General features: G+C 42.0%; 236 protein-coding genes, 2 pseudogenes and 1 riboswitch (2 of these 239 running past the window's edge). Of the genes and pseudogenes, 193 read left to right on the top strand and 45 right to left on the bottom strand.

Annotated features, from left to right (window positions below):
• The 4 genes from MHH50_RS13235 to MHH50_RS13250 form a co-directional block, all read right to left on the bottom strand.
• A protein-coding gene (locus tag MHH50_RS13235; protein ID WP_076189937.1) for an MqnA/MqnD/SBP family protein crosses the window boundary here: on the bottom strand, window positions 1-873 show its 5' portion. 147 nt of this gene lie to the left of the window's left edge; the window shows 873 of its 1,020 coding nt (coding positions 1-873); its start codon is at window positions 871-873; its stop codon lies off the left edge, out of view.
• A 125-nt stretch (window positions 874-998) separates the two neighbouring features.
• Window positions 999-1,754 (bottom strand): class I SAM-dependent methyltransferase, encoded by a 756-nt coding sequence (locus MHH50_RS13240; protein ID WP_076126079.1) that lies wholly within the window; start codon window positions 1,752-1,754, stop codon window positions 999-1,001.
• 13 nt (window positions 1,755-1,767) lie between these two features.
• Window positions 1,768-2,115, bottom strand: coding sequence for a cupin domain-containing protein (locus MHH50_RS13245; protein WP_076189939.1), 348 nt, complete (start codon window positions 2,113-2,115; stop codon window positions 1,768-1,770).
• A 16-nt stretch (window positions 2,116-2,131) separates the two neighbouring features.
• Window positions 2,132-2,470 (bottom strand): cupin domain-containing protein, encoded by a 339-nt coding sequence (locus MHH50_RS13250; protein WP_076126083.1) that lies wholly within the window; start codon window positions 2,468-2,470, stop codon window positions 2,132-2,134.
• 171 nt (window positions 2,471-2,641) lie between these two features.
• Between MHH50_RS13250 and MHH50_RS13255 the strand changes: the two genes are divergently transcribed.
• Window positions 2,642-3,334 carry a Crp/Fnr family transcriptional regulator gene (locus MHH50_RS13255; protein WP_076126085.1) on the top strand — a complete coding sequence of 231 codons (693 nt, stop codon included), beginning with the start codon at window positions 2,642-2,644 and terminating at the stop codon, window positions 3,332-3,334.
• A gap of 209 nt (window positions 3,335-3,543) precedes the next feature.
• Here the strand turns inward: MHH50_RS13255 and MHH50_RS13260 are convergent, their stop codons facing one another.
• From MHH50_RS13260 to MHH50_RS13270, 3 genes are all read right to left on the bottom strand, one after another.
• Entirely contained in the window at window positions 3,544-4,380 is an 837-nt protein-coding gene (locus MHH50_RS13260; RefSeq protein ID WP_312147781.1) for a sulfurtransferase, read from the bottom strand.
• A 101-nt stretch (window positions 4,381-4,481) separates the two neighbouring features.
• Window positions 4,482-4,853 carry a hypothetical protein gene (locus MHH50_RS13265; protein ID WP_076126088.1) on the bottom strand — a complete coding sequence of 124 codons (372 nt, stop codon included), beginning with the start codon at window positions 4,851-4,853 and terminating at the stop codon, window positions 4,482-4,484.
• Window positions 4,854-5,004: 151 nt separating this feature from the next.
• Window positions 5,005-5,376: a hypothetical protein gene (locus MHH50_RS13270; protein WP_076126089.1), complete on the bottom strand. Its 372-nt coding sequence runs from the start codon at window positions 5,374-5,376 to the stop codon at window positions 5,005-5,007.
• Between the two features lie 195 nt (window positions 5,377-5,571).
• On the opposite strand from MHH50_RS13270, the gene MHH50_RS13275 reads away from it, so the two are divergent.
• Genes MHH50_RS13275 through MHH50_RS13295 form a run of 5 tightly spaced genes read left to right on the top strand, consistent with a single transcriptional unit; the run spans window position 5,572 to window position 9,081 of the window.
• On the top strand, window positions 5,572-6,528 hold the full coding sequence (locus tag MHH50_RS13275) for an ABC transporter ATP-binding protein (RefSeq protein ID WP_312147778.1): 957 nt from the start codon (window positions 5,572-5,574) through the stop codon (window positions 6,526-6,528).
• Window positions 6,521-7,267, top strand: coding sequence for an ABC transporter permease (locus MHH50_RS13280; RefSeq protein ID WP_076301870.1), 747 nt, complete (start codon window positions 6,521-6,523; stop codon window positions 7,265-7,267). The genes MHH50_RS13275 and MHH50_RS13280 overlap by 8 nt, the downstream gene beginning before the upstream one ends.
• A 2-nt stretch (window positions 7,268-7,269) precedes the next feature.
• Entirely contained in the window at window positions 7,270-7,644 is a 375-nt protein-coding gene (locus MHH50_RS13285) for a GntR family transcriptional regulator (RefSeq protein ID WP_076101764.1), read from the top strand.
• A 13-nt stretch (window positions 7,645-7,657) separates the two neighbouring features.
• Window positions 7,658-8,359, top strand: coding sequence for an ABC transporter ATP-binding protein (locus MHH50_RS13290; RefSeq protein WP_076126093.1), 702 nt, complete (start codon window positions 7,658-7,660; stop codon window positions 8,357-8,359).
• The gene (locus MHH50_RS13295) at window positions 8,353-9,081 is read left to right on the top strand and encodes a hypothetical protein (protein WP_340034419.1); all 729 of its coding nucleotides are present in this window, start codon (window positions 8,353-8,355) and stop codon (window positions 9,079-9,081) included. The genes MHH50_RS13290 and MHH50_RS13295 overlap by 7 nt, the downstream gene beginning before the upstream one ends.
• A 114-nt stretch (window positions 9,082-9,195) precedes the next feature.
• Here the strand turns inward: MHH50_RS13295 and MHH50_RS13300 are convergent, their stop codons facing one another.
• Window positions 9,196-9,576, bottom strand: a complete 381-nt coding sequence (locus MHH50_RS13300; RefSeq protein WP_340034420.1) for a PilZ domain-containing protein — start codon at window positions 9,574-9,576, stop codon at window positions 9,196-9,198.
• A gap of 123 nt (window positions 9,577-9,699) precedes the next feature.
• Between MHH50_RS13300 and MHH50_RS13305 the strand changes: the two genes are divergently transcribed.
• From MHH50_RS13305 to coaD, 8 genes are all read left to right on the top strand, one after another.
• Complete coding sequence (locus MHH50_RS13305; RefSeq protein ID WP_076126101.1) at window positions 9,700-10,308, top strand: pentapeptide repeat-containing protein; 609 nt, start codon at window positions 9,700-9,702, stop codon at window positions 10,306-10,308.
• 991 nt (window positions 10,309-11,299) lie between these two features.
• Complete coding sequence (locus tag MHH50_RS13310) at window positions 11,300-12,109, top strand: glycoside hydrolase family 73 protein (protein WP_076279068.1); 810 nt, start codon at window positions 11,300-11,302, stop codon at window positions 12,107-12,109.
• 20 nt (window positions 12,110-12,129) lie between these two features.
• Entirely contained in the window at window positions 12,130-12,414 is a 285-nt protein-coding gene (locus MHH50_RS13315) for a holin (RefSeq protein WP_076126104.1), read from the top strand.
• A gap of 112 nt (window positions 12,415-12,526) precedes the next feature.
• Window positions 12,527-12,949 carry a hypothetical protein gene (locus MHH50_RS13320; RefSeq protein WP_076126105.1) on the top strand — a complete coding sequence of 141 codons (423 nt, stop codon included), beginning with the start codon at window positions 12,527-12,529 and terminating at the stop codon, window positions 12,947-12,949.
• A gap of 123 nt (window positions 12,950-13,072) precedes the next feature.
• Window positions 13,073-13,177, top strand: a complete 105-nt coding sequence (locus tag MHH50_RS13325; RefSeq protein ID WP_111503812.1) for a sporulation protein YjcZ — start codon at window positions 13,073-13,075, stop codon at window positions 13,175-13,177.
• Between the two features lie 229 nt (window positions 13,178-13,406).
• Complete coding sequence (locus MHH50_RS13330) at window positions 13,407-14,363, top strand: alpha/beta hydrolase (RefSeq protein WP_076280757.1); 957 nt, start codon at window positions 13,407-13,409, stop codon at window positions 14,361-14,363.
• A 362-nt stretch (window positions 14,364-14,725) separates the two neighbouring features.
• Window positions 14,726-15,334, top strand: coding sequence for a 16S rRNA (guanine(966)-N(2))-methyltransferase RsmD (gene rsmD / locus MHH50_RS13335; RefSeq protein ID WP_076280756.1), 609 nt, complete (start codon window positions 14,726-14,728; stop codon window positions 15,332-15,334).
• Window positions 15,318-15,830 carry a pantetheine-phosphate adenylyltransferase gene (gene coaD, locus MHH50_RS13340; protein ID WP_076126111.1) on the top strand — a complete coding sequence of 171 codons (513 nt, stop codon included), beginning with the start codon at window positions 15,318-15,320 and terminating at the stop codon, window positions 15,828-15,830. Before rsmD ends, coaD begins: the two co-directional genes overlap by 17 nt.
• On the opposite strand, the gene MHH50_RS13345 is transcribed toward coaD, so the two are convergent.
• A complete protein-coding gene (locus MHH50_RS13345; RefSeq protein ID WP_340034421.1) occupies window positions 15,808-17,034 on the bottom strand; it encodes a nucleoside recognition domain-containing protein in 1,227 nt (408 codons plus the stop codon). The genes coaD and MHH50_RS13345 overlap by 23 nt on opposite strands.
• Window positions 17,035-17,186: 152 nt before the next feature.
• On the opposite strand from MHH50_RS13345, the gene MHH50_RS13350 reads away from it, so the two are divergent.
• On the top strand, window positions 17,187-18,224 hold the full coding sequence (locus MHH50_RS13350; RefSeq protein ID WP_340034422.1) for a SepM family pheromone-processing serine protease: 1,038 nt from the start codon (window positions 17,187-17,189) through the stop codon (window positions 18,222-18,224).
• On the opposite strand, the gene MHH50_RS13355 is transcribed toward MHH50_RS13350, so the two are convergent.
• Entirely contained in the window at window positions 18,214-19,452 is a 1,239-nt protein-coding gene (locus MHH50_RS13355) for a nucleotidyltransferase (protein WP_340034423.1), read from the bottom strand. The genes MHH50_RS13350 and MHH50_RS13355 overlap by 11 nt on opposite strands.
• 209 nt (window positions 19,453-19,661) lie before the next feature.
• On the opposite strand from MHH50_RS13355, the gene MHH50_RS13360 reads away from it, so the two are divergent.
• The 12 genes from MHH50_RS13360 (at window position 19,662) to ftsY (ending at window position 32,436) form a co-directional block, all read left to right on the top strand.
• Window positions 19,662-20,174 (top strand): DUF177 domain-containing protein, encoded by a 513-nt coding sequence (locus tag MHH50_RS13360; protein ID WP_036686482.1) that lies wholly within the window; start codon window positions 19,662-19,664, stop codon window positions 20,172-20,174.
• A 69-nt stretch (window positions 20,175-20,243) separates the two neighbouring features.
• Window positions 20,244-20,417 carry a 50S ribosomal protein L32 gene (rpmF, locus tag MHH50_RS13365; RefSeq protein ID WP_019911234.1) on the top strand — a complete coding sequence of 58 codons (174 nt, stop codon included), beginning with the start codon at window positions 20,244-20,246 and terminating at the stop codon, window positions 20,415-20,417.
• Between the two features lie 358 nt (window positions 20,418-20,775).
• On the top strand, window positions 20,776-21,372 hold the full coding sequence (fapR, locus tag MHH50_RS13370) for a transcription factor FapR (RefSeq protein WP_036686484.1): 597 nt from the start codon (window positions 20,776-20,778) through the stop codon (window positions 21,370-21,372).
• Entirely contained in the window at window positions 21,356-22,345 is a 990-nt protein-coding gene (plsX, locus tag MHH50_RS13375) for a phosphate acyltransferase PlsX (protein WP_038570599.1), read from the top strand. The genes fapR and plsX overlap by 17 nt, the downstream gene beginning before the upstream one ends.
• 8 nt (window positions 22,346-22,353) lie before the next feature.
• The gene (locus tag MHH50_RS13380) at window positions 22,354-23,343 is read left to right on the top strand and encodes a beta-ketoacyl-ACP synthase III (protein WP_139329841.1); all 990 of its coding nucleotides are present in this window, start codon (window positions 22,354-22,356) and stop codon (window positions 23,341-23,343) included.
• Window positions 23,344-23,364: 21 nt separating this feature from the next.
• Window positions 23,365-24,288, top strand: coding sequence for an ACP S-malonyltransferase (gene fabD / locus MHH50_RS13385; protein ID WP_076190037.1), 924 nt, complete (start codon window positions 23,365-23,367; stop codon window positions 24,286-24,288).
• 54 nt (window positions 24,289-24,342) lie between these two features.
• The gene (fabG, locus tag MHH50_RS13390; protein WP_036686492.1) at window positions 24,343-25,092 is read left to right on the top strand and encodes a 3-oxoacyl-[acyl-carrier-protein] reductase; all 750 of its coding nucleotides are present in this window, start codon (window positions 24,343-24,345) and stop codon (window positions 25,090-25,092) included.
• Window positions 25,093-25,217: 125 nt separating this feature from the next.
• A complete protein-coding gene (locus tag MHH50_RS13395; RefSeq protein ID WP_036686493.1) occupies window positions 25,218-25,451 on the top strand; it encodes an acyl carrier protein in 234 nt (77 codons plus the stop codon).
• 218 nt (window positions 25,452-25,669) lie between these two features.
• Window positions 25,670-26,905, top strand: a complete 1,236-nt coding sequence (gene fabF / locus MHH50_RS13400) for a beta-ketoacyl-ACP synthase II (RefSeq protein ID WP_076101782.1) — start codon at window positions 25,670-25,672, stop codon at window positions 26,903-26,905.
• 15 nt (window positions 26,906-26,920) lie between these two features.
• The gene (rnc, locus tag MHH50_RS13405) at window positions 26,921-27,625 is read left to right on the top strand and encodes a ribonuclease III (RefSeq protein ID WP_038570606.1); all 705 of its coding nucleotides are present in this window, start codon (window positions 26,921-26,923) and stop codon (window positions 27,623-27,625) included.
• Between the two features lie 197 nt (window positions 27,626-27,822).
• Complete coding sequence (gene smc / locus MHH50_RS13410; protein ID WP_076126122.1) at window positions 27,823-31,392, top strand: chromosome segregation protein SMC; 3,570 nt, start codon at window positions 27,823-27,825, stop codon at window positions 31,390-31,392.
• Window positions 31,393-31,428: 36 nt separating this feature from the next.
• Entirely contained in the window at window positions 31,429-32,436 is a 1,008-nt protein-coding gene (ftsY, locus tag MHH50_RS13415; RefSeq protein WP_036686498.1) for a signal recognition particle-docking protein FtsY, read from the top strand.
• Window positions 32,437-32,560: 124 nt separating this feature from the next.
• Here ftsY and MHH50_RS13420 read toward each other — a convergent pair whose 3' ends face one another.
• On the bottom strand, window positions 32,561-33,439 hold the full coding sequence (locus tag MHH50_RS13420; protein WP_339190812.1) for a DUF1835 domain-containing protein: 879 nt from the start codon (window positions 33,437-33,439) through the stop codon (window positions 32,561-32,563).
• 354 nt (window positions 33,440-33,793) lie between these two features.
• Between MHH50_RS13420 and MHH50_RS13425 the strand changes: the two genes are divergently transcribed.
• From MHH50_RS13425 to MHH50_RS13440, 4 genes are all read left to right on the top strand, one after another.
• Window positions 33,794-35,257, top strand: a complete 1,464-nt coding sequence (locus tag MHH50_RS13425; protein ID WP_076279025.1) for a circularly permuted type 2 ATP-grasp protein — start codon at window positions 33,794-33,796, stop codon at window positions 35,255-35,257.
• A gap of 74 nt (window positions 35,258-35,331) precedes the next feature.
• Window positions 35,332-36,285: an alpha-E domain-containing protein gene (locus MHH50_RS13430; protein WP_076126125.1), complete on the top strand. Its 954-nt coding sequence runs from the start codon at window positions 35,332-35,334 to the stop codon at window positions 36,283-36,285.
• Window positions 36,282-37,148: a transglutaminase family protein gene (locus MHH50_RS13435; protein ID WP_076126126.1), complete on the top strand. Its 867-nt coding sequence runs from the start codon at window positions 36,282-36,284 to the stop codon at window positions 37,146-37,148. The genes MHH50_RS13430 and MHH50_RS13435 overlap by 4 nt, the downstream gene beginning before the upstream one ends.
• A gap of 228 nt (window positions 37,149-37,376) precedes the next feature.
• Entirely contained in the window at window positions 37,377-38,186 is an 810-nt protein-coding gene (locus tag MHH50_RS13440; protein WP_036686506.1) for an SDR family NAD(P)-dependent oxidoreductase, read from the top strand.
• Here the strand turns inward: MHH50_RS13440 and MHH50_RS13445 are convergent.
• Window positions 38,178-38,654 carry an SRPBCC family protein gene (locus MHH50_RS13445; protein WP_340034424.1) on the bottom strand — a complete coding sequence of 159 codons (477 nt, stop codon included), beginning with the start codon at window positions 38,652-38,654 and terminating at the stop codon, window positions 38,178-38,180. The genes MHH50_RS13440 and MHH50_RS13445 overlap by 9 nt on opposite strands.
• A gap of 1,070 nt (window positions 38,655-39,724) precedes the next feature.
• Here MHH50_RS13445 and MHH50_RS13450 point away from each other — a divergent pair.
• Both MHH50_RS13450 and MHH50_RS13455 read left to right on the top strand, forming a co-directional pair.
• Window positions 39,725-39,874: a hypothetical protein gene (locus tag MHH50_RS13450; protein ID WP_175619945.1), complete on the top strand. Its 150-nt coding sequence runs from the start codon at window positions 39,725-39,727 to the stop codon at window positions 39,872-39,874.
• 463 nt (window positions 39,875-40,337) lie between these two features.
• Window positions 40,338-40,736 carry a DnaJ family domain-containing protein gene (locus MHH50_RS13455; protein WP_340034425.1) on the top strand — a complete coding sequence of 133 codons (399 nt, stop codon included), beginning with the start codon at window positions 40,338-40,340 and terminating at the stop codon, window positions 40,734-40,736.
• A gap of 138 nt (window positions 40,737-40,874) precedes the next feature.
• Here the strand turns inward: MHH50_RS13455 and MHH50_RS13460 are convergent, their stop codons facing one another.
• Window positions 40,875-41,297 (bottom strand): GNAT family N-acetyltransferase, encoded by a 423-nt coding sequence (locus tag MHH50_RS13460; RefSeq protein WP_340034426.1) that lies wholly within the window; start codon window positions 41,295-41,297, stop codon window positions 40,875-40,877.
• A 139-nt stretch (window positions 41,298-41,436) separates the two neighbouring features.
• Between MHH50_RS13460 and hrpB the strand changes: the two genes are divergently transcribed.
• Together hrpB and MHH50_RS13470 are read left to right on the top strand one after the other, a co-directional pair.
• Window positions 41,437-43,929, top strand: a complete 2,493-nt coding sequence (gene hrpB / locus MHH50_RS13465; RefSeq protein WP_340034427.1) for an ATP-dependent helicase HrpB — start codon at window positions 41,437-41,439, stop codon at window positions 43,927-43,929.
• A 98-nt stretch (window positions 43,930-44,027) separates the two neighbouring features.
• Complete coding sequence (locus MHH50_RS13470; RefSeq protein WP_076126136.1) at window positions 44,028-44,612, top strand: general stress protein; 585 nt, start codon at window positions 44,028-44,030, stop codon at window positions 44,610-44,612.
• Window positions 44,613-45,403: 791 nt separating this feature from the next.
• Here the strand turns inward: MHH50_RS13470 and MHH50_RS13475 are convergent.
• Window positions 45,404-46,336 (bottom strand): LysR family transcriptional regulator, encoded by a 933-nt coding sequence (locus MHH50_RS13475; protein ID WP_340034428.1) that lies wholly within the window; start codon window positions 46,334-46,336, stop codon window positions 45,404-45,406.
• A gap of 71 nt (window positions 46,337-46,407) precedes the next feature.
• Between MHH50_RS13475 and aroC the strand changes: the two genes are divergently transcribed.
• The 6 genes from aroC to MHH50_RS13505 all read left to right on the top strand — a co-directional run bounded on the left by aroC (window position 46,408) and on the right by MHH50_RS13505 (window position 50,380).
• Complete coding sequence (gene aroC, locus MHH50_RS13480; RefSeq protein WP_076126139.1) at window positions 46,408-47,463, top strand: chorismate synthase; 1,056 nt, start codon at window positions 46,408-46,410, stop codon at window positions 47,461-47,463.
• A gap of 161 nt (window positions 47,464-47,624) precedes the next feature.
• A complete protein-coding gene (locus tag MHH50_RS13485; RefSeq protein ID WP_340034430.1) occupies window positions 47,625-48,482 on the top strand; it encodes an NAD(P)-dependent oxidoreductase in 858 nt (285 codons plus the stop codon).
• A 33-nt stretch (window positions 48,483-48,515) separates the two neighbouring features.
• Entirely contained in the window at window positions 48,516-48,710 is a 195-nt protein-coding gene (locus MHH50_RS13490) for a hypothetical protein (protein WP_076126143.1), read from the top strand.
• A gap of 61 nt (window positions 48,711-48,771) precedes the next feature.
• Window positions 48,772-49,497, top strand: a complete 726-nt coding sequence (locus MHH50_RS13495) for a hypothetical protein (RefSeq protein WP_340034432.1) — start codon at window positions 48,772-48,774, stop codon at window positions 49,495-49,497.
• Window positions 49,472-49,756: a hypothetical protein gene (locus tag MHH50_RS13500; RefSeq protein WP_340034434.1), complete on the top strand. Its 285-nt coding sequence runs from the start codon at window positions 49,472-49,474 to the stop codon at window positions 49,754-49,756. Before MHH50_RS13495 ends, MHH50_RS13500 begins: the two co-directional genes overlap by 26 nt.
• 237 nt (window positions 49,757-49,993) lie before the next feature.
• Window positions 49,994-50,380, top strand: coding sequence for a GNAT family N-acetyltransferase (locus MHH50_RS13505; RefSeq protein ID WP_340034436.1), 387 nt, complete (start codon window positions 49,994-49,996; stop codon window positions 50,378-50,380).
• 35 nt (window positions 50,381-50,415) lie between these two features.
• Here MHH50_RS13505 and MHH50_RS13510 read toward each other — a convergent pair whose 3' ends face one another.
• The gene (locus MHH50_RS13510) at window positions 50,416-51,306 is read right to left on the bottom strand and encodes a GNAT family N-acetyltransferase (RefSeq protein WP_340034438.1); all 891 of its coding nucleotides are present in this window, start codon (window positions 51,304-51,306) and stop codon (window positions 50,416-50,418) included.
• Between the two features lie 251 nt (window positions 51,307-51,557).
• Here MHH50_RS13510 and MHH50_RS13515 point away from each other — a divergent pair, with 251 nt between their 5' ends.
• On the top strand, window positions 51,558-51,725 hold the full coding sequence (locus MHH50_RS13515) for a GNAT family protein (protein ID WP_340034440.1): 168 nt from the start codon (window positions 51,558-51,560) through the stop codon (window positions 51,723-51,725).
• A gap of 60 nt (window positions 51,726-51,785) precedes the next feature.
• Complete coding sequence (locus tag MHH50_RS13520) at window positions 51,786-51,917, top strand: GNAT family protein (protein WP_254848749.1); 132 nt, start codon at window positions 51,786-51,788, stop codon at window positions 51,915-51,917.
• Between the two features lie 272 nt (window positions 51,918-52,189).
• Here the strand turns inward: MHH50_RS13520 and MHH50_RS13525 are convergent, their stop codons facing one another.
• Together MHH50_RS13525 and MHH50_RS13530 are read right to left on the bottom strand one after the other, a co-directional pair.
• Window positions 52,190-53,116 carry an IS3 family transposase gene (locus MHH50_RS13525; protein WP_143766422.1) on the bottom strand — a complete coding sequence of 309 codons (927 nt, stop codon included), beginning with the start codon at window positions 53,114-53,116 and terminating at the stop codon, window positions 52,190-52,192.
• Window positions 53,065-53,382: a transposase gene (locus MHH50_RS13530; RefSeq protein ID WP_036683594.1), complete on the bottom strand. Its 318-nt coding sequence runs from the start codon at window positions 53,380-53,382 to the stop codon at window positions 53,065-53,067. The genes MHH50_RS13525 and MHH50_RS13530 overlap by 52 nt, the downstream gene beginning before the upstream one ends.
• A gap of 235 nt (window positions 53,383-53,617) precedes the next feature.
• Between MHH50_RS13530 and MHH50_RS13535 the strand changes: the two genes are divergently transcribed.
• From MHH50_RS13535 to MHH50_RS13585, 11 genes are all read left to right on the top strand, one after another.
• Window positions 53,618-53,794: a hypothetical protein gene (locus MHH50_RS13535; protein ID WP_340034442.1), complete on the top strand. Its 177-nt coding sequence runs from the start codon at window positions 53,618-53,620 to the stop codon at window positions 53,792-53,794.
• Between the two features lie 1,261 nt (window positions 53,795-55,055).
• Window positions 55,056-55,415, top strand: a complete 360-nt coding sequence (locus MHH50_RS13540; RefSeq protein ID WP_036686667.1) for a helix-turn-helix transcriptional regulator — start codon at window positions 55,056-55,058, stop codon at window positions 55,413-55,415.
• A gap of 93 nt (window positions 55,416-55,508) precedes the next feature.
• A complete protein-coding gene (locus tag MHH50_RS13545) occupies window positions 55,509-55,892 on the top strand; it encodes a DivIVA domain-containing protein (protein WP_036686669.1) in 384 nt (127 codons plus the stop codon).
• 213 nt (window positions 55,893-56,105) lie between these two features.
• The gene (locus tag MHH50_RS13550) at window positions 56,106-56,978 is read left to right on the top strand and encodes a PRD domain-containing protein (RefSeq protein ID WP_076126156.1); all 873 of its coding nucleotides are present in this window, start codon (window positions 56,106-56,108) and stop codon (window positions 56,976-56,978) included.
• A gap of 22 nt (window positions 56,979-57,000) precedes the next feature.
• On the top strand, window positions 57,001-57,507 hold the full coding sequence (locus tag MHH50_RS13555) for a PTS glucose transporter subunit IIA (RefSeq protein ID WP_076126158.1): 507 nt from the start codon (window positions 57,001-57,003) through the stop codon (window positions 57,505-57,507).
• Window positions 57,508-57,554: 47 nt separating this feature from the next.
• The gene (gene nagE / locus MHH50_RS13560) at window positions 57,555-59,009 is read left to right on the top strand and encodes an N-acetylglucosamine-specific PTS transporter subunit IIBC (protein ID WP_036686675.1); all 1,455 of its coding nucleotides are present in this window, start codon (window positions 57,555-57,557) and stop codon (window positions 59,007-59,009) included.
• A gap of 144 nt (window positions 59,010-59,153) precedes the next feature.
• Entirely contained in the window at window positions 59,154-59,471 is a 318-nt protein-coding gene (locus MHH50_RS13565) for a hypothetical protein (RefSeq protein ID WP_036686678.1), read from the top strand.
• Window positions 59,472-59,590: 119 nt separating this feature from the next.
• The gene (locus MHH50_RS13570; RefSeq protein WP_076218030.1) at window positions 59,591-60,109 is read left to right on the top strand and encodes a sigma-70 family RNA polymerase sigma factor; all 519 of its coding nucleotides are present in this window, start codon (window positions 59,591-59,593) and stop codon (window positions 60,107-60,109) included.
• 44 nt (window positions 60,110-60,153) lie between these two features.
• The gene (locus MHH50_RS13575; protein ID WP_340034444.1) at window positions 60,154-61,239 is read left to right on the top strand and encodes a DUF4179 domain-containing protein; all 1,086 of its coding nucleotides are present in this window, start codon (window positions 60,154-60,156) and stop codon (window positions 61,237-61,239) included.
• Window positions 61,239-62,231 (top strand): ABC transporter ATP-binding protein, encoded by a 993-nt coding sequence (locus MHH50_RS13580; protein ID WP_076183782.1) that lies wholly within the window; start codon window positions 61,239-61,241, stop codon window positions 62,229-62,231. Before MHH50_RS13575 ends, MHH50_RS13580 begins: the two co-directional genes overlap by 1 nt.
• Window positions 62,228-63,112, top strand: coding sequence for an ABC transporter permease subunit (locus MHH50_RS13585; RefSeq protein WP_076183784.1), 885 nt, complete (start codon window positions 62,228-62,230; stop codon window positions 63,110-63,112). Before MHH50_RS13580 ends, MHH50_RS13585 begins: the two co-directional genes overlap by 4 nt.
• A gap of 77 nt (window positions 63,113-63,189) precedes the next feature.
• Here MHH50_RS13585 and MHH50_RS13590 read toward each other — a convergent pair whose 3' ends face one another.
• Entirely contained in the window at window positions 63,190-63,516 is a 327-nt protein-coding gene (locus MHH50_RS13590; RefSeq protein WP_036686688.1) for a winged helix-turn-helix transcriptional regulator, read from the bottom strand.
• A gap of 194 nt (window positions 63,517-63,710) precedes the next feature.
• Between MHH50_RS13590 and MHH50_RS13595 the strand changes: the two genes are divergently transcribed.
• The 6 genes from MHH50_RS13595 (at window position 63,711) to MHH50_RS13620 (ending at window position 69,209) form a co-directional block, all read left to right on the top strand.
• A complete protein-coding gene (locus MHH50_RS13595; protein ID WP_036686690.1) occupies window positions 63,711-64,493 on the top strand; it encodes a GTP cyclohydrolase II in 783 nt (260 codons plus the stop codon).
• Window positions 64,494-64,571: 78 nt separating this feature from the next.
• Window positions 64,572-65,627, top strand: a complete 1,056-nt coding sequence (locus MHH50_RS13600; RefSeq protein ID WP_076126169.1) for an ABC transporter ATP-binding protein — start codon at window positions 64,572-64,574, stop codon at window positions 65,625-65,627.
• Between the two features lie 127 nt (window positions 65,628-65,754).
• Window positions 65,755-66,504 (top strand): ABC-2 family transporter protein, encoded by a 750-nt coding sequence (locus MHH50_RS13605; RefSeq protein ID WP_340034616.1) that lies wholly within the window; start codon window positions 65,755-65,757, stop codon window positions 66,502-66,504.
• Between the two features lie 6 nt (window positions 66,505-66,510).
• Window positions 66,511-67,296 (top strand): ABC-2 family transporter protein, encoded by a 786-nt coding sequence (locus MHH50_RS13610; protein ID WP_036686696.1) that lies wholly within the window; start codon window positions 66,511-66,513, stop codon window positions 67,294-67,296.
• A 113-nt stretch (window positions 67,297-67,409) separates the two neighbouring features.
• Window positions 67,410-68,039 carry a hypothetical protein gene (locus MHH50_RS13615; protein WP_076307360.1) on the top strand — a complete coding sequence of 210 codons (630 nt, stop codon included), beginning with the start codon at window positions 67,410-67,412 and terminating at the stop codon, window positions 68,037-68,039.
• Between the two features lie 36 nt (window positions 68,040-68,075).
• Window positions 68,076-69,209 (top strand): GNAT family N-acetyltransferase, encoded by a 1,134-nt coding sequence (locus MHH50_RS13620; RefSeq protein ID WP_340034447.1) that lies wholly within the window; start codon window positions 68,076-68,078, stop codon window positions 69,207-69,209.
• A gap of 112 nt (window positions 69,210-69,321) precedes the next feature.
• On the opposite strand, the gene MHH50_RS13625 is transcribed toward MHH50_RS13620, so the two are convergent.
• Window positions 69,322-71,625, bottom strand: a complete 2,304-nt coding sequence (locus MHH50_RS13625; protein WP_340034448.1) for an MMPL family transporter — start codon at window positions 71,623-71,625, stop codon at window positions 69,322-69,324.
• A 47-nt stretch (window positions 71,626-71,672) separates the two neighbouring features.
• Window positions 71,673-72,293, bottom strand: coding sequence for a TetR family transcriptional regulator (locus MHH50_RS13630; protein WP_076218025.1), 621 nt, complete (start codon window positions 72,291-72,293; stop codon window positions 71,673-71,675).
• Window positions 72,294-72,587: 294 nt separating this feature from the next.
• On the opposite strand from MHH50_RS13630, the gene mraY reads away from it, so the two are divergent.
• The 16 genes from mraY (at window position 72,588) to MHH50_RS13710 (ending at window position 85,902) form a co-directional block, all read left to right on the top strand.
• Entirely contained in the window at window positions 72,588-73,541 is a 954-nt protein-coding gene (mraY, locus tag MHH50_RS13635) for a phospho-N-acetylmuramoyl-pentapeptide-transferase (RefSeq protein ID WP_076126177.1), read from the top strand.
• Between the two features lie 106 nt (window positions 73,542-73,647).
• Window positions 73,648-73,959: a helix-turn-helix transcriptional regulator gene (locus tag MHH50_RS13640; RefSeq protein WP_076190171.1), complete on the top strand. Its 312-nt coding sequence runs from the start codon at window positions 73,648-73,650 to the stop codon at window positions 73,957-73,959.
• Between the two features lie 81 nt (window positions 73,960-74,040).
• Complete coding sequence (locus tag MHH50_RS13645) at window positions 74,041-75,210, top strand: MFS transporter (protein WP_076279011.1); 1,170 nt, start codon at window positions 74,041-74,043, stop codon at window positions 75,208-75,210.
• A gap of 152 nt (window positions 75,211-75,362) precedes the next feature.
• Window positions 75,363-75,983, top strand: a complete 621-nt coding sequence (locus tag MHH50_RS13650) for a thermonuclease family protein (RefSeq protein WP_340034451.1) — start codon at window positions 75,363-75,365, stop codon at window positions 75,981-75,983.
• 67 nt (window positions 75,984-76,050) lie between these two features.
• Window positions 76,051-76,491 carry an NUDIX hydrolase gene (locus MHH50_RS13655; protein ID WP_076126240.1) on the top strand — a complete coding sequence of 147 codons (441 nt, stop codon included), beginning with the start codon at window positions 76,051-76,053 and terminating at the stop codon, window positions 76,489-76,491.
• A gap of 201 nt (window positions 76,492-76,692) precedes the next feature.
• The gene (locus MHH50_RS13660) at window positions 76,693-77,052 is read left to right on the top strand and encodes a BlaI/MecI/CopY family transcriptional regulator (protein ID WP_076126183.1); all 360 of its coding nucleotides are present in this window, start codon (window positions 76,693-76,695) and stop codon (window positions 77,050-77,052) included.
• A gap of 23 nt (window positions 77,053-77,075) precedes the next feature.
• Window positions 77,076-78,596 (top strand): M56 family metallopeptidase, encoded by a 1,521-nt coding sequence (locus MHH50_RS13665; RefSeq protein WP_340034452.1) that lies wholly within the window; start codon window positions 77,076-77,078, stop codon window positions 78,594-78,596.
• A 135-nt stretch (window positions 78,597-78,731) separates the two neighbouring features.
• Entirely contained in the window at window positions 78,732-79,835 is a 1,104-nt protein-coding gene (locus MHH50_RS13670; RefSeq protein ID WP_076309344.1) for a PRK06851 family protein, read from the top strand.
• A gap of 148 nt (window positions 79,836-79,983) precedes the next feature.
• Window positions 79,984-80,700 (top strand): AzlC family ABC transporter permease, encoded by a 717-nt coding sequence (locus MHH50_RS13675; protein WP_076309345.1) that lies wholly within the window; start codon window positions 79,984-79,986, stop codon window positions 80,698-80,700.
• Window positions 80,697-81,008, top strand: coding sequence for an AzlD domain-containing protein (locus tag MHH50_RS13680; RefSeq protein WP_036686713.1), 312 nt, complete (start codon window positions 80,697-80,699; stop codon window positions 81,006-81,008). The genes MHH50_RS13675 and MHH50_RS13680 overlap by 4 nt, the downstream gene beginning before the upstream one ends.
• A 31-nt stretch (window positions 81,009-81,039) precedes the next feature.
• Complete coding sequence (locus MHH50_RS13685; RefSeq protein WP_340034455.1) at window positions 81,040-82,539, top strand: PLP-dependent aminotransferase family protein; 1,500 nt, start codon at window positions 81,040-81,042, stop codon at window positions 82,537-82,539.
• 36 nt (window positions 82,540-82,575) lie between these two features.
• Window positions 82,576-83,565: an ROK family protein gene (locus MHH50_RS13690; RefSeq protein ID WP_076309347.1), complete on the top strand. Its 990-nt coding sequence runs from the start codon at window positions 82,576-82,578 to the stop codon at window positions 83,563-83,565.
• An 80-nt stretch (window positions 83,566-83,645) separates the two neighbouring features.
• On the top strand, window positions 83,646-83,915 hold the full coding sequence (locus MHH50_RS13695; protein WP_076126195.1) for a PQ-loop domain-containing transporter: 270 nt from the start codon (window positions 83,646-83,648) through the stop codon (window positions 83,913-83,915).
• Window positions 83,916-83,961: 46 nt separating this feature from the next.
• Window positions 83,962-84,837, top strand: coding sequence for a serine/threonine protein kinase (locus MHH50_RS13700; protein ID WP_256717446.1), 876 nt, complete (start codon window positions 83,962-83,964; stop codon window positions 84,835-84,837).
• A gap of 26 nt (window positions 84,838-84,863) precedes the next feature.
• Window positions 84,864-85,304 (top strand): NUDIX domain-containing protein, encoded by a 441-nt coding sequence (locus MHH50_RS13705; protein ID WP_076218016.1) that lies wholly within the window; start codon window positions 84,864-84,866, stop codon window positions 85,302-85,304.
• 64 nt (window positions 85,305-85,368) lie between these two features.
• Complete coding sequence (locus MHH50_RS13710) at window positions 85,369-85,902, top strand: hypothetical protein (RefSeq protein ID WP_076218015.1); 534 nt, start codon at window positions 85,369-85,371, stop codon at window positions 85,900-85,902.
• 11 nt (window positions 85,903-85,913) lie between these two features.
• On the opposite strand, the gene MHH50_RS13715 is transcribed toward MHH50_RS13710, so the two are convergent.
• Window positions 85,914-86,348, bottom strand: a complete 435-nt coding sequence (locus tag MHH50_RS13715) for a DUF4395 domain-containing protein (RefSeq protein ID WP_076126204.1) — start codon at window positions 86,346-86,348, stop codon at window positions 85,914-85,916.
• Window positions 86,349-87,860: 1,512 nt separating this feature from the next.
• On the opposite strand from MHH50_RS13715, the gene MHH50_RS13720 reads away from it, so the two are divergent.
• Both MHH50_RS13720 and MHH50_RS13725 read left to right on the top strand, forming a co-directional pair.
• A complete protein-coding gene (locus tag MHH50_RS13720; RefSeq protein WP_076186025.1) occupies window positions 87,861-88,430 on the top strand; it encodes a TetR/AcrR family transcriptional regulator in 570 nt (189 codons plus the stop codon).
• Window positions 88,431-88,480: 50 nt separating this feature from the next.
• Window positions 88,481-89,935, top strand: coding sequence for a DHA2 family efflux MFS transporter permease subunit (locus MHH50_RS13725; protein ID WP_076130929.1), 1,455 nt, complete (start codon window positions 88,481-88,483; stop codon window positions 89,933-89,935).
• A 193-nt stretch (window positions 89,936-90,128) separates the two neighbouring features.
• On the opposite strand, the gene MHH50_RS13730 is transcribed toward MHH50_RS13725, so the two are convergent.
• From MHH50_RS13730 to MHH50_RS13740, 3 genes are all read right to left on the bottom strand, one after another.
• The gene (locus MHH50_RS13730) at window positions 90,129-90,947 is read right to left on the bottom strand and encodes an SDR family oxidoreductase (RefSeq protein ID WP_076186022.1); all 819 of its coding nucleotides are present in this window, start codon (window positions 90,945-90,947) and stop codon (window positions 90,129-90,131) included.
• A gap of 59 nt (window positions 90,948-91,006) precedes the next feature.
• On the bottom strand, window positions 91,007-91,540 hold the full coding sequence (locus MHH50_RS13735; protein WP_081388325.1) for a PadR family transcriptional regulator: 534 nt from the start codon (window positions 91,538-91,540) through the stop codon (window positions 91,007-91,009).
• 210 nt (window positions 91,541-91,750) lie between these two features.
• On the bottom strand, window positions 91,751-92,245 hold the full coding sequence (locus tag MHH50_RS13740; RefSeq protein ID WP_076308577.1) for a hypothetical protein: 495 nt from the start codon (window positions 92,243-92,245) through the stop codon (window positions 91,751-91,753).
• A gap of 258 nt (window positions 92,246-92,503) precedes the next feature.
• Here MHH50_RS13740 and MHH50_RS13745 point away from each other — a divergent pair, with 258 nt between their 5' ends.
• The 6 genes from MHH50_RS13745 to MHH50_RS13770 all read left to right on the top strand — a co-directional run bounded on the left by MHH50_RS13745 (window position 92,504) and on the right by MHH50_RS13770 (window position 98,526).
• Entirely contained in the window at window positions 92,504-92,836 is a 333-nt protein-coding gene (locus tag MHH50_RS13745; RefSeq protein WP_036678319.1) for a PadR family transcriptional regulator, read from the top strand.
• Complete coding sequence (locus MHH50_RS13750) at window positions 92,833-94,158, top strand: FtsW/RodA/SpoVE family cell cycle protein (RefSeq protein ID WP_076129289.1); 1,326 nt, start codon at window positions 92,833-92,835, stop codon at window positions 94,156-94,158. The genes MHH50_RS13745 and MHH50_RS13750 overlap by 4 nt, the downstream gene beginning before the upstream one ends.
• A gap of 59 nt (window positions 94,159-94,217) precedes the next feature.
• Window positions 94,218-95,129: a hypothetical protein gene (locus MHH50_RS13755; protein ID WP_076129290.1), complete on the top strand. Its 912-nt coding sequence runs from the start codon at window positions 94,218-94,220 to the stop codon at window positions 95,127-95,129.
• Between the two features lie 14 nt (window positions 95,130-95,143).
• Complete coding sequence (locus MHH50_RS13760; RefSeq protein WP_217696535.1) at window positions 95,144-95,908, top strand: M15 family metallopeptidase; 765 nt, start codon at window positions 95,144-95,146, stop codon at window positions 95,906-95,908.
• Window positions 95,909-96,038: 130 nt separating this feature from the next.
• The gene (locus MHH50_RS13765; protein ID WP_076186004.1) at window positions 96,039-96,779 is read left to right on the top strand and encodes a stalk domain-containing protein; all 741 of its coding nucleotides are present in this window, start codon (window positions 96,039-96,041) and stop codon (window positions 96,777-96,779) included.
• 247 nt (window positions 96,780-97,026) lie between these two features.
• A complete protein-coding gene (locus MHH50_RS13770; RefSeq protein ID WP_076279000.1) occupies window positions 97,027-98,526 on the top strand; it encodes an MDR family MFS transporter in 1,500 nt (499 codons plus the stop codon).
• A 71-nt stretch (window positions 98,527-98,597) separates the two neighbouring features.
• Here MHH50_RS13770 and MHH50_RS13775 read toward each other — a convergent pair whose 3' ends face one another.
• A complete protein-coding gene (locus MHH50_RS13775; RefSeq protein ID WP_076129293.1) occupies window positions 98,598-99,491 on the bottom strand; it encodes a DMT family transporter in 894 nt (297 codons plus the stop codon).
• A 128-nt stretch (window positions 99,492-99,619) separates the two neighbouring features.
• Here MHH50_RS13775 and MHH50_RS13780 point away from each other — a divergent pair, with 128 nt between their 5' ends.
• The 7 genes from MHH50_RS13780 (at window position 99,620) to MHH50_RS13810 (ending at window position 106,749) form a co-directional block, all read left to right on the top strand.
• Window positions 99,620-100,495 (top strand): LysR family transcriptional regulator, encoded by an 876-nt coding sequence (locus MHH50_RS13780; protein WP_076185996.1) that lies wholly within the window; start codon window positions 99,620-99,622, stop codon window positions 100,493-100,495.
• Between the two features lie 358 nt (window positions 100,496-100,853).
• Complete coding sequence (locus MHH50_RS13785) at window positions 100,854-101,603, top strand: sulfite exporter TauE/SafE family protein (protein WP_076129295.1); 750 nt, start codon at window positions 100,854-100,856, stop codon at window positions 101,601-101,603.
• A 189-nt stretch (window positions 101,604-101,792) separates the two neighbouring features.
• Window positions 101,793-102,836 (top strand): LacI family DNA-binding transcriptional regulator, encoded by a 1,044-nt coding sequence (locus MHH50_RS13790; protein WP_076275712.1) that lies wholly within the window; start codon window positions 101,793-101,795, stop codon window positions 102,834-102,836.
• A 10-nt stretch (window positions 102,837-102,846) separates the two neighbouring features.
• On the top strand, window positions 102,847-104,007 hold the full coding sequence (locus tag MHH50_RS13795) for a Gfo/Idh/MocA family oxidoreductase (RefSeq protein ID WP_076185992.1): 1,161 nt from the start codon (window positions 102,847-102,849) through the stop codon (window positions 104,005-104,007).
• A 25-nt stretch (window positions 104,008-104,032) separates the two neighbouring features.
• Window positions 104,033-104,755, top strand: a complete 723-nt coding sequence (locus MHH50_RS13800; protein WP_076301976.1) for a ThuA domain-containing protein — start codon at window positions 104,033-104,035, stop codon at window positions 104,753-104,755.
• 20 nt (window positions 104,756-104,775) lie between these two features.
• Window positions 104,776-105,879, top strand: coding sequence for a Gfo/Idh/MocA family oxidoreductase (locus MHH50_RS13805; protein WP_076278996.1), 1,104 nt, complete (start codon window positions 104,776-104,778; stop codon window positions 105,877-105,879).
• 75 nt (window positions 105,880-105,954) lie between these two features.
• Window positions 105,955-106,749 carry a hypothetical protein gene (locus tag MHH50_RS13810; protein ID WP_076308573.1) on the top strand — a complete coding sequence of 265 codons (795 nt, stop codon included), beginning with the start codon at window positions 105,955-105,957 and terminating at the stop codon, window positions 106,747-106,749.
• A gap of 89 nt (window positions 106,750-106,838) precedes the next feature.
• On the opposite strand, the gene MHH50_RS13815 is transcribed toward MHH50_RS13810, so the two are convergent.
• A complete protein-coding gene (locus tag MHH50_RS13815) occupies window positions 106,839-107,660 on the bottom strand; it encodes a DUF2785 domain-containing protein (protein ID WP_076278994.1) in 822 nt (273 codons plus the stop codon).
• Between the two features lie 28 nt (window positions 107,661-107,688).
• Complete coding sequence (locus MHH50_RS13820) at window positions 107,689-108,573, bottom strand: AraC family transcriptional regulator (RefSeq protein ID WP_076308572.1); 885 nt, start codon at window positions 108,571-108,573, stop codon at window positions 107,689-107,691.
• Window positions 108,574-108,697: 124 nt separating this feature from the next.
• Between MHH50_RS13820 and MHH50_RS13825 the strand changes: the two genes are divergently transcribed.
• The 3 genes from MHH50_RS13825 to MHH50_RS13835 are packed head-to-tail and all read left to right on the top strand — an operon-like array spanning window position 108,698 to window position 111,150.
• The gene (locus MHH50_RS13825; RefSeq protein ID WP_076129303.1) at window positions 108,698-109,585 is read left to right on the top strand and encodes a sugar phosphate isomerase/epimerase family protein; all 888 of its coding nucleotides are present in this window, start codon (window positions 108,698-108,700) and stop codon (window positions 109,583-109,585) included.
• Between the two features lie 18 nt (window positions 109,586-109,603).
• A complete protein-coding gene (locus MHH50_RS13830) occupies window positions 109,604-110,635 on the top strand; it encodes a Gfo/Idh/MocA family oxidoreductase (RefSeq protein WP_076280728.1) in 1,032 nt (343 codons plus the stop codon).
• A 41-nt stretch (window positions 110,636-110,676) separates the two neighbouring features.
• Window positions 110,677-111,150 carry a GNAT family N-acetyltransferase gene (locus MHH50_RS13835; protein WP_076194362.1) on the top strand — a complete coding sequence of 158 codons (474 nt, stop codon included), beginning with the start codon at window positions 110,677-110,679 and terminating at the stop codon, window positions 111,148-111,150.
• Between the two features lie 63 nt (window positions 111,151-111,213).
• Here MHH50_RS13835 and MHH50_RS13840 read toward each other — a convergent pair whose 3' ends face one another.
• Window positions 111,214-111,708, bottom strand: a complete 495-nt coding sequence (locus tag MHH50_RS13840; RefSeq protein WP_076308571.1) for a hypothetical protein — start codon at window positions 111,706-111,708, stop codon at window positions 111,214-111,216.
• A 170-nt stretch (window positions 111,709-111,878) separates the two neighbouring features.
• Here MHH50_RS13840 and MHH50_RS13845 point away from each other — a divergent pair, with 170 nt between their 5' ends.
• From MHH50_RS13845 to MHH50_RS13880, 8 genes and pseudogenes are all read left to right on the top strand, one after another.
• Window positions 111,879-112,745, top strand: a complete 867-nt coding sequence (locus MHH50_RS13845) for a S66 peptidase family protein (RefSeq protein WP_076217938.1) — start codon at window positions 111,879-111,881, stop codon at window positions 112,743-112,745.
• A gap of 121 nt (window positions 112,746-112,866) precedes the next feature.
• Window positions 112,867-113,394, top strand: coding sequence for a ClbS/DfsB family four-helix bundle protein (locus MHH50_RS13850; RefSeq protein ID WP_076194318.1), 528 nt, complete (start codon window positions 112,867-112,869; stop codon window positions 113,392-113,394).
• 15 nt (window positions 113,395-113,409) lie between these two features.
• Entirely contained in the window at window positions 113,410-113,925 is a 516-nt protein-coding gene (locus MHH50_RS13855) for a TlpA disulfide reductase family protein (protein WP_076194316.1), read from the top strand.
• A gap of 10 nt (window positions 113,926-113,935) precedes the next feature.
• Window positions 113,936-114,439 carry a GNAT family N-acetyltransferase gene (locus tag MHH50_RS13860; RefSeq protein WP_076129308.1) on the top strand — a complete coding sequence of 168 codons (504 nt, stop codon included), beginning with the start codon at window positions 113,936-113,938 and terminating at the stop codon, window positions 114,437-114,439.
• Between the two features lie 332 nt (window positions 114,440-114,771).
• Window positions 114,772-115,212: a hypothetical protein gene (locus tag MHH50_RS13865; protein ID WP_175618980.1), complete on the top strand. Its 441-nt coding sequence runs from the start codon at window positions 114,772-114,774 to the stop codon at window positions 115,210-115,212.
• Window positions 115,179-115,988, top strand: a complete 810-nt coding sequence (locus MHH50_RS13870) for a DUF5071 domain-containing protein (RefSeq protein ID WP_256716092.1) — start codon at window positions 115,179-115,181, stop codon at window positions 115,986-115,988. The genes MHH50_RS13865 and MHH50_RS13870 overlap by 34 nt, the downstream gene beginning before the upstream one ends.
• A 43-nt stretch (window positions 115,989-116,031) precedes the next feature.
• Window positions 116,032-116,358: pseudogene (locus MHH50_RS13875) on the top strand (PhzF family phenazine biosynthesis isomerase); the annotation flags it as partial.
• A gap of 14 nt (window positions 116,359-116,372) precedes the next feature.
• Window positions 116,373-116,588 (top strand): sulfurtransferase TusA family protein, encoded by a 216-nt coding sequence (locus tag MHH50_RS13880; RefSeq protein ID WP_076129310.1) that lies wholly within the window; start codon window positions 116,373-116,375, stop codon window positions 116,586-116,588.
• 2 nt (window positions 116,589-116,590) lie between these two features.
• On the opposite strand, the gene MHH50_RS13885 is transcribed toward MHH50_RS13880, so the two are convergent.
• Window positions 116,591-117,475, bottom strand: coding sequence for a LysR family transcriptional regulator (locus MHH50_RS13885; RefSeq protein WP_076129311.1), 885 nt, complete (start codon window positions 117,473-117,475; stop codon window positions 116,591-116,593).
• A 173-nt stretch (window positions 117,476-117,648) separates the two neighbouring features.
• On the opposite strand from MHH50_RS13885, the gene MHH50_RS13890 reads away from it, so the two are divergent.
• The 9 genes from MHH50_RS13890 (at window position 117,649) to MHH50_RS13930 (ending at window position 127,979) form a co-directional block, all read left to right on the top strand.
• Window positions 117,649-118,338, top strand: coding sequence for a YeeE/YedE thiosulfate transporter family protein (locus MHH50_RS13890; RefSeq protein WP_076129312.1), 690 nt, complete (start codon window positions 117,649-117,651; stop codon window positions 118,336-118,338).
• A 66-nt stretch (window positions 118,339-118,404) separates the two neighbouring features.
• On the top strand, window positions 118,405-118,632 hold the full coding sequence (locus tag MHH50_RS13895; RefSeq protein WP_076129313.1) for a sulfurtransferase TusA family protein: 228 nt from the start codon (window positions 118,405-118,407) through the stop codon (window positions 118,630-118,632).
• Between the two features lie 34 nt (window positions 118,633-118,666).
• Complete coding sequence (locus MHH50_RS13900) at window positions 118,667-119,215, top strand: YeeE/YedE thiosulfate transporter family protein (RefSeq protein ID WP_170914249.1); 549 nt, start codon at window positions 118,667-118,669, stop codon at window positions 119,213-119,215.
• 84 nt (window positions 119,216-119,299) lie between these two features.
• A complete protein-coding gene (locus MHH50_RS13905; protein ID WP_076308570.1) occupies window positions 119,300-120,520 on the top strand; it encodes an FAD-dependent oxidoreductase in 1,221 nt (406 codons plus the stop codon).
• A 244-nt stretch (window positions 120,521-120,764) separates the two neighbouring features.
• Entirely contained in the window at window positions 120,765-121,733 is a 969-nt protein-coding gene (locus tag MHH50_RS13910) for an ABC transporter permease subunit (protein ID WP_076308569.1), read from the top strand.
• Between the two features lie 29 nt (window positions 121,734-121,762).
• Window positions 121,763-122,659 carry a carbohydrate ABC transporter permease gene (locus MHH50_RS13915; protein ID WP_036678249.1) on the top strand — a complete coding sequence of 299 codons (897 nt, stop codon included), beginning with the start codon at window positions 121,763-121,765 and terminating at the stop codon, window positions 122,657-122,659.
• Between the two features lie 72 nt (window positions 122,660-122,731).
• A complete protein-coding gene (locus MHH50_RS13920; protein WP_175618981.1) occupies window positions 122,732-124,417 on the top strand; it encodes an extracellular solute-binding protein in 1,686 nt (561 codons plus the stop codon).
• A 171-nt stretch (window positions 124,418-124,588) separates the two neighbouring features.
• On the top strand, window positions 124,589-126,169 hold the full coding sequence (locus MHH50_RS13925; RefSeq protein WP_076129316.1) for a response regulator: 1,581 nt from the start codon (window positions 124,589-124,591) through the stop codon (window positions 126,167-126,169).
• 16 nt (window positions 126,170-126,185) lie between these two features.
• The gene (locus tag MHH50_RS13930; protein WP_340034463.1) at window positions 126,186-127,979 is read left to right on the top strand and encodes a sensor histidine kinase; all 1,794 of its coding nucleotides are present in this window, start codon (window positions 126,186-126,188) and stop codon (window positions 127,977-127,979) included.
• 37 nt (window positions 127,980-128,016) lie between these two features.
• On the opposite strand, the gene MHH50_RS13935 is transcribed toward MHH50_RS13930, so the two are convergent.
• On the bottom strand, window positions 128,017-128,223 hold the full coding sequence (locus MHH50_RS13935; RefSeq protein ID WP_036678243.1) for a DUF1657 domain-containing protein: 207 nt from the start codon (window positions 128,221-128,223) through the stop codon (window positions 128,017-128,019).
• A 211-nt stretch (window positions 128,224-128,434) separates the two neighbouring features.
• On the opposite strand from MHH50_RS13935, the gene MHH50_RS13940 reads away from it, so the two are divergent.
• The 12 genes from MHH50_RS13940 (at window position 128,435) to MHH50_RS13995 (ending at window position 144,869) form a co-directional block, all read left to right on the top strand.
• The gene (locus MHH50_RS13940) at window positions 128,435-129,295 is read left to right on the top strand and encodes a DUF421 domain-containing protein (protein WP_076129318.1); all 861 of its coding nucleotides are present in this window, start codon (window positions 128,435-128,437) and stop codon (window positions 129,293-129,295) included.
• Between the two features lie 859 nt (window positions 129,296-130,154).
• The gene (locus MHH50_RS13945; protein ID WP_340034617.1) at window positions 130,155-131,456 is read left to right on the top strand and encodes a right-handed parallel beta-helix repeat-containing protein; all 1,302 of its coding nucleotides are present in this window, start codon (window positions 130,155-130,157) and stop codon (window positions 131,454-131,456) included.
• A gap of 199 nt (window positions 131,457-131,655) precedes the next feature.
• The gene (locus MHH50_RS13950) at window positions 131,656-133,098 is read left to right on the top strand and encodes a spore germination protein (protein ID WP_076217912.1); all 1,443 of its coding nucleotides are present in this window, start codon (window positions 131,656-131,658) and stop codon (window positions 133,096-133,098) included.
• The gene (locus MHH50_RS13955) at window positions 133,095-134,246 is read left to right on the top strand and encodes a Ger(x)C family spore germination protein (RefSeq protein ID WP_340034465.1); all 1,152 of its coding nucleotides are present in this window, start codon (window positions 133,095-133,097) and stop codon (window positions 134,244-134,246) included. The genes MHH50_RS13950 and MHH50_RS13955 overlap by 4 nt, the downstream gene beginning before the upstream one ends.
• 21 nt (window positions 134,247-134,267) lie before the next feature.
• Window positions 134,268-135,356: a GerAB/ArcD/ProY family transporter gene (locus tag MHH50_RS13960; RefSeq protein WP_076194301.1), complete on the top strand. Its 1,089-nt coding sequence runs from the start codon at window positions 134,268-134,270 to the stop codon at window positions 135,354-135,356.
• Window positions 135,357-135,488: 132 nt separating this feature from the next.
• Window positions 135,489-136,466, top strand: coding sequence for a MoxR family ATPase (locus MHH50_RS13965; protein ID WP_076194299.1), 978 nt, complete (start codon window positions 135,489-135,491; stop codon window positions 136,464-136,466).
• A 3-nt stretch (window positions 136,467-136,469) separates the two neighbouring features.
• Window positions 136,470-137,558, top strand: coding sequence for a DUF58 domain-containing protein (locus MHH50_RS13970; protein WP_340034467.1), 1,089 nt, complete (start codon window positions 136,470-136,472; stop codon window positions 137,556-137,558).
• Window positions 137,555-138,883, top strand: a complete 1,329-nt coding sequence (locus MHH50_RS13975; RefSeq protein ID WP_076194294.1) for a hypothetical protein — start codon at window positions 137,555-137,557, stop codon at window positions 138,881-138,883. Before MHH50_RS13970 ends, MHH50_RS13975 begins: the two co-directional genes overlap by 4 nt.
• A gap of 132 nt (window positions 138,884-139,015) precedes the next feature.
• Entirely contained in the window at window positions 139,016-141,613 is a 2,598-nt protein-coding gene (locus MHH50_RS13980; protein WP_340034469.1) for a hypothetical protein, read from the top strand.
• A gap of 39 nt (window positions 141,614-141,652) precedes the next feature.
• Window positions 141,653-142,372 carry an ABC transporter ATP-binding protein gene (locus MHH50_RS13985; protein WP_076129325.1) on the top strand — a complete coding sequence of 240 codons (720 nt, stop codon included), beginning with the start codon at window positions 141,653-141,655 and terminating at the stop codon, window positions 142,370-142,372.
• Window positions 142,362-143,750, top strand: coding sequence for an ABC transporter permease (locus MHH50_RS13990; RefSeq protein WP_179086823.1), 1,389 nt, complete (start codon window positions 142,362-142,364; stop codon window positions 143,748-143,750). The genes MHH50_RS13985 and MHH50_RS13990 overlap by 11 nt, the downstream gene beginning before the upstream one ends.
• 30 nt (window positions 143,751-143,780) lie before the next feature.
• Window positions 143,781-144,869 (top strand): efflux RND transporter periplasmic adaptor subunit, encoded by a 1,089-nt coding sequence (locus MHH50_RS13995; RefSeq protein WP_076129326.1) that lies wholly within the window; start codon window positions 143,781-143,783, stop codon window positions 144,867-144,869.
• Window positions 144,870-144,888: 19 nt separating this feature from the next.
• Here MHH50_RS13995 and nagZ read toward each other — a convergent pair whose 3' ends face one another.
• On the bottom strand, window positions 144,889-146,187 hold the full coding sequence (nagZ, locus tag MHH50_RS14000) for a beta-N-acetylhexosaminidase (RefSeq protein ID WP_076305059.1): 1,299 nt from the start codon (window positions 146,185-146,187) through the stop codon (window positions 144,889-144,891).
• A gap of 127 nt (window positions 146,188-146,314) precedes the next feature.
• Between nagZ and MHH50_RS14005 the strand changes: the two genes are divergently transcribed.
• On the top strand, window positions 146,315-146,818 hold the full coding sequence (locus MHH50_RS14005) for a ferritin (protein ID WP_076129328.1): 504 nt from the start codon (window positions 146,315-146,317) through the stop codon (window positions 146,816-146,818).
• A 37-nt stretch (window positions 146,819-146,855) separates the two neighbouring features.
• Here MHH50_RS14005 and MHH50_RS14010 read toward each other — a convergent pair whose 3' ends face one another.
• Window positions 146,856-148,241 carry a PQQ-binding-like beta-propeller repeat protein gene (locus tag MHH50_RS14010; RefSeq protein WP_280775679.1) on the bottom strand — a complete coding sequence of 462 codons (1,386 nt, stop codon included), beginning with the start codon at window positions 148,239-148,241 and terminating at the stop codon, window positions 146,856-146,858.
• A 222-nt stretch (window positions 148,242-148,463) separates the two neighbouring features.
• Here MHH50_RS14010 and MHH50_RS14015 point away from each other — a divergent pair, with 222 nt between their 5' ends.
• The 9 genes from MHH50_RS14015 (at window position 148,464) to MHH50_RS14055 (ending at window position 156,629) form a co-directional block, all read left to right on the top strand.
• Window positions 148,464-149,333: a cation diffusion facilitator family transporter gene (locus MHH50_RS14015; RefSeq protein WP_076129330.1), complete on the top strand. Its 870-nt coding sequence runs from the start codon at window positions 148,464-148,466 to the stop codon at window positions 149,331-149,333.
• A gap of 135 nt (window positions 149,334-149,468) precedes the next feature.
• Window positions 149,469-149,879 carry a bacteriohemerythrin gene (locus MHH50_RS14020; RefSeq protein ID WP_051491008.1) on the top strand — a complete coding sequence of 137 codons (411 nt, stop codon included), beginning with the start codon at window positions 149,469-149,471 and terminating at the stop codon, window positions 149,877-149,879.
• Between the two features lie 152 nt (window positions 149,880-150,031).
• On the top strand, window positions 150,032-151,225 hold the full coding sequence (locus tag MHH50_RS14025; protein WP_076129331.1) for a metallophosphoesterase: 1,194 nt from the start codon (window positions 150,032-150,034) through the stop codon (window positions 151,223-151,225).
• A gap of 140 nt (window positions 151,226-151,365) precedes the next feature.
• Entirely contained in the window at window positions 151,366-151,815 is a 450-nt protein-coding gene (locus MHH50_RS14030; protein ID WP_340034471.1) for a MarR family transcriptional regulator, read from the top strand.
• A gap of 17 nt (window positions 151,816-151,832) precedes the next feature.
• Window positions 151,833-152,639 (top strand): NmrA family NAD(P)-binding protein, encoded by an 807-nt coding sequence (locus MHH50_RS14035; RefSeq protein ID WP_340034472.1) that lies wholly within the window; start codon window positions 151,833-151,835, stop codon window positions 152,637-152,639.
• A 71-nt stretch (window positions 152,640-152,710) separates the two neighbouring features.
• Entirely contained in the window at window positions 152,711-153,388 is a 678-nt protein-coding gene (locus MHH50_RS14040; RefSeq protein ID WP_076129334.1) for a response regulator transcription factor, read from the top strand.
• Window positions 153,385-154,761, top strand: coding sequence for a HAMP domain-containing sensor histidine kinase (locus MHH50_RS14045; RefSeq protein WP_076194281.1), 1,377 nt, complete (start codon window positions 153,385-153,387; stop codon window positions 154,759-154,761). The genes MHH50_RS14040 and MHH50_RS14045 overlap by 4 nt, the downstream gene beginning before the upstream one ends.
• 123 nt (window positions 154,762-154,884) lie before the next feature.
• Entirely contained in the window at window positions 154,885-155,949 is a 1,065-nt protein-coding gene (locus MHH50_RS14050) for an ABC transporter permease (protein WP_340034474.1), read from the top strand.
• Complete coding sequence (locus MHH50_RS14055) at window positions 155,946-156,629, top strand: ABC transporter ATP-binding protein (RefSeq protein WP_076129337.1); 684 nt, start codon at window positions 155,946-155,948, stop codon at window positions 156,627-156,629. Before MHH50_RS14050 ends, MHH50_RS14055 begins: the two co-directional genes overlap by 4 nt.
• Window positions 156,630-156,653: 24 nt before the next feature.
• Here MHH50_RS14055 and MHH50_RS14060 read toward each other — a convergent pair whose 3' ends face one another.
• The 4 genes from MHH50_RS14060 to MHH50_RS14075 are packed head-to-tail and all read right to left on the bottom strand — an operon-like array spanning window position 156,654 to window position 159,798.
• The gene (locus MHH50_RS14060) at window positions 156,654-157,544 is read right to left on the bottom strand and encodes a LysR family transcriptional regulator (RefSeq protein ID WP_036678189.1); all 891 of its coding nucleotides are present in this window, start codon (window positions 157,542-157,544) and stop codon (window positions 156,654-156,656) included.
• 22 nt (window positions 157,545-157,566) lie between these two features.
• Window positions 157,567-158,421, bottom strand: a complete 855-nt coding sequence (locus MHH50_RS14065) for an SDR family oxidoreductase (protein ID WP_312148052.1) — start codon at window positions 158,419-158,421, stop codon at window positions 157,567-157,569.
• Between the two features lie 34 nt (window positions 158,422-158,455).
• A complete protein-coding gene (locus MHH50_RS14070) occupies window positions 158,456-158,932 on the bottom strand; it encodes a GNAT family N-acetyltransferase (protein WP_076129380.1) in 477 nt (158 codons plus the stop codon).
• A gap of 29 nt (window positions 158,933-158,961) precedes the next feature.
• Window positions 158,962-159,798, bottom strand: a complete 837-nt coding sequence (locus MHH50_RS14075) for an AraC family transcriptional regulator (protein ID WP_305953559.1) — start codon at window positions 159,796-159,798, stop codon at window positions 158,962-158,964.
• Window positions 159,799-159,952: 154 nt separating this feature from the next.
• On the opposite strand from MHH50_RS14075, the gene MHH50_RS14080 reads away from it, so the two are divergent.
• The 22 genes from MHH50_RS14080 to MHH50_RS14185 all read left to right on the top strand — a co-directional run bounded on the left by MHH50_RS14080 (window position 159,953) and on the right by MHH50_RS14185 (window position 178,694).
• Window positions 159,953-161,116 (top strand): Gfo/Idh/MocA family oxidoreductase, encoded by a 1,164-nt coding sequence (locus MHH50_RS14080; RefSeq protein ID WP_076129340.1) that lies wholly within the window; start codon window positions 159,953-159,955, stop codon window positions 161,114-161,116.
• 25 nt (window positions 161,117-161,141) lie between these two features.
• Window positions 161,142-161,903 carry a sugar phosphate isomerase/epimerase gene (locus tag MHH50_RS14085; protein WP_076129341.1) on the top strand — a complete coding sequence of 254 codons (762 nt, stop codon included), beginning with the start codon at window positions 161,142-161,144 and terminating at the stop codon, window positions 161,901-161,903.
• 32 nt (window positions 161,904-161,935) lie between these two features.
• A complete protein-coding gene (locus MHH50_RS14090; protein ID WP_076129342.1) occupies window positions 161,936-163,024 on the top strand; it encodes a Gfo/Idh/MocA family oxidoreductase in 1,089 nt (362 codons plus the stop codon).
• A gap of 30 nt (window positions 163,025-163,054) precedes the next feature.
• Entirely contained in the window at window positions 163,055-164,056 is a 1,002-nt protein-coding gene (locus tag MHH50_RS14095) for a Gfo/Idh/MocA family oxidoreductase (RefSeq protein WP_076194274.1), read from the top strand.
• A 236-nt stretch (window positions 164,057-164,292) separates the two neighbouring features.
• Window positions 164,293-165,333 carry a hypothetical protein gene (locus MHH50_RS14100; RefSeq protein ID WP_340034475.1) on the top strand — a complete coding sequence of 347 codons (1,041 nt, stop codon included), beginning with the start codon at window positions 164,293-164,295 and terminating at the stop codon, window positions 165,331-165,333.
• A 216-nt stretch (window positions 165,334-165,549) separates the two neighbouring features.
• Entirely contained in the window at window positions 165,550-167,058 is a 1,509-nt protein-coding gene (locus MHH50_RS14105) for a malate:quinone oxidoreductase (RefSeq protein ID WP_076129345.1), read from the top strand.
• Window positions 167,059-167,196: 138 nt separating this feature from the next.
• A complete protein-coding gene (locus MHH50_RS14110) occupies window positions 167,197-167,613 on the top strand; it encodes a GntR family transcriptional regulator (protein ID WP_076129346.1) in 417 nt (138 codons plus the stop codon).
• Window positions 167,610-168,296 (top strand): ABC transporter ATP-binding protein, encoded by a 687-nt coding sequence (locus tag MHH50_RS14115; protein WP_076194270.1) that lies wholly within the window; start codon window positions 167,610-167,612, stop codon window positions 168,294-168,296. Before MHH50_RS14110 ends, MHH50_RS14115 begins: the two co-directional genes overlap by 4 nt.
• Complete coding sequence (locus tag MHH50_RS14120; protein ID WP_076306763.1) at window positions 168,293-169,138, top strand: hypothetical protein; 846 nt, start codon at window positions 168,293-168,295, stop codon at window positions 169,136-169,138. Before MHH50_RS14115 ends, MHH50_RS14120 begins: the two co-directional genes overlap by 4 nt.
• A gap of 24 nt (window positions 169,139-169,162) precedes the next feature.
• On the top strand, window positions 169,163-170,377 hold the full coding sequence (locus tag MHH50_RS14125) for a hypothetical protein (protein WP_076280705.1): 1,215 nt from the start codon (window positions 169,163-169,165) through the stop codon (window positions 170,375-170,377).
• 208 nt (window positions 170,378-170,585) lie between these two features.
• Window positions 170,586-171,068, top strand: coding sequence for a DUF2975 domain-containing protein (locus tag MHH50_RS14130; protein ID WP_038570783.1), 483 nt, complete (start codon window positions 170,586-170,588; stop codon window positions 171,066-171,068).
• Window positions 171,069-171,078: 10 nt separating this feature from the next.
• Window positions 171,079-171,294, top strand: coding sequence for a helix-turn-helix transcriptional regulator (locus MHH50_RS14135; protein ID WP_076129351.1), 216 nt, complete (start codon window positions 171,079-171,081; stop codon window positions 171,292-171,294).
• A 2-nt stretch (window positions 171,295-171,296) separates the two neighbouring features.
• Window positions 171,297-172,073 (top strand): DUF817 domain-containing protein, encoded by a 777-nt coding sequence (locus MHH50_RS14140; RefSeq protein ID WP_076135041.1) that lies wholly within the window; start codon window positions 171,297-171,299, stop codon window positions 172,071-172,073.
• Window positions 172,074-172,257: 184 nt separating this feature from the next.
• Window positions 172,258-172,914 (top strand): CatB-related O-acetyltransferase, encoded by a 657-nt coding sequence (locus MHH50_RS14145; protein ID WP_340034478.1) that lies wholly within the window; start codon window positions 172,258-172,260, stop codon window positions 172,912-172,914.
• A gap of 150 nt (window positions 172,915-173,064) precedes the next feature.
• Window positions 173,065-173,580: a GNAT family N-acetyltransferase gene (locus MHH50_RS14150; protein WP_076185895.1), complete on the top strand. Its 516-nt coding sequence runs from the start codon at window positions 173,065-173,067 to the stop codon at window positions 173,578-173,580.
• Window positions 173,581-173,610: 30 nt separating this feature from the next.
• On the top strand, window positions 173,611-173,847 hold the full coding sequence (locus MHH50_RS14155; RefSeq protein WP_076194262.1) for a DUF3977 family protein: 237 nt from the start codon (window positions 173,611-173,613) through the stop codon (window positions 173,845-173,847).
• Window positions 173,848-173,964: 117 nt separating this feature from the next.
• Complete coding sequence (locus tag MHH50_RS14160; RefSeq protein WP_340034480.1) at window positions 173,965-175,353, top strand: serine hydrolase; 1,389 nt, start codon at window positions 173,965-173,967, stop codon at window positions 175,351-175,353.
• A gap of 1 nt (window position 175,354) precedes the next feature.
• Complete coding sequence (locus MHH50_RS14165) at window positions 175,355-176,044, top strand: hypothetical protein (protein WP_312148073.1); 690 nt, start codon at window positions 175,355-175,357, stop codon at window positions 176,042-176,044.
• Between the two features lie 229 nt (window positions 176,045-176,273).
• A complete protein-coding gene (locus tag MHH50_RS14170; protein WP_340034482.1) occupies window positions 176,274-177,203 on the top strand; it encodes a CHAP domain-containing protein in 930 nt (309 codons plus the stop codon).
• Window positions 177,204-177,222: 19 nt separating this feature from the next.
• Window positions 177,223-177,405, top strand: coding sequence for a hypothetical protein (locus tag MHH50_RS14175; protein WP_076194255.1), 183 nt, complete (start codon window positions 177,223-177,225; stop codon window positions 177,403-177,405).
• 89 nt (window positions 177,406-177,494) lie between these two features.
• The gene (locus tag MHH50_RS14180; protein WP_036678138.1) at window positions 177,495-177,893 is read left to right on the top strand and encodes an Rrf2 family transcriptional regulator; all 399 of its coding nucleotides are present in this window, start codon (window positions 177,495-177,497) and stop codon (window positions 177,891-177,893) included.
• Between the two features lie 108 nt (window positions 177,894-178,001).
• Window positions 178,002-178,694 carry a class I SAM-dependent methyltransferase gene (locus tag MHH50_RS14185; RefSeq protein WP_312148078.1) on the top strand — a complete coding sequence of 231 codons (693 nt, stop codon included), beginning with the start codon at window positions 178,002-178,004 and terminating at the stop codon, window positions 178,692-178,694.
• A gap of 336 nt (window positions 178,695-179,030) precedes the next feature.
• Here the strand turns inward: MHH50_RS14185 and MHH50_RS14190 are convergent, their stop codons facing one another.
• Entirely contained in the window at window positions 179,031-179,939 is a 909-nt protein-coding gene (locus tag MHH50_RS14190; protein WP_248548207.1) for an aldo/keto reductase, read from the bottom strand.
• Between the two features lie 161 nt (window positions 179,940-180,100).
• On the opposite strand from MHH50_RS14190, the gene msrA reads away from it, so the two are divergent.
• From msrA to MHH50_RS14210, 4 genes are all read left to right on the top strand, one after another.
• Window positions 180,101-180,613 carry a peptide-methionine (S)-S-oxide reductase MsrA gene (msrA, locus tag MHH50_RS14195; RefSeq protein WP_076275682.1) on the top strand — a complete coding sequence of 171 codons (513 nt, stop codon included), beginning with the start codon at window positions 180,101-180,103 and terminating at the stop codon, window positions 180,611-180,613.
• A gap of 168 nt (window positions 180,614-180,781) precedes the next feature.
• On the top strand, window positions 180,782-181,972 hold the full coding sequence (locus MHH50_RS14200) for an ArsR family transcriptional regulator (RefSeq protein WP_076302007.1): 1,191 nt from the start codon (window positions 180,782-180,784) through the stop codon (window positions 181,970-181,972).
• 98 nt (window positions 181,973-182,070) lie between these two features.
• Window positions 182,071-182,778 carry a response regulator transcription factor gene (locus tag MHH50_RS14205; RefSeq protein ID WP_340034484.1) on the top strand — a complete coding sequence of 236 codons (708 nt, stop codon included), beginning with the start codon at window positions 182,071-182,073 and terminating at the stop codon, window positions 182,776-182,778.
• Complete coding sequence (locus tag MHH50_RS14210) at window positions 182,775-184,178, top strand: HAMP domain-containing sensor histidine kinase (protein ID WP_312148082.1); 1,404 nt, start codon at window positions 182,775-182,777, stop codon at window positions 184,176-184,178. The genes MHH50_RS14205 and MHH50_RS14210 overlap by 4 nt, the downstream gene beginning before the upstream one ends.
• A 54-nt stretch (window positions 184,179-184,232) precedes the next feature.
• Here MHH50_RS14210 and MHH50_RS14215 read toward each other — a convergent pair whose 3' ends face one another.
• Window positions 184,233-184,781: a PadR family transcriptional regulator gene (locus MHH50_RS14215; RefSeq protein ID WP_076219100.1), complete on the bottom strand. Its 549-nt coding sequence runs from the start codon at window positions 184,779-184,781 to the stop codon at window positions 184,233-184,235.
• A 153-nt stretch (window positions 184,782-184,934) separates the two neighbouring features.
• On the opposite strand from MHH50_RS14215, the gene MHH50_RS14220 reads away from it, so the two are divergent.
• Window positions 184,935-186,383 (top strand): MDR family MFS transporter, encoded by a 1,449-nt coding sequence (locus MHH50_RS14220; protein ID WP_076185870.1) that lies wholly within the window; start codon window positions 184,935-184,937, stop codon window positions 186,381-186,383.
• A 78-nt stretch (window positions 186,384-186,461) separates the two neighbouring features.
• On the opposite strand, the gene MHH50_RS14225 is transcribed toward MHH50_RS14220, so the two are convergent.
• Complete coding sequence (locus MHH50_RS14225) at window positions 186,462-186,956, bottom strand: DUF6803 family protein (protein WP_076129365.1); 495 nt, start codon at window positions 186,954-186,956, stop codon at window positions 186,462-186,464.
• A gap of 129 nt (window positions 186,957-187,085) precedes the next feature.
• Between MHH50_RS14225 and MHH50_RS14230 the strand changes: the two genes are divergently transcribed.
• Entirely contained in the window at window positions 187,086-187,766 is a 681-nt protein-coding gene (locus MHH50_RS14230; RefSeq protein ID WP_076219101.1) for an HAD family hydrolase, read from the top strand.
• A 5-nt stretch (window positions 187,767-187,771) separates the two neighbouring features.
• Window positions 187,772-188,359: a GNAT family N-acetyltransferase gene (locus MHH50_RS14235; protein ID WP_340034485.1), complete on the top strand. Its 588-nt coding sequence runs from the start codon at window positions 187,772-187,774 to the stop codon at window positions 188,357-188,359.
• 687 nt (window positions 188,360-189,046) lie between these two features.
• Here MHH50_RS14235 and MHH50_RS14240 read toward each other — a convergent pair.
• Complete coding sequence (locus tag MHH50_RS14240) at window positions 189,047-190,099, bottom strand: 2,3-butanediol dehydrogenase (protein WP_076129368.1); 1,053 nt, start codon at window positions 190,097-190,099, stop codon at window positions 189,047-189,049.
• 315 nt (window positions 190,100-190,414) lie between these two features.
• On the opposite strand from MHH50_RS14240, the gene MHH50_RS14245 reads away from it, so the two are divergent.
• The 16 genes from MHH50_RS14245 to MHH50_RS14320 all read left to right on the top strand — a co-directional run bounded on the left by MHH50_RS14245 (window position 190,415) and on the right by MHH50_RS14320 (window position 210,909).
• Window positions 190,415-191,437 (top strand): LacI family DNA-binding transcriptional regulator, encoded by a 1,023-nt coding sequence (locus MHH50_RS14245; RefSeq protein ID WP_076280535.1) that lies wholly within the window; start codon window positions 190,415-190,417, stop codon window positions 191,435-191,437.
• 112 nt (window positions 191,438-191,549) lie between these two features.
• Window positions 191,550-192,482, top strand: a complete 933-nt coding sequence (gene cysK / locus MHH50_RS14250) for a cysteine synthase A (protein WP_076129370.1) — start codon at window positions 191,550-191,552, stop codon at window positions 192,480-192,482.
• A gap of 1,227 nt (window positions 192,483-193,709) precedes the next feature.
• Complete coding sequence (locus MHH50_RS14255) at window positions 193,710-195,239, top strand: TPM domain-containing protein (protein WP_076184509.1); 1,530 nt, start codon at window positions 193,710-193,712, stop codon at window positions 195,237-195,239.
• Window positions 195,240-195,413: 174 nt separating this feature from the next.
• Window positions 195,414-196,541: a phosphodiester glycosidase family protein gene (locus MHH50_RS14260; protein ID WP_340034486.1), complete on the top strand. Its 1,128-nt coding sequence runs from the start codon at window positions 195,414-195,416 to the stop codon at window positions 196,539-196,541.
• 120 nt (window positions 196,542-196,661) lie between these two features.
• Window positions 196,662-197,594 (top strand): LysR family transcriptional regulator, encoded by a 933-nt coding sequence (locus tag MHH50_RS14265; protein WP_076105621.1) that lies wholly within the window; start codon window positions 196,662-196,664, stop codon window positions 197,592-197,594.
• Between the two features lie 16 nt (window positions 197,595-197,610).
• On the top strand, window positions 197,611-198,726 hold the full coding sequence (locus MHH50_RS14270) for a 5-methyltetrahydropteroyltriglutamate--homocysteine S-methyltransferase (protein ID WP_076125848.1): 1,116 nt from the start codon (window positions 197,611-197,613) through the stop codon (window positions 198,724-198,726).
• A 139-nt stretch (window positions 198,727-198,865) separates the two neighbouring features.
• On the top strand, window positions 198,866-199,993 hold the full coding sequence (locus MHH50_RS14275) for a 5-methyltetrahydropteroyltriglutamate--homocysteine S-methyltransferase (RefSeq protein ID WP_076146088.1): 1,128 nt from the start codon (window positions 198,866-198,868) through the stop codon (window positions 199,991-199,993).
• Between the two features lie 164 nt (window positions 199,994-200,157).
• Window positions 200,158-200,880, top strand: a complete 723-nt coding sequence (locus MHH50_RS14280; protein ID WP_036678376.1) for a YebC/PmpR family DNA-binding transcriptional regulator — start codon at window positions 200,158-200,160, stop codon at window positions 200,878-200,880.
• A gap of 7 nt (window positions 200,881-200,887) precedes the next feature.
• A riboswitch (Fluoride riboswitch) is annotated at window positions 200,888-200,950 on the top strand.
• 67 nt (window positions 200,951-201,017) lie between these two features.
• Window positions 201,018-202,328, top strand: a complete 1,311-nt coding sequence (locus MHH50_RS14285) for a voltage-gated chloride channel family protein (RefSeq protein ID WP_340034488.1) — start codon at window positions 201,018-201,020, stop codon at window positions 202,326-202,328.
• A gap of 449 nt (window positions 202,329-202,777) precedes the next feature.
• Window positions 202,778-204,343 (top strand): ABC-F family ATP-binding cassette domain-containing protein, encoded by a 1,566-nt coding sequence (locus MHH50_RS14290; RefSeq protein WP_340034490.1) that lies wholly within the window; start codon window positions 202,778-202,780, stop codon window positions 204,341-204,343.
• A gap of 95 nt (window positions 204,344-204,438) precedes the next feature.
• Window positions 204,439-205,728: an amidase gene (locus MHH50_RS14295; protein ID WP_340034492.1), complete on the top strand. Its 1,290-nt coding sequence runs from the start codon at window positions 204,439-204,441 to the stop codon at window positions 205,726-205,728.
• Between the two features lie 169 nt (window positions 205,729-205,897).
• On the top strand, window positions 205,898-206,488 hold the full coding sequence (locus MHH50_RS14300) for a sigma-70 family RNA polymerase sigma factor (protein ID WP_076125840.1): 591 nt from the start codon (window positions 205,898-205,900) through the stop codon (window positions 206,486-206,488).
• On the top strand, window positions 206,466-208,091 hold the full coding sequence (locus MHH50_RS14305) for a DUF4179 domain-containing protein (RefSeq protein ID WP_340034494.1): 1,626 nt from the start codon (window positions 206,466-206,468) through the stop codon (window positions 208,089-208,091). The genes MHH50_RS14300 and MHH50_RS14305 overlap by 23 nt, the downstream gene beginning before the upstream one ends.
• A gap of 89 nt (window positions 208,092-208,180) precedes the next feature.
• Window positions 208,181-208,408 (top strand): hypothetical protein, encoded by a 228-nt coding sequence (locus MHH50_RS14310; RefSeq protein WP_076190427.1) that lies wholly within the window; start codon window positions 208,181-208,183, stop codon window positions 208,406-208,408.
• 129 nt (window positions 208,409-208,537) lie between these two features.
• Window positions 208,538-209,698, top strand: a complete 1,161-nt coding sequence (locus tag MHH50_RS14315; RefSeq protein WP_340034496.1) for a DHHA1 domain-containing protein — start codon at window positions 208,538-208,540, stop codon at window positions 209,696-209,698.
• A gap of 68 nt (window positions 209,699-209,766) precedes the next feature.
• Window positions 209,767-210,909: a copper amine oxidase N-terminal domain-containing protein gene (locus tag MHH50_RS14320; protein WP_076302022.1), complete on the top strand. Its 1,143-nt coding sequence runs from the start codon at window positions 209,767-209,769 to the stop codon at window positions 210,907-210,909.
• A gap of 73 nt (window positions 210,910-210,982) precedes the next feature.
• On the opposite strand, the gene MHH50_RS14325 is transcribed toward MHH50_RS14320, so the two are convergent.
• Entirely contained in the window at window positions 210,983-211,783 is an 801-nt protein-coding gene (locus MHH50_RS14325; RefSeq protein ID WP_076125834.1) for a polysaccharide deacetylase family protein, read from the bottom strand.
• A 330-nt stretch (window positions 211,784-212,113) separates the two neighbouring features.
• On the opposite strand from MHH50_RS14325, the gene MHH50_RS14330 reads away from it, so the two are divergent.
• Together MHH50_RS14330 and MHH50_RS14335 are read left to right on the top strand one after the other, a co-directional pair.
• Window positions 212,114-213,655 (top strand): ABC transporter ATP-binding protein, encoded by a 1,542-nt coding sequence (locus MHH50_RS14330; RefSeq protein ID WP_339174113.1) that lies wholly within the window; start codon window positions 212,114-212,116, stop codon window positions 213,653-213,655.
• A complete protein-coding gene (locus MHH50_RS14335; RefSeq protein WP_340034499.1) occupies window positions 213,648-215,411 on the top strand; it encodes an ABC transporter ATP-binding protein in 1,764 nt (587 codons plus the stop codon). The genes MHH50_RS14330 and MHH50_RS14335 overlap by 8 nt, the downstream gene beginning before the upstream one ends.
• A 26-nt stretch (window positions 215,412-215,437) precedes the next feature.
• Here the strand turns inward: MHH50_RS14335 and MHH50_RS14340 are convergent, their stop codons facing one another.
• Window positions 215,438-216,334, bottom strand: a complete 897-nt coding sequence (locus MHH50_RS14340) for a LysR family transcriptional regulator (RefSeq protein ID WP_076125828.1) — start codon at window positions 216,332-216,334, stop codon at window positions 215,438-215,440.
• Between the two features lie 133 nt (window positions 216,335-216,467).
• Here MHH50_RS14340 and MHH50_RS14345 point away from each other — a divergent pair, with 133 nt between their 5' ends.
• From MHH50_RS14345 to MHH50_RS14365, 5 genes are all read left to right on the top strand, one after another.
• Window positions 216,468-217,697 carry an MFS transporter gene (locus MHH50_RS14345; protein WP_340034501.1) on the top strand — a complete coding sequence of 410 codons (1,230 nt, stop codon included), beginning with the start codon at window positions 216,468-216,470 and terminating at the stop codon, window positions 217,695-217,697.
• Between the two features lie 56 nt (window positions 217,698-217,753).
• Entirely contained in the window at window positions 217,754-218,155 is a 402-nt protein-coding gene (locus MHH50_RS14350) for an NUDIX domain-containing protein (protein WP_076125824.1), read from the top strand.
• A gap of 190 nt (window positions 218,156-218,345) precedes the next feature.
• Window positions 218,346-218,771: a DMT family transporter gene (locus tag MHH50_RS14355; protein WP_076302027.1), complete on the top strand. Its 426-nt coding sequence runs from the start codon at window positions 218,346-218,348 to the stop codon at window positions 218,769-218,771.
• Between the two features lie 31 nt (window positions 218,772-218,802).
• Window positions 218,803-219,261 (top strand): DMT family transporter, encoded by a 459-nt coding sequence (locus MHH50_RS14360; protein ID WP_076125820.1) that lies wholly within the window; start codon window positions 218,803-218,805, stop codon window positions 219,259-219,261.
• Window positions 219,262-219,382: 121 nt separating this feature from the next.
• Complete coding sequence (locus tag MHH50_RS14365) at window positions 219,383-219,700, top strand: iron-sulfur cluster biosynthesis family protein (RefSeq protein WP_076125818.1); 318 nt, start codon at window positions 219,383-219,385, stop codon at window positions 219,698-219,700.
• Window positions 219,701-219,799: 99 nt separating this feature from the next.
• Here MHH50_RS14365 and MHH50_RS14370 read toward each other — a convergent pair whose 3' ends face one another.
• Entirely contained in the window at window positions 219,800-220,408 is a 609-nt protein-coding gene (locus tag MHH50_RS14370) for a TetR/AcrR family transcriptional regulator (RefSeq protein ID WP_076190423.1), read from the bottom strand.
• A 257-nt stretch (window positions 220,409-220,665) separates the two neighbouring features.
• Between MHH50_RS14370 and MHH50_RS14375 the strand changes: the two genes are divergently transcribed.
• From MHH50_RS14375 to MHH50_RS14410, 8 genes are all read left to right on the top strand, one after another.
• Window positions 220,666-221,433, top strand: coding sequence for an SDR family NAD(P)-dependent oxidoreductase (locus MHH50_RS14375; protein ID WP_076217521.1), 768 nt, complete (start codon window positions 220,666-220,668; stop codon window positions 221,431-221,433).
• Window positions 221,434-221,602: 169 nt separating this feature from the next.
• Window positions 221,603-222,445: a GNAT family N-acetyltransferase gene (locus tag MHH50_RS14380; protein WP_340034503.1), complete on the top strand. Its 843-nt coding sequence runs from the start codon at window positions 221,603-221,605 to the stop codon at window positions 222,443-222,445.
• A 35-nt stretch (window positions 222,446-222,480) separates the two neighbouring features.
• Complete coding sequence (locus MHH50_RS14385; RefSeq protein ID WP_076125811.1) at window positions 222,481-223,164, top strand: response regulator transcription factor; 684 nt, start codon at window positions 222,481-222,483, stop codon at window positions 223,162-223,164.
• Window positions 223,165-224,166: a HAMP domain-containing sensor histidine kinase gene (locus MHH50_RS14390; RefSeq protein WP_076125808.1), complete on the top strand. Its 1,002-nt coding sequence runs from the start codon at window positions 223,165-223,167 to the stop codon at window positions 224,164-224,166.
• A gap of 95 nt (window positions 224,167-224,261) precedes the next feature.
• Window positions 224,262-224,945, top strand: a complete 684-nt coding sequence (locus tag MHH50_RS14395) for an ABC transporter ATP-binding protein (protein ID WP_076125806.1) — start codon at window positions 224,262-224,264, stop codon at window positions 224,943-224,945.
• Window positions 224,942-227,545: an ABC transporter permease gene (locus tag MHH50_RS14400; RefSeq protein WP_076306782.1), complete on the top strand. Its 2,604-nt coding sequence runs from the start codon at window positions 224,942-224,944 to the stop codon at window positions 227,543-227,545. Before MHH50_RS14395 ends, MHH50_RS14400 begins: the two co-directional genes overlap by 4 nt.
• 143 nt (window positions 227,546-227,688) lie before the next feature.
• Window positions 227,689-229,083 (top strand): protoporphyrinogen oxidase, encoded by a 1,395-nt coding sequence (locus MHH50_RS14405; RefSeq protein ID WP_340034506.1) that lies wholly within the window; start codon window positions 227,689-227,691, stop codon window positions 229,081-229,083.
• A 187-nt stretch (window positions 229,084-229,270) separates the two neighbouring features.
• Window positions 229,271-229,537 carry a CD3324 family protein gene (locus MHH50_RS14410; RefSeq protein ID WP_038570858.1) on the top strand — a complete coding sequence of 89 codons (267 nt, stop codon included), beginning with the start codon at window positions 229,271-229,273 and terminating at the stop codon, window positions 229,535-229,537.
• A 70-nt stretch (window positions 229,538-229,607) separates the two neighbouring features.
• On the opposite strand, the gene MHH50_RS14415 is transcribed toward MHH50_RS14410, so the two are convergent.
• A complete protein-coding gene (locus tag MHH50_RS14415; protein WP_312149527.1) occupies window positions 229,608-230,399 on the bottom strand; it encodes a hypothetical protein in 792 nt (263 codons plus the stop codon).
• A gap of 251 nt (window positions 230,400-230,650) precedes the next feature.
• Window positions 230,651-230,686, bottom strand: a pseudogene (locus MHH50_RS14420) (DUF2935 domain-containing protein) (it continues 605 nt past the right edge of the window).

Consider the following 230,686-nt stretch of genomic DNA (forward strand, 5'->3'; position numbering starts at 1 on the left):
TTTCTCAACCACACCGGCATCCAGCTTGAAATACTTGTTGGCCAACTGAGCCGCCTCTTTGGGGTTGTCCAGCGTCCATTGCAGCGCTTTTTGATATTCTTCCTGGAAGCGGGCGACCAGTTCCGGCTGGCTGGCAATTACTGACTGCTTGGTTGCGAGTCCGGCGTTGGGCAGATCGGTGTTTAATTTGGTAACCTGCTGCCATTCCTTTTTGTAATCCACGATCGAGCGCACCTGATCATTTTTCATTTGTATCGCGGTAATTTGCGGCTGAATGCTCACAATTGTGGAGGCCTTGCCGGATAACAACAGCTGAGCTCCCTCAGCCAGCTGGGTGTAATGCAATGTGATGTCTTTCCCTGGCTCCAGTCCGTTATGCTTCAAAAAGGTCTGCGTAATATAATCGACAGGCGAGGATTTCATAGGCACATACAGCGTTTTTCCTTTAAGATCCGCCCAGCTCTGGATGGACGGATCTGTTGTAATCATGCTCATCACTGACCAGGTATTCACATTCATCAAGGAAAGATCCATTCCCTTGTTATACATCACGACGGCATTGTTCAGTGGCAGAGCTAAGAAGCTTACTTGATTGTCCTTAGCCAGCGCGGTCAGCGTGTCGATGGACTCCCAGGTTTTGAACTCGATGTTGACCGATTCTCCCAATGCCTTGGATTCAATTAGCCTCAGAATAGGCAGAGAAGGCGGAGAAGGAGGGCCGCCGACCGTGATATTCAGTGTTTCTGCCGGGCCAGCGGAGGGAGCGGCGGATTTGGGCGAATTTTCATTTTTTTGTTGCGAACATGCACTTAACATAAAAAATAAACTTAACAGTAAACTGAGGCACAAGGCATAAACAGATTTAGCTTTCATCGTGAGTTCCTTTCAAGCGGTTATTTTGACAGCTAGATGGTAATGTTAATGAATTTTATTGATAATTATTCTCAATTACAGTGAAAATAAAAACCTATCATAAGACATGATAGGCCTGCGCCCAACTATTTTTTGCTGCTGCAAACGGCAATATAATTCAGATCTTTACCCGTCGTATTAAAAAAGGTATACATCTTTTTGAACTGTTCCCGGTTCTCTTTCTTGAGCCCGTTTTTCACAATACGCAGCGCCCCGATAACCCCTTCATCGCGAATGAGTCCATTGATACTCATTAAGGACATGGGACCGGTAGCATTGTCTACTTGCTTAAAGCCTGCGGAGTGGAACAATCCCGCCCAATGCCCAACAGACAGCGGCTCGACATTGATGTGAATGGTGCGGCGAAGCTCGGCTAGATGTTCTTCCATATTTTCCTTGGCAAAGGTAATATCATGTGTTAGCAGAATGCCGCCAGGCTTTAGTACCCGATAGTATTCGGCGACTGCCTTTTCCTTCGCAGGCTGGTTAAGCATCGTGAGCATGGCTTCATTAATGACAACGTCAAAGCTCTCATTCTCAAAAGGGAGCTTCATCGCATTGCCTTGCCGGACATGGATATAGTTTTCCAGATTGGCATTTTTAATATTTCGGTTTGCTTTTTCCAGCGCCCGCGGGTCCATATCAATGCCGGTAATTTGACAGTGGTATTTCCCGGCCAGTTGAATGGAGGTGGTGCACATATTGCAGGCTACCTCCAAAACCTGGCTGTCCGTACTCAGATTGGCTTGCTGGATCAGCCAGTTGGTTGCTGCAACGCCGCCGGGCCGCAAACGTTTTTTTCCCAGCCGCGCCAAAAAATTATGGCCTACTTCCTTTTTCATCGCATTCACCCCATTACTTATCCGGCTTGACTACAACCAGAAGCATCTGAAACGCTTCTGTTGCGTATAGGGCATGCGGAATATTGGCCGGCATAACTAGGGTCTCCCCCGCATGAACTGTGTAGTTATCTTCTCCAATTGTAATTTCCGCTTGCCCGGACAAAATGTTGACCATGGCATCGCCCGGGGAAGAATGGCCCCCAATCGACGAGCCTTTATCCAGCGAAAGTAAGGTCATTGCCAGATTTGGCCGCTGTACAAGGGTCAGACTGGAAACCTGCTGTTCCTCTATTGTGATGATTTCTTTCAAATCTATGACTGCGGATTGCGGCAGTTTTTTAATAAATAAACCTGTTTCCATTTTGAATACCTCCGTTTTATATACTGATTTGCAAAAATTTGCAGCTGCTGTGGGCGGAATAATCATGCCATGTGCCCGCTGGGACGATAACAGATGCGCCGGCTGTCAATTGATAGGGCTCTGCCGCCACCAGCAGATGAAGCTCGCCTTCCAGCACATGGATGATTTTAGATTTGGGGGAGGTCTCCGAACTGATAGTCTCCTCCTGATCCATGGCATACAATACCCATTCCGGTTGTGCTGCTGTTTCGGCTGCAGCTACGGGCAATGACAGCGTTCGGCTCGCAATCCGGTGCGGCTTGACGCTGATCATATCTGTTAAGAAAAATACCTTGCCTGCTGTAATTCCACTCATACGATCCCCCTGTTCAAAGTACAGTGTTTTGATTATTTCCAAATTGCTTGATTGAATGATTCCTGCAATTTGATATAATGAGAATGACTAATGAGAATTATTCTCATTTATTTTATTGTAGCAGAGTATTCATCATGACTCTGTTGCCATGGCAACAGGAGGCTGAGAAAATTGCAGAAATATCTGAGCAGGATACAGAGCACCACTTTGTTTAAGGGATTCGCGGACCGGGAGGTGCAGCAAGCACTGAGCTGCCTGCAGGGCACAATCAAGGATTTTGCGCGGAAGGAGGTTGTTTTTAGAAAAGACGATATTCTGGATTCGGTGGGCATTATTATCCATGGCAATGTTTTGCTGTGCAAAGATAATATCTCAGGCATGAGATTTATTTTCTCGGAACTCGGGGATGGAGAAATCTTTGGCGAAACGGCGCTTCGCCTTGTCCAAGAGCACAGCGGCTATGAAGCGGTGGCGGGATCGGAATGCCGGATTCTGTTTATCAAAATAAATAAAATCGTCCGGCCCGGCCAGGACACTTGCCATTTAAGGGGACGGATCATTGAGAATATGTTGGCCCTGCTGCTTGAGAACAACCGGTCTATCTATCAAAAGCTGGATCTGGTCTCCCACAAATCGCTGCGGGACCGTATCCTGCATTATTTGGCCCTCCAGACCAAAAAAAACAATTCCGCCTGTTTTGAAATTCCGTTTACCCGCAGCGACCTGGCTGATTATTTGACTGTTGACCGCAGCGCCTTGTCCAGAGAGCTGCAGCGAATGGCACAGGACGGGCTGATCCGGTTTAATCGAAATCAATTCGAGCTGTTGGACGCGGAGAATCAGCTGCGGATCAGCGATTTTTAGAATAATTTCTCCAAACATAGTAAAGGAGTAAACAGAGGGAATAATCAGCTAGAAAGCGCATTGGGAAAGGATTTGACCGATCTAAACAGCATAAAAGAGGTAGTTAAAGTTAGCTAACTGTTGACTTGAGTTTTGATTTGTTGATTTTAGCTATCTATCGTAGTTACTCATAAATACAAGAGCCCGCGTCGAACGCGGGCTCTTGTATTTTACTCTCCTCCAGTAGCCACCGGATTCTCCTCATATGAAATCCAATCACTCCAGCTTCCTGCATACAGCTTCACATTCTTGTACCCGGCTTTGCCTAGCGCGAGCACATTTGGGCAGGCACTTACGCCTGAACCACAGTACACGATAATTTCTTGCTCAGGATCAATTCCTTCATAATGCTCTTTCAGCACCTCAGTTGATTTCCAGCGCCCTTGCTCATCCAGTACATCCTTCCAGAACTTATTGATCGCTCCGGGAATATGACCTGCCTTCGGATCAATGGGTTCTTCAAGTCCTTCATAGCGGCGGGACTCGCGGGAATCCATCAATAGTGCACCACCGTCGTTAACTACATTTTGCACATCTTCCATGCTAACAAGCATCTTCTTCTGAACATCTGCTTCATACTGGCTAGGAATTCGCACGGCTTGATGATCACTGACGGGAAACTTACCATTTTTCCAAACAGAGTAGCCTTCATCCATTACAAACACACGTTCATGCCCCAAATATTTAAGCATCCACCACAGACGGGAAGCGTAGGCACCGCCTTGATCATCATAAGCAACGACAATGCTATCTCTGTTAATGCCAACCTTGCTAAGAACGGTGGTTAGCTTCGAGATCTCAGGCAGTGGGTGGCGTCCACCGTGTGCGCTTACTGGAGCGGAGAGCTGTTCTTCCAGATGTAGATAAACTGCTCCGGGAATATGATCTTCTGTATAGGCTTTACGTCCAGCTTCCGGGTCAGTAAGTAAAAAACGGCAATCAACTATAACAAGTTCAGGCTCGTATAACCGAGCAAGCAGCCATCGAGTAGAAACGATCGGTTCCATAAAGTAGCCTTCTTTCCTGTTTAATATGTATGGAGTCATTATAGCGGAAAATAAAAGAGGGCGCACCTTAAGCTTATGGCTTAAACTGCGTCCTCATTGAATTAGATCAAACGATATCCTGATGGCAAGCTGCCGGTACGTTGAATGGTGCGAACCTGCGCCGGGGTCAGCCGTTGATTGCTTGAAATGAGCGATTCGACATCTCCTCTTCGCAGAAAGTCGTCCAGTTCGCGGATGCTGCGGTTACCACGCAAAATGACGAAATTATCGCGGAAGGCAGAACGATCGAATAACACAAGCGTAGCGTTCGGATTTGTGGAGAAGAAGCGCAAGCTTTCTATTCCTGTAAGGACTGAATCTATATCTGCAATGCCCAGGTTGCCGCGAAGAGTTCTGCGAAGCCCCCGAAAGTTCTCCTCACTAAACACTCTTAGCCTAGGATATATTACAGATGTTACTTTTTTTGTAATCATGGTTAATCCCTCCAAGTTCGATTGACGAACAGTCGTTTTCGACAACTCGCCGCCAGATTTACCATAAATGAATGCGGTATTTTCGACTGGAAAAAGGAGTGACCTGGGCGCTAGGCTCCGGATTACTCCTTTTTGTTGTTGTAAGCAGTTGTTAGATCAAACGATATCCCGAAGGCAAGTTACCGCTGCTGCGGATATTACGGATTTGTTCGAGGGTTAAGCGTTGGTTAGTAGAAATAATGGATTCCACGTCATTACCTGAAATGAAATCATCCAGATCCCTAATGTTGCGGTTCCCGCGAAGAACACGGAAATTTCCTCTAAACCGGGTTCTTGTGAAGAGTACCAGTGTAGCATTGCTGCTAGTAGAGAAGAACCGAAGGCTCTCAATACCATCGAGGATGTTGTCCGTATTACGAATACCCAGGTTGCCAGTATATACTCTACGGCGTCCATTGAAGTTTTCTTCATCGTACACGGTCAAGCGAGGGAAAGTCTGAGAAATGTGAACTTCTTTTTTCATTTGTAATTCCTCCTTTGTTATCTAATCTATGTTCATATAACTTTTTGGCTTGGCTGAAAGTCTAATAGAAAGCCCTTATTTGCATGAATTTATTATTTTGGGCTTTACTCCAACAATATATTAGTGTACTATTTAACTATGACACTGACACAATATAAAAAATGAACAATACATTAGTTGGCAGGGAGGATTCGCATGAAACAGGGGAGTGGTGTAGAAATGCAAGATTCAATCGTTCTGCAAATGAATGAGGTAAGTAAGATCATCAAAGGAAGACCAATTGTGGATAAGCTGACATTTGATATCCGTAAGGGTGAAATTGTTGGATTGCTAGGTCCAAACGGTGCAGGAAAGACCACAACGATTCGAATGATGACGGGTTTAATAAGGATGAGCGAAGGCGATGTGATTATCCAAGGCCACAGTGTGAAAAAGGATTTTAAGCAGGCGATTGGCCATATCGGTGCGATAATTGAAAATCCAGAGTTTTATCCCTATATGACTGGACTTGATAATCTGAAGCAGTACCAAAGAATGACGGATAACATTGAGGCTGGCAGAATAGATGAGGTTGTAGAACTGGTAGGACTTCAAGAAGCGATGAATAAAAAAGTAAAGGCTTATTCGCTGGGGATGCGCCAACGTCTTGGGATTGCTCAGGCGCTTCTCAATCGGCCGAAGTTATTGATTTTAGATGAGCCTACGAACGGACTTGATCCGGCCGGAATACGGGAAATGCGTGATTATATGCGTACCATCGCCGAAGTGGAAGGCATTTCTATTCTGATTTCCAGCCATTTACTTACTGAAATTGAACAAATATGCCATCGGGCTATTGTGATCCAGAATGGTAAGCTGGTGACCGTAACTACGATTGGTGAGGAGCAGGAAGCAACCGCACAAGTGAAGCTCACCATCCGTGTAGGATCAATCGAATCCGCTATAAATATCTTGGAGCGCTTGGATTATGCGGAATTGATCTCTATGGATAGCACGCGATCTGAAGTGACAGTAAGTCTGCTTGATAGCAGAGTACCGGAGCTTGTATCTACTTTTAGTGATGAAGCTGTGGGGATTTTTCGGATTACGGAGAATAAACAAAGTCTTGAGGAAGATTTCTTGAAATGGACAGGAGGAAACCGCATTGCGTAACTTTAATAATCTGATTGTGAATGAATGGCTCAAGCTCTCAAAAAAACGCACATTTTTTATGCCATATCTGATATTAATTCTATTATCCCTGCTGTTAGGTTATATAGTTCATTCTGTCTCACCTGGCCTGTTTGAATCAGCTTATGATTTTTCAGCAATGATGCTGCTTTCCCAAGGGATTGGGCAAGTGATTACAATTCTTGCGATTATCGGAACAGCAGGTATTGTCTCAAAAGAGTATAGTCAAGGAACCATCAAGTTCCTGCTTATCCGCGCCAGAAGCCGTACAGCAATCCTCGCATCCAAATATGTGGTTGTACTGTTCTATGCTTTGACTTTGACTGTCATCGGAGGTATAGCCGTTTTTGGAACAGGAGCTTTGTGGTTTGGACTAAGTGGTGGAGAAGCGGGTATGAGTGAGATGCTTACAAACCTATTGTATAATCTCGTTAGTACGGTTGTGTATGGAACACTTGCTTTTATGCTGGGGATATTGACCACTTCAACGGGAGTAACGATTGGGGCTACTATGTTTGCGTTAATGATAGACAAATTGATTATTTCTCGTGATTTTTACAAATATGTTCTGTTTCCAAACTTAAATTTATCTGCTTATGAAGGTGGAGGAGCACCTATGCCTGGAATGACACTGACCTTTTCTATCGTGATGCTTGTCTTATACACAGCTGTCTTTCTTCTCGTAGGTTTCTCCGTCTTTAGACGAAGGGATGTTGCTTAATCATGACAATCGAATTCGATAACAACCTGCCGATTTATATACAGATCATGAATTACATCAAAGGTGAAATCGTCACAGGCAAGCTGAAACCGGGAGATAAAATACTCTCAGTACGAGAACTTGCCAGTGAACTGCAGATTAATCCGAATACGGTGCAAAGAACTTTTCAGGAACTGGAGCGTGAAGAAATCGTGGAAACCCGGCGTGGAATGGGAAGATACGTCACAAGTAATGAAGGTACTATCCTGACCATCAAAAAAGAAATGGCCAAAGATGTGCTAGATCGTTTCATTCGTGGTATGCAGGATCTTGGCTTTCAAGGCGAAGATATTTTAGCGGCGGTTGCGGAGAATATCCGTAACAAGGATAAAGAATAGGGGGATAAACAAGTTGGGGAATATACTTGAGGTTCATGAAGTTACAAAAAAATATAGATCCAAGCATGCCCTCCACAAGGTATCTTTTAATCTGAGTGCGGGTAAGATCACAGGACTGCTGGGCAGTAACGGCAGCGGCAAAAGTACACTTATGAAAATCATCGCTGGACTGACACAACCTACCTCTGGTCGTGTATCTGTCATTGGGGGTTCTGTAGGAACAGAAAGTAAAGCGGTGGTGTCGTTTATGCCTGATAAGCCGCTTACAGAATCCTGGATGAGTGTTTCCGATGCTCTGAAATTCCAAACTGACTTCTATCCGGATTTTGATCAGACTAAAGCCTCGCGAATGTTGGAGTTTATGAAACTAAGAGCGCAAGATAAGGTAAAGGACCTGTCCAAAGGGATGAACGAACGTTTACAGCTTACACTTGCCCTATCACGCCGAGCTAGCCTTTATTTGCTGGATGAACCCATTGGTGGTGTAGATCCGGTAGCTAGAACAAAAATTCTTAACGCGTTAGTAGAGTTTTATGAAGAGGACAGTACCATTCTCTTATCAACCCATTTAGTATCGGATATTGAGCGGATCTTTGATGATGTGATTTTTATAAAAGAAGGAGAAATTCTGATGCATACTGCGGTGGAGGATATTCGGCTACGCCATGGCAAAAGTATTGACGAACTGTTCAGAGAGGTGTACGCAGAATGCTAAAGCTAGTGAAGTATGATTTTAGACGGGATAGGGATAAGTTTCTTGCAGTTTTTGTAATCATAATTCTGGCACAGATTGGGTTAGGATTTACCAAACTGCATGACTATGAACGGTTTACTTTGAACGGAATAGCTTATGTTATTGCAGGACTGATCTTTCTTGTCATGGCAGCAAAAACCTTTTTTAACAATATAAATTCCTATAATCGTCGCCTAGTGCCCGTAAGAACTTTGAACACAGTCCTTTCTCCGTTAGTGCTCTATTTAGCTCTAATGCTGGGTATTATTTTAATAGCTTTGATCCATTTTGGTGTGTATCTTTCAATGTATCCCTCCTCATTTCTTCCGGAGAATTTCTGGAAAGTGGGATTGTTAGTTCTCTTGCAGGCGTATTGGTTTGCCGGTTATATCATGCTTACCTTGATGGTCTCCATTACGGTTGCACGAAGTGTGAAATTTAAGGGGCGAGTATGGATTGGGCTGGCCACTGCGTATTTGTTACAGAATGGAATATTCTATTTGGAGTATTTTATTTTCAAAAGTAACTTCACTGCTTGGGAAAGTGTATTCCAGTTCGAGGTCATAGATGAGATGGATACCGCAAATGGGATACAGCTTATACAGGGTCATTTGAATCTAGCTCCTCTTCTGTTTGAAGCGGTGATAGCAGTTCTTCTTATAGCGGTCATCATCAAGTTAGTTAATAAAAGAGTGGACGTCTAGCCACAACTTGGCGGAATAGTTTTTTGAACGGAGGCAGAGCGATTTAGCTTTGTCTTCGTTTTTGTGCAAAAAAAAGACGTCCTTCTAAGTGAAGGGCATCTGTTAGGGTAAGTTCTACAGACCTTCAACCCGAAGGGTGGCGGTCCATGTTTCAAGCTCTCTTATTAGGCGTTTTTCCTCATTTTCGTCCAAGCGGAATTTAACTCCATATTGATATTGGCCCAGCCCAAACATCCAACCCCACCGGACGCTGCATAAGAGCTGAAGCTTCTCTTCATTTAATTGAAGATGAATAATAAGCCTAGTATCTCTTGCAGTGAATCGAAGATTCAAAGGAGTACGTACCTTACAACCCGAACGGCTAAGATCGAGTAATACAGCCTCTGTTAACTTTCCAGCACCTGGACCGGAATTGTTAAGCGGAACTTCAATCCAGCATTCAAGCGGATGGTTCATAACATAACGGAATGGTTCTTTCCTGCTGGACACATCCATAATTTTCCTCCCCATTGTTTATTTGCTATTATATCGAAAGGGAATGTTGAGAACAATCTACTAAAGTGCTATTTTTAATTAAGAATTAATTTTTTTAATACTGATGAAGGTGATGAGATTTATATGTACCAATACCTTAATGAAACGTTCCGTAATCACAATTTTGATCAAGGAAGCTTGCAGGATGGTGAGTTAAATAACTGCACATTCGAGCAATGCTCCTTCAAAGGCACTTCTATGGAAGAGATGAACTCTATTGGCTGCCGATTTATTGATTGTGATTTTACTGGAGCCATGCTTAATGCGTCTCACCATAAAGGTTCAGCGTTTACCAATTGTAAATTTACGGGAGCGAACCTGTTTGTATCTAAATTCGAAGATTGCAAGATGGTAGGATCGGATTTCTCAAATGCATATTTGGACGGAATCTCTCTACTCGGAGGGGACTGGTCGTACACGAACCTAAGACATACTAATCTAAGCAGACAGGATCTGCGAGGGATTCGATTTACAGAAGCGGATTTAATGGGCTGTAATTTGCAAAAAAGTGACTTGCGCGGAGCGGATTTGAGCCGTGTACAATTGTCTCAATGCAAACTTAAGGGAGCGGATATGCGGGAAGCGATTGTTGAAGGAATTGATTTAAAGAGTCTGGATCTGCAGGGAGTGCGGATGGATATTGAACAGGCGGTACTCTTGGCACGTTCATTTGGGGCAAAAGTAGGGAATTAGTAAACGGACGCATCAGTTGCTAGCGTGGATCATAAAGACCTCCGCTAGCAAATCAAATGCTTGAAGCGGAGGGGGTGGCAGCGCAGATTATTATGAGTATTCTAACTGCTGAACCTATGTATTATGGCATATGTAATAGTATGCGTTAACGTAACCGTTTTCTGGGTTTTGTCCACCATTTAATCCATAAGAATCCATCATCATCACGAAAAAACTTTATACCTACCCAGCGTAAGGGTGTCCATACTTCTTTAAAATAATATGAAGGCATAGTCTGTTAGACCCTCCTATATAGTAAATTATTACTATATATTACGCTAATTCTACGGGATTCACAAGCTAGATTTACTAATAATTACATATTGTCCGGGTGAAAGGAGTTGAGGATGCATTATGCAGGACCTAAGGCACCGCTTGAGCTACCGAGAAGTGCACCCTTCCATTTTACATAGACGCTCTACGTCATAGTGGATAGCAGTGGTCGATGTCATGAAAGACAAAGGAGTAGTAGTTCTCTAATAATAGGAGAACTACTACTCCTTTTTTTGGGATCGTTGTTTGGCTGCTTTTACACCGCCGAGTCATATTCAGTCTATTGAAGCTTTAGGACCCGGATGACGTTATTAGCATGTTTTTATCCTTTTTAGCATGGTTTCGGACCTCAGAGACATTATTCTATATGAAGAGCCTGTTATTGAATGTTTTTGGTGCCAATTACGGCTGTGGTGTCCGTTAATATCCAAAAAGTGAGCTAACGCTGCGTATAAGGTCAGCTGAGTCCAATAGATGATTCGTAAGCGAATGAGATGTAATTAGGAAGTTAGATGTTCAGATCATTGAGGCTACTGCAGCAGTCATTTCATGGGTAATGGGATGGCTTTTTTTTGTTGCCGAGTTGGAAACGAATCTAGTAAAAACACAATGTTAGAAGGGGATAAGCACAGTCATTTTATGATGCCTCGCATTTAATAAACGGAGAGGATGTGATGAGATGACAGAAGGCGAGTTTATAGCGAAGATTGCGAATTTTGCTGTAAAGGACATGCAGCTCACTAAGGTTCCTGCTTCGTTAACCATTGCTCAAGCGGCTCTGGAGTCAGGCTGGGGCAGCAGTGGATTGACTGTGAAAGCGAATAATTTGTTTGGGATCAAAGGAAGTGGACCTGCTGGCAGCATTACTGTACAAACTACCGAATATATTAACGGTAAAGCTGTTAAAGTGAATGCCCCTTTTCGAGCCTATAACAACTGGGGAGAATCTATCGCGGATCATTCCGACTTGATTGTGAATGGAGTCTCATGGAATCGCAACCTTTACAGCAAGGTTCTCGGTGCGAGTGGCAAGGTGGCCGCACAAGAGATTGCCGCAGCTGGTTACGCTACTGATCCGAACTATGCAGCTAAGCTGATTCAAATTATGAATACCTATAATCTGTATCAATATGACGACAAATCCATGGGAGGAGATGATGAGATGTCAGCAGAGGATAAGCAAAAGCTTGTTAGTCTAGAATCGGAAGTAAAGGAACTGCGTGCTCTTATAGCAGCTCTTACAGATAGCAGGGATACGCTGAAAACAGGTGTGCAAGAACAGGGGCAGTCGATTAATAAGCTTACGGATCAGGTGACATTCATTGAAAATCGGGCAGTCATGAATGTCCCTGCATGGGCTGAGGCGGCTGTGAAAGCAGCGACTGCGGCAGGACTTCTCGATACTCCATCGGGTGGCAGTTACGATTTCTATCGCATATTAACGGTGCTGAACCGTGCAGGTTTACTTGTAACAGGAAGTAAAAAATGAAATAAGGAGGATTAAAAAACATGTATAACGATGCTCTCAACAGTGTGCTTGCCTTTGCTTCAGTCCTAGCTGTTTTTGTAATGGCACTTGTACAACTTGTGAAGAATAGCATTGAACTTCCGCGGAACATTGTGCCAGTAGTGGGGTTGGCTATTGGCTTGCTGGTTGGAGCAGTTGCCTATCCGTTCACTGATATGAATCTGATTCTGCGACTCTGGGCGGGGGGGCTTGCGGGACTATCAGCGACCGGTTTGTTTGAACTAGCTTTTAATAAAAGGGAGGGGACGAAAAAAGATGATAAATAGATCTTGCCTATGAGTTTTATAAAACAATCGTTTTACACTGGTAATGTGGCTATGCATTCTATCGAGAACACTAATATATTATGGTATGCCAATTTATAAAGGGGGTGCAACGATGGGAACTTACCTTGATGCTAGAACATCTCAAAATGCCAGCCTCGCCAACTCTATATCTATTCCTATTACGGTACTTAACACGCCGCAGCTTTTTGGACAGATTGGGTTGTTAACGGCTGGAGTGACTACCAATCCACGTGTTCTCCTTAAAGGAACGATATCAGTGACGCTTCCGCTAGCGTTAGTGGGTATCACAATCACGATTGTAAGAGGAACCTTGGCTACTGATCCAAAAGTGTATTCTGCTACTTCAACTTTTGCTCTTAGTATATTGGCTCCGCAAGTAATAACCTTTTCAGCAGCGGATTTCTTACCAGCCATCACACCTCAGCTCACTTATACAGCATTTGTTTCTTCTAATCTTCTCGGTACAGTACGTGTGGGCCCAGAAAGCTTTGATGGTATTTTAGTTTCTGATTAATTGTAGAGCCTTTAACCTCGCTGGTAGCCCAGTAGAGGTCTTTTTTTTTAACTGAACGCCCAATCTTCTAAGGGGATCATTACATATCTTATGATGTATTCTAAATACGGAGGAGGTCTTCTCATGGGTGCTGAATATGGTCATGTTGGTGGTGCTTTTACTTCTACAGGCGCAATCTTAGTTTTGTTCATCTTATTAGTAATTATTACAAGCGCATGCATATTCTAAATCACTAAAATAGCAGAGCTCCATGTTGGCATTTTGCCGACTTGGGGCTTTTTTTTTGTAGATATTTTGTCCATTAAGGTAATATAAAATAATAAGTTAAAAGAATACTAATCACGTAGTGAATAACATGAGTTTACAATACTATGATTTTGAATATTCAAATATACATGTTATCTTAATCTGATAACATAGATTAATACTGTTAAATTTTATTTAGGAGAGAGCTAGTTTGAAGAAAAAAATGATGATCGGAATTTCTTCTGTTATTGTACTTTTAATCATTGTTGTAACTGTGGGAAGCTTTTATTTCTATCATGTTGCTATTGCACGTGCTTCAAAGGACTTCTTAAATGAAAGCCCTGACCTGCAGTCCAGTCCAGAGGTAGAACAATCTAAAGATACCTCGAAGGCAGACCAAGAGTGGTGGGATACCCAGAGCTTTGATAGATGGGAAATGAATTCTGATGACGGAATACAGCTTAAAGCGTACTATTTAGCTGCTCCTGAACATTCCGATAAGACAGTGATTATTGCTCATGGCTATGCTGGAAATGCAACTCAAATGAGCGGTTATGCCAGAATGTATTATGAGAGACTTGGATATAATATTTTGCTGCCGGATGCCAGAGGACATGGAGAAAGTGAGGGTGACTATATCGGATTTGGATGGCCAGAACGTAAGGATTACCTGAAGTGGATACAGAACGTTCTGAAAGCAAACGGTGAGGATACACAGATCATACTGCACGGTGTTTCCATGGGGGGAGCTACCGTAATGATGACAAGCGGTGAGGATTTACCAGCTAATGTTAAAGCAATTGTGGAAGATTGCGGCTATACCTCAGTGAAGGACGAGCTTACCTTTCAATTAAAAAGAATGTACCATCTCCCCGCCTTTCCAATTGTAGATACGACCAGTATGCTAACAAAGATCCGGGCAGGTTATTCCTTTAGTGAAGCCTCGGCCTTAGAACAGGTGAAGAAATCTAAAACGCCAACTCTGTTTATTCATGGCGATAATGATACTTTTGTTCCTACGGAAATGGTTCATACGGTATATGAAAATAGTCCGGTCGAGAAGGAGCTTTACATCGTTCCTAATGCGGGTCACGGAGAAGCTTTCCGCATGGATCCGGTTAAGTATGAGAGCGTAGTTTCTGAGTTTATCGGAAGATTTGTGAAATAGTTGTTGCTGAAAAGGCTGCCGAAAGGTAGTCTTTTCGTGCTTATAATACCGTTAAACATAAATTCGGGGCCCTCTTTCGAGGGCCCCTTTCATGGGAGAGGAGAAACCGGACGAAGAGCTTATGGGGAAACGTAAGCCTGCTCCGCGGTTGTCTACGACATTTGTGGTGTCGATAATTACATGATGTCCCTGGAAGTCCAATCTTATACATTAAGATGACTTATTTCTCTGAATAAGCTGTTTCGCCTTCTTATTTCATATCTAGACAAATTTTTTATTTCATCGCGCAAATGTGTTACGATAGGCGTGGACTTATGCCCTTTTGGGCATAACAAACAGAGATATAGAGCGGGTGAATAACAGTGAGAGTGGTATCGGGAAGTGCAAAAGGAAGGCCACTGAAGAGTGTTCCGGGAAGTGGGACAAGGCCTACGACCGATAAGGTGAAGGAAGCTGTATTTAGCATGATAGGCCCATATTTCGAAGGTGGAGTGGTGCTGGATTTGTTCGCCGGTACTGGGGGGTTGGGGATCGAAGCCTTAAGCAGAGGGATGGAAAGCGGCGTATTTGTTGATATGGATCCTAAAAGTATCGACACGATCCGCGCCAATCTGAAGGCTACTAAGCTGGAAGAACAAGCGCAGGTGTACCGTAATGAAGCTGGGAGAGCGCTAAGTGCGTTGGAGAAGCGGGGGAAAATTTTTGATTTGGTCTTTTTGGATCCTCCCTATCGCTTGAAGCATGGAGATGAGCTTATGCTTATGATGATCGAAAAAGGAATGCTGCAAGAGGACGCAATTATTGTTCTGGAGCATGAATCAAGTTATGCCTATCCTGAAGAGATTCCAGGATTTTATAGGCTGCGTCAGGCCGTATACGGAGAAACGACAATTTCTATTTACCAGTATGAAACTAATCCTGCAGAGGAAAGTGAAGCTGGTGAGGAGGTAGAGAATGAGTCAGCAAATTAGAAAAGAACGTGTTGCCATTTATCCAGGTACCTTTGATCCCGTGACTATGGGACATATGGATATTATTCGGCGCGCATCCAAGCAATTCGACCGTTTGATTGTAACGGTGCTTAATAATTTGAGTAAAAACCCGCTGTTTACTGTTGATGAACGGACAGAGCTATTAAGACAGGCGACCGCTGATATTCCCAATGTGGAAATTGACAGCTTCCGTGATCTGTTAGTGAATTATGTTCGTCAAAAAGATGCTCAAGTCATTGTTCGGGGTATCCGTACCGTTACTGACTTTGAATATGAGCTGCAAAACGCATCGATCAACCATAGCCTGGATCCCGATGCAGAAACGATTTTTATGATGACTAATCCGAAATATTCCTACTTAAGTTCCAGCGTTGTTAAAGAAATCGCCCACTTCGGCGGGAATGTGACTGATTTTGTGACGCCTGAGGTTGAACAAGCGATGAAGCGTAAATTTAACCGAGCCGATGGCGAATAGTACTTACTAGATACGTTCCAGCAGATAATCCCAACAGGATGATGAGCAGAAGGGCTTGCAGACTTAGCAGCTGTGGAAAAGAGCTCCATATGTCCGTTACATTAAGGGTGCCGCTTGGAGTCGGGCGTGAGTCTGCAAGTGCTGGTAAAGCAGCTTTAGGGATAGCCAGCAATGGTTTCCAGAGCAATAAAGTTAACAGAAAAGCATAAAGTCCATGCATCAGACGAACCGTAGCGTAGGGTAGAAATCTGACTCTGGCTTGTTTGAGCATGGTCAGCACCTGTAGTTGCGCACAGAGTCCGCTCCAGCCCAGCGCAGCAGACAGCAAAGCTATCCCAAACATACTAGAGGGACCTGTTCCTATGCTTGCTAGCCCTTTGCTGATTGCGTCGGCGCCTAAATGAATTTCCAGCAAGCTTGCTGGCAGAGCAGCTGGCAATGCGGGAAGTACAGTAGTGATGATATTGATGACTACAGCGAACATAATCATGTAACCGCCCACGACCATCAGACTTTGCACGGCATTAGCGACGGACTCGCCGAGAAGCTTGCCGAAGCTGCGTCCGTCTTTTGCTCTGGCATCTGTTGCTGCAAGCTGAACGCGACTATATAAAGAAGGCTGTTTGGTGTCCGTGGAGATCTTATCAACTGGTTTCGTGTTCGCTGACCGCCCCTTTAATAGAGCATCGGTATAGCTGGCTAGAAGTCCAGAGATCCAGTGGATGGCCAATAGGAAATAACCTGCTGAAGTACTGTGTAGAAAAGCTATGCCAATTACTATAAGTATGGTTACCGGGCTGGCGAAGTGTGTAAGTGCGGCAAGTCGGGCAGCTTCCTTGTCAGAAATGCTGTTCTGCTTGTGTAGCTGCATGACCCCTCCAGCTCCACCGGGGAATCCGGCTGTGATTCCGAGTGCCAAGGTCCAGCCGCTGGCACCGGGCAGACGAAAGACCTTTTTCATCAATGGCTCCAGAAGCACTCCGAAACCATGCACGAAACCCGAGGCGGTAAGCATCTCTGACAGCATCAGGAAGGGGAGCAGGGCAGGGAATACGAGTGTCCACCAAAGCTTCAATCCTTGGAGTGAAGCCTCAAAGGAGCTCTCCGGTGAGATAATAATTGCAATGGCTGTCAAGATTGCCATAATCCCGGGTATAAATGGTGTGGAGCGTGTAGCTAGTCGGCGTATTTGAATATTTTTCATTTCTCAGATCACCTCTTCATAACTTAAGGCATGGACGATGTGTTATCAATTTATGCAGAGTAGACAACCATCATGCCAAACCACTAGTCGAAGCGGTAATGAAGTTCAATCATTCATATCCTAAAAGAGCCGCGGGAAAGAAGGGAAGAGCAGTGAAGCAACTGAAGCATCGGCCGGGTTTCCGCGCCACAGCTTATCTGTTTACGTTTGTAGTAATCGTGTATGTATTTGTCTTTATGAACACCCCGTACATCGTATATCAGCCAGGCAGTGCATCTGAAGTTGCCCCTATGATTAAGGTAGAGAATGCCGATCCGGCTGAAGAAGGAACGTTTATGATGACTACGGTGTCTGCTAGTTATGCTAATGTGGCCTTATTGGTCGCCTCTGCTTTTAATTCCAATTCAGAGGTTGTGCGAAAAGAAACCCGGCTAGGGGATAAATCAGAAGACGAATATGCTGCAGAGCAGGTTTATTATATGAATAGCTCACAGTCTTATTCTGTTCAGGCCGCTTATCATGCAGCGGGAATTCCATATGAGGATGTAGTGGATTATCTCTACGTCTTTTCGGTTCCTGTAGAAAGTAATAAAGGACAATTTCTGCCGGGTGACAAAATCATTAGTGTAGAGGGACAAAAAGTGCCCGATCCTGAAGCACTGTCTAAACTGCTCTCCTCTAAAAAAATCGGAGATCAAGTCGCTGTTGTTTTGCAAAGAAATGGCAAGGAAGTACAAGAACAAGTGACGTTGGTTGAAATAAAGGATAAAGAGGGAGCTGCCGTTCGACCTGGTTTTGGAGTCACTATTGCCGCCGTTCAAAAAGTAAAACCAAAAGAAGCAGGGAAAGCTGTCAGCTTTGTAGATACAAATGTTGGCGGACCTTCGGCAGGGCTAATGTTCACTATGGAAATTTACAATCGCCTTACTTCTGGAGATTTAACTAAGGGCCATAGGGTTGCAGGGACGGGTACGATTAACGCTGAGGGTGTAGTTGGTGCTATCGGTGGAGTGAAACACAAGATCGTGGCTGCGGACCGAGAAGGGGCGGAGATTTTTTTCGTGCCTGTTAAGAATTATGACGAAGCCAAAGCAAAAGCTGATAAAATCGGCACATCTATGAAGCTGGTGCCTGTATCTACGCTGGATGAGGCGCTGAAGTATATGGAGGAACTGCCGGTCAAACCATGACCGGAGGTTCCAAATAATCGCGGTACATATCAATTCTGCGGGGCTCCTTAAAAGCTCCCGCGAAAGCGGAAGCTGCTTGAAGATCTCGCTCAAGCTGCGGATGGGAACAAAGGGACGGGCGCATGACGATGGGCAACGTAGCTTTTTGTTTCATTTCTTTAAGCAGTGCTCGTCCGCTTTCTCTAAAACCAAGAATACGAATATATCCGGGCCCCTCTGCTAGTATGGAAGGGGTCATTTCTTTTTTAGAATGATTTAACAGAACATGTAGCAGCAGACGCTGTAACCGTGTATGCGTGTAGCGCTTGCTCTTAAGGGCGTGAAGCAGGCCTGAAACAGAGAATTGCTCCAACTCAGGCAAAAGCCGCAGTATTCGGTTCTCCAAGCCTTCATTCATATCATGGATCGCGTGTAACTCGGCAGCAGTATGGGTGGTCAGCAGATGGCGGAGCGGGATACTGAAGCTCTCCAAGCTCAGAGGGCCCCTTCCGGCTGCATGCTCTCTTTCCAAAATGGACACGCTATAATCCGGCATATAAGCAGCGGGAGATCCGCCTTCTTGCAGCAGCTTGCGGATGGCCGTCGCACTTGCAATAGAAGAGTCGGCTTGTAATGGGTCATGGAAGCCTGCTGCTGTGCGCGGAACGGTTAGTGGCATTATCTTGCTGTGCAGCCGCTGCAAGGCGATAAGATAATGCAGGCCAAGGCTGTTATTCGGCTGGCGCAGCAGCTCGCCTGCATCTCCGGGACTCTCCGTTTCCGGGAGAGTCCCTTCAAAGGCCACCGCCGCCGCTGCGCTGTACGCGGCGGGGAAGCTCGCTCCGAGCGCCATGCGGCGGCGGATCTCGCTCTGAAGCTCGCTGCTTTCCTCAGCCAGATATCTGGCCAGCGGGAGCAGCGAGCCCAAAGTGCCGGCTTCGGAGCCGAAGCACAAGCTGTCCACGACCCCGGTCGCTTCCAGCAGTGCAACTGCTCCGAACGCGAACCACTCGGCTGGCTGGACGGCATAAGCCACCGGCAGCTCAATGACGAGGTCGGCGCCCATATGCAGCGCCATCTCTGTCCGGGCTTGCTTGCTTACCGCCGCCGGCTCGCCGCGCTGGGTAAAGGGACCACTCATGACGACGATGGTGCGCTCTGCGCCGGAAAGTCTTTTGGCTTCCGTGAAGTGATGCACATGTCCGTTATGTAAAGGATTGTATTCTGCGATGATTCCAACCGTTGTCACTGTGGCTTCCCTCCGATAAGTAAGGTATATTTATTGAGTTTAGTAGGGTAGATTTCTAGAGATACTGTTAGCACAAGCTGATCTTTTGATTTACACTAATAGTTATATCATAATTCACCGCATTTTCTGAAACAATATAAAGGGAAAATGGTTGACAAAGGTATAGAATACTAGGTATAATAAATTTTGTTTGTTTGGGAGTGATAAGTATGCAGATTCACTTTCGCAAATTAGCGAATGCCGACGAACCGTTACATATTCACGATGTTGTGGATGTCAGCGAGGTAGTCAAAGGGCGCAAGGATATTCTAACTGTTGCTCCGCTCTCAGTAGACCTTAAAGCGCTGCCCGCGGGAACCGATTGTGTGAACGTGGTGGGGAAACTGAGTGGAGATGTGGACATGTTATGTTCACGTTGTCTCACGGAGGTCAAAAGTGATTTGAACATTCCTTTTGCTGAGACTTTCAAGTGGCTTAAGCAGCCAGTTCTTCCAGATGATGACGAAGATGAGGATCTCATTTACGTCAAGGATGAGGTTGTGGATCTTATCCCGTATGTGGAAGAAAATTTCGTACTGCACTTACCGGATTCGGTATTGTGCAAGGCAGACTGTCTTGGTCTTTGTCAGAAATGCGGACAGAACTTGAACGAAGGCACCTGCAGTTGCGACAACACAGTGATCGATCCTCGACTCGCTGGGTTGAAAGACTTTTTCAAATGAAACATTACAACAAAACACATCCTGCTCTGAGGAGCAGGCTGACAGAAATATCACGAGGAGGTGGAACACATGGCAGTACCACAACGTAGAACGTCTAAAACACGCCGTGACAAACGTCGCACCCACTTTAAGTTGGTTGTGCCGGGCATGGTGAAATGTGAACAATGCGGAGAGTTGAAACTAGCTCACCACGTATGCAAAGTTTGCGGAACTTACAAAGCAAGAGAAATCATCAAACAATAGTTTCAAAAATAAGTAGTACTTCACTTCGGTGAGGTACTATTTTTTTGTCCAAATCTAATAAAGATAGGGTATGCACCTATACTTTATGTTCCGCTCAGAAGTCAATGCTTTATTTTTGGTGCGGCATGCTTTATACTACATATTAGTACCTGGTTCTAAAAAATATTTATGATTGTTAGACCTAATATAACAGCGGCCATTCAAGCGGCCGGATGCTTTCTTTAAAATATAAGGAAGTATAAGTTATGCACCTATACTTTATGTCTTATATTTCTCGCTTAAACGCTTACCGTCCTTATTAGGGCGCCGAAGGCGTTTATGCTTGGCATGTGCCAGGAGGTGAGCCGCTATCGAGCGGATGTCCAAGAAAGAACGTCAGCAACAGCTGCTACATATAATTGCAGGCAATCCTTTTGTAACTGATCGGGAGTTGACTCGTCAGCTGAAGGTGAGCATTCAGACGATTCGGTTAGACCGGATGGAGCTGGGAATACCAGAACTGCGTGAAAGAATGAAACAAATGGCAGAGCATTCCTATGATCAGGTGCGCTCTTTGCCTGCGGATGAAGTGATCGGAGATATTGTGGATTTACAGCTCGATAAGAGCGGGATTTCGATCTTTGAAATTCGTGAGGATCATGTCTTTTCCAGAAATGGGATAGCCCGTGGCCACTACGTGTTTGCTCAAGCCAATTCGCTTGCGGTTGCTGTAATTAACGATGAAATTGCCTTGACTGCTTCAGCCGACATACGATTTGTTCGTATGGTTCTGCTTGGTGAGAAGTGCATTGCTAAAGCTCAAGTGCGGTCACTTGCAGGCAGAGGCGGCAAAGCAGAGGTGGACGTATTCACCTATGTCGGAGAAGAATTGGTATTTCAAGGCCACTTTATAGTGTATCGTTCCGCTAATGAAGAGTATAGTGAAGGGGGGAACCGTAGTGCTGATCGCCATTGATGCCATGGGCGGGGACAACGCTCCTGAATGTAATGTCGAGGGGGCGTTGTCCGCGGCCGCGGAATGGAAAGATACGCAGATTGTGCTCGTAGGTGACGAAGCCAGACTAGAGCCACTGCTGAAGGACAAGCCGTCCAACCTGAGTGTGCGGCATGCAGGAGATGTTATTGGTTCTGATGAAGAGCCGGTTAAGGCGGTTCGCCGCAAAAAAGATTCATCCATGGTTGTAGCTGGACGTATGGTGCGTGAGGGCGAAGCAGATGCTATGATTTCGTCAGGTAACACGGGGGCGCTTATGACTACAGGGTTACTTGTAGTAGGCCGTATGCAGGGGATTGAACGTCCGGCGCTGGCACCTATGATTCCGACGCTGGATGATGTTGGCGTGCTTGCGCTTGATCTTGGCGCTAACATGGATGCGAAGCCTGAACATCTGGTGCAATATGCGCTGATGGGCAGCATTTATCGGAATAAAGTGCATGGCATTGCTAAGCCGCGGGTTGGACTTCTAAATGTAGGGACGGAGCCTGGGAAAGGCAACGAACTGACCAAAGAAGCCTATCCACTGCTGGAGAACTTGCCGGGCATTCATTTTATCGGTAATGTTGAGGCACGCGACGTACTGACAGGAAACTGCGATGTGCTTGTCTGCGATGGATTTGCTGGTAATATCCTGTTGAAGTCGCTTGAGGGTACAGCGGGTGCATTGTTCTCTTTACTGAAGGAGCAATTCAGCCGTTCTCTGAAGACTAAACTTGGAGCGGCTATGCTGATGCCGGAGCTTAGAGCCCTGAAGGGCAAGATGGATTATAAAGAGCATGGCGGTGCACCGCTGCTTGGTCTTAGCGGATTGGTAGTTAAGGGGCATGGATCTTCAGACGGAAATGCGGTTAAAAATGCAGTAAGACAAGCGCGGATTGCTCTGCAAGCCGATCTTGTGCCAAGTATATCCAAGGAAATTAGCGGGAAGTGAGTGACGAAATGAAACAGTTGCGGCCGGTTGGGATTATCGGTACGGGTAAATATGTACCTGAGAAAATTTTAACAAACAGTGATCTAGAAAAGATAGTGGAGACTAACGATGAATGGATCGTCAGTCGGACAGGGATCCGTGAAAGACATATCGCTGCACCACATGAGGCAACTTCTGATTTAGCCTATGAAGCTGCACTTAAAGCTTTGGATTCTGCAGGCATGAAAGCCGAAGATCTGGATCTTATTATTATTGCAACGGTAACCCCTGATAGCTCCTTTCCTTCCACAGCCTGCATTTTGCAGGATAAACTTGGAGCAAAAGGTGCTGCGGCATTTGACTTGTCAGCAGCCTGCTCTGGTTTTGTATACAGCCTAGCTACTGCGGTTGGCTTTATTCAGAACGGAATGTACAATAATGCACTCATAATTGGTGCGGATACTTTATCCCGCATCACTGATTATACGGATCGTAACACCTGTGTACTGTTTGGCGATGGTGCAGGAGCAGTAATCATCGGTGAAGTTCCAGAGGGACGCGGTTTCCAATCCTTCGATCTGGGTGCTGAAGGTTCTGGAGGAAACTTGCTTAAGCTGGAAGCTGGGGGCTCGCGCTTGCCTGCTTCTCAGCAGACGGTTGAAGACAAGAAACATTTCATCTATATGAATGGCCGGGAAGTGTTTAAGTTTGCCGTTCGTGTTATGGGCTCAGCTACAGAACGTGTGCTTACTAAAGCCGGATTAGGTAAAGAAGATATTGATTTGTTCGTACCGCATCAAGCGAATATTCGTATCATTCAATCCGCTATGCAGCGGCTTGACCTGCCACCGGAGAAATGTGTAATCAATGTTGATAAATATGCTAATACATCAGCAGCTTCTATTCCTCTAGCTCTAGTTGAAGCGGCGGAAGAAGGACGCATGAAGGAAGGCGACACGGTTCTGATGGTTGGATTCGGCGGTGGCTTGACTTGGGGCGCGTCCGTATTGATCTGGTAATAGAGGAAGGAGTTCTTACTTATGAGTAAAATCGCATTTGTCTTTCCCGGTCAGGGTGCACAGGCAGTTGGAATGGGTAGAGATGTATATGAAGCTCTTCCACACAGCCGCGCGGTATTCGAAAAAGGTGACGAGGTGCTCGGATTTCCGCTGAGCCAGCTGATTTTTGAAGGACCTGACAGTGATTTGAAACAGACCGTAAATACACAACCAGCTCTGCTAACAGCAAGTGTGGCTTTTCTGGAAGCATTACGTGATCAAGGGATGAAGCCGGATTATGTAGCTGGTCATAGCCTAGGAGAATACAGCGCACTGGTTGCGGCAGGCGTATTGTCCTATGAAGATGCTGTAAGACTCGTGCGTTTACGCGGTCGTTTTATGGAGGAAGCTGTTCCAGGTGGACAGGGAGCTATGGCTGCAGTGCTTGGTGCGGAGCGGGATGCTCTGGCAGAATTATGCCGGAGCGTATCCGAGGAGAGCGGCGTGGTAGAACTGGCGAATGTGAACTGCCCGGGACAGATTGTTGTTTCTGGTTCACAGGCCGGGGTTAACGGTGTTGTGCAGCGTGTTAAGGAAGCAGGCGGAAAGCGGGCTATTCCGCTGGAAGTAAGTGGACCTTTTCACTCTTCGATGATGAAGGCTGCGGCAGACCGCTTGGCAGACGAGCTGAAGAGTGTTACCTTTAATGCTCCGGCTGTACCTGTTATTGTCAATGTTACCGCAGCACCTGTAACGGATCCTGAAGAAATCCGTGAACTGCTTGTCCGCCAGGTGTACTCCCCTGTGCTCTGGCAAGACAGTATTGAATGGCTGATTGCTGATGGTGTGGATACTTTTGTGGAAATTGGTTCTGGCAGTGTTCTGGCAGGTCTGATCCGCAAAATAGACAAAACAGTCAAAGTAATCAACATTAACACGCTTGAAAGTGTGCAAGCTGTCTTGTAAGATACGTTCAAACATTGTTTATCAATAGCAATATGATCGAAAGGGGAATAAATGATGTTCTCAGCATTGCGGGGTCAAACGGCCCTTGTAACTGGTGGCTCTCGCGGCATTGGCCGCAGTATTGCACTTGCTCTCGCGGAACATGGCGTGAAGGTGGCCGTGAACTATGCGGGCAGTGAAGCAGCCGCACAAGAAACCGTAGCTCGGATTGTCGAGCTTGGCTCGGAGGGTATTGCCCTTCGTGGCGATGTCGGCAATAGTGAACAGGCCGAGAACCTTGTCAAAGAGGTTCTGAATACCTGGGGACGTATTGACATTGTTGTCAATAATGCCGGCATTACCAGAGACAACCTGATTATGCGCATGAAAGAAGAAGAGTTCGATCAAGTGATCGAAACGAATCTAAAAGGGGTGTTTAACTGCCTAAAGGCAGCTACACGCCCTATGATGAAGCAACGCTACGGGCGCATTATCAATATTTCTTCCGTAGTAGGTGTAACAGGAAATCCTGGACAAGCTAATTACTCCGCAGCTAAGGCAGGTGTCATCGGTTTAACGAAGGCATCGGCTCGTGAGCTTTCCTCACGGGGGATCACGGTGAACTGTATCGCTCCTGGCTTCATTGATACAGATATGACGCGTGAGCTCTCTGAGGAAGTGCGCAGTGAGCTTGAGAAGGGCATTCCACTTGCTCGGCTGGGGCGCCCTGAAGAGATTGCTATGGCTGTAGTCTTCCTGGCCTCTGAAGGCGCTGCGTATATGACCGGCCAGACACTACACGTGGATGGCGGGATGTATATGTAACTCTCCGTCAAGGAGAAATTACACTGTTTTAATGCTGAAATGTGAGGGATAAAGAAAGCGTTTTTGACGCTCTATGGTATTTTGAACTCATATCTCGTATAATACCAAAAGAGGAGGTGAACCGGATGTCCGATGTATTAGAGCGTGTAAAACGCATTGTCATCGACCGCTTAGGTGCCGATGAAGCTGAGGTAACATTAGAAGCGTCTTTCAAAGATGATTTAGGTGCTGATTCTCTTGATGTAGTAGAATTGGTTATGGAATTGGAAGATGAATTCGATATGGAAATCTCTGATGAAGATGCAGAGACGATTACGACCGTGGGTGAAGTTGTGAAGTACATACAATCTCATACCTAGAGTCATATGATTGAGAGTCCCGTTCCTGCTAGGGCGGGACTTCTCCTCATTTATAGAGCATTAAAGATGAATCAAAGGTTGCCTTGAGCAACTATATAAGGGATATAACAGAACCGCAGGATGGTTAATGATGCGGTTATCGCTGTTCATATAGTAGCAACAGAAAGTATATAAGTTCTGAATATAATGTATACAACCTATAGATGGGGTGATTGTGTTTGAGTCATAGAGTGGTTGTTACCGGGATGGGCGTAGTTACATCATTGGGCAAAGATTTGGAGACGTTCTGGGATAATCTTATGAGCGGCAAATCCGGTGTATCACAGGTTGAGACCTTTGATGTCAGTGAGTATACTACGCAAATAGCATCCTCTGTTAAAGATTTCGATCCAGAGGCACTTTTTGGTCGTAAGGAAGCCCGCAAAATGGACCGTTTTGTACAATTTGCAGTGGCTGCCGGTGAGGACGCATTACGAGATAGCGGACTTAAGATCGGTGAAGATATTGATGCCGAAAGAATAGGTGTATCTGTAGGATCAGGTATTGGTGGTCTTGGAACTTGGGAAGACAATCATAACTTGTTGCTTGAAAAAGGACCGAAGCGGGTTAGTCCGTTCTTCATTCCGATGATGATCGCTAACATGGGTTCTGGGCAGTTGTCCATTAACCTTGGTGCAAAGGGTCCTAATACGACGACAGTAACTGCTTGTGCTACAGGAAGTCACTCCATTGGGGAATCCTTCCGCTTGATTCAACGTGGAGACGCGGATGCAATGATCTGCGGTGGTTCCGAAGCGACCATTCGTCCAACAGGTATGGCTGGTTTTTGTGCTATGAGAGCAATGTCCACTCGCAATGATGAGCCTGAGAAGGCAAGTCGTCCGTTTGATGTGGATCGCGATGGTTTTGTTATGGGTGAAGGTGCCGGGATTCTTATTCTGGAATCACTCGAACATGCTGAGAAACGTGGAGCGAAGATCTATGCTGAGGTTATCGGTTATGGTCTAAGCGCAGATGCTCATCATATGACTGAGCCTGATCCAGATGGTGCAGCTCGCTGCATGAAGATGGCAATCCGGGATGCTGGTATCTCTCCTGAAGATATTGATTACATCAATGCTCATGGTACTTCAACGCCTGTAGGAGATAGATCAGAAACTGCTGCTGTTAAAAAAGCATTGGGTGACCATGCCTATAAAGTGGCAATTAGTTCGACGAAATCCATGACAGGTCACCTTCTGGGTGCTGCTGGTGGAGTAGAAGCTATTATCTGTGGCCTTTCTTTGCAAAAAGGGATGATTGCGCCAACGATTAATTTGGACAACCAAGACCCGGAATGTGATCTGGATTATGTACCAAATGTGCCACGTAAAGCTGATCTTGATATTGTAATGTCGAATTCGTTCGGCTTCGGGGGACATAACGCAACAGTTATTCTAAAAAAATATAATTAGTAAGGGGACAGTGCGGTGAAAGGAGAACTGAAGCAGTTACAACAGCAACTTCAAATCCAATTTCACGATTCTGTGCTTCTGAAGCAGGCCTTTACCCATGCATCCTATGTGAATGAACACCGTTTCAATCAGCATCAGGACAATGAGCGTCTCGAATTTCTTGGGGATGCAGTTCTGGAGTTAACGGTTTCTGAATATTTGTACAATCTATTGCCAGACCGACCTGAGGGAGAGTTGACCAAGCTGCGGGCCGCTATTGTATGCGAGCCTTCACTGGTCAAGTTTGCGGAGAGTTTAGGTTTTGGCCGTTATGTACTATTGGGCAAAGGGGAAGAACTTACGGGCGGACGTACTCGCCCGGCCCTGCTGGCTGATGTATTCGAATCCTTCGTGGGAGCGCTTTATCTCGACCAAGGACTGGAAACAGTGCGGAGTTTTCTTGATAATCACGTATTTCCTCTCGTGGAGACGGATGGGAAATTGCAAATGCAGATGACCGATTATAAGACGGAACTGCAAGAGCTAATTCAGCAGCACAATATGGGTACATTGGAATATCGAATTATAGAAGAACGGGGACCTGCACATGAGCGTGAATTCGTCTCAGAGGTGTATATGGCTAACCGTTCACTTGGTAAAGGAAGCGGCCGGTCCAAGAAGGAAGCAGAGCAGCAGGCTGCAGCAGCAGCACTTTTGCATCTGAAAGAGGACGGTGCCTGAGTTTTGCATCAAGGGGACAAGCGGAGGAGAGCAGCAAAGGTCTGAATACCGGCGTTTAGGCGGAGCTCAGACCGTTGCTGCTCTTTTTCGACAATATAAGAACTTATATGTTCCGCGTTACAAAGGATAAGGTACATCTTAATGGTTTTTTAGGGTACAAACGCTATGGTATAATGGGTCAGAGGTGATTGGCAAGTATGTTTTTGAAACGGATAGAATTAGCTGGTTTTAAATCATTTGCCGACAAAACAGAAATGGAGTTTGTGCGCGGTATAACGGCTGTAGTTGGCCCGAACGGAAGCGGCAAAAGCAATATTTCTGACGGCATACGCTGGGTACTCGGCGAACAGAGTGCTAAATCACTGCGTGGCGGCAAGATGGAGGATATCATTTTTGCTGGAAGTGATGCGCGTAAAGCCGTGAATTATGGCGAAGTATCACTTACGCTTGATAATGAAGATCACACACTTCCGCTGGATTTCAGCGAAGTTACAGTGACTCGGAGAGTCCACCGCAGTGGAGATAGTGAATATTTAATTAATAAGCAGTCCTGCCGTCTGAAGGATATCACAGAGCTGTTTATGGATACCGGTATCGGACGCGAAGCGTATTCGATTATCGGGCAGGGTAGGATTGAAGAAATTCTAAGTACTCGTTCCGAAGATCGGCGAGGCATCTTTGAAGAAGCATCAGGTATTGTAAAATATAAATCGCGCAAGAAAGACGCAAGTCGAAAGCTGGATGATACCGAGCAGAACCTGCTTCGTATTCATGATTTGATCAGTGAGCTTGAGGATCAGATTGGGCCACTTAAGGATCAGTCCGAGAAAGCTATCCGCTTTAAGGAACTTCGCGAACAATTAAAACATCAGGAAATTTCAGTATACGTACACCAGATTGAAGGCATTCATACCGCTTGGCAGGAAGGTAACGCTAAGCTTGAAACGTTGAAGGACGAACAGCTGGAGCTGTCTACTGTGGTTTCGGCTCATGATGCCAAGCTGGAGAGCGGGCGCTCTGAATTGCGCACAATCGAAGCACAGATCGAGAAGCAGCAAGAGCAATTGCTGCGTTATAGCGAAGCATTTGAGAAGAGTGAAGGTTACGGTGAAGTGCTGAGGGAACGCAAGCGCAATCTGGAAAGTAATCGTGAGCAGTTAATGCTCACGTTAGGTTCGGTTGGCGAGCGTTCTGCAGATCGTCAGCGTGAAGTCGTGGATCTGGAGCTTAAGCTTGAACAATCGCGGCTTAAGCTTGTGGATCTTCGGAAACAGATCGAAGATGAAGAGACAAGGCTTGAAGGTGTGGCAGACGGGATTAGCCAGAGCCAGGAAGAAAAGCTCAAAAGTGCTCTTTTGGAGCTAATGAACCTTATGGCGAATGCACGTAACGAAATTCGTTACGCGGATCAGCAAAAGGAGAATCTGGAACGTCGTATGAGCCGCAGTGAAGAAGAAAGCGGCAAATGGACAGCCCGGCATGAAGAGTTGTCTGCCAACCAGAAAGGGCTGAAGGACAAGATTGCCCAGCTGGGGAAGGAGCTTAGCAATCTTCGCGGGGCTTATATCACTGAAAGTGAGCAGCTCAGTAAACGTCAGAAGCTGATCGAAGAAACACAGTCCGGTCTTCGGAAATGGGAACAGAAGCGGGAAGCGCAAGTTTCTCGTCATGAGACCATGAAAGAGATGCAGGATGATTTCGACGGCTTCATGCTTGGGGTTAAAGAAGTGCTCAAGGGTGCGCGCAAAGGACAGCTCAACGGTGTGCATGGTGCGGTTGCGGAGCTGATCTCTGTTCCGGAGAAGCTGGAAATGGCGATTGAGACTGCTCTAGGCGCATCACTTCAGCATGTGGTCATGGATAATGAGACTGTGTCCCGCCAAGCGATATCATTTCTAAAGCAACGTCAGCTGGGACGAGCTACCTTTCTTCCGCTAGATGTTATCCGGCCGCGCCAGATTTCTGGCAGTGACCGTGGTATGGTGGGTGATGCTGACGGATTTGTTGGAATTGGTTCCGAACTTGTTGGTTACGATGATAAATATACTAGCATTATTGGCAGTTTGCTCGGCAATGTGGTTATTGCGGAGAGCTTGGAGCAAGCGAACCGTATCGCCGCTAGATGCCAATATCGTTATCGGGTAGTTACCCTGGAAGGCGATGTAGTTAATGCCGGCGGTTCGATGACCGGGGGTAGCCAGCATAAGAAGAATAATAGCTTGCTTAGCCGTAAACGTCAGCTGGATCAATTAAGCAGTGAGATTGAAGAAAGCGAACGTCAAATAGTGAAGCTGAAGCAAGGCATTGCCAGACTTCGTGAGGAGCAGGAGAACGCTAGCGTGAAGCTGGAGGACCTGCGCCGTGATGGCGATGAGAAAAGACTGGAAGAGCAAAGAGTCTCCGGTGATTTGAAGCAGCTCGAGCATGAGCTTCGGCATGTGCAGGAGCAAGTGGAGAGCACAGGTGCGGAACGCAGCGGCTTTGAGAATGAAGTACGTGCGCTTGAAGAGACGCGGAAGCAAGCCACTGCTGAGCTTGAACGCCTTGAAAAGGAAGAAAAGGAAGCCCATGAGGGTATCCGTAACGCTGAATCAGCGCGTAAAGCGAATGAATCAGCTAAGGAAGAGCTGCAAGGCAAGTTGACCAGTATGAAAGTCTCGGAAGGCAAGCTCGATCAGGAGATATTCTCCCTGGAGGAGCAGTTACGTCGCCTAAGACAAGATGTGGGTTCACAGGACAAGGAGCTGCGCCAGAATCGAAATCTGTTACATACGATTGAACAGGATCTGGCTAACAATGCTTTGGAAGCTGTGAAGCAGAAGGAAGATTTGAACAGTTACCGCTTGAAGAAGGAAGAGACGACTGGAACTTTGGATTTTGCGCGTGCTGAGCGTACAGCGTTAACCCGTAAGCTGGAACTTGAGGAAGGCAAGACTAAAGATCAACGTCAGGCCCTTAAAGTAGTCGAGGACAAGCTGCGTGCCACTGAAGTTTCTGTCGGTCGACTCGATGTGGAGCTGGATAATATTCTCCGCAAGCTGAGTGATGACTACGAGCTAAGTTATGAGTTAGCAAAACAGAGATATCCAGTGCCTGAAGATGTACCTGCCGCACAAGCCGATGTACAGCGTTTGAAGCGCAGTATTTCTGCGCTAGGAGAGGTTAACTTAGGGGCGATCGAAGAATATCAGCGGGTCCATGAACGGTATACGTTCCTCAGTGGACAAAAAGATGATCTAGTCGAAGCTAAGACTACCTTGTATCAAGTAATCCGCGAGATGGAAGATGAAATGTCCAAACGTTTCAAACAGACCTTTGATGCGATCCGCAAACAGTTCGGGACCGTGTTCTCAAAGCTGTTCGGCGGCGGGCGAGCGGATCTCATGCTTCTGGATCCGGAACATATGCTGGAAACAGGTATAGATATCGTAGCCCAACCACCGGGTAAAAAATTGCAAAATCTGCAGCTTTTATCCGGCGGTGAACGCGCTCTAACTGCGATGGCGTTATTGTTTGCTATTTTGCAAGTGAAGCCAGTTCCGTTCTGCGTATTGGATGAGGTCGAGGCTGCGCTCGATGAAGCGAACGTTGTTCGTTTTGCACAGTATTTACGCGAGTTCTCTGAACAAACTCAGTTCATCGTCGTTACGCACCGCAAAGGAACGATGGAAGAGGCGGACGTGTTATACGGAGTAACGATGGAAGAGGGCGGTGTCTCCAAGCTCGTTTCAGTACGTTTAGAGGATGAAGAAGCTGAGATTGCTTAAATTCATCAAAGAAGAGAAACTTTTAGGAGGAACCAAATGAGCTTTTTTAGAAAATTAAAAGAAAGCATTTCCGGCAAAACGGAAAGTGTAACGAAACAATTCCGCGACGGATTAGAGAAAACCCGTAAAGGTTTTGTAGAGAAGGTCTCCGACCTTATCATCCGCCGCAAAAAGATAGATGAAGAGTTCTACGAAGAGCTGGAAGAGATTTTGATTGGTGCAGACGTGGGTGTAAACACTGTTATGACCCTTGTCGAGGATTTGCGTGCCGAAGTGAAGCAAAATCGGATTGAAGATGCTGCCGAGCTGAAGCCGATTTTGTCCCGTAAGCTTATGGAGCTGCTGCGTGGAGATGATGATAACAGCCTGAAGGAAAATCCGAATGGAATTACGGTTATTTTGTTCGTTGGGGTCAATGGCGTGGGCAAGACGACTACCATCGGCAAGCTGGCTCATCGTTACAAACAAGAAGGTAAAAAAGTTCTTTTGGCTGCAGGGGATACGTTCCGTGCCGGAGCGATTGAGCAGCTTGAGGTTTGGGGCCAACGCGCAGGCGTAGATGTCATTAAACAACAAGCAGGCTCTGACCCGGCGGCTGTAATGTACGATGCGGTCCAAGCGGCAAAGCAACGCAACGTGGATATCTTAATCTGCGATACTGCTGGCAGACTGCAGAATAAAAGCAATCTGATGGAAGAGCTCAACAAAATCTTCCGCGTCATTCAAAGAGAAATCCCAAGTGCTCCACATGAGGTACTGATGGTGCTAGATGCTACGACGGGTCAAAATGCACTTACACAAGCCAAGTTATTTGGTGAAAAGAGTGGCGTCACTGGCTTGGTCTTGACGAAGCTGGACGGTACGGCTAAAGGCGGAATCGTTGTAGCGATTCGTCAGGAAATGAATTTGCCGGTGAAGTTTGTAGGTCTTGGAGAAAAAATGGAAGACTTGCAGCCATTTGATTCGCAGCAGTTCGTACATGCTCTTTTTGCCGGATTAATTGCCGAGGAAGAAGAGTCAGAAGAATCGGAAGAGCAAGTGTAATCAACAGCACAATATAATCATAAAGAAGTCATATTTACAAGGAATGCCCTCGAAGCTATATTTAGTTAGGAGGGCATTCCTTTTCTTTTTTATAAAGGGTTTGTCCGTCATTTTGTAGCAACTGCTAAGCGACTTTTAGAAAGTATAAATGCATCGCGTAAGGGATCCCTTTAAATAACAGCTTTCCCTCACTAATTAGCCTCCAGAAGCGATATTCTATGAATGAGGTACTGAGATACAAATTCCATTGCCCTATAATTGTGCCTACAACTAGACCTGCATTTACGTAGCCATCTCTTTCCTCACACTGTTGAAGTTGCAGAATTAAAGAAAGAATTTCTTCGTCATAGTAACTCTCGGGAACATTCATAAGCTGGCCCTCAGCCCAAACTCTAAGCATATCCTCGGTGTTGCTGATTTTTTGCCATTCTAGTTCATACTGTTTTCTTTGAGCGGAGGTGATAGGGGGTGTGTTTTCGGTAATTTTTATAATTTTTTGCAGAACTTCATTTGGGAGCTGACTAAGTGCTCTGGGATATAAGCCGATTTCAAATGGAGCAGCAATCTCCCTATAAGCCTTGACTGGATCAATAACATGAATAGGTTGCGTCCTCTCACTAAGAATAGAAAGTGCAAATCGTAAACCCGTTTGATCATGGGAGTTATCTCCGCACCAAATAGTGATTTTTTTGTCCTCGGGAATTTCTTTTAAGGTCTGAATCATGGCTGCCAGTTTATGCTGGGGATTTAAATGATAACCCTGATCCGGAAATCGTTCCTGAAACCATAACTCACGGGTATGATAGCCTTCATTATTATGTAATCCACGCAACGGTCCAGCAGAGAACATCTCATTAAATGAAAGTACTCGTATTAAATGACGACAACCCAGATGACTAAGGGCTACCTTCATTGATCCCGCTTCAGACAGGCCAAATAACAGATAAATGTGATTCCGCCTAGTCTCTTCCTGCTCAATTGACATAGTATATTTGTGCTCCATAGGTCACTCTCCCATCGCAACAAATTATACCATACTCAATGAATCCACATCCTCAGGCAACTATATAAAAAATACATTATATGAAAAATTCATAACAGTAATGCTTGTCACACTTCCTGCATACAATTCAATGATGAATCTACATTTCATCTCCGGCAACCTATATAAGAGAGAAAGGAAGCGATTCCAAAAAATACAAATATCTCCGGAATCACATTTCTCTGTTATATATGTTGACATGAACGAGTGGATTTACGTATTATGAGAATATAAACCAATATTTCCATGGATGTTTTCTGAAATGAAAGTATAAGTTGTTAACAAAGATTACATCTATCGAAAGGAGTCGGGCTCATGTCCAAATTAGATCCTCTGCCAGGTCTTTCTCCGTATCCATTACAGCATTTTTTCGATGAAATGTATGCTGATAAGAGGAATGTCCGGCCGCACTACAGACATGTGAATCGCATGTTTTCCGGAATGAGCTCCGAAGAGCTGCAAGGGAAGCAAAATTTAATGCAGCGTAGGATGATGGAAGAAGGAATTACCTTTACGCTTTACAACCCGGCTCAGGATCATCCTATGGAGCGAACGATCCCCTTCGATATGATTCCACGTATTATCCCTAAGAATGAGTGGGAGAGGCTAGAAGCTGGAATTATTCAGCGTATCACAGCTTTGAATTTATTCATTCATGACATTTACCATGAGCAATACATTGTTAAAGATGGCATCGTCCCTAGGCGTATGATTATTTCCAACTGTTATTTCCGGCCAGAAATGTCAGGTCTGCGAGTGCCCGGTGGAGCTTATATCACCACCTCAGGAATCGATCTGATCCGCCACCACGATGGGCATTATTATGTACTTGAAGACAACCTGCGAACACCCTCCGGCTTTTCCTATCTTTTTAAAGGCAGAACTCTTATGAATCAATTGTTTCCTGAATTGTCCTTTGCCAGCTCCATCCGAGATGTAGATCATAGCTTAAATCGCTTCTTATCCGTGCTTCGTAGTCTATCTCCTTCAAGAAGGTCAGATCCGGTTATAGCACTCCTAACGCCTGGAGAATACAATTCTGCATATTATGAACATGCTTTTTTGGCACAGCAGATGGGTATACATTTGGTCGAAGGACGAGATTTGGTAACAAAGGATCACAAAATATATTTGAAAGAAATGAACGGACTGCGTCGCGTGGATGTGCTGTATCGTCGGTTGGATGATGATTACATTGATCCGCTGGCCTTTCAACCTGATTCTTTACTGGGTGTGGCAGGACTTATGAATGCATATAGGGCAGGTAACATAGCGATTGCTAATGCTCCGGGAACCGGTGTTGCAGATGATAAAGCGATGTATGTCTATGTACCGGATATGATTCGTTATTATCTGAATGAAGAGCCGATCCTTGGTAATGTGCCGACGTATTTGTTGTGCAGACCCGATGAACGCCTGTATGTTCTTGAGAACCTATCCGAAATGGTTGTTAAAGAAACCTCATTATCCGGAGGATATGGGATGTTGATCGGAAGTGAGGCGACCAAAGAAGAATTAGCCGAGTTCCGAATGAAAATTATTGCCGATCCGGACCGTTATGTGGCACAGCCAATTATGTCCTTGTCCAGAGCGCCAGTATTGTCGGGAGGCACTATGGCACCCCGGCATATCGATCTTCGGGCTTTTGTATTAATGGGCGCAGACCGGAAGCCGCATGTCATACCTGGTGGATTAACACGAGTGGCTATGAAAGAAGGTTCACTGGTTGTGAATTCCTCGCAAGGTGGTGGCGTAAAGGATACTTGGGTTATGGCTTGATCTATATCTTGTAAGCCTTGATTGTGAATCAAAAATATGCAGCATCAATTTGGAGGATAAAGGAGTGGCTAAAGATGCTGAATCGAAATGCGGAGGCTTTATTCTGGATCGGCCGATATATTGAAAGGGCAGAGAATCATGCGCGGCTAATCAATGTACATTATCATATCCAGCAGGAAGAGGATTTTCAGGAAGAAGGACATAAATGGTCGAGGCTTATCGATGCATTAGGAGTTCGAAGTGAGTATTTGCAGCAGTTCGAAACCTTTTCTGAACAGGACGTGTTATCCTTTATTACACTCGATTTGGGCAATTCGAATTCATTATTCTCTTGCGTACATCATGCTAGAAATAATCTTCGCACACTGCGTCAGCATCTTCCAAGTGAGCTATGGGATATCGTCAACAGCTTTAATCTATGGCTTGGGGAGCGGTCAGTCGCTGATATTATGAGTGGCCCACATCATTTCTACCAGCAGGTGAAGGAACGTGCGGCTATGTTTCTAGGAGCAGAACAATCCGTAATGCTTAGGGGAAATGAATGGCATTTTATAGAGAGCGGCCGTTTTCTGGAACGGGCAGAGAATACGACGCGTATTTTGCAGGCAGTTATTGCCTCTTGCCGTTTTAAAGAGCTTCATGCAATTTATATTCAGTTACAGGCTGTGCTGAAATCGGTAAGTGGTTATCAGGCGTTTCGCCGTTATTATGCAGATGCTATGTCACCGGAGAGCATTTTAGATTTTTTGATCGCAAATCCCAAATTTCCACGTTCGATCCGCTTTTCTTTTCACCAGCTGGAAGAGCATTTAGCTAGACTTGAATTAGATTCCTCAGAAAAAGGCTCAGGTCATGAGAAGGTCATCCGTCAAGCAGGAAAGCTGAAGGCAGAGCTGGATTATATGGAGAAAGAGGAAATGTCCGGTGAACTGGTGGAAGATGTGCTGCAATCACTCGTAATATCTTGCCAGAGACTGGGCAAAACGATGGAGGGCGCCTTTTTTCGGCGAGAAGGAGTATCTGTATGAAGATTCAAATCAATCACACCACCACATACAGTTATCCAGAGCCGGTTACGGACAGTGTCAATGAAATCAGGCTTACCCCACGCACCAACTATCGGCAATCCTGTTATCACCATGAGGTTGAAGTATCTCCGGCAGCTAATCTATTAACGTATGAGGATTTCTTCGGTAATCGGGTGCATGCCTATTCGGTTAATAAGCCACATACGGAAATGGTAATCCATACGAAAGCTACTGTAGTAACGCTGGATAAAGCCCAGGGTACCGATCTTCCGCGAACCAGCCTTGAAGAGCAAGTTAAACTATTAAATGATGAAAAGTTTCAGAACCGTTATATTGAGTTTATTTTGCCGACCCGTTATACCGAGGTGACTCCTGAATTAGTGGAGTTCGCTTCCCAGTACCCTTTTAGTGAAGCTGAGGATATGTATGAATGGATTCTGAAGTTATCTTCGACGATTTATGAACAGTTCACCTATGATCCTGAGGCAACAAGCGTAAATACAACGGTAAAAAAAGCCCTCAAGCTCAAGCGGGGGGTCTGTCAGGATTATGCTCATCTTATGATCGCTGTCTGCCGCAGTGTGGGTCTGCCTTCAAGATATGTTAGTGGATATCATTTTGTCGGTGATCTACAGAGCAGCAATGCTAATTTCGAGCAGGCTTCACATGCTTGGGTGGAGACCCATATTCCGGGTACGGGCTGGCTTGGTTTTGATCCGACGAATAATGTTGAAGTCAACTGGCGTTATATCAAGCTGGGTCATGGACGGGATTATAAAGATATAGTACCTGTAAAAGGGGTATATCGCGGTGGAGCAGGAACACTGACTGTAAAAGTGGACGTACGCAAGCTGGATAACTGAATTGAAATAATCGAAACATCGAACATCGAACATCGAAACAATCAAAATATTTTAAATACTCTAAATATTCGAAACAAACTCTCCGCTCATCTTATTGAATGGGGAGATTTTTTTGTGCGGCGTGCCTAAATTCTGAAGATTTATGAACAAGATGATTCCATTACAGGTTTATTTGGGTAATCTTGATCCATAGTACTTATCTTACAGACATTAGAGGAGAGATTACATATGAGCCCAAACATATCTAAAAAACAAAGATTTATTGGAAAAACAGCGATTATAACCGGAGCGGGCTCGGGAATTGGCCGTGCCACCGCTATTAAGCTGGCGCGGGAAGGTGCAAATGTAGCATTGTTCGATTTAAATCTTGAAAGAACCTCTTCCTTGGCAGAAAAGCTTAATAAGCTACGAAAAGATTGCGCGCTGGCCATAGAGGTAGATACTTCGGATGAGAAAAAGATGGAGGAAGCCGTACGTTGTACGGTGGAACAATTCGGAGGTGTGGATGTAGTATTCGCTAACGCGGGGATTAATGGCGCTGTGGGCCCGATAGAAGAACTAAGCTTGAGCGACTGGGAGCGTACGATGTCGGTGAACTTGACGGGGACTTTTTTGACTCTGAAATATACTATTCCTCATCTGAAAGATAAAGGGAAGGGCAGTATTATTATTACTAGTTCCATTAATGGGAACACTAGATTTGCCAGCTTTGGGTGGTCTACTTATAGCACTACCAAAGCTGGACAGGTGGCTTTTGCCAAAATGGCAGCTCTCGAGCTTGCTAAGTTTAAGATTCGTGTAAATGTGATCTGCCCTGGGGCTATTGCTACGAATATAGATGAAACCACTGAAATGAGCGAGGATGTTGAAGCAATCGTCATTCCGATTGAATTCCCTGATGGAGCGCAACCCTTGGCAGATGGACCGGGCAAGCCGGATAATGTCGCTGATCTCGTTGCTTTTCTGGCTTCGGATGAATCTATCCATATTACAGGTGCGCAAATCGTGATTGACGGCGCGGAGTCCTTGTTATCCTAATTTCGAGATCGCTTCCCGGTATTGCTCGTACCATTTATTCCATTCGTCTTTCCGTGACTTCAGCGTCGTGCCTTCCAAAAGATGCTGGATCACTTCTAGACAAACATGCCAGCCAGCGAGATCTCGTGGTGTATGCGGGGTAAGCGTTTGTAGTGTTTCGTTCAAGACGAGTAAACAGCCTTCTGATTTAGGGTATAACTCAAAACGAACAAGATCCTCAGCCCAAGTAAACTCAAAAATAGATTGATGCTGCAGCACGGTAATTTCCATATCCACAAACGTTCCGTTTTGCATATCAAACTTTATAAGTCCGCCTTCACGCAGGTCCTCGATTTTTAATTCAGAGAACCATAAGGCAAGCTTCTCATTTTCGGTCAAATAGGACCAAATCTCAGTTGCGGAATGCTTTAACTGGCGTTCGAAACGAGCGACATAATATTGATCTTCTTTTTGGATGTTAGCTAACATTTATATTTCTCCTTTGGACTACTGCGGTAGTCCTTTTTTTATTGAGTTGAGGCTCATTAGAAAGAGTATAGCAATCGCCTGTGTTAATTGCACGATCCGGCTGTGTGGCTGAAGCGTAACTTATAGGGTATAGAGGGTAATAAAATAGCGGGAGAAATAAGGTCATAAGCAAGTCCACGAGCTCGATTTGCGTACGGCGCGGAGATAGTGTTGGCGGGGAAAAGGGATTGAAGATAGGGATAAGTGCGTGATGAGGGTGAAAATGGAGTGATGAAGGTGATAAGTACGCATGACGGAGAAAAGGGAGTGATGTAGGAGATAAGTGTGCATGACGGTGAAAAGGGAGTGAAGAGAGGGATAAGTGAATGATGAATAGCGGGAGTAAACAGTAGCATCTACGGTGGCGAGGATGCATCGGCGTTGCGGACTGTATTGCAGCTATTTGGCGTTTTTGGTGTGTTTATTAGAAGTATCGGACCGCATAGCGCTTATTGCCGCGATTTTGAACAAAAGTAGGGAGTATTTGAGCGAATAGCTGCAACTGAGTCCGATAGCAGAGAGAATAAGCCTGAATTTGTGAAATAAGGTCATCTGAGTCCGAACGTTATATGGTAGCGAGGATGCATCGGCGTTGCGGACTGTACTGCAGCTATTTGGTGTTTTTGGTGTGTTATTAGAAGTATCGGACCGCATAGCGCTTATTGCCGCGATTTTGAACAAAAGTAGGGCGTATTTGAGCGAATAGGTGCAACTGTGTCCGATAGCAGAGGGAATAAGCCTGAATTTGTGAATTAAGGTCATCTGAGTCCGAACGTTACATGGTAGCGAAGATGCATCGGCGTTGCGGACTGTATTGCAGCTATTTGGAGTTTTTGGTGTGTTTGTTAGAAGTATCGGACCATATAGCGCTTATTGCTGCGATTTTGAATAAAAGTAGGGAGTATTTGAGCGAATAGGTGCAACTGTGTCCGATAGTACAGCGAAAAGGACTAAATTAGCGAAATAAGGGCTGCTGGGTCCGAATGATCTATGGCGACGAAGAGGTAATGAAGGTACAAAGGATGTAGTATATGAGCAAGAGCTACTGGGTTCGATCGGTTTGCGGAGACCTGGATTCGCTAATGGATCGGACTGTATTGCAGCTATTTGGTGTTTTTGGTTTGTATTTTGAACATATCGGACCGCATAGCGCTTATTGCCGCGTTTTTGAACAAAAGTAGGGTGTGTTTGAGCGAATAGGTGCAACTGATTCCGATAGTACAGCGAAAAGGACTAAATTTGTGAAATAAGGGCTGCTGAGTCCGAACGATCTATGCGACGAAGATGTAATGAATGTGTAATGAATGTGTAATAAAGGATGTAGTATACAAGCAAGGGCTCCTGGGTCCAAACGTTTCACGGTGGCCAGTGTATGCTGACATTGCGGTTATGGGCTTAGAATATGCATTGTGTACGATAGTTACAGAGTCTGAGCTATTCAACTGTGCGAGGAGGGCAAGGGGCATTTGAGTAAATAGCTCGCCATCCCTATAGTTAACAGCATAGGAAAGATCTGAGAAAGCATTCCGGCACCTTGATGCAAATCCTAAGTCTTTTATGCTAAAATTAACGCAATTCCGTAAAATCTATTTTTGCTTAGGCAGGGTAGTTAATAGTGTGGCATTGGTGAAGGAGGCTGCGTATATGGGGATGATGTCTTGGTTAGCTGAGCAGCGGATTCAGGAGTCTATGCGTAACGGGGAATTTCGAGATTTACCTGGGCATGGCAAGCCGCTGGAGCTCGAGGATTTATCGGGTGTGCCGGAAGAATTGCGGATGTCTTTTAAAATCATGAAGAACTCCGGACTGGTGCCTGAGGAAATCTCTCTGCGAGCTGAATGTGTTACGTTGGAAGGATTGCTAGCGGCTTGTCATAATAGCGGAAGTGCAGAAACCAGTGAGGGCAAGGCTTTGCGGTCAAAACTGTCTATGAAAAGACTGCGTCTACAGGAGTTATTGCGTGAACGCGGTTTGGATAGTAACCCTGCTTTTATGCAATACAGTGCTCAAATAAACGAACAGATGATAAAGGAAGAGGAATAACGCTGGTTACGTTACTGCCTAAATGCCTACAGTCATTTGGACATCAGAATAAATAGTGTAAAATAAAAAGGCATCTCTTGGTCGTTTTAGACAGAAGAGCTGCCTTTTTGCTTGTTATGTGTAACTAAACATGTATACTCATCTAATTTGTTTAAAATATACCCATTCCGGATCGCCTTCATCTAAATTCTCAATGACTCCGCTTTTAACAAACCCTTGAGAAAGACATAGTTGCTGCATGATCGTATTGGATTCATTGGTGGAGGTGAAAAGCTTGGGGGTGGGGCATTGTTCCTCGATGTAGCTAAGGAGTGTTTTTGCTATGCCTAGGCGTCTGAACTCAGGATCCACAATGACCAGCTGAATAAAACAACATTCGAAAAAGGTGGTATCGCAGCAAGCAAATCCTACAAACGTTCCATTATGCGATGCTACGTAACACTGCTCATGCTTGATATATTTTTCAATCTTCGATTTGCGGCTTTCATTGCCAATGATCTTGCTGTCTATTTTGGTGAGCATGGGTAGATCTGAAATTGTAGCTTTTGTTACGAATATCATAGTAAGTCTCCTTATTAATATTATAGAGGGTATGGATGGTAAGTCTTGATCTTTAAGGTTTTTTCACACATGATGAAGATGATCTAAGATAACTTCAAGGAAAATTATAACATATGATTATAGACGATGGAGAGATAGAATGAAACAGCTTCCGATTATACAGGTGCTTCCTGACCTGAAAAACATACTTAACACTGCGCAGGCAGCAGTACTTATCGCTGAACCGGGTGCAGGCAAAACAACAGGAACGCCTCCGGCGTTTTTGGACGAGCCTTGGATGGCGGGTAAAAGCATTTTAATGTTAGAGCCTAGAAGGCTTGCTGCTAGATCTGCCGCCACTTACATGGCATCCTGCCTTGGAGAAAGTGTTGGACAGACGGTAGGTTATCGGATGCGGAATGACACTAAAGTAGGCAAAAATACGCGGATTGTTGTAGTCACTGAAGGAGTATTAACGAGAATGCTGCAAAGCGATCCTTCTTTGGGTGATGTGGGTTTAGTTATTTTTGATGAGTTCCATGAGCGCAGTCTTCATGCGGATTTGGGACTTGCCCTTACACTGGAAGCACAGGCTGTGCTGCGGGAGGATCTAAGGATTCTTATCATGTCAGCTACCTTGGACAGAGAGCGGGTGTCTGCTTTACTAGGCGATGCGCCCGTAGTAAATTGTCCGGGCAGAACCTATCCTGTAGAAACAATCTATGTGCCAACTACTGGGAATCTTCCACTGGAAAAAACTGCTGCAGCTGCTGTGAGACGTGCGCTTGTTGAACAACCCGGAGATATTCTCGTCTTTTTACCGGGGGAAAGAGAAATACGCAGAACTCAAAGTGAGTTGGAAAATGGAAGCTTGGCAGAGCAGACGGTAATTCGCCCTTTATATGGCCAGCTGCCACAAAATATCCAAGATGCAGCCGTGGCTGCATCGGTTCAAGGTGAACGAAAAGTAGTGCTCGCGACTTCTATCGCTGAGACAAGTCTAACGATTGAAGGCGTGCGAACGGTGATTGATACAGGGCAGCGCCGTACACAGATATTCTCACCACGCACAGGAATGCCAAGTCTAACGACAGTCCCGGTATCGAAAGCCTCCGCGGATCAACGGCGGGGACGTGCTGGACGAACAGCCCCTGGCGTATGCTACAGGCTGTGGAGTCAGGAGGAGCATAATCGACTTCCGGATGACAATGTGCCGGAGATTATGCAGACGGACCTTGCGCAGCTCGCTTTGGAGCTGGCGCTGTGGGGCGTGCGCGATCCTGCCGCGCTATCTTGGCTTGACGCGCCGCCCGCTGCGCCTTATGCGCAGGGCACCGCGCTGCTGCGCCAGCTCGGCGCGCTGGACGCCAGCGGCGCCATTACGCCGCACGGCCACAGCATGGCCGCGCTTGGCGCGCACCCGCGAGCCGCGCATATGCTGCTGCGCGCGGCAGAGCTTGGCGCAGCACCGCTCGCCTGCCGGCTGGCGGCGCTACTGCAAGAGCGGGACCTTTTCAAGGGTCCCGCGGCCCTAGATTGCGACCTCACGCTCCGCGTTGAGGCGCTGCTCCGGTTCGAGCGCTCCGCTGATAGCGGCGGAGCGGACCCGGCGGCTCTGCGCGCTGTGCAGCGCGAGAGCCGCCATTTCCTGGCGCAGCTGCAAGCCGCGCCGGGCGAGAACGTGAACGACATCAGCCGCTGCGGGCTGCTTCTGTCGTTCGCCTATCCCGACCGGATCGGGCAGAAACGCGGCGATGGCGCGTTTCTGCTCTCCTCCGGTCGGGGGGCGGCCATGCGGGAAGGGCAACCGCTGGCCCGGTCATCTTATATCGTAGCTGCTTCGATCGATGATCGCGCTACACAGGGCGCAATTATGCTGACAGCTGAGATAGAAGAAGGACAACTGCTTTCCTATCATGCAGACCGCATCACCGAGGAAGCGGATGTGTATTGGGATAAAGAAAGTGGAAGTGTGAAGAAACGTCGTCGCACAATGCTCGGCGCGTTGGTCTTAAAAGAAACTTCACATGAAAGACCCTCCGCGGAAGAAATGGCAAATGTACTATTAAGTGTCATCGCTACAGATGGCATTGAAATCCTACCGTGGGAGAAGGGAACCATACAGCTTCGCGAACGTTTGATGTTTATGCATACCTTACGTTCAGATTGGCCGGATGTATCAGATGTTTCTTTAATTGCTACGTTGGATGAATGGCTTTTGCCATATCTGCAAGGTATGAGGAACCTCCGCGACCTTCAGCGTGTACCGTTAGCGCGAGCGCTTGAGGGGATGTTAGACTGGAATCAGCGGCAGATGCTGGAAAAGGAGGCACCTACACATATATCTGTTCCTAGTGGCTCGCGTGTGCCTGTAGATTATACTAATCCTGCTGCCCCGGTATTGGCAGTAAGATTGCAAGAGATGTTTGGACAGCTGGACACACCTCGAATTGGAGGGGGGAAAGTGCCAGTATTGCTGCATCTTTTGTCACCAGCTAGACGACCTGTGCAGGTAACCTCTGATCTAGCAAGTTTTTGGCGGGGGACCTATTTTGAGGTCAAAAAAGATCTGAAAGGACGGTACCCGAAGCACTATTGGCCAGATGACCCATTACAGGCTATTCCGACTAATCGTACACGTCCTGTAAAATAATTTATGGTTACATATGCTCTTGAAATTTTTCCTTAGATGTTTGGTCTCCCGTTTAAAGGGTAATTACTAGCGAAGACAATTACTAAGGAGGGCTTCAAGTGACTAAAAAAATCGTAGGTATTTTCGACACAGAACAAGAAGCAACCAGAGCAATTGAAGGACTTCACAATCAAGGATTTAATAATGATGAAATATCAGTAATCACACGTGATCGTGATGAGCTTAGAAACATCTCAGAGGATACAGGCACAAAAGCTCCAGAAGGAGTAGCAACAGGCGCTGCTACAGGTGGTGTAGTTGGCGGCGTTGCCGGACTATTAGCAGGGATCGGAGCATTGGCGATTCCGGGGATTGGACCGATTCTGGCGGCAGGGCCTATAGTTGCAACCCTTACAGGTGCAGCAGTTGGTGCAGGCGCAGGTGGATTAGTCGGCGGCTTGATCGGACTCGGTATTCCTGAGGATGAGGCTAAAGAGTACGAAGGTTATGTGGAAAGCGGCAAAATCCTTGTACTAGTCGATGATAATGGACGCGGCTATCAAGCACATGATGTGTTCCGCGGTAACCGTTCGCTGAATACTCAGCGTTACGAAGGCGTCTATAACGAAGACACTAGACTAGGAAATTCGATGGCTAACAGAGCGGATCGGACGGCTGAAGTCTACAACCGCGATAAAATATAACATTATAATAACCTGCTTTAAAAGCGGTAAAAGGTTACAAGGAGCGATTCTCCGATTTAATGGAGAATCGCTCCTTTTGTATTTTTAGTCCATCGCGCCTCCCGGAATCCCCCTTTGCTCATCCTCTTCTGAGGTGTACGGACCCAGATGACGCTATTGGCTAATTTTTGGTCTTTGCAGCAGGATTTCGGACTCCATGGACGCTATTCTATAGAATGAGGCTCATATTTGCTGTTATTTATGCCAATAGCTGCAATGGGGTCCGATAGGGCTCCAAATATTGAATAATATTGCGGTTAAGGTCCGCTGTGTCCTTTGCTACTACGTTCCTGCATCGTTTCGGAGTGTCCTTATGCTGCTACGCACGTGCTGTCCTTGTATTGCTACGTAAGCGCACCCGGTCACGTGTCCTTATGCTACAGAGTATTCGTATCGGATTGCAACTCTGAACGTGCCCCGTTACGCAGTGTCCTTAATACTACTACGCACGTGCTGTCTTTGTACTGCTATCTATGCGTACCCGATCACGGTGACCTTTGTTGGAGGTGCATCGTTCCGCTGTGTCTTAATGCTGTTACGTACATGCACCGTTCCCTAGAGTCCTTTTACTATTATCGTTCCACTGTGTCCTTGTATTGCTACGTAAGCGCACCCGGACTCTGTGTCCTTATCCTACTGAGCATAAGCCCCCGGTTTGCAGCTACGAAATCCCCCCGTTCCGCAGCGCCCTTATGGTTGCTAAGCACGTGCCACGTTCCGGAGTGTCCTTATGTGCTGCTACCAGCACGATCTTAATCAAGGATACGAAGCATGCGGATGAAAGAATCAGCTGCCACGGATAACCTCATATCGCGATGGATTGCGAAGCCTATATTCCGGGGGGGAGGGGGATCATCTAATTGCAACTCGAAAAGTTCTCCTTTTTGAATCTCCTCAATTACAAAAGAACGGCTAATAAAGGCTACCCCGTAACCAAGTCTTGCGAATTCAGAGAGTAAATCGATGCTGCCCAGCTCTATATCTGGTTTAACGGACAACCGCTTACCAGCAAACCAATGATCAACAAACAGTCTGGTGCTGCTTTCTGGGGATAATAAAATAAAAGGTAACTCTGCAAGTTCTTTTGCCGTAAGCGAACGGTTTGCCAGTTCCTGAAAGGCTCGTCCCACTACAAAACAATCCTCAAGGGTGGCAAGCGTCTGAATACTTAATTGTGGATCGTCAATAGGCATATGGACGAGCGCACAGTCTATTTCGCCTTCTTTCAAACGTTTGGTGATCTCATGCGTTTTTCCGTGTGATAGCCGAATTCGTATGCCGGGATATTGTTTGTGGAATGCGTTCAATTGCGGCAGCAAAAGATTTTTTATAAGGGAATCACTTGCTCCAATCCGAACTTCTCCCTCGTTTAATTGCTTTAGATTATGAAGATGCTTTTGTGCAGAATCCAGCATGACTAAAGAGGGCTCAACATATTCCAATAACGCCCGTCCTTCCTCGGTTAGCTCTACACCTTTAGATAAACGATGAAATAATTTGAGGCCTAAAGAATCCTCCATTTGTTTAATGGCATAACTTACGGATGGCTGTGTAATATGCAATTCATTTGCAGCCTTTGTTAGATTTTTGTAACGAGCCGTATATAAAAAAATACGATACCATTCAAGGTTAAAGAATTTGATATAGATCACCTCTATGACAGTCTGTTGAAAATGTGATTTCATTAATCGCAACAATCTTATTATAATTTGGATATATAAATAATAAAAGAGTCGGCAATGGAGGTTTGAATATTATGGCAGGTAACACATTTGGAGAAGTATTTAAGATTACTACCTTTGGAGAGTCACATGGTGCAGCGGTTGGGGTCATAGTGGATGGAGTTACACCTAATGTTGAAATTGATGAAGCATATATTCAGAAACAGATGGATAGAAGGAAACCAGGCCAGTCCTCTGTAACTTCACCGCGTAAGGAATATGATGTGGTGCAAATACAATCAGGAATATTCGAAGGGAAAACAACCGGAACTCCACTCTTTGTAGTTCTGTACAACAAAGATATGAAACCGGAGGCCTATAACGATATTCAGCATTCATTTAGACCCGGGCATGCGGACTATACTTTTTTGCAGAAATACGGAATTCGCGATCATAGAGGCAGTGGACGGGCATCAGGCAGGGAAACAGCGGCAAGAGTAGCTGGCGGAGCGATCGCTCGGAAACTGCTCGAAAGAAGAGGGGTTGAGGTACTAGCCTACACGCAAGAGGTCGGAGGGATTAAGTGTCAAACCTTTGATGAAGATGTTATTGAACAAAATGCAGTCCGCGCCTGTGATGCTAAGGCTGGAGCTGAAATGATTAAAAAAATTGAACACTTAGCTTCGATTGGAGACAGCTGCGGAGGTATCGTGGAGTGTCGGATTAGAGGGGTTATTCCGGGTCTTGGAGAACCCGTATTTGATAAATTGGATGCAGAGTTAGCTAAAGCGATGTTATCTATTGGTGCTGTAAAAGGAATAGAGTTTGGAGCTGGATTCGAAGCGGCCTCTATGCTTGGAAGTGAACATAATGACGCGATGAATAAGGATGGATTTCTTAGTAACCATTCCGGTGGGATTATAGGCGGAATCAGCACAGGAGAAGAGATTATTTTTCGAATAAGTGTAAAGCCTACATCCTCGATTTCTGTTACTCAACAGACCATAAACACGAATGGTGAAGAAGTTGAGATTAAAACGGAGGGCAGACATGATCCATGTATCTGTCCGAGAATCGTGCCGGTTGTTGAAGCAATGGCTTGCTTAGTATTGGAAGATCTTTATAAAAGACAAGCTGCTATTTTTGGATGAACCACTTTATAAAATGAAACAAATCAAAGACTGCACCTCTTAGCAATAGACTGTGAGGTGCAGTCTTTTTTGCATATGTGGTATCATATGGATAATCATTCAAATTATGTTTTGTCTCTAGTTATGCCATAAGATACAGTACAGCGAAAAGGAGGGAATAGATGAGAATCTTTGTTGCAGGTGCTGCTGGTGTGATTGGACGGTTATTGCTTCCTAAGTTACTACAAGCGGGGCATGAGGTTATCGGTCTGACCCATAAAGAAGAAAACAAAACAATCCTTGAGAGCATAGGGGCACAAGCGGTAATCGCGGATGTGTATGAGCGTGAGTCTATATTTGCGGCTATTCAAGCAGCCCAACCTGAAGTGGTAATTCATCAGCTGACTTCATTAAGTCAGCGGAATTTTGCAGATAATTCAAGGATAAGAATAGAAGGAACACGAAATATTGTCGATGTTTCACTGACAAACGGGGTTAAACAGATTATTGCTCAAAGTATCTCTTGGGCTTATGAAGCTGGTGAGGGACCTGCCACGGAGAATACTCCATTAGATACTAATGCTTCTGAATCCCGGATGAGAACCATTGAGGGTATCCGCTCACTTGAAAAGGCAGTTGCAGAAATTCCTAATCATGTGATTTTGCGGTACGGAATGTTGTACGGCCAAGGGACTTGGTATGATACTGCGGGATTAATGACAGAAGAAATTCGACAAGGGAGACTGACTGCAACAGAAGCGGTTACGTCATTCCTTCACGTGGAGGATGCAGCTAACGCGGCGGCGCTTGCTCTGAACTGGCCTTCTGGTCCAGTTAATATTGTGGACAATGAACCTGCGCGAGGAATAGATTGGGTGCCTGTTTTTTCTGAAATCTTGGGAGCTCCTAGACCTCCTTTGCAAATGGGCAGAGAAGGCTGGGAACGGGGGGCGTCCAATACAAAAGCTCGAATGGATTACGGATGGAGTCCATCTTACCCTTCATGGAGGTCAGGTTTTGCTCAGAGCTTGAAAGGTTAGAGATGAATCCAAACATGTACAAGGAGAGATAACATGAGTAAATTAAAGAATTTTTCTTTAGTAGTCGTGAATTTAATTGCTGATCTATGGTTTGGAATCGTTCGAAAACCAGAGTTTTATGATAAACACACCGTTACTAGAACAAAGAAAGGGTATGTCCTGTTTGTATCTATGGCAGGCATTATCGCAGTGGGTTCAGCTTTTTGGTTATGCTCAAGAATATATTAGAAAAAAGGCTGCCAATTGGCGGTCTTTTTTTTGAGATTGGATGTCAGAAAGCTAGAATGTTATGTTACTACTTAATAGATGGTTAAAACAGGCTCCTTATTATGATCAGCGCATAAGATTAATGTCTAAACTCATGGATGAAAATCGTGCCAAAGTGACGCTTATTGCCGCCTCAGCTGGATTCGGAAAAACGACACTTGCAGCTGAATGGGCTCGCACTCATTCCGATGAGGTTGCATGGTTGTCACTGGAACTTGCAGATAACCATCTTGTACGGTTCTGGTTAAATTTGCATGCTGCAATTGAGAGAATCTTTCGCCCCTTTTTAAATCGCTTGGATTTGTTTATCCAGTCTATTCGTGACGGTTCAGTAGAAACTGCGATTCCTCTTTTATTAAACGATCTGCATTCTCTTCCAGGCTCTATTACACTTATAATGGATGAATATCATGCGATTACGAATCAATCGATTCATGAGAGTATGGGCTTTTTCATCGGACATCTTCCGGCTAATGTGAAGCTTGTAATATTGAGTAGAACTCTCCCGCCACTCGCCTTATCCCGCCTAAGAGCACAACAGGAACTACTAGAATTAAGTTACGATGATCTGAGGTTTACATTTGACGAAATAGATGAGCTACAATCTCAATCCTTGAGCGAGCAGCTTTCACAAGATGAGTTATTTTTGCTTGGAAAAAAAACAGAAGGATGGGCAGCGGGTTTAATTCTTGCCTTCCGCTCTTTTTCAGGAAGGGCTGGTCTTGGAAGCTATCCAGCATGCTTTTGAGGCAGAGGATTATACGTTTTCTGCATCATGTATGGATAGGCCTTTCAATTCAATTATCAAAGATGGCGATGAATCTACATTGCTAGATTTACTAGATAAGTTGTCGATCAAAAATATGATTGTGCACCCTGATTTATTTTATTTTCAAGCGGGTTCGATGGCTGTCGCTGGACGATCAGATGATGCCAAACGCTTCTTACAAAGGTTGAACTTTTCATGGAAGAGGAATTTATTATTCCGGAAAAAGAGCAAGCCGTAATTCAAATGCGGTTGGATCTGTATCGTGCTTCGGTTGCATTTTATCAGGGGGACGTGGATACGTTCGTTGAGCTATTGGACCAAAACAGGGAAGGCATAGAGAAATTTGCATCTATAGTAAACGTTACAAGGACATGGTTTTGTATTTTTGGCGGATCTTTTCTATGAACGGAATCATCTTAAAGATGCAAATGTCCAACTGGACAAAGCGCTTGTTATGTGTAATTCCTCGAGGCATGTGAGCGTGTGGGTGCCAGGGGTTATTTTGCAAGCTAAAATGTTAAAAGCAATGGGTCATGTGGAACCTAATTACACAAATGAAGAATTACTGACAGCGTCAACGCTTGTGTATGATAAGAAATCAGGACAGCTAATTGCGAATTGTCTTTTGGGTTTACAAGATGATTACGCAGCAGTTTACAGTATTGGTGTAATACCTGCTTACAGAGGAAAAGGGATTGCTACACTGATGTTGAAAAGAGGACTTAATCTCCTGAAAGATAAGTATCCGATCCTAAGATTATATGTCATGGAAGGTAATGATGCGGAGTCTGTTTATTTAAATCTAGGATTTGTCCCTGGAGTACAAGAGATACAGAGTATGTATATTCCTATGCACGACTAAGAAAGGCTGCCAGATGGCAGCCTTTTTTTTGTTAACTAGGCATGAGAGGTAATAGGAAACATGAAATGTTGAGGGAGTTCTTTTAATAGCGGACGTATAAATAAGGTATCTTCACTCTGTGAAATTAATTCTGCCTTAACTTGATCGATTGGATAATCTGGTGTGAAATAAAAATGTATAACTTCAGTATCCGGAGAAATAATGCTTTTCAATACTGTATTGATATCAAAACTTGTTGTACTAATAATATCAAAAATATGAAGCTGATGATCCTCATGTTTAAAGATCACAATAACGTCAGCCTCTTCAATATAATAAAAGGAATCGTGAAAAGGAAGAATAAAATAAAACAGCAGCTGATGTTCATTATTTATCACACTTAGCGCAGAGGATACCGGTGTTCTTTTGACTGCAAAATTTTTGATCATGCTAAAATCAACGGGGTTACCTATAGATAAAGGCCGCACAGAGTAGGTTGTAGTTGGCTGATTGCTAAGATGAGCAGCGTTAAGTGAAAAGCTGCTTTCTTGCATGCGTTCAAACCCGAATTTAGGATAAAAATCCAAAGCGCGCTCATTAGCAAATAAGTAGAGAAAGTCGTATTCATGTTCGTACTTAGCGATAATGTGGTCTATTAATTTTCGGGATAAACCTTGCATACGATAATCAGGATGTGTCATCACCGTCCCAATTTGGATGGCGTTGTATTCTTTTTTGTTGATGAGAATAGTCATTTTATTAATAGATGCATTCGCAATGACGTGATCTTCATCGATAAAGGAATAACAAATATATTTGTCATTCCAGCCCCCTTGTTCATACCAAGGTTTAAAATCAATACCAAAGATTGATTGGGCTAAAGAATTGAAGCTAAGCTTATATTTATCGATGTATTTATAATCGCTAATCAATTGATATTCATTCATAGAATATACCTCTATTTCAGATGATTTTGGGATTCGCATTTTATGAATATATAATACTATGCTTTTTAACCGTAAAGTTGATTTTAAAAATACTATACCAATATAATCCTGTAGATGTGTTATCATAATCTCTAAATTATTGACTCGGAGGTATAAGATGAGAGAGATAGATTACTGTCATTATTTTTGGCAGGATGAGAAAATAAGACTAAGATCTGTTCACATTTGCAGAATTCTCATCACAGCGGCTAATGTTTACGATCGAAAATCTGAATGGTGAATATGTGGGTGGATTAAATCTTAATAGCATAGACGAGAAAAATGGTACGTTCAGTATAGGCGTGCAAGTGGATAGAGATCATCGAGGTAAGGGGTATGGGACAAGAGCTATCAACATCCTGTTGAAGTATGCTTTTTAGGAGCTTAGACTCAACAAGTTTAACGAATGTACGCTCGAAGGTAACGAACCCTCAGCAGCTATGCTTAGAAAAGTGGGTTGTGTTCAAGAAGGCGTGCGCCGTAAAGTTATTTATACAAATGGACAGTATTTAGACTTACTGTTGTTTGGATTGACGAAGGATGAATTTATGGAGAAAAACGCTATGAAATAGTGCTTAGGAGAGGTTACTTGGAAAGCAGAGTGGCGCAGGGATTATAGCTGAGAAGGACGTTTAGAAAATGAACTTGGCAAAGTGGAACTTATTAGTTACCTAAAAAGCGATTCTTCAATACATGGAGGATCGCTTTTTTGCGTTTTGCTGTTCGAATTGATGTTCTATTGAAGCTTGCGGACCCAGAAGACGCTATTTGCAAATATTAAGCTTTTTCAGAGTAGTTTCGGACTCCAGTGCAGCTATTGGACCTCTGTCAAGAAAGTGGACAGTCACGCAACAGACATTCTAGTCAATTGCTCAGCAAAACGAACTGGAGAAAGATACCCCAGCGCGCCATGCATTCGCTTGCGGTTATAGTAAAACTCAATATATTGAAAAAGTGTCTGGTAGGCTTGCTCCTTAGTTTTGAATCGTGGATTACAATAAATGAGCTCCTTTTTCAAAATGCTGTGCCACGACTCGATACAGGCGTTATCATAACAGTTACCTCTGCGGCTCATGCTGGACTCCATGCCATACGCTTTCAACTGCTTTGTGTATTCATGAGAAGTATATTGAGAACCTCTATCGGAGTGATGTAATAGACCCTTTTCCGGTTGTTTAGCTTCGTAGGCATCTTGTAAAGCGCCCGAAATCAAGCTAGTTTCCATATGGTTCTCCAAACGCCACCCCACGATTTCGCGCGTGCAAAGGTCCATCACACTAGCCAGGTACAAGCGCCCTCCCCGGCAAGGAATGTACGTAATGTCGGTAACCCATACTGAATTGGGTTTGCGTATTTTAAATTGCTGGTTCAGCGTATTCGGGGCAATCGGATGGTCATGATTGGAGTCAGTGGTCTGTACCCGATACGTTTTGGAGACAATGGAGCGAAGCTTCATATGTCGCATGTACACACTCACCGTGCGTTCGGTAACGGTATAACCTTCTTGATGTAACAGGCGGGTGATCTTCGGACTCCCATACCGCTTTTGATGGTCTGTAAAATGATACTGAATTCGCTTCATTATCGCAGCCTTACGAAGCATATGCGTACTGGTTTTTTCTGTCCGCCACTTGTAGTACCCGCTCCGTGACACATGTAGGGTCATGCACATCTTCTCCAAGAGAAACTCGGAGCGATGTTTTTCAATAAACTGGAATCTCAGTTCCTTGGTTTGCTGAAGATGTGCACTGCTTTTTTTACGATCGCTAATTCCTCTTCCACATCGGCAATCTTGTTATCTTTTTCTTGAAGTTGACGGCTCATTTCTTTCAACTGTGCCTCGAGTTCTCGTACTCGATCCACGCTAGCTGCCGGTTCATTCTTTAATTCTCGATACTGGCTCATCCATTGATGCAGGGTACTTTTTGGGATGTTGAGCTCTTCCGCCAAGTCGCCCACTGTCTTTGTTTGCTCTTGAATGAACTGCACTGTCTGTTTTTTAAATTCTTCGTTATACCGTTGTCGATGTTCTCCCATGTGAACACACCTCCGTGGACTCATTATCGCCAGTCTGTTAACTACTGTCCACTTTTTATTCTAGCTTCATATTCCCCAAGAATAGCTGTATATATGTTACTTTTTATGCCAATAGCGTCCATGGGGTCCGATAGCACACCAAAAGTGGGAAAAAGCAGCGAATAGAGTCAACTGGGTCCGATAGCAACTCGAACGAGCAAACTTGAACAAACTAAACAAAGAATGGGAGGGGAGCGTGCTGAAGCCTGTGGATTCAGATAGAGTTTGTATCGTGCTGAAGCATGCGGGTTCAGATGGAGTTTGTATCGTGCTGAAGTATATTGATCCAGATGGAGTTTGGTTTGCGCAGAAGTATGTGGGCTCAGATAGAGTTTATTTCGTGCAGAAACCTGTGGATCCAGATAGAGTTTAGTTCACGCAGAAACTTTCGGACCCAGAAGACGCTATTTGCAAATATTAAGCTTTTTCAGAGTAGTTTCGGACTCCAGTGCAGCTATTCCCCAAGGATAGCTGTATAAATGTTACTTTTTATGCCAATAGCGCCCATGGGGTCCGATAGCACAGCAAAAGTGGGGAAAAGCAGCGAATAGAGTCAATGGGGTCCGATAGCAACTCGAACGAGCAAACTTGAACAAACTAAACAAAGAATGGGAGGGGAGCGTGCTGAAGCCTGTGGATTCAGATAGAGTTTGGTTTGCGCAGAAGTATGTGGGCTCAGATGGAGTTTATTTCGCGCAGAAACTTTCGGACCGAGAAGACGCTATTTGCAAATATTAAGCTTTTTCAGAGTAGTTTCGGACACCAGTGCAGCTATTCCTCAAGAATCGCTCTATATATGTTACTTTTTATGCCAATAGCCTCCATGGAGTCCGATAGCACACCAAAAGTGGGGAAAAGCAGCGAATAGAGTCAACTGGGTCCGATAGCAACTCGAACGAGCAAACTTGAACAAACTAAACAAAGAATGGGAGGGGATCATGCAGAAGTATGTGGCCTCAGATAGAGTTTATTTCGCGCAGAAACTTGCCGATCTAAATAGAGTTTGGTTCGCGCTGAAGCTTTCGGACTCAAAAGACGCTATTTGCAAATATTTAGCTATTTGAGAGTAGTATCGGACACCAGTGCAGCTATTCCACAAGAATAGCTGTATATATGTTACTTTTTATGCTAATAGCGCCCATGGGGTCCGATAGCACACCAAAAGTGGGGAAAAGCAGCGAATAGGGTCAACTGGGTCCGATAGTAGCTCGAACAAGCAACTGATCAAACTAAACTGATCAATCCAAACTGATCAAACCAAACAAACCAAACGAATCAAATTAAACAAAGAATGGGAGGGGGTGCCGAAGCATGCGGGTTCAGATAGAATTTGTATCGTGCCGAAGCATGTGGACCTAATTCTTCGAGGATCATTCTACGAAATCAACGATGTACAATCATTTATTCCATAATTTCATCATATGAAAAATTCACAATAGAAAACCACAAAAAAACTAAGCTCTACCTACTCACATCCACATAAATCATCCAATATCCCACCAAATCTCTATAAACAACGTAATAAGTGAACCCTCTATCAAATTTCAGGTTGTGAAAGTTGGAAAATAGTGCTTATACTAGAGTAATAGAAGGAAAGATTAGCCAACAACATTTACAACATGAGGAGGGTTTATATGGCGTTTATGATTGCTCAACGAGCGTTTATCAAAGTGTATCTTATAACAATGGTAGAACAACACCGCGGTTACGGATATCAAATGCTGGAGGATTTACGTCGGGATTTCAAAGCCCATGGTTATTCCCCTCCACAGAGTGAAATCTATCGCGCCCTGCATGAGCTGGTGCAGCAAGGGATTTTATATCGAACCAAGCAGCTGAAAGGCAATGACCCTAAAGTGGATTTTCAAGAAATCGTACTTTACCATTTCACCTCAGATGGAGAAGAGAAAGCAAAGTTATATAAAAAGCAGGTAAAGACGGATCTTGACCGCTGCTTAGGCATTTTGAATAAAGCTGTTGTGGACAACTATTAGAACTGCAACTATAGTAATATTTTCAGGATGCTCTCACCCTGTTATAATGGTTACTGCCGGATGATTGCAGTATATACTTGGAGGTAGCAAAAGATGGATGAACATATGAAACGCCGGTTAGACAAACAGCGGAAGCTGTTCAGTCAACTTGGCATCACATTAGACGCTCTAACCATACATGAAAAAGAATTCAGCATGAAGCTGCGTGGCTACGATGCGGAGGAAGTAGATACATTTCTGGACAGCGTAATCAAAGATTACGAACGTTTCTATGCGACGATAGCTGATCTGATGGATAAATGGCAAGAGCAGCAGCTGGAAATGCGGGAATTAAAGGCAGAAACAAAAACAGAGGTTATCCAGGTTCCTGTTTCCCGAGGCATTGATCCAAAAGAATTGGAAGAGGTTATTCTGAGGCTTGAAACTAACGTCCGCCAGCTTAAAGATAAGCTTCCTCGCGTGGAAGAGTTTTTATAAGGCGCTGTTTGGGATAATGGGAGCTCCGCTTGACATTTCTAAATTTACCATTGACGAGTTAGCAGTTCATGAATTATGATATGTTCATAAATGATCATTTATATTTTAGTGGCGTGTTACCGTTAAGGGCATGAGCCAAGAATTGTCTTTATTTCCATTAGACAATTCTTGGCTTTTTTTGTTCCAATTTGACGATAATTAGGGAGAGGAGTGATGAGCTTGTCGCGAGAGATCGAGCAATTTCAAGTACAGCGTGTAATTGGGAATAACGTTGTAATGGTTCAGGGAAGCAAAAACGGGAAGGAATATGTCATCATTGGCAAAGGTATTGGATTTGCAGTGAAGGGTTCTGGTGTGATCGAAGGAAATGATGCTCGGATTGAGAAATTGTTTCGTCTAGAAGATCGCGAAGCCTGGAGCCAATATCAAGTTTTGCTGGAAGATATAGATCCTAAGGTAATGAAAATAACTGATGAGATAATTGCAGATATCCAAAGTCAATTTCCTGACAAGTTAAACGACAAGATTTATCTGGCACTCCCGAGCCACATACAGTTCACCATCTACCGTCTGCGCAACGGGATGGATATTATTAATCCGTTTTTGCAAGAAACCAAAATGTCATTTCCGAAGGAATTTGAGATCGCTTACAAGGCATCGGAGAAAATCAATGCTGAATTTCAAGTGCAAATCCCCGAAGATGAGATTGGATTTCTTACTTATCATGTGTATTCAGCAGTCAATAATGTATCGGTTGGTCAGTTAGTCAAGGCCTCTAATATTGTCAATGAGCTTCTAGACATGATTCAGCAAGAACGAAAGATAACTTTTGAGCACGGCAGTATGAATCATATCCGATTAATGATCCACTTGCGTTTTTCGCTGGAACGTATTTTAAAAGGATCACTAATAGATAATCCCTTTGTGAAACATATTAAGAAAGAATACAAAGAGGAATACAAGCTGGCTAAAAAGCTCGGTAAAGTAATGCAAAGATCGCTTGAGGTCGAAATTCCGGAAGAAGAACTATGTTTTCTAGCCATGCATTTGCATCGGTTATTTCAGACCTTAGTGAAATCAAATTAACATCTTAAGAGGAGTGGAGCATATGTTTTCCAAATGGAAATCAAAAAAAGAAGAGAAACATACTGAACATACCATCGAAATCATGGCACCAATCAGCGGGGAGTCAGTTCCACTAGCACAGGTTCCGGATGAAACCTTTGCTGGCGGTCATATGGGTAACGGAATTGCAATAAAACCCTCTGAAGGAATTTTGAAAGCGCCTTTTGACGGTAGGGTTGCTCATATCGTGAAATCGAGTCATGCAGTCATTCTGGAACATTCCTCCGGTATGCAATTGCTATTACATATCGGAATCGATACTGTCAGCCTCAAGGGCAACGGTTTTGTCAGTCATATAACCTCTGGAGATCAAGTAAAAGCAGGTCAAACCCTAATCGAATTTGATCTGGACGTAATTCGCGCGGCAGGTTGTGACACAATTTCGCCTGTAATCGTGACCAGTACAGAGGAGAATCCACCTCAAGTAAGCGGACATTATGGTCAGGTTACAGCAGGACAGGATCTGATTCTTACCGTGGCTTCAAAGTAAATGGTTTATAGAGCACTACTACTATTGAACCGAAAGGATGATTTTAAATGTTGGCTTTTCTACAAAAACTAGGTAAGTCGTTAATGCTTCCTGTTGCAACCATGCCGGCGGCAGCTATTCTTCAAGGGTTTGGTTTGCTTAACTACGAAAAAGATATTCCGCTAGGAGCGACCATTGGTGGATTTCTGAATCAATACTTTGCTCCATTTCTAAACGCCGGAGCGAATGCGATCTTCGGTAACCTAGCCTTAATCTTCGCGGTAGGGGTTGCCATTGGATTTGCCGGTGACGCCGTAGCAGCTTTGTCAGCAGTAATTTCTTACATGGTACTGACTAAGATTCTGCTTATCGTACCGCTTCAATTCTCTTTCATCAATGATGATGTTGTATTGAACATGGGTGTGCTTGGTGGTATTTTTGCTGGTGCTTGGGCAGCGTTCTTATACAAGAGATACCACAATATAAAAATGCCTGATTGGCTCGGATTTTTTGCAGGTAAACGTTTTGTCCCAATCATTACGGCAGCTTCTATGATGGTTCTTGCTGTATTTGTGGGTATGATCTGGAGTCCGATACAAGATGTTATCAGTGACTTCGGGAACTGGGTTGTGTCACTGGGGGCTGTTGGAGCATTCATCTTCGGTACAGCTAACCGCTTGCTGATTCCGTTCGGTCTTCACCACGTGCTTAATACGATTGCTTGGTTCCAAATTGGTGATTTTACGAATGCAGCTGGTGAACTGGTGCATGGTGACTTGTACCGCTTCTTCGCTGGAGATAAAACTGCTGGGATGTTTATGACTGGATTCTTCCCAATTATGATGTTTGCGCTTCCAGGGGCAGCTCTTGCATTTATTCATACAGCTAAACCGGAAAAACGTAAAATGGTTGCTTCCATCTTCATCGGTTCTGCCATTGCCTCTTTCTTAACAGGGATCACTGAACCACTTGAGTTCTCCTTTATGTTCGTAGCACCACTCTTGTACGGAGTTCATGCTTTATTAACAGGATTCTCCATGGCCTTGATGTACATTTTAGATGTTAAGCTTGGTTTTGGTTTCTCCGCAGGTTTGATCGATTATCTTGTAAACCTGAAACTGTCTACTAATGCATGGATACTTATTCCTGTGGGTCTTGGATTCTTCGTCTTGTATTATGTACTATTCCGCTTTATTATCTCATTGTTCAAGCTAAAAACACCTGGACGTGAAGATGATGATGAAGAAAGTCTATTAGCACCACCTGGAGGTAATGGAACGCCTTCATCGTCTTCTAAAGCTGCTCAAATTCTTGAGAACATCGGCGGTCCATCGAACATCCGCAATATCGATGCATGTATCACACGCCTTCGTCTGATTGTTAATGACGAAAAAGCCGTTAAAGATTCCGCATTGAAACAGCTCGGAGCTTCCGGTGTTATGAGACTGGGTCAAGGGGCTGTGCAGATCGTATTTGGTCCAAAATCAGAGCAAATTAAAGATGATATTCAAAAGCTTTTATAACTAAATTGATCATGTTGAAATCCTTAAACAGGGCTGGTTCTCATACCAGTCCTGTTTTTTTTGCTGTGTCCAGAGATAAAGGGTTGCTTTATAGATAATGCCTAGTATAATACTTGGTATAAGTAAGCAAAGGAGTCGGTACACATGTCAGTCGATGATTATTTGGATCTTTTAAATTACGCCAAGGCGATTAAAGATGGGCAGTGGCAGGCTGACATCATTGAGCGTTTAAAGAATCTTAGTGCAGCAGCGGAAAGTCCTCAGATACAAGAAGAAAGTGTAATAGAACTTTGGTCAAGGTTTGATGCCATTAACATAATGATTATGAAGCTGTTTGAGAAGTTACGGGAGAATGAACATTCAGAGCAACAGTTTCAGTGGAAAGAGCAGCTCTGGGAGCTTAGGCTGGAACGGAGTATTTTATCTAAAAAGATTCTTAATCGTTACATTCGAATTAGGTAAACACTAGAAGACAGTTTCCTTATTAATTTAGGGGCTGTCTTTTTTTACGTAATCTTGATACAAAAATACATTGATAGTCGTCTTACTTATAGCTGCAGCTGATAAGGAGGATTTACAAGATGGGAATTCCGGAATCTGAAATTTTTAAAGCAATATTCTATGAACATTATCCTATTGTCAGACGTAAGCTGACCGCTTTGGTTCGTGATGAGTCGGCAGCAGATGATTTGGCACAAGAAGTTTTTCTGAGATTGTATCGTAACCCCCCAGATGATCCAGCAGCGCTGGGTGCCTGGCTTCATAGAGTCCTTACTCGTATTGGATATGATTATCTGGACAAAAAAGCAAGGGAACGGCGGCTGCAAAATAAACAAGAACAGTTATACGAAGTGGGGGAATCACCTCCTTCAGGAGAGGAAGTCTTAATCAGTAAGCTGGATCAGGAGGATGTTCATGAATGGTTGAACGAGCTGCCTGACAGGGATAGACAAGCGCTTCTGCTTAGATACTCTGGTTACAGTTATGCGGAAATAGCAGGCGAGCTTGGTCTAAGACCTCCCGTAGTAGGGACATTACTGCACCGTGCGACCCAGAGGTTAAGACAAAATGCAGCAAAATCACTGTCTCAGACGGAATAATAAAACGAGATAAGCGAAGCTAAATTATTTAGGAGGGATTACTAATGACTAAACAACCGCTAAATCAAGATCATAATAAACAACATACAGATGAAGCCTGGGCCAAATTGCAAAACAAGTTAGTGTCTGAGCCTGCAAGTCCCAAATGGTCTGTGTGGAGTCAGCAGTTGTCTGTGGATGTTATGAAAGATGATGACAAAACAGATCCACATATAGACCAGCCTCAATCTACGGATGACAATCCAACAGCTAATCGCCCATCCAAGCGTCCTCGCATGAATCGTCGGCGCAAATGGGGAGTAGCAGTGGCAGGTGCCGCGATCTTTGCGGTTATACTTGGAACTCCAGTAGGAAATACGGCTATGGCATCGCTGCTGAATCAATTTCGGATGGAAGAAGTTACAGTTGTGAATGAAAATGATATCCGGGATATTTTTTATCAGGTAAATGAAAGTCAATCCATGAATGAAGCTATGAACAAATTTGGTGTGTTTACAAGTTCCTTTGGTTCAAATAAAGGGATTATTCCGCTAAATCAGGTGGAAGAGACTCTAGGTTTTACACTTCCAAGCGGAACTTTGCTCGAGAATGTGAAGAGCGCATATATAACCAATTCACAAGAAATAACCTTGAAGCTTAATATTGAAGCAGTTAATAAAGCAATGAAAAGATTGGGTGCAAAACAGCTTCTTCCAGAAGCCATAGATGGGAAAGAAATTAAATTAGATCTTTCGGAGATCGTGAATTATGATCTTTCGATTGATAATGATAAATGGGCTAATCTTACACAGACGAAGACTCCTTTAATTACGGTAGATCCAACTATAAAGGTTGATGAAGCTTTGGAAGCTATAATCGATTTTCCATTGCTGCCAGATTATCTGAAATCCAGCTTAAAGCAGAGCCGCATTTTATCGGGTGAAATTCCTCTGCCACTGGTAAAAGGCCTGAATACCGATCAAATAAAGATTAAAGATACAACGGTTCTACTGAATCAGAATGAATATAGTCAAGGGATTGTGTACTCGGCCGTTTGGGTACAGAACGGACAACTGTTTGATTTCAACGGAGGAAGCGTGTATACAGATAAAGCTGTATTCTTAGAGAAGTTAGGGGAGTTGATTGAATAATGACGGCTGCTGCAATAGAAGCGAAGTCTTTGACCAAAGAATATGATAACGGACGTGGTTGCCGTGATGTAACGATTACTGTTGGGAAAGGGGAAGCCTTTGGCTTCCTCGGCCCTAATGGTGCGGGGAAAAGTACCTTTGTCAAAATGTTGGTAGGTCTCATTCGTCCATCGAATGGTAGTGCTACTCTATTTGGTCATAAGATCGGTTCACTTGAAGCCAAGTCCCAAATCGGATATTTACCGGAATTATATCGCTATCAAGAATGGCTTACGGGGGAAGAAGTAGTAAGACTGCATGCCAAGCTGTGCCGTGTAGAGCGATCTGTAGCCGACAAAAGAATTCCAGAGCTTCTAGCGGAAGTTGGAATTGGAAACCGTGGACGGGATCGTGTGAAACATTATTCCAAAGGGATGCAGCAGAGATTAGGGCTTGCTTGCGCTCTTGTAAACAATCCGGCCATCGTTTTTCTGGATGAGCCCTCATCGGCGCTAGACCCGATTGGACGTCAGGAAGTTCGGAATATTTTGCAGAGGCTAAAAGAGAAGGGAGTTACAATATTTCTTAACTCTCATCTACTGGAGGATGTTGAACTCATCTGCGACCGTATGGCACTGCTGAATAACGGAGTTATACTGCGGCATGGGAAAGTATCTGAGATCTTAAATAAGCGAACAAGCTGGCATTTTAAAGTGGGCGGTTTTACGCCTATTTTGTTGTCTTGGTTACAGGATAGTACTGAACTTCAGATCAAAGTTTCAGCGGATATCGGAGCTCAATCTGAAAAAGGAGCTTCATTCCCAGCTACATTGGAGAGTAGCACAGTTTGGCTGGAAGCGGAATTGGAGAATGAGGAGCAAGTAGGCTGGCTGAACACGTTAATTATTGAACAGGGCATGACCTTATATGAAGTCTCACGGAAGCGAGAACGTCTGGAAGACTGGTTTATGAGTGCTGTATCCGGCCTAAGTCACAGAGGTGAACACGAATGAGAATAATCATAGGAATGACCTGGAAGGAATTGCTGCGTAAACGAGTAATGGTATTAACATTGCTTATGACCATTGTCTTTCTTATAGGGTTTTGGTTTGTGGCAAATACGATCGGACAAAGCGGAATACCGAACAGAACAGATATTAGCAGTGGCGAGCATCTCTTAGCTAATTTTACAAATGGTGCTTTTATATTATCACTTGGCTTCTTTTTTGGCGCTTTTGTACTCGCCTTTTTGGCGATCTTTAGTTCCTTCTCAGCTATTGCAGGTGAAGCGGAACAAGGGGTTATGCAGGCTTTACTGCCAAGACCGCTGCCGCGGTGGAAATGGTATACAGGTCGCTGGCTTGGATATGTGACGCTTGGGATCGGTTATGCCCTGATTTTATTTATTTCTATTTTATGGATTACTGAGATCCATGCCACCGTTCCTAGAGATGCCGTAGTCCTATTGAAATCATTTTTGTTATTCTCCTCTGTAGTGCCTTTGCTAATTACGATTTCTATGCTGGGTTCTGGATTCTTCTCAGCAGTGGGGAATGGTGTCTTTATGACAATGTTATATGGAGCTGGCTGGTTAGGCGGGATGATTGATAAGATCGGAGGATCGCTGAGATTAGAACCCGATGTCCTTGACACATTAAATAATCTGTCAGGAATGATGGCACTGCTTATGCCAGTGGATGGTTTACAGCGGAAAATGACCGCCGTCCTGTTCAGCGCTAATGAAATGAGTGGAATGATGGGATTGTTCGGCAGCATGAATGGATTGCTGGATTTTAATACGGTTCCGTCAAATATGTTTATTTTTTATGCGATAGGATATACCCTGTTAGCTTTTGTTATAGGTCTACTTCGCTTCGAGCGAAAAGACTTATAAAGGGGATGTTAATCCAAAAAGAGCCCTCTTGTCTCATGATCGGGACAATTAGGGCTCTTTGTGTTGTGTAGCGGGAATCATTTCTTAATACCAAGCTCAATCCATTCGGTAGACCAGTTTCCAATTTCACCAAGTATAGGAGCAAGCGCTGTGCCTTTTGGAGTCAGAGAGTACTCAATACGTACTGGCATTTCAGGATATACAGTTCGCTCTATAATACCTTCGGTTTCCATTTCCTTCAATCGGTCAGATAACACCTTGCCACTGAGATTGGACAGACAGCTCTCAATTTCACCAAAACGGCGTGGCCCTGGCATAAGCACGAAAACAATAAGCGCGACCCAACGTTTACTTAGCAAGTCTACCGCTTTTTCAAAGCGAGGACACATGTTGAAATCATTCATAATATCACCTCGACATTCATTATATCATAAACTTACATAAAGTAATTATAAATATTTAAAGATATATTATAACTTGACGAAGTTATATTACAATGATAAACTTACTTACAAATAGTTACTTATAATTTAACTAATATTTTATCCTTATGCTTAGCTCTATCTAAGCATTGATGAACAATGAGGAAGGTGTAATTATGATTAAACCAGAAATCACTTCTATTTTACAGAATAAAATCACGCGAATTCCTTTAGCAAATTCCACAAATATATTGGTTGGACCCATCACGTTACCGGTGAATTTAGACGGCGAGACCGTTGTTTTTAAATGGTACAACTGGCTGAATACAACGGATGCAGAGCTTCTTCAAGAGGATAGCAGTAAAGCAACGGCAGCTTTAATTTCACGTTTGCCATCCATGAACTTAGCAGAAGGACAACAATCCAGTGTGTTGGTATATGGCGATTTCGAAGGGTCTGAGGATGCATTGATCCGGATGCATAGCATCTGCCATACTGGCGATATTTTTGGCAGTAAACGTTGCGATTGCGGCTTCCAGCTGCATCAATCCATGAAAATGATTGTTGAGCATGGCTCTGGGGCATTATTTTATCTCGCGAATCATGAAGGAAGAGGCATTGGCCTGTTCAGCAAATCTTTAGCGTATCTTTTACAGGAAGAAGGATACGATACAGTTGAGGCTAATTTAGAGTTGGGATTTGCTGATGATTCAAGAAACTACGAAGAGGCAATCAGTGTTCTGCAAACTTTACGTCACAAACCAGTGACGCTGATTACGAATAATCCGAAGAAATTGGATGCGCTCAAGGCTGCAGGGATGAATGCCGTGAAAAGAGTAGCGTTATGGGGAGATGTATCTTCTTTTAACGAGAAATATTTGCGAACTAAAGTCGCTCGCTCAGGGCATTTAGAAGCTGTGAAGGACACCCATTCGCTAAATGAAAGACTGGCTAAGTAAAGATTGAAGTAGTGCTTTTGCGCTTCTTCTATTATAATGGGGTACTGGGAACCAACTCTAAGCTTAGTGAGGTACAATATGACTGCTATTCAAGTACAAGACTTACGCAAAACATTCAAAGTACAAAAAAACCGCGAGGGTCTCAAAGGGGCCTTCGCTGATTTGTTTAAAAGGGAATATACGGAAGTGACTGCGGTGAAGGACATTTCCTTTTCCATTCCTGAAGGTGAGATCTGTGGATATATCGGCGAGAACGGTGCTGGGAAATCGACCACGATCAAAATGCTCACAGGTATTCTCGTGCCGACTTCCGGAAACCTGACAGTAGGTGGGTATGTTCCGTATTTGGAGCGCGAGAAATTCGTGAAAAATATCGGTGTGGTATTCGGGCAACGCAGTCAGCTATGGTGGGACATTGGCGTGATTGAGTCGTTCCAGCTCCTGCGCAAGGTTTACCGGGTATCTGAACAAGATTTCAAGAAACGGCTGGATGAATTGGTCGAACGACTGCAACTGCAAGAACTGCTGAATCGTCCGGTTCGTAAGCTTAGTCTAGGTCAGCGGATGCGTTGTGAATTAGTGGCAGCATTGCTTCATAATCCATCGATTGTATTTCTGGATGAACCAACCATTGGCTTAGATATTGTGGTGAAGTCAGAGATCCGTGAATTCCTAAAAGATATGAACCGCGAGCATGGGACAACCATACTGCTGACTACACATGACCTGCAAGATATTGAGGCGCTTTGCTCCCGAGTGATAATGCTTGATGATGGCCGTATCATTTATGACGGAGGACTGGAAGACCTGAAGCAGCGTTGGGGAACCGGACGTGAGGTTCAATTTCAATTTGGAAATGCTACGAAACGTCAGCAACTTGAGTTATGGACTGAGGGATTGCCTGTTACCTGGTCTGCGGAGAACGATTTAGGGGCGTCTGTCTGGATACCGCTAGAGCTAAATGTATCGGATGTATTAGGCAGAGTAGTGGGAAAAGCAGATATTACTGATATCAAAATCATAGAGACCAATACGGACGATATTGTTCGCAGTATTTATCAATCCGGGTCTGCAGACAAGCCTGATGAAATGGCTGCCGCTCTGAAGGATGAAAGAGAGGCTTTACATGTCTGATAAGCTTAATCCTGCAACGGCTATGTCTTCCTCCTCAGGAGGCGCGTCTTCTGGTGGTCCTCAGGAGAATAGCCGTAAATTACTATTCGGGGCTTACTTAGATTTTATACGCATCCGTTTCCTTACCATGCTTGCTTATCGGATTAACTACTACTCAGGTATTCTTATCTATTCACTGAATATTGGGGTTAACTATTTCACTTGGATGGCCATCTATGGCAATGGGGATTCATTGGGTGGCTTTACTGCAACGCAAATGACGTCATATGTAGCTGTATCGTGGATGGCTAGAGCCTTTTATTTTAATAACCTAGACCGCGAGATCTCTACGGATATCCGTGATGGAAGTATCGCTATCCAGTTTATAAGGCCCTATAACTATGTTTTAGTCAAAATGATGCAAGGTCTTGGAGAGGGAATGTTCCGCTTCCTCTTATTTATGATTCCCGGCATGGCCATAGCGATGCTGCTGTTCCCGGTTCAATTGCCAACAGCGCCATCTGCTTGGGCAGGGTTCATGGTGATGCTCTTTTTCAGCTTTTTAATTAATTCACAGATCAATATCATTACAGGGCTCTCGGCATTTTTTGTAGAAAATAATGAAGGCATGATGCGAATGAAGCGGGTGATTGTAGACTTATTCTCCGGCTTAATCGTACCGATCAGTCTGTTTCCTAACTGGTTATCTTCCGTACTTGAGGTGCTGCCGTTTCAGGCGATTACCTACTTGCCAGGTTCAGTGTTTACGGGACGGGTGCAAGGGGTTGGAATATGGAATGTATTAGGGATACAAATTATTTGGTTCCTGGTATTGCTGATTCCAATTGTCTGGTTATATCATGCGGCGCGGCAGCGTCTCTTCGTGCAGGGAGGTTGAGGAAACATGTATTACCTGGGATTATTAATTGAATATATCAAAAATTATATGAAGAGCCGGCTCACCTATCGCGCTGACTTTTGGGTAGAGGTCATTTCAGACTTACTTTTTCAAGCTACCAACTTTATCTTTATTCTCGTAATTTTTATGCACACAGATAGCCTGGGCGGCTGGAATCAGAATGAAGTAGTGTTCGTTTATGGATTCTTTATGGTGCCTTTTGGGGTGTTTAGTTGTTTTGTGAATCTATGGGGATTTAGTGAACGTTACATCGTTAAAGGTGAGATGGACCGTATTTTGACACGCCCAGCTCATAATTTGTTCCAGATCTTTTTGGAAAATGTTGATCCACCAGCACTTATGGGCTCATTCATAGGTATTATTATTATGGCCATCAGTGGCAGCAATTTGGGTCTTCCCTTTGAATGGTGGACGATACCGGCTCTGATCATTCTAACGTTAAGTGCGGTCGCCATCTATACGGGGATTTACACAACGTTGACTTCATTGTCTTTCTATTCGGATGCTCCTACTGGCATTCTTCCGTTAATGTACAACATTCAGACTTATGGCCGTTACCCGGTAACGATTTACAATCGTGCTATACAGGTATTGCTTACTTGGATCATTCCATTTGCATTCGTCGGAGTGTATCCAGCCGCGCTTTTTCTACAGCGGGAGGAGATGACCAGCCTTGCTCTGATGACACCTGTAGTAGGCGCTATATTCCTGGGGATTGGTTTGTTAGCCTGGAGTTATGGCGTACGAAGATATAAAGGTGCGGGGTCTTAAGTTAAGCTAGTGTTTTGTTAAGTTGGAAAGGCTACCTTCGGGTAGTCTTTTTTTTCACTCGGAATCATGAATATGCTAAAATCATTTATATCTACAATGGGGAGGAATCATAGATGAATGTGTTAGATATTTTACCAGCACCCGAAAACTTAAAAAAACTTATGAAAATACTTGCTTCTCTAAATATTGTCCTATGTCCAGAGGACTGGCTTCGCTATCATAGTTTTGATTCTAAATTTGATAAGAATGTTTCTCTAGCATCGATCGATAATGGTTCAGGCGATAATTTGTTTATTATTTTTACACCTCAAGGAACGATAATTAAAGGTTTTGATCATGAGTCCGAAGTAAGTCCATATGCGCGTGACGAACATGAAGTTTGGCCAGGAATCTATGAAGAGGTCCCAACCTCGCTATTGTCTATACTGGAAGATGAGGCGATAGCTAAGGATGATGTTACTTTTTGTTTTTGGCGTGAAAATAATGATTTGACGTGGCAGAAGGGGAAGGTAGAGATTCCAGCGGAGGTAGAAGATGGTTCGGACTTTTTGCTAGGGACTATTTTCCGCACAGCTGAGGATTTTGTGGAATTTGCCGAAGGTTATTTTGAACTCACACTCCCTTTAGAGGTTGTTGCACAAGTTTATGAGGATGCAGCCATTACAAAAGAGATGATCAAAGCGTTAAATCCTGATGGTGATGTAGAGACAATCCTTCAGGAGTTAGCAGAGCTAGACTCTTAGGGACTTATCGATTTTGAAAACAAAGGGGGATGCGAAATGGAACTTTACGTGGAAAAGCTGAATGCTGATGCTGCTAAGGATATTTTAAGCTGGCAATATGATCCACCCTATGATTTTTACAATAATGAACTAACTCCTGAAGCTATAAGTGAAATGCTAGAGGCAGCATTTTTTTCTGTACTTGATGCAGATAAACAATTGATTGGTTTCTTCTGTGTAGGAAGTCCGGCACAGGTTCCAAATGATAAATATACATATTCTCAGGATTTTATAGATGTGGGTTTAGGAATGAAGCCTGAGTTAACCGGACAGGGGAATGGGACTCTATTTTTCACAACAGTCCTTAACTATATTAATGAGAGATGCGAGGAAAAACCAAAGCGGCTGACAGTGGCGAAGTTCAACGATAGAGCGATACGCTTGTATGAAAAACTAGGATTTAGCAGGGAAGCTGAAATCGTTAAAGGAACTACAGAATTTATAATTATGATTTGTAATGAAAATGATAATCTTGCTTTCGTGTATGAGCGGGCAAAACCCGGCGAACTAATTACTTTTGGCTCTTATCCGCAAATGGCGGACGGAGCAGACCAAATGCCGATAAAGTGGCGGGTGCTGCAAAATTCAGGTAGAGAACTGTTCATTTTGAGCGAGTACATTTTGGATTGCAGGCGGTATCACAGTGAATATGTTGACGTTACATGGCGGGACTCCGATTTGCGAAAGTGGTTGAACGATGAGTTTTATAATGCCGCTTTTAATGACTCCGAGCACAGGCTCATCAAGACTACACAGTGCACAGATAACGGAGAGGGAAGTATAAACACGGAAGAAAAGATTTTTCTGCTTAGTGTTTCGGAGGCGAATGAATTCACCTTTAAACTTGGAGAAGATACTTTACGTGCGAAGCGTAGGGCGATAGGAACGGGATTTTCTAAAGAGAAAAAGAACGATGGATGTAAATTGTATGTGTATGATAAAAAAGTCAAAGCTGATTATATCCTTGAGAAAAATGAAGAGTTTGGCTGCTCATGGTGGTGGCTGAGAACTCAACCTGCGATTTCCTCACGTGCGTATTTTGTAGGTACTCGTAGCAGTATTCGCAGTTACGGACATGTCAACTTAGCTTGTTACGGTGTGCGCCCCGCTTTAATCCTTAATCTTCAATGAGATAATTTCCAGAGCCTTGCCCATCTGCTCTTCGCGGGAAGTGAACCCTACCACAGAAACAAAACAGCCTGAACCCCTAGGAATACAGGACTCAGGCTGTTTATTATTGTATCTATTTCATGGAATTAGATTTGTCTTTAGCATTGAGTGTAGCAATCAGTTTCTCGCCTTCGACATCCAGGTTTGGCAGAATACGGTCGAGCCATTTTGGAAGTGCCCAAGCTTTGTTGCCGAAAATAGACATTACAGCAGGAACTAATCCCATTCGAATAATGAAAGCATCGATTAAGATCCCTACGGCCAGTGTAAAGCCGATTTGTTTAATCATGACATCATCCGTAAAAATAAACCCTGCAAAAACGGAGATCATAATTATAGCAGCGCCTACTACGACACGACTCACCTGGTTGTATCCATGGACAACGGACTCTGATCCCTCATGACCATGAACGTACGATTCACGCATGGAACTGACAAGGAAAACCTGATAGTCCATCGCAAGCCCATATAGGATACCCGTAACGATGATTGGCATAAAGCTTAGCAATGGGCCACCGGTGTCGAAACCAAAGAGAGAATGGAGCCAGCCCCATTGGAACACGGCTGTGGTGATCCCGAAGGTAGCGAGTATGCTAAGCAGAAAGCCGATCGTAGCTTTGATAGGAACGATAATCGAACGAAATACCAACAGAAGAATAATGAGCGATAGGAGAATGATGATTCCTACATAAATGGGAAATACATCTGCCAGTTTGGCCGACATATCGATGTTAACAGCGGTAAATCCGGTAACCCCGAGTTTAACATCATTACTTTGAGCGATACTAGATTCCGTAGTCCGTAAATCATTCACCAGATTTTTGGTTGTTATATCGCTAGGACCCGTTTCTGGAATCAGACTGAAGATAGCCAAATCCTTAGTCATGCCCAGAGGAGTGACCAACGCGACATTCTTTTGAGCTTGGAGCTCTTTTACAAGATTTCCTAGGAGCTCCGGAGTGACTGGATTGGAAGAATTCTTTGGTTCTGCAACCAAAATAAGCGGTCCGTTAAAGCCCTCTCCAAAACCCTCGGATATAGCATCATAACTTTGTCTTGCTACCGTGTCCAAATTCGCTGAGGCGGCTCCGGGAATGCCCATTTCCATTTTGGCTATAGGGGTTGCTGCTACGCCAAGTACCACGACGATGGCAACAATAGTGACCCAACGATACTTGATGACGAATTTAACCCATCTATCAGCTATACCGCGGTTACCCGTTGTATGATGATCCTTGTTTTTCTTGCGAGCTTTAGGCGAACAGATGCGTTCACCCACCAATCCGAGCAATGCCGGCAATAGGGTTAAGGCAACAAATACGTTGATAAGGACGGTAGCAGCTGCTACTAACGCCATCGTTGATAAGAAAGTAAGCCCGATTACAAGCATACCGCAGAGAGCGATAATAACCGTCAAACCGGCGAAAAATACGGCGCTGCCGGATGTGCCAATAGCTCTAGCCGCAGCTTCTTGTGCGCTTAATCCTTGATCAATAATCATCCGGCGTTGGCGATTTACAATGAAAAGAGCATAATCGATTCCGACGGCTAATCCAATCATAAGCGCCAAGACGGAAGTGACACTAGGCATTTCAATGAATTTGGAAATAGAAAATGCTCCACCTACACCGATGCCGACTCCAAGCAGTGCAGTTATAAGGGGCAGACCTGCTGCAACGACAGAGCCAAGCGTCACCAGCAAAACAATTGCAGCAATGACAAGTCCGACAATCTCAGCTGATCCTACACCGATAGATACTGATTTGAGTGTCTCGCCCGGCAGTACAGTGATGTTGGTATCTTTCTCGACATTCTTGACGGTATCAATTACAGAATCAAAAATATCTTGAGAGATAGCAGATTGCTCAATAGTAAACTGGAATTGGAACAATGCAATGCTACCGTCTGCGGAAAGAATAACACCAGGTACTGGAACGCCATCTGCCATCAGAGGACCATAGGAAAGGGGTGCTGTGGCTGCTGCAGACTGATCCATACTGGCAGCCTGAGTTGCTTCAGTAGTTGAACTACTTGCTTCCGCTGCATAATCCGCAGGATTAATCACTTCGTTTATACCGTAAACCTCATTAACACCTTTAGTGATCGCTGCCAAACGTTCTGGCGTATCCAATCGCTCATTTTCAGGTGCTTTGAACACGACACTCCCTTGTCCACCAGATGCAGCCGGAAGTTCTGTTGCTAATTGATCCAAAATCTTTTGCGATTCTGTGCCTTCAATCTTCATTTCTGAACTGATATGAATACCATTCATGCTGATCATAGAGATGACAATTCCTAAAATTAAAATCCAACCTAAAATGAAGTACCCAGGTTTGCGATAAGCGGTTTTTCCCACTCTGTATAATAATGTTGACATGTATCTATTTTACACTCCCTCGATGATGAAAACTGATTGTTAGCCTATTAGAATCCGTTGCGTAAATATCCGTAAATAGTTTCCAAAAATTGATCGAACGTAAGCGTTTCAGGACTTGGATCGTCGCTCGTCGTTTGTCCCGGAAGCAGCACATTAAGTTTTCCGTCAATTAAGGGAAGCACAGTTCCGTAAACCGAATTTATAAGCAGATAAGTATAGACCTCGTCATACTTACCATTTGACAAGTGCAACAATGTTTTTTGTGCTCCAGTTTGCGTAAGATGTATTGCTCTTAGATAATGGGGCTCGAGAGCTGGGAATTTTCGGGAAAGTAAAGAAAGCTCACGCAACCTCCCTATAAGCTCAGATGTAAGTTGCATCTTAATTAGTTGATATAAGGTATCCAGCAGGGAGGCATTTTCAGGGATTTTGGTGAGCAATTCTTCATACTCATTCGTGTTCCGTACGGTAACTGCTCCCATCGCAACTGCCTCTTCCTTGCATGTGAAATAGTTTGCGAAAGTTCTTCTGGAGTAGCCGGCTTTTTGCACGATATCTTCAACAACAAAACCGTCCAACCCATGTTCAAGTGCAAGTTCGAATGCCGCTTCAGCTAGCGCTTTTTCAGTGGCTTCTTTTTTGAAATCTCTCAACGTTTGTTTAATCATAATTTATGTATACACCTCCCATATAGCTGTAATTGTGGTGAAGATTAGGATTGCTGACTATATACTAATTTAAACTTGCCCAAAGTGCAAACTTTCTCATTGGGCAAGTTTATGCTTTGGAATCTGCTTATAGAAAATTCCCAGTAGTTTCACAGCAGAAAACAGGAAATAAAAATAGAATAATTTCTCTTTATCAACAGATGAAAAGAGTACATAATTACAGACGACCTCATTAACTCTAGAAATATTTTGTGAGTATTATAAATGATCTTTTCAAAGAGGGGAGTTCGTTGTATGTATGGAATTCTGGCTGTTTCCGGCCTGTCTTTTCTTCTGGTGGCGGTGTTTACACCTCTATTGATCTGGACGCTGCATAGACTGAGGTTGACGCAGCCGATTCGTGCCGAGCTTCCAGCAGATCATCAGGCCAAACGGGGTACACCACTAATGGCAGGGTTGATCCTGCTTATCGGGATAGCGATTTCGCTGCAGTTTCAACCCGGGCCTCTAATGTTACTCTTATGCGTTACGTTTTTGTTGTTTAGTTCAGTCGGATTTTTGGATGATTTCAAAAAGGCTTTTTGGCAAAACCCATCCGGCATCAGCGGCCGCTCAAAACTAGTGCTTCAATTTCTTTTTACTGGATTTATATTATATGTGTTATTCCATTCGTTCGGCCTGACGAGTAATATCGAGTTATTTAAAGGCCAAAATCTGCAGTTGCCTGTGTACCTTTATGTGGCCATCATTTTGCTGTTTGTGGTCGGCTCCGCGAATGCCATCAATTTTACAGATGGTCTCGATGGGCTACTGATCAATGTTGCCATACCGTCGTATTTTTTCTTTTTTATGATCTCGGACAAACCTGAAGTGCAGACTTTTTCACTTGTTATGATCGGTTGTCTGCTAGGGCTTTTGCTTTACAATATTTATCCAGCAAGAGCGTTTATGGGCGATACTGGATCACTCGCGATCGGTGGCTCCCTTTCCGTTCTGGCTGTCATTGAAAAGGTTGAGCTTTTGATTCCGATTTTGTTTTTCGTTTATTTTGCGGAGCAGTTGTCGGTCATTTTACAAGTTTGGTACTACAAACGGACGAAGCTGCGGCTATTCCGGATGGCTCCGATCCATTACCACTTCAGCTTAAAATACGGATGGAGTGAAAACAAAATCGTGATGATTTTCGGTTTCATTTCTTGGGTATCCGTACTGCTGTGCTGGTTGATATGGAAATATTTAATTCACTAAACGAACAATTCGATACGAAACATGAATCTACATAATGTTATTGCAACAACGAGACATCGGCATCTTTTGTATTTACAAATCTATAAAAATAGATATAATGGAACACATGGAACCTTTATTGATATTCAAAGCGTTGTCTAACGAGACTCGCAGTCAAATTATGATGTGGCTAAAAACTCCCGAGGAATTTTTTGATGAAAAGCCTTATTTACAACAAGGCCTAAATTTTCAAATTGGGATTTGCGTGGGAGATATTCAAGCTAAAGCGGGGCTTGCACAGTCGGTTATTTCGAGCTATCTATTGACTATGCAAAAAGCTGGTTTGCTGGAATCTGAGCGAATTGGGAAGTGGACGTATTATCGTCGAAACGAAAAGACAATTCAAGAGTTTTCCGATTATATTAAAGAGAAACTATAGGAGAAAGGAGGAAGGGCTTTTTTTTGGTAATACATATCTACAAATCTAAATATGTGAATATAAATGGAGGATTATTTTAAAATGAAAAAGGTTAACCCTTTGCTTATTATTATTTTGGCTTTAGGCGTATTTGGCATTATTACAACGGAAATGGGGATTATAGGTGTTCTGCCACAGGTAACTCAAAAATTTAATATATCAACTTCTCAGTCTGGATGGCTTGTAAGTATATTTGCTTTAGTTGTTGCTATTTCAGGTCCATTTCTGACCTTATTGGCTTCTGGAATTAATCGTAAAATAATTCTATTAACTGCTGTGCTTATTTTTGCAATTTCAAATATTGTTTATGCGTATACGACCATGTTTGAAGTAATGCTGATTTTCCGTATTATCCCTGCTATTTTTCATCCCGTGTTTTTTTCAGTTGCACTTGTTACCGCTGCCCAACTTGTCCCTCCGGAAAAGAGCACCAAAGCAGTTACAAAGGTTTTCGCCGGAATAACGGTCGGGTTTGCTTTTGGTGTGCCTTTGACTTCTTATCTCGCGGACAAAATTTCGTTAGAAGTCGCTTTTCTGTTTGGAGCTGTCGTAAGTATAATTGCCTTTTTAGGAATACTAGCTTGGCTTCCTTCCATGCCAGTTAAAGAAAAAATGTCATATGGTAAACAACTTGGTATTTTACGCAAACCCCTATTGTGGTTAAATATTGTGGCAGTTATTTTTATCTTTGCAGCTATGTTTTCTGTGTACAGTTACTTTGCTGAATATCTTGGGCAGGTAACACATATGAACGGGTCATGGATTAGTATCATGTTGATGGCCTTTGGGATAATCATGATTTTTGGGAATTTTTTGTTTGGAAGCCTTTTGCATAAAGGCATTACAAAGACCGTTATCATGTTTCCATTGTTATATGCGGTAACTTACTTATTCGTATATTATCTAGGTTCTTATTTCCTTCCGATGGTTGTTATCATAATCATTTGGGGGGCAGTGCATTCCGGCGGACTGATTGTCAGTCAAGCATGGTTAACGACCGAAGCGAAAGAAGCTCCCGAATTCGGTAACAGCTTGTTTATCTCATTTTCCAACCTTGGAATTACTATAGGGACTGCTATCGGTGGTTGGTTTATTTCTCATGCAGGAATACATCGACTCATTTGGATCGGAATTATGTTTTCCCTGCTTGCTTTCTTATCGATCATAATCAAAATAAAGATTTCCAAATTAAACGTGGTGGAAGTAGAGTAAAGGCGAAACAGCGATAGCCAAGTATCTTTTTTCTGGTACATGGCTGTCGCTGTTTTCTATGATTAGTAGTACAGTCTTGTGTTTTTAAGTTTTTTAATTTATTTTTAATAGACCCCATGAAATTACATACGTGTATAAGAAAGAGGTTAACAATGAATAAGATTTATCTAGTAAAAAGATTTTTAGCTATCACACTCTTACTTGGAACAACAACTGCCTGCAACTTAGCCGAGCAGATTACTTTAGAGCCAGTTCCAACGATTACGGCTGATTCCAGTTCTGGATTGGGTTCTACGCCAGACAATACAACAGAGGACAACAAACGTTTAATAGATGCAAAGGTAACACGAGTAGTCGATGGTGACACCATGAAGCTGACTATAGGCGGCAAAAAGGAAACCATTCGTTTATTGCTGGTCGATACTCCAGAGTCAGTGAATCCGAACATCCCCGAACCACAGCCCTTTTCGTTAGAAGCTTCTGATTTCGCCAAAAAGATGCTTACGGATAAAGATGTACAAATTGAACTAGATGTATCGGAGCGGGACAAATATGGCCGCCTACTTTGTTACCTCTATATAGATGGGAAAATGTTCAATGAGATTCTGCTAGAGCAGGGTTATGCACGTGTAGCCTATGTATTTGCACCTAATACAAAATACGTAGATCAATTTAGAGCGATTCAGGATAAGGCGCGAGAGCGGGGAATAGGTATTTGGAGCATTGAAAATTACGCGCAAGACAATGGTTTTCATGTGCAGAAAAAGAAATAAATTTTAATTAGCTTAGGATATTTGAGCCTATTAGAAGAAAGGATGTAGTTTTTTGAGCGATTATATTATGGAGTTAAGAAAGCTGGTAGGTACCAGACCGCTTATAATGGCAGGAGCCTGTGTTTTATTGTGCAGCAATCATCAATTATTATTACAACGTAGAACGGACAACGGATGCTGGGGTTTGCCAGGTGGCTCGATGGAGCTTGGGGAGACTTTAGAAGAGGTCGCTAAGAGGGAGCTTTTTGAGGAAACGGGCTTAACAGCCAAAGGTCTTGAATTGTTCGACATGTTCTCTGGAAAAGATCTTTATTATAAATACCCGCACGGGGATGAAGTATATAATGTTGTGGCTGCGTATCTATGCACAGACTTTGATGGGGCGCTAAAAGTAGATGGAATTGAAGTGCAAGAATTGCGTTTTTTTAATTATGCAGAATTGCCAAGCGAGCTGTCTCCTCCAGATGTTCCCGTCATTAAGAGGTTTTTGGATCGTTTTGTGAAGTGATGTCGGATGGTATTCAAAAGATTAAAGAGGGCTGCCTAGTGGTAGCCCTTTCTTTAGTTTGCCATTTCCTCGGAAGTTTCAGTACAACCACGAATTTTCCTGTTGAAAATAACTATAGCAGCAGTGTTGACTTCGTCAAACTATTGGAGTAGTCTGTATCCAAGACCCAAACTATTGCAATAGTGTAAGGAGATGATTTAAATGACTATTAAACTTTTTGATTCGGAACTTAAAGTAATGGAAGTGTTATGGAAAGAAGGAGATAGGTCTGCCAAACAAATTTCTGATATTTTGAAGGCTGAGATTGGTTGGAATATGAATACAACTTATACTGTTATCAAAAAGTGTATTGGTAAAGGTGCAATTGAGCGCTATGAACCTAATTTTATGTGTCATGCGTTAATTGCTAAGGTGCAGGTACAAGAAATGGAGACAGATGAGCTGATTGACAAGGTGTTCAATGGTTCTGTCGACAAGTTATTTGCATCCTTACTTGGGCGTAAGAAATTATCTGCTCAACAGATTGAGAAGCTCAAACAAATCGTCGATAACGTTGAATGAGGTGATGGCCTATGAGCACCTTTATGAATATGAGTTTTACTGCTGCGGTGATGATCGTGGCTATTATTGTCATTCGATCGCTGGTCATCAATAAGCTGCCTAAGAAAACCTTTATGGTGTTATGGGGGGTGGTTGTATACAGACTACTGATTCCCTTTTCTTTGCCGTCACCATTTAGTATTTACACATGGGTTGATAGTTTACCTTTGAATAATTCGAACAATGTGACTTTCGTTAATCCGTCCTCCCCACTAACCTTAACCATGAATCTAGTAGGTTCGACTTCGACGTCTGAGGTTCAGTCGATTAATAACCATTTGTCTTTTGCTATCTCGTCTATCTTAGTCATTTGGATAATGGGTATGGTTATTTCCGCATTGTACTTCATCATCACTTATGTGAAATGTCGAAGAGAATTTCATGCTTCTTTGCCTGTTGATCATCCCGTTGCTTTGAAGTGGCTAGATGAACATAAGTTGACACGCACGATACAGATCCGGCAATTGGATTTAATCCGTTCACCCCTAACCTATGGAATTAAGCATCCAGTAATCCTACTGCCGAAAAATACAGACTGGAGTAATATTGAGCAGATACAATACATTCTTATGCATGAACTAGTACATATTCGACGATTCGATCAGATAACGAAGCTGATATTAACAGCTGTTCTCTGTGTTCATTGGTTTAACCCGTTAGTGTGGGTCATGTATATGCTGGCTAATCGTGATATTGAACATTCCTGTGATGAAACGGTTGTGCGATCATTTGGCGAAACAACGAAAAGAGCTTATGCAATGTCTCTTATAACAATGGAAGAACGAAAGAATAAGCTAAACCCTTTAAGCAATCATTTTTCAAAAAATGCGATTGAAGAAAGGATTATGATGATTATGAAGATGAAAAAAACGACCACCGCTGCGACTGTTCTAGCCATTGTCTTAGTTGTTGGGGCTACGGCTGTTTTTGCAACCAGTTCAGCGAAGTCTGCTGGCTTGAAGACGAATCAAGATTCATCTGTGTTGACTCGTGGGGACAATGATAATATTCAGTACTCAACGAATGGAGGAAAGACATGGATGAGCCAAGTGGAGTATGAAGCAAAATATCCCGTTTCAGATGTAGAATGGTGGACTTATGATGAATACAAAGCTTGGCTCGAAGATGAAAAAATAGAACTCCCAAAAATAATTGGAGGAAAAGCATGGACCTCAGGAGATGGGTGGTTCACATGGACACAGAAGCGTGTGGATGATGTTATCGCTAGGTATGAAAAAAATCTTGCTGATATTAAGAACGGGACAAAAATTTCAAAGACCGTGAATGGTCAGGACGACATGATGTTGTCCTCTAATGCGACTGAAATAAGTACTTCTGTCTACAGTGAAACCATTTCGTCGGACAACGGTGAGGTTATCTCATTTGGCCCGTTTGACACGAAGGAAGAGCTTCTTGCTAAGGTTAAACCTTACTGTGAGCAACAAGTCAAGCAAGGAAATATGACGCAGAGGGAAGCGAAAGAGATACTGAGCAAATACAATTAAGAATAATCTAAGAGTGTGTTGTCACATAAATGTTAGATTCCTGCTTAACTTCGATTTCTAAAGCGTCACCCTTCCCGCAGAACGTTAATAAGATGAACAATGAAACATGACATCAGCCCGGAAAGGTGTGCGATTATGGACGGAACAATCCTGAATTTCTTTGCTGGCGGCAACACAGCTCACGGCTTCTCTAACCTCTATGAGTCGTCATTGCAAGGTTTAACACGTTTGTTTGTTTTAAAAGGAGGCCCCGGTACGGGGAAAACTAGAATCATTCGAGAAATCGGAGATCTTCTGGCTCAACAAGGTTATGAGATCTGGTTAATTCACACAGCGTCAGATAATGATTCACTCGACGGAGTGGTTATTCCTGAATTAAAAGTAGGAATTATAGATGGTACGGCTCCACGGGTCATTAAGCCAGAATTGCCTGAAGAGGCCATCGTACATGTGAATTTGGAGCAGGCCGTCGATACGCTCCAGTTAAGCCAGCGTTGTGTTGAGATCGACAGCTTAGTTGATCAGTACACGGAAGAGCATGAACTAGCTTATTCAGGCTTTGCTGAAGCACTCCGCATTCATGACGAATGGGAAGCGATTTATATTGCGACAATGAATTTCCAAGCCGCTGATGAGCTGACTCAGGAGTATATTCAACTTCTGTATGGTGATCAGAACTTCGAAAAAGTAAGCCGGGTGGATCACCGTTTTTTAGGTGCAGCTACGCCTAAGGGTGCAGTGGATTTTGTACCTAATTTAACCGCAGGGCTAAAAAGATATCTTGTAAAAGGTCGCGCGGGTTCCGGTAAATCTACACTTTTAAAAAAATTGGCGGCTGAAGGAATAAAACGTGGTGTCGATGTTGAGATTTACCACTGTGGTTTCGATCCGAACAGCCTTGATATGATTATCGTACGCGAGCTTGGGTTTGCTATTTTTGACAGCACAGCTCCGCATGAGTATTTCCCTGATCGTGCTACCGACGAGATTGTTGATATGTATTCACGGTGCATTCAGCCAGGTACGGATGAAGCTTTTGCCGAAGCCATCGCAAGTATTAAAGAGCGATATTCCAGCACCATGAAACAATCCATTCAACATCTGACAGATGCCAAAGTATTTTTGGATGAGTTAAAGACAATCTATGCCGCAGCTACAGATTTTGACCATATAGATCAGATTAAATCCCAAATTCAACAAGAAATCAGCGGGATTGTGGAAAGTCCTCAGGAGGTTTAACCTTCATTAAAGATCGCTCTCTTAGCGGGCGGTCTTTTTTCTATGTCAAGAAATTGGTATGGTACATACGCACCCATGCGGTTATTCCCACCAGAATTGTATCCAAGTATGCTCTCTCTAGGGACAACGATAAGGGAGAGAGAAACTTATGAGTGATCAGAAAGTGATGTTTAGAACGGGTCTTAAGGATTCTGTAGCTATTGTTGCAGGATTTATTCCTGCTTGTTTTACGTTTGGATTGGTCGGTAAGGGATTAGGCCTGGGGAGTCTGGAAGTGTTCTTATTGTCAGCGCTCGTATTTGCGGGAGCCAGCCAATTTATTGGCGTGAAAATGCTTGCCGCTGGTGCCGCCGCTCCAATGATCCTGCTGCTTACGTTGATCATTAATTTAAGATATTTGTTTATAAGCCTATCTTTTGGGAGTCAGCTTGACCGTACAATCAATCCGCTGGCCAAAGTCTGGATTGGGTTCAGTTTAACAGAAGAAGTGTACGCTGTTAGTATGATCCCCCGCAATCATTCAAAAGAAAATATAACTCTTCCATATTTGCTGGGTCTACAAATTCCTCCGTATATAGCAAATTTACTGGCAACAGCTGCGGGAATATCGCTGGCATCCTACATTCCGGCTGTATACTTACCTGCTTTGAACACCTCATTATATGCCTTACTGATAGCACTAATAGTGCCACAACTAAAGGGAAGCATTCGGAATTTGGCCATATGTTTAGCAGCGGCGGGTTCTTCATGGCTCCTACATCCCGTACTTGGAAACTCCTCGATACTTGCAGCTATGTTAATGGGTATGGCAGTAGGCTCCTTATTTCGAGAGCAAGCTGAAGTAGAAAAGGAGGTATCCGTATGACTATTCTGATCATTATCGGGATGGCAATCCTTACATTTTCATTTCGTTTTGTACCTTTGCTGCTGACAAAGCATACGAATGGCTCTTCCAAAGTCCAAGCTTTGTTGGAATATTTGCCTATCGCGGTTCTTAGTGCTTTAACGGTTCCTGGGATATTTCAGGTGGACGCAGATGACAATCTTGTAGGTATCGCTTCGGGTATAGTCGCTGTTATACTGGTATTAATTAGGAAAATCCCGCTGTTACTCGTGATCTTAGGCGCTGTTTCTGCAGCACTAATTGTAAAAATCCTTACTATGAACCATTAAGAAAACCCGGATTAGAAGGGTAGGAAATCTTATGAAGCATGAATTGCTGATTACTCTCGATAAACAAAGACCCATTCCATTAAGCCGTCAAATTTATGAGCAGGTTCGTAATGCTATCCATTCAGGAGCTTTAAGTGGGGGGGATTCACTGCCTCCATCAAGGACTTTGGCTAATCAACTGGAAGTATCCAGAAGTGTAATTCTTCAATCCTACGAGCTACTTCAAGCAGAGGGTTATCTGGAGATGAGAAAAGGGGCAGGAACCTATATAACGGGGCTGCCGGTGGAGGAGAAAGACCCCCAGGATTCTGAGAACCCTTACAATTTTATAACGAAGGGTCCTGATTTCCTAACACTCAATCCTACTTCTATTATAGAAAACGACTTGAACACAGTATTATGTAATTTTCGGCACGGTGTACCTGCATGGGACGCTTTTCCAATGGATCAGTGGCAAAAAGCATTAATGAATGCCTGTCGTCGTGCATCTCCTGATACTTTGGGTTACGGCCCGGTCGAGGGCTCTTTGGGACTACGCCAAGAGATTGCACGTTTATTACGGTCTACTCGTTCGATGCCCGTGGTTCCGGAACAAATTGTGATTACATCCGGGGCGACGCAGGCATTGGATATATTATCGAGAATTTTTGTTTCAAAAGGTGATCAAGTTATTGTTGAAGATCCATCACATAACGTTGTGCGGGAGATTTTTTCGTTCGCTGGAGCGGTGGTTACACCCATCAGAGTTGACCTAGAGGGTATCTGTGTAGATGAGCTCCAAGCAAGCTGTGATACCATCAAAGAAGATCCTCATAAAAAACCAAAACTAGCTTATGTCACTCCTTCGCATCAGTTTCCTTTCGGGGTGACCCTGTCGATGAAACGAAGAGTGCAGTTACTGGAATGGGCCAAAGCCAATCAAGCTTTTATTATTGAAGATGATTATGACAGTGAATACAGGTACGAGGGTCCGAAGCTATCATCACTTGCTGGACTAGATGTTGAGGGTAGAGTAATTTATGTAGGCAGTTTTAGTAAAGTGTTATTTCCTTCTCTGCGCATAGGTTATGTTGTATTGCCTCCGACTTTGATTCAACCTTTTTTGGCGGTCAAATGGATAACAGATCGTATGTCTTCTGCTTTGGATCAGGAAGCGTTGGCGGAATTTATTCAGAATGGACATTATGCAAGGCATGTTACGCAGATGGGGAAACTTTATGCTGCCCGCAGGGCTTGTCTAGTAAAAAGTTTGGATGCTGAATTTGGCAGTCATGTCCGCTATTATGGGGAAGAGGCGGGTCTTCATTTATTAATTGAGCTGGAATCCAATGCCGAAGAGCATCGTATAGCTGAATTGGCGTTACGATATGGAGTTCAGGTTTATCCTGCGTCTTCTTATTTTGTGGGCATTAAACCTCAAGGTCCTGTCTTTCTACTTGGTTATTCCAATCTCACCGAGAATCAGATTAAAATGGGTGTGAACCGCTTGATGTTAGCTGAAACGGAAGCGGCAGTTAGTACTAGAACTTAATCGAAAGCGATAGAATATCTAATTCTGGAGGTTTTTATGAAACGGTATATGTTAGGGATTGATCTTGGCGGAACCAATATTAAAGCAGGGATTTACGATACTGATTTTATGGCTGTAAAAGAAAGATCTATACCAACAGAGGCTGCTAAGGGCCCGGCCCATGTGTTGGGACGGATTAGAGAAGCAGTACGTTTAATCACGGATGAAGCGAATATTCCATTAGATTTGGTAGAAGGAATGGGAATGGGAGTGCCAGGATTACTTGATCCAGTAACGGGAATTTCTTTTTTCTCACCGAATTTTCCGGATTGGGAGCATGTACATGTTGTAGATGAGATGAAAAAATTCTATGACTTTCCTACTTTTATTGATAATGATGTTAGGGTTAATCTTTATGGTGAATGGCAACAAGGTGCAGGAAGAGGGTATAACAATCTGGTTCTGATTACCTTGGGAACGGGATTAGGGTCGGGTATTGTGAACGACGGAAAAGTGATCTATGGTACGTCTTATAGCGCGGGTGAAATTGGGCATATGAATATGTACAGGAACGGGCGTCCCTGCAAATGTGGAAGCTCCGGTTGTTTGGGGCGATATGTGTCCGCGATTGGCATGGTGAATACTTTTAAAGAGAAGCTGAAAGAAGGTCGAACAAGTATTATTCAGACTTGGACTAAGGATCAAGATGAGCAAATTACCGCGTTAATGATATCTGAGGCTTACGAACTTGGAGACGCTCTCTCTATGGAAGTAATGCAGGAGACTGGAACTATACTTGGATTTGGATTAGCGAATGTTGTGAATATCCTCAACCCGGATCTTATTATTGTAGGTGGGGGAATGGCAGCGGCGGGAGATAAATTGCTCCAACCTGTAAGAGAGACTGTGCATCAGCATGCGTTGAAGCTATCAAGCAGTAAGTGTAAAATTGTTCAAGCAGAGCTTGGGAGTCGAGCAGGAACTATAGGTGCGGCCTCTTATGCGTATAGTAAGCTGCAAGATGCAGGGAAATTAAACTTTGCTTAGTGTTATTTGTTTTTTTACATGAAATGGAACCAGATCGAGCCGCCCGGAATACAACTGTATAAAACCGTGGAGGTGCTCTTATGTTTGCAATCATGCAATTAATAGGTGGAGTGATTCTTTCTTTGGGATGGATCCCGCAGATTGTTCAAATCCTCAAATCAAAATCCGTAGCCGATTTAAATCTCAAATCGTATTTACTTATGCTGCTCGGGATTAGTTTAATGGAAGCTTATGCGATCAGTTTGGCGGTTACGGGGGTTGGATTAGCTTTTTTGATTACGAATACGATGTCTTTATGTGTTGTGTTGCTGGTTATTATTCTAGTGATTAAATATCGAACAAGACCATGAATGAAGCTAATAGATATATTCTAGATAATGAATGCAGGAGGTTAATTTGCGCGAAAAATATTATACATATGAAATCGATGCGGTAATTTTTCAATTGCAGGAAGCCTGTGATTTTGCTTGGTTAACTAAGCTGGGAAAAGTGTTTAAAGTGTTCGATCAGCAAGACTCCGGAAATCTTTCTTTTGGTGTGGAGCAGGAGGGGAAGAAGTATTTTGTGAAATTTGCTGGGGTGAAACCTTTGACTTATGCCGGGAATCCTCAGGATGCTGTTAACCGTTTAATTGAAGCTATTCCGTTATATAACGAACTTAGATATGATGCGCTGATCGCGCTACTGTCGCATTTTGAAGTTGAGTCGGGGTATGTAGCAGTATTTGATTGGTTTGCAGGTGAATGTTTACATTCGCATTGGCTGTTTGCGGGAGAAGCAAAGCTGAGTCATCCGGAGTCGCCTTTTTTTCGTTATAAGCAATTATCCGTTGAAAAACGTCTGTCTTCATTAGATGTAATCTTTTCGTTTCATGAACATGTGGAGGTACAGGGTTATGTGGCTGTCGATTTTTATGATGGAAGTATTCTTTATGATTTTGTAAACGATAAAACTAAAATTTGTGATATTGATTATTATAGAGGTAAGCCTGCTGTAAATGATCTGGGAGAGAACTTCTGGGGTTCATCCAGATTCAAGTCACCGGAAGAGTTTAGCTTGGATGCGCCGATTGATGAAGTTACGAATGTATTTAATATGGGCGCCACAGCATTTGTTTTATTAGGAGGAGCATCCGATCGATCGTTTGCAAAATGGGAAACCAGCCAAGCTCTCTACGAGGTTGCTTTGCGGGCTGTCAGTGCGGTGAGGGAGCAGCGGTATCGGAATATAGCGGAATTTAAATTGGCTTGGGATGCGGCAAAAAATGTTTGAGGCTGGAGGGAAGACGAGGGATATAATTGCTGGTAAACTTTTATGATTTGGATAAGGAAAAAGAAGTTGAGCTGAAGTACGTTGTTATTATGGTTAAACATGGTGAAGAATGGATCTTAGCGAGACATCAGAACCGTTCGACGTGGGAGTTTGCCGGAGGGCATATAGAGGTTGGCGAAATCCCGGAGCAGGCTGCTGCCAGAGAATTATATGAAGAAACGGGTGCGGAACAATTCTCACTTTTTCCAATAGCTATTTATAGGGTCACTAGTATCGACGCTCCAGAAAATTATGGTAAGTTATATTTTGCAAATGTGGAACAGTTCGCAGAACTTCCTCCTTATGAGATGGCAGAAATCAGAGGATTTACTGAGATACCAAAAGAGCTGACGTATCCCTTGATTTACCCAGCCTTGATATCAAAAGTTCAGGATTTCATTAACCATTCATCTTCAGCTGTAGGATAAGAATGATAGCCCTGCTGTTGTCACATGATATGATTAATAAATAGAACAAGCAGGAGGGATTTCATTGAAAAGAGACATTCAGCATGTACCCTATGGCTATGAGCCGCCAGTTGAGCAACGTAAAGGGACTTTAGTGTTTTACGACTCTTTTGAACATATAACAGATCAAGAGCTTGAAGTGGCGGCAAAAACTGCAACAGACCGGCGTTTCACCAAACTGGTGTTATATCCACTTCATGAGGAAACGGTGCGACGGATGACCAAAGAGCCGGTGAGCGCTTATTATAAGCGAGAGGACCGGCTGCATGAATGGAAAAGGGAGCAAGGGCGTAGCTTTATCACGGTAGAGAGTTTGGAAGGGAAGCGAAAGAAGTATACTCCGCTTGATTCAGCGTTGCGGCATCTTTTGGAGATCTATCCTTCGCCGATTTTTCTGTATTTAACGCCTGAGGTGGCGAATCAGTTTGCGTCTTATTCTTCTTTTGAAGAGTGGATTGTAAAGATTCGGTTATTGTTGCCAGCTGCACCTTTATCACTGCATCCACGGTTACTAAAATTTCGCCATCGCTGGGATGTTGTTGGAGAAGAGAGAGATTAAAATTAACAAATTTAATTTGTGCTGCTTTGTTTACGTCTGTAATTGTACATTCTCCATTGATAATGGATAAAACATCCGATACAAAAACCTAGGATTGCCACAGTGGCGGCCACCGCAACGAGCGCTGTGAAAATGTAAGCTGCGATCGTCCAGCCAACGATGAAGCTGATCAGACCCCCTGCGAGGCAGAAGACAGCAATGCTTTGATTAAACTGTTGTTGTGACCAGTCTTCGAGTACATAGTGGGAACGCTCTTTTGTCAGAAACCTGGCAGCTAGCTTAATGATGGGATTATAACCGAACAAAAGACCGAGCAATCCGGCAAACAAGGGCAGCGCTAGTATCCAGTGTTGTCCTGTTAGCCAGGTTAATATTACAGAAATGACGATAAACGCCTGATTAGTTTTTACTAATGGCCGGGGAATTCCTTTGGGCACGTTTTGCATTTTATTCACACCTTTCTCATTGGAATAATTATAGTATACGCTGTGATTGCGGGAATGGGAAGTAGAGAATTTCAAGCGGACGTGGGGTGTCGGGAGTTAATTTAGTGAGGGAGAGAGAAGGTATGGAGATGGCTGGAGGCGGATGGGGAAGATGGGGCGGGCGGATGGAGGTAGGTGGAGCAGATGGGCGGATGAAGCAGACGGGCTAGAAGGGGGCAGATGGAGCAAATGGGGCGAGTGGGGGCAGAAGGAGCAGATGGGCTGGATGGAGGCAGGTAGTAATTTATTGCGAAAATACAGATGGACATTAATAGCATCCCACCCCAAGCACATTACGTCCTCACCTCCTCTCCACAGCACATTGGGCCTTCTCTCGTTCACACCATCTCGTTCACCTCATCTGCTTCACACCATCTCCTGCACACCATCTCCTTCACCTCATCTCATTCACTCCATCGGACCCCAGAGTCCTTATTTGCGGGAAAAGTAACCTTTTGAAAGATTAACGGACCCCATTGCAGCTATGAGCACAAAAATGGATGAAAACAGTCCGGTTTGAGGGGAATAGCGGTGCTGAGGTCCGATAAATTTTGAAAAGACATGATTTAGCGCAAATAGCTGCATCTGAGTCCGATAGGAATGTTAGCTTGAGAGCAAGTGTAGTACATGGAAAACAAAAGTGTGGGAGTAAGTGTGAAGCAAGGGAGTAGACGGACAAATGCAAGCGCGGAAATAGTGTGAGGCAAGTGTGCGATCTAATGAAGCTTAATAGCTCGATGAGAAGTAAATGTGAAGTAGAAGGATGTACGAAATTAGGAGCTATCGGACCCCAGAGTCCTTAAATGCTGGAAAAGTAACCTTTTGAGTAATTATCGGACTCCATTGCAGCTATGTGCACAAAAAGGGATGAAAGTAGTCCGGTTTGAGGGGAATAGCGACGGTGAGGTCCGGAAAATTGTGAAAAGACATGATTTAGCGCAAATAGCTGCATCTGAGTCCGATAGGAATGTTAGCTTGAGAGCAAGTGTAGTACATGGAAAACAAAAGTGTGGGAGTAAGTGTGAAGCAAGGGAGTACACGGACAAATGCATACGCGGAAATAGTGTGAGGCAAGTGTGCGACCTAATGAAGCTAATAGCTCGATGAGAAGTAAATGTGAAGTAGAAGGATGTACGAAGTTAGGAGCTATCGGACCCCAGAGTCCTTATATGCTGGAAAAGTAACCTTTTGAGTAATTATCGGACTCCATTGCAGCTATGTGCACAAAATGGGATGAAAACAGTCCGGTTTGAGGGGAATAGCGACGGTGAGGTCCGAAAATGAGCCCAAAAGCATGTTTTAGCGCAAATAGCTGCATCTGAGTCCGATAGGGAGGATGGAGCTAACCCAACCAACCCCCACGATCTTCCACCAAAATTACTTTGAATTTAAGTAATTTATGTGTTGACATATCTCTTTGAAATATGGTTTTATTATGTAGACCAATTGTTATAATGCAAAGGAAGTGTCAGCTTGTCAAACAAGCCGAATACGCGTGAGGCGATTTTGGACACAGCTTCGAAATTGTTTTTTTCTCAGGGATATCATGCAACAGGACTGAATCAGATTATTAAAGACAGCGATTCACCGAAGGGGTCTCTTTATTACTACTTTCCTCACGGTAAAGAAGAACTGGCTTTAACATGTATTAACCGGACTAGTGAAGTTGTCGCTCAGAAGCTTAGACATCATATGGAGAACAGCAAGAGTGCGTCTGAGGCAATGGAGGATTTCATTCTAGGAATGGCTAAAGATGCTGTGGAATCCTCATACGAAGGGATTGTTCCGTTTAGTTTTTGGTTGGCGGCGGAGACATCCTGTATTAGTGAGGAGCTGCGGACTGCATGTAAATCTGTGTTTATGGACTTGCAGGATGTGATCAAGAAACGTCTTTTGGATGAGGGCGTAGAGAACAAGCCCGCGGCCGATAAGGCTTCAGTGGTAATCTCTTTATTTGAAGGGGCGCTTCTCCAGACGCTGACTTTTCGGGAGGAACAACCGCTTCTCGCGGCGGCAAAGTTTATCCCAGTAATACTTGGTTAGATACAGACAAATAGATAAGATTATCAGGAGGATTAAGGGTGGAAGCAACTATGCAAGGGAATCAACAAAAAGAGGTCAAGAAGTTTAAGACTATTCCAATTCTTGTCTCTTTATTACTAGCAGGTTTTATCGGAATGTTCAGTGAAACGGCATTAAATGTTGCCTTAAGCGATCTTATGAATGTCCTACAAATTACCCCAGCAACAGCACAATGGTTGACAACAGCTTATCTGCTTACACTGGGTATATTAGTACCAATTTCGGGGATGCTGCTTCAATGGTTTTCGACGAGACAGCTGTTTATAGCCGCTTTATGTTTTTCAATCCTAGGAACATTCCTAGCGGCAGTATCACCTAACTTTGAGTTCTTACTTACAGCAAGAGTGGTTCAAGCTATGGGAACAGCGCTTCTGTTACCACTGATGTTTAATACAATCCTTATCATCATTGCTCCTGAAAAACGTGGGGCAGCAATGGGGATGATCGGTCTGGTTATTATGGTTGCTCCGGCGATTGGGCCTACCATTGCTGGACTGCTTATTGAAAGCCTCAGCTGGCACTGGATCTTCTGGTTGTCATTGCCATTCTTAGTGATTGCATTGATATTCGGGATTCTGTTCATGCAAAATGTAACAAAGGTGACGAAACCGAAGATTGATATCCTCTCCATTGTGTTGTCTTCACTCGGGTTTGGTGGTATTGTGTTTGGTTTCAGCAGTGCCGGTGAAGAAGCGGGCTGGGGAAGTCCGAAAGTGATCATTGCGATCATCGTAGGTGTAGTAGCGCTGTTATTGTTTGGACTTCGTCAAATGAAGATGAAGGAGCCAATGATTAATCTGCGTGCTTTTAAATATCCAATGTTCGCTATTGGTGTAGCTATGGTATTTATCTGTATGATGGTTATTCTGTCCTCCATGTTGATTCTTCCGATGTACCTTCAACAAGGACAAGGTTATACAGCTTTCAAAGCGGGTCTGTTGCTGCTTCCAGGTGGAATTATAAACGGATTGATGTCCCCAATTATGGGTCGTATGTTTGATAAATACGGTCCGAAATGGCTCGTGATTCCAGGTCTGATTATTGCAGCAGTAGCCTTGTGGTTCTTCTCCAGTATTACTGTAGCTTCTACGGTTGTGTTCGTAATCGTACTTCACAGTACGCTTATGATTGGTATTTCGATGGTATTTATGCCGGCACAGACGAATGGTATTAACCAGTTGCCACTAGAACTTTATCCAGATGGTACAGCTATTATGAATACACTGCAGCAGGTTGCTGGTGCCATTGGTACTGCATTAGCAGTCAGCATTATGACCGCGGGTTCAAAAAGCTACATGAAAACTGTGGAGAACCCAGCAGATCCAGCTAATATGTTACCTGCGTTCACGAACGGTGTACAAAATGCTTTTATTTTCGGAATGAGTATGGCGATTGTAGGACTAATTCTTGCTTTCTTCATAAAAAGAGTAGTTGTTAATCATAAAATGAATACCCCGATGCATTAATAAATAAATTTGACGCAAGAAAAGGTGTTCGAATAGGTTAGTTTGTAAAATCCCCTTAGGATAGACAGTGAAAAAAAGTTCATGATCTCATGGACTTAACACTGTTGATCGAAGGGGATTTTTTTGTTCGCAATAAGAAAGAGGACCACTCCTCGGTAGAATACCGAAAAGCGACCTCCACTTAATATTTTTTTCAAGAAAAATGCTGGGATATATTAGTCAGATATTCTTCTTCGGCCGTATTTTCTTTCATTTGAATGAGCATTTTTGCATCTTCACCAACAACATATCGGAATTGACTTGTCCCATCTGTGGCGGCTTGATATATTGTTTCCGCAACAAGTTCTGGAGGCGAAGCATACGCAGGTTGTTTTTCCATCTCACCCAATTTACCCAAAAATGCAGTAGTAAAAGGTTTATATTCCGTTAATGCTTCATTAAAAAAGAACTCCATCGATCTACCACCAAAGTCTGTCTGAATGGCACCAGGTTCAATTAACTTTACTTTGATGTTTTGTGATGCTAATTCATAAGATACGGATTCAGAAAAACCTTCTACGGCAAATTTCGTTGAATGATACAGAGACATTGTAGGAAAGGTAACTTTTCCACCCATAGAAGAGATATTGATTAGCAAACCATCTTGATTAGCTCTAAAATGTGGCAGCATGGCTTTAGTCATACTGATAAGACCAAAAACGTTGACTTCAAACTGTCTTCTGATCTGCTCATCTGTAGCTACTTCTATAAGTCCCATTGTTCCATAACCAGCATTATTGAGAAGAACGTCAATTTTACCGAACCGTTTGATCGCCTCCTCTAACGCAGGTTGAATCGTGTCTGCTTTCTCAACATCGAGCCGTAACACCAACACATTATCAAGTGTAGTGAATTCACTTTCTTGTTCAGGTGAACGCATCGTGGCTACCACATTCCATCCTCTTTCAGCAAAATGTTTTGCTGTAGTTCTACCGATACCAGACGAAGCACCCGTTATAAAAATTGTTTTCATCTACAATTCCTCCTAAAAGTTTTATGAGCGGTACATCTTAACCTGGTTCGTATTAAAACTCACTTCGTAAGTACTAACTTCTCCATGTTTAACAATCCCTCAGCAATGGTTGTTAGTTTAGCCTTATATTCTTCTATGCCAATTTGAATGCAGATGATCTGTGCTGGATGCATTTCATCTTTATAAAGCGAATACTGAGCGAGTAATTGATCTAACTTATGTTGTGATTCCTCTTGAGCTTGCTTCAACCAAATAATCACCTTCTCATACCCGACAAATTCACCAAAATAAAGCCTCATCATAAAATCAGATTTCTTAATACTGTCAGCCTCTAGTGGGGCTAGTAAATAGGCATTAAAACTATCTCTTCCTTTATCCGTGATGTTTAAAAGATTTTTATTAGGCTTACCTTCCTGAGGTATGTTTTCCTTAGTAATCAGACCCTCCTTTTCCATGCGAGCAAGTGTAGGGTAAATCGTTCCATAACTAGAACTATAGAAATTAGAGAATATTTCCTCCAATAACTGCTTTATTTCGTATCCAGTCAACGATTTTTTCATAAGCATGCCTAAAATAACATCCTGACTGTTCAAAATAGGGCCTCCTTTAAGTTTCTAAATATTTGTATATCGTTATCACAATATATCAGACCTTTATATATTGAGTCAATATATATTGGACGGATACTTGGAGTTGTTTTTTTATGTATTCATAATAATTAAGAGACATCCCGAAAAAACGACGATCGCTCCCTGGCAGAATACCGGGGAGCGATCGTCATTTAATTCTCACTTATTAAATTTTCATTGTGTCCATTCCATCATATATACTCGTTGTAACTCCACGTTAAGGATCACGATACAGTAGCTACCATCATCTTTTTTCTTATAGTAATAGAATCCTCTTTCTTCGAGTTCTATAGGGTTAGCCCAAAATAATTTTTCGTATTTTTCTTTTTCATTTGGATAAATGGCAATCACAGAGTCTTTGAAACTTGATATTCTCTCTTTTAAGGGGTCAATGGATTCAACATTGAGGGGATGCCAAAATGCTGCATCTTTGATTTCTTTGAATTGCTTTTCGTCATAATCTAATACGTAATAGCTTTCGCCATCCCCATGGAAACTGGGTGGACTTTCAAATATCACCTTTGACTCTGTAGGTTTAGAGATCGATATGCCCCAATTTATCTTCCACGTCTCATAATAGTTCATCGAATTGTTACGGAGCATATATCCAACGAAAACAAATATGAATAGAACGGTAAAACTCAAGATTGTTATTGTTGTTTTTCTCATCGTTGATCTCCTCAACATCCTGCTTGTATTACCATTATTATACATGAATGAGGAGGGAATAAGGGATTCTTAATAGAAACTTTACATGCATAGATTTACGATGTATAGTTATCCTAGGTATAAAAGGATAACTAATATTCATGATATACAGATATTAGTCATTAGAAGAGGAAGCAAATCAACGGTATAAATCCCGTAGAATGAGCCGAATCCGGTCCCAAGCCAATTGTAAAGTTAGAATTTAGGAGGTGTTAGCTGTTGAAAGTAAGTAAAGAGATGCTGAAGGGCAGTACGGGTACGTTAATTCTGACTCTTTTACTGGAGAAGCCATTATATGGTTATGAGTTAATCAAAGAGCTGGAGCTGAGATCACAGGGTGTTTTTTCATTAAAAGAAGGAACCTTGTATCCAATTCTGCATGCGATGGAAAGTGAGCGCTGGGTAGAGGCTTACTGGATGGAGGTAGAGGGAAGGAAGCGTAAATACTATAGAATTCTGGATGAAGGTAAAGAGAAACTCAAGGAGAAAAAAGCAGAATGGGTTATGTTTAAAGGTGCAGTTGACTCCGTTCTGGGAGAGGGTGGTGTATGATGAAAGAGAGGCAGCAGCAATTTTTGGATGAAGTGTGTGCAGAGATTAAAGCGAAAAAAACTCACCCAGAGATACGTCAAGAATTAGCTAGTCATCTAGAAGATTTAATTTGTGAAAAAGAATCAGACGGTGTATCACGGGAAGAAGCCATAGCTTGGGCGATCGCACAAATGGGGAACCCGCAAACGTTAGGAAAGGAACTTCATCTAATACATAAACCACATGTACCTTGGGAATTGTTTGGCGTTGTAGCTTTATTATCCGCGATCAGTCTGATCGGAATGAGTTCTGTGGATGTAGGCTACAGTGATATTGTTAAAGGTGCTTTTTTGGATAATGCGTTTAGACGCCAAGCGATAAATATACTCATTGGAATTGTATTGATGTTTGGATTGTATTTCATTGATTTCAGAAAGCTGAGAAGTTTCTCGTGGGTATTATACGGAACATCAATAGCAGGAATTCTGTCGAGTATATTCTGGGGGATAACAATAAATGGAGTAAATTATGGTCCTAGGATTTTTTTGATCTTACCTGATATGACATCCTATCGTCCTTATGTTTTGATAGTCGCGTTAGCAGGGATTTTAGTGAATCGTAAGGAATCGGCTAAAAAGAAAACTTGGCGGAGTGGGTTGTTCGACATAAGCCTTCTGTTAGCACCTGCATGGCTTCTTATCTCTCTAAACTCTCTTCCAGAGCTTGTGGTGTATCTAATCTCTTCACTAGTATTATATGTATGGATTACTCGCGATTGGATAAAGAGTGTAGTATTATTAGGGTTCTTTGTAATAGTTGGACTAATGTTCATCTTCAATAGCGACTACCTGATGGCCAGAATTATTAGTGCAATAAATCCATCTTTAGATCCAGAAGGTTATGGCTATATCTATCAAGTAATGCGTGAAGTTATTAGTTCAGCGGGTTGGTGGGGGCACGGATTCGGAGCAGTAGAACAAAAGCTGCCGTATGTTTACTCAGATATGTTGCCTGTCTATCTTATTCACTGTTTTGGTTGGGCGGGGGCGCTGCTTTTGCTTGCAGTTATCTCCTGGTTCTTTATCAAGCTTCTATCTACGATACGAGCGATTCGTGATCCCTATGGACAAGCTTTAGTGTTGGGTTTGGCATTTTTGCTAGCCATAAGACTAACCTATGGTCTTGCTGTTTTGAGCGGCGGAATGATGCTGACTTCTATCCCGTTCCCTTTCCTGAGCTATGGGAGTCATGTATGGTTTGAATATGCGGCTATTGGACTTTTGATGGGAATTTATCGTAGGAAGGATATTGGAGCCGTCCAGGATAATACTGTACTGAGTTAGATTCAGGATCCTCTCGTATGTCTAATTATTAAGTATGAATACTTAAGGGAGGTCTTTTAATGGGATGGAAAAAAACAGGCTTGTTAAGTGTTGCCTTTGCCCTAGGCTCTATGGGAGGGTTTGGGAGTATACATACAACTGATACTGTAGCTGCCGCAACTGTGAAAGAATCTGCAAAAGTCTATAACCAATTCCAACAATATGTACAGAAACCGGCATCTCTTGCTAACGCACGGAATTATTTGATTAACCATATCAAAGAAGTGGATACCTGGACAGCAACTCAGATGACACTCCAGCTCGAAAATGCACAGAAGGCATATTTACCTGTGTACTCTGAGAAGGTTTTTCCGGAGAATGTTCAGAAAGAGATAAATAATGCTTTTTCCAAAAGCAAAAATCTAACCTACAGCACACTCCTTAATGCGATCAAAGATGCTAATGTACGCAATATGTTAATTGAAGGACGGGATAAGGGGTATAAGCTGGAGACTAGTGAGGGCATGTACTATCCAGTGATGCATTATGAGGGGTTCAAAAGCTTTAAGCCGTATGTCACGAAGGACATCGCTGCTTATATAGACATCATGGCCACTGAATCGAATCAACCAAGTGTTTTTGATGCAGCTATTGTGATTAGTTGGACAGAGTTAACGAACAGGGCGCTTGCACTGGAGGACTTTGTGACGAAATACCCAGCTTCCAATCGGTCAACCATTCTTCAAAAAGAGCTGCTCAATGCAACTTCACGCTTATTATATGGATCAAGCAACACACCAGCTTATGACTATGATGAGCAAGTAATCAAACCTGAAGTAAAGAAGGCGTATGAGAATGCATTAAAAGGAAACAAAGGCGATACCAGAATCCTAATGATTTTAGAAAAACTACTGCAGTTACTTGATTCCACGAATAATAAACTCACACCTGAAGTGGAGAAGTTTCTGAATCAAACGGTTAATTCGAAATGAAGAGGCGGGATCTATTGAGAAGCGGATTTAGAGGAACAAAAATCATAGTTTTCGCATTTGTGCTGTTGTTATGGACAAACACTATTTTTATGGGCAGTGCAGATGCAGCTTACGTTGGATCATCTACAGACAATGTACTGCAGCAAATGCAGCTGGAGAAGAAAAACCGTCTGCCGCAAGGATTTGTCTATTTGGATGAAGTGATTCCTACTGCCCAATTTGAAATTCGCTATTACGGAGACAATAATTTTGTAGGGAAGCGGATTGATGGTTATAAAGCGCCTTTAGCGATCTTTTCACGGACTGCAGCTACAGCCTTGAAGGCAGTAAGTGAGGATTTAGCCAAAAAAGGATATATCCTAAAAATCTATGATGCTTATCGTCCGCAGACCGCGGTGAATCATTTTGTAAGATGGTCACAGAATTCCGCGGATACTAAGATGAAGCAGCAATATTACCCGCTACTGGATAAACGTAATTTATTTAAACTCGGATTTATAGCGAAAAAATCAGGACATTCCCGTGGCAGTACCATCGATTTAACGATCGTCAATAAAGAGACCGGTGTAGATGTAGATATGGGCAGCCCGTTTGATTTTTTCGGAGAGATCTCTTTTTATGATACATCGTTGATCACCAAAACTCAGAAAGCAAATCGCGCAATTCTCAAAGAGGTTATGGTGAAGCAAGGCTTTAAACCTTATAGTAAGGAATGGTGGCATTTTACGCTGATAAAAGAGCCTTTTCCTAAGCAGTATTTTGACTTCAAGGTGGAATAGTTATTTAAAAGAAGCGGCCCAACATAATGTTGAACGGCTTCTTTTTTTGCTTGTCTTGATTATCCTTAGGATTAGCACATGCTGGAAACGCACATAATACTTGTAATAACTAAAGGGAGGTTTCGAGCGGATGATCAAAATGGCAGCGGTTGTTGTGTTAGGTGTTCTGTTTTTAACTAATGGATTTGGTGGATTTGCCGCTCCAACAGTATGGGCAGACTCCGGCCAGGTTAGCGTAATTTTGAATGGTAAACTACTGGAAACTAATCCCCATTCAGCCTACAATAAGGGTTCCACGGTCATGATTCCGCTCAGAGAGGCTTCCAATGCACTGAAATATACAACAACATATCAAAAAAGTTCAGAAACTATAACGCTAACAAGGATAAATGAAATAATTAAATGGAAGCTTAACGAACATTTAGTTAGCATCAATAATGCACAAGAGTTGGTTTTTAAAGATGATTTCGAATTCAGACAGGATCATATCTATGTTCCAATCTCCTTTTTTAAGACAATTGGTTTAGTAACCTCATATGATGGGGAGTCCAATCAAGTTGAAGTGTATACCCCTGAAGTGACAGCGAGTGTTATAGCGGGGTTACTGGTCGGCGGTAAATATAATGAATTATCGGAGCGATATCATTATGATGTGGTCGTAAATAAGCCAAGCTCAAATGGATTACTGGAAGACTGGAAGCAAATTACGATAAAAGCCGGGAATTATCATGGGATTAAATCTACAAAAAGTAGCTATAACGAGGATCAATTTTCTATCCGCTGTGTATTGGATTTTGCAGAGACAGAGATTCCACTTGAAATTATTTTGAACACATCGGGCAAAATTATAGAATTAAGAGAGACGCTCTAATCGGAAAATGATTCCATGATGACTATGCACATTTCCCAAGCGAGAAGATTTTAGGGGATTATGCATAGTCTTTTTGCTGTTCTAATATACTTTCCCAGATAATTTCTGAAGGGTATCGTAAACCCGATGTGTTTTTAATGTAAAAAATGGTTTTATTTGTTGACTTCCAGATTCATCGAATGTAAATTAAAATTTGAAATAATCAATAAAGCATTTAATTAAATTAGAGAAATGAGTGGAGTACTGGATGACAAAAACAATGAATGGAATGAGTACTGCAGAAGAGCAACCCTTTTCGTTAAAAGCAATCATCCCCCCGCTTCTTGCTATTATTGTCGGTATGATTATGGTTATTCTGGATGGTACTGTTGTGAATGTGGCCGTTCCCAAGCTGGTTGATTATTTTGCTTCCGATCTCAAAACGATTCAGTGGGCGATTACGGGTTATACTTTAGCTTTAGCGGCTGTAATCCCACTCGCGGGCTGGATGACCGATCGTTTTGGATCGAAACAAGTTTTTCTGGCAACTCTTACGATGTTTATTCTTGGCTCTATGTTATGTTCGGTTGCACAAAGCTCATCTCAGCTCATTATTTTTCGAGTCATTCAAGGTCTTGGCGGGGGGATGGTTGCTCCCATTGGGATGGCGATGGTTTTTAAATTAGCTCCAGTAGAACGTCGAGGTTCTATTATGGGGATGCTTGGTATTCCAATGCTCTTAGCTCCGGCACTCGGTCCAGTCTTATCCGGTTGGCTGGTGGAGTACGTAAGCTGGCACTGGATCTTTTTGATTAATGTACCTATTGGAATTGTTGGCATTATTCTTGGTGTTAAATATTTGCCGAAGTCTGAACAAAAGAGCAAAGGCAAACTCGATATCCTAGGCATTATCCTTGCCCCAATTGCCTTCTCTATGTTGGCTTATGGGGTGAATGAAGGCGGTGGAACAAGCTGGTCGTCTACTCCCGCTATTGTTGGCTTATCTGTTGGAGGGGTTGCATTGATCCTTCTTGTCATTGTGGAGCTGCTTCACAAAAATCCGCTTTTACAACTGCGAGTTTTCCGTTCGTCGGATTTCACTCGGGGTATTATTTTAACTTGGGTTATGCAAGCTGCTTTGTTTGGGTCCATGTTATTTGTGCCCCTTTACCTGCAGCAGATTCGAAGCTATACCCCGCTGGAGACCGGCCTGATTCTACTTCCGCAGGCTTTAGCTTCAGCAATCGGAATGCCGATTGGCGGCAGGTTGTTTGATAAGATCGGGGCTCGTCCGCTGGCGTTTGTTGGACTTAGTATCATTACGGTCACCTTGTTCCTGTTATCCGGAATTAGTGTTACAACAAATTTATCGTTAATTATGACATACCTGGGTTTCTTAGGCTTTGGGATGGGTCTAACGATGATGCCTTTGAATACTCATGTTTTGAATGCTGCTCCACGTGAATGGGTGGGAAGTGTAACTTCACTAACTGCTGCTGCTCAACAAGTCGTTGTTTCATTTGCTATAGCTGGAATGACAGGTTACCTGACTAGTCAGATCGCTGTTCATATGGGAGCACTGAAAGCGGGAAGTAATCCTTTGACAGCCGCAGTTAGTGGTTTTGATGATGTGTTCTTCCTGTCTGGCTGCATAGGAGTGGTAGGTGTATTGATGAGTATTATTTTGCGCAAGCCTAAGCTTTCTGCTGGCGATCCTACCTCTGGAGAGGGACAGAAGGCAGATGCGGCGATGATGATGGGGCATTAATTGAACCCAAAAACATAGATAATATAGAAAAGGCGTCGTTCAGCTTGTATAGTTGAACGACGCCTTTATTGTTATAAATGCTCTGGTTTCTTCTGAGCCCACGATGCGGGGAGACTTGCTTTACCAAGCAGCTCAGAAGCCACGATTCCCAGCAGAACAAGCGCTGCGCCAGCATAGCCTTGCATCGATAACTTCTCAGCAGCGAACCAATAACCAAACATCGCAGCGAAGACCGGCTCAAGGGAGAAGATTAGTCCGGTGCGGGTTGGTGAAGTATATTTTTGAGCAATAGGTTGCAGGATGAAGCCACAGGCACTGCATAGGATACCAAGCGCTAGAATTGCTGCCCAACCTGGCAAAGTAGAGGGGAGCGAAGGTGTCTCGAAGATTGCGGACAACACTAAGGCCAACCCTCCGGCAAATCCTAACTGCAAGATTCCAATATTCAGGGAATCACATTCTTTTACCGCCTTGCCTGTAAATAAGATCTGTACCGCATAGAACACTGCCGAAAGGATACACAGAAAGTCACCCGGTTGAATAGTTAAGGTTGCATTTAAGGTAAGAAGTCCAATCCCGGCTATGGCGAGGATGGAGCCGAACACTTGCGGAGGTGCAACTCTTTTTTTGAAAATAACTCGATCCAAGATCGGTACAAAAATAACCGTCAATGCAACTAAAAATCCTGCGTTTGAGGTGGTGGTTGTTTGAAGTCCGAAGGTTATACATGTGAATACGCCTAGCAGGAGGAATCCGAGGAGAGCACCATATTTTAATGTTCTCATGTCTACTCGTCTTAATCGTTTGTGGAATATCATAGCGGCTAATATAAAAGCAAGTCCGAAGCGGAGTGCAATCAGATTGAATTCGCCTAACGTACCTAACCCCATTTTCATAAATATGTAAGAGGAGCCCCAAAATAATGTTACAACTAACAGCAGCAGCTCAGCTTTGAGCGGTTTCATCTCTTCATCCATCCTTCTTCATTTTCAACTCAATATAGTATAATACGGCTCTATACATAAGGTAACTGAATGTTTATCATAGAATACATGAGTAAAACTTATGTAATTTATAAGGGTGGGAACAGAGGTTGAGCATTAATAAATATGAGATTTTTCTGAAAGTTGTAGAGCTAGGCAGCTTAACAAAAGCAGCAGAAATGCTGGGTTTTACGCAATCCGGAATTAGTCACACCATTAGCAGCTTGGAGATGGAGTTTGGGTTCGCGTTATTAATTAGAAATAGATCCGGTGTGAAATTAACGGTAAACGGGGAACAAGTTCTGCAGCCTATCCGTGAAATCTTGAAATGGAACGAGAAATTGAAGCAGGAGGTAGCGGACATCCACGGGCTAGAGATTGGCACGATCACCATCGGTACGTTCACCAGTGTGTCTGTGCATTGGCTGCCAGGGATGATTAAGCAATTTCGCAGTGAATACCCATATATAGAAATCAAGCTGATGGAAGGCGGTTATTTGGAGGTTGAGCAATGGATAGAGGCTGGAGTGATCGACTGCGGTTTTATTTCACTGCCTACACGTGAGAAGTTTGACGTAATTCCTTTAAAAAAAGACCGGATGTTAGGGATTGTATCTAAAGAGAATCCGCTTAGTGCAGAACCCTTTCTTTCCTTATCGCAAATTGCTAAAGAGGATTTCATTATCCCGAAAGCAGGCTCGGATTATGATGTTAGACGTGTGCTGGATAAGGCGGGTATTAAACCTAATGTTAAATTCTCAGCAGGTGATGACTATGCCATTATGTCGATGGTGGAGAAAGGCCTTGGCATTAGTATTTTGCCAGAGCTTGTCTTGACCCGGCAAAATTATAATGTGGCCATGCTAGAATTGGAGGAACGTAGTTTCAGATCGTTAGGAATTGCTGTCCACTCTATGAAATACGCTTCTCCCGTCACCAAAAAATTTCTAAAGCATGTGCAAGTGTGGCTGAAAGATAACACCTAAATAAATACGTCAAAAAATAAGAAACTGATACCTCATCAAAGTTAAGAGGGATCAGTTTTTTTGTTTAGTACTTCAGCTAGTTTTTCAGAAAATAGGAACTACACACAGGCTGCTATAATCGATTTTAAAGGATTTTAGTTAAATATATGTATATATCCATTATCTTATAGTTTTACGGCGTTAGATATGATTTAAGAAACGTTAAATTGCATGTTAATCCTCTATCAATATCTGTTTTAGAATAATTAATATGTTATAATTAGAAGAGTGGAAATAAGGAATGTATTCAGATGTTCTGGAAATGTGAGGACTTTATGCACAATTACGGATGGATGAGATTAGGAGGAGGATTAAGCGATTGAGCGTTACAATAATTACACTAGTCGTAGTAGCAGTATTTATAGGTGCCTTAATGAGAACCGTGTTTGGTTTTGGTGAAGCGATTGTGAGCATGCCACTGCTTGCACTGCTCCCGATTCCTATACATACTTCAGTTTCTTTGATTGGATTGGCAGGCCTCACGGTTGCCTCACTTACAGTTGTGAGTGGGTGGCGGCATATAGAACGACCTATCTTGATTCGATTAGCACTCTCAACAGTGATAGGAATTCCTGTAGGACTTGTCATGCTTTATTTAGCACCGGCAAGTGTAATTATGACTGGACTTGGTATATTTTTGATTGTTTATGGAGTTTATTCGGTGATTAAGAAGAGAATAGTTAAGACGATCGATCATCCCTTGCTTAAGGCAAAAGGCTGGGTGTATCCTTTCGGATTCGCTTCGGGTGTACTTGGCGGTGCTTATAACTTTAATGGTGTCCCTGTCGTGATCTATGGTACTTTACGACAATGGAATCCGGATCGTTTTCGGGGTACGTTGCAAGCTCATTTTCTTATTTCTGGTGTACTCGTTGTAACGGGGCATGCTATCGGGGGATTGTGGACGGTGGATGCTCTTGTTCTTTATGGATATTCTATTCCAGCAATTCTCTTAGCTACGGTCCTTGGGGTATATGTGAATAAACGTATTCCTGCTAAAAAATTTGAGAGTTACTTATTTCTGATTATCATTTTACTTGGTGTCCTAATGCTAGTGCCTCGCGGATAGTTGAAAAGAAAAAGAAAGACGTTCTTCCCCCTTACTGTATATGAACGTCTTTTAAATTTATCCAATCTTAGGGTTGACGAAGAGCCTTGTTCATGAGAAAATGTACGCGCGTACATTAAATGAATGCGTTTTCGAATAGCGAATTGAACGAGGCTAAATGTCACTGTTCATAACCTATGAGAAGGAGGAATTTATATCGCCAGCCGTAAAGAGGTTGCCGAGCTTGCAGGTGTCTCAGAAGCCACAGTATCTCGCGTGTTAAACAATGTTGGTCCGATTAAGGAAGAAACGAAGGAACGTGTGTTGGCAGCTGCACTGAAGCTAGGCTATACCCCTAGTTCACTTGCTCAGAGCTTTGCTCGTAGACGGAGCGGGAACTTGGGTGTAGTGATGCCTTATTTGCCGAAAGCCCGCTTGTTCTCCACTTATTATTTTTCGGAAATATTAAGTGGAATAGGGAGCAAGGCGCGAGAAGAGGGTTATGATCTGTTAATGCTGTTTCGGAATGCCGAAGCGCCAATGGATTATAACGAGTTGTTTAAGATGCGGAAGATCGATGCTTGCATTGTGCTTGGCGCTAAAGAAGAGCCAGGTGAGCTAGCCTCACTCCGTCGTTTGAAGGAAGAAGACCATCCTTTTTGTCTGATTAATCAGCATTTTGCTGGGGAAGCTTTTCACGAGGTGGATGCCGATCATGTCGAAGGAAGCTGGCAAGCGGCTAAACACTTACTGGAACAAGGTTTTACGAGGATTGCTTTTCTAAATGGGCCAGAATCTTATTCCAACAGCCGAGATCGTTTAACGGGGTATACCCGCGCTTTGGCAGAGGTGAATCTTTCTGTAGACTCTTCACTTTTGTTCGAAGGTAACTTTAGCCGGAAAAGCGGAATTATAGCTGCCAAAGAAATGTTGCCTTTGCTGAATGAGATTGATGCGATTATGGCCGCCAATGATCGGATGGCCATAGGTTTGCAGCAAGGGCTACAGGAGCTAGGAATACCAAGGGATCGCCTGCCAGCTATTGTGGGTTATGATGATTCGGAAGCTGCGGAGCTTACCACACCTGCATTAAGCAGTGTGCGGGTTCCCTTTTACGAACTAGGAGAACTTGCTGCAGCCCAAATCATTGAATTGCTGGGAAACAATCTGGCAGAAGTACCCGCACCAGCCGTACAGATCAAATTACCGACAGAACTAGTTATACGAGCTTCATCTAAATCTATCAACACTTAGGAGGAATAAGATGAAACAGCTTCGCATTGGAATGATCGGTTATAAATTTATGGGTAAAGCCCACAGTAATGCTTATCGCAGTTTGCCTATGTTTTTCCCGAAAGCGCTTAAACCGGAAATGTCTGTAATCTGTGGACGTAATAGTGAAGCGCTTGGAGAAGCTGCATCGCAGTTAGGCTGGGCGGATTGTGTTACGGACTGGAAGGATCTGATCGCTCGAGAGGATATTGATCTTATAGATATTAATGCTCCCAGCAACGCGCATAAGGAGATAGCTTTGGCAGCAGCCAAAGCAGGTAAACATATTTTTTGTGAAAAACCACTTGCGCTGACCTTGGCGGATTCCCGTGAAATGCTGCAAGCTGCTGAAGACGCGGGAGTTACACATATGGTTGGTTTTAATTATCGCTTTTCTCCGGCAGTTCGACTGGCTAAGAAGCTCATAGAGAGTGGGCGGCTGGGAAAGATTTATCATTTTCGGGCTTGGTTTCTACAAGATTGGATAATAGATCCGGATTTCCCTTTAGTATGGAGACTGCAGAAGGATATCGCCGGTTCGGGTTCGCATGGAGATCTGGGGGCGCATCTCATAGATTTGGCTCATTTCTTAGTAGGTGATATGAAGGAAGTAATCGGCATGAGCGAGACCTTCATAAAAGAGCGTCCGCTCGCCGCTGAAATGACTGGTTTAAGCGCTAAAGGAGATAAGGATGCACCCAAGGGTAAGGTTACCGTTGACGATGCCACCTTGTTTTTAGCCCGTTTTGATAATGGTGCTCTGGGCAGCTTTGAAGCTACAAGATTCGCAGCGGGTCATCGCTCTACCAATTCTTTTGAGATCAATGGAAGTCTTGGCAGTGTGAAATTCGACTTTGAACGTATGAATGAATTGGAAGTTTATTTGACCTCGGATGCCGAGGATGTGCAAGGTTTTCGCCGTGTGCTGGCGACCGATCCTGCTCATGAGTATGCAGAGGCTTGGTGGCCGCCTGGTCATACGATTGGTTTTGAACATACGTTTATTCACGAAATGCTGGAGCTTTCTAACGCAATTGAAGAAGGTCGTCAGCCAGAACCAAATTTCAATGATGGAGTGAAATGCCAAGCGGTGTTAGAGGCAGTAGAACGCTCTATTGATGAACGCCGGTGGGTCGATTTATCTGAGATGTAATCTAACCTTAGAAGGAGTGCTGAAGATGAGAAAAGCATTGATTGTATGGGGCGGTTGGGAGGGTCATGAGCCTGAGCAGGTAGCGGATATATTCGCTAAAATGCTGCAAGAGGAACAGTTTGAAGTTGAAGTATCGAATACACTGGAGGCTTTTGCTGATGCAGATAAGCTTCTTGGACTAGATTTGATCGTTCCGGTATGGACGATGGGTACAATCGAGCAGGATTTTGTGAATCATGTCTCCGCAGCTGTACAGCATGGAACAGGTCTTGCCGGTTGCCATGGCGGGATGTGTGATTCTTTTCGTAATAATGTAGATTGGCAGTTTATGACGGGTGGACAATGGGTAGCTCATCCTGGGAATGACGGCGTTAACTATACCGTAGAGATTTGTCAAAGCTCAAGTCCTCTGGTAGAAGGATTAGAAGATTTCAGTGTTTGCTCAGAGCAATATTATCTGCATGTAGATCCAGCTGTTGAAGTGCTTGCTACGACTCGTTTTCCAGTAGTTGAAGGACCTCATTCGTATAATAAGGCTGTTGATATGCCAGTAGCTTGGACAAAACGTTGGGGCTTGGGCAGAGTTTATTATAATTCACTGGGGCATCATGCGGACATTGTAGATCAGCCGCAAGTGCGTGAAATGATGCGCAGAGGGTTAATATGGGCAGCTGAAGGTAAAGCGCAAGCATTATCCAATGTTTCGGGGGTTAGGAATAGCTATAGTGGAATGGCAGACAGTCAATAAATTCTGGGAGCGATCAGCGAATGGATAAAGTCAAAGTTGGTATTATTGGATGCGGTAAAATCAGTAGTATCTATATGGAGAACTGTCAAAAGTTCGAGATCCTTGATCTAGTTGCATGTGCAGATTTGGATTTGGTGAGAGCACAAGAACAAGCGGATAAATACAATATTCCAAACGTCTATACCACAGAACAATTACTGAATGATCCAGAGATAGAAATCGTAATCAACTTAACGATCCCAGCTGTTCATGCGGAAGTATGCCTGAAAGCTATTGAAGCAGGTAAACATGTATACGTTGAGAAACCTCTAGCTGTGACGAGAGAAGAAGGCCGCAAAGTTCTGTCAGCTGCGCGGGAAAAGGGAGTACTTGTGGGCAGTGCACCGGAGACATTCTTCGGTGCGGGAATTCAAACGGTTTTGAAGCTGATAGATGAAGGAGTAATTGGCGAACCTGTTGCAGCTACTTCGTTTATGCTGGGCCGTGGACATGAGCATTGGCATCCAGATCCGGAATTTTATTATGCCGCTGGTGGAGGTCCAATGTTCGATATGGGTCCTTACTATTTGACGGCTTTGGTGCAGCTGCTGGGTCCTATTCATACGGTTAGCGGAATGACTGGGAAAGCGCTGGAAGAACGTACGATTACAAGCGAGAAGAAATTTGGGAATAAAATTCCTGTTCAAATTCCAACTCACGTAGCCGGAACCTTACGATTTGAAAATGGTGCCATTGCAACGTTGATTACAAGCTTTGATATCTTTGGCGGGAGCAACCTGCCACATATAGAAATCTACGGAACGCTAGGAACGATTCAAGTTCCAGACCCGAATAACTTTGGGGGTCCCGTGAAACTCCGGCTTATGGGTGAGAATGAGTGGACGGAACAGCCGTTGTTGTCAGGGTATGATCAGAATACCCGCGGGATTGGACCAGCAGATATGGCTTACGCCATTCGTACGGGTAGAGGGCATCGTGCCAGTGGAGAACTGGCTTATCACGTATTAGAAGCAATGTGGGCTTTCCATGATTCTTCTGATGCTCATTCATTCTACGAAATGGAAAGCACCTGCACTCGTCCGGCGGCACTTCCAATCGGTCTTGCTCCTTACACTTTGGATTAGAGAATTCTTCCTGAAACTGCAACCTATCACTTCCGGTCTTCGTTTGAGAAGATGAAGAGTGGAGGTGTTAATAGGATGCGTAAGATAATTATTGGTTGGATATGGATTCCCGTTGTTATTTTGTTAATCAGTGGCTGTTCAGAGGCTCAACAAGCGAATAAGGAGCCGGTTCCAACTCCTGTAATTAGTTCAGAACCACAAATTTTAGCTTCTACGAACCCCGCAATGGATGATCCAGGCGCGGTTAAGACTTTCTTATCTGCTCAGAAGATTCCTAACGGAGATATTTATCTGCAAGATAACAAGGTTCATATTAATATTGTAGGTTTGAACTCGGAGATTGAGCAAAGCCTTGCTCAGACTTTCACTGCAGGTACTTATGAGCTTCATGATGTGAAATATACGATGCAAGAGTTATTATCTGCTCAAGAATTGTTGCATGAACAAGAACTATACCAGAAGCTGAATCTCTACGGCTCTGGTGTAGATACGATTGGTAATAAAGTAACTATTACCATTCCTTCAGATGATGCGGAAGCAGCTAAGCTTGAAATTGAAAAGTGGATCGATCCAAAGATGTTGACCTATGATATTTCAGAAATAGGTGATCCGCATGTAGTAGGTACAATCGTTGATATCGATACTAAACAGGCGAAGCGGATTCTAATCCTTGAACCTGGTAACGAAGATCCATCTTACTGGTTCACATTCAATGCGAAATCTGAAATGTTTAATGAAGCTGGAGAGACCATCAGCTTTAAGGATTTACAGGTTGGACAGCAGGTTAAGTTATGGAATACAGGGATGGTGCTGGAATCTTTTCCCGCGCTTGCGAGTGTGCGGAGGATGGAGCTAGCAATTACTGAATAATCTAATAGACCCGTCAACAGGTAGCAAGTGCTCCACGTATTTGAACTGTAGATGGAAAGTGAGGGTGCTCTAACCCTCACTTTTTTTAATTAGGAATAGTATACTTTTTCTACTTTATATAATGTATGCTCGATTGTTGGACAGAGATTGGCATGTACTTTGTAATATTTAACTCGAAAATATAAACTTTTCAAAAAGTTCTTTATATTATTTTTTTGTTTAAAGGCAGGAAGAAATTCTGGATTTTTCTCCACATCACCAAAACTTTGAATCCATTGCTCTACATAAGTCTGACTAAGCATTTTTCTATCTAAAACACTCATTATGGACCTTACCATTCGCTCATCTTCCCCATCGGAGTATATTCGGTCTGTTATGGTCATCTTTTCGTAAACCAAATCGAGGATAGTTATAAGGTCATTTTTATCCAGTTCGGAGCATTGAGCCAATTCATCCAAAGTATCTGCTGCATGGGCTATAGCATGAGCCCAGCCTTTTTCTTCGTCATACCCCCGGTAATCCCGCTCATTTTGCACACTGCAAAATACCTTCTCTTTTATCTGATGAATTTGCTCTCTTGAGAGAAATGGTGATTCTTTATGCCTCATGAAGAGGAGTGGGATGACTAGCATAGAGAAGGATCTAGTAAAGACAGAGTCTGTATTGGTTTCACCAAGCTTAAAATGCAAATGGTTTTTATCCAAGATAACGGGTATAAGTTGTTCCAGTTCATTTGTAGTTAGAGAATTACCTGGGATCCAATGTGATAAGGTTGTATAAATTAGCTCATCCCGTAGTTGGGCATCTAAAGAACCAATGTTATTTATCATTTCTTGTACCAACTGGAAGGTATCGGGAGGTGCTTGGTAATCATTTTCTTTTATGCATATCAACGTTTCTTTTAAATTCATTTTATAATCTCCTATTTTCCAGTGTGAATTAATTTCTAATACCGGATGGTGTAGTTCCTTTATATTGCTTAAACAGCTTGGTAAAATAATTAGGATTGTCGCAGCCCACTCGTCCAGCAATCTCCGTTACAGTAAAATCTGTCTCCAGCAACAGTCGTTCTGCTTCATTTACGCGGCAAAGATTAACATAATCGATGAAGGTTCGGCCGGTGAGCTTCTTAAAGGTTTTACAGAAATGGTATGGATTTAGATTAACGGATCTCGCGGCACTTTCAATGGTCATTTTCTCATCAAAATGGTTCTCCATGTACTCCAGCAGTGGCTTGAAACGCTCACGATTGAAGGATTGACGTTCATTTGTTCTGCCAGACACCTGCTCAGGTAAAAAGGTACGGGACAGCAATACAAAAAGCAGATGAAGTTGATTTTTGATGATCAGCTGAAATGCAGGACCTTTCTGATGCACTTCATCCACGATAGTGTTCAGAAGAGAGTAATAAGTAGAACAGGTTGGAACTAGTGCTGCTGGTTTAACTGGTAGCTGATATCGATTCTCCAAATAGGGAGCTACGAATTGTTCATGTTGAGGATCTTGCTTCCAATCTTTAAATAAAGAACTATGAAATACGACGGATATAAATCGGACATGATCATCCCGCAGACTATATCCAACATGCAAACCTCCAGAAGGAACAAACAAAACCTCTCCGGGATGCAGTTCGTAGGGCTTGCTGTCGATGTGGAAAATGGCGCTGCCTGCTTGCATGATAATGATTTCGAAATGCTCATGCCAGTGTAGAAAAAGGATGTTCTGGCCGATTTTCGCATGTCTGCATTCATTAAAAAACAATCGAAACGGATAGGTGTTTCCTTCTAATTGAGGGTATTCTTTAAGATCATTAGGATAGCTCAATATTTATTCAACTCCCACAATATACGACTATATAAACACAATATAATAAGAGTTTTAAGCTCAAATGCAGTATATACTCGGGTTATAGAACTTACTATAAACCAATATTGGAGTGGTACACAAGATGAAGGATACAATGCGTATAGGTACATTAGTTGGTGGCGGAGATGCTGTTAGAGTGATTCCGCAAATCGTAGGTCATGGCTTCGAATCTTTTAGCTTAACCTTCTGGCAGACTACAGGTGAAACAGATCTTGTGGAAACTGGTAAGCGTGTGCAAGAACTTGCGGCAAAACATGATTTTGTGATTTCATCGGTTGGCATCTTTGGCAATCCTTTGACGAATACGGGTGACAATTCCGATGCATTAGCGAGCTGGGAACGGCTTATTGATCATGCTCATGTATTTGGTACTGATATGGTATCAGGATTCACGGGACGACTACCAGGAGTGTCCATTGATGAATCGATTCCGAAGTTTGCCGAGGTATTTGGTGAGCTGACAAAAAGAGCAGCAGATCGCGGAGTAAGAATTGCTTTTGAGAACTGTTCCATGGATGGCAATTGGACTTCAGGGGACTGGAATATCGCTCATCATCCAATAGCCTGGGAAAAGATGTTTAACGCTGTCCCTGCCGACAATATGGGACTCGAATGGGAGCCTTGCCATCAGATGGTGCAGTTGATTGACCCGATTCCACAGCTGCGCAAATGGACAGATAAGATTTTCCATGTACACGGCAAGGATGCCACCATCGCTTGGGATATTGTAAAAGAATATGGAATCCACGGCCCGAAACCTTATGTATGGCACCGTACTCCGGGTTTTGGTGATACGAACTGGACAGATGTGATCTCCATTTTGCGTCAGGCTGGTTATAAAGGCACCATTGATATTGAAGGTTGGCATGATCCTGTCTATCGGGATGAACTGGAAATGATGGGTCAAGTACATGCCTTGAATCATTTAAAACAATGCCGCGGGGGCAGCTTTGTGCCTAATCCGCTTTAATAAGTCAGGGGGAGAAATATGACAGCACAGTATCGGGTAGTAGTTGCAGGTTGCGGAGGAATGGCTAATGCATGGATTGAATACGCTTTATTGCGTCCAGATACTAAGATCGTTGCTCTAGTAGATATAAGGTTGGAGTCAGCTGAGGCGATGGCCGCGAAGCATGGGATTTCATGTCTGACGTTTACGGATATTAAGCAGGCGATACAGGAGACCGCAGCAAATCTCGTCTTTGACGTTACTGTTCCCGGAAGTCATTTCAATATTTCTAGCACTGCATTGGAACTTGGATGTAATGTGTTTAGTGAGAAACCTTTAGCTGAGACTATGGAGGAATGTAATAAGATTGTTGAGATCTCGGAACGGACTGGAAACGCTCATGCGGTGATGCAGAACCGCCGTTATGATCCTCGTATTCGTTCTTTAAGAAAAATCATAGAATCAGGAACGATTGGTAGAACAGGATTTATCGGTGCAAGCTTTTTCCTTGGGGCTCATTTCGGGGGATTCCGTGATGTTATGAAAAGTCCGTTGCTGCTGGATATGGCGATTCATACCTTCGACCAGGCCCGGTTTATTAGTGGCGCGAACCCTGTGTCCGTATACTGTCAGGAGTTTAATCCTCCCGGTTCATGGTATGAGGGGAATGCTTCGGCAGTGTGCATTTTCGAGATGTCCGACGGTTCAATATTTACCTATCAGGGATCTTGGTGTGCAGAAGGTGCATCCACGTCATGGGAAGCTTCTTGGCGGGTTAACGGGGAGAAAGGAACCGCAATCTGGGATGGTCATGAGCTGCCATATGCTGAGGTAGTTACTGCAGGAGATCAGAGTGATAAGTTCATTCGTGACGTAAAGCGTGTAAATGGTGAAAACGTTGAGATGAGTAAAACATTCCATCAAGGGTGTTTGGATGAGATGTTCTTGTCATTAGCAGAGCAACGTCCTGCAGAGACGAATTGTAGAGATAATCGGTATAGTATGGCAATGGTGTTCGGAGCGCTGGAAAGTGCTGAATCTGGCCGGAAAATCGATCTAGTGGAGTTTTGAGATTGACTTCTGTTACTACAATCGCCAGCAAGGAGATCAAAATGAATATTAGAGCTTACCGAGAATCGGATCTTAGTCAAATTGTCTCATTGTTCTACGAAACAGTTCATTCCGTAAACAAACAAGACTACTCACAGGAACAGCTGGATGCTTGGGCACCTAAAGAGGAAGAGGCACTTAAGCTTAATACTTGGAGAGCTTCTTTACGTCAAAATATCACTTATGTAGCCGAAATTGATAATATTATTGTGGGCTTTTCTGATATGACAGCAGAAGGACATTTGGATCGATTATATGTTCACAAAGATTACCAAGGGCAAGGTGTAGCCTCTGCATTGGTGAATAAGTTTGAATTGAAAGCAAAAGAACAGGGTCTTTATGAAATGGATACCGAAGCAAGCATCACTGCTAAACCTTTTTTTGAACGATTGGGGTACCAGGTTATTGCGAAACAAAGTGTAGAACGAAAAGGTGTTTTGTTGGTCAATTATAGGATGAGCAAAAAAATAATGTAATTCAAAAAAAGCAGGTTGCTCATTAGAGCAGTCTGCTTTTTATGATAAGAAGGATATTCAAATTTACCCATCAATCAAGTTCATTAATGCTACAGTATCAAATCGATCCCCTTGAACTAACCATTTACCGTCCACATCAAAGAGAGTCAATATACCTTCCAAAGGTACACGTTTACTTTCTTTGTCATCCTTATCCAATAAAACAAGATCCACCGTATATTTTAACTCGACAATATCCTTTTTTTGTTCGGAAAGGTTGAATTTTAGGTTTTCCGGTTTTAAAGAAAGCTTTTGTGTATCAGCGATTTTAAATGGGATAATTGTAATTCGGTTCGCTATAGCCTTTTCGGAAAAGTATTCTGTAAAATACGGTTTCATCTCTTCATTTCGTGCAAGAATGGATTCATCAGACATTAAATCCTCAGAAGCCTTGACGGTATATTCTATATTTTTATATTTCTCTGCGGCTTTAGTAGCATCATCTACTTCTGAACTACATCCCATAATTAACGCCAGGGATAATAATATCATGCTTAATATCAACGGTGATTTACGCATTAGTACACCCCCAATGTATTTGATCTTGCATTATTATACTTATATTACCATGTTGTGGTTTCATAATTTCAAGAAGAAAATGATTCAAATCCCTAAATATGGTATGGTGTAAATATGATCGTAAATTTGAGGAGATTAAACTAAAAAGTAGAATCGAAAGGATTATTAAAATGAACACAACCTTAAAATTTACTCACGGGAATAAAGTAGGACTGATTGCTTGTTCAGATGGTGTGAGAGTAGAAAACCTAGCAAAAGTAGAGGAATTAAAAAGAGTTTTGCATTCATTTGGACTCCATGTAGTGGTGGCTAATACTTTGTTTAGAAAAGAGGGTTATTTCAGCGGCAATCCCATGGAAAGAGCAGTGGAGCTGAATCAACTATTTAAAAATACTGAAATTAGCGCGATATTCGATATTTCAGGTGGGGATTCTGCCAATCAGATCTTAGAGTACATAGACTATGAAAGTATCCGAATGACCCCCAAACCCTTTTTCGGAATGAGTGATTTGTCAGTTATTTTGAACGCTTTATATACGCAAAATAATTCGAAATCCTATCATTATCAGTTGATGAATTTAGTGTCTTCTGATGGGGCGGAGCAGCAAAGGGCTTTTTATCGAACATTCTTCGAGGGTCAAAACGATCTTTACGATTTCCGGTATCATTGGGTTCGTGGTAACCAGATGAGCGGGATAGTAATCGGGGGGAATATTCGCTGCTTTTTGAAGCTGGCAGGGACAAGCTATTTTCCGGATCCTTCGGACAAAATTTTATTGTTGGAGAGTTTAAGTGGCAGAGCTAACAAAATAGTCTCCTTTTTTGCTCAGCTCCAGCAATTGAAATATTTTGATGCTTGTGCTGGATTGATTCTAGGGTCGTTTTCAGAACTTGAGAACTTTAATGAATTCCCGATAGTAGAAGAGTATGTGAAGGAAATTAGCCATTCCGCCTCCATTCCTATCATAAAGACAGCTGAGATTGGGCATGGCAGTAACAGTAAGTGTATTGTTGTGGGTGATAAAATCACTTTGTAAAATTCTTTATCAAATTCCTCTTGCCAGAGAACTTGGAAATGGAGCATATTTATTGAAATCAGAGCGAGTACATAATACATTTGTAAAGTAATTTAATAAAGTGATTTAAAGGAGGGGTATGATGTCAACACACGATTATCTATCAAAAGAAGAATTGAAAGATGCGATTCATATTTCCTATCAGTCTCTTGATCATGAATTTGATGGCATTGAGAACTCCCAAAGAGACAATCGTATGGAAGGGGTTGATCGTACCCCAGCAGAAATCATTGCTTATCAATTGGGCTGGTTGCATCTTGTTATGAAATGGGATAAGGATGAAAAAGCAGGGTTAACCGTTATTACACCTTCACCAGATTATAAATGGAATCAACTTGGCGGATTATATCAATCGTTTTATCATACATATGCTGCCTACTCATTAGATGAGTTAAGATCTTTATTTCAAGAGACAGAACATCAGTGGCAGAACTGGATTGATTCTTTAAGTGATGAAGAACTTTTTACGCAAGGCGTGCGGAAATGGACAGGAAACAATCCAAGATGGCCAATGGTCAAATGGATTCATATTAATTCAGTAGCACCGTTTAAGACTTTTCGTTCTAAGATTCGCAAATGGAAAAAGCTTAATGTAACTAAGGAAGTATAAAAGGACGGATGATTTTTGAAGAAGATATCTATTATTGTAAGTACATTTATATTTTTGATTGCATTAAGCTCGATTATATTTGTCGTAGTAAACAACTCTTCTAAACCCATTAAGAGTCCTGAGAACATTGAACTAAAAGAGTTGGCGAATGGAAACAAAATTCAAGTGGACTTTTCGGAGAAACCGACTGTATTCGTATTTTTCACCTCATGGTGTCCATATTGTAATGACGACGCTCCTAAGATTGTCTCATTGTATGAGAAATATAAAAATAGAGTGAACATATACGGAATCAATTTGCTTTATCAAGATGATCTTTCTGAAGTAAAACAATACGTGGCGGATTACAACATTAAGTATCCCGTTCTCCTAGATGAAACAGGTGATCTCCATAAACAATTTGGTGAACAAGCTTTTCCAGCGTTGTTTTTTATAAACTCTGATGGCAAGGTTATGGATCAAATTATTGGCTCGACTGATTTTGACGCAATTGAGAGTTCGTTTAAGATTTTCATTAAAAACTATGATTAAGGAGGTTGAAATGAATACGATCCATTTAGAGGTTTTTGCAGCAAAAGATCAATCGGATGTAGATATATTTTGGGGACTTTTTAATAGTTACATTAATGAATTATCTCTCCACGTATCTATGGGCGATGATTTTGACCTGGATTACTTTTATTCAGACGAGTATAGAGAGATCATTGAAGAGCTAAGAACAAGAGATATAAATCCTTTAAATTTGTTTCTTATACATAAGGACGGTTCTGTGCTTGGATTTTTAATGTATGTTACTTATTTTGATGAGGGTGGAAAGTGTTTTTTAATGGAGTATTATATTGAACCTACGTATCGGAATTTAGGGTATGGTGAATTTGCCTATTCAATGGTCGAAAAACATGTTTATGCAGACGGTGCAAAGTATATCGAGTTAACCCCGACTAATGATGCAAATGAAAGGTTTTGGCGCAGTGTGGGGTATATGAAATCAACGGATATGGATGAGGATCATAAATACATTTATCGGAAATCACTTTGTATCTAAACCGTAAGGAGTTAATCCCTATGATCAAAAAAAGAAAGAAACTCATAATCATCACCGCATTTCTTTCATTTTTTCTTCTGATGCTGATTGTTGTCTATATGATAAATCCTCAACCTTTTATGTAGAACCAGATTTTTCAGTGGTCACAACAACGATACTTTTGAACGATATTGATCCAGACGGATTTAACTTCGATATGATCGCCCATTCAGAAATTAATAGATGGTTTGGAATCTTTGTCAGGTTTAGTGGAGCTTATTGATGGATTAAATAATGGAAAAGATTTCAAAACAATCTATAAATCAATCGAATCCCAAAGCTAGGAGGTTGAGATGAAGAAATTCATTATTGTAATTCTAGCCATAATTGCTTTATTGCCATTACATGCGGTCTCCGCGGATTGGGCCGGTTCGTTTGTTGTTTATTCAGGTGACATCTACGAAATATCAGACGATGAACTCATCCCCTCCGAAGAAATCGATAAGAAGATAGGGCATGTAACTAAATATTCCGATGAGGAAGGCACGTACAGGGGAAATTTCTCGAATATTTATCCTAAAGGTACGCCCTACTACTCAATTATCAATACCGATCCAAAAGATTACATTGCTATTAAGACCCAAGAGGATATCTTTGTAAAAGCTTATAATAAAGGCCATTATCCCAATGATGAATTGGTTAAAAAAACGATTTGGATGTATTTCTTATTGGGGACATCGGTTATCGTCTTATTAATAATTTGGATAATGAAGCGGAAGAAAGCAGTGTTGTAGCTAGAACGGCGTGGTGGAAAATTCAAGTTCAAAGGGTGAATCTAGTGGAAGAAGCATCTAGTCTAATCAAAAAATTATCATGGCACACACGCGAAGAGGAAAAGGAAGATGCAATTAATAAGCTACAATATATAAAGGATGAAGCTTTGCATTTATTAGTACAACCTATATCAAAAGACTATTGGGATGGAGCGGCTGAAACAGTCATACGTTTAGGATATCCACGTGTGAAAAGCATATTGCCGGGTTTGCTTGAATGGATACAAGATTTAAATTGGCCAGGTGCGGGGGAAATAGCTGATTTTTTACTTGAAATAGGGGATCCGATGATTCCATATGTTAAAGATGTACTAAATCAACACAGCGATGATCAAGAATGGGTGTATTGGATTTTCGAAAAATTAATTGATCATTGGAACACGAAACAAGTCCAACAGATACAAGCAGAATTAATTAAGATTTCACAGGAAAAAGCCAATGACCTATCGGCATTAAGAATCTTATTAACTCACGGTATATACGCAAAAGATGTGGTCTGTGAAATAATCCAGCACAAAAAAGATGTCCTTGTATTTGAACTCAAGGAACTTCATGATACTCATCTTGAAATTGATTGTGAAGCTCTTCATAAAGAATTCTTAAATCAGCAGCCTAATGTAATTAAACAGTTTTATGAGCACAATAAAGACCGTTTTTATATATGTAATGCGATATCTAACCGCCAAGAAGTTTTAAGAGAAATAGAAATTTTTACTGCTGAGTTTCTCACTTCGTGAAGTTATCAAGCTTTATTGAAATAAATTGAAAGGAGACTAACCAATGAACAACATAAAAGTACTTCATTATGATGCTTTTTCTCCTTATCCCAACAAAGGAAATCCAGCTGGTGTAGTATTAGATGCGGCTCATTTGAGCGAAAGTGACATGCAAGCGATAGCTCATAAGGTCGGTTTTAACGAAACAGTTTTTGTAGTCTCATCAGATGTAGCTGATTTAAGGCTTAAGTATTTTACGCCAGCCCATGAGATCAATCTTTGTGGACATGCTACAATGGCATCTTTATTTGCTTTAAAAACAAAGGGGATCCTTGGTGAGGCTGGCTCGATAAAGATCGAAACAAACGTGGGGGTGCTACCCATTCAATTCAGTATGGTAACTTCATGATTGAAATTGATTGTCTGGGAGAAATCTGTCCAGTACCAGTAATGATGTTAAAAAAACATCAAAAAGCCATTCAAAATGGCGAACAGGTGATGCTGGTTACTGATCATAGCTGCGCAAAAGTTTCCATCACGGATTACTGTCGTGGTTCAAATTTGAAATGTACCATCCAAGAAGTTATTAATGGGGTATGGGAGATTACGATTGAGATATAAGTTCAACACAATGTATCAATCAATGTCTTTTCTATATAACGAATTAATTGTTTCGTATCATTGTCACAACGCTGATTATGTTTTTTTACCATGTAGACATCGTTATTTACTTGGAACTGATCAATATGAATAATCTTGAGTTGTTTACTATACAACTCTTTTTTTATGGACATATAAGGCAGAAAGGCAACACCATGTCCTCTAATTGCAGCAAGCTTTACCGCCTCAAGGGAGTCCAGATTAAACAGTATGTTTAATTTAAGCTCACTCGCAGATATGTTATTTAAAGCCCTTTGCACACAATGAAGCTGTGAGGACCAGATTAACGGATATTTAGGGAGCTCATTCAGTGTGATTTTATCAGGACAAACGGTCGTACTGCTTGCCACTAGCATAACTTGATCTGAAAACACCATATTGGAGCTTAATTCAGATTTCGGGGAAGGTCCGGAAATAAAGCCAACATCACCTTCTTCAAGAAGCAAACGTTCTTCTACTAGTGACGATGCCCCTTCGTTTAGAGTGATATGGCAATTTGGAAAATGCTTTTTTACCTCATATAAGGTGCATGGCAGGGCATAATTACAGACTTCTGGAATCGCATAAATAGACAGCTCATGTTGTGTTGGCTGTAAATGATTGATCTCTGTGACCATATCATCATACAATTTACAGATTTGCTCCGCATACTTCTCTGCTATAATCCCTGCTTCTGTTAGGCTGGCCCCTTTATTACTTCTCACAAAAAGCTCAGAACCCAAGGTATTCTCCCAGGATTTCAACTGCTGACTCAGTGCGGATTGGGTGATATGAGATTTCTGAGCGGCTTTAGATATACTTTTTAACGAAGCAATATCTAAAAATAATTTAAGCGTTTCCATATTCATACTTATTCCTCCTGTTGCCCGCTGTTAGTGCAAACTATAGCATACTTGATTACGCTCCATCTGTGCCATTAGTAACACTTATACAGCATAAAGAAAGCAGATAACCACAGCGCAAATAAGTATGTTACTATTTTCACATAGTCAATTACATAAAACGATGGAGGTGTTAGACTATGGGGCAAACCGTAAGTCCCGAAACGAAATCAATCCGAACCAGAGCTCCTAGAAAACCTAAAAAGAGTCAGTTGCCCATCGCGTTGCTGGTCACAGTTCTCATTATTGGGTTTGGTTTTTTCCTAGACCATTCCCACGATAAAATGGTTGTCTACCTGCTTTTCGGTATTTCGTTTGGCGTTATTTTGCAAAGATCACGTTTCTGTTTTACTGCATCACTTAGAGATCCATGTATTACAGGCAGCACATCGGTAACAAGAGCTGTACTGATAGCATTTTCTCTCGCTACGATCGGATTTACAGCCATAAAGTATCCAGCATTCCTGGAAGGTAAACCGATTCCTGGGATGGATAATGTGGGTCAAATCAGTTTTGCTTTGATAATTGGCGCAGTATTATTCGGAATTGGCATGGTTATTGCAGGGGGTTGCGCTTCGGGTACATTGATGCGTGTAGGTGAAGGATTCACGATGCAGATGTTGTCACTTGTGTTTTTTGTCATTGGGTCACTTTGGGGATCACATGATATGGGTTGGTGGAGAGCTAACGTTATAAAGGATGCACCCACTGTATTTTTACCAGACGTCTTTGGTTGGCTTGGAGCACTAGTTGTTCAGTTCCTGATCATTCTTCTGTTGTACATCGCTGCAGTTAAATGGCAAGAGAAAAAGATGGGAAGCGCAGATTAGTTTAAGTTATTACGTGAATATTTTCACTATTAGGAATTTTAAAAAATATAAAAGGTGGTTTTTAAGATGGCTGAATTTACACTTGATTGCCTGGGAGAAGCTTGTCCGGTACCGTTAATGAGAACAGAAAAGAAAATGACTGAACTAAATGTTGGAGACGTTCTAGTTGTTGCTATTGATCATAGCTGCGCAATGAAAAACGTACCAGAATGGGCGAGAAAACAGGGACATAATGTGGAAATCGAAGAGGTCGATGATGGCGAGTGGGAAGTTGTTATTGAGAAGGTAAAATAGGATCGCTAAGTAGGAAAGGACGGTGAATGAAACGGTGAACGAATTCTGGTTGAAGATATCGTCTAACCGCTTTTACAAGCAATTGCTCAAAGAACCGTTTACTTATGTAACTGGAGCTGTACTTCTCGCTGTGTTCGCTACAGCACATCTGGCTGTTTTCTCAAAAGGATGGGGAGTAACCAGCGCCTTCGCGGACTGGGGAGCTTGGGCGTATCGACTGGTAGGAGGAAATGTAGATAACTGGGCTTACTTTAGTACGGAGAAAGCTCAAAAAACATTATCTTCCGGATTTTTGAATGATGGTGGGTCTATTCGAAATGTAGGGATTATCTTAGGTGCATTAGCAGCGACATTGTTTGCTTCCGAGTTCAAGCTTAAGAAAATTAAGTCCAAAAAGCAGGTAGTGGCGGCTGTACTTGGTGGGTTGCTCATGGGGTACGGAGCTAGATTGGCTAATGGATGTAATATAGGTGCATTATTTACGGCTATAGCTTCTTTATCGCTTTCAGGCTGGATTTTTGGATTGTTCCTGCTGGTTGGTGCATTTATAGGCAGTAAATTATTGGCCAAATTCTTTATGTAAAAGTGAAATAGACTGAGCTTATAGTGCTGACGAGAGTCAGCCTATTTTATTGAAATCATAGTCTACACAGGAGGGTCAATTGAAATGGAAAAGAAGACAGAACAGTATGATGTCGTCATTATTGGTGGCGGGGCTGCTGGATTAACAGCAGGGATCTATTGTGGACGAGCAAAATTGAAGACACTTCTTTTGGAAAAATCGCTGGTAGGCGGTCTTGCGACTTATACTAATGAAATAGAAAATTATCCTGGTTTTCCTGAAGGAACGACCGGAACAGATCTTATGGGATTATTTCATAAACAAGCCAAAAAATTTGGTGTTGATTTCAAAATGACAGATGTCAAATCTGTCTCGGTAGCGGAAGAGATTAAAGTAGTGGAAACCTTTCGGGTTCGATATGAATGTAAAGTCATTATCATAGCCAGTGGAGGAAAACCAAGAATTACAGGTGCAGCTAATGAAGATATGTTCTTATATGATAAAGGGATTTCCTTTTGTGCAACCTGTGACGCTGCGGCAAATACGGGGAAAACAGTTATGGTCGTTGGCAGTGGTGATGCAGCTATTGAGGAAGGGATGTTTCTGACTAAGTTTGCAGATAAAGTGATCGTATCTGTCATGCATGATCATGGGAAAATGGATTGTAATGAAATTGCCAAAACGCAGGCACTAGAAAACCCTAAAATGGAATTCATGTGGAATACGGTGGTAAGTTCTTTCGAAGGTGAAGAACGTTTGAATTCCGTCGTCCTGAAAAATTTAAAATCTAATGAACTGCAAATCGTAAAGGTCGATTCATGTTTCTTATTTATTGGATACACCCCGAACACAGAAATTTTATCAGGGGTAGTAGATTTGAATCGTAATGGATATGTACTTATTAATGAGAAAATGGAAACGAATATACCTGGGGTCTTTGCAGCAGGAGATGTGTGCGATAAGTTTCTTAAACAAGTTGCTACCGCTGTTGGCGATGGTGCCATTGCAGGGTATGGTGCAGAGAAGTATATATCTGAATGTGAGGTGTATGAGCATCAAATTCTGAATCAAGGCAAAGCATCTGTTGTTTATTTATGGAATGCCACAGATCCATCCTGTCGGGAGTTATTGCCTTTAATTGAGGGATTTGAGCAATCCCATTCGGATGTCAGGGTCACAAAGGTAGATGTATATAAGTCACCCGGACTTGCTGCCAAGCTAGGGATAGATTCATTTCCTTCTATTGTTTATCTGGATAATGGGAAGGTCCAAAAAGTAATTTCTGAAAAGATAAATGAAGAAATACTGAGGACTCTTGCTAATTAAGGAGAAAGTCAAAGACACATGCAGATGTTATCTCTGCATGTGTCTTTTTTTAATCAAGCTTAAGGAATATGAGACGAGCTAATGCAAGAAAGTGTCAAAGTATCAATAATAGTTGTTTTGTCATATATTTTTGAAAGCGCTTAAACCTTATGATTATTTTATAAATGTTGCAACTATAGCGGAGGGAGAAAGGACATCAATTATCTGTACATATCTTCAAAATCATCACAAGGAGGATTCACCTATGGCGAACGCAAGCGTCGCACCAGACAAGAGATCCGGACCGAATCTCAACAAGCAACGAACTAGCGGGATCAGACGCTTTTTTAAGCAAATAGATCTACAGCTTATGGTATTGCCAGCACTTGTTCTAATTTTTATTTTTGCCTATATCCCCATGTACGGGATTCTAATTGCATTCCAGGATTACAAGTTAGGGAATAGCTTTATTAGCAGTGACTGGGTTGGCTTAAAGCACTTTATTTACTTCTTTAATGCTCCTGAATTTGAAGTGGTTATGAAAAATACAATCATCATCAGCTTACTGAAGTTTTGTTTTGGATTTCCTGCACCGATTATTTTGGCGTTAATGCTGAACGAAGTCCGTAAGATGTTCTTTAAACGGGTGATTCAGACCGTTACTTACTTGCCTCACTTCTTATCTTGGGTAGTTATCGGCTCAATGGTTACCTCGATGTTATCCGTAGATAACGGCAGTATAAATATGCTGCTTGAGAAATTGAAATTCATTGATGAACCGATCAACTTCCTTTCCATGACAGAATATTTCTGGGGCATTTTAGTTACAACCAATGTATGGAAAGAAATTGGATTTGCTTCAATCGTGTACTTAGCTGCCATTGCTGGTATTGATCCGCATTTATACGAAGCGGCTTCGATGGATGGTGCAAGTCGGTTTAAACAGATATATTTGATAACGTTGCCTTCAATTATGCCAGTTGTAATCATCTTTATGATTTTGGCAATCGGTAATCTGGTGAATGCAGGATTCGAAGATATTTTGATCCTAGCTTCCAATCCAGCTCTACGAGAAGTGTCAGATTCAGTTGATGTATATGTTGTACGTGTCGGTATAGACAATTTCAGGTACTCCTATGCGACTGCTATCGGATTGTTCAAGGCCGTGATCAGCGTGACATTACTTACCTTTGCCAACTTCATTGCCAGAAGAGCAGGGAACAGCTTGTGGTAATGAATTACTCAATATAGGGGGACCAAACTATGAAACGTATTAATATAGGAGATCGAATATTTATAGGATTCATATATGTATTTTTGACCTTACTGGCATTTTCCGCTTTTTATCCATTTTGGAACTCACTTGTTATTTCCTTTAATGAGGGGATGGATACTTCGAAAGGTGGAGTTACTTTCTGGGTCCGTGAGTTCACGCTTGAGAATTATAAGATCGTTTTTGAAGATTCTCGTCTAATGGGTGGATTCGTCATTGCTACATTGCGGACAGTAATCGGTACAGTAACAGCGATACTGGCCACTTCGATATTCGCTTATGGAATGTCGAAGCGTGAACTGATGGGTCGCAAATACTACATGATTATGTGTATCATTACTATGTATTTCGGTGGGGGACTCATTCCGTCATACATGCTTATCAGAAGTTTAGGTCTCTTCAACTCATTTTGGGTGTTTATAATTCCTGCACTGGTCAGCGTATGGAATATGATCATATTCCGGACCTTCTTTCAAGGTCTTCCACAAGGTTTAGAGGAGTCAGCAAAGATTGACGGTTGCGGATATTGGGGGACTTTTGTCCGCATCGTGCTTCCTTTGTCAGGACCAGTTATAGCAACATTATCTTTGTTCACAGCAGTAAATCACTGGAATGAGTGGTTCGTAGCGAGTATTTACATTACGAAAGAGGAGTTAATGCCGATTCAGACCATCTTAAGGCAGATATTGTTCTCTAATATTGCTTCAGAACAGCTGTCTAATGTAGATGCAAGCTCCATTGCTCATATTAACTCGGCTAAGAAAATAACCTCGAAGTCATTAACGATGGCTACGATCATGGTTGCAACCATTCCGATTGTATGTGTGTATCCATTCCTACAAAGATTCTTCGTTAAAGGGGTCTTGGTCGGATCATTGAAAGAGTAGGATGATAGAATGAGATTGGGTTTAGAGCGTATTGCTTTGAACATAGATTACAAATTGAAAGGGGAAAATACATTGAAGACTAAGAGAAAGATGCTTCTCGGTATGATGTCTACCTTGCTATTAACGACTTTGGTGGCGGGTTGTGGTGGCAACAATTCAAGCGCTCCGGCGGCAACTGCTGAACCAGAGAAAGAAGGAGGAACAGCGGTCAACACAGCAACTGAAGCTCCTGCGGCTGATTTGTATGAATTAGGGAAAGAACCGCTTGAAATCTCATTCTACGGAAATTACGGCTGGTATCAAATGCCGAAATGGGGCAAAGATGCTGCTTCTAAATGGATTTTAGATAATCTGAAGATCAATGTCACAGGAATTAGCTCTGGTGGTAATAACGCTCAAAAGCTGCAAACGATGATCGTTGGTAACGAGCTGCCGGATATTGTGTGGACCGAGAAAGGTGCTGACGTAGAACGTCTTCGCCAAGCGGATATGCTAGTTCCTTTGGATGAATATATTGATAAATATCCAAACTTTAAGAAATACTTAACAGCTGGACATTTGGAATTGCTTCGTTCCCCTGATGGGAAGATCTATCAGCTGCCGAATTATTATACAACTCAACCAAACGGAAACGCCGGTTATGCTATTAATAAAAAGATTTACAAAGAGCTTGGTTCTCCTAAGCTAGAAACGACAGATGATTTGTATGCTTATTTAAATGCTGTTAAGGCGAAGTTCCCTGACGTTATTCCGTTCGAGACGGGTTTAGCGAGAGATGGTAACGGAATTGACCAGTTATTCTCCTCTTTTAAAGAGAGTAATCTGTCGTATACTAGAATATACGCCGTACCTGATGGCGACAAAATGGGTTCGATATACAAGGATGAAGGATTCCGTGAGTCAGTTGTATTTGCTGCTAAATTAATGCGTGAGAAGCTAATGACGCAGGATGCGAATACTCAAACAGAAGATCAAATTAGAGAGAAAGCGATGAATGGCAAGTTTGCTGTTATTGCGACTTTTGATCCAATGAAATTGCTCGCCACTGCTGATGAAGAGATGAAGAAGACGGATCCGGAAGCTGGATATATGTTTATTAAACCGATTTACAAAGCTGGTTTGGATCAAAGTAAGATTACTCCAGGAACGTATAATCAGTTAGGTTGGAACGTTGCTACAATCACTAAAAACGCTAAAAATCCAGAGGCTGTATTCGCTATGCTTGACTGGATGACAGGACCAGAAGGTTCTATGGTTCTTAACTGGGGACCTCCAGGACCAGAAGGGTATTGGGATGGATTTGAAGCAGATGGACTTACTCCTAAATTTAATAAAGATAAATATCTGAATGAGCCAGAAGCTCTGTCCGAAATTAACGGAAAAGCCGGTGACTTGGTATGGGTAGGTAATACTGTTTTCTTGGATAATACAAAGAAAATGATGTTGCAAACCCTTCCAGCTGACAAGATTGACTTTAGTAACCGTTGGCAGATGGAAGTAACTTGGGCTTCGCAAGGTGACTTTACGGAGTTCCTGAATTGGGATCCGGCTCCAGACAGTGAAGAAGGGATTATCAGACAAAGTGTCAGAGATATCTGGTTAACAGCAAGAGCAAAATCGATGTATGCGAAGACTGATGCAGAAGCATTAGCAATTCTTGATAAAGCACATGAAGATTCTATCAAGGTTGGCTATGAGAAATTCCTTGATTATGTAACAAAAGTATGGACAGAAAATAAGAAAGCTTTAGGTAAATAATAATTTGTAATACGAAGGTTTGCTATTTAGCAAGCCTTCGTTTTTACGTCCCATTTCTTGTACTCATTGTTTTATCAGCTGTTAGGGAAGAGAATGAATGGTATACTGAAAAAGATTGGTTAGTAGAATTCAGCTGGTTGGATTAAAACATTTCAAAGGGGGATTGTGTTGATGTACAACGTATTATTAGTAGACGATGAGATGCTTGATCTTGAAGGCATGAGACAATTCATTCCTTGGAATGAACTGGGTATGCAGGTCGTGGAGGCAGCGAATAACGCGTTTACGGCATGCGATATTTTAGAACAGCATGTTATTGATATTATTGTTAGTGATGTGAATATGCCGAATATGTCGGGTCTAGAGCTGGCTCGGATTGCCATAGAGAAAAAAAACGATATACGTGTGATTTTTGTAAGCGGTTACCAGGATTTCAGCTATGTGAAACAGGCGCTTTCACTAAAAGCATATAGCTATGTCCTTAAGCCAATGGATGACAAGGAACTTATTGCTGCACTACAGAAAGTAAAGCAGGATTTAGATGATGAAAGTAAACGGCGTGACGTGGAAGAAGCTTATCAGCATATGATTCCTATGGCCAAAAATGATTTGTTGATTCGCTTATTTGAAGGGGAATGGGAGGGGGACACTCAAGCTGGAATGTTGAAGCTTATGAAGTCTTACGGTCTGGATAAGCTGGAGTGGCCTATACGTGTGGCGGTTTTGGAGCTGGATTATTTCAATTGGTTTCAAGAACAGGATAATCTAACTAAACATCTAATGTCCAAGGACTTTCTGTATGAAGTGAATACAATTGCTCAGAAGCACGGTATGCCACATTGCTATAAGGTATCGTCTTATCGAATCGCGTTGTTGATTAACGAACAGGAGATGGAGAAGTTTATTGAAGAAATTTATGAGTCAATTCGCACAAAATTTCCTGTCACTATGACCGTAGGTGTAGGGAAGCCTACATTTGCTATGGACCAGGTCCACACCTCCTATCGGCAAGCTATGGAAGCCGTTGACGGAAAGATGTTTCTCGGCAAGGGCAAACTAATTATGTATGAAACGGTTAGCAGCGAACCTGGAATGATTGATGCCCGTACGTTGGATGCCCGTATGGATACACTTTTTAAAGCGATGAAAGAATATGAGTTAGTCCTTATTTATGACGAGATCGATAAGCTGTTCAGATCCGTGAGTAGTTTAAGATCTAAATTCACGATTCATAATCTAGCCATGTATATTATATGGAAGCTGGATCAGCAGTTGAAAGAGGTTAGTGAGGATTTATTTGAAATCTTAGGTATGGAGTTACATAGTTTAGATATTTTGCTTCAATTCGATACGATCAGTGATATACGCTCTTGGCTTGTACTCAAAACGTTTGAGATATCCGAGTACCTACGCAGCAAAACAGAGTCAGTGAACAATAAACTGATTAGAGAAATTATGCAAATGATGAAGGATAAGATGAGCGAGAATTTTACGTTAAAGGATATTGCACAGCAGTTCTCTTTCTCACCCAACTATTTGGGATATCTATTTAAGGAGGAGACTGGGAAAACGTTCAGCGAAGTACTCATTCAGCTGCGAATGGAACAAGCCGGCAAGCTTTTGAAAGATCCGAAGTGTAAAATCTATGAAATCGCGAGCCAGGTAGGTTACCGTTATCTTCCTTACTTCAGCAGACAATTCAAAGAAGCCTATGGTATGACACCTATGGAATATCGTAAGCGGGAGAAGTGATGGGGGATGATGTTGCATGAAACAACCAAGAAGTAAACATAAGTATGTGCCGATAGGGTATAAATTAATGCTGACGTATATTTTTTTCATTATTATCCCAGTATCTGTGATAGGTTTTGTCTCTCACTCTATGTACAATGATTCATTACGCGAGCATACAAGTTCGAATATTAAAGGTACGTTGTTGCAAATTCGCGATAATATTGATTATAAAATGGGGGAAGTTATCCGGATATCAACACAGTTATATAGTGATTATGATTTCTATCGGAATCTGCGAAGCTATGAAGAAGGCTGGGAGAATTATGACCGGATGTCTATGAAGGTACTTCCAAAGCTGGATGTAGCTATTCAATCAACGGGTATGAGGATTGGGATGTCGCTATTTTTAAAGAATGAATCCATTCCTGAGATCTATTCGAATTCGCTAGAGGGCTATCTGGATAATAGTAGCTTCTATCATCTTTATCATATGAACCGGATTGAAGGGAAATCCTGGTATTATGATTTTCCAACCGAGAAATATGCGGAGACTATGAAATGGTGGCAGATTGAGCGCGATGTAGAAAATAATCGTATCTCGTTGCTACGTAGATTAATAGATACATATGATCCTCTTGTACCTAAGGAGATTGGCTTCCTGCGGATTAATGTTGGCATTCCAGATCTGTTCAATAGTGTGAATTATACGAAGATAGGAAAAGGAAGTATTCTAATTTTAAAAAACGAGTTCGGAAGAACGATGTACCAATCGGGAGAACTACCAGAGCACTATACCAATGAAGCCGAACTTAATAAGGATTACCTGACGATTAGTGAAACAGTTACGGTTTCTAACCAAGCTTGGCAATTAAACGCGCTAGTTCCAATTACGATACTTGAACAGGATGCAGTGAAGGTACGACTGTTTATTATTTTAATGTGTCTCATCTGTTGTGTTGTCTTTAGTTTTGTCGGCATATTTATATCCCGATATTTTTCAATTCGGATTAATAAGTTCGTATACGTGCTGAATGCCTATCGGGAAGGTGATCTTCACAAGCGTATTTCCTATCGAGGCAAGGATGAATTCTCTCAGATTGCAACCGCATTAAATGATATGGGCGAAAATATCGATATGTTGATTAAAGAGGTATATTTGACGCAGCTCCAGAAGAAGGAAGCAGAGCTTGAAATTCTGCAATCACAAATCAATCCTCATTTTCTATATAATACGTTGTCATCTATTATTCAATTAGCCAAGTTTGGTCAAAATGAGAAGCTGCAGCAGATGGTGCTGGAATTAGCGAAGTTTTATCGCCTGACGCTTAATGAAGGACGTACCATGATTCCGGTCCCGACTGAAATTGAGCAGGCAAACGCTTATTTAGAAATTCAGAAAATTAAATACGGTGAACGTCTGGAAGTTATGTTTGATTTTGATACAGAAATCTGGCCTTATGAGACCATAAAGCTCATTCTACAACCCTTTATCGAGAACGTGCTGAAGCACGCCTGGTGTGGTGATCACATTCATTTACGCATTGTTGGGCGTAAAGAGGGCAATAATATTCTGTTCCGTATCATTGATGATGGAATCGGCATGAGACAGGAACGTATTGAACAAATTTTTGATCCAAAGGGTCACACGAATACAGGTTATGGGGTCCGTAATGTGGATCAGCGAATTAAACTACAATATGGATCTGAGTACGGCGTAACCATTTTTAGCCGTGTTGGAATTGGCACTTCTGTTCAGATACTCATTCCTGCTAATAAGGGCAAGCGTGGCATTCGTTCGAATGTTGTACATGATGAAAAGGGGTCTTAAAGCTAGTTTTTCTAGCCTAAGACCCCTTTAACTTTAATTAGAATCCTTTATATTGAGGCTCTTCGGACTCCAATTCGGTTACCCTGTTCTCTACTTGAGTTACGATTTGTTGTGTTTGCTCGGCTGCGTTTGTGAACAAGGTTTTTGCACTCTCGTTTTGTGTTTCTAATGCAAATTGTTCAAGACTGGCTTGAGCACCTTTTAAAGAAGATAAACATGTTTTAACTTGTGAGGCTACTGTCATTGAGTTTCTCTCCTCTGTGTTGGATTATTAGCATGACGAATGCTATTGTCCTCAAATGCTTCTAGCGTTATGCAGGAAAAAAATTCATGTTTGTAGTAATAGGTGATTTCCATAAATAAGTAGTGCAATTCCGGATTGAATGCGGCTTTATTGACAAATAATGAGTGTTAGTAAATAAACAAGCTTTGATTCAAAAAGGAGGGTATTTGTAATGCCGGAGTGGTTGGAGGTTGTAGTTCGAACGCTCTTTGCTGTGGTTGTACTTTTCTTTTTAACAAAATTACTTGGAAAGAGACAAGTATCACAGCTCTCGTTCTTCGAGTATATTACGGGGATAACCGTCGGCAGCTTAGCCGCTTACATTTCTTTGGATACGGATAAGTTATGGCATTTAGGGCTCATTGCACTGATTGTATGGGTGGCTTGTTCTTTAGGGATCGAATATCTTCAGATGAAGAGTAAAAAAGCAAGAGACTTTATTGATTTCAAGTCCACCGTACTAATTAAGGATGGAAAAATACTCGAAGATCATATGAAAAAAGAACGTTTAACCACAGATGAACTGCTGGAGGAATTACGCAAAAAAGACGTTTTCAATATATCGGAAGTGGAATTTGCGATTATGGAATCTGATGGAGCCATAAATGTTTTACTCAAGAGTGAATATCAGCCGGTAACCCCTAAGCAATTGGGTATAAAGGTTGCCCCGGAGAAAGAGTCGCAAGTTGTCATTATGGATGGTAAAGTGCTCGACAAACCATTAGACACCCTAAACCTGACGCGAAGCTGGCTGGATGGAGCCCTTGAGAAAATGGGTTTTACGGTTGAGAATGTTTTTCTTGGACAAGTTGATTCTTATGGTGAGCTGACTGTCGATTTGTATGCCGATAACTTTAAAGTCCCACAGCCGCAGGATAAGCCTCAATTATATGCTTTGCTGAAAAAATGTGAAGCTGATTTAGAAATGTTCAGTTTATCAACAGATAATGAAAAAGCTAAAAAAATGTATGAGCAATGTTCGGAGCAATTGCAAGCTTCACTGAAGGTTTTGAAACCGTTAATTCAAAGCTAAGAATAAAGATAAAGGCACTCTCGAGTAAGATCGAGGGTGTTTTTTATATTAATTTAAATTAATGTAATAATATGGGCATAAAGTAGCTGTACAACTTCGAAATATTAATTATAGTTGAGATTAGGCTGGAGTTATAGATGACACAAGATTGGAGGAATGCCTTCGCTTTTTATTTACATCAGAAAACAAGGAGGAAGATGTTCACGTGAAACTAAAAAGAAGATTTTCATTCGGAATTATGGTTGCGCTTACAACTTCGCTGGTTCTAGGTAATTTGGCATGGAGTAACCCTACCGCTCAGGCAGCAAATATCTTCAGTAATGATTTTGAGAATGGAAATGCCGACAATTGGACGAGTACAACAGGAACTTGGTCTGTAGTTGAAGAAGGTGGCAATCATGTGTATTACCAATCCAGTCAAAACGAAGGACGTTCGTTCTCCGGTAGCAACACGTGGACAGATTACAGCGTTCAGGTTGATGTGAAGATTGATGATTTCAATGGGACTAATCGAACTTATGTGTGCGGGCGCTATGTTGACGGAAATAACTATTATGCTGCATCTCTGTCTAACAGTAATGGTGGGACGCTTGAAATACGAAAAAAAGTGAATGGTTCAAGTTCAACACTGGCTAGTAAAACTGATTTTCCTATAACTACAGGGACTGCCTATACAGTTAGGCTAGAGCTTAGTGGAGATTCGCTTAAAATGTATGTTAATGATGTTTTACAGCTAAATGCACACGATAACATTTTGACAGCAGGAGGTATAGGACTTGTAGCTTATAAGACAGCAGCGAAGTTCGACAATATCAATGTCTCCGATATCACAACGGGCACTCCGACACCAACGCCTACTATAGCTCCAACAATTGCACCAACGGTAGCTCCTACGGCTACTCCAACAGCAAGTGCAACTCCCACTGCGACAGTAGCTCCAACCGTCACACCAACAGCAACACCAACAGCAACACCAACAGCAACACCAGTTGCAGGCTCTATTTATGTAGCTCCAAATGGTCTGGACAGCAACGCAGGAACAATTGGTAGTCCAACCACACTGGCCTCAGCGGTTACGAAGGTAGCCCCCGGGGAAACCATCTATATGCGTGGAGGGGTTTACACGTATTCTTCAACAATAATTGTTGGACAAGATAATAGCGGATGCTCTAACTTACGAAAGAACATCGCTGCATATGGGACTGAGAAGCCTATATTGGATTTTTACGCCCAGCCATTTGACCCAGCTCAACGTGGTTTGCAGATATACGGTAACTACTGGAAGGTAAAAGGATTAGAGATAAGAGGCTCAGGAGACAATGGGATCTTTATTGGCGGGAACTATAACATTATTGAGAATGTTGAAACCCACCATAATCGGGATTCGGGACTGCAAATCAGCCGGTATGCTTCATCACTGACCAGCATGAGTCAATGGCCGAGCTATAATCAGATCATTGGAGTGTATTCTCATGATAATTATGATCCGGATAACGGGGAAGACGCTGATGGTTTTGCTGCTAAGCTGACCATAGGTCCTGGTAACGTATTCGATAAATGTATAGCTGCATGGAATACAGATGACGGCTGGGATCTTTACAGTAAATCAGAAACAGGCCCCATCGGAGTGGTGACGATCAAGAATAGTATCTCCTATAAGAACGGACAGACCTCAGATGGAAATTCAACGGCAAACAGTGATGGGAATGGATTCAAACTAGGTGGTGAAAAAATTGCAGTAAACCATATTGTGCTGAATAGCATAGCATTTCAAAATAAAAAACACGGATTCACTTACAATAGTAATCCAGGTTCCATTCAACTAACAAATAATACTTCTTGGAGTAACGGACAGAGTAACTTTGCTTTTGATGCCGGTACTCACCAATTTACGAACAACTTGTCTTTTGCTGGAGGATCGAGTGACAAAACAAGTGGAACCGATATTCTAAGTACTAATGTGTGGTGGAAAAGTAATGCAAGTACCAATGCCAAGGGTTTGGTGGCCAGTACCGCTGATTTTGTAAGTCTTACACCTTCAGTGGTGCGAAATGCAGATGGTTCTTTTAGTCTGGGCAGTTTCCTCAAATTAACTGGGGGTAGCGATCTAATCGGATCTGGAACACCTAGCGGAACTAATATTGGTGCAACTTTTCCGTGATTTGAAAGCTAGGGGTTTGAGCTCCTTATTTAATTGACTCTGTAGGATTAGATAGGTCATTTTATTCGATATTTTGATGGGCATGAGTCCGGTACTATACCGGATTTGTGCCTATTTGGTTTGTTTTAAGTATAAACCTTCCATCACGTTGGCAAACTAAGCCAGATTAACAAGTCACAATTTTGGGGGTAGTCTGCAGATGTCTGGAATTATTGAAACAATAAAAGAACAACTGGAAGGATCTAGTGATGCAGTTTTTCAAAACATTCGCCTTCATGGGCATTCCTGTGACTTGATCTATATCCCATTCATCGTAAATTCCCTGAGTCTTCATAAAGATATTGCATTGCCGCTAAGAAATGAAGCAAATTCAGAGCACAAATGGCCGGATTTTTTAGAACGATTGGATCGAGGAGCTGTTTTTCCCATCCCGTATCTTAAGGAGTTTGACATAAACAAGGCTGTGGATTTGATTGTTGCTGGGAAAGTAGTGCTTTATTTTGAAGAGCTTCCTTATGTTTATTATTTTGAGATCACGCAATATCAGAAAAGATCGGTTACGGAATCACAAAATGAACTTGTGGTGATTGGACCACAAGAAGCATTCATTGAAGATATTGAAACAAATCTGTCCCTGCTCCGACACAAAATTAAACATCCGGATCTAAAGACTATTCATTATACCATTGGTAAATATACAAAAACTGATGTGTATGTTGTATATATTGAAGGACTTTATAAAAAAGAAGTTCTTGCTGAAATTGAAAAGCAACTAAATGAAATAGATATTGATGGCATATTGGGCATTAGTTATATATCGGAACAATTACGGAAGGGGAACTTGACACCATTTCCGGTATTTCAATATACAGAACGCCCCGACTCGGTGGCAGCTTCTTTAATGGAAGGCCGGATCGGAATATTACAGGATGGCACACCCACTGCAATGATTGCACCTACCTCTTTTTTTACAATGCTACAATCCTCTGAGGATTATTATCAAAGCTTCTATGCCGCAAGCTGGATTCGAATCGTTCGATTTGTGTTCTCCATCATATCGATGATTCTTCCATCGCTTTATGTTGCGATTACAACCTTTCATCCTCAGATCATTCCCTCAAACCTGTTAATTACGATAGCATCTGCCAGAGAGAACATTCCTTTCTCAGCATTGACTGAGGCTTTGATTATGGAGCTTACCTTCGAAGCCCTTAGAGAAGCTGGAACCCGAATACCAAAGCCTGTAGGCCAGACCGTTTCAATTATTGGCGGTATAGTCATCGGTCAGGCTGCGGTGCAAGCGGGAATTGTATCCGCTCCTATGGTTATTGTTGTTTCCATTACCGGTATTGCCACCTACATTATTCCCCATTATGAGCTCGGTCTGACTTTTCGCTTACTTCGTTTCCCTTTATTGATTATGGGGGGAACAATGGGATTGCTCGGGGTATATATTACAGCTTTTTTGATTTACGGGCATTTAGCTAATCTTAGACCGTTAGGTTCACCATATTTACAACCCGTTGCCCCTTTGGTGTTAGAAGATTGGAAGGACACATTATCTCGCTTTCCCTCTAACTATATGAAGAAACGCAGCAAACTTTATAGCAACAGGAATCTAAGGAGACAGAATCAAAAATGAGAACTCTAAAGATAGGAGTTGTTATACTTCTACTCCTAAATTTAACAGGCTGTTGGTCTTCAAAGGTGGAACTGGACGAATTAACCTTTGTGTACGGCTTATTTATAGATGTAGGCAAAGAAGCAGGCACCGTTGAAATTACGATTAACTCTCCTTTGCCCAATCGTCTAAACTCGGGAAGCCAGCCTTCAAGTGGTGGCGGTGATGGGAATAGTTATTCTACAGTTTCTAAGACCGCAGATACGATCGCAGACGCCATGTTACTAGTTCAAAAAGATCTGACACGTCAACTTAGTCTTTCCCAATTGAAAATAATTGTCTTAGGGAAAGCTTATGCAGAACAAGGGATTGGTGAACTCCTATTATGGATTAGAAGAGAGCCAAGTCTCCCCCTTGGAACCTATGTCATGGCTAGTCCCGGCAGTGCAAAAGAGATGAATACATTAACACCTATCTATGAACAATTGCCTTCTGATGTACTGAGGAGCTTTGGAACAGAAAAATACATGTTTTCGACTACAATTAAGGACTGCATATTCGCTGAGGCTTCGGGCGTTGGATTTGCTATAAATCATCTTTCATTTGGCAAAAAAGAAGAAACTACAAAAGAAGGTAAACCACAATATTGGGCAGGCATTCAAGGAGCAATGTTGTTTCAGAATGAGAAAATGAAGGGAATACTAAAGCTTAAAGAGGGGAGGGCATTGGCATGGGCCGCAGGCAAGCTTAAGCTGTCGGTTTATTCTGTTACCTGGGATGGTGGAGAAAGTGCAGCAAGTGTTGTATTTGTTAGCACCAAATCTTCGAAAAAAGTAAAAATAACGGATAAGGGTCCAGTTTTTACAGTGAAATTAAAGGGAAAAGCTAGTGTGATTTATTTAAGGGATCCTAAGAAAAGAAATCTAGAAGAGATCAGTAATATCATTACAGAGAAACTAAGCGATAAAGTAACTGCTAATCTGACCGAAGCTATACATTTATCCCAAAAAGCAGGTGCGGATGTTCTACAGCTCGGCATGTTGCTGGAATGGAATGATCCGAAACTTTGGAAGCAATTAAGAGAACGTTGGGATAATTACTACGCTCATGAGGCAGATATTAAGGTGAAGACGGACTTTCGGATTGTGGATTTTGGGACAGCAAAATAAAGAACTGAGGAAGGAGAAGTTATGCGTACAACAAAGTGGCAGCTGTTCCGGTTTATCACCATTTTTTTTAGCTCACAAACCACCATTTTTTTGATACCAGCTATTATTGCTACTTCCTCTTATCAAGGCTGGATTGCATTAATCGTTGGCTCCTTATTAGGATTGATATTATTGTGGTTTACAATCTATGTTGGTAAGCTGCGACCTAATCAAGCTTGGGTTCACTTTGGAAAAGAGATCATTGGCAAATGGCCACATAAATTTATGATTCTGCTCCTACTATGCTGGTGTGTTTATTATGTTTCTTTCGATATAGAGAATTTCGTACTATTTTTCGGCTCGAATTATTTAAGAGGAACTCCACCTCTATTTATCCAGTGTGTCGTTGGTCTCGTAATCATGTACACGGCAAGTCTAGGATTTGCAACAATTACATATATGGCCGATGGATTATTTATTATTTTCTTTATTACCGTGATCATTTTATTTAATTTATTCCTTCCAAACGCGGACTTTAATATGGTACCTGCTTTCTTTCATTATCATGATCCTGGAATCGCCCTGAAAGATTCTATTGTGGTCATGTCATGGTTTGGAGAATGGATTGTCCTTTTGTTCATTGCACCTGATTTAAAAATTGAAGCGAAAATGATAAAAAGATTAGTATTTGCGCAGTTCTATGTTTCAATTACGGTCTTAATAGGATGGTTATTGACAATGATGAGTTTTGGTCCACATTTAGGCCAGCAACTCCAATATCCTTTTCTTGAGATGGTGCGTAGTTCGAAAGAAGATAATTTATTAGGTAATACAGACCCGCTTTTGATTGGGATATGGTCGTCTTCGATGTTTATTCACAGCGCTTTCCTTATCTATATAGCTTCAAAATGTGTAGCAAGTTTGTTTAATACTAATAGTAAAAAAATTTACGTTCCCCTTTTAACACTGGCTTCAGTGACAATAGCGTACTTATATTCACGCGACGTCGGCAGATATTACGAACACTACAAAAGCTTTGCCATTGTGATCATTTGGCTAATCGTTGAAAGCATACCCATTTATTACGGGATTGTAGCTTTCTTTCGATATCGGCATAAGACGGCGAAATGAAAATCGAATGGAAGACGGGTGCTGTCTAATTATGGGCAGTGCCTTTTTTTGTGAATTATAAATCGGGTACGCTTTCTGTTATGATTAAAGCACTTATTACATAATTATCCTCAGATTGGATGGTGTATTCACATGAATCTTCAAGAAGTAGCTGAACTTATCAAATCTATTAGGGCCAATCTTGCCAAAGTCATTGTAGGAAAAGAGGAGGGAGTAGACCTGCTGCTGACCGCATTACTTGCGAATGGACATGTCTTGCTGGAAGATGTACCTGGTACGGGTAAAACCTTGCTGGCAAAGGTGCTTGCCAAATCATTGGATTGTTCATTTAAGCGCATACAATTTACGCCGGATTTATTGCCTTCCGATTTAAGCGGGATCAACTATTACAATCAGAAGACGGGAGAGTTTCAGTTCAGACCAGGTCCGGTATTTGCCAATATACTGCTGGCTGACGAAATTAATCGTGCAACACCTAGAACCCAATCCAGCCTACTGGAGTGTATGGAGGAACGGCAAATTACTATCGATGGGGTAACGCACGGATTAGAAGCACCGTTTCTTGTCATTGCTACTCAGAATCCGATAGACAACCAAGGGACCTTCCCACTGCCTGAGGCTCAATTAGATCGATTTTTGATGCGGATTACTACGGGTTATCCTACCTTTGATGAAGGGATACATATTTTGCAGCGTTTTCGTGAGAATAATCCGCTCGAAGAGTCTTTTCCTGTAGCAACGGCACAAGATATTCAAGCCGCACAGCGTTTAGCCGCATCGGTAAGTATCAGTGATGATTTATTAGGTTATATCGTACGGATAACGGAAGCTACACGCAAATCTACAGCAGTAAAACTGGGTGCGAGTCCACGTGCTAGTGGCGCGTTGCTTAGATCAGCTCAGGGATATGCACTTATTCAAGGCAGATCCTATGTAACACCGGATGATATCAAAGCCGTGGCTGTTTCCGTGCTTGCACATCGTCTGCTGCTTCATCGGGGATTAGGCTCAAGAGAGGGACAAGCCGCGGATATTGTATTGCAAGTGCTTCGTGAAGTTGAGGTGCCTGCTGAACCCGTGACGTCCTTAAGAGGCGGAAAGGTGGAATGACCTATGGCTTTGCCTTGGTTCATTTTCATTACAGTGGCGTTGGTGTTACTTCTTGCTGACATTTATAAACGGAATGGTCTGAAAGCGCTTAGTTATTCTCGCTATTTTTCACATAAAACTGCTTATGAAGGAGAACGTATTGAGATGATCGAGGAGATCATTAATGCGAAGCTTCTTCCTTTGCCGTGGCTCCGATTGGAGTCTAGTATTGCGAGAGGTCTGGAATTTGGAAGTCAGGATAATCTTGGGATTAGTACAGGTGAAATCTCTCAGAATCATATTAGTTTATTCTATTTAAAATCTTATCGTCATATTAAACGACGGCATCAAGTGACATGTGAGCGTCGTGGTTTATATCGTTTGGAATCCGTGACTATGACAACGGGAGATCCATTTGGTTTGACTCGAAAAAACAAAACATATCCACTCGAGTTAGAGTTGTTGATCTATCCCGTTCTGCTGAATCTAGAGGAGCTTCCATTGCCCATTCATAGCTGGCTGGGTGAGCTTCCTGTGAAAAGATGGATCGTTGAAGACCCTTTTCTGACTGCTGGCATTCGTGAATATAGCTCAGGAGATTCTATGGGATTGGTAAACTGGAAGGCTACAGCACGTACTGGTGTTATGCAGGTTCATAAAAAAGATTACACGGCTGATTCCCGGCTCGTCATCTGTCTGAATATAGAGGACAGTGATTCCATGTGGAGAACGGTGACTGATGTGGAACGAATCGAGCAAGGAATAAGATATGCAGCGACTATAGCTGAATACGCAATGCAGCATGGAATTGAGACCGGATTAATCTGTAATGGCAGATTGGACGATGCTGGCGAAAGAGATCCAATTGAAGCAGAGCCGATGGCTCAGCTCGAAGATATGTTAGAGCTCCTGGCAAGGCTGAAGCTGGATAGAACACTTCCTATGAGTCGACTATTGGAATTGCAGGTTGAGAGTGGAATTAGTGACACAGACTTTCTAATCATAAGCTGCCATAGGGGAGCAGAATTGCAAAAGGCGACGGATCTGCTAATGCAGCAAGGCAATGGTGTGGAATGGCTGGATATTCCGGAACAAGGGAGAGAGAGCGCATGAAGCTTACGTTGTCTGGCTATGTAAGGGAAACAGTGAAACTCTGGTTGTGGTCTATTATTGAATTGTTGCTATTTCTACCGGTTTGGGTTCTATTTCAGATATATTTGTTGCCCCAACAAGATGAACAAATATGGTTGATTGCGCTGCCTATACTAGCTTTAGCAGGCATTCTTTTGCGCAATTTTTGCAATGTAAGATGGAAGCAATTACTTGCCGCCTTAATCCTCGGGGCATTATTAGGTGTGGCTTCAGGGAGTTTATCCATCGAAAGCCTTCCCTTAGGTGTGGCTGGAATTATATGTACATTCTTAGGGATGACGGTAGACTCTAGAAATAATAGATTCAGAATGTTTTGGATAGGTATAATAATCTATTTTGTGGCAACTATAGCGTTTCATAGAGTTCCTGAATTGGAGCCAAGTGTGCCGTTATTGACCTGGTGTGGCAGTCTGTATTTAATACTGACTTTACTTATTTCTAATAGCAGCTATATACGATACAGCGCACTTACTGAAGAGAATGAAACGCTGCCCAAAGGGATACAACGGAATAATCGTATATATGTCATTGTGATTGGAGTTATTGCAGCTGTACTAGCGGCAGGTGTCGGTAAAGCTATAGGATCATTGGTATGGAGACTCTTACGCTCATTTTTCAATTTTATTAATCAGTTATTTTCTGGCACAAAAGAACCAGAGCCTCCGCCAGCAGAATTGCCGCCAGCAACTCCGATGTTACCACCTGTTGGCGAGCAAAAGCGTGGCTGGCTAGCTATTATACTAGAATACGGGTTTTATATTTTGGCGGCGGTATTATTGGGGTTTGCAGCCTATTATGCACTTCGCTGGTTGTACAGAAATGCTGGAGAAAAGTGGCGGAAAGTCATAGATGCATTGTTATCGATGTTACGTAGGGAACATACCCCTAAGAATAATACAGCATATCTTGACGAGGAGAAAAGCGTCTTTACTTGGGAACAAACCGTTCGAGGGTTAAAGGATTTCTGGAGCTCTCGTCTTCCTTCAAAACATCGTAAGGATCGCTGGGATCAGATGAATGGCGAGCAGGAACGTGTCCGTTGGCTTTATCGGCGGTGGCTTAATATAAAGCGCGATAACGGTTATGAAATGAAAAGTTATCTTACGCCGCAGGAAACAAAAAGGGATGTTTTGCTATGGGGAGATCGTAGCAAGCATAAACGTAAGGGTGATGATGATTCTTTAGCAGCAGATCAATTGATTGAAATATATGAAAAAGTTAGATACGGAGAAGATGAGCCTGCCGCTTCTGATATTGCAGCTTTGAAAAATCAACTGAAATTATAGAATCATTTTCAGAATATATGCAAATTGGAACAAATAGGTTACAAAAGACCTGTAAGAGTTACAACATGGATACAATTGGATCTGTGCTAACCACTATAATAATTCTAGTAAAATACTCGTGGAGGGAAGTCAATGAGAAAGCATAGCAGTACATATGTTGTTTTACTCTTAAGCACCTTTGTCATAAGCCAGTTGACAGGGCATACCGCTTCGGCTGCTGCAGTTAGTTCTGTTCAGCCAAAATCGGCGGTAGCTGCTGCAACTGTAACAGCTCCTAGTAATCTGGGTTCCGTTTCTTTAGGAGCTAATATCAAAGCTACACTGGAAGATGTGAATATTTGGTCACAGCCTGGAGGCAATATTTTAACTTATACAATTAACTATTCGAATGGAAGCAGCAAAAGTGCTAGCCTACTGTATTATTTTTCGAGAGTTATGACCTCTGGCGGCTCTGTTATTCCAGGGAATCCACTAAGTGCGGACGCTACTAAGAAAAAAGTGGGTTCTAACGAAAGCTTGCGCGTTACATATTATGTTAATGTCGGCCAGGTAAATTCGTTAAAAGGTATCAAGATTCCAATGTACGTTTGGGATTCCAAAACCAAGGGGTATCTCAAGCAAGTAGGAACTTTTAATATACCCGCCAACTATTCGCCAACCGCTGTAAACGGAAAAAATGTAAGCACTACAATGAATGACATTCCGGTTATTGCTAAAAGTGAATCCTTGGAGCTCTACAAATACAGCGGAAAGGTTTATGCCAAGGTGGGCATAAGCTTGACCAATAAAGGCAGCAAAGTATTAAGTGATCCTGGTTACGCAGCATATTTGGTCTCGGCAGGGGGAAGCTCGTATGAATTAGCCCTTGACCGTTCTCAGCTTAGTTATAAAATTCAGCCCCAAGAGAAAAAAACCATTTATTATCTTACAGAAATTCCTTCGTATATGAAGACGGAGAATATGAAACTGCAATTCACCCAAAAGGATGAGGCGCTGAAGCTGGAGATTGCCAAATCCTCGTACAAGCTGCCTGCGGCTACTACACCAAATCTGGTAGTTGGCAAAGGTGTAATCAAGAAAATTACCATCAATAACAATACGGTTGAAACCCAATTAAATAACGCAACCGTATACGCAGAGAACAATAAGGGATTCTGGACTTTTCAGCTGCGAGTGAAGAATACAGGAAAGACAGCCGTTACGTTACCTTCTTATGAGCTTGCTGTCAAATCCTCAACGGGGACAACCTTTCCGATCAATTCTAAGGGCTTGAGCGGATTAACCATAAAACCGCTGGAGGAAAAAATCATCCCGCTTACCGCACAGGTACCCCTTGAGGTAGAACAGAATTCACTGCAATTGCAGATGATTGAGGCTGTTTCTGCTCCAGATAATAGTGAAACGGGAACTACTGGAGAAGGTGCAGCAACTGGAAGCACTGGTGGAACCAATGTCGCTACGAGTAACACAGCTAAACTAACGGTTCCGGTTGCTTACTTTACGATCTCCTATACCTTGCGTCCTGAGATACAGAAAGGTATGGAATATAGAGCAACAAATGAATATGGGACGTTTACTTATAGTTTAGTTTCCTTGCAGCGTTTTCCATGGAAAGACGATGATATCGTTGTTGCCAGATTAAATATTACGAATACCCAATCGGTTGCCTTGTCTCTGCCGGAATTAAAGGGAGCTGTTCAGGTAGACAATGAGGACATGTCATCTTCAACGGAATTGTTTATGGATAAGGAAACTTCAACGATTGGGCCCGGTAAAAACGCTGAAATCTATGTGTTTGCCAAAATTCCTTATACACAAGAGTTCGATAAATTAAAATTAAATCTTTATTCTATGGTAAAAGAAGAGAAAAGCTCGTTCCTGTCAGTTACTACGAACAGCATGATGAACGCTGTAGCTTCTATTGAAACTGGAGGAAGTTATGTTATCTCTGGTAAAGGCAAGAACGCAAAAGTGCAAGAGAACAAAACCATTATTTATGAAGGACTTAACTCCAATCTCGTATACACAGAGCTGCTTCTGAGCAGTGAAGAGAAAAGACAAAGCAAAATGGCTCGCCTCCAAGCTTATTACAAAACGGGAGATGGTCAGCTATTCGAAGCTACAGCCAATCAGCCGGATACGTCTGCTACTCCAGGCGGTAAGCAATTAATCACCTATTGGGCTAAGGTTCCGAAGGCTGTTAATGCTTCTGATGTAAGCCTGTTCCTTGGGCCAGGGATTACTGGGAATAAGCTGACGGAACCCGGTCAGGAATCCACTGGATTTATTAATATGGCATCACTGTCATTAAATCCGGTCATCACACCACCAGAGAAGAACTTGACGAAGGTGGCTATTTATCCGTATACCATGTCCGTTCTAAGTTCGGAAGGGCGCTCACTACAAGGCAGTGACTCTATAAATATAGTTATGAATTACAATCTTCTTCGTGACAGCAGCTATGATATGGGAACCTTCACGCATAAGCTGGTCCTCAAAATGACGGATCCATATGGTCTATCTCAGGAACGAAGCTTGAACATTGGCACCGATATTCTTGAAGGGACCAACAACTCGTATACAGCAAGCTTTAGCAATAATATGTATAAGAATTTGTCAGGAGGAACCTACCGGATCACGCTGTACGATGAATTCCAAGGTGAACGGATCGAGCTGGCTAGTCAAGCTTATAACATCAAGATTGATAGAGCAGTTGTAACTGAGAAATAGCATTTCATATCTATTATTGTACGAAGAGGAGCAGCTCCAATGTTGCGAGTGGAAAATGTAACGCATTCTTATAAAAACGGTAATGAAACTACAGCAGTGCTTCATCAAATTGACTTTTCTGTGAAAGAGGGGGAGATGGTAGCACTGCTGGGGAGCTCGGGTTCCGGTAAGTCAACGATGCTCAATCTGATGGCAGGACTAATGAAACCTACGGAAGGCCATATTTATATTGCCGATCAAGATATCGTGAAGATGAGTGAGAATAAGCTATCGGAATTTCGTAGAAAAAATATCGGGTTTATCTTTCAAGCTTATGAGCTGATTACTAGCATGACAGTCCGTGAAAATGTAGAGCTGCCGCTGGTTTTTCAATCCGTTGCACCCTCTATACGTAAACAAAAAGCTTTAGAATTGTTGGAAGGAGTCGGCATTCCTGATAAAGCCGACTTGTTCCCTTCCCAGCTGTCTGGCGGACAGCAGCAGCGTGTTAGTATTGCACGCTCCTTGATTACGGAACCATCTGTTATCTTTGCAGATGAACCAACCGGAAACCTAGATTCGAAGACAGAAGAAGAAATTATCAATATCCTGCTTAACCTGAACAAGAAGATGAAGACCACCTTCATAGTTGTAACTCACGAGCTAAAAGTCGCGGAGCAAATGCAGCGGATATTCACGCTTCGGGACGGATATATGATTACTGAAAACCAAACTTCTTCGAATACTGAACTCGAAGGGGGTATACTCATTGAGGATTAGTGATATTTCCCGCTTGGCTTGGGAACAGGTCAAACGGCGGAAAGTTGTCACAGGTCTTTGTATGGCTGGCATATCCATTGGATGTGCTGCAATCATAGTTGCATTAAGTATAGGAGACTCCGCACAGAGCTACACGGAGCGGGAAATCAACCGCAATTTCAAAATGGATGAAATTACGGTGTCTCCCAACGGAGGTATACCCTCCCAAGGAGGAGGCAGCGGTGGCAGCGGATCGTCTGCGGCCAATGAAAAGCTTGATCCCGGCAGGCTGACAGCACAAAAGCTGGAGATTATTAAAGGCTTGCGGCATGTAACTGCAGCAGCTCCCTTTCAAGAGCTAGGGTACATACAGATGTTGACTATCGATAATAAAATAACAGATGTACAGCTTATTGGAACGGATCTACGCTTGTTAACGAAATATGATAAGAAATTCAAACAAGGCGGAGCTTCTGATTTGGTAGGAATGGCTGTACTGAACTATGGTGCAACCGTTGGACTGATTGATAACGAAACTCGGCAGCGTCTTTTTGAACAACTGAGTACAGATCCATATAACAATAAGTTGATGGAACAGTACAACAGCTTAAGCATGCTTCCAACAGATATGTACAAGCAACAGGTTCAATTACAGTCTTTTGATCCCGCCTCTCAAACCGGAGGGATGTTAGTTAGCTCACCGATTCAAGTGGTGGGAATCCTCGACAACCCGAGTGGAACGAACGAGGATATGGCTATGTACGACAAGAAGATCTATGTGTCACTAGAGACTGGCGAGCGGCTTGTAGAACAAATGAAGCTATCGAGTGGAACCGCTGGGCAAAAGGGTGTCTATAACTCAGCGATTGTAAAGGTAGACAGCACTGAGAATATCGTGGAACTAGAGAAGCTTATTCAGAAACTTACCTTAACAACAAGCACAAATTTGTATCAAAAAGAGGCACTCGCTGATACCTTCAGCATGGTCAAGAAAGCAGCTCTCGGTATAGGTGTATTTATTCTGATTATTGCTTCGATCTCCATTATCGTTGCGATGACTATGTCCACTCATCAACGACGACGGCAGATCGGTATTATGAAAGTGTTAGGCGCCAATATGGGCCAGATCCGCAATATGTTCATTACAGAAGCGGCATTGCTCGGGATGTTGGGCGGATTGCTCGGCATAGCCTTTTCATACTTGATTGTATTAGGAATTAATAAGCTCATCGGTAACTCTTCAGGAATGGGTGGAGGCGAGCCTTTGGTGATTTATATTCCTCTGATGACTCTTCCGGTTGGGATCGCATTTGCGGTAATGACAGGGGTATTATCGGGTATTTATCCGGCGATCAGTGCATCCAGAACGAATGCACTCACGGCGATTAAACGGGATTAGCTATTTTTAAGTTGAAAGGAAGCCAAAGTGATGAAGAGGAGAATCAAGTGGATTGTATTGGTACTGATTATAATTGCAGCAGGTTATTTTCTATATAGTAAGATGTATAAGCCTGAAGCGCAGTTAGAGCCTGTTGAACCCCCACAAGCCATAACTTTTGAGGTCACACAGGAGACCATTACCAATTCCATACAGGTTAAAGGTAATTCTAATTATGAGAAAGAAACGCTTGTTTATGCTCCATATGCTTCAAAGGTGACAAAGTGGAAGGTTGAGAACGGTGGACAGGTCAAAAAAGGTGATTTACTGTTTACTCTCGATCAGGAAGCCTTGAAGAATGAGATTGCTACACAAGAGGCGACCATCCGTAAAGCAAAGCTGGAAGCAGAGCTGAATGCATTTGTAAGCCAGCAAGACGAGGAGAATGCAGCCCTTGGTGCGACTGAAGCAGAACGCATTAAAGCACTCACAGCCCAAGAAGCAACACGGCTAGGGGACGAGCTTAATCAGGTCAATGCCGAAATACAGGCACGCGAATTAACAGAGAAAAAAGCCAAACTCAAAACAGCACTTTATTATGCTCCGGCAACCGGCATTTTCTTATTTGACAGTGCAAGCGAAATTCCGCAAACAGTGACAGATAATCAATATATCGGAAAAATAGTAGATATGAACAAGCTAGAATTCATTGCTCTTGTAGGTGAACAAGACGTCTTCCGTATAAAGACAGGCATGAAGGTCGACGTAAAAATGACAGCTATAAAAGATTTGAAGTTATCTGGAGAAGTTACGAAGGTGGCGAAATTTGCAAAGACAGCTTCAGGTCAGAATGCTACTGCCAGTTCGGTTCCTCAATTCGAAGTGGTTATCACGCTGCAGCCTGACGAGCATTTGATCGGTGGCTTAAGCTTAAACGGAGAAATTGAAACAGTTCGCAAAGAAAATGCCACCGTTGTATCCAGCATAGCTGTAATGCATGAAGGAGACCTCTCCTACGTTATGCTGGATAAAGGGGACGGGCAATATGAACGAAAAGACATCGAAGTGGGTCTGGAAACTACGGACAAAACAGAGGTTCTCTCTGGGTTGAAGGTTGGAGATGTTGTTGTTCTTCAGTAACAATGACTAACGCTTAGATTTACTTCTCAATCGTTTGACGCCAAACGTTAATATCTTTATTAAGATCGGTAAGATCAGGAACCGGGATTTGCTCATCGGAAAGGTTATATTTGGCTTTTAAGGCTAAGATCCGATAGACGCTTTCATCAATCCGTGTTTCTTGAATCTTACCGTTTTTTACGTTTTGCAGGAGGGAGTCCATGACCCGTTTTTCATTATCATAGCCGTGAGCGACAAGGAGAATATCACTACCTGCATTCACAGTATCTACTGCTGCTGTAGTCAGATCGTAGTTCTTCATAATGGCTCCCATGGTTAGATCGTCTGTAATTACGATTCCTTGGTAGCCCATTTCATCTCGAAGCTGTTCACCAATAATGGTACGCGATAAGGATGCGGGTTTGTCTGGATCTAATTTTGGAAACAAAATATGAGCGACCATTACGGCGTCCGTCCCCTCTTTAATGGCTGCTTGGAAGGGGAGCCATTCTAAGTCGGCTAGCTGACCGGCTGTTTTGTTCACAATCGGCAGATCCAGATGGGAGTCGACAGAAGTATCTCCGTGTCCTGGGAAATGCTTGACAACAGGAACGACGCCTTCGCTCTCAATTCCCTTCATTTCGGCAATCCCTAGTTGAATGACTTGGCCAGCAGCATTGCCGAACGACCGGTCTCCGATGACTGGATTGTCTGGATTGCTATTGATATCGAGAACGGGAGCAAAGTTCATATTAAATCCGGCTGAACGTACTTCTCTTGCGAGCAGCTTTCCCATTTTCTCGGCAGCAGCAGCGTCATTACTTGCACCCACTGTTCCGTTAGAAGGGAATGTAGCATATTCTTTAGGCATCCGGCTGACTTTTCCACCCTCCTGATCAACACTCATGAATAGTGGGGCAGGGTTGCCAGTGTTACTCTTTTTCATAGAATTGATAAGACTGATCATCCCTTTCAGGCTTTTAATATTGTCCTTATAGAGGATGATTCCACCTATTTTGTCTTCGGTAATCATCTTTTTAGCTTGCTCATCAAGGACAGTTCCATCAATTCCAACTAGGAGCATTTGTCCGATTTTTTCTTCCAAAGTCATCTCAGCAACCTGAAGAGCAATTGGATCGCTGACTGCTGAGGGGGTGGGAGCCAAGCTGGTGGTTGGTGCAGGTGTGGATTGGGAGGTCGGTGAATCGGTAGCTTCGGACTGTGAATTACTGCTGCTATTAGAACAGCCAGCAATGAGGAACAGTGACACCATAGCTGCAATAATGAAGAGTGTACCGGAAATCTTAGGCTTTAGGCTGTGACGGGTGAATCTAATCATCTGAATAGTCGTCCTTTCGTTAGCTAAATTAGATATTGGGAGAGGAATCCTTGCTGACTTAGAAGCACGGTGATAAGATAAACTTAAATATTCACATATTAAATTTGAATAATGAGGTGACGGTCCAATGAAAGATGGATTAGTACAAGCACTTAATGAACAGATGAATTTCGAGTTTTATTCCGCTCATGTTTATCTAGCGATGGCTGCTTATTGTTCCGGCGAAAGTCTGGATGGATTTGCAAACTTTTTTCTAATTCAAGCCGAAGAAGAACGGTTCCATGCCATGAAGATTTATAAATTCCTTAACGACCGGGATAACCGTGCTACACTAGAAGCACTACCAGAGCCGAAGAACGAATATAACTCGATGTTAGATGCTTTTGAACATGCCTTCGCGCATGAACAGCAGAATACTAAACGGTTCTATCATTTGGCTGACCTTGCTCTGGATGAGCGTGAACATGCGACGATTTATTTCTTGAAATGGTTTATAGACGAGCAAGTAGAAGAAGAAGCACTCTTTAGCAACATCATCAGTAAACTGAAACGAATTGAAAAAGATAGCAACGCCTTCTACATGCTGGATGCCGAGTTTGCTGCACGTACTTTTACAGCTCCGGCTGAATAAGTTATTGAAGCCCAACAGCCTGAGAAATCAGGCTGTTTTATTTTATAGAGGTAGGAAGTTTAATCGCGAGCAGCTTATTATCCGTCCGAATCATCAGCATCCCTCCAGTTTTAAGGGAAGGGGCAAAGTTACGAGAGCCTGTGTTCACAGTGAAAATAGGCTTTAGAGTTAACATGTCATAAGCGTGAAATAGGCCATCAGATTGTCCACTATAAACCACGTTTCCGAACAGATCCGTCTGTACCACTGGATTCTCTCCAATATTGAGGTCGACAAGCTGGCCGGTTCCTAGCTTAAGTGCGGATAAAGTACCTTTATCTTGATTTTGAAATAACATTCTTTGTTGATAAACTTGGTTCAATGGAGAGTCTTTTTCTTTAACCATCGAGGCCCAGGTTTGCACCGGTTTACCCTCTGCAGAATAATTCCAGAAATCATATTTCACAAACTTACTGCCCTGAAAGATATAAAAGTCCTTTCCATCCAAAAACGCGTTTCCATTCATCCCATTATAACTGTACACACCATCTTTATTCTCGGTATCTGTCCATTTATATAAACGTTCTCCTTTTAATTCACCTGTCTTTATGTTGAACACGGATACTTTGACTTTTCGATTTACCGGGTCATCATCCATCATAAATGTATTCGTGATAGAGTAGAGGAGCCCATCCTTCACTGCTAACGGCATCCACTGCCGGGTCTGGTCCCATAGTTTTTTTCCTGTCAGACTGTCATAAGCGGCGAGTCCAGCAGTTGTTAAGGCCCCTTGAGACAGATAGCTGCGAATAACGACCCCATCTGATTCCATGACCTCTGATAAGCCTGTAAAGTTATTGCTTTTCTCTACAGCCTTCCATTTGATCTTTCCGGTTACGGCGTCAACTGCTGCTAATTGTTCCTCTTGAGTAACATAAATAGTAGATCCTAAACGCTGTATATTTGTAGCTTTGGGGAGTGTTATGGAAGCCGACCATGCTTTTTTACCTGCCTCATTAACGGCATATAGGGAGCCGCTTTGGGTTAGACCGTAGATAAATCCATTGCTGTACGTGAATAGCGGCGCTAATCCACTTCCGAACTCCCATATTTTTTTGCCTGTTGCCGCATTCATTGCGGTTAATTTTTCATTGCGCTGCAACGCAAAGATCTTCCCGTTTTCCGCGAGTGCTGTAATGTCCTGTCCGGTGATTCTGTCTTTTTTTAAAATGGCGAGTTGTGCTGACCAAACAGGTTTTAGGATCGGGGCTGTGACTTCACTGTAATAAGTGTTACTTAGGCTTACAATTGCTTTTTCTGCAGAAATGACTGACATTGATCCACTGTTTGTTATTGGAATTAAAATACTCCCTATAGCTAAACATGTAACAATTTTCTTCGGCAAAGACTGAATCATCACTCCACGCTCCTTTGAATTAGTCATTACTATAATTAGACAATAAAAATAGCAAAAAGTTACTATTCCAGAAGAATGGAAGCAAAGTTGAACGGGGGCAAACTATGTTGCGTCCTGCAAAACAGTTACGACCTTGCAACTCTATTTGACAGAGGGAACTATTGCGCCCCGTAGCAACACTGTTTCTCTAGACCCACCCGATTCTCAAAGTGTAGTATAGAACAATACTATTCTTTGGGGGTTCTTTTTTTGGAAACTTATAACGACATTAAACAAGGCGAAAAAGGAGCTTGGCTAAGCATCGTTGCTTATATCTTTTTATCAGCTATTAAGCTGTTCATAGGTACGGTCTCAGGATCTCAAGCGTTGCTTGCAGATGGATTGAATAACAGTACAGATATTATTGCTTCTATCGCGGTACTAATTGGCCTGAAGATTTCCAGAAGACCGCCGGATTCGAACCACAGCTACGGGCATTTTAGAGCGGAGACCGTGGCTTCATTAATTGCTTCATTCATTATGATTGCGGTAGGGCTTCAAGTTTTGTACCAAGCTGTGAACAAATTTATTCAACCAGCACTGGAAAGTCCTGATCTCATAGCGGCGTGGACGGCAGTGGGCTGTGCTGTAGTTATGATGGCTGTCTATATGTATAATATTAGGCTGGCCCGTGCCATTAACAGTAACGCAATGCGGGCAGTAGCACTGGATAATCGATCAGATGCTATAGTTAGCGTGGGCGCTTTTATCGGAATTGTGGCTTCCTCCTTGGGCGTTCCTTGGCTTGACCCGCTTACAGCCATCATTGTCGGACTAATCATCTGTAAGACGGCATGGGATATCTTTAGCAAAGCTACGCATGATCTGACGGACGGATTTGATGCGGAAGAGCTTGAACATATGAAAGAAACTGTGGCAGAAATTGATGGTGTACAATCCATAAAAGATATCAAAGCCCGTATCCATGGGAATAACGTATTAGTAGACACAACTGTGCTAGTGGATTCTCAGCTAAGTGTAGTGCAGAGTCATGATATTACGGAAGAAATTGAAGAACAGTTAAAAGACCGGCACCAAGTTTCCAATGTACTTGTACATATCGAACCCGTGATGAAGTAGAGATTTATCAGTAGGTGCCATATGTACAGCTAATGGTTGAATATAAGCACCTGTGATGTTGTTAATAGTTCTTTTGTGGAGAAAGGTGGAAAATAAAATTAAAATGTAATTTTCAAGAAACGGAATGGTGATTTCATGATCGCTTGGAAAGATTCATATGATATCGGTGTAGAAAAAATTGACTGCCAGCACAGACAGTTGTTAGCGAAATTGAACGAATTCTTTGAAGCATGCAGTAATCAGCAAGGGAAAGAAAAGATTGAGGAAACACTGAAATTCTTAAAAGAATACACGATTGAACATTTCAGTAATGAAGAGCAGCTGATGGAGGAGATCAACTTCCCTGAACTAGCTGAACATCGTCAGACGCATGCTGATTTCGTGAAGGCAGTTCTCGAATTGGAAGAAACGGTCAAAACAAAAGGAGTATCCGTACTCTCAACCATCAAGCTTAATCGAACGTTAACAGACTGGCTGATAAATCACATCAATAAATGCGATAAGCTGATTGGTCAATGTATGGCCACACGTGATAAAGCGATATAAGATAAACCTCCAAAGAAGATGCCGATGGGCATTTTCTTTTTTTAGTTCCGATGTTTTCCGAACACCGCATTGCAGTTTATACTGGGTTAACGGTTTGTGTTATGATTTGAGATAAGAAGTAGAGAAGTAGTTAGGTAAAGGGGAGAAAAACGATGAAAACATTACGAATGTTAGCTTCAGGATTTGCTATGCTGCTCATTCTGGGTCTTGTTAATTTCTACATTGGCTATCACGGCTGGTTACTTATTCATGAATGGTTTTCAGGTGTTTCGTCAGCAGTATTCTGGACATTATTTATGCTGATCGCTTTTGCGTATGTCATTGGAATGATCCCATGGCCAAAATCGGTTAAACCGATCGCCAGATTCTTTAAAGTGATTGGATCGTATTATTTAGCGTGTATGGAATTTGCAATCATTATGTTACCTTTGGCAGACCTATTATATGTGATACTGGGATGGTCAGGAATCAATCGTACCTATTACATTGCAGAAGCGGGCGGGACAATTCTGATATTACTGGCAGTCTTTCTGGTCTGGGGTTCAATCAACGCCTGGAGTACCGTGATCCGCACACATTCCATACCTATTGATAAATCTATTGGCACTAGCACGCCATTAACGATCGCGGTTGCTTCAGACCTGCACTTAGGGAATATCGTGGGCAATCGTCATCTCAAAAAAATGGTGGCACAAATGAACGCGATGCAACCCGATGTGATTTTGCTGGCTGGAGATGTCTTGGATGACAGCATTGAACCTTTTATCCGCAATAGTATGAGTGAACAGATTAAACAGTTAAAAGCTCGTTATGGTGTCTACGCAGTACTGGGCAATCACGAATATTATGGTGGATCAATTAAGGAATATACCGATTTGATGAGTAGTATTGGGATCAAGGTCCTGCAAGATGAGGTTGAAGAAGTCGCAGGAACGTATATTGTAGGCCGAAAAGACAAGACAGCCGAGACGATGGAAGCTGGTGGCAGACAAAGTGTAAGCACCTTGCTCGAAGGACTTGATCTTACACGTCCTGTGATTATGATGGATCATCAGCCTACAGGCTTCGACGTAGCCGCTCAAGCTGGGGTAGACGTTCTACTCTCGGGTCATACACACCGAGGACAGATTGCTCCTAATCACTGGATCACTAAACGTTTGTTCGAGCTGGACTGGGGATATCTTCGTAAGGACAATTTGCATGTAGTCGTGTCGTCAGGTTATGGAACATGGGGACCCCCAATTCGTTTAGCAAGCCGGTCGGAGATCATTAAGCTGGAGGTTATGCTGGAGGGTTCTAAAAAATACAGTGAAGAGCCTGTTTCCACAAAAACGGTGTTAATCTAAAGTGAGTTTGTATAGAGGCTGTTTCATCAGCAGATTTATCTGCTAGGTGAGGCAGCTTCTTTTTTTTGACAACTCATGAGGAGTGTAGTATGTTTAAAATTAGTTAAGGACTTAACTATATTGGAGCTGAATTATAGAATATGGATCATTTACAACAGTTTGTGCTGAATCAGCCATTGCATACCAAAGCATTTTTTAAATTAGTTGAAGCTACTGCAAATTTAGTTTCTGTTTCTGAGAAATATTGGCAGTCGAAAGGATTGAACGGAGCAAGAATTCGTATCTTGGTGGAGATCTCTAAACAGGGAGGTGCGATTCTACCTTCTACATTGGCTCACATTATTGGAGTTACCAAAGCTAATATAAGCATGCTGTTAACACCATTGGAGCGAGATGGATTAATAACCCGTTCGAATGATACCAAGGATGGCAGAAAAAGCGTCATTTCGATTACGACTGAAGGCCAGCAATTACTTCTGGAGCATCTTCCAGAGAATCGTCAGGCTGTCGCAGAGAGAATGAAGAATCTGAATGATCAGGAGCTTCATCAACTTATCTTTTTATTACAAAAACTGAGTACATTCGAATAACAGAAAGGGTGTTATGTATGTCGATTATGGTTACAGGAGCCACAGGTCAATTAGGCAGCTTAATTATGGAGAAGCTTGAGAAGTACGTTCCGGCTAGTCAAGTTATTGCTTGTGTTCGTCAGCCAGATAAAGCTGTTAATTTTTTAGAAAAAGGGTTCGAAGTCCGTTTTGGCGATTATGACCAGTTAGATACGCTGATTGATGCTTTTACTGGGGTCACAACGTTACTTTTAATCTCCAGCTCTCATACCGATGATAAGATCAGATTACATCAGCATACTCAGGTCATTCATGCAGCAAAAAAGGCCAATGTGAAGCATCTGCTTTATACTGGTTTTGCCTTTCCACCCAAAGGTCCGATTCCTTCTTATCATGTTCATTTACTAACTGAGCAGATGATTCTTGAATCAGGGATAGATTATACGTTTCTACGTAACGCTTTGTATATAGATTTTGTGGGTGTGCTTGGGTTGAAGGAAGCGATGGAAAGCGGTGAGCTACCCACTTATCCAGGGAACTGGCAGTTTAATTCAGTCACTCGTGAGGACCTCGCTTTAGCTACGGCAAAGGTTCTTACAACGAATGGACATATGAACCAAGTCTACGAACTAGCTGCACCAAACGTTTGGGACTTCAACGAATTAGTTGATGTATTATCAGAGTTATCAGGGAAAAAAATTACGTTTCGCCAGGATTCAAGTATTCAGCATTGGATTTATTCGTTTCTAGCGAAGATAGATACTGCTTCTACATCAAAAGATCTGGAGAGACTGATGGAGCGGCCGGTTACCACACTTAGAGAGAGTATTAAGCCTTTTGTTTGATCTGACTTTAGTTGTTCTATCGTTATAAAGTTGTTACTATGAGTTCATCCATTATTCAGGGAGTGTAAATGATGAAGAAGATTTTAGTAGCAGATGACGATGTGAATATTCGAACATTATTAAAACATGTACTAACAAGGGAAGGATATCAGGTGATGGAGGCCAGTGATGGCCGAGATGCGATACATAAATTGCAGGACAGTATTGCGGATTTAGCGGTCGTAGATGTAATGATGCCACATGTAGATGGGTTAGAGCTATGTCAGCATATTAGAGAAACGTATGATATTCCGATCATTTTATTGACAGCACGTCAGCAGCTGAGTGATAAAGAGCAAGGTTATTTGCGGGGGACGGATGATTATCTAACGAAACCTTTTGAGCCTGAAGAGTTGCTATTTCGGATCAAAGCGTTATTTCGCCGCTATTCCATTGCTTCAGATGATCGGATTCGATTAAATTCTCTAGTTATTGACCGCAAAAATTATGAAATAACCGATGGTGATGAGGTTTTGCTGCTACCGGTAAAAGAGTTTGAGCTTCTGGCTCAATTGGCACAATATCCAGGCAGGTTATATACACGTAGTGAGTTAATTGAACTGGTATGGGGCATGGATTATGAAGGGGATGAGCGAACAGTCGATGTACATATCAAACGTTTGCGTCAGCGCTTCGTAGATTATCAGGAAGATTTTGTGATCCGAACCGTTCGAGGCATTGGCTATAAATTGGAGATGGTTAACGTATGAGATCCTTGTATGTCCGGATGTGTATTGTCTTCTGTTCAGTAATTGTGGTGAGTAGCCTTCTTGGATTTTTGGTGTCTAATATTTACTATCAAGCCCAGATTAAATCTCAGAACGATGCCAAACTTACCGGAATGGCTATCGAGGTTCAACAATTCGCAGAATCACATCCGGAGACAATGGAGGATTATTTGCGGAGTATAGCCAAGCTGGGTTATAAAATCTATTTAACAGATGCTGAAGGGGAATCAAGATTCTACGGTAAGCCCTTTAGAAAAGAAGATTTGGATGAGCAGCAACTAGAGAAGGTTCTGAATGGGCAAATTTATCATGGGGTTGCGGATTTCCCGGACAGTGCATTTATTACCGGATTTTTTGATAATCAACTGCGTAATTCAATTGGTGTTCCTGTAAAAGTAAACAATGAAACGTATGCTTTGTTTATGCGTCCGGATGCTGAAGTACAATTCGGTGAGCTACGCGTCTTTTTTGCTGTGATCATTGGGTTCACCGTGTTGTTTAGCTTAGGCTTTGTAATGATTAGCGTACTGCATGTAGTTAGACCTATTACACGTTTGACGACGGCCACTAAACGGATCTCAAAAGGCAGATACGATATCAAATTGAATACGTGGCGGCGTGATGAGATTGGTCAGTTAGCTTCCCATTTTATGATTATGAGCCGGGAGCTGGAACGAACAAATCGGGCACGTCAGGAATTTGTCGCTAATGTATCACATGAAATTGAGTCGCCATTAACATCAATTCAGGGATTTGCCCAAGCGTTACAAGATTCAACCTTACCTGAGGATGAACGGTTACAGTATCTCAATATCATTGACCAAGAAAGCCATCGTCTTTCATTGCTAAGCAAACAGCTGCTTACCTTGTCTTCGCTTGATTATGATCCTAATTCCATACAGAAAAAGTCGACAGACTTGCGTGCACAACTAAGACAGGTCGTACAAATCATGGAATGGAGATTAACAGAGAAACAACTGGCCGTGCGTTTGAATCTTGCAGATATCAGCGTTCTAGGTGATCCAAATCTATTGTTCCAGGTATGGATGAACCTGCTCTCCAACGCCATAAAATACACACCTGCTGAGGGTTCCATTATGATTTCCGCGAAGCTTGTGGAACAGAACTGTATTGTTTCTGTGTCTGATACGGGTGAAGGCATTTCAGCCGAGGAGTTACCGTTAATCTTTGATCGTTTCTATAAAGTAGATCGAGCACGAACACATGAAACCCATAGCAGCGGACTTGGACTTGCGATTTCTCAAAAAATCGTAGAAGCGCATAACGGAACCATTGAAGTAACCAGTACTTTGGGTGAAGGGACTACCTTTACAGTTACACTTCCGCTTTTGTAATTCATTATTCATACTCCGTTCATTTTCATCTTCTAAACTGTGACTATACAGATTAGAAGGAGTGGTAATATGTTTTTAGCCTTAAGGGAAATGCGACATTCTAAAGCCAGATACCTATTAATTATGGTTATCATGTTATTGGTTTCCTTTCTTGTACTTTTCGTCACGGGACTAGCCAGAGGATTAGCTTATGCAAATATCTCTGCAGTAGAGAACATGCCGGCGAATTATTTTGTAGTGCAAGGGGATGCGGATCAGACCTTTAGACGTTCTCAGTTAACAGATGCGGAGCTCCAGAATGTACGTGCAGTAGTTGGAGACAATAATGCATCTTCACTTGCAATGCAGATGAGCACTGTCACTGCTAACGAGGCAGACGTAAAAGCAGATATTACTTTTTTTGCAGTAGATATGAATGGGTTATTAGCTCCTAAAGTAGTTGAAGGTGACAAGATTACGAATGAGACAAACGGTAAAGTCCTTGTTGATCGTGACCTGGAACAGTCAGGAATTAAACTTGGCAGTATCATTCGTGATCAGGCGACCGGGATGGAATTTACTGTCGCAGGTTTTGTTGAGGATAGCTCTTACAGCCATACCCCAGTAGTTTATATCAACAATCAGGATTGGCAAGCTATGAAGCAGGGGGTTAACCAAGGAGAAGAAACCTCTTCGTCGGTACCGTTTAATGTGATTGCCCTTAATGCGAATGCTGATCAAGTAAATAAGATTTCAACGAATGTAAAAGATGTAGAGGTCATTACTCAAAAAGTAGCTATATCCAATGTTCCGGGCTACTCGGCAGAGCAGGGTTCACTGCTAATGATGATTGTTTTCCTGTTTGTGATCGCAGCGTTTGTTCTGGCGGTATTCTTCTATGTCATTACGATTCAGAAAACAAGTCAGTTTGGTATTCTGAAGGCGATGGGTACTAAAATGTCTTACTTGGCTTGGAGCGTGGTAGGGCAGGTCATGATTTTAGCTATATCAAGTCTTTGTATTAGCTTACTGCTTACCTTTGGGATGAATAAGGTCCTGCCTGATTCGATGCCATTCCAACTGGAGCCTTCAACCATTCTTTTAACCAGCTGTTTATTCGTTGGGATGTCTCTTTTAGGATCACTAATTTCTGTCGCTAAAGTGGCAAAAGTAGATGCATTAGAAGCTATTGGGAGGGCTGGAGCATGAGTGCAAAACTAATCATGAAGCAAGTAACCAAAAACTACGGTGATGGCGATACAACGGTGTCTGTGCTGAACAATTTGAATCTGATCGTTAATGAAGGGGAATTCGTTGCTGTCCTTGGACCTTCGGGAACAGGGAAAAGTACATTCCTTTCAGCGGCTGGTGCACTTCTAACACCTACTAGTGGTGAAATTTTTATAGATGGGGAATCACTTACAGATAAAAGTAAAAGTGAGCTGACGGAGCTCCGTTTAGAGAAGATAGGTTTTATGTTCCAAAGCGCTCAGTTGTTGCCTTATTTGAAGGTGGAGGAGCAACTCCTTTTTGTAGCCAAGCAGGCGAAAATGAGTGCTAAGGAAGCGAAGGAACGGGCTGCTGATTTGATGAAGCGGCTGGATATCTGGAAACGGCGTAATCATTATCCGGAACAGCTCTCCGGTGGGGAGAAGCAGCGTGTAGCTATCGCTAGAGCATGGATGAATAAACCAGCGATTCTTTTTGCAGATGAACCGACAGCCAGTCTGGACTTCAAACGCGGAAGAGAAGTTGTACGCATGATCGCTGATGAGGTGAAGAGTGAAGGTAAAGCAGCGGTAATGGTCACTCATGATGAACGGATGCTCGAATGGTGTGACCGCGTTCTGCATCTGGAAGACGGGCATTTGGTTGAACATCAAGTATAATTTCATAGTGTGGAAGAAAAAAAGCTACTTGTCTTTTCTAAAGACAAGTAGCTTTTTTATAAAGACATCGGTAGCTAAGGAAGAAGAACATTCTTGATGTCGGATGATTGAGAATTGCCTTTCCAGATGATGTTGTCTGATTGGCAGCTCTTTGATCTCACCGCTTTCTAGTTCCTTCCGTACAATCCATCTGGAGAGCATGGCGATTCCGAGGCCAGAGGCTACAGCTTCTTTAACACCTTGAGAGCTGTTGAAGACATAGGATCTTTTAACAGATATATCTTCCTCCTGTAGGAAATGATCACTGAAAGCTCGTGTACCCGAGCCGTGTTCGCGAAGCACCCAAACCTGATCCTGCAACATACTCTGCTCCACAGAAATCGCTTTTGACAGAGGGTGGGTAGCAGGAGCGACCATAATCATCTCGTCTTTCATATAAGGAGTGACATTCAGATCATTCTCATGGACCTCACCTTCAATAAACCCTATGTCCAGTTCGTTGGATTTAACGCCTCCAATAATCTCCTCAGTATTGCCTATCGTCACTTGCAGCTTGACCTGCGGATATTGATTGGCAAAATCAGCAAGTCTTGCCGGCAAAATATATTCACCTATAGTAAAACTAGCGCCGATATGTATACTCCCAGTGACTTCGTCCTGAAGCATATGGATTTCCTGACTTGCTTCATCGAAATGAGCCAATATTTGTTTGGCGTGTTTATAAAGAATACTGCCGGCTTCTGTTAATCTAACCTGTTTAGAAGAACGATGCAGGAGTTTAGCACCGAGCTCATTCTCAAGATTCCGGATATGCAGACTGACACCGGGTTGAGATAAATTCAGCGCTTCTCCTGCTTTGGAAAAATGACTCAGTTCAGCTACAGTAACGAATACGCGTAATGGATCTACAATCATTGTAATCCCTCATTAGATTAGTCTATACTCCCGAATAAGCCAAGAATCCACCGTCAACGGGGACGGTAACTCCGGTCACAAAGCTGGACATTGCTTCATCTGCTAACCAGAGTAGTGTGCCAAGCAGATCCTCCGGCTTTCCAAAGCGGCGCATTGGAGTATGAGAGATGATTTTTTGGGAACGGTCTGTAAGCTCGCCATCTTCACGAACCAACAGCTTCTCATTTTGTTTAGTAAGGAAAAAGCCAGGGGCAATGGCATTCACACGTATACCAGACTCAGCGAAATGAACGGAGAGCCACTGGGTGAGATTATTAATTCCTGCTTTGGCAGCGCTGTAGGCAGGTACTTTGGTCATTGGAGAAGGTGCACTCATGGATGAAATATTAATAACAGATGTGCCCGTTCTGCCGAGCATCTGCTTGGCAAAAACTTGGGTTGGGATCAATGTTCCAATCAGATTAAGGTCCATCACATTGCGAAATCCATCTACACTAAGGTCAAAAAAAGTAAATATGTCCGGGTTCTCCAGATCATCATTTTTGAAAATCTCTTGGGTCGTATTTGCTGAGGAATCATTTCCGCCAGCACCGTTAATTAATAGATCGCAAGGACCCCAGTGATTCTTAACAGCTTCTGCGGCTTTCATAACACTCTGTTGATCTGTAACATCACAGGAAAGTGAAATCGCTTGACCGCCTGCGGCTGTAATTTCAGCGGCAACCAAATCTCCCTTAGCTGCGGTGCGATTTAGAATCGCGACTTTAGCTCCTTGCCGACCTAACTCTAGCGCCATAACCCGGCATAATACACCGGCTCCTCCGGTAATCACAGCGATTTTTCCTTCTAATGCTGGATGCAAAGTTAATTCTATCATAACCATTGAACCTCCCTAAAAGTCCTGAGTGTGATTAAAGTTCCTTATCAAGTACGTGCTGTGATTTTTTTGGCGAAAATCCTATATGATTATAGAACTGTACAGCATCTTCTCTGGTTTGATTGGTACGTACTCTAATTTTGCTAAACCCTGTTTGGATTGCCCATCGTTCACAGGTTTCTACAAGCTGTCTGCCAATTCCTTCTCCGCGGCAAGTCTGATCAACAACAAGACCTCCGATTTCAATAAATGAAGGAGATTCAAGTAAGATTCGAACGGTCGCATGTATCCATCCTACCAATTGGTGATCTGATTCAGCTACATATACAGTATGATCTTTGTGTGTTCCGATTTCTTGTAGTCTTTCTCCTAATTGTTCGATATTCAAAGGATATCCAAGCTGGCTTGAGAGTCTTGCTATCTCTTGAATGTCGCTTATAGATGCTGTTCTGATAAGAATATCGTTCACCACCTCAAAATTGTAGGTTAGAGCCTTTTTATTATAGTTCAACACATAGATTAGGACATTCCCTAATAAATTTACTTAGTGCTGTTACGATAGGCAGAAGGGGAGATTCCTATTGTCTTTTTGAAATATTTAGAGAAATGGGCTAATTCCATACTGACTTGCTCCGCGATATCTGAAATGCTGAAATTGCTATAAGAAAGCTGTCTTTTAGCATGCTCCATTCTTTTCAATTGTACATAATGCATGGGGGGAACCCCTATAAATTTCTTGAAGTAGGGGATGAAATAGTTCGGATGTAAGTGGACAATTTCTGCTAACTCTTCTATTTCTATGGGTTTATCCAGCCGCTCATCAATATATTGAAGCACATAGGCGAGCTTTCCTTGATCCCCCGTATGTATAAATTCTTGCATAAAGTCTGTTTTGATATTCTCGTTCGATTCAAGACAAGTAGCAATTAGATTGAGGACGTTCGCCTGAGTACGCAGAATGGACAATACATCATCTTTTTGAAACTGTTCGATCATTTCTGTGAAAATAACCCGTACGGAATCTGGGTTGGGCGCATCACAGATAAACAGTTTGTTTGCCGAATGGAATAAGGGCCACTCCCCAATATCAGCATCAAAATGGCAGAAATAGCGTGTATAGGGATCATTCATTGACGTCTCTGTAGTTTGAGTGCTTCCTGCGGGCATGATCATTAGCTGACCTGCTCTCGGATAATAAGTAACACCGTTAATGATAACTTTTCCCTCACCGCGGTCAATAAAATACAGCCGATTAAAGGTTGGAGTTTCCAACGTACGATTCCACCCGCTATATCCGCTTCTAAGTTGGGCATGGGTCACTTTTACGGTAAGATTCTGGAGGAATCTGCCGGTAAGGTTACCTGGATTATTCATCATCTAGCTCCTCTATGACTTGATTATCCTTATTATAACGAATTAATTTAACTAAATCATCTTATTATTGTGCAAATAATGCTTAGTTTCGCTCATGTTCATGTCTATTAATTAAGTATATTCTCATAACATAACCTCAAATAGGGAAGTGATCTGATTGAATAAAGTACGGTATGGCATTATTGGAATTGGGAATATGGGGAGTGCACATGCACAAAGTCTGTTGAATCATATTAAAGATGCTGAGCTTGCAGCTGTATGTGATGTAAGGGAAGAACGTTTGAAATGGGCAGAAGAGCATTTACCGGAAAGTGTACAGAAATTTGCAACACCCCAAGAGTTATATGAGTCTCATCTCATAGATGCAGTATTAATCTGTACTCCACATTATGATCATCCAACTTTAGCTATCGAGGCTTTTCAATATGGCTATCATGTATTGGTTGAGAAACCGGCTGGGGTCTATACCAAAGCTGTTAAGCAGATGAACGAAGCTGCAGCAAAGTCTGATCGCAAATTCGGAATCATGTATAACCAGCGGACGAATCCTTTGTATCAAAAGCTTAGGGATCTCATTCAGTCTGGTGAACTAGGCGAAATCCGCCGCACAAATTGGATTATCACCAACTGGTACAGATCACAAAGTTACTATAACTCCGGTGGTTGGCGGGCTACATGGGCAGGCGAAGGTGGTGGGGTGCTGCTGAATCAAGATCCTCATCAACTAGATTTATGGCAGTGGACGACAGGTATGATGCCTAAGCGGATCAGAGCGTTTTGTCATTTTGGTAAATACCGCAATATTGAGGTTGAAGACGATGTAACCGCTTATGTGGAATATGAAAATGGTGCGACAGGGCTTTTTATCACCACAACAGGTGAAGCACCGGGAACTAACCGTTTCGAAATTACTGGTGATCATGGAAAAATCGTAGTGGAAGACGGGAAATTAACCTTTTGGCGTCTACGCACGCCGGAGCCGCAATTCAATGCAGAGTTTACGGGAGGATTCGGCAGTCCAGAATGTTGGAAATGTGAGATTCCTGTAGAAGAGGGTGGCGGGGAACAGCATAAAGGAATTTTGCGGAACTTTACGAATGCCATTCTACACGATGAGAAATTGTTAGCTCCGGGTGAGGAAGGCATTCACGGTCTAACGCTATCTAATGGGATGTATTTATCGGCTTGGACCGACGATTGGGTGGAGTTACCGATTGATGAAGATTTATTTTATGAGAAGCTCATGGAAAAGGTGGAGAATTCTAACTTCAACAAAGAAACCACAGCCGCCCAAACCTTTGATGTTAAGGGAACTCATTAAATTTTAATCAGAGAGGAAAGATCCTATGAATCGTTCAACCATTGCTGCTCAAATGTACACATTACGTGATTTTACTAAAACTGCGGAGGATTTAAAATCCACTTTTCAAAAGGTCTCTGCTATGGGTTATGAAGCTATTCAGATTTCAGGCATCGGGCCAATCGATCCGAAGCTCGTAAAAGAGTATGCAGATGAAGCAGGACTGGCAATATGTGCAACCCATGTGTCTTGGGATCGGCTAGTGAACGATTTAGATGCTTTAGCCGCTGAACATAAGCTGTGGAACTGCAAAAATATTGGACTAGGAAGTTTACCGGAAAAATTCCGTACGGGGCAAGAAGGTTACCGTGAATTCGCCAAGCTGATGTCGGGCATTGCAGTTACACTAAAAGAACAACATGATCTGCAATTTGTTTATCATAATCACGATTTTGAATTTGAACGGTTTGATGGATTGACTGGCATGGAAATTCTGCTCACTGAGTCTGATCCTGCCGTTGGTTTTGAGCTGGATTTATATTGGGTTCAAGCGGGCGGAGGGAGTCCAGCCGAATGGATACGCAAAGTTGCAGGTCGAATGCAGGTAGTGCATTTAAAAGATATGGCGATTGTTAATAGAAAACAGATCTTTGCTGAAATCGGTGAAGGGAATATGGACTATAAAGAAATTATCAATGTCTGTCGCGAAACGGGTGTTGAATGGTTCGTAGTGGAGCAGGATGTTTGCCGCCGTGATCCTTTTGAAAGCTTGGAGATCAGTCTGCGGTATCTTCTTAATACCTTATAGAATGGAGTAATACTAATAGAAGGAGGGTTTCTATGAATCGAAAAAATGGGATGACCTATGCACCAACGTATGAATCCAAACCCGTAGTGAAGGCGGGGGAATTCATCATTGCCGCTATTGCCCTAGATCACGGTCATATTTACGGGATGTGTAACGGACTGGTTGAGGCAGGGGCAGAGCTGAAATGGGTATATGATCCGGACGAGGAAAAGGTCAGAAATTTTATTAGTAAATATCCCGGTGTCAAAGCTGCCGGATCAATGGAAGAAGTTCTGGAAGATCCCGAAGTACAATTAATTGCAGCGGCCGCAATTCCATCTGAACGAGGACCTTTAGGCAATAGAGTAATGGCTCACGGTAAGGACTATTTTACGGATAAAGCCCCCTTTACGACCCTGGAACAGCTTGAAACCGCTAGAGCAATGGCAGCTGCAACCAATAAGAAATATATGGTCTACTATAGTGAACGCCTTCACGTTGAAAGCGCTATCTATGCGGGGCAGCTGATTCAACAAGGCGCTATTGGCCGTGTCCTGCAAGTCATTGGATTAGGGCCACATCGTCTAAATGCTCCTAACCGGCCGGAATGGTTTTTCCAAAGGGAGAAATATGGTGGGATTCTATGTGACATAGGCAGTCATCAAATAGAACAATTTTTGTATTATGCAGATTGTCAGGATGCTTCGGTTATTCATAGTAAAGTGGCCAATTACAATCATCCGACTTATCCCGAATTAGAGGATTTTGGTGATGCTACTCTTGTAGGGGACAATGGGGCAACACAATATTTTCGCGTGGATTGGTTTACCCCTGATGGGCTGGGCACTTGGGGAGACGGGCGCACGATGATTATGGGGACTGAAGGATACATTGAACTGCGTAAATATACTGATATAAGTCGTTCAAATACACCGGATCATGTGTACTGGGTCAATGGGGAAGGGGAACATTATGAGCATGTAGCAGGAAAGGTTGGTTTTCCTTTCTTTGGTGAGCTAATCCTTGACTGTCTGAATCGGACAGAGCTGGCGATGACACAGACCCATGTGTTCAAAGCTGCCGAGCTATGTCTGAAGGCTCAAGAGCAAGCGATCAATCTAACCCCAGCAATACTCAGATAACGATGGAATGATGAACGGAGGGTAATATAAATGAAAGAACTTGGAGCAGCCATTATTGGATGCGGAGCCATTTTCCCTCTTCATGCAAAAACATTAACAGGCATCGATGGTGTGAGACTACTTGCGGTTGCAGATATTGATGCTGATAAAGCATTGCAGACGTCTAATGAATATGACTGCCAAGCCACTAATGATTATAGAGAAATTTTAAAGGATGACCGTATTCATGTTGTACATCTCTGTACGCCTCATTATTTACATGCAGAGATGGCTACGGAGTTGTTACAAGCAGGAAAACATGTCCTTACCGAAAAGCCTATGGCGGCAGATCTTCCTTCAGCCAGACGAATACTTGAAGCCGCACAGCAAAGCACAGGTCAGCTTGGTGTGGTGTTTCAGAACCGTTATAATGATGCCTCGATGTATATTAAGCAGGTGATTGACTCAGGAATATATGGGAAGCTGCTCTGTATGAAAGGAATCGTGACCTGGCACCGTAGCGAAAGTTATTATAGCGATAGTAACTGGAGAGGACGCTGGTCTACGGAAGGTGGAGGTCTGCTAATTAACCAAACCATTCATACACTGGATTTACTTCAGTGGTTTGGTGGAGAGGTGGCATCGGTGAAAGGGAGTATTACCACGGATGTGCTAAATGGGGTCATAGAGGTAGAAGATACCGCCCATGCCTGCATCGATTTCACTAGTAATGTCAGAGGGCTTTTTTATGGTACAAATACCTATCTGGAGAATTCTCCAGTGGAGCTGGAGCTAGTTTTTGAAAAGGGTACTATCAACCTCCGCAGAGATCATTTGTATCTTTGGAAGGATGGAAAGGAAACCTTGCTGTGCGAGCCTAGTTTCAGTGCCACGGAAGGTAAATCCTATTGGGGCACCGGGCATAAGAGACTGATTGAGGACTTCTATGAACATGTCGCCAGGGGTCAAAAGTTTTGGTTGGATGGTGCTGAAGGGATAAAAGCGCTGGAGTTGGTGGCGGGGATTTATAGTTCATCGCAGAAGGCTGAATAAATGATAATTAAGCTGTATCAAAAGTAGATTAATCTACGAATGATACAGCTTATTGTATTTTAATGTAAAACACTTGTACTCAATCCTCCTAAATCAACGAAACTCTAAATAACCTGTAACCTTCCTTGGTAGCTTGTCCATGGGGTTGATTTATGTAATTATGTTCTTGGGTAAGTAATTCGTAGATTTACAATAAATATACACTGATGATTAACGGCAAGTAGGAGGGATTAGAAATGAGTGTTACATGGAAAAGAAGGATTCTGATCAATGATCCTATTTCACTAGATCCAGTTCAGATTCAGCAAGACTTGTACAGCGGCAACCAAGTTATTGTCCAGTTCTCTGATCCATCGACCTATGGTTCGATTCTGGATGAAGTAAATGAGCTTTGCGCGCGTTTTGATGAAAATTTTGGAGTGCGTTTTTATGGCCACTATTCTGTATCCTTTGATTGTGAGACACTCCTGCAGATTCCAAATGTTAAAATGCTGCTGCTGAATTGTCTTCACCAGGCACATAACACGAACGTATTGGCTAAGCTGAATAACCTGTATAGTCTGAGCGTGGGGATATATGAGCTTGAAAATCCGGAAATTCTGAGTATAGATACGTTACGGTCTCTAAGTATTTTAAATATTAGCTCGGAGAAAAAGATGCTTAATCTGGAATACCTAAAAGAATTCTCCCGTTTAGAACAGTTGCATGTTATAGGTAAGGTTAAAAACCTTGATGCTATTGGAGATCTGGAGGATCTTACCTATCTCGCGCTGCACTCCATCAGCAACAAACCCTTACATTTTATTAATCGGCTAAAGAAATTGAAAGACCTACGTATTTTACTTGGAGGCAGAGAACATATTCAGGACATCGAAGAAAATGAAATCGAGAGCCTGGAAATTTGTAGAGTCCGTGGCTTTCATGACCTGAGTAATATTTCGGTTTTTCGTGCGTTAAAAAAGCTTGTGATTGAAGATCAAATCCAGCTACGTGAGATTAACTTTGATCAGCAGATGAAGGCACTGGAAGAGCTAACGATTATGAATTGCAAAACATTGGCTCATTTGACGGGAATGGAGCAATTACCTTTTCTGCACAAGCTTCGTATTTTCAAAACGGCGATCGATTTTGATTCATTTATAGAACAAGAGCTTCCAATCGGCTTAACCACATTAGAGTTTGCAACTTTTAAAAGAAAAGTAGATCAGGAAATTCAAAAAACAATAGTGGGGATGGGCTATCAAAACGGAATTGTCTACAATGAGAACAGTGCATGATGCAGCCTTTTTTTGTTCCATAAATCTTGAGGACTTATTTCTATCTTTTTTACAAGCTTTTAAATATTTTATTTTTTTCATATAATAGTAGATATTAAATTTATAAATAATTGTAATACACCATGATAAGGTTATAATTGATACAGAAAAGGTGTGACGCCTAAGAAGGAGCGCCCACATCCTTTCTGCAAAATTCAGGGGATAAGGATGGTAATAATGGGCAAAAGTGCAACTGATACAGACGTCATTTTAATTGGTGCCGGAATCATGAGTGCGACTTTAGGAACACTTTTGAAGGAATTAGTACCGGAATGGAAAATTAAAGTATTTGAAAAGCTTGAAAAAGCAGGGGAAGAAAGCTCTAATGAATGGAATAATGCAGGAACCGGGCATGCGGCGCTCTGTGAGCTTAATTATACTGTTGAAAAGCCAGACGGATCTATAGATATTAGCAAAGCTATTCAGATTAATGAACAGTTTCAGCTTTCGATGCAGTTTTGGTCTTATCTTGTAAATCGCAAGCTGATACATACTCCCCAGGACTTTATTATGCCGTTACCTCATATGAGTTTGGTGCAAGGGGAGAAGGATATAGCTTTTTTAAAGAAAAGATTTGAAGCGCTCTCAAAAAATCCTTTATTCCAAGGGATGGAATTTTCCGCTGACTCTAAAAAACTGATGGAATGGATTCCGCTTATTATACAAAATCGTCCTGCGAACGAATCCATTGCGGCTACAAAAATTGACTCTGGAACGGATGTTAACTTTGGTGCTTTAACGCGTATCTTATTTGAGCATTTAAAGAGTAAAAACGTCGATCTCCACTACAAACATAGTGTCAATAGTATGAAGCGCAACAGTGCTGGCTTATGGGATCTAAAAATCAGAAATGCCAGCGGTAACATTGAACAACATACAGCGAAATTTGTGTTTATTGGTGGCGGGGGAGGAAGCCTGCACTTACTGCAGAAATCCGGTATTCCTGAAGGGAAACATATTGGTGGATTCCCAGTAAGCGGTATTTTTATGGTGTGTAATAATCCGGAAGTTATTGCGCAGCATCATGCCAAAGTATACGGCAAAGCTAAAGTTGGAGCCCCTCCAATGTCCGTACCGCACTTAGACACAAGATTTATCGACAATAAAAAATCACTGCTATTTGGACCATTTGCCGGCTTCTCACCTAAATTCTTAAAAACGGGCTCCATGTTTGATTTAATAACTTCTGTGAAACCGGATAACCTCATAACAATGCTGTCGGCAGGTGCTAAAAATATGTCATTAACAAAATACCTGATCGAACAAGTGCTGTTATCGAAAGAAAAACGTCTGGAAGAACTGAAAGAGTTTATCCCCAATGCCAAAATTGAAGATTGGGATCTTGTTGTAGCTGGTCAGCGTGTGCAAGTTATCAAAGATACAGAAGCTGGCAAAGGCACACTTCAATTTGGTACGGAGGTTATTAGTGCCGCTGATGGTTCGGTCGCAGCATTGTTAGGGGCTTCCCCTGGAGCTTCTACGGCTGTTCACGTGATGCTTGAAGTGCTTAACAAATGTTTCCCTCAATATATAAAAGAATGGGAACCCAAAATTAAAGAAATGATTCCTTCTTATGGTTTGTCACTAATGGATAATCCCGTGCTTCTTCAGAAAATTCACACTACAACAGCAGATACACTGGGTTTAGGTGGAAAAGAACATGTTTTTAATCAAAAGGTGTTTTAGTAATAAAAGAGCTGCCGAGAGGCAGTTTTTTTTTTGCTCAAATCTGAACTATTGACACAAAAGTGTATTACACGTATAGTACATAAATGAGATGTATGAACCACTTAGTACACACACTTAGTATATGGAGTTGGTTGTATGACAGAAGAACAGAAATCAGGCGTCAGCTTTAATATTCGTGAGCCGGTATATATTCAAGTTGTGCGTCATTTCAAGGAACAGATCGCCACAGGGCAAATCGGAGCGGGAGACAAAATTCCTTCACGGCGTGAACTGGCATCAGTAATGAAGATTAATGCGAACACGGCGCAGAAGGCATATAAGGAAATGGAGGAACAGGGTTTGATCGTAACAGAAGGGAATTCCCCGAGCCGAATTACACAGGATCAGCAAATCCTAAACTCGATTCGAGCTGAATTAATCGAAAGTGCAGTGGATATATTCATCAGCTCCATTCAGAATATTCAAATTCCAGTTGAAGAACTGGTAGAGATCATAAAGACAAAATATACATCCGAGCGCAAGTTATCTCCAGAGGGTGGTGACACAAGATGATCCAAGTGAATCAGATGGTAAAGAATTATGGATTCAAGAAGGTACTAAATGGCGTTAGCTTCACTGCTGCCAAGGGAGAGATTACCTGCCTGATCGGAATCAATGGTGCCGGGAAGTCAACAGTGCTAAAGTCTATCATGGGACTGACACCATTCAAAGGGGAAGTCTTAATCGATAACGCATCACTAACGCCTGCGATGTATGAGAAAATGACTTTCATACCAGATTCGTTAACGATGCCCTCCAATATGCGAATTGCTGATTGCTTGAGCTTTATGGCTGACTTTTATCGGAATTGGAACGCTGAACGTGCAAAGGAAATGCTTAAGTTCTTCCGACTGAGCTCTTCAGATCGCGTATCCTCATTGTCGAAAGGGATGGCTGCGAAGGTGAATTTGTTGCTGGGACTTGCCTTGGATTGTGATTACATCCTAATGGACGAGCCGTTCTCGGGAATTGATATGTTCAGCCGCGAGCAAATTACTGATGTGTTCACGAGTGAATTGATCGAGGATCGTGGTGTGATTATTACAACTCATGAAATTAACGATATTGAGCATTTAATTGATAAAGCGGTCTTGCTACAGCATGGGAAGGTAGAACGTGAATTCTACTGTGAAGAAGTTCGCGAGCAGGAAGGTAAGTCCATTACGGACGTAATGAGAGAGGTGTACATGAAATGAGAGCTTTTGTGAAGCTATTGAATTTTGAAATGAACCGATTTGCCAAAATATATATTGGACTCATGGTGCTGACAGTTGCCTTGCAGCTTGCAGCAGTCACCATCGGTGCTAATCATTGGCTGGATTCTGCGAATGAGGCAATGAGAGTGAATCAGTGGACGCTTGAGCAATATCACAATGTGACTGGATATATTCAGCTAAACAGTATGCTGTATGCTCGCTATAATGGACTTCTATATTTCGGACCCATATTTTTGAGCATAACAGTGTTGCTAATATATAGCTGCTTCATCTGGTACCGTGACTGGAGAGGTAAAAATACGATAGTATATCGCCTGCTCACCTTGCCATCCAATCGGGCGAATTTGTATTTTGCCAAGCTGGTTACGATCTTGCTATTCGCATTTGGACTTGTTGCCCTGCAAATTGTCCTTGTGCCACTGGAGCGTTTGATAGCACAGTCGATTCTTCCTGCTGAACTATATCGGAACATCTCGGTATTTGATTATTTGAAGTATCCTACTGTGCTTAAAGTTCTGGTTCCGCCCTACTTTTCTGAGTTTGTTCTATATTATGGACTGGGCATTACGGGTTTGATCGTCTTGTTCACAGCGATTCTAATGGAGCGGAGCTACAGACTGAAAGGGATCGGCTTTATCTTATTATACTTAGCGGTTCTAGCTGGATTAGCCTCAATACCCTATCTTATGGGTTATAGCAGATATGATAGCTACTTCTATCCCGGAGAAATCATAGGTGCTTGTCTCGGATTAATAGTGATTATTGCTGGAGGTTCGCTTTGGTACAGCTTGTATCTATTGCGTAAGAAAATATCGGTATAATTGAAGGGGTATGGAGGTTAGGGAATGAGAAAATATATGGTTACCGCCGTTCTTGTAGTGTTCTCGGTTGTTACAATCGGGACGTATTATGTACAGGCCTCACAAGAGACACTACCTAATTATAAGCTGACGATGGTTCAAGGGGATGCTTCTCTCGTTGAAGGTATAGCCTTATACGGAAATTATCTGACTAAGGATAGTGTTTTTGGCATCAAACGAGCTAATATCACTACAAATGGTACAGATTATCCAGATGAAAAGTTAACGATCAGCCAAAGCTTAAACCGAAGACCAGTGAACACACAATTGGATAAATGGAGGGATCAGCATCGTCAGTTCATGCGTGGGAAGAAGAACTTAGCTGGGTTCTATGAAAATCAGGATATGCTTGCTTACGTGAATTGGACCGTAGATAAGCAGCAATCAAATGATCCATCAGCGAAGAAAAATGCTAGACTCAGTATTTCTGTGCTTAATAAGCAGAAGGATAATACGCAGGAAATCAGATCCGATATCAATGTTGATCATGATATTTCAGATATCTATGTACAAAATGTACAGCTTGTTGATCAAGAGCTTGTTGCAATGGTGTTTTTGAATCACGGCGCCAAAGGTTATGTAACTGAACCGCAGATTATCCGTGTTAATCTAACAACAAAGGAGATTACGAATGAGCCGCTCGTATTACCAGGAGCTAAATCTGAAGCAGCAAATGGGGATAATCAATTCGTTAGGTTAGCCAATCAAAATCTGGATCACTCGGATCAATGGATTTTAACGGTTAGTAAAGATAATCATAAAAAGGCATATCAAGTAGATGTTGCAACAGGACAAATCTCGCCGCTCGCGTTCCAAGGGCATGAAATGTTATTGAATAATATTATGAATGCGTATGGACAGAAAATTTATTTCCTGCAAAAAGCTGTATCGGGTAAGGAGAATATAGGATTTACTGTTATTTCTTACGATCTCGTGAGTAAAGAATATGAGACTACTCTGAAGAATACAAATATAGATTTAAGTGAAAACATTACCTATGATTTTAAACAAGACTATCTCTATATTGTGGGTTATAAGAATATGGGTAATAAGTACTTCAAAGGTAATCGTCTGTATGTATTCAATTTGACAAGCGGTAACCTTGAATACGAAGGAAAAGCAGTATCAACAGAGGTTACAAATCAGGCTGAAGATGAAGCTAACATGGATTTGAATTTTATCGATCTCGGTCAGTATTAGAATTACTTGTAGAATAGAAAAATAGAGATAAAGAGATATGAAAAGGTACCGAGGCCGAGCTAATGACTTCTAATAGTCAATTAGCTCGGCCTTTTAGTCGAAAGTTATAAAACAACCAATAATCACTGTATATCGATTAAAATATATTGTAAAACGATAAATAATATGATAAATTCAATTCACAATAAATCTGTGAGGTGTGTTTATTATGGAAAGAGGATCAACACTTTTTTTAAGGGCAGCGGTTATTCTTATTGGTATCCCGGTGCTTGCCTTGTGCATATTTGTGGTGCCGGAAATAGCGAGTTTCGCAGCAGAACTGTATCCGGATTATAGTTTATTGAAATATCTCATTGCCATTGATTTGTATGCCTCGGCGATACCTTTTTACTTTGCACTGTATCAAGCTTTTAAACTGTTAGGCTATATTGACAAGAACAATGCTTTCTCGGAAATGTCTGTACAGGTTTTAAAGAAAATAAAATATTGTGCAATCATCATCAGTTGCTTGTATGTAGTTGGTATGCCACTCTTTTACCTCATGGCGGAGAAAGATGATGCCCCAGGGATTATAGTCATCGGCTTGATTATCATTTTTGCCTCCATGGTGATTGCCGTTTTTGCTGCAGTTCTACAAAAGCTTTTAAAAGAAGCTATTGATATAAAATCAGAAAATGACTTAACTGTCTGAGGTGAAAACAATGGCGATTATAATTAATATTGACGTGATGCTGGCTAAAAGAAAAATGAGTGTTACTGAGCTTTCGGAGAGAGTTGGAATAACAATGGCTAACCTTTCTATTTTGAAAAATGGAAAAGCAAAAGCGGTGCGATTATCAACGTTAGAGGCAATTTGTAAGGCATTGGAATGTCAGCCTGGAGATCTATTAGAATACAAAAATGATGAGGAAACATAAGAATGAAGTCAATAACACAATTACTGCATTTCGGATATCATCAGGCGATGAGTTGCATATTTCCTGTTGCGATTTTTGGGACTTTAGCTCTTTCTAACATAATAGAAATGCCTTTTCTTTACCGTTATGATGCTATTCTTCTAATACTGCTTACAGTGCAGTACCTCATGTACCGTACTGGATTAGAGACACTAGATGAAATAAAAGTAATCTGTGTGTTCCACGTTATTGGTTTATTGCTGGAAATCTATAAGGTAAAGATGGGTTCATGGGCATACCCTGAGCCAGGGTTTACGAAGGTGTTTGGTGTACCCCTATATAGTGGATTTATGTATGCAAGTGTCGCAAGCTTTATGTGCCAGATATGGCGAAGATTGAAAATGGATATGACCGGTTGGCCGGGGCTTGCTTCAGCGGGATTGTTGGGAGGAGCCATCTATTTAAATTTTTTCACACATCATTTCATTCCTGATTTTCGTTGGTGGCTGACAGCGCTTGTGGTTGTTGTCTTCTGGAAAACATGGATCATTTATAGGGTACGGACGGTTACCTATCGAATGCCCTTGACACTGGCCTTTTTTATTGTAGGATTTTTTATCTGGTTAGCTGAAAATATCGCTACATTTTTTAATGCATGGAAATATCCTGATCAATATCAAACGTGGCAACTGGTTAGTTTCAGTAAGATCAGTTCGTGGTTCCTTCTAGTGATCATTAGCGTCATTATAGTTGCCCAGCTTAAACATGTTAAGGCTAGCCGTAATCCGATAAATTCATAATTGAGCTGAGTTCGGACAATACGGTTGATTTGACGAATAAATCATTCGTTTGTTACAATGACGGCATCAATTAGGAAAAGGATGAGGACGATGGTTCGTCGTTTGAAAAGGTTTAAGAATGTCGCTACTGCATCAAGCTTCTAAGTATAAATGAATTACATTACTTAGAAGCGAGGGAAAGAAAATGAAACAACATCAGTTTAGCCACTGGTCTGAAACTAAGTATTTAAAGGATATTGTCACCAACCCAATGATAGAGGTAGGAGAGTACTCTTACTACTCTGGTTATTACGATAATCTTGATTTTGAAGATGGGTGTGTCAGATACCTTTGGGGTGATGAACAATCAAGAAAGTTGTTTAATCCCAGTGAAGATTATGGCTGGGATTTAGATAAATTGATTATAGGAAATTATGTTTGTATTGCTAGTGGTGTAATTATTCTCATGGGTGGGAATCACAATCATCATCCTGAATGGATTACCGTGTATCCTTTTGTAGACCAGATTGCAAACTCTTACGAATCCAAAGGGGATACAATCATTGCTAGTGATGCCTGGATTGGGATGAATGCAATGATTATGCCCGGTGTGAAAATAGGCGAAGGTGCTATTGTTGCGGCAGGATCAGTTGTTGTAAAGGATGTCCCACCGTATACGATAGTAGGCGGCAATCCTGCTAAAGTGATCAAGCAACGGTTTACAGATCAAGAAATCGAAAAGTTAAAGGAAATGCGCTGGTTCGATTGGAAACGTGAGAAAATTGAACAAGCCACTTCTATCTTTTCCAGTTCATCTATTGATCAATTATATGACTTTTACCTTAAAGAAATAAAAAAATAACAAAATCAGAACAGGCTGCCGGTATATTCTGCAGCCTGTTCTTTTATCTGACAGGGTAGTTTAACAATAATTGTTTTTTACCAGATTAATCCTAATTAGTATGTTAATATAGGAATGGACTCATTTAATAAGTTAGGAGGAAATTATATTATGGCCTTACCTTTACAAATCCGTCGAATGACACAAAACGATATTGATATTATACATACGGGGTTATCTGAGCATGACGTAAGCCAACCTCTTGATTATGTCCAACGTTGTTGGCAAGAAAATCAAAATGAAAAGCGAGTTACACTTTTAGCTTTTTGTGAAAATGAGTTTGTTGGATGGGGACATGTGGTATACAGGTCGGAATATCCTTATTTTGCAGAGAATAATATACCTGAAATTCAAAACTTTGACGTCATCCCGCCATTTAGGAAACGTGGGGTAGGAAGTGTATTAATTGAAGCTCTTGAAAAAGATGCTTTTACTATATCTAATACTATTGGTATTGGATTTGGATTATACGCTGACTATGGAACCGCACAACGGATGTATATAAAGCGTGGTTTTATCCCTGATGGGCGGGGAATCATGTACGATAATAAGCCTGTTGAGCCTGGGGCACATGTTTGTGTGGACGATGATCTCTGCCTTTATCTTATAAAAACTATTGAGCAATAAAAGCAGCTCATGTACGGGGGGAGATAGATTCTGAAGTATATCGAATTTGGTCTCGGCAATACATGGCTTATTAGAACTGAAACGGAGTTAGAGGATGGAACGGAATATGAAGAAAAAGGCATAGTGAAACCGGTAAAGTTCCGCTCATTATATTTAAGGATTTGGATTGGCAAAACTGTAATCATTCTAGACTTAAAACAAGGCTTGAAAATATGTAAGAAGAGTCGTAAATCGTTGAAGATTATTTTTGGTATAACAAGTCTTTAGGTTAAGTATGAGAAGGTTGCCGTCTAAATGAACAAATGGAGGAGACCTGACACGAGACTTAGCACTCCACCTGAGATTATTAGAAAACTCAAAAATATAACGACAAGCGAGGTTTAAATGGATAATCCAGAGAATTTGACCCAAGCGCTGTCTAAGTTTTATGAAGAACTTGAACGATCTGATTTACCGGTTAATACTTTTATGCTATTGCGTAAGGGAGAAGTTATTACCGAGTTTTATCGTCAACCGTACCGCAAAAACGTTCCCCAGGTTTTATTTTCTCTAAGTAAGAGCTTTACATCTATTGCAGCAGGCATAGCATGGGATAACGGTTATTTTGAATTAACGGATAAAGTGGTTTCTTTTTTCCCGGATCAGGTTCCTAGCTCATTTTCACCTAATTTGGCTAAGATGACGATACATCATCTTCTTTCCATGAATACAGGACATAACAATAATATATATGGTGCGATAGCCAAGCAAAATGATTGGGTTCGTGCCTTTTTAGCTGTGGACGTAGAAGATGAACCGGGAAGTTATTACAATTACAATACACACGCCACTTATATGGTTTCGGCTATTATCGAAAAGACGACTGGAGAGAATCTTGTTGATTTTCTAATGCCAAGATTATTTACGCCATTGGACATAGAAAGACCGGATTGGGAGACTTGCCCGTTAGGAATTGTTGCTGGTGGAATGGGACTAAGCATACCAACAGATGCAATTGCGAAATTTGGCCAGATGCTCCTCAATCAAGGGGTTTACAATAGTCGTAGAATTGTTTCGAAAGATTATTTAAAGCTGGCGCTAAATGAACAAAGCGATAATCGTTGGGGACAAAATAAGGCTGACTGGTCAAACGGATATGGTTATCAATTCTTTATGTGCAGGAATGGATGTAAGATGGGGAATGGAGCTTTTGGTCAATTGTGTTTCATTGATCCGAGTCAAGAGATTGTGATTGCTGCAACTTCAAGTTTTACCGAGATGAAGAAGTTACAGGATTTTTTAGATATCATATATGCAAATTTACTAAACTTTGATTGGCCAACGGTTGCATCTAACATTATTAAACCTCCTACCTTTACCTCCTTAGTAGACAGGATAGTTAAAGTAGATTATAGATCGTATAGTGGAACCTATATCTTTGAAGACAATAAGCATAAAATCAAAGAATTAACATTGAAGTTTGAAGATGAGCACCTTAGTTTTTCTTTACTTTACGACGATCATTTAGATGAATTTCCGTTCGATTTTTCAAGGACTACCCATGCAAAAAGTTTATTTATTAAAGACTTATCCCTTAGTGAGCAGGAAGTTTGTACATCTGCAAGCTGGCAATATGATGATTCCAAATTAATCCTCACGGTATATTACATTGAAACCCCTTACGTAGTTGATTACACCTTGAGCTTTAGCGGTAAAAAAATTGAACTGTATATGCATAGGAATCTTTCCTTGGAGGTTAGAGAAGACATAACTGTTATTGGTTGGGAGGGATGAAATGACCAAGGGTAAAGGTTGGATAGCTGTTTTATTTTTGCTGTTTTCTTTAGTTTTTGTGGGAATCACACATCAGGGGACTATGTTTGGGGATTACCTCTTCAGAACTATTGGAATTCCACCTTGGAGCGAACCTGCGACAAACCATGGTTTACATTACTCAGCAATATTCGGGATCATTTTGTTAATTTTCAGTGGGAATTTAACTATTATGCACTTTAAGCAGCGCTATAAAAAATATGTAGGCAGAACGGTTATTCTTTTTTTTATCATTTTTTATTATTTGTATCCATTTCTAACAGAACGATTGTATTATCTTGTGAATATGAACAATGAAGGAATTGAAGTTGTGGATTTTCTGGAAAAAGATTCGCACTGTATGTATGGTACTCAAGAGGATATGGTGGAAGTTCAATGCACAATCAGGCTAATCAACTATGGCGGGAAAAATGAAACCATTATGATCCGTCCAATCTTTCGAGAGTACGGTAATCCTCAAGGGATATGGTCATTCGCAGAGGTTCAGCCGCAAGAAATCACCTTGTTACCAAGATCTAATATTAGACATCACATTTATTTTGAGAGTAAGCCTGATGCTCGGATCGCTGAATTCGGGGCGGACGGTAATACCGATTATTTTGGTGTGGAGTTCGTCAAGGATGGACAGAAAAAGGTAGTCTTTAGGGAATGAATTGATAAAAATAAATATGTGAGTTATTTGCTTTAATATTATTACAGCTGAGTAGTAACAGAAGGGAAGGTTTCCAGTGACTCAACGACTGATAACAAAAGTGAACCAGCGCCTCGATAGTGTGCGTGTGCTTGTTCAAGAAATGATCATGTCTATAGGTAGCGAACAATGGAAACAGGAAGCGTGTGTTCACCTGTACGGAGTGTCTAGTTTCGCTTCATTGCTTGCCATGAAAAGAGAACAAAATCAGGAATTGGCAGCCATTATAGGACTGCTTCATAATTATTATTTCTTCAAAACCGGAGTCAAGGAATTTCCAGGTCCCAACAGTGCTGATACCGTAAGGCCTTTATTAAGAGACTTGAATATGTTTACCAAAGAAGAGCTGACTCAAATTCTAAAGGCGATCTTCCATCAAGGGGACAGAAATAAAGTTCAGGGTCCCTATGAAGAGATTCTAAAGGATGCTCAAGTTCTACAATTACACTTGCAGAATAGGGGATGTAATGTAACACAACAGGACACGAATAGGCTTCGGAATGTACTTCGTGAAATGACGATTCCAGAGGATTTTTTGGAGGAGTTAGATTACAGTAGCGGGGCTGAAGTTCACCAGCCTACGGATAAACGAGGTAAGTTAGCTACTATTGCTGAAGCATTTGGAAAAGAAAACATTGTTGGAATACCAGGAAACGAACGATATCGAGAAATCTGTAAATATTGGCCTGACCAAGCGATTTATAAAGTATTACAAAACAATTGGTGCGCAGCATTTGTATATTACTGCTGTATGCAAGCTGGATTTCTGCTGCCGATTCGATATCCGAATGCTGATTTTCGATTAGCTGGCGTAGGGGCTTGGTTAGAGTGGGCGCAACTACCTGAGACCGCATTTTTTTATTTTGACGGGCAAGAGGGGTTTACTCCTCAGCGTGGTGATATTGTGATTTATGAAAAATTGCTAACTAATGACCCTCACGATCATACAGGTATTGTTTTAGCATGCGATGACAAGGAGATCTTAGTTGCTGAAGGAAATAGGGATAATCAGAATTATTCCAGTGTTTTCTACAGAGATCGCTGGCATTGCGTATATGGCTATATCCGTATCGCTAATGACTATGAATTTGAGTTTAATGGTGAGTATACTCCAATTTAGTTGAGGGGAGTTCATTCGGATGATCACAGTTAAGAATATTATGGCTGAGTATTTATTAATGTCTAACCCTAATTTTGAATTATTTTCAGAACAAGCTCTGGAAAAAAATACGCTGCAACAGCAAAAACATCTATATAAAACTCCGGTTTTTATCGTTACTTTTGAAGCAAAAAATGAGCCAGCTTGGGACAAAGATTCTTGAGCTTCTTCTCTTTTAAAAAGCGAACATACTTGCCTTTTAGCAATGTTAGAGTTATCATAGATTTCTAAAGTCGTTAATGGAGGTGCTGAATGAAATATTCCCAAGCGACAGATTATGCACTTCATGCAATGCTCTATATGGTGACGGTGGCGTCTGATAAGCCGGTGGGTGTTCAATTGCTTGCTGAGAAGTTAGGTGTTTCCCAAACCTATCTGTCCAAAATGATGACTAAGCTAGTGAAGGCTGGATTGATTCAATCTGCACCTGGTGCTAATGGTGGTTATCGTCTCAGACGCAAGTCGGAAGAAATCTCTTTTTTGGATATTATCCATGCAATCGAAGGAACGGCTTCCTTTTTTGAATGCAGTCTAGATCACGGAAGTGAGTGTCTGATTCAACAGGTTGTGATTGACGCTGAGCGACAGATGGAGCAGTACTTAGAGAACACGAAAATTGCAGATTTGGCAAAAACGATGAAGACGGAGTAAAGATCCGTTCTTTTTTCGGGGTTATTAGAGACAATATAAATCCGCAATGACTTTAATGTGGGTTTTGATACTAAAATGTGAAGTTTAAAACAATGGAGGATGATTACAATGACTGAAGAGCAAAAATTAAATGCCAAGAGGGCAACCTATGAAAAAACCACTCATATTTCGATTCCCTCTTATGATTCATTATTTTCGATGATCCAATCTTATTTTCGCTTCGAATTAGGTGACATCCCTGTATCTATGCTCGTGGTCGGTGCGGGGGGAGGAAATGAATTTTCGACATGGGGGCCATCTAACCCAAACTGGACATTTACTGGAGTGGATCCTTCGGAAGATATGCTTAAGATTGCGAGATTAAAGATAGATGAACTGGGCCTAGAGAGCCGTGTCAGTCTGATTCCTGGGACAATCGATGATCTTCCTCAGCAGAACTCAAAGTTCGATGTGGCAAGTTGTATTTTGGTCCTTCATTTCATCCATGATGTTCAAGAAAAATTGAAATTGCTTCGCTCCATAAAGGATAATCTGAAACCGGGTGCTCCATTTGTTCTCGTAAGTGCATATGGAGATTTGGATGATCCTGAACTCCACGACAGAATAAACGTATGGAAAAGCTTTTGGGTTGCAGGGTATGAATCTCCCGAAGCGTTTGATAATGTAAGTAGCAATATTACAAAAATTTCTTTCCTTCCTGAAAAACAAATTGAAGAGTTATTGAAAGAATCAGGCTTCACAAGAATCACTCGATTTTATTCTACTGGAATTATGGCAGGCTGGATGTGTCACACGGAGTGACTTGAATACTTTCGGACCCAGATGACGTTATTTGTATATATTTAGGCGTTGGAGCATGATTTCGGACTCCAGTGCTGCTATTCCTTAAATAGAGGGTGATATATGGTGATTATCATGCTCATAGCGGCTATGGAGTCCGCGAGCACCCTTAATATAGGAAAAAGTAGCGTATAAGGTCAACTGTGTCCTATAGTGCGATTCATAAGTGTGATTAGTACTTAATTAAACCAAGTTTAAGGATTAGATCAGCGATCAGGTAGCTTCAAAAAGGAGGGGGTGCCCAACAGCCATTGTATGGCTATGGACACCTCATTGTTTTTAACGAAAGTGACTAATCTATACATGAAGCTTGTAACGATTTGCTTTGCTTATCCGCTGAATGTCTGCAAGTTCCTCCGAAGTGAGTGGAGCTACATCAGCAGCCATTACATTGCTTTTTAATTGCTCCAGACTGCTTGCCCCAGGAATAATAACGGCTACAGATGGATTAGCTAGTGGATAATGAAGCGCTGTTTGTGCAAGATTGCGAGAGTCACTAGTTTCCTGCGAAAGCTGATCATGCAAATTCAGAAGTTCCTCACTACTGTAATCTAAGTAATTCTTCTCGGCTTTGCTGCGACCACGCTCTGATAGAATGCCCCCTGCTAAAGGCCCGCGTGCGATCATGCTAATTCCATGCTTAGCTAGCAGAGGAAGGATTTCTTCCTCAGGACGTCGATCTAAAATGCTATATTGGCTCATAACACTTACGATATTTGATTTTTTCACATATTCTCTAATTACATTAGGACGAATAGAAGAGATCCCATAATAGCGGATAAGACCCTCTTGCTTAAGTTCTTCAAAAGCTTCAATCGTTTCGTCAATTGGATCTTCAATAGTGCCGCCATGCAGCTGGTATAGATCGATGTAATCGGTTTGCAGCCGTTTAAGACTATCTTTGACTGCATTTTTAATATAGGCTTTTGAAGGATCCCAGCTCCAGCCTTCTTGGCCGGGAATTCTGCGGTTGCCAACTTTTGTGGTCAGGATTACATCCTGTCGACGTTGACGAATGGCTTTGCCAATAATTTCTTCATTACGGCCCTCATCATAAAGATCTGCTGTATCAACAAAATTGATTCCTTGATCGAGTGCTTCATGAACAATGGAAATGGCTTTCGCCTCATCCGTACCCAAAGACATACAGCCAAGTCCTATCTCACTTACATACAAATCAGATTGTCCTAAACGATTTTTTCTCATAGCGCATTCCTTTCTACTTCTGTTGTTGTTATATTATAACGTTTTGGAGAATTGAATTCTAATGGTGCTTCGGACTTCCATTGACTTTATGATCTTTTGGCTTTATCGTCATAGCATATATTATTTATTAGATGAAGATAGATAGGGAGAGATTGGATCATATGGAACAAGCGATGTTTGCAGGCGGATGTTTTTGGTGCATGGTGACACCGTTTGAGGAATTACCAGGCATTCATGGAATTGTATCGGGATACGCGGGAGGGTTAACTGAGAATCCAACCTACGAAGAAGTCAAAACCGGAACAACGGGGCATTACGAGGTTGTGCAGATTACGTTTGATCCAGCGCTTTTTTCATACGAGAAGCTGCTTGAATTATATTGGCCTCAGATTGACCCTACCGATGATGGTGGGCAATTCCAGGATCGAGGAACTCAGTACCGGACAGCGATCTTCTATTATAATGAAGAACAGCGTTTAGCAGCTCTTGCCTCGAAGGAACAGGTTGCGGTCAGTGGCAGATTCTCCGGTCCAGTCGTTACGGAAATTCTTCCGGCGCCAGCTTTTTATCGTGCAGAAGAGTACCATCAGGATTATCATCATAAGAATCCCAAGCACTACAAAGAAGATCGGGAGCAATCCGGTCGGGATACTTTTATCGCTAAACACTGGTAAGTGTTGAAAAAACTTTAAACGAAGAGCATCCTGAGTCATTCATGGCTTACGGGATGCTCTTTTTCATTATATACAAATTTTATTTATTTTAAATTCTACATACTTTCCACACATTTGTAGACTAAACTACTCTAAATCAAGCGAGAACATCACACAGGAGGGTTTAGGATGAAAAAAATCATACCATTTGTTGCCGTTAGTTTGCTTTTGAGTACAGTGTTAACAAGCTGCCAATCAGGCAATAATGTTCCATCTAAGGTTAATTCGCAAGCTAGTTCTGCAACGGTGGAGCAACCATGGATAGCTACGAAGAATACTACTCGTATTAACACTTCAGATCCGATTCAAGCCGCAGTGTTAGTTTCTCAGACTTTATGGACTGCGCAAACAAAGAATAATAGACCTTCAAGTGTAGTTTTGACGGATGTGAGTAATTGGCAGATCGCCGCAGTTAGTGCAGATTTGATTCATCATCCCAGTAATGGGCCTGTACTGTATACTACAAAAGAAGGGGTTCCTGAGGTTACTCTCGCTGAACTTAAGCGACTGAATCCAATAGGTGCTGAAGGCAATAAAGGGGTTCAGGTAGTGCTTGTTGGGCCTATGGCATCCAATGTCGAACAACAATTAAAGGCCATTGATTTAAAAGTAGACCGGATAGAAGGGGATGAGCCAGCGGCAGTAGCTCAGGCTATAGATACTTATTACGCCAAAGCAGCGGGTGAACTTCCAAAGTCGGTCATTATTGGTTCTATGGATAGCCCTGAGTACACGTTGCCAGCAGTGAATTGGATCGCACATATGCCTGAACCTCTTCTCTTTGTAACCAAAGACGAAATTCCTAACTCAACGGTCGAGGCTTTAAAAGAACGTGGAGGTAGCGCAACCATTTACATCCTAGGACCAGAAGACATTGTCTCAGCAGATGTAGAAAAGCAATTAAAAGAATACGGAACAGTTCTCCGTATAGCTGGAGAAGATGTTTTTAAGAACGCTATAGCTTTTGCAAGTTTTAAGGATGCCAATAACGGATTCGGCTGGGGAATCAATACACCCGGTCATAACCTGTCTTTGTTAACCACGGATTCAACGATGCTCGCTATCGCCGCTGCGCCTTTTTCTCATTTGGGGAAACATGCGCCGCTTATTTTTACGGAAAAAGACGGGCTGCCAGATTCAGTAATGGAGTATATGATGGAGCTTCAACCTAAATTTCAAGATTCACCAGCAGAAGGTCCTTACAATCATGCTTGGATAAGTGGGGATAACCTTACAATAAATGAGCGAGCACAAAGTGAAATCGATGACATGCTAGAAATCTCACCTGCTGCAGGAGGCAATCCGCATTCCGGCCACTAACCATCATCACAGGCTGGCATCATTTAGGGATGATGTCGGCTTGTTCTGTGTTTTTTTTGTATAATGAGAAGAACTAGGTCATAAAGAGGGTGAACGGCTTGAATAAGCTACAGATACTGATCGTAGATGATGAGTGGAACATGCGGAATTTATTGCGGATTTATTTAAGTAAAGAAGGGATGTCTACAAAAGAGGCGTCAACGGGTCATGAGACACTCCAACTGTTGAAACAACACAGCTTTGACCTAATCTTGCTGGATGTGATGATGCCGGATATGGATGGCTGGCAGGTCTGCAAGCTGGTGAGGGAGTCAAGCTCTATCCCAATTCTAATGCTAACCGCACGTTCTGAAACCAAGGATAAGGTACGTGGTCTCGGTATAGGTGCAGATGATTATCTTACTAAACCATTTGAGCCGGAAGAATTAGTGGCTAGGATTTATTCTCTGCTGCGGCGTTCAACACTTACTTTTGTTCAACAACCTCAGGAAAAGGTGCTCACATACCCTAATTTTAAAATATACCCAGAAGCTAGGGAGGTACATATTCAGGATACATCCATTGAATTCACGCTCAAGGAGTTTGATCTACTGGCCACTTTGGCGCAAAACACTACCCGGGTTTTTACGAGAGAAGAACTGGTGGAGCGATTATGGGGGAATAATTATGAGGGGGAGAATCGTGTTATTGACACTCATATTAAGAATATCCGCGAGAAACTACATAAAGCAGGCCTAGCCTATAATCCGGTTCAGACGGTGTGGGGATTAGGTTATAAATTTCATGCTCCCGGTAATCAGGTATGAAAAATAACATCATCGGACTTAAGCTTGGTTTTGTTATTATGTCTGTTTTTGTGGTTGTTTTGCTTGTTCTTGGAATTACTATAGACCGGATGTTTACAAGCTTCTATTACAACGAGATGCAAAAAGAGACGGAGGAACTCACCTCACATTTTATTGGAATGGCGGAATCGCAGGATAGTTCAAACGAGCAGATGATGAGTACCTTTGCAGAATTTTCGGATGTCAGTATCTTTAATATCTCAAAGGATGGCAATGTGATACTCCACTCGGGTGTACATGATCGTTTGGATCGTTCATTCATCAATGCTTCGGATGTTAGTAGGATTTTTGCTGGGAAAAGTATTGATTTTGAGTATAAAGATCCTGCTGGACATTCTTATTTTATCATTGGAAAACCAATAATGGAGGGGGATACAACTCAGTCTGCACTTTATGTAATGTCCTCTACAGAGAGTATGAAGCAATCTTTGGCTTCCATCCGGAACCTGCTGCTGATTGCAGGAATAGGGGCTTTTATATTGGCTTTAGGGATCACTGGTGTGATCGCCATGATTTTGTCCAGACCTCTGATCAAGATGCAAAAGGCAACCCGGAAAATCGCGGCTGGCGAGCTGGAAACGAGACTGTCTATACGTAGTAACGATGAGATTGGTTTTTTGGCAGAGGCCATAAATGATCTGGCTGTCGATCTGCAACGATACAGGGATACAAGGCAGGAATTTCTGGCAAATATCTCACATGAGCTGAGAACGCCCATTACATATTTGGAGGGGTACACCAAGGTTATAAAAGATGGACTTTACGAGACCGAAGGGGAAAGAGATCTATACCTGGACATCATTCATCAGGAAGCACATCGGCTCCAGCATCTGGTGGATGATTTATTTGAACTGGCAAAGATGGAGGAAGGAAAGGTTACACTTACCCAAGAGTGGATCGATCTCAGTCAGCTAGCGGAACAAGCCGTGCGCAGAGTTGAACTGAAAGCAAAAGAGAAGGGGTTACACCTGAAGCTTCAGCTTAGCGGAGATGCGTATATGATCCGTGGAGATCAAAAACGTATGGAACAGATTATAATGAACCTTCTGGAAAATGCAATTCGTTATACGGATGAAGGCGAGATTATTGTTCATGTGGAATTTGCAGCGGATGCTGCAACTCTAATAGTTGAAGATACAGGAATAGGTATTCCTGAGGAAGAGCTTCCCTATATCTTCGAGCGTTTCTACCGGGTAGAGAAATCACGTTCAAGACAATACGGAGGTTCAGGTCTGGGACTTTCCATTGTTAAAAAGCTGGTGGAATTGCATGGAGGCAAGATTCGAATGATGAGTCAGCCTGGAGCGGGTACTCGTTGCGAGGTGCAACTATTGAATTTATCTAAATCCGAATACATGTAAGTAAAAAGAGACTTCAGATACAAAATGAGGTCTCTTTTTTGCATGTTTATAATGTTATTGATTCGACTCAAGCTCTTCAAGTGCCCATTCGCAAAATTGTATAGAGCTCTCCATATCAAGCACACGTTTGTGGATCAGTAAATAACGTCCAAAAGTGGTGGCTTTTAACTCACGCGTCTCACCGCGTTCATCACGTAAGACTTCGTTTGCTTTGAGCAAAACCTTGTATCGCTCCAGCTCACTTTTACAAAACTCTGCACGTTTTAGCAATAGGTCCTTGGCTTCTTCCGGGTTGGATAGCCATAAGCTATACAGCTTAAAATGCAGCTCATCCCGTAGCACCGGAGGCTCTGCAGTAGTTTCCACCCATTGCCGCAATTGCTCCAGTCCTGCTTTCGTAATGGAGTATTCTTTTTTATCCGGTTTATCGGTCTGTTCAATGAGCTTAAAGGTGATATAACCTTGCTGCTCCATGCTCATTAATAGAGGGTAGATTTGACTATGTCCAGCACGCCAGAGCGGCTTGATATTCTGAGTTAATTCATATCCAGACAATGAGTTAGCGCTAAGTAAAGCTAGAAGTCCATAAGACAGTGTATTCATTACTATAAAGCCCTCCAGTTATTATAAATCCGTTTTCATTGAATTTTTCGGGGATATGTCATCATTGACATATTGATCATACGATTATAACATTATTCAAGTCACCTTATATATGTAAAAGTAGACATATAAAAAATAATGAGGAGAGGAAGCATGGAAGAAAATCAAGCAAGCAAAATACATTTTTGGCCGATCATGATTGCCATATTCTTCGGAAATTTCGTCTCTGTCTTAAGTACAACGACGATCAACATTGCTGTTCCTCTTTTAATGGATCATTTCAATACGAGTCTGAACACCATGCAATGGATGGTCACGGGTTTTATGCTGGCGACAGGAGTAACCGCACCACTCGCCGGCTATCTCGGAGGAAGATTCAGCTACAAAAGGCTTTATCTTTTCGCCTTGATGGGATTCACCATGTTCTCTTTGTTTTGTGCTTTGGCATGGGATCCAACATCATTAATTGTATTTCGGATGCTTCAGGGTTCGTGCAGCGGTCTCATCATGGCTTGTACGATGACCATCATATTTCAAGTAATACCGGGAGAACGCAGACCTTTTGCAGTAAGCCTCTGGTCGTTATCCGCGATGGTCGCGCCAGCCATAGGACCAACGTTTAGCGGGTGGCTGCTCCAATATGCCAGCTGGCATTGGTTATTCTTAATTAACATCCCTATTGGAATCATAGCTGTTATTCTAACCCTAACGTTAATTCCATATTATCGAATGAATATTCCGAAGTCATTTGATATTCCTGGTTTCCTTACCGTTGTCCTCGGTAGTTTATCATTATTAACTGCATTTAGCCAAGGCAATAGCTGGGGATGGACTTCGTGGAAAACCTTATCGTTAATCCTTTTGGGAGTTGTATTGTTAGTTTTGTTTGTTTTGCGCGAGCTGAAGGCGGAGGTACCTCTGCTGAATTTGCGTGTATTCCGTAATCGCCGTTTTACCGCCATGCTTAGTATCTATAGTTTAGTTACGATTGCGATGTATGCCGGAACCTATTTAACCCCTTTGTTCTTACAAACGGTAGAAGGGGCTACAACGCTTAAAACAGGGCTGATTTTATTGCCGTCCTCGATCCTCCTTGCCTTACTGAGTCCAATCGTAGGTAAGCTGTATCCAAAGTTCGGACCTGTGAAGTTGATTTCTGCGGGAATTTTATTTATATTCATCGGTTTATTCATGCTTAGTCGGCTGCAAACGAACATATCTTATAGCTTTATTATGTGGGCGATGGTCGTTCGTAATCTCGGCATTGGACTAGCCAATGTTCCAAGCAGTACAGCCTCAATGGAGGAAATTCCTGTCGAATGGTCTGGGCATGCTACGTCGATCAACAACTGGGTTCGCAATGTGTTAAGCTCACTTGGGATTGCAGTATTCACCTCCCTGCTGTCGAGCAGATCCTTACTCCACTCTAAAGAGTTGATCAGCTCCGGTGCAAGTAATACAGATTCGATACGTTTGCTATCGTTCACGATGGGTGTGAATGATGTTTTTGTGGTAGGTTCCATTATTGTGTTGTTTGGATTTCCACTGATGTTTTTATTACGCAAGAAGCGTACTGTGGTAACTGTACAAAACGCAGGATAACCGGTACGATACAAAAAGCAGATCAAGGTTTTATCCTTGATCTGCTTTTTGTCTTAGATTACGTTTTGTTAATAAACTTTAATGCATCATATCGCCCATTCCACCCATACTCCCTACAATTTCCGGATTAATCATCCCGAATATCATCGCGATATGCGCCACGACCAAGAATCCACTAATAAGCAGAAAATGCAGCTTCATCTTGTGCTCTTCCGATCGTTTACGGGCAATCAGACCAAGATCTAACAAAGCCAGTGGCAATAAGAAGAGTACTCCGCTTAAATAGAAGCCCACGGCTACGATATCAACCCATGTGTGCCATTCCCCATTCACAGACAAAGGAATAAACGCAGTTGGGAACAAGTAGAGGAATACACCTGTGAAATATATCCCTGCGAGTATGCTGCAGACTTTGTTGAAGGATCGTAGTGGGCCTGTTAGATTCTTGGTGAACAAAATAATAAACTCTGTAATGGTAATCGTCTCAGCAAAAATCACGGGGATGGCCATGAATATAATCAAATTCCAAGGCTGGTTGTCCGCTAGCAAAGACATGTAATGCGTCATGTTCATAAGATACTCCTCCGATAATATGTAATAGCTTCAGTTACTTATCGTATTCGAGAAGTATGTGGAAAGTATGTGGAAACGAAGGTATGATAAATATATGCAATAATAACAGTCGAGGGGAGCAAGACAACCGTGGGAAGAGGATTACAAAACATTTTATTTGATTTAGATGGTACTTTAACAGACCCCAAAGAAGGCATCACCAAAAGCGTAGAATACGCTTTGAACAAATTTGATATACAGATCGAGCATTTGGATGAGCTTCTTCCTTACATAGGTCCTCCGTTATATGATTCATTTATCGAGCTGCACCATTTCACTGAGGAACAAGCGCTTCAAGCGGTTGCTTTTTACCGGGAGCGTTACAGTGCCACGGGATTATTTGAGAATATGGTGATTGAAGGTATACCCCAATTGCTGGAGGGACTTAAGACGAATGGATACTCATTGTATGTAGCAACCTCCAAACCGACTGTTTTTGCAGCACAGATTCTTGAGCATTATAAGCTCGATCATTATTTCAAACATATCGGAGGAAGTAATCTGGACGGTACCCGTTCTAAGAAGCAAGAGGTTATTCAGTACGTGCTTGATGAGAATGACATACATCCAGAGGAAGCGGTAATGATAGGGGATCGTAAGCATGATATCATCGGTGCTATTGGCTGTAGTGTTGAATCCATTGGAGTGACTTTTGGTTATGGTCCCAAGGAAGAGCTTGAACAAGCCGGAGCAGACCATATCGCCTTTCGTGTGGAAGAAATTGCAGATATCATTCAGCATATTTCATTGAGAGAACGGTGTACCAAATGAATGTTATGAATACAGAACTGCTTGACGGGAAATCGATTAAGCTGGTTCCAATAGATGAAAGTCATGCAGAAGGATTGGCGAGAGTGTTAAGAAATCCAGACATCTGGGAATTTACCTGGCGAAAAATAACGTCGGACGAGCAGGTGCAAGGATTAATCTCAACAGCTTTAGCGAATCAAAAGAACGGTTCACAAATTACCTTTACTATCATTGATAAAGCAACGGAGCGAATTATCGGAACCACTCGTATTATGCATCCGGATTTGGTTCATCGTAACGCTGAAATTGGATGTACCTGGATCTCACCAGACTATTGGAGAACTAGTGTGAACACAGAAGGCAAGTCGCTGCTGCTACACTATTGTTTTGAAGAACTAAAGCTGATCCGCGTAGAATTTACAGTGGTCGCGAACAACTTGAGGTCACAAAGAGCAGTAGAACGAATAGGGGCGGTTAAAGAAGGGGTTCTGCGTAAGCATAGAATCAAGTCTGACGGATCGATTCATGATAATGTGGTCTTTAGCATATTGGATACCGAATGGCCTGCTGTAAAAGAGAATCTGCATTATCTGATAAATGATAAATACGCATAAGTATAGATGAAGCAAACAAACGGGCTAGGGGCCGTTCCATAGGGAGCTACACTTCATCTATAATTGATGAATCAGAGTGATGACGGAAGCAATTTGTTAAAGCAGAGTGAGCGTTTAATTGTATTTTGTACAACTATAATTCCTTAATTGGTCGGGGCATAGATATAACTGTATTTAGTACATCTATATTCCTCATATAATTCCTTATAGGTGGATTTTCAGGGTTTTAATTGTACAGAATACAATTAAAACAAGAATAGTTACTTTTGCATACGGAATAAGTGTACAGAATGCAGTTATTTCACATTTACCCTATATCACTCTCCATTATCTCATTCGAATCCTTTAAATTAGGTGCTAGAAGTATAACAAGAGGGAATGCACTGGAAGCTACGTTCTGTCTGAAAGGATTTCTTCAAGGCATCAGACTTGCAACTCCTGCTTAGTGAGGATGAATATACTTGGTGGATCAGCGGATGATTAAGCGAGTTAAGTCAGAGGGTATAAGGATTTGCCCATGAATTTGCTTAAACCCCCCACAGATCAAAAACACCAGGCAGTGATACTCCAATTCCCGGAGAATCGCTGCCTGGTTGTTTTTTTAATAACAGAGACCGCTACAAATTCTAGAAAGAGCTGCTTGGAGCAGCGCCTTCTTTTATGATTCAGCCAATAGGCTGCTTATGGTTATTGTTTAGGACTTACAAGGATTTTTACTTGATTTTTTTCTTTCAAAAGAGCCTCAAACCCGTGATCAATCACTTCATTCAGTTTAATTCTCTTAGTAACAAGTTTTTCAGCAGGGAAGTACCCTTGTTCCATCAAGCTAATTACAGCGGGGAAAACATCACGGTAACCAATGATACCAGTTAAGTTGCGTTCTTTAAGTACGATATTGTTTGGAGTAATCGTAGCATCTTTTTCGAAAATACTAACGATCATGATTTGTCCACTCAATTTAGTGGAATTGATTGCTTGGGTTAGAACGGGAGGTACGCCTGTCACTTCAAACGCAACATCTACGCCACCATCGGTACGTTTTTGAATTTCTTCGACCACATCATATTGTTTAGGATCGATTACAATACCACCAAGTTCTTCAGCTTTACTCTTACGTTCCTCGGAAAGTTCTACTACATAGATTTCAGCTGCGCCGGATGCTTTCAAAGCTTCAATGACCAGCAAACCGATTGGGCCAGCACCGAATACTACAGCTTTATCTCCAACCTTGAGTTGACTGGAACGAACAGCGTGTAGAGCAACGGCAGAAGGTTCCACCAGAGCACCTTGTTCATAGGATAAGCTGTCTGGAATTTTGTGCACCATATGTTGGTCTGCTGCGACGTATTCTGAGAATCCACCGCCACCACCAGCCAAACCTAGGAAGCCCATTTTTTCACAAAGATTATATTTACCTTGTCGACAAGCTACACATTCACCACATGCAAAAACAGGCTCGACGACGACGCGATCACCAACATTAAACTTGCTAACGCCTTGACCTACTTCTACGATTTGTCCAGAGAATTCATGTCCCATTACGACTGGAGCTTTTTCACCAGTAAGGGGATGATCTGTTCCTTGGGGAATGAAAATAGGGCCGGCTACATATTCGTGAAGATCGCTGCCACAAATTCCGCACCATTCGATTTTGATTTTCACTTTTCCTTCAAGGGCTGCTGGTTCTTCAATCGTTTCTAACCGTAGATCTTTGACGTTATGCCATCTTAATGCTTGCATATCATTCATCTCCTAGATTAATAATTGATAATAAATAGTGTTTTATTTCTGGAAAAGAGGAAACGTTTCCGAGAACAAATATGTCACATAATTTTCATATTGTCAAATTTAAATAATGAAAATATTAATATTGAAAATTAGTGAAATATTTCACTAAAACAGAGTTATATCAAGCCTTTAGGCTCACATTAGTCGTTGAGATAAGTATTCTTCTATGTACTATTATGTTATAATCTATACATTGGAATTTTGATTTTAGATGAGTGGAATAGAGATAAATACGAAAACGATTCCGGAAATAAGGGGACTATCAGAGTGGCTAATAAAAACAAAGTAACCATAGAGGATGTAGCGAAACGGGCGGGGGTAGGTATTGCTACTGTCTCAAGAGCCATTAATAATTCAGAGGGAATTAGTTCCAAGACCAAGGCGCTGGTACTGCAAGTGATTGAGGAGATGGGTTTCACTCCAAATACCTCTGCGCAAAGCCTCAAAATCCGCCAAACGAAGCAAATTGCTCTGGCCGTTCCTGACATTCGCAACGCAATTATTCCGGATATCGCCTGGTCCGTAGAGCAAGCCGCCAAACAACATAGCTATCGGGTAATCCAGATTAATACTTCTGGCAACCCGCGGACTGAGCTCGAAACAATCCGTGAGGTCAAAAAATTACATGTAGATGGACTCATTATCATGCCTCTTGCTTATCCAAAGACCATGGTAGAGTTAATTAATAAATCGAGTGTTCCGGTCTCTATCATTAACTACGGGAAAAGAATCACAGAAAATGTGAAAGCTGACATCGTTAGTTTGTCACGTTTTGAAGGACAATTAGTGATGGAGCATTTAATCAATATCGGTCGTACTAGGATTGCATATGCAGGGGCACAAAAAGATCTTATTGAAGATCGTTATCTTGCTTATCAGCAAGCTTTAAATCAAGTGGATATTTCGCTTGTATATTTTGGCGAAGACTTTTCCTTGCAAACTGGACTACAAGCCGCTGACTATTTCTACAGCCTGACGCATATGCCAGATGCTATTTATGCAGTGAATGACATGGTGGCCATAGGTATTGTGAATCGTTTTAAAGAATTAGGCGTTCGTGTTCCAGAAGATGTGGCGGTGGTTGGGGTAGATAATAACGCATGGACAACCATTACAAGTCCGCAGATTAGTTCGGTCTCGATCATGGGGAATGAAGTGGCACGATTAGCCACACAGCTTCTTTTGCAACGTATTCAGGATAATATTACCGGGGAGTATCAAAGGGTGCAGCTTGATCCGCGATTAATCGTGCGAGAGTCAAGTGTTTCGGTTAGACGTAGTACGAATTAAAGGCCTCAAGTTTGCGACTACTAAGAATGAATAGGTTGTAAATCCTTTAAATCCTGCTAGACTTAATACAGAGTAATTTGATTGGAAATTAAGAAATGAGGTGCGGATCATTATGGCTAATATTTATAAGAGCTTAACCGATCTGATCGGAAATACACCGTTATTAGAGATTTCAAAGTATAGTAAAACCCAAAACGTAGAAGCAAGGGTTCTTGCCAAGCTGGAATCTTTTAATCCTGCAGGTAGTGTTAAAGATCGTATTGGATATGCAATGATCAAAGATGCGGAAGAGAGAGGTCTCATTAATAAAGATTCTGTCATTATTGAGCCTACTAGTGGAAACACTGGGATAGGACTTGCTTTTGCAGCTGCTAGCTTAGGGTATTCACTGATCATCGTCCTACCAGATACATTTAGTATTGAACGCCGTAAATTAATGCTGGCATTAGGTGCTGAGCTTGTGTTAACACCGGGAACTGAAGGAATGAGCGGAGCTGTAAGAAAGGCAGAACAATTAGCTGCGGAAATTCCAAATTCATTTATTCCTCAGCAATTCAGCAATCCTGCGAACCCGGAAATACACAGAACGACTACAGCAGAGGAGATTTGGCGGGATACCGATGGAGATGTTGATATTTTCATAGCGGGTGTTGGTTCTGGAGGCACTATCTCGGGTGTTGGGAAAGCGTTGAAAGAAAAGAACCCCGCAGTCCAAATTGTCGCCATCGAGCCGTTTGATTCCCCTGTTTTATCAGGAGGCCGTCCTAAGGGACATGGGATTCAGGGCATTGGAGCAAACTTTATTCCGGAGAATTACGATAATGAAGTGGTGGATGAGATTTTTCAGGTGAAAAATGATGATGCCTATAGCGTATCACGTGCTCTTGCGCGAACAGAAGGATTGCTGGTGGGTATCTCCTCCGGAGCAGCTGTTTACGCAGCTACACAAATCGCTAAGCGTCCTGAGAATAAGGACAAGACCATCGTGGTGATTCTGCCGGATACCGGTGAACGTTACTTAACCACTACGCTGTTTGATTTTTAACGGAACATGAGCGCTAGATCCAAGGAATTGGCTTTAAAAAGCAAGCAAAAGGTTCAGCTATAGGCTGAGCCTTTTTGTTGTTGGAGTATTGGCTGTATAGCTCCAGATAACGGGTATCTCAAGTAACTAAGAAGTTTAAGAGGGATTCAAATCTCCTATTATTACACGTAGCTAAGAAGTTCAAGGGGGATTCCAAACCTCCCATTTTGTATAGTAGCCAAGGAAGTTCAGTGTGTTACGGACCGTATTGCAGCTATTTCGCCTTTTCAGCTCATTTTGCTGCGTTATCGGACTGAATAGCACTTATTGGCCAACATTTGCGGATAAGTGGTGTGGTTTTGAGCAAATAGCTGCAACTGAGTCCGATAGCCTGCCGCAAACGCTCGAATCAACAGAATAACGTCTCCTGAGTCCGATGAATCGGCGAAAAGTGTGTTATCTCAGTAGGAGGGATCCAAAACTCCCATTATTTCAAGTAACTAAGAGAGTTCAGTGTGTTCCGGACCGTATTGCAGCTATTTCAGCATTTCAGCTCATTTTGCTGCGTTATCGGACTGAATAGCACTTATTGGCCAACATTTGTGGATAAACAGTGTGGTTTTGAGTAAATAGCTGCAACTGAGTCCGATAGCCTGCCGCAAACGCTCAAATAAACAGAATAACGTCTCCTGAGTCCGATGAATCGGCGAAAAGTGTGTTATCCAGCAGGGGATTCCAAAACTCCAATGTACCTCAAGTAACTAAGAAGTTTAAGAAGGATCCAAAACTCCCATTATTTCAAGTAACTAAGAGAGTTCAGTGTGTTACGGACCGTATTGCAGCTATTTCGCCTTTTCAGCTCATTTTGCTGCGTTATCGGACTGTATAGCACTTATTGGCCAACATTTGCGGAAAAGTGGTGTGGTTTTAAGTAAATAGCTGCAACTGAGTCCGATAGCCTGCCGCAAACGCTCAAATAAACAGAATAACGTCTCCTGAGTCCGATGCATCAGTGAAAAGTATGTTATCCAGTAGGGAATTCCAAATCTCCAATGCTCTTGAGTTTGATCCATCAACACAACACGATGATTGCCCCTGAAGTGACTCGCACGCCTCAAATCACCCGCCTCATAAACTCTAACCGTTTTTTCCTGTTGTGTAATTTCCAGTTTAGAATAAAATGGAACTATTCCGCTAACCGCGCGTAACCGATAAATAAGAGAGATAATGATAGATCAGGAGGTACATATGAACACGAGAACTCTAAAAATACTGCTACATACCACACTTGCTGCCTTATTGTTAAGTGTATTGCTTTTGCCGGCCGTAAGTTTAGCCAAAACTGCTGTACCTAAGCATACAGGGTCATTTTATGTGAATGATTTTGCGAATGTGATTGACGAGAAAGCAGAGAATTACATGGTGAACTACGGTATTCGATTACATCAGGCTACTGGAGCTCAAGTTGTGCTTGTAACTGTCGATTCTACTGAAGGGGTTTCGATGGAAGAGTATGCAAAATCGCTTTTCAATAGCTGGGGTGTGGGGGCTGCGGATAAAAATAACGGTCTGCTGCTGCTCCTTTCTATAAAAGATGATGATTATTGGGCGGTACAAGGTAAAGGTATAGAGGAATCATTGCCTAACAGTAAGATTAAAGAGATTCTTTCACAATATCTTGAGCCGGATTTCGCAGCTAAAACATACAGTAATGGTGCTAGGAAGACGTATGGAGCTTTTATTCAAGCTATGGGCGGCACTTGGGCAGAAAATGTTGGCACCAAAAATTACGTATCCGATAATGCGGGTGTGCTCAAAAAAGTAACTAAAGACTATCTGAACGATTCCAGCAACAGATATAAAACAACAACCGGAAGTGGAATTTATGTGGTCACCGTAAAAAATGCTGGAGATAAAACATTGCAGGACTATACCTATATGAAGTTTGCTTCGGTAGGTGCGGGTCCTAAGGATGTTATGCTGGTATTGGACATAGGCGGAGACAACTATCATGTTCTACAAGGCAAGGATATCGACAAGGTTTTAACCAATGAGGCTATTAGTAATATTTTAAATACCGTGCTTGAACCCCAATTTGTGAAAAAAGATTACGGTACGGGAGCTACAACGACAGTTAATTCGTTCTACAGTTTCTTGTTAGCTAGAGCGGATCATCCGCAAGGAGTCACTGGAAACAACGGAAACAATGTTAATCCTGGAACTACAACGAACTCTGGTTCTTCCTCTACTACAGCTACAAGTGGAGGTGAGGCGGTTAGTAAAAGCAAGGCTTTTCTAATTTTCTCAGCGATTTTTGGTTCGCTTATCTTATTTGGATTTACTGCTTCACGACGCAATAGATATATAGAAATGTATGGTTTGCCATTTAATCCATATAGCCAAAGGAATATACGCCGTTATGGTCCTTGGCATGGTCAAGCGGATTACGGTTATGGCAGACGCTGGCACAGACGTTATTATCATCACCACCATAGGAATACAAACAATTCGCAATCAAGTTTCTGGGGAAACAGTGGTGGCGGAGGCTCTACTAACGGTGGCGGTGCAGGAAGGTATTCCTCAAGCAACGAGAACCATGGTGGTGGAGGTTCCAGCAGTGGTGGAGGAGCAGGAAGACATTCTTCAAGCTCATCCAGCCGCAGCTACTCAGATGATGATGATAGAGGCTCATCAGGTGGTGGCGGTTATTCCGGCGGTGGTGGCTCATCAGGCGGCGGCGGTAGCGCTAGCAGCGGCGGTGGAGTAGGAAGACATTAGATTTTGTTTAGCTTTAGATGAGCAGGTAGCCAAGATATTGGAAACCTGCTCTTTTTTGTTTTTGAAATGATGACTATTACTCAAATAGAAACTTTTAACGAAAATCATCGTCTATGATAAGGACGAGTTGTACATATTATCAAATTAGTAATATTTAGGGAGGAATACTCAGAAGTGAGCACTTCATCATTACCTCAACGTTTCAATGCACGCAATAAGAAACCTGTAAAGAAACCAATAAAAAAGCGGAAGAAACGAAGTTTTTTTCGCACCTTATCCAAAGTTTTTTTATTCTGCTTATTCTTAATGATCGCTGCTGGTGGATGGCTTTATTTTGCACCCTCGGCTCAGAACTTACGTTATACAATCGCAGATACGCTAATTACAACACAACATCGCTATATGGCTAAATATATTATAGGTGAAGATCAACTAAAGGAACGGGTAACCGAATATACCGCCCGTTTTGAAGAGATGGGGGACGAAATAGATACACATACGATCGCTCCCGAACCTGAGGTGGTAGAGAAGCCGCTTGTCGAGATTGAGAATGTCTCAGGCAGTGGCTATACCGGATATGTAATGATTGTTAATGATCCAACCAAAGTCCGACTAGGAATACCTAATAAGATTGGTTCAGGTGAAAAAGTAACCAGTATGGTGAAGCGTACAGGCGCTATCGCTGGAGTTAACGGTGGTGGGTTCGCTGATCCGAACTGGAAAGGTAACGGGTTTAAACCCATAGGAATTGTAGTCTCACAAGGTAAGTTATATTACAACGGTCTTGGCGGTAAAAAATCTACACAGATTGTTGGTCTTGATAAACAAGGGAAAATGGTTGCCGGGAATTATACGCTAGATGAGATTAGTAAAATGGGGGTTCAGGAGGCAGTTACTTTTAGCCCGCGGTTAATCGTCAATGGCAAAGGATTGATTAAGAATGCAGCAGAAGGTTGGGGGATTGCACCTAGAACAGCAATGGGTCAGCGGGCAGATGGCGCTATTATTTTTGTGGTAATTGACGGACGACAGCCTACTTATAGTATTGGAGCGAATCTCTATGATGTGCAGCAAATTTTGCTTAAGCATGGAGCTGTGATAGCGGCTAATCTGGATGGTGGATCTTCTACGGTACTAGTAAAAGATAATGAGATTATGAATAAACCCTCATCCCAATATGGTGAGCGGTATTTGCCTACAGCTTTTTTAGTTTTTGAGCATCCAGAACAGGTTGATATGCCAAATATCTGGAAAGGACTAGATCCTGCCAAGATTGATGCTGGGAAAAAGAGAACACAATAAGTACGCGTTATTGGGCACATAATAAGGATTATCTTGGAATGAGATGTGTATTTATGCTACGATATCAGCTAGTATGAAACAGAATGTAGTACGAATAGGTCTGGAACAGGGGGAATAGGAGTGACGTTGCAGCAGCTCCGCTACGCTATCGAAATTGCAAATAGTGGCTCCATGAATGAGGCGGCAAAGAAACTCTTTGTTTCTCAACCGAGCCTGTCCAACGCTATTAAAGAGCTTGAAAATGAACTTGGGATTACCATCTTTGAAAGGACGAACCGTGGAATCAGCATTTCTGTAGAAGGAATGGAATTTCTCGGATATGCCCGTCAAATCATTGAACAAACAGAGCTTATGGAGAATCGTTATACTGGGAAAAAGCGTAGCCCAATCTATTTTTCCATTTCGACTCAGCATTATGCTTTTGTGGTAGATGCTTTTGTGAGTCTCATGAAGCAAAGTGATGTCTCAGAGTACAACTTCAGCTTGAGAGAGACGCAAACCTACGACATCATCGAAGATGTGCGTACTCTACGTAGCGATTTGGGGATTCTTTATATTAACGAGAGCAACTATAAGCATATGAATAAGCTGTTCAGTGACGGTAATCTGAAATTCACGCCACTCTTTAATACTGACCCACATCTTTATGTTAGAACTGGACATCCGCTTGCCCAGAAGGAAAGGATCTCGCAGGACGATATCTTACCTTTTCCGTATATTACTTTTGAACAGGGTGAGAACAATTCACTTCACTTCTCGGAGGAAATGTTAAGTTTTTCTCAGATTGAGAAGAATATTAAAGTGAATGACCGGGCAACCTTGACCAATTTATTAATGGGCACGGACGGTTATACAGTGGGTACAGGAATCATGGCATCCGATCTGAACGGTAATGGACTGAAGACGATTCCATTTGAGAGTAATGAAGTATTCACGGTTGGTTGGATTGCGCATAAAGATCGTAGACCTAGTGTGATGGCATCCAAGTATATAGAAATCTTAAATGACTTGGTTTCCGGAAGTTATTTTGATCTTAATCATTTTTTACTATAGCTGTAGGAGGATCGGTATGATTAGACCCGTAACTGGCACCCAGAGAAATGCTCCACCCTTTCGCTATGATATCGTCGGCAGCTTCTTGCGTACGGAAGAGATTAAAGCAGCCCGCCTCCAATATGAGAATGGTGAAATTACAGGTAGTGAGCTTTATGAAATAGAGAATATTGAGATTGCTAAACTACTGGAATTAGAAAAGGAAGTAGGATTATTAGCAGTAACAGATGGTGAGTTTCGCCGTTCCTGGTGGCATCTTGATTTCTTTGTCGGAATTAAAGGAACTGAAAAGATTAACTTAAACCAAGGGAATGGAAGAGCCGAAACGGTTCAGCGTGCAGAATCATTCCGAATTGTTGACCGGATTGCCTTTGAAGATCATCCCATGCTACAGCAATTTATAAAGCTCAAGGAAATGGCGGGAGACCGGATACCCAAAATGACGATTCCATCACCTGCCCTATTTCACTTTGTGGAGGAGTTTAATGGAAATGAAGTTTACCCTGATAAGGAAACTCTATTTCAAGATATCATCGCGGTTTACCAAACTGCGATTCAAGCCTTTTACGATGCAGGCTGCCGTTATCTTCAGTTAGACGACACAACTTGGGGAACGCTGAGCAGTGGCCGACATCGCGCCCATTTACGCAGTAGAGGTACAGATCCCGATCAGTTAGCAAAGGATTACGTTAGGCTGATCAATGAGAGTATTGCGAATCGTCCGCATGATATGACCATCGCGCTGCACGTTTGCCGAGGTAATTTTCGCTCCACTTGGTTCGCTGCTGGCGGTTATGAGCCTGTTGCCGAGGTGCTTTTTTCCAATACCAAAGTTGATGCCTTTTTCTTGGAATATGATAATGAACGAGCTGGCGATTTCGAGCCCTTACGATTTATTAAAGACCAATTTGTAGTGTTGGGATTAGTAACGACCAAACATGGGGGTCTGGAGAGTAAAGAGCAGCTTAAGGCAAGAATCGAAGAAGCCGCACAATATGTAGATATTGAAAAGCTGTGCCTTAGCCCTCAGTGTGGATTTGCTTCTACGGAGGAAGGAAATATTCTAACTGAAGAAGAGCAGTGGGATAAAATACGCCTTGTGATCGAAACCGCCCGAGAGGTCTGGTTATAATTAAATAAGCTAATTTGGTGGCCTGCTATAGCGTAAGCTTATGGTAGGCCATAGTTTTTAGGAGTTACCCTGTCCTGATTGTACAGTGCTATAGTGAATTCAACAGAAAAGCACAGACAATGAAGGAGGCCGAACCCCTATGAGTACCATCCAAAAAGGAAAACAAAGAACTGAAGTGCCATTCAGAGTAGATATCGTTGGCAGCTTCTTACGTCCGGAAACGATTAAGAGAGCTCGTGTCCAATATCAAAATAATGAAATCTCCGCTGATGAATTGCGCAAGGTAGAAGATACAGAGATTGCCAGAGTTGTGAAAAAACAAAAAGCGGTTGGATTAAAAGGTGTAACGGATGGAGAGTTCCGCCGCTCCTGGTGGCATTTAGATTTTATGTGGGGCCTTGAAGGGGTAACAAAGAAAGTCAGCCCAGTGGGCTACCTGTTTAATGGTGTAGAGACCAGAGCGGAAACTGCAGAATTATCCGGTAAAATCCGTGGGACTAACCATCCAATGATCGCTGACTACAGACAATTGGTTAGCGTAGCGGGAAATGATGTAGTAGCGCGCCAAACGATTCCTTCGCCAGCGCAGTTCCTTGCTGAACTTCAGCGCAATCAAAAGACTACTGTAGCTGTTTACGACAAGCAGGATGAACTTGTGGCTGATATTGCTGCAGCTTATCGTGAAGTTATTCGTGATTTCTATGAGGCAGGTTGCCGTAATCTGCAATTGGACGACTGCACATGGGGTATGCTCTGTGATAAAGGATATTGGGAAGCCCGTCAAAAAGAGGGTGTAGATGTTAACGAAATCGCTAAGTTATACGCATTTGTAAATAACGAAGCGATTAAAGATCATCCAGCAGATATGGTTATCACGATGCATGTATGCCGTGGGAACTACGCGTCCACTTGGGCAGCATCCGGCGGATACGAGCCTATCGCAGAAGTGTTATTTGGAACGGTGGATGTAGATGGTTTCTATCTGGAGTTCGATACGGATCGGGCCGGAGACTTTGCACCCCTTAGATTTATTAAAGATCAACAAGTAGTTTTAGGTTTGTTCAGTTCGAAGTCAGGTGAGCTTGAGAATAAAGAAGAAATCATTGGACGGATTAAAGAAGCTTCGCAATATGTGGATATCAATCAGTTGTGCCTGAGCCCACAATGTGGTTTTGCCTCTACGGAAGAAGGAAACCATCTGACAGATCAACAGCAATGGGATAAACTGCAGTTTATTAAAGAGATTGCAGATGAAATTTGGCAGTAATCTATAAAAAATTAGCAGGCTCCTGATTGAATCAGGGGCTTTTTCTATCTGTATTGTGACAGCTTAGAGGATTAACCTACTACTGCACTTTACTAGAGCTATCGAAGAAGGGTATAATAAGTAACAATTGTTTTTAATTCATGTTGAAAGAGAGCGGGAACAATATGGGTCGTAAGTGGAATAATATTAAAGAAAAGAAAGCTTCCAAAGACGCAAACACAAGTCGTGTTTATGCAAAGTTTGGTGTTGAGATTTATGTAGCAGCAAAGAAGGGCGAACCCGATCCAGAAGCGAACCGGGCCCTGAAAGTTGTATTAGAACGTGCAAAAACTTACAATGTACCAAAAGCGATCATTGACCGTGCGCTTGATAAGGCTAAAGGTAGCGCTGAAGAAAATTATGAAGAGCTTCGTTATGAAGGATTTGGACCTAGCGGTTCAATGATCATCGTTGATGCGCTAACAAATAACGTTAATCGGACAGCTCCATTGATCCGTTCAACCTTCAGTAAGAATGGCGGAAATATGGGTGTCAGCGGATCAGTAGCTTACATGTTTGACTCTACGGCCGTTATAGGTGTAGAAGGTAAAACTGCTGATGAAGTAATTGAAATGATGTTTGATGCAGAACTTGATGTACGCGATGTGCTGGAAGAGGATGATGCAGTTATTGTTTATGCAGAACCTGATCAGTTCAATGCAGTACAAGAAGTATTCAAGAATGCAGGCATCACTGAATTTACTGTTGCTGAGTTAAACATGCTTCCACAAAACTATGTGGCACTCCCAGAAGATGCTCAAGCTCAATTCGAGAAATTGATTGATGCTTTGGAAGACCTGGAAGATGTTCAACAAGTGTATCATAACGTAGATTCAGAAGAAGAATAATTTAAGTTTTATAAAGGGCGATGGAGTTCGCCGTAACTGTCTCTCTGAGACTAATGACTCCTACCAGTGTGAGCTTCCCTGGTAGGAGTCTGTTTTATTGTTGAGACTAATTTATTTTGTCCTTAGGAGCTGTCGAGATGAATCCATGGTCTACCCGATGGTTTGAAATCACTAAGAAGCGAAGTTATTTTGCTCTTTGGAGTACATTTATCAAATGGATTGTGCTCGGCAGTGTAGTTGGTATTTTATCCGGCACCGCCTCTGCTTTTTTTCTAAAAAGCTTGGATTACGTAACAGATGTACGTTTAGAGCATCCAGGGCTACTTTATTTGTTGCCTCTTGGGGGAGTATTTGTTAGTTTCCTATATATGCGTTACGGAAAAAACAGCGCTAAAGGAAATAACCTTATTATAGAACAAATTCAGGATGGTAACGAGACCATTCCATTACGGATGGCACCCTTAGTATTGTTCGGGACACTGGTAACCCACTTATTTGGTGGATCCGCTGGGCGTGAAGGGACAGCTGTTCAAATGGGCGGAAGCCTTGCGGAATGGTTCGGAAAGCTGATTAAAATCAGTCCTCTGGATCGTAAGATACTGTTAATGTGCGGGATCAGTGCAGGCTTTGGTTCTATTTTCGGAACACCGCTGGCTGGAACCTTATTTGGTCTAGAGGTAGTAACCATTGGACTTATTAGCCAACAGGCATTACTTCCATGTTTTGTGGCTAGCTTTGTTGGTGATCTGGTCACCACTCGATTGTGGGGTGTTCATCATACACACTATGTAGTGAATGAATTTCCAGCTTTAAGTTTAATGATTATTCTAAAAGTGGTATTGGCCTCTGTAATTTTTGGTCTCGTGAGTATGCTTTTCAGTGAACTGACTCATTTTCTGAAAAGAATCTTCACCGCCAGGATAAGCAATCCAATGATAAAAGGTGCGGTAGGTGGATTAATTATCATTGCCTTAGTATTCCTTGTAGGGTCTCGTGATTACTTAGGCCTCGGAATTCCGTTAATCAAGGATTCTTTTGAGGGAGATGTCTCGCCGTTCGCTTTTTTATGGAAGCTGATCTTTACCGCCTTTACCTTAGGAACAGGATTTCAGGGTGGTGAGGTTACTCCGTTATTTACGATTGGTGCCACACTAGGAAATGTCTTGGCTGGAATATTACATGTGTATGGACCCTTTTTAGCTGCCCTCGGTTTTATTGCTGTCTTCTGTGGAGCTACTAGCACGCCTATCGCTTGCTTCTTAATGGGGATCGAGCTGTTTGGTTCGGAAGGAGCCATATACATGTTTATCGCTTGTGTGGTGAGTTATTTATTCTCCGGACATAGTAGTATTTATACTTCACAGCTTATTGGTGTATCGAAGAGCCAGTTCATTACTATTCCTCAAGGGACTAGGATCGGTACGGTCAAACGCGCCCGCAAAAAATAACAGCACCTCTCGGATGGTGGTTGACAAGTGCGGTTACACGATTTAAAATGTAGCCAAACGAAGGGATGGTTCAACATGATTCATGTGGAAACTGAAAAATTATATACCAGAAGCTGCTCCGAACAATCGGATACAAACGATGAAACGTTGTCCGGAGCTTAATCAAAAAGCGAATCGCTTTTTATATCATCGAAAGATAGCTAGGTCATTTTAGTGTGATTATTCATGCTTATTTGATTACGCCATCTTCCGATGTTAATGATTAAGAGGCTGTAGACAATTTTCGTCTACAGCCTTTTGTGTTTATAATGTTCAGTTTCCAAACTGACAATTATCTATTTGTGCCGTCTATTCGTGCACTAATAAGCAGAAGGCTTGCGCCCAAGGGCGCGGTGTCTTCTGCTTTTTTTGTGCTTAAAAACAATTATAGATAGAAAAGAGGAAAGCAAATGAGTTTACTTGAGGTTTCTAATGTATCACATGCTTTTGGAGATAAAGTGCTGTATAAACAGGTTTTTTTGGAAGTCAACAAAGGGGAGCATGTAGGTGTAGTGGGTCAGAATGGAACAGGGAAAAGCACATTGATTGGTATTCTGACGGGCGAGGTGATTCCTGATGGTGGAACGATTAAATGGCAGCCCAATATCAAAATAGGTCATCTTGATCAATACGCGGTTATTGATGGGTCAAGTACCGTTCAAAGTTATTTAAGGAGAGCGTTCACTGAATTATACGAAATGGAAGAAAAGATGAATGCACTTTATGCGGAATGTGCTGTTACTGGCAATGAAGTGCTTTTGCAGAAGGCAGCAGACCTTCAGGAACGACTTGAGGCGCTCGACTATTATTCTATCGAGAGCAATATCAGTAAAGTGGTTACGGGGCTAGGATTAAATGCAATGGGGATGTACCGTCCTATTGATCAGCTTAGTGGGGGGCAGCGAACCAAAGTTATATTGGCAAAGCTGTTGCTTGAACAACCTGATGTGTTATTGCTCGACGAGCCCACCAATTATCTCGACACCACGCATATTAACTGGCTTGCTGAATATCTGATAGCGTTCGATCAAGCCTTCATTGTGGTCTCTCATAACTACACTTTTCTCGATAAAATATCAACAAGCATTTGCGATATTGAAGGGGAAACGATTAAAAAATATCATGGCAAATATGCTGATTTTTTGAGACAGAAGGAGCATTTTCGCGAAAGCCATATCCGGCAGTACCATGCACAGCAGAAAAAAATTGAAGCCACTGAGCAATACATCCGGAAAAATGGTGCTGGTGTTAATTCTAGAATTGCCCGTGGCCGTCAGAAGCAGCTGGATCGTATGGAGAGAATCGCTGCACCGACGTTTGTCACTAAAGCATCTATCCGTTTTCAAGAGCTTCCTGTTACTGCACAAGTTGCGCTTAGAGTAGACCATCTTGTGGTTGGTTACGATAAGCCGCTGCTGCCAAAATTAACATTTCCCATTCGAGGAGGACAAAAGATAGTCATAGCAGGCTTTAACGGCATCGGAAAATCAACATTGCTGAAAACATTAGTTGGTCAAATCCCCTGTGTTGCCGGAGCATTCCGCTTTGCCGAACAAGTCTCTATTGGTTACTACGAGCAAGATTTAATTTGGGAAAACGATAGCATGACACCCATTGAAATCGTCGCATCGTTTTATCCAAAATTGACTATTAAGGAAATACGTCGTCATCTAGCATTATGTGTTGTAAAAGATAGTCACGTTACACAGCCTATCCGTACACTCAGCGGTGGCGAACAATCCAAAGTTAAGCTGTGTCTTTTATTGCTTACAGCATGTAATTTCTTAATCTTAGATGAGCCCACTAATCACTTAGATGCCGAAACAAAAGATGCTTTACAGAATGCTTTAATCCAATTTAAAGGTACAGTGATTCTGGTTTCTCATGAGGAGCAATTTTATCAAGGGTGGGTGGATCGTGTAATCAATATTGTGGATGAAAATAGAAATAGAGAACTAAAGTATAGCCATAGATAAGGTTAACTAGTAACATGAAGCTGTTCCAAATTAATACAATCGTCTTTAAATGGCTTCCTGGTTTAAGTGAATATTAAGGAGGGCTCCAATCAGACATGTACATTAATAAATCTTCGTTAGCTCAGTTTGCTCAGGGCAATAAGACCTCAGATGTGACCATGGATAGATATCTTACGCAGTATTTAGATCTTTACAATAAAGTAGAACCACACGTGCGTGCTTTTGTGCCAGAGCAGAACCGAGCAGATAGAATAAAAAATGAAGTGGCTAGGGTAAGAGAGAAGTATTCGGAATTTCCTAACCCATCGCTATATGGAATACCTGTTGGAATCAAAGACTTAATTCACTTAGACGGGTTGCCTACCCGTGCAGGGTCGAACCTTCCCCCACAAGCATTGACGAAGTCTGAGGGCAGTTTTATTCAAAAGCTTCGGCAAAAAGGGGTTTGGTTCACCGGCAAAACAGTGACGGAGGAATTTGCTTATGCCGGACCTATCACAACCCGCAATCCTCATCAGCTGGATCATACGCCTGGCGGCTCTAGTGCAGGCTCTGCTGCTGCGGTTGCCGCGGGTATCTGTCCATTTGCGATAGGTACACAAACCTTGCGTTCTGTTATGGCACCTGCTTCATTTTGCGGAGTGGTCGGCTTTAAACCTAGTTATGGGCGTATCCCTATAGATGGTGTCCAATTGATGTCGCCATCTTTTGATACGTTTGGATTTTTCACTCAGGATATGGAGGGTATGGACTTTCTCGCCGCGGAGCTAATAACAGAATGGAAACCATTTAATGAAGCTCGTAAACCTGTGCTAGGGATACCCGAAGGTGTATACATGACATTATTGGAGGATGACACCAAGATAACCTTTCAGAAGCAGCTTAAGAAGCTTGAGGAAGCAGGGTTCAGCATAAAAACAGTTGCGATGCCGTGGGAAGATAGCTTTATCTACGGAGATGCCATGGTGCGGTTTGTTCACGGAGAAATGGCGCAAGTCCATCATTCACTATTTGATATTTATAAAGATCTTTATGAGGATACCGTACGGCAGGCTATTTTATCTGGACGAACCATCACTGAGGAAGAACTGGAAGGATATCGTAGCGGACAAATCAAGCTCAGAAATGATCTATTAGATGTGCAGAAGTCACAGGGGATTGATTTGTGGGTTTCGCCAGCTCAGGCAGGAACAGCTCCGCTGTGGGGTTCACGAACCGGATGGACCGGAATGACGGCCATTTGGTCATATGCTGGAGCGCCTGCGGTGAGTATTCCAGCTGCCTCTATAAATAACATGCCATTAGGATTTCAATGTATCGGGGCATATGGTAGGGATGAAGAGTTAATTTATTGGAGTAAAGTGGTTTCTTTAGCGCTTCAGTGATTCTATGGCTTTAGAAATGGATCAATTGTTGTATTTTGTTCTAAAACGTAATCGGTAGATTACACAGTAGGTCTTCGTTTTATTTGAAGATCTACTTTTTTTTGTATAAAGTGAGAGTTTTTTTAATAGGGATCGTCTATATAGTATCGTGCTTCAAGGAGGCTTCAAGGTGAAGGGACATGTACCGAAAGTTGAAAAAGAGGATGAGAGGCTATGGATCCAAAATGTTCTCGATGGACATAAAGAAGACTATTCGTATCTTGTAAATCGATATAAGAATAAAATTTATGGGCTTTTGCGAGGAATGGGAGCCAATCATCAAGATGCACAAGACATAACGCAGGAGACGTTTATTAAAGCTTACCGTAAGCTGGCCTCACATGATTTGGATAAGAATTTTGCGGCGTGGCTATATGCTATCGCGACTAATTTACTGAAGGATTTGTGGAAAAAAGACCGACCGACAGCGAGTTTGCCGGACGACAATGCCGAACATTCTCTTTCGGATAATCCAGAAGAAGAATTAATGCGATCGGAGCATCGCACAGAGCTGCTTCACCTGATGCAGAAGCTCCCGTCTAATTATCGTACGGCTTTACTGCTTCGTTATACCAATGATTTAAGCTATGAAGAAATGTGTATGGTTCTAGATGTTCCATTAAGCAAGATTCAAAATGATTTATACCGGGCTAAACAGCGTTTGAAGCAGCTAATTACACTCCAGGAGGTGAAGACCGATGAGGTGCTTAAATTCCTATGAGATCGAAGAATATATTTTAAGCAAATCTATCTTACGAGATCAAGCCGTAGCTGAACATATGGCAACTTGTACGCATTGTAATATGATCTACGAAGCAGAGCTTGAGGAACAAGCTGAATGGTCGCAGGCTATGTATGAAGAGCGCTTACCAGATTCATTTACTGCTCAAGTAATGGCTTCTTTGGAACAAGTAGAGCTTGAGGAATTTACTCCAACACAAAGGAATCGCAAGCATCCGAAGCGCAATAAGTTGCTGAGATTATTTATGGGTGCGGCGTTGTTACTGGTTGTGCTAAGTGCCGTGATCTTATATTCCGTTCCTACACTGGCAGAGACTTTACGTTCTCTTTTTGTAAAAAACAACATGGACATTGGCCTTCTACGAGCACAAGAATTTGGGTTGGTAGAGCATCCTAATATTAAGGTGAAGGATAAGGGCTACACAATCAAAATAGATGAAGCAGTGGCAGATCCTACACGGGTAATTGTTGCGTTACAGTTGTTTGGACCAGATGGAAAGCATGATAAAAAGCGGTTGGCCCTTAATGATGGGAACAGTATTGCGATTAAGGATGATCAAGGGAAGGTTGTTGGGGAGTTATACGATATAGGATTTACCAGTGACTTTTACTATTTGATCGCTAATTTCACTGAACCTCTGCAAACTGATCGAATTACGGTCGAAGGTCATATTACTGAAATGGGAAGTGAACGCAAGAACATCCCTACTCTTAAAGGCGATTGGAATTTCAATTTTTCTATGGATATGACAGAAGCGAATAAACAAACAACCTCCATGCCACTAACGGGTAGCTACACCTCCCCGGACGGTTTAACTGTGACCTTGAAAAAATTAACTCATATGGTGCAAGGTGTTCGTTTTGAGTTTGATACGCAATTGAGTGAAGAGGCATTGACCCGTTCTCCTGGCGAACTATGGAAGCAACAGGGCTTGAAATTCCATTTTGAGGATACAGCAGGCGAAGAGATTCACAGTGTTAATGCTAGAAAGTTTCCTAATAAGAATAGCGTGATGTCCTACTCTAACCTTCCCGGGGCAACAAAGGGACTTATGCACTGGAGCTATACGTTTAAATATTTACCTCAGGATACGCCTTATACTTTCGTATTGGATGGATATTTCATCCCAGAGAAGGATGGTTCTAGTGTGCAATTTGAGCCTGCCAAGTTGAAAGAACAGCCGATTCCCTTTGCATTTGACGGGGATGAACTGATGTTAAATGATTTTACAGTGGAGTCATCTCCCGATAACAATGTATCAGCGAAGGAAGGTGTATTACATTTTAGAGGAAGATTGAGAAATGAGTTTTTAAATAGTGAATGGATATTTAAGACACTAGATGGCAAGGAGTACAAACTCACTGAACAAGGAGCTTTTACTACTAAAGGGGTAGGATGGAAAGATGGTTATATTGAATTTATCGAGTCTCAGTCAAATAATCAAAAGAAATATTTCCAATTCCGTGCCGATGGCCTTACACAAATTCCCGAGCAGCTTCAATTAGTGCGCACGATAAACAATCGAATGTATTCTAATGTAGACTGGTCCGTTCCTATCATGGAAGCTAGCAAAAAAGAGTAAATATAGTTATTTGGTTTCCGGATTGTACAAGCAAATAAGGGGGAATAAGCATCTCATATACTATCACAATCGAAAAGAGGTGGTAGTTTATGACTGCTGCAGAGAAGAGAAAAATTCAAAGAGCTTTGAACGCATTGCGTAAGCAAAGAGTGGTTCTGAAAGAAAGTCTTAAAAGAATTGAAGCCATTCTTTGCAGGTTGCCTATTGGCAGTCGTGAAAGATTTGAATTGTTAGCAGTAAGAGACTCAATAGTAGAAGCGCTTCGACTAAATGCAATTGCCATTAGAAATTTAAAAGATGCTACTTGTTCTTGTTAATTACCTTAATACCAGTTCTACGCAGTTTTTGCGTGGAGCTGGTTTTTTTGAAATAATAAGATTCAAACTATCCGTTATGATACTATAAACTTAATATGTCGATAACGTAAAAAAGAGAGGAAACCATTTATGACCAACAAACTATACTACAATTCTACATACCAGACTGATTGGCAAACCCGTGTGACTGAAACCATAGAACGAGAAGATGGGCTTTATGTTCTTTTAGAGGAGACGGCTTTTTATCCGCATGGTGGTGGACAACCCTGTGATCTTGGAGCTATTCAGGGAATCCCTGTGCTTGATGTAATCAGTGAGGAAGAGCTTGTACTGCATAAGCTGGAACGTTTACCTAATGAGGAATCGGTAACTTGTCAGATCGATTGGAATAGAAGATTTGACCATATGCAGCAGCATAGTGGCCAGCATTTGCTCTCAGCGGTTTGTCTAGAAAAACATATCTTTATGACCTTAAGCTTTCATTTAGGTGAGGACTATTGCACTATTGATATAGAAGTTTCAGAACTGTCTGCTGATCAACTGTACTCCATAGAGAGAGAAGTTAATCGGCAGATTTACTTAAATCACAATATTCTCAGCTATTTCGTAACAGGGGAAGAGGCTTCACAGCTTAAATTGGTTAAACAGCCAAAAGTGACAGACAACATCCGGATTGTTGAGATCAAAGATGTTGAATACAACGCTTGTGGGGGGACACATGTGTCCTCAACAGGTGAAATTGGGATAATTAAGCTTTTGAAAGCTGAGAAAATAAAAGGGAACACACGGATTTATTTTAAATGTGGATATCGTGCTTTAGAGGAATTTAATACTAGTCAGCAAATCCTTGGTACACTATCTTCCAAATTCAACACAGGCAAAGATGAGATTATTGATCGAATTGAAAAATGGGAAAATGAACAAAAGCTGCTGCAAGCTGAAATTTACCTGCTTAAAGAAAAAAATGACGACTATGTTGTGCAAGAGCTTTTAAATGAGCAAGCGGGAAAGATGATCGCACAAGTATTTGAAGATAAATCGCTAAAAGATCTACAGAGCTTAGCAAATAAGCTGACTTCGAAATGTGATCTTCCTGTATTATTAGCTACTTCTGTGGAGAATAAGGTTGTGTTTGCGCAGAATGGGAGCACGGAGATTTCCTGTGGAGCTTTTTTCAAAGCTCATCTAGGCAGCTATAATGGTAAAGGCGGGGGCAGCGATAAACTGGCGCAAGCAGGATTCCCAACTTGGGAGGATGCTTTGGCATTTTATGAGTTTGCTAGAGGGTGAGAAGAAACTTTTTCCATTATCTTCCGTCTAATTACATATGATTATAATGTCGAAGGAGACGGATAGATATGAATAAATGGAAGGTAACGCTAGGGATCTTTGCTGTTTTGATTTTAAGTACTGGATATGGATCGGTATCTGCGCAAGCAGACAAGCAAATTCAATTTAACTATAAAGAAATTGGAATCAGCAGTAAACAAGTGATCGCGGAGAATACAACTTTTGTACCCTTGAAATCACTCGCAGATGCTATGGGTTATACGTTATCGTGGGATCAAAAATCCAAAATGGCCAAGCTGGTACGTCCAGAGCGTGAAGTCATCTTCACCGCGGGTGCTGCAACGTCAAAAGTGAACGGGGCAGCGATGGCATTAACAAAATCTCCTCGTATCATAAAAGGTTCGTTGTACTTGCCATTGGTCTCTGCAGTCAGTGTACTCGGGGGTAAAACCGCGCTTAATAAAACGGATGGGGTTATCCAAATCGTAGATGAACCTAGATTTGTTGCTGCTTCTGTAGAAGGTAGATCCTATTGGATATCTCAAAAAAACGCTAATTTATATTACCGGGCTACGGCAGCCGGGAAACCAGTAATTATTGGCCAACTACCCCTTAAGGAGTCAGCTTACAATCATGGATTTGAGATTAAAAAACTTGGAAATGGCACGGACTTACTCCAGTTAACGGACAATCACTATGCAATGTTTAATGATTTCAGCAACAGCTATCAGGTATTAGTTCAAGCAGGTACAATAATTAAGCAAATGGATTATCATTATATGATCTCTGCTTATCCACATGCGCCTCAAGTACCTTCCACTCAGGTGTATATGACCGATGGGAAGAATGTTCAGTATATTACTAAGGATGGCGGTTTGGGCAAGTTGTTTGAGATGGAGAAATTAACCGGGGCAACCGGTGATTTCATAGTGGAGTACGCCGCGGAGGATGTGGCACTTGTTCGCTTATTAGATACAACACAATTATATATTGTCTACAGCAGTACAGGAGAAATCGTCAATCTCAGTGAACAACTGATTACTAGTGAGGATCGTAAAGAATGGGATAAAGTAAATGATGGCAGAGATCAATACATTCTGAGCAGAATGTTAGGGATGAAAAGCCGTAAGGGGAATGTGCTTACATTCACCTATACGCCAATCCTTGAGGAAAAAGCAAAAACAGTGACATATACACTTCTAGCGAAATAATTCGGAATCACATCAATATAATTAGCACAAAAAAAGAGCGATGTTGGCCAACGCTCTTTTTTTGTGTTTTAGATTATTTCGTAGTCATCATACTTCCACCCTTAATCTGAACGGGTTGATCATTAATAGATACCCAAACATCTATGGCAGAATTGTTGCGGATAATCGTTTTGTCGGCACTTAATTTCAGTGAATACAGGGCAGTGACATAATCATAAATCTCAATATTAGTAGCGTACCAAATATCTGAATGTCCACCTGCTTGTTGGCAAAAAGTTTCGATTAACTCCCAATTGTTCTGCTGTGCGAACTCATAGCTATGGCCCCAAACATAACAGAGTCTTAGTTTCTGGGAGGGTCCTTCCATTGTGAATCGCTCCCAAACCTGATGCAGATCTTCAATATGGTGGCAGGTTGGATGCCATTCCATGAAATTAAGAGGCATATCAAACTGTTTGGTAGAGTGAACAGTGCGGCTGTATTCAATTCCAACGGACTGAAGTGGTGCAATTATCTCCTGAGAGTATGTACCATAGGGGTAGGACATGCCTCGCACTGGATAATCCACCAGCTTTTCCAATCGTTTACGGTCTTCGAACAGCTCTTCAATTACCATCGGTAAAGGAAGACGCTCTAGATGTGGGTGAGTAACGGAATGGGCGGACACTTCATGATTCCTGAGCGAATGCTTAACATCAGCGGGCGATAAGAACCCAGGTGCATTGATCATTGCACTATTTAAATGGAAGGTCCCTTTGATTCCATATTGATCAAAAATACCAGCCAAGCGGATATCGTGTTTCTGGCCGTCATCATAGCTCATAGTGAGCGCCTTTGATAATCCGCCTGGGAATAAGTTGAATTGAAGTTTCATGAATTCACACTCCTATAATTTGGTGAGCTTGAAAGTACTTCTTCCAATTATAAACAATTAACGTTATAATCAGATTCCACGTTTGAAAAGGAAAGAGTTTTCAGTGAAAAATATACACTTAAGGAGAGATGCTATCTGCCTGACTTTCTCTACGTTGTAAAGCTACTCTATGTAAAAGACAAAAGAAACTCACTTTTATATTTTATCACTAACCTGCTGAGCCCACCAATTCTATTTGCAGAGCTGTTCATAACGAAATATGTGGTTGACCTCATTCAGAACTTCACGACTAACGCCTACCTACATATCTTACTATTGGTAAGTTCACTGATGTTAATTTTATATCTGGCTGGCATCAATGGTTCTCTTCGAGCCATTTCTGTAACCAATTTAACGGCAACCAGTATTTATGAACTGGAACATAGTATTTTGGCTAAGACCTCTAAATTATCGACGGCTTTATTGGAAGATCCCGCAACAAAAACGATTAGAGAAAAAGCAAAACGGCTTTCCCTGATCGATTTGTTAGATCAATGGACCGGGGTGACAATCCACTTTATAACATTGATCGCACTAATCGTAGTCCTATCCTGTTATGGCTTTTATATCCTGGCAATGTTCATTTTAGTAGTACAAATTCTGCAGCTTTACCTCATCAGATGGATGTCTCGGAAAGTAGAGGCCATTTCAGCGAATCAAACCTCCTCTGTACGAATGATTAATTATATCGTTGATTTGCTGGTTAGTAGAAATACCCTCCCGGAAGTAAGAATGTACGGAATGTCCTCCTACTTGGTTACCACAATGAAAGAGATCTTTAATGGGAATTTCAAACAAATGCACCGAAAAGTTATTTTATCTGAGACCTTAAGCTTCTCCCAAAGTATAACTATGACTTTATTAAACGGGCTTACGATTGCTATTTTAGCAATTACGCTTGGAGGTAGCGGGCAGAGCGCCGGACTTTTCGTATTATTACTTCAGATATCTAGTCAATTATTTATTGTCATTCCTGCACTAACAAGGATGTATTCTGATCTGACCAAAAGTCGCGTGCGCTTCAATGAGTATAGTGCGTATTTGGAACTTGAAGAGCAAGTTCAAAGAGATCCGGAAGATTCCATAAGGAATACCGATGCGATGCAGATCATAATTCAGCAGTTGAATTATCGTTATGCAACCAATGCACAGGACACGCTTAAAAATATAAACATGACCCTCAAACCTGGTGAACGAGTTGCTTTTGTAGGTGAGAATGGTTCAGGAAAATCCACGCTCATCAAGCTGATAGCAGGGTTATATCATCCAACAGCGGGAAACATCCAGTGGTTTAATGGAGAGCAGGAAGTTCTGGCTCATAACGTCACAAAGGGTGTGAGAGTTGTTTTTCAGGATTTCACTAAATTACATAGACCAATTCGAGAAAACATAGCCATGGGGAATATTGCTGCCATGTATGACGATTCAAGATTATTAGCTGCGATGAGAAAAGCAGAAGCCGATTCTTATGGTGTTGCGTTGGACACTTTAGTAGGTCCACAGTTTGGGGGGATTGATCTGTCTGGTGGACAATGGCAAAGACTTGCGATTGCACGTGCATATCTCAACAACGGCTCGCTTACGATTTTTGATGAACCTACTGCAGCCCTCGATCCTTACGCGGAACAGCAGGCGTTTGAAACCTTTATGAAATTAGGAGAGCAGCAGACCTCCATTATTGTGACACATCGGCTATATATGTCCAAATTCGTTGATAGAATTTTTCTGTTTGAGCATGGAGAAATCGTTGAAAGTGGAACACATGAAGAATTAATGAAGTTGGATGGTAAGTACAGGGGAATGTTTAACCGCCAGTCCTCTTTATATGGCTGAGAAAGGAGAGATTCTGCTGAGAAGAGACCTTAAGAATATTTTAACGATACTGGCACGGATGGTTGGAAAAAGTCCAGCAATCTCAACAATAACGATCATAGTTCCTGTAATCAGTGGATTATTAACTTTTTACTCGTATTCTGTTCAAGTTCATATCATTAATGCAGTAGCTGCTGGTGCGATAACCTTTCTTCCGATTCTATGGTTTGTTTTAATTCATGGGGTACAAGCCTGTTCAGTGAGTATAACCAACATAATGAAAAGTCGAATGAATGCGGAACTAACTCTCGCTTTCCAATCCGAGCTGATAGATATTGCAAACCAAGTTGACTTTGAGGATTTTGATGATGAAGAGTTTGGGAACAAGCTGCAAAGAGCTAAAACAATAGTTGGAGAAGATTTAGAGGGAATTACTGGTTTTTTGCTGTCCAGTGTAGGGAATGTCTCAGGACTTATAAGTATCATCTGGTTATCGGCTACAAGTGGATATTTTTTAGTCACACTGGTGGTGGGTTTAATGATCGTATCTACTTTATCTTTTCGAATGTTTACAGAGATTAAAGTTAGAAGAACAGGGCGAGAGCTTACTTTTGACGGAAGAATGGGAGATTATCTAGCTGTAACTTTGGAAGATCCTAATGCGATTAGGGAAATGCGAATCTATAACTCTATCTCCTATTTTACGGATCTCTGGGCAAAGCTTATGAAAAAGCAGCATGATAAAAGGTATAGTGCGAGGAAATTCGAAATCAAAACAGGGATGATTGTGGCTATGGTTCAGACGAGTGCTATTTTTATCGTATTGGTCTATCTGTTAAGTAAAATGGGGGAGTCAAATACAGTTACTGTGGGGACAATCTCAGTATTATTTCTGGCTTTGTTAACTTGTGGTGGTAAAATCATGAGTTTGACCTGGCCGCTAAGCAAGCTTTACATCAGCAGCAGTAAATTATATGACTTAAATGAAGTGCTTACCTATAAAAATAGAGATTTCCGAAAAAATAATATCAATAACAGCTCTGAAGCTATGCTTCCTATTACCGTTTCAAATGTCTATTTTAAATACGCCAAATCCAGTAAGTATGTTTTATCTAACATCAATATGGTCATAAAGCCCGGTGAGAAAATAGCCATCGTTGGAGAAAATGGAGCAGGAAAGTCTACCTTGATCAAATTGTTATTAGGGCAGTACACTGCTAGTTCTGGATCTATTTACTGGAAAGACAGTCCAGAACCTCAAGGTAAAGTATCCGTCGTGTACCAGCATTCTATTAAATTCGAAATGACACTAAGAGAAAACATCCTGTTGGGTGATGCCAAATCTTCGCCGGACGATGTGAAAATACTAAGTATTCTGGAAAAATGTGAGCTGATGGATTTGTTTTACGAATTAGGGGGACTAGATGTAAGGTTAGGTCAAATGCTTGAAGGAAGCAGGCAGCTATCAGGCGGACAGTGGCAAAAGCTGGCGATTGCGCGTGCGTTATATAATGATGCGGATCTTCTAGTGTTTGACGAACCTACTTCTGCGATTGATCCGAATGCTGAGATGCAGATCTATACACAATTATTAGATATCTGCCAAGATAAAGCTGCCATCTTCATTTCACATAGACTGGGCTGGGCGAAAAATGTTGATACGATCTATGTTATTGATAATGGAAGTATAGCTGAAGTGGGGCAGCATCAAGACTTAATAAATAATAAAGGGATTTATGCAGATATGTACACTTTACAATCATCTTGGTATAACTAAAAATGCTTAGCATAGTAGTTTTTACCTTAATTATATTCATGAGGTTTACTAAAAAAATCCACAGCAAATTTCCGGAAATGTATAGCTGCTTGCGATAAAAAGTGCTTTCTGCTCCATGCGATGCCAAAAGAGCGTTGACATAGTGGTTCTGTTATTTTTAATTGAACAATTTCTGTATTTTGACTTCTTCTGCCTAAGGAGAGAGGGAGGGTGAAGGTGATTCCTAGTCCCATTTCTACTAGGGTTTGAATGGCGCTTACTTCTTCAAGCTCGAACGTAATTTGAGGTTCAAATCCAGCTTGTCGGCAAAATTCATCTGAAATTTCACGGAAATTATATCTAGAAGATAAAGAAATGAAATTCTCACCTGCAGCTTCTATCAAAGAAATACTCTTTCGATTAGCAAAGCGATGATTCTTGGGCACAGTTAAACATAATTCTTCTTCTGCTAAGGTATGCCACTCGATATCTGGTCCGGTAACAGGTGTAGATGATATGCAAAAATCAATCGCTGCACTCTCTAAATCATTTCTCATTTCTAACGCAGAGCCGAGCTGACGTTGGATGATCCGTACATGCGGATGAAGGGTAAGAAATTCTTTTAGTAAAGTGGGCAATACATACGGGAGTGTGGCCGCAATGGAAATTACACCATGTTCAAGTCCAGCCATATCTGTGAGCTCACGCTGTCCTTCTTCAAGTTCCATAAAAGCTTGCTCGACACGTTGCAGATAGGTTTTTCCGAATTCGTTCAATTTTATATTTCTGCCTTGTCGCTCGAATAAGGGAACACCTAAGTTTTTCTCTAAACGCTGTATGGAATTACTAAGGGAGGGCTGAGATACATTTAATTCTTTTGCGGCCTTAGTCATGTGTTCATGGCGTGCAACTGCCTGGAAATATTGAAGCTGAAGGAATTCCATAACAAAAACCTCACTTTACTTATAACTCTAATGTGATCTATCGATCATATAATATGTATTTTACTTAATTAATTTTCAGTCCTATACTATTGTAACATATAAAAAGTTATAGGTAGGATGGAGAGAGTCTGTTGTGATTAGAGAGAAAATATGGACCCGGAATTTTATTGTTGTTTGCTTAAGTAGTTTTTTTATGTTCCTGACCTTTTACATTCTGGCAACTGCATTCCCGTTATACGTAAAGGAAAGCTTACACGGGAATCAGCAGCAAATGGGGTTAGCGATTACTATCTATGTAATAGGGGGAGTATTGATCCGTCCTTTTTCGGGACAATGGGTCGATAAATTCGGCAAAAAGAAAATGGCGGTTATTGGTCTAACCATATTTCTAATCGCCTGTATTGGTTACTTCGGATCTAATGGAATTGTATTATTCCTGGTAATTCGTTTCCTTCACGGAATGAGTTATGCTGTTGCCTCGACAGCTACTAGTACAATAGCCTCGACGCTAATTCCTTATTCACGTCAAGGAGAAGGCATCGGTTATTTTAGCATGTTTATGAGCATTGCTATGGTCATTGGACCCGCATTGGGTCTTTTTCTTTGGAAAGATGAAAATATTAATGTACTATTGTTAGGCGTGTGTGTGATTGCCGCTCTCTCGCTGTTATTCACGTTAGGTGTTCGGATGCCAAAAGAAGATAAGGCTAACGTTATTGAAGCTGTTAAGGAACCTGCTAAGACGCGAAAAGGGCTTCGCTGGAGAGACGTAATCGAGCCGAAAGCCTTGCCGATATCACTTGTCGGATTTACGCTTGCTTTTTCCTACAGCTCCTTGTCTGGATTTATAGCTTCTTTTACGAAAGAAATTCATCAATCACAGCTTACTGGGTATTTTTTTGTGGCTTTTGCAATTATGATTGTATTGTTTCGCCCGGTTATAGGTAAAGTATTCGATAAATATAATGAGCATATTCTCATCTATCCCGGAATTCTAATCTTCGCCGTTGGATTGCTTAGTTTAAGTCAAGCTCGGTCTGGTTTGATGTTAATGATGTCTGGTGTCATTATGGGAATTGGATATGGTGCACTTATGCCATGTTTCCAGACTCTTGCGCTTAAATCAGCGGCTAAAGATCGTAGAGGTAGTGCGAATGGGACCTTTTTCTTGTTATTTGATTTGGGTTATGGAGCGGGCTCGTATTTCATGGGTTTAATTGCTTCTTATACGGATTACCGAATGATGTATGAGGTTGCGGGGGGAGTAACACTTCTTTCGCTTGCTGCGTACTATTTGCTTCATCATGTACCTCAGGCCAAAGCTAAGCTGCACATACAAAAATCAAATATAGACGTTGTATAAATAGATGGTCTTGGCTGTATGATATAATTATTAGAAAAAAATATGGGGAGAACTGTATGACTACAATCATTGATAAAATTGCATGGATTCATATTCAGAATGGACAAGTTTTGTGTGCGCGTTCCAAAGGGAAAGATACCTATTATTTGCCTGGAGGAAAAAGAGAAGCTGGAGAAACAGACGAGGAGACGCTCGTGCGCGAAATCGAGGAAGAGATCTCTGTTCGTATTAAACCAGAAACCATCTCCTATTTTGGAACCTTTGAAGCGGAAGCTCACGGTAAAGCTGAAGGCGTCATAGTTAAAATGACATGTTATATCGCGGATTTTGAAGGTACACTTAGTCCTGCGTCGGAAATTGAAGAGTTATCCTGGTTATCTTATAAGGATCGAAATCGTGTTTCAGTCGTTACACAGATCATTTTCGATCAATTGCATGAGCATAAATTACTTTCCTAATTCACAATTTAAAGTTCTGAAAGCCCGTTTTAAGCCTAAGAGATGGCTTGAGGCGGTCTTTTTTTTGAAAATATACGAAAGGCTTATAGGGGCAACAACATCGTTTATTTTGGTTTAGGACAGATGTCCTTTTTTAAAGGCCTGAATTGCTTTTTAATATGTAAGAGATCGAAGTTGAGGAGAGAGAGAAATGAGAGGAATTATATTTGCGTTTTTAGCGGGGGCTTGTATCACTCTGCAAGGAGTATCTAATGCTCGAATTAGTCAAGATATTGGGACTTGGCAAGCTGCGACAATTACACAGTTAACAGGATTTATCATGTCGTTACTAATCCTCTTATTTGCTAGAGATGGGAAATGGCAAGGAATAAAAGAAGTAAAACCATTATATCTAATTGGCGGATCTTTTGCCGCAGTCGTTATTTTCAGTGAAGTCACTGCCATTCAACAGATTGGCGTTACTTTTACTATATCGACATTGCTCATTGCACAGCTATGCCTGACCTTTTTAATTGATATTAAAGGCTGGTTTGGGATGGAAAAACGACAAATGAGACTCCCACAGTTTATTGGGATAGGGTTGATGATTGCGGGAGTGGTGATTTTGAAATTCTGAGAATACAATCAACAACTGGAGGAGTTACGTTATGATTTTAGGGTTAATATTAGCGCTTGTCGCGGGTTCATTCGTTAGTTTACAAAATATTTTTAATACGAAGGTTAATCAAAAGGTTGGATCTTGGGCCACAACGACGTTAGTATTAGGGTTGGGTTTTCTGGCTTCCTTTATTATGAGTCTTATCTTTGAAGGCGGCCGAATATTTACTTTGCGAAATATGGAGCCTTGGTACTGGATCAGCGGATTAATCGGGGTGGGTGTAGTAATCTGTCTCGTGCAAGGCACCAAACGTCTTGGGCCTACCTATGCGATCTCGATCGTATTAATCTCTCAGCTTGGGTTTGCTTTATTGTGGGATTCCCTCGGCTGGTTAGGGCTTGAAAAGGTTCCATTCACCTGGAAGCAGTTGGTCGGAGTACTCGTGATTGTTGGCGGTATTCTAGTGTTTAAGCTAGGTGGTGCCCGGGAGACTCAAAAGTCGGCTTAATTTATCCTCAGACTCATGTTTGTCAAAATAGAAGTGATGTCAGTCACACGAGAGTGAAAGCAAATCAATCTATACTTTGGGAAAGTAGTAACTCAATTATAAATAAGGAGCAGATCATCCAATGTTCATACAATTGAACTCTCTAACTACAGAAAAGTTAAATGAAAACCTTGGTGAACGACCAGGTTATTTTAAATTGTTCTTCGATACAGAGGGCTGTGGTTGTAATGGCGTGATCGTAATTCAGATTATTAGTGAACCCCATGCTACAGATATTGAAGTTCAGAAAGAGCCCTTTACTTTTTTTGTGGACCGTCAACAGGAATCTTTATTTGATGAACAGATGCGACTTGAAGCAGATGAGAATTACCCGTCATTCAGATTAAGTAGTGATTCGGGCCTGTTAGGAAGCAATATTCGAGTAAAAGATATTCGCTGAGTAGAGCACTGCTACTAAAAACCAGAGCATTTGAGATCATCTCTCAATGCGCTGGTTTTTTAAATTTCGTTCCTATATATGGCACTTGCAATTCGTTTCTTACCCATTGGATTTTTTCATAAAAGCTATATGGTCTATTTTGCTGTTCACCAGTGTAATTAACTGTTCTGCCATATAGCTCGCCGAATATTTGAAATTGACTTCAGCCCAGTGCATAATGACACCTACTGTAGCAGACATTTGGTAACTCAACATAATTTCATAATCCACAGGAGCAGCATCAGCTTCTATCTCAATTCGCATATCCTCACGCATGGATTCCCGTAAACGGTCGAACAGTTCAACAGTCATTTTCCCTCGTTCCACTGCGGATAAGGCTAAAAACTCCGCTTTATGCCCCTCAATATATTCGAACAGCTGCAGAATGGAAGGGAAGACCTCCGTTGCCTCAATACGTTCCAATCCCTCATAAGGGTCTAATAGCGCCTCTCCTATACCCTGTAGAAATTCATCATGTATTTCCTTAAGCAAAGCCTCTTTACTCTCAAAATGTTTATAAAAAGTCCCTCGATTGTAATCCGCTCGATTAGTCACGTCCAATATCGTAACTGAATCATAGCTATTTTCCAATATTAGCTCAACGAATGCAGATTTCAGAGCTTGGCGTGTTCTTCTGGTTCTTCTGTCTTCATGTTCTTCCTGTATCAAAAAAACTACCTCCAGCTATGATCTTTTTATCGTTCATTTATAGTTCTTACTTTAAAAGTAACAAAAGATCAGCTAATGTTCAAGATTTAGACATAAGTAAACACGTAGAGCAAGTATGTTGGTTAGGCGACATTACTTAAAATTCTGATTATTGAACAGGTTAACTAATGGGGTGTACTCTAGTAATAGAGATAGGTTATCCCATCTCCTAAGACTATAATATATAGCCAATTCATAACAAAGGATGCGAACATACAATGAGTGAATCATATGTAAAAACTGCTGTAATTACTGGAGCTGCAGGTGGAATCGGTAAAGAGCTTGCCCGTCGATTGTCTGATCGTAAACTGAATCTTGTACTTGTCGATCTGAATGAAGAAGCGATAAAAAATGTCATCCAAGATTTAGGCTTAAATGAATCTAACTCTTTAGCTGTAGCTGCGGATGTCTCTAATGAAGAAGACGTTCAGAATTATGTTAATAGAGCGGTAGAAAAATTTGGAACCATTGATTATTTTGCAAACAATGCCGGAATTGAAGGTCCGGCAGGTCAAATCGAAGAGCTTAACGTTAAAGCACTTGATCTTGTATATAACGTCAATGTACGTGGTGTATTTCTTGGACTACATTATGTAATTCCTGTGATGAAAAAACAAAAATCAGGTGCTATTCTGAACACTTCTTCTCTGGCAGGACTCATGGGTGCACCCGGCATGGCCCCTTACATTATGTCTAAGCATGCTGTAATTGGTTTGACTCGCGTAGCTGCAAATGAGCTTGCACCACTTGGTATTCGTGTAAATGCGGTACTCCCAGGAACGATCAATACACAAATGATGCGTAAAATTGAAAATAATTTTGGAAGCGCAGAAGAATACAAGGCAGCTAACGAAGCTGCAACACCTATGGGACGCTACGGAGAACCGCAAGAGGTTGCCGCTGTGATGAACTTCCTTCTGTCGGATGAGGCTTCATTCGTAACGGGTTCTCTATATACAGTCGACGGTGGTATGATAGGTCAATAATGCAAGCTGATTTCGATCATTAAGGATACTCCAAATAAAGGATTGGGCCTGTGCGTCAAGCATTGGGTCCAATTCTTTTTTATTTAGGATACCCGGATCGGATTTTATAATAAGCAATTTGCTGAATTATCTTATAGAATATACAAAGGGGATTTAATCTTTTTAAGTATTGATCAGTGATTTAGATAAATTGTTGGCGAGGAGTGTTCATATGCATGAATTATCTCAACAGGATTTTAATGAAGTGAAACCGTTACTTACAGGTGCTCCTATTCATCCTGAAATTCTCTCCATTATCGAGGGAAATAATCCGGGCTGGATTTTTGTAGATCAACTTGTAACACCAAAAAGCGCGTTGGTATGGAGTAAGGGGATGCAAGGATTTTATATTATAGGCGATCACACCAATGAGATATTTATTAAAAGCTTAGATAGTTATGTATCCAGTCAGATTGTACCGAGGATGAAAAAGCTTGGGCTGGAGTATTTTGAAGTCTCAGGTCAACACAATGAATGGAATCTGGCATTGATGTTTCCTTCTAGGAAGCTATATCCTTTTGAACAAATGGTGTTCAAGTTATTTCACAAGCCCGTTGAGTCCCTTAATAATGCGATTAGAATTATAAATCTTAAAATGCTGGAATGGGAGGACTTAGATCTAAAGAATATAGAATTTGTACATGACAATATTGATTTATTCTGGTCATCGAAAGAAGACTTTAGGGCAAAAGGCTATGGATATGCTGCTGTTGATGGAACTGAGATTATGGGTGTATGTTATTCTAGTTTCGTTACGGAGGATACACATGCTATCGGAATTGAAACTCTCTCCAAGTATCAGAATAGAGGAGTGGGGACTCATTTAGCGGCCTTAGTAGCGGAGGATATACTTACAAATGGTTTTACACCTTACTGGGACTGTTCATTAGATAATGAAGCTTCCCGAAAGCTAGCGCTCCGTTTAGGATTTCAGCAAATTCATCAATATAAGTGTAGTGCTTTTTCAATATGACGGTTTCGCAAATTATTAGGTTAGGATGAACATTGATGAGAATATTGCTCGTAGAGGACGATAGAACGATTGCTTCAGGACTTGAATATTCCTTGCAGCAGGATCATTTTGAAACTATTTTATGTTATGATGCAACCTCTGCTAGGAGGGTGTTGGCGGAGCGGTTATCTGAAGTAACACTTTGCATTTTTGATCTCTCTCTACCGGATGGTAGCGGATATGATCTGTGTAAGATCGTGAAGGAGCGGAGCGATATTCCGGTCATCTTTTTAACTGCGATTGATGACGAAGTTAATGTAGTGATGGGACTTGATATGGGAGCAGACGATTACATAACTAAGCCATTTCGGATTCGCGAGCTGTTATCACGCATTAAATCGGTGTTAAGGAGATATAACAAGCAGGCTCAAACTCCATCTAATTTTGAACTAGAGAATATACGGATTAATACGCTTGAAGGAAAAGTTTATAAGAACGGCGATGAAGTTCTGCTAACAGCATTAGAATATCGTCTGCTTCTGATATTTGCTAATCATGTGGGACAAGTCCTTTCCAGAAATCAGCTGTTAGAGCGGATTTGGGATGTCGCCGGAGAATTTGTAAATGATAATACATTGTCTGTGTATATTAAACGCTTAAGGGAAAAGTTAGAGGATAACCCGCAAGAACCCACACTGATCAAAACAGTACGCGGTTTAGGGTATAAGGTTGGTGATTAGATGTTACGAAACAGAGAATTTAGATGGTTATTACTAACGATGACTACGATCAGCCTTCTGGCGATTATAGGAACGGCATTTATTTCATCAGCAGCGATGGGGATCACGGCGGTAACTTCAGTTCTGCTTATAGGTTGTTGTTTATTATTTACCCGCTGGAGATACCGCGAAATTGAGAAGCTTTCAGGGTATCTACGTCAAATTAGCAGCGGTAATTATTCGCTCGATGTTCGTGATAATCAGGAAGGCGAGCTTAGTATCCTGAAAAATGATATTTATAAGGTGACGTTGATGTTATCGGAGCAGCGTTTGCTTTTGCAAGAGGATAAAATAAAGCTTACCAATGCGATCTCCGACATCTCCCATCAGCTCAAAACACCACTTACCTCCATGACCGTGATGGCAGATTTATTAAGCGATCCTGATCTGGACGTTGAGAAAAGAATAGAATTTACGCGGAAAATCAGCCTTCAGCTCGATCGGATTGGCTGGCTGGTTTCTTCATTATTAAAGTTCTCAAAGATCGATGCCGGAACCATTCAATTTAAAAAAGATTCAATAAAAGTAAAGAAGCTTGTTCAGAAATCTATGGAGCCCATACTGATTCCAATGGATATAAAGGAGCAACGGATCCTAATCGAAGGTGAAGACGCTACCTCATTCATAGGCGATTACAATTGGACAACTGAGGCGATGATTAATATTCTGAAAAACTGTGTAGAGCATACACCTGCTGGGGGAGAGATTACGATTTCTTTTGCAGAAAACACGCTGTTCACGGAAATTGTCATTACTGATAATGGCAAAGGAATTCCTAAGGCAGAGATCCCCTATATTTTCAAACGATTCTACAAGGGTACAAATGCAAACGAAGACAGCGTTGGAATCGGACTTGCCTTGGCGCAAAGTATTATCACTGAACAAAACGGCACGATTGATGTGGTGAGTGAAGTAGGAAAGGGGACACAATTTCGGATCAAATTTTACAAGCAAGTGATTTAACACTTATGGCTTAGTGACTAGAATGTCACTTAAGAGTCACTGAAGAGTCATTGTAGACAGATATACTGATCTCATCAACAAATGGGGGTCTAACAATGGATATTTTAAAGATTGAACATCTGTCTAAAACATATGGTAAAGGCGAGACCGCAGTAAAGGCTCTGGATGATGTATCTTTTTCAATTAAAAAAGGTGAATTCGTAGCGATTATTGGACCATCCGGCTCAGGAAAATCAACGATTCTGCATTTATTAGGTGGGGTGGATAGACCGACAAGTGGTAAAGTATTTGTAGATAACACGGATATTTATGATTTGAATGAAACACAGCTGGCGATCTTTAGACGCAGACAAATTGGTCTTATTTATCAGTTCTATAATCTCATACCGGTGCTGACGGTTGAAGAGAATATCACACTTCCGTTGCTGCTCGATCAGCATAAAGTGGATAAGAAGCAATTTGCAGATACCGTGAAGGCGTTAAATTTGGAAAATCGTTTAAACCATCTGCCGAATCAGCTATCAGGCGGACAGCAGCAGCGGGTATCCATAGGCAGAGCATTAATTAGTAACCCTGCAATTATGCTGGCAGATGAGCCAACTGGTAATCTTGACAGCAAGAATAGCAGTGAAATTATTGAATTATTAAAAATGTTTAATAAAACGTATAATCAAACACTGATTGTGATTACTCACGATGAACGTATTGCCTTGCAAGCAGATCGGGTTATTACTATTGAAGATGGAAGGATCGCTAAAGATGAGGTGATTCGTCCGTGAATATCGTAAACAAATTAACTATAAGACATTTGAAACAGAATAAGCGAAGAACATTGGTAACTATCATTGGAGTTATCATTTCAGTAGCTATGGTAACGGCTGTGGCGACGTTAGGTTTTTCTTTTATGGAATTAATGAAGAAGCAAAGTATCTCTACAAATGGAGAATGGCATGTCCAATATAGAAATGTTACTAAAGCTCAGCTCAAAGCGATAGAAACAGATGATGCGACAAAAGCCCTAGTGATCTCCAACGATCGTGGCTACGCCCCTTTAGAGGGTGGGAAGAATGAGAATAAACCCTATTGGTATATCAAGGAATATAATGCAGCTGGTTTTAAACAATTCCCGATTGAACTGCTGGAAGGTAGACTCCCGAAGACAAACCACGAAGTAGTCATTTCTGAGGAGATTGCAAAGAATGCAAAAGTCTCTTACAAGATTGGTGAAACTTTAACGCTTGATGTGGGTGAACGTGTCACTAGCGATGATGAAAATAGTGGCCAACCCCTATCTCAGAATGAACGATTACGGACTGAAGAGGATACCCTGCTTGAAAAGATTATTCATAAAAAATCAATGAACTATACGATTGTGGGAGTGATAAAACGTCCTACTTGGGAACCAACATGGTCTCCGGGTTATACTGCCATAAGTTATGTGGATGAAAGCATGATTGGAGCAGCTGAAAAAACCACAGCGACGGTTGTATTAAAAAAGGTGGACAGCTCCATATACAAGCATGCAGAGGAATTGGCAAAAGAAAATAAGATCGAGTCGATCTCTTATAATAATAGTCTGCTCCGCTATTATGGTGTGACGAATAACGATGGCTTACGTAACACACTTCTTTTATTGTCAGTAATTATTATGGTTGTGATTATCATTGGTTCCGTTTCTTTAATCTATAATGCTTTTGCAATCTCTGTCTCGGAGCGTGCACGTCATTTAGGGATGCTCTCCAGTGTAGGGGCTACAAAGTGGCAAAAGCAGAATTCAGTGTTTTTTGAAGGAATGATTATCGGTTTAATTAGTATTCCAATTGGGATCATTTGCGGTATAGCAGGCATCGGGATCACTTTTATGTTTATCAATTCGATGATTAAAGATGTATTAGGGATAACTGAGAGATTAATGTTGATTGTTACACCTCTGTCTCTACTAACCGCTTGTTTAGTTTCAATACTGACAATTTTTATATCCACCTATCTTCCAGCCAGAAAGGCTTCAAAGATCTCGGCAATTGATGCGATCAGACAAACAACCGATGTTAAGCTCTCAGGTAAAGCGGTGAAAACATCCAAGTTCGTGCGCAGATTGTTTGGTATTGAAGCAGAAATTGGTTTGAAGAATTTAAAGAGAAATAAACGCAGGTACCAAGCAACCGTGTTCTCACTTGTCATTAGTATTGTTTTATTTTTATCTGTATCAGCGTTCACTTCTAATATGAGAAGATCGGTAGAACTCTCACAGGATGGTTTGAACTATGATATCCAAGTATATATGGGGACTGAGGACGCTCAAAAAGTGGACCGGTTGACGAACTCGATATCCAAATTACCTAATATAACGGAATATAATGTGACTAAGGAACTCAGTGTGAGTTCATGGATTGATGAGAAAAATATGGCAAAAGAATTGCAAGAGATTGTGCAGGCGGATAAGAGTGTTCTAAAGAACGGGAAATATCCTTACTATATTCAGATCTATGCACTAAATGAACAGAGTTTGAAAACCTATGCAGAAACGGTCGGTATAAATTATGAACAACTAACGAAGCTTGATCAGATGACTGCTATTGTGAATGATACGGTTACCTTTGAGGATGAGAAAGCTAAAAAAATTGTTGAGACCAAAGCTTTTCACTCTGAAGTCGGCCAAAAGCTTGAGCTTATTTATACGGATTGGGATACCAAAAAAGAGACGAATTTATCACCAGTAAAAATTGTCGCTCTAACTGATAAACGTCCAATGGGAGTACATTCAGCAATGGTTGGTGGAATAAACATCATCGTCTCTAAACAAGTCTTCGATAAACTAACAAATGATGCGATGAGCAAAGATATTCAAAGCCGGCTTAACTTGAACAGCACAAACCCATTAGCGACACAACAAGCCATAGAGGAAATGAAAGAGCGGAATATCTATGTTCAAAATGTGTATCAAAATAGACAAAATAGTGAGCAGATGATCATGTTAATGTCTATTTTCACCTATGGTTTTATTGCTTTGATTACTTTAATATCAATTGCGAATATTTTTAATACGATATCAACTAGCATATCTCTTCGTAAAAGAGAGTTTGCGATGCTGAAGTCTGTGGGCATGACGCCAAATGGTTTTAATAAAATGATTAATTACGAAAGTGTTTTTTATGGAATAAAGTCACTACTATATGGGCTTCCGATTAGTATAGTTATTATGTACTTGATCTATAGATCAATGATGAGCAGCTTCTCTTATGGATTCACACTTCCGTGGATGAGTATCTTGTGTGTCATATTGGCAGTGTTTATCATCGTTAGCGCAGCTATGTTATATTCAAGCTCAAAAGTGAAAAAAGAGAACATTATCGATGCATTGAAACAGGAAAATATATAACTATTAGCCCATCATTGCCGCGTTTAACGCGGCTTTTTTGTGTCATATCTGACACGTTGGTATGTAAATTCTTATAAATTCCTATGATATAATGTACACAATTGAATTGAACAGATTATAACCACGAGGTAGGTGTCAACGAATTGAGAACAGTTGTCGTGATTGGCGGGGGAATTACTGGATTGTCTACCGCTTACTATTTACAGAAATCTATAGAGCATAACAAGCTAGATGTAAAAATCATTTTGGTTGAAGCCAGCGATAGACTGGGCGGCAAAATCAGAACACTAAAACAAGAAGACTTCATTATGGAGTCTGGGGCAGATTCTATTGTCACTCGCAAAACGAATGTTGCACCTCTGATTGAAGAGTTGGGTATTCAAAATGAGGTTGTATATAACGCGACAGGAATATCCTTTATTTATACAGAAGGTAAACTGAAGCAAATTCCTAAAGATGCAGTCTTTGGCATTCCGCTCAGTATGGAGTCGCTTGCTACAACAGAACTGATCTCAGCTGAAGGAAAGGTTGAAGCACTCAAAGATTTCTACACTCCCAATAATAATTTTACGAAAAACGATTCCGTGGGTGATTTTCTAGAAGCTTTTTTTGGAAAAGAACTTGTCGAGAAGCAAATTTCACCGGTTCTTTCAGGTGTATATTCCGGGAAGCTAAGCGAACTTACAATTGCCTCAACGCTGCCTTATTTGATTGATTATAAGAATGAATACGGCAGTATTATTCAAGGCTTATCCGCAAATAAAGCCAAATTTCAAGGGAATGGTGATAAGAAGTTCATGTCATTCAAGGGAGGTGTATCTGCCTTGATCGACTCTATGGAAGAACATCTTTCTAATTCGGAGATCATCAAAGGGATTCGTGCCGAAAGAATTGAGAAGCGTGGAGAGCAGTACCAGGTAACTTTGGCAGATGGACGAATCATAGACTCCGATGTTGTCGTACTTGGAACGATGCATTCTACTGCACAAGCGCTACTTCAAGACGAAAAACTAAATGAAGATTTCAATCAGTTATATAATAGTTCTATGATTAGTGTATATTTAGGATTTGATATCCCCGACAGTCAGCTGCCTGCGAATGGCACAGGGTTCATCACTGCCAACAGCGATGATGTTCTATGTAATGCGTGTACGTGGACAAGTCGCAAGTGGGAGCATACGTCAGGACAACAGCGTCTGCTTGTCAGACTCTTTTATAAAAGCTCAAACCCTCATTATGATTCGTTGATCAAGCTATCTGAAGAGGAACTATTGAAGGTGGCTTTGAAAGATATACAGACCAGTCTCGGGATAACAGGACAGCCAGCTACCTACGATGTGACCAAATGGCATGATGTAATGCCAAACTACCATAAACTTCATCATCAAATTGTAGTATCCTTAGAGAAGAAGATGACAGACAGGTATCCTAATGTTATCCTTGCTGGATGCTCCTATTATGGTGTAGGCATTCCAGATTGTATTGCGAATGGAGAAAAAACAGCAGAGCGTATTTTGGAACAAGTAATTTCACATTAAAAAGGAGGGTGTACAATCGTGAGAAGATTAGCGATCAGCTCTATGCAAAGTCTAGACTTATAAACAACGGCGGTTGTTTGTATAGAGCGAAAAATTGATTTTACCGCTAGTGCTGTGTGCATGGGTTGTTTAAAGAATAGACTTTGCTACCTTCAAACTCATAAAAAGTTTAAGGAGCAGAGCGATTATGAAATATGTAAATGCAGATACGATTTTCCCAAAAGAATTATTAGAGGAAATTCAGAAATATATCAACGGGGGTATGGTTTATATCCCTAAGCCTGAAGAATCACATGTAAAATGGGGCGAAAAGTCAGGGAGCAGAAAATACTTAAGATCTAGAAACATCGAAATCTGTCTAAGGTTTGCTGTGGGTGCAACGGTTGACCAGCTTTCAGATGAATATTGCCTATCTAGGGATAGTATTAAGAAAATTGTTTATTCAAAAAAATAGCTTATCATCCAAAAAAACCACGTTAGAGGAAACTCTGACGTGGTTTTTGGAATTTAATAATAATTTAATCTTAAATACCATACTTTTTCCGATATTTATTGATCCCATCTACGAACTGTCCTTCATACTTCACGCCTTCATCCATCTTTTTATTTGCCGCATTAATAGCTGTACTCGAAACTTTTGTTTTGTATAGTGCTTCTTTCATCATTGTCATTGCTTCTAATTGCAACTTAATCGCTTTTAAATAGATTTCATGTAACGCCTGCAATTCTGTATTGGGTGCTTTAATTTTTTTCGCCTCTATTACCAACTTAGTGTAATTAGGAATGATTACATTATTGAACGCTGTATAGCGTTGTTTTCTATTGTTACCTGTATCTATTCTGTTCTTTACATATGCCTCAGAGGCAATTTCATCAAATTTAAAAATCGCTGCTATTTGATCAGAATAGGTTGTGAAATCTATTACTTCTTGTGGCGTTTTCATCTTTTCTTCATAATCTGCCTCAGATAGAACGGTAATAGGAAATCTTTCTTCAGACCAACCAGGAATGTTGAAGACTACTTCTGCAGAACCTTCTTGAACTCCTGTAATAATATAATCTGAGTAACCATCCAATTCAATGGTAAGTATAGATTCATCAGAAACTTCAGGTGTCAATTTTGCATATGTAAGACTGGTCATTTCAGCTAGTAAACGAACTTTTATTTTTGTGGTCCCACCCACGGGAATAACATCACTAGATAAAGTAATACTCGCTTCGTTGAGCAATTTCTTATCAGCAGCAAACACAGTGGATGGCATTAATAGAGCAATAACCATAGTGCATAGTATCAAATATCGACCAAACCTTTTCATTTTCAATCATCCTTATCTATTGATTTTGTATTTACTGGTAGCAATCTCGTCTTCCATAAACTTACTATTCCTCCCTGAGTTTTACTATAAAGTGTTTCTTCTCAAATACCAACTACTTTTTGTGCTTTAAATCTCTATACATCGATTGGGAATGGATTACTGAATTAAATGAAGTCAAATATAAAGATAGATAGGGCGACAACCTGTATTTTTTGATACAAGTAGTAGCCCTATCCATTAAATATGTAATGCTATACGATTTGTTTATTCATATTCAAAGAGGCTTC

The sequence above is a fragment of the Paenibacillus sp. FSL H3-0302 genome (assembly GCF_037982245.1).
Lineage (GTDB): Bacteria > Bacillota > Bacilli > Paenibacillales > Paenibacillaceae > Paenibacillus_AQ > Paenibacillus_AQ odorifer.

Bases quoted from the DNA above. Each gene is read 5' to 3' on its own strand.
- MHH50_RS13240 (WP_076126079.1), bottom strand. From the start codon at position 1,754: ATGAAAAAGGAAGTAGGCCATAATTTTTTGGCGCGGCTGGGAAAAAAA.
- MHH50_RS13245 (WP_076189939.1), bottom strand. From the start codon at position 2,115: ATGGAAACAGGTTTATTTATTAAAAAACTGCCGCAATCCGCAGTCATA.
- MHH50_RS13250 (WP_076126083.1), bottom strand. From the start codon at position 2,470: ATGAGTGGAATTACAGCAGGCAAGGTATTTTTCTTAACAGATATGATC.
- MHH50_RS13260 (WP_312147781.1), bottom strand. From the start codon at position 4,380: ATGGAACCGATCGTTTCTACTCGATGGCTGCTTGCTCGGTTATACGAG.
- MHH50_RS13265 (WP_076126088.1), bottom strand. From the start codon at position 4,853: ATGATTACAAAAAAAGTAACATCTGTAATATATCCTAGGCTAAGAGTG.
- MHH50_RS13270 (WP_076126089.1), bottom strand. From the start codon at position 5,376: ATGAAAAAAGAAGTTCACATTTCTCAGACTTTCCCTCGCTTGACCGTG.
- MHH50_RS13275 (WP_312147778.1), top strand. From the start codon at position 5,572: ATGAAACAGGGGAGTGGTGTAGAAATGCAAGATTCAATCGTTCTGCAA.
- MHH50_RS13285 (WP_076101764.1), top strand. From the start codon at position 7,270: ATGACAATCGAATTCGATAACAACCTGCCGATTTATATACAGATCATG.
- MHH50_RS13295 (WP_340034419.1), top strand. From the start codon at position 8,353: ATGCTAAAGCTAGTGAAGTATGATTTTAGACGGGATAGGGATAAGTTT.
- MHH50_RS13300 (WP_340034420.1), bottom strand. From the start codon at position 9,576: ATGGATGTGTCCAGCAGGAAAGAACCATTCCGTTATGTTATGAACCAT.
- MHH50_RS13305 (WP_076126101.1), top strand. From the start codon at position 9,700: ATGTACCAATACCTTAATGAAACGTTCCGTAATCACAATTTTGATCAA.
- MHH50_RS13310 (WP_076279068.1), top strand. From the start codon at position 11,300: ATGACAGAAGGCGAGTTTATAGCGAAGATTGCGAATTTTGCTGTAAAG.
- MHH50_RS13315 (WP_076126104.1), top strand. From the start codon at position 12,130: ATGTATAACGATGCTCTCAACAGTGTGCTTGCCTTTGCTTCAGTCCTA.
- MHH50_RS13320 (WP_076126105.1), top strand. From the start codon at position 12,527: ATGGGAACTTACCTTGATGCTAGAACATCTCAAAATGCCAGCCTCGCC.
- MHH50_RS13325 (WP_111503812.1), top strand. From the start codon at position 13,073: ATGGGTGCTGAATATGGTCATGTTGGTGGTGCTTTTACTTCTACAGGC.
- coaD (WP_076126111.1), top strand. From the start codon at position 15,318: ATGAGTCAGCAAATTAGAAAAGAACGTGTTGCCATTTATCCAGGTACC.
- MHH50_RS13345 (WP_340034421.1), bottom strand. From the start codon at position 17,034: ATGAAAAATATTCAAATACGCCGACTAGCTACACGCTCCACACCATTT.
- MHH50_RS13360 (WP_036686482.1), top strand. From the start codon at position 19,662: ATGCAGATTCACTTTCGCAAATTAGCGAATGCCGACGAACCGTTACAT.
- rpmF (WP_019911234.1), top strand. From the start codon at position 20,244: ATGGCAGTACCACAACGTAGAACGTCTAAAACACGCCGTGACAAACGT.
- fapR (WP_036686484.1), top strand. From the start codon at position 20,776: ATGTCCAAGAAAGAACGTCAGCAACAGCTGCTACATATAATTGCAGGC.
- MHH50_RS13380 (WP_139329841.1), top strand. From the start codon at position 22,354: ATGAAACAGTTGCGGCCGGTTGGGATTATCGGTACGGGTAAATATGTA.
- fabD (WP_076190037.1), top strand. From the start codon at position 23,365: ATGAGTAAAATCGCATTTGTCTTTCCCGGTCAGGGTGCACAGGCAGTT.
- fabG (WP_036686492.1), top strand. From the start codon at position 24,343: ATGTTCTCAGCATTGCGGGGTCAAACGGCCCTTGTAACTGGTGGCTCT.
- MHH50_RS13395 (WP_036686493.1), top strand. From the start codon at position 25,218: ATGTCCGATGTATTAGAGCGTGTAAAACGCATTGTCATCGACCGCTTA.
- smc (WP_076126122.1), top strand. From the start codon at position 27,823: ATGTTTTTGAAACGGATAGAATTAGCTGGTTTTAAATCATTTGCCGAC.
- ftsY (WP_036686498.1), top strand. From the start codon at position 31,429: ATGAGCTTTTTTAGAAAATTAAAAGAAAGCATTTCCGGCAAAACGGAA.
- MHH50_RS13420 (WP_339190812.1), bottom strand. From the start codon at position 33,439: ATGGAGCACAAATATACTATGTCAATTGAGCAGGAAGAGACTAGGCGG.
- MHH50_RS13425 (WP_076279025.1), top strand. From the start codon at position 33,794: ATGTCCAAATTAGATCCTCTGCCAGGTCTTTCTCCGTATCCATTACAG.
- MHH50_RS13430 (WP_076126125.1), top strand. From the start codon at position 35,332: ATGCTGAATCGAAATGCGGAGGCTTTATTCTGGATCGGCCGATATATT.
- MHH50_RS13435 (WP_076126126.1), top strand. From the start codon at position 36,282: ATGAAGATTCAAATCAATCACACCACCACATACAGTTATCCAGAGCCG.
- MHH50_RS13440 (WP_036686506.1), top strand. From the start codon at position 37,377: ATGAGCCCAAACATATCTAAAAAACAAAGATTTATTGGAAAAACAGCG.
- MHH50_RS13445 (WP_340034424.1), bottom strand. From the start codon at position 38,654: ATGTTAGCTAACATCCAAAAAGAAGATCAATATTATGTCGCTCGTTTC.
- MHH50_RS13450 (WP_175619945.1), top strand. From the start codon at position 39,725: ATGAGCAAGAGCTACTGGGTTCGATCGGTTTGCGGAGACCTGGATTCG.
- MHH50_RS13455 (WP_340034425.1), top strand. From the start codon at position 40,338: ATGGGGATGATGTCTTGGTTAGCTGAGCAGCGGATTCAGGAGTCTATG.
- MHH50_RS13460 (WP_340034426.1), bottom strand. From the start codon at position 41,297: ATGATATTCGTAACAAAAGCTACAATTTCAGATCTACCCATGCTCACC.
- hrpB (WP_340034427.1), top strand. From the start codon at position 41,437: ATGAAACAGCTTCCGATTATACAGGTGCTTCCTGACCTGAAAAACATA.
- MHH50_RS13475 (WP_340034428.1), bottom strand. From the start codon at position 46,336: ATGAAATCACATTTTCAACAGACTGTCATAGAGGTGATCTATATCAAA.
- aroC (WP_076126139.1), top strand. From the start codon at position 46,408: ATGGCAGGTAACACATTTGGAGAAGTATTTAAGATTACTACCTTTGGA.
- MHH50_RS13485 (WP_340034430.1), top strand. From the start codon at position 47,625: ATGAGAATCTTTGTTGCAGGTGCTGCTGGTGTGATTGGACGGTTATTG.
- MHH50_RS13490 (WP_076126143.1), top strand. From the start codon at position 48,516: ATGAGTAAATTAAAGAATTTTTCTTTAGTAGTCGTGAATTTAATTGCT.
- MHH50_RS13495 (WP_340034432.1), top strand. From the start codon at position 48,772: ATGTTACTACTTAATAGATGGTTAAAACAGGCTCCTTATTATGATCAG.
- MHH50_RS13510 (WP_340034438.1), bottom strand. From the start codon at position 51,306: ATGAATGAATATCAATTGATTAGCGATTATAAATACATCGATAAATAT.
- MHH50_RS13515 (WP_340034440.1), top strand. From the start codon at position 51,558: ATGTTTACGATCGAAAATCTGAATGGTGAATATGTGGGTGGATTAAAT.
- MHH50_RS13520 (WP_254848749.1), top strand. From the start codon at position 51,786: ATGCTTAGAAAAGTGGGTTGTGTTCAAGAAGGCGTGCGCCGTAAAGTT.
- MHH50_RS13530 (WP_036683594.1), bottom strand. From the start codon at position 53,382: ATGGGAGAACATCGACAACGGTATAACGAAGAATTTAAAAAACAGACA.
- MHH50_RS13540 (WP_036686667.1), top strand. From the start codon at position 55,056: ATGGCGTTTATGATTGCTCAACGAGCGTTTATCAAAGTGTATCTTATA.
- MHH50_RS13545 (WP_036686669.1), top strand. From the start codon at position 55,509: ATGGATGAACATATGAAACGCCGGTTAGACAAACAGCGGAAGCTGTTC.
- MHH50_RS13550 (WP_076126156.1), top strand. From the start codon at position 56,106: ATGAGCTTGTCGCGAGAGATCGAGCAATTTCAAGTACAGCGTGTAATT.
- MHH50_RS13555 (WP_076126158.1), top strand. From the start codon at position 57,001: ATGTTTTCCAAATGGAAATCAAAAAAAGAAGAGAAACATACTGAACAT.
- nagE (WP_036686675.1), top strand. From the start codon at position 57,555: ATGTTGGCTTTTCTACAAAAACTAGGTAAGTCGTTAATGCTTCCTGTT.
- MHH50_RS13565 (WP_036686678.1), top strand. From the start codon at position 59,154: ATGTCAGTCGATGATTATTTGGATCTTTTAAATTACGCCAAGGCGATT.
- MHH50_RS13570 (WP_076218030.1), top strand. From the start codon at position 59,591: ATGGGAATTCCGGAATCTGAAATTTTTAAAGCAATATTCTATGAACAT.
- MHH50_RS13575 (WP_340034444.1), top strand. From the start codon at position 60,154: ATGACTAAACAACCGCTAAATCAAGATCATAATAAACAACATACAGAT.
- MHH50_RS13580 (WP_076183782.1), top strand. From the start codon at position 61,239: ATGACGGCTGCTGCAATAGAAGCGAAGTCTTTGACCAAAGAATATGAT.
- MHH50_RS13585 (WP_076183784.1), top strand. From the start codon at position 62,228: ATGAGAATAATCATAGGAATGACCTGGAAGGAATTGCTGCGTAAACGA.
- MHH50_RS13590 (WP_036686688.1), bottom strand. From the start codon at position 63,516: ATGAATGATTTCAACATGTGTCCTCGCTTTGAAAAAGCGGTAGACTTG.
- MHH50_RS13595 (WP_036686690.1), top strand. From the start codon at position 63,711: ATGATTAAACCAGAAATCACTTCTATTTTACAGAATAAAATCACGCGA.
- MHH50_RS13600 (WP_076126169.1), top strand. From the start codon at position 64,572: ATGACTGCTATTCAAGTACAAGACTTACGCAAAACATTCAAAGTACAA.
- MHH50_RS13605 (WP_340034616.1), top strand. From the start codon at position 65,755: ATGCTTGCTTATCGGATTAACTACTACTCAGGTATTCTTATCTATTCA.
- MHH50_RS13610 (WP_036686696.1), top strand. From the start codon at position 66,511: ATGTATTACCTGGGATTATTAATTGAATATATCAAAAATTATATGAAG.
- MHH50_RS13615 (WP_076307360.1), top strand. From the start codon at position 67,410: ATGAATGTGTTAGATATTTTACCAGCACCCGAAAACTTAAAAAAACTT.
- MHH50_RS13620 (WP_340034447.1), top strand. From the start codon at position 68,076: ATGGAACTTTACGTGGAAAAGCTGAATGCTGATGCTGCTAAGGATATT.
- MHH50_RS13625 (WP_340034448.1), bottom strand. From the start codon at position 71,625: ATGTCAACATTATTATACAGAGTGGGAAAAACCGCTTATCGCAAACCT.
- MHH50_RS13630 (WP_076218025.1), bottom strand. From the start codon at position 72,293: ATGATTAAACAAACGTTGAGAGATTTCAAAAAAGAAGCCACTGAAAAA.
- mraY (WP_076126177.1), top strand. From the start codon at position 72,588: ATGTATGGAATTCTGGCTGTTTCCGGCCTGTCTTTTCTTCTGGTGGCG.
- MHH50_RS13640 (WP_076190171.1), top strand. From the start codon at position 73,648: ATGGAACCTTTATTGATATTCAAAGCGTTGTCTAACGAGACTCGCAGT.
- MHH50_RS13645 (WP_076279011.1), top strand. From the start codon at position 74,041: ATGAAAAAGGTTAACCCTTTGCTTATTATTATTTTGGCTTTAGGCGTA.
- MHH50_RS13650 (WP_340034451.1), top strand. From the start codon at position 75,363: ATGAATAAGATTTATCTAGTAAAAAGATTTTTAGCTATCACACTCTTA.
- MHH50_RS13655 (WP_076126240.1), top strand. From the start codon at position 76,051: ATGGAGTTAAGAAAGCTGGTAGGTACCAGACCGCTTATAATGGCAGGA.
- MHH50_RS13660 (WP_076126183.1), top strand. From the start codon at position 76,693: ATGACTATTAAACTTTTTGATTCGGAACTTAAAGTAATGGAAGTGTTA.
- MHH50_RS13665 (WP_340034452.1), top strand. From the start codon at position 77,076: ATGAATATGAGTTTTACTGCTGCGGTGATGATCGTGGCTATTATTGTC.
- MHH50_RS13670 (WP_076309344.1), top strand. From the start codon at position 78,732: ATGGACGGAACAATCCTGAATTTCTTTGCTGGCGGCAACACAGCTCAC.
- MHH50_RS13675 (WP_076309345.1), top strand. From the start codon at position 79,984: ATGAGTGATCAGAAAGTGATGTTTAGAACGGGTCTTAAGGATTCTGTA.
- MHH50_RS13680 (WP_036686713.1), top strand. From the start codon at position 80,697: ATGACTATTCTGATCATTATCGGGATGGCAATCCTTACATTTTCATTT.
- MHH50_RS13685 (WP_340034455.1), top strand. From the start codon at position 81,040: ATGAAGCATGAATTGCTGATTACTCTCGATAAACAAAGACCCATTCCA.
- MHH50_RS13690 (WP_076309347.1), top strand. From the start codon at position 82,576: ATGAAACGGTATATGTTAGGGATTGATCTTGGCGGAACCAATATTAAA.
- MHH50_RS13695 (WP_076126195.1), top strand. From the start codon at position 83,646: ATGTTTGCAATCATGCAATTAATAGGTGGAGTGATTCTTTCTTTGGGA.
- MHH50_RS13715 (WP_076126204.1), bottom strand. From the start codon at position 86,348: ATGCAAAACGTGCCCAAAGGAATTCCCCGGCCATTAGTAAAAACTAAT.
- MHH50_RS13725 (WP_076130929.1), top strand. From the start codon at position 88,481: ATGCAAGGGAATCAACAAAAAGAGGTCAAGAAGTTTAAGACTATTCCA.
- MHH50_RS13730 (WP_076186022.1), bottom strand. From the start codon at position 90,947: ATGAAAACAATTTTTATAACGGGTGCTTCGTCTGGTATCGGTAGAACT.
- MHH50_RS13740 (WP_076308577.1), bottom strand. From the start codon at position 92,245: ATGAGAAAAACAACAATAACAATCTTGAGTTTTACCGTTCTATTCATA.
- MHH50_RS13750 (WP_076129289.1), top strand. From the start codon at position 92,833: ATGATGAAAGAGAGGCAGCAGCAATTTTTGGATGAAGTGTGTGCAGAG.
- MHH50_RS13755 (WP_076129290.1), top strand. From the start codon at position 94,218: ATGGGATGGAAAAAAACAGGCTTGTTAAGTGTTGCCTTTGCCCTAGGC.
- MHH50_RS13765 (WP_076186004.1), top strand. From the start codon at position 96,039: ATGATCAAAATGGCAGCGGTTGTTGTGTTAGGTGTTCTGTTTTTAACT.
- MHH50_RS13770 (WP_076279000.1), top strand. From the start codon at position 97,027: ATGACAAAAACAATGAATGGAATGAGTACTGCAGAAGAGCAACCCTTT.
- MHH50_RS13775 (WP_076129293.1), bottom strand. From the start codon at position 99,491: ATGAAACCGCTCAAAGCTGAGCTGCTGCTGTTAGTTGTAACATTATTT.
- MHH50_RS13795 (WP_076185992.1), top strand. From the start codon at position 102,847: ATGAAACAGCTTCGCATTGGAATGATCGGTTATAAATTTATGGGTAAA.
- MHH50_RS13800 (WP_076301976.1), top strand. From the start codon at position 104,033: ATGAGAAAAGCATTGATTGTATGGGGCGGTTGGGAGGGTCATGAGCCT.
- MHH50_RS13805 (WP_076278996.1), top strand. From the start codon at position 104,776: ATGGATAAAGTCAAAGTTGGTATTATTGGATGCGGTAAAATCAGTAGT.
- MHH50_RS13810 (WP_076308573.1), top strand. From the start codon at position 105,955: ATGCGTAAGATAATTATTGGTTGGATATGGATTCCCGTTGTTATTTTG.
- MHH50_RS13815 (WP_076278994.1), bottom strand. From the start codon at position 107,660: ATGAATTTAAAAGAAACGTTGATATGCATAAAAGAAAATGATTACCAA.
- MHH50_RS13825 (WP_076129303.1), top strand. From the start codon at position 108,698: ATGAAGGATACAATGCGTATAGGTACATTAGTTGGTGGCGGAGATGCT.
- MHH50_RS13830 (WP_076280728.1), top strand. From the start codon at position 109,604: ATGACAGCACAGTATCGGGTAGTAGTTGCAGGTTGCGGAGGAATGGCT.
- MHH50_RS13835 (WP_076194362.1), top strand. From the start codon at position 110,677: ATGAATATTAGAGCTTACCGAGAATCGGATCTTAGTCAAATTGTCTCA.
- MHH50_RS13840 (WP_076308571.1), bottom strand. From the start codon at position 111,708: ATGCGTAAATCACCGTTGATATTAAGCATGATATTATTATCCCTGGCG.
- MHH50_RS13845 (WP_076217938.1), top strand. From the start codon at position 111,879: ATGAACACAACCTTAAAATTTACTCACGGGAATAAAGTAGGACTGATT.
- MHH50_RS13850 (WP_076194318.1), top strand. From the start codon at position 112,867: ATGTCAACACACGATTATCTATCAAAAGAAGAATTGAAAGATGCGATT.
- MHH50_RS13860 (WP_076129308.1), top strand. From the start codon at position 113,936: ATGAATACGATCCATTTAGAGGTTTTTGCAGCAAAAGATCAATCGGAT.
- MHH50_RS13865 (WP_175618980.1), top strand. From the start codon at position 114,772: ATGAAGAAATTCATTATTGTAATTCTAGCCATAATTGCTTTATTGCCA.
- MHH50_RS13880 (WP_076129310.1), top strand. From the start codon at position 116,373: ATGATTGAAATTGATTGTCTGGGAGAAATCTGTCCAGTACCAGTAATG.
- MHH50_RS13885 (WP_076129311.1), bottom strand. From the start codon at position 117,475: ATGAATATGGAAACGCTTAAATTATTTTTAGATATTGCTTCGTTAAAA.
- MHH50_RS13890 (WP_076129312.1), top strand. From the start codon at position 117,649: ATGGGGCAAACCGTAAGTCCCGAAACGAAATCAATCCGAACCAGAGCT.
- MHH50_RS13895 (WP_076129313.1), top strand. From the start codon at position 118,405: ATGGCTGAATTTACACTTGATTGCCTGGGAGAAGCTTGTCCGGTACCG.
- MHH50_RS13905 (WP_076308570.1), top strand. From the start codon at position 119,300: ATGGAAAAGAAGACAGAACAGTATGATGTCGTCATTATTGGTGGCGGG.
- MHH50_RS13910 (WP_076308569.1), top strand. From the start codon at position 120,765: ATGGCGAACGCAAGCGTCGCACCAGACAAGAGATCCGGACCGAATCTC.
- MHH50_RS13915 (WP_036678249.1), top strand. From the start codon at position 121,763: ATGAAACGTATTAATATAGGAGATCGAATATTTATAGGATTCATATAT.
- MHH50_RS13925 (WP_076129316.1), top strand. From the start codon at position 124,589: ATGTACAACGTATTATTAGTAGACGATGAGATGCTTGATCTTGAAGGC.
- MHH50_RS13930 (WP_340034463.1), top strand. From the start codon at position 126,186: ATGAAACAACCAAGAAGTAAACATAAGTATGTGCCGATAGGGTATAAA.
- MHH50_RS13935 (WP_036678243.1), bottom strand. From the start codon at position 128,223: ATGACAGTAGCCTCACAAGTTAAAACATGTTTATCTTCTTTAAAAGGT.
- MHH50_RS13940 (WP_076129318.1), top strand. From the start codon at position 128,435: ATGCCGGAGTGGTTGGAGGTTGTAGTTCGAACGCTCTTTGCTGTGGTT.
- MHH50_RS13950 (WP_076217912.1), top strand. From the start codon at position 131,656: ATGTCTGGAATTATTGAAACAATAAAAGAACAACTGGAAGGATCTAGT.
- MHH50_RS13955 (WP_340034465.1), top strand. From the start codon at position 133,095: ATGAGAACTCTAAAGATAGGAGTTGTTATACTTCTACTCCTAAATTTA.
- MHH50_RS13960 (WP_076194301.1), top strand. From the start codon at position 134,268: ATGCGTACAACAAAGTGGCAGCTGTTCCGGTTTATCACCATTTTTTTT.
- MHH50_RS13965 (WP_076194299.1), top strand. From the start codon at position 135,489: ATGAATCTTCAAGAAGTAGCTGAACTTATCAAATCTATTAGGGCCAAT.
- MHH50_RS13970 (WP_340034467.1), top strand. From the start codon at position 136,470: ATGGCTTTGCCTTGGTTCATTTTCATTACAGTGGCGTTGGTGTTACTT.
- MHH50_RS13975 (WP_076194294.1), top strand. From the start codon at position 137,555: ATGAAGCTTACGTTGTCTGGCTATGTAAGGGAAACAGTGAAACTCTGG.
- MHH50_RS13980 (WP_340034469.1), top strand. From the start codon at position 139,016: ATGAGAAAGCATAGCAGTACATATGTTGTTTTACTCTTAAGCACCTTT.
- MHH50_RS13985 (WP_076129325.1), top strand. From the start codon at position 141,653: ATGTTGCGAGTGGAAAATGTAACGCATTCTTATAAAAACGGTAATGAA.
- MHH50_RS13995 (WP_076129326.1), top strand. From the start codon at position 143,781: ATGAAGAGGAGAATCAAGTGGATTGTATTGGTACTGATTATAATTGCA.
- nagZ (WP_076305059.1), bottom strand. From the start codon at position 146,187: ATGATTAGATTCACCCGTCACAGCCTAAAGCCTAAGATTTCCGGTACA.
- MHH50_RS14005 (WP_076129328.1), top strand. From the start codon at position 146,315: ATGAAAGATGGATTAGTACAAGCACTTAATGAACAGATGAATTTCGAG.
- MHH50_RS14010 (WP_280775679.1), bottom strand. From the start codon at position 148,241: ATGACTAATTCAAAGGAGCGTGGAGTGATGATTCAGTCTTTGCCGAAG.
- MHH50_RS14020 (WP_051491008.1), top strand. From the start codon at position 149,469: ATGATCGCTTGGAAAGATTCATATGATATCGGTGTAGAAAAAATTGAC.
- MHH50_RS14025 (WP_076129331.1), top strand. From the start codon at position 150,032: ATGAAAACATTACGAATGTTAGCTTCAGGATTTGCTATGCTGCTCATT.
- MHH50_RS14030 (WP_340034471.1), top strand. From the start codon at position 151,366: ATGGATCATTTACAACAGTTTGTGCTGAATCAGCCATTGCATACCAAA.
- MHH50_RS14035 (WP_340034472.1), top strand. From the start codon at position 151,833: ATGTCGATTATGGTTACAGGAGCCACAGGTCAATTAGGCAGCTTAATT.
- MHH50_RS14040 (WP_076129334.1), top strand. From the start codon at position 152,711: ATGAAGAAGATTTTAGTAGCAGATGACGATGTGAATATTCGAACATTA.
- MHH50_RS14045 (WP_076194281.1), top strand. From the start codon at position 153,385: ATGAGATCCTTGTATGTCCGGATGTGTATTGTCTTCTGTTCAGTAATT.
- MHH50_RS14050 (WP_340034474.1), top strand. From the start codon at position 154,885: ATGGTTATCATGTTATTGGTTTCCTTTCTTGTACTTTTCGTCACGGGA.
- MHH50_RS14055 (WP_076129337.1), top strand. From the start codon at position 155,946: ATGAGTGCAAAACTAATCATGAAGCAAGTAACCAAAAACTACGGTGAT.
- MHH50_RS14060 (WP_036678189.1), bottom strand. From the start codon at position 157,544: ATGATTGTAGATCCATTACGCGTATTCGTTACTGTAGCTGAACTGAGT.
- MHH50_RS14065 (WP_312148052.1), bottom strand. From the start codon at position 158,421: ATGATAGAATTAACTTTGCATCCAGCATTAGAAGGAAAAATCGCTGTG.
- MHH50_RS14075 (WP_305953559.1), bottom strand. From the start codon at position 159,798: ATGATGAATAATCCAGGTAACCTTACCGGCAGATTCCTCCAGAATCTT.
- MHH50_RS14085 (WP_076129341.1), top strand. From the start codon at position 161,142: ATGAATCGTTCAACCATTGCTGCTCAAATGTACACATTACGTGATTTT.
- MHH50_RS14090 (WP_076129342.1), top strand. From the start codon at position 161,936: ATGAATCGAAAAAATGGGATGACCTATGCACCAACGTATGAATCCAAA.
- MHH50_RS14095 (WP_076194274.1), top strand. From the start codon at position 163,055: ATGAAAGAACTTGGAGCAGCCATTATTGGATGCGGAGCCATTTTCCCT.
- MHH50_RS14100 (WP_340034475.1), top strand. From the start codon at position 164,293: ATGAGTGTTACATGGAAAAGAAGGATTCTGATCAATGATCCTATTTCA.
- MHH50_RS14105 (WP_076129345.1), top strand. From the start codon at position 165,550: ATGGGCAAAAGTGCAACTGATACAGACGTCATTTTAATTGGTGCCGGA.
- MHH50_RS14110 (WP_076129346.1), top strand. From the start codon at position 167,197: ATGACAGAAGAACAGAAATCAGGCGTCAGCTTTAATATTCGTGAGCCG.
- MHH50_RS14115 (WP_076194270.1), top strand. From the start codon at position 167,610: ATGATCCAAGTGAATCAGATGGTAAAGAATTATGGATTCAAGAAGGTA.
- MHH50_RS14120 (WP_076306763.1), top strand. From the start codon at position 168,293: ATGAGAGCTTTTGTGAAGCTATTGAATTTTGAAATGAACCGATTTGCC.
- MHH50_RS14125 (WP_076280705.1), top strand. From the start codon at position 169,163: ATGAGAAAATATATGGTTACCGCCGTTCTTGTAGTGTTCTCGGTTGTT.
- MHH50_RS14130 (WP_038570783.1), top strand. From the start codon at position 170,586: ATGGAAAGAGGATCAACACTTTTTTTAAGGGCAGCGGTTATTCTTATT.
- MHH50_RS14135 (WP_076129351.1), top strand. From the start codon at position 171,079: ATGGCGATTATAATTAATATTGACGTGATGCTGGCTAAAAGAAAAATG.
- MHH50_RS14140 (WP_076135041.1), top strand. From the start codon at position 171,297: ATGAAGTCAATAACACAATTACTGCATTTCGGATATCATCAGGCGATG.
- MHH50_RS14145 (WP_340034478.1), top strand. From the start codon at position 172,258: ATGAAACAACATCAGTTTAGCCACTGGTCTGAAACTAAGTATTTAAAG.
- MHH50_RS14150 (WP_076185895.1), top strand. From the start codon at position 173,065: ATGGCCTTACCTTTACAAATCCGTCGAATGACACAAAACGATATTGAT.
- MHH50_RS14160 (WP_340034480.1), top strand. From the start codon at position 173,965: ATGGATAATCCAGAGAATTTGACCCAAGCGCTGTCTAAGTTTTATGAA.
- MHH50_RS14165 (WP_312148073.1), top strand. From the start codon at position 175,355: ATGACCAAGGGTAAAGGTTGGATAGCTGTTTTATTTTTGCTGTTTTCT.
- MHH50_RS14170 (WP_340034482.1), top strand. From the start codon at position 176,274: ATGAAAAGAGAACAAAATCAGGAATTGGCAGCCATTATAGGACTGCTT.
- MHH50_RS14175 (WP_076194255.1), top strand. From the start codon at position 177,223: ATGATCACAGTTAAGAATATTATGGCTGAGTATTTATTAATGTCTAAC.
- MHH50_RS14180 (WP_036678138.1), top strand. From the start codon at position 177,495: ATGAAATATTCCCAAGCGACAGATTATGCACTTCATGCAATGCTCTAT.
- MHH50_RS14185 (WP_312148078.1), top strand. From the start codon at position 178,002: ATGACTGAAGAGCAAAAATTAAATGCCAAGAGGGCAACCTATGAAAAA.
- MHH50_RS14190 (WP_248548207.1), bottom strand. From the start codon at position 179,939: ATGAGAAAAAATCGTTTAGGACAATCTGATTTGTATGTAAGTGAGATA.
- msrA (WP_076275682.1), top strand. From the start codon at position 180,101: ATGGAACAAGCGATGTTTGCAGGCGGATGTTTTTGGTGCATGGTGACA.
- MHH50_RS14200 (WP_076302007.1), top strand. From the start codon at position 180,782: ATGAAAAAAATCATACCATTTGTTGCCGTTAGTTTGCTTTTGAGTACA.
- MHH50_RS14210 (WP_312148082.1), top strand. From the start codon at position 182,775: ATGAAAAATAACATCATCGGACTTAAGCTTGGTTTTGTTATTATGTCT.
- MHH50_RS14215 (WP_076219100.1), bottom strand. From the start codon at position 184,781: ATGAATACACTGTCTTATGGACTTCTAGCTTTACTTAGCGCTAACTCA.
- MHH50_RS14220 (WP_076185870.1), top strand. From the start codon at position 184,935: ATGGAAGAAAATCAAGCAAGCAAAATACATTTTTGGCCGATCATGATT.
- MHH50_RS14225 (WP_076129365.1), bottom strand. From the start codon at position 186,956: ATGAACATGACGCATTACATGTCTTTGCTAGCGGACAACCAGCCTTGG.
- MHH50_RS14235 (WP_340034485.1), top strand. From the start codon at position 187,772: ATGAATACAGAACTGCTTGACGGGAAATCGATTAAGCTGGTTCCAATA.
- MHH50_RS14240 (WP_076129368.1), bottom strand. From the start codon at position 190,099: ATGCAAGCATTAAGATGGCATAACGTCAAAGATCTACGGTTAGAAACG.
- cysK (WP_076129370.1), top strand. From the start codon at position 191,550: ATGGCTAATATTTATAAGAGCTTAACCGATCTGATCGGAAATACACCG.
- MHH50_RS14255 (WP_076184509.1), top strand. From the start codon at position 193,710: ATGAACACGAGAACTCTAAAAATACTGCTACATACCACACTTGCTGCC.
- MHH50_RS14270 (WP_076125848.1), top strand. From the start codon at position 197,611: ATGATTAGACCCGTAACTGGCACCCAGAGAAATGCTCCACCCTTTCGC.
- MHH50_RS14275 (WP_076146088.1), top strand. From the start codon at position 198,866: ATGAGTACCATCCAAAAAGGAAAACAAAGAACTGAAGTGCCATTCAGA.
- MHH50_RS14280 (WP_036678376.1), top strand. From the start codon at position 200,158: ATGGGTCGTAAGTGGAATAATATTAAAGAAAAGAAAGCTTCCAAAGAC.
- MHH50_RS14285 (WP_340034488.1), top strand. From the start codon at position 201,018: ATGAATCCATGGTCTACCCGATGGTTTGAAATCACTAAGAAGCGAAGT.
- MHH50_RS14290 (WP_340034490.1), top strand. From the start codon at position 202,778: ATGAGTTTACTTGAGGTTTCTAATGTATCACATGCTTTTGGAGATAAA.
- MHH50_RS14295 (WP_340034492.1), top strand. From the start codon at position 204,439: ATGTACATTAATAAATCTTCGTTAGCTCAGTTTGCTCAGGGCAATAAG.
- MHH50_RS14305 (WP_340034494.1), top strand. From the start codon at position 206,466: ATGAGGTGCTTAAATTCCTATGAGATCGAAGAATATATTTTAAGCAAA.
- MHH50_RS14310 (WP_076190427.1), top strand. From the start codon at position 208,181: ATGACTGCTGCAGAGAAGAGAAAAATTCAAAGAGCTTTGAACGCATTG.
- MHH50_RS14315 (WP_340034496.1), top strand. From the start codon at position 208,538: ATGACCAACAAACTATACTACAATTCTACATACCAGACTGATTGGCAA.
- MHH50_RS14320 (WP_076302022.1), top strand. From the start codon at position 209,767: ATGAATAAATGGAAGGTAACGCTAGGGATCTTTGCTGTTTTGATTTTA.
- MHH50_RS14325 (WP_076125834.1), bottom strand. From the start codon at position 211,783: ATGAAACTTCAATTCAACTTATTCCCAGGCGGATTATCAAAGGCGCTC.
- MHH50_RS14330 (WP_339174113.1), top strand. From the start codon at position 212,114: ATGTTAATTTTATATCTGGCTGGCATCAATGGTTCTCTTCGAGCCATT.
- MHH50_RS14335 (WP_340034499.1), top strand. From the start codon at position 213,648: ATGGCTGAGAAAGGAGAGATTCTGCTGAGAAGAGACCTTAAGAATATT.
- MHH50_RS14340 (WP_076125828.1), bottom strand. From the start codon at position 216,334: ATGGAATTCCTTCAGCTTCAATATTTCCAGGCAGTTGCACGCCATGAA.
- MHH50_RS14350 (WP_076125824.1), top strand. From the start codon at position 217,754: ATGACTACAATCATTGATAAAATTGCATGGATTCATATTCAGAATGGA.
- MHH50_RS14355 (WP_076302027.1), top strand. From the start codon at position 218,346: ATGAGAGGAATTATATTTGCGTTTTTAGCGGGGGCTTGTATCACTCTG.
- MHH50_RS14360 (WP_076125820.1), top strand. From the start codon at position 218,803: ATGATTTTAGGGTTAATATTAGCGCTTGTCGCGGGTTCATTCGTTAGT.
- MHH50_RS14365 (WP_076125818.1), top strand. From the start codon at position 219,383: ATGTTCATACAATTGAACTCTCTAACTACAGAAAAGTTAAATGAAAAC.
- MHH50_RS14375 (WP_076217521.1), top strand. From the start codon at position 220,666: ATGAGTGAATCATATGTAAAAACTGCTGTAATTACTGGAGCTGCAGGT.
- MHH50_RS14385 (WP_076125811.1), top strand. From the start codon at position 222,481: ATGAGAATATTGCTCGTAGAGGACGATAGAACGATTGCTTCAGGACTT.
- MHH50_RS14390 (WP_076125808.1), top strand. From the start codon at position 223,165: ATGTTACGAAACAGAGAATTTAGATGGTTATTACTAACGATGACTACG.
- MHH50_RS14395 (WP_076125806.1), top strand. From the start codon at position 224,262: ATGGATATTTTAAAGATTGAACATCTGTCTAAAACATATGGTAAAGGC.
- MHH50_RS14410 (WP_038570858.1), top strand. From the start codon at position 229,271: ATGAAATATGTAAATGCAGATACGATTTTCCCAAAAGAATTATTAGAG.
- MHH50_RS14415 (WP_312149527.1), bottom strand. From the start codon at position 230,399: ATGAAAAGGTTTGGTCGATATTTGATACTATGCACTATGGTTATTGCT.